Consider the following 230686-nt stretch of genomic DNA (forward strand, 5'->3'; position numbering starts at 1 on the left):
CGGGGACGATGCCTTCTTCCACCGCAGCGCGGGTGGCGTTCAGGGCGTCGTCGACGCGATCCTTCTTTTCCTTCACTTCCACTTCGGTCGAACCGCCGACGCGGATGACGGCGACGCCGCCGGCGAGCTTGGCCAGACGCTCCTGGAGCTTCTCACGGTCGTAGTCCGAGGAGGTTTCCTCGATCTGCGCCTTGATCTGGTTCACGCGCGCTTCGATGTCGGCCTTCTCGCCGACGCCGTCCACGATCGTGGTCTTTTCCTTTTCCAGGATGACCTTCTTGGCGCGGCCGAGCTGGGCCAGCGTCACGTTCTCAAGCTTGATGCCGAGATCTTCCGAGATCACCTGGCCGCCGGTGAGGATCGCGATATCCTCCAGCATGGCCTTGCGGCGATCGCCGAAGCCGGGAGCCTTCACGGCCGCGACCTTCAGGCCGCCGCGCAGCTTGTTCACCACCAGGGTGGCGAGCGCCTCGCCTTCCACGTCCTCGGCCACGATCACCAGCGGCTTGCCGGACTGAACGACGGCTTCGAGCACGGGCAGGATCGGCTGAAGGCCGGAAAGCTTCTTCTCGAAGATCAGGATGTAGGGATCTTCCAGGTCGGCGATCATCTTCTCCGCATTGGTGACGAAATAGGGAGAGAGATAGCCGCGGTCGAACTGCATGCCTTCGACCACTTCGAGCTCGGTCTCGGCGGTCTTGGCTTCCTCGACGGTGATGACGCCTTCATTGCCCACGCGCTGCATGGCGCCAGCGATCATCTCGCCGATGGACGAATCGCCATTGGCGGAAATCGTGCCGACCTGCGCGACTTCGGCGGAGGACGACACCTTCTTGGCGCGGCCCTTGATGTCGGAAATGGCGGCGGCGACGGCGAGATCGATGCCGCGCTTGAGATCCATCGGGTTCATGCCGGCGGCGACCGACTTGGCGCCTTCCTTCACGATCGCCTGGGCGAGCACGGTGGCGGTTGTGGTGCCGTCGCCAGCCAGATCATTGGTCTTGGAGGCGACTTCGCGCACCAGCTGGGCGCCGAGGTTCTCGAACTTGTCTTCCAGCTCGATTTCCTTGGCGACGGTCACGCCGTCCTTGGTGATGCGGGGGGCGCCGAAGCTCTTCTCGATCACGACGTTGCGGCCCTTGGGGCCGAGCGTCACCTTCACCGCATTGGCGAGGATATCAACGCCGCGCAGCATCTTCTCGCGGGCATCGCCGGAAAATTTTACGTCCTTGGCAGCCATGTGCCGTCTCCTGAATATCTATTGCGAGGGAAGCGAAAGGGAGAGCCTTCAGGCGATGACGCCGAGGATGTCGCTTTCCTTCATGATGAGCAGGTCCTGGCCGTCCACCTTCACTTCGGTGCCGGACCATTTGCCGAACAGGACGCGGTCGCCCGCCTTCACGTCGAGCGCGACCACCTTGCCGCTGTCGTCACGGGCGCCGGGGCCCACGGCCACGACTTCGCCCTCCTGGGGCTTTTCCTTGGCGGTGTCGGGGATGATGATTCCGCCGGCGGTCTTCTGCTCGGCTTCGATGCGCTTCACGACCACGCGGTCATGCAAAGGGCGGAAGGACATGGGCATGATCCTTTTGGTATTGGAGCGGGCCGGAGGCCCGCGGTCTTTGGCACTCACGCGACGGGAGTGCCAATCCCGGCCGGAGATAAGGAGCCGCCGCCCGCGCGTCAAGGCAGGCGGACTTACCAATGTGTAAGAGATCGCCGCATAAAGTGACATCCGCAGCGTGTCGGGGCGGCGACAACGTGAATTTGTGTGCAGGGCCAAGCATCGACGCCGCGCCGAACAGGCTTTATGGTTGCGCCTCGCCCTGTTTCCCCGACGGGCGCGGTGCCGCATGCGGGTTGCCGTATTCAAGTAAGCTCTCGCCTCGGAGTGTGTGAATGTCTCAGTCCGCAGTTCGGTCCGTCGCCGGGGATTCCTGCGACACCGGCCCTGTCCGCCGTTCCGCCATTTTCTTCTATCGCCTCGGCATGGTCGCGGCCGTCATCGGCGGCCTTGGCCTCGGCGCCTGCGCCACCACGCCGAGCGAGCCGCCCCCGCCGGCGGCGCCGCAATATACCAGCCCGATTCCCGCCGCCAGCCTGGTCGGCCGCTACGGCCTCGCCGCGTACCATCGCCCCGAGGACGCCGCCCGCACCGAGACCCAGGCGCGCGCGCAATGCAGCAATCCCTATGTCATCACCGCCGGCCCCAATGGGGGTGTGATGATGTATCTCGCCGACGACAACAAGCTCACCGAACTGGTGTCCAAGGCGGCCGGCGGCCCCACCTTCATCGGACCGCCCGAGGACCCCGCCGGCGGCCAGCGCGACCGCCAGGTGCTGCGCTGGGACGGCCAGGTGCTGGTGCTCAAATGGGTCGATCCGGAAGTCTCCAAGCGCTACGGCACCATGGTCTACGTGCGGTGCAGCTGAGCCGGCACGTCCAGCCGGCGGCGCTTGTCCGCCGCCGGTCGTGCGACGTTTGACGATCGTGCGGCGTTTGACCGTCGCGCGAGGTTTGAACTGCCGCGTTGCGCGCGCGACGGGCGTGTGCGCAACGGGAGCGCGCGCGACGCCTTGAGGACCGGATGGATCGTTCGCAAAAGCTGCTTCACGGCATCGACAAGAGCATGCGCGTGCTCGAGATCGGGCCGTTGTTTCGCCCGGTGTGCAGCCGGGAGGATGGATGGAACGTCTATTCCATCGATCACGCCAGCGAACAGGACTTGCGGGAAAAATACCGCGACCACGTGGATGTCGATGTCTCCCGCATCGAGCGCGTGGACTTCGTCTGGCGCGCCGGGCCGATGGTGGACGCCATCCCCAAGGTCTATCACGGCGCGTTCGATGCCTGCATCGCCAGCCATGTGCTCGAACATATTCCGGATCCGGTCGCGTTCCTGCGCTCGCTCTCGGTGCTGCTGAAGCCGGGCGCGGTGATCGCGCTCGCGGTGCCGGACAAGCGCTGGTGCTTCGATTTCTTCCGTCCGCTCAGCACCACGGCGGGCTGGCTGGAAGCCAATCGGCTGGGCCTCACCAAGCACAGCCGCGCCACCCGGTTCGAATATGAGACCTCCGTCGTCAGCAGCGACGGGCGCGTGGCCTGGAGTCCCGGCCCGCTGGGCACGCCGAGTTTCTCGGGATGCCCGATCTGGCAATCCTACGGCGTGTTCCGAGAGCAGAGCGACCCGGAGAATGAAGCCTATGTGGATTGCCATGCCTGGTGCTTCACCCCCAGCAGCTTCGTGCTGATCATCGAGGAACTGCACGCCCTGGGCGCGGTGGATTTCCGCATCAAGCACACCTTTCCCACCGTGGAGCACGAATTTTTCGTCATTCTCGAACAGAGCCGGGAGCGCGAGACCGACGTCGCGCGCATGCAGAAGAGGCGCATGCGGCTGATGCTGGCGACCGCGCGGGAAGTGCGCGAACAATTGGAGATGCTGCCGGTTCACCTTGATCTGGATTAGAGCTCTTCTGATCCCGGTGCCCTTGGGCCGCGAAATGCGCGGCGAAATCTTGCAATACGTCGGATGCCCGCTTCCCTCGATGGGCAACGCGCTTTAGATGGATCCGGACTCCGCACAGCCTCAGGCGCCGCGGCCCAATCCTGCGCGCCGGGCCCACAACGCTCCGGCCGCGCCAGCGCTGTTGAGTGAAACGATGGAATCCGCCGCCACCACCTATGATCCCCTGACACCCGTGCCCGCCCGTCGACGGGTGTTTTCCGGCTCGGATGCCTTCGCCCTCTGGTTCAGCCTCGGCATCGGCCTGCTGGTGCTCCAGGCGGGCGCGCTGCTGGTTCCCGCGCTCAGCCTCGGCACGGCGTTCCTCGCGATCATCGCCGGCACCGTGCTCGGCGTGGTCCTGCTCGCGGGAGTGGGCGTGATCGGCGCCGATTCGGGATTGTCGGCCATGGCGAGCCTGCGGCCCACGCTCGGCCTGCGCGGCGCGATCCTGCCGACGCTCATCAATATGGTGCAATTGGTGGGCTGGGGCGCGTTCGAGATCATCATCATGGGCGAGGCGGCGGAAGCCTTGTCCAAACAGGCGTTCGGCTTCTCGCTGCCGGGCGTGTGGACCTTGCTGTTCGGCGTGCTCGCGACCGCGATCGCGGTGATGGGGCCGGTATCGTTCGTGCGGCGGTTTTTGCGCGCCTGGGGGCTCTATTTGCTGCTCGGCGCGGCGGTGTGGCTCACCTGGCGGCTCATGGCCAATTATGATCTCGCCGCGCTGTTCGCCAAGCCTGGCACCGGCGAGATGAGCTTCGGCGGCGCCATCGACCTGGTGGTGGCCATGCCGCTGTCCTGGCTGCCGCTGATTTCCGATTATACCCGCTTCGGCAAATCCTCCAGCAGCATCTTCCGGGGCAGCGCGCTCGGCTATCTGGTGGCCAACATCTGGTTCTACGGGCTCGGCGCGGCCTATGCCCTGGCCTCGGGCGGGGAGGGCACCATCGTGGTGGCGCTCGCCACCGCCGGCGGCGGCTTCGCGCTGCTGCTGATCCTGCTGGACGAAACCGACAACGCCTTCGCGGATATCCATTCGGCGGCCGTCTCCACCGGCACCTTGGTGCCGGTCGCGGTGCCGCATCTCGCGCTCGGCTTCGGCGCCCTGTGCACGCTGATCGCCTTGCTGGTGCCGCTGGCCCAGTATGAAGGCTTCCTGCTGCTGATCGGCTCGGTGTTCGCGCCGCTGTTCGGCGTGGTGCTGGCGGACCATTTCATCGTGCGCAAGCGCCGCATCGCGGTCGACGAGATCACCCGCGTGCGTGGCGCCTATTGGTTTTCCGGCGGGTGGAACATCGCCGGCATCCTGTCCTGGGGCATCGGCATCGCCACCTTCCATGCGGTGACGGCTTATCTCCCCGACCTCGGCGCGACCTTGCCCGCGCTGGTGACGGCGGGCCTCTTGTTCGTGCTGGCGCGGCGCGTGATGCCGTGACCGCCGGCGGGCCGATGCGCCCGCCGCTTGGCGTGGTTGGCCGGGACAAGCCCGGCCATGACGGCGGCTCCCGCAACGGCGTCGATACCCTGATTGTCGCGCCGCCTCAGACCACGGTGCCGAAGAGGGCGCCGATGCCGGCGGTGGCGGCCATGGCGATGGCGCCCCAGAAGGTGACGCGCGCGGTGGCGCGCACCACTTCCGCCCCGCCGGCCTTGGCCGCGATGGCGCCGAGCACGGCGAGGAACACCAGCGAGGCGCCCGCCACCACCGGCACCTGAAGCGTCGCGGGCGTCACTACCGCCATCAGCAGCGGCAGGATGGCGCCCACCGCGAACGAGGCGGCGGAGGTGAGCGCGGCCTGGATCGGCCGGGCGGTGGTGAATTCGGAAATGCCCAGTTCGTCGCGCGCATGGGCTTCCAGCGGGTCGCGGGCCATCAATTGCGCGGCCACCTGATGGGCCAGCGCCGGCTCCAGCCCGCGATGGATATAGATCGAGGCGAGCTCGTGCCGCTCGGCGATGGGATCGGCCTTGAGCTCCGCGGTTTCGCGCGCGAGATCGGCCTTTTCCGTGTCCGACTGGGAGCTGACCGAGACATATTCGCCCGCCGCCATGGACATGGCGCCCGCGACCAGGCCCGCGACGCCGGCCACCAGGATGTCGGAATGGGTGGCGGAGGCGGAAGCGACGCCGACGATCAGGCTGGCGGTGGAGACGATGCCGTCATTGGCGCCGAGCACGGCGGCGCGCAGCCACCCGATCCGCTCGATGAGATGACCTTCGGTGTGCGGACCGGCCATGGAAAACCTCGAACATAAAGGAGCGCCGGCGCCGGGCGGGCGGCGGACGCTCCAGGCTGGGGCGCGTGTCTTTCCCGGCGGTCGGACGCCGGGGCGCACGGAAAGCGTTCCCGCGCCCGCAGGCGTGGGCAAGCCCTCCCAGACGTCCCAGACAGCCGTTCCCCCAGTGACCCACCGCACCTACCATCCCCGCATGACACGCGTGCGTCCGGGCCAACGTATTGTTTCCGGAGGCATTTTGCCGTTCATGGCGGGGGGTAGGGGTGGTCTCGCGCCGTTCAGGATGCGGTGGTCGTGTCGTCCACCTTGGCGCCCGGCACGTTCTTCTTGAGGGATTCGATGGCGGCAAGCGCGGAGGCTTTCGCCTTATAGCCCTCGGACCCGAACATCACCTCGCCGTTTGAGGCCTTGTAGCGGAAACGGAATTCGCCAGCCTTGTCCTTGTAGACTTCGAACGTCGCCATGGCATCCTCCTGTCGCCCGGGTTGCTCCCGGCACAGGAACGGTGCCTCATTTCATCACCGCAAGCAAAGCCGCACGCAGGCGGCGACCTCAGTCGTCCATCTTGAGCGCGGCGATGAAGGCTTCCTGGGGAATCTCGACGCGCCCGAACTGGCGCATCTTCTTCTTGCCTTCCTTCTGCTTGTCCAACAGCTTGCGCTTACGGGAGATGTCGCCGCCGTAGCATTTGGCGGTCACGTCCTTACGCAGGGCCTTGATGGTCTCGCGGGCGATCACCTTGGCGCCAATGGCAGCCTGGATCGGAATGTTGAACAGATGCTGGGGAATCAGATCCTTCAGCTTCTCGCACATGGCGCGGCCGCGATGGTCGGCACGGGTGCGGTGAACCAGCATGGAGAGCGCGTCCACCGGCTCGGCATTCACCAGGATCGACATCTTCACGAGGTCGCCCTCGCGATAATCCGTGATGGTGTAGTCGAACGAGGCATAGCCCTTCGAGATCGACTTCAGCCGGTCGTAGAAATCGAACACCACTTCGTTCAGCGGCAAGTCGTAGGTAACCATGGCGCGGGCGCCCACATAGGTCAGCTCGATCTGGTTGCCGCGCCGGTCCTGGCAGAGCTTGAGCACGCTGCCGAGATAATCGTCCGGGGTGAGGATGGTGGCGCGGATCCAGGGCTCGCGGATTTCCTTGATCTTCACCACGTCCGGCATGTCGGCCGGATTGTGCAGCTCGATGGTGGTGCCGTCGCTCATCTCCATCTCATAGATGACGGAGGGGGCGGTCGCGATCAGGTCGAGGTTGAACTCGCGCTCCAGCCGCTCCTGGATGATCTCCAGGTGCAGCAGGCCCAAGAACCCGCAGCGGAAGCCGAAGCCGAGCGCGGCCGAGGTCTCCATCTCGAAGGAGAAGCTGGCATCGTTCAGGCGCAGCTTGCCCATGGCGGCGCGCAGATCCTCGAAATCCGCCGCATCCACCGGGAACAGGCCGCAGAACACCACCGGCTGGGCCGGCTTGAAGCCCGGCAGCGGTTCGGCGCAGGGGCGCTTTTCATCCGTGATGGTATCGCCGACGCGGGTTTCCGCCACTTCCTTGATGGAGCCGGTGAGAAAGCCGATCTCGCCGGGGCCGAGGCTCTCCATGGCCACCATCTTGGGGGTGAACACGCCGACCCGGTCCATGTCATAGGCGGCGCCGGTGCGCATCATCTTGATGCGCTGGCCCTTCTTCACCACGCCGTCGACCACCCGCACCAGCACCACCACGCCGAGATAGGTGTCGTACCAAGAATCCACCAGCAGCGCCTTCAGCGGCGCCTCGCGGTCGCCCATCGGCGGCGGCAGGCGGGTGACGATGGCTTCCAGCACCTGGTCGATATTCAGCCCGGTCTTGGCCGAGATGCCGATGGCGCCGGAGGCGTCGATGCCGATCACATCCTCGATCTGCGCCTTGACCTTTTCCGGTTCGGCGGCGGGCAAATCGATCTTGTTGAGCACCGGGACGATGTCGTGATTGTTGTCGATCGCCTGATAGACATTGGCGAGCGTCTGCGCCTCGACTCCCTGGGAGGCGTCCACCACCAGGAGCGAGCCTTCCACGGCGGCGAGCGAGCGGTTCACCTCATAGGCGAAGTCGACGTGGCCCGGGGTGTCGATGAGGTTGAGGATATAGGTTTCCCCATCCTTGGCCTTGTAGGAGAGGCGCACGGTCTGCGCCTTGATGGTGATGCCGCGCTCGCGCTCGATATCCATATTGTCGAGCACCTGCTCGGTCATCTCGCGTTCGCTCAAGCCACCGGTGAGCTGGATCAGCCGGTCGGCGAGCGTGGACTTGCCATGGTCGATGTGCGCGACGATGGAAAAATTGCGGATATGGGTCTGCGGCGTTGCGGTCATCCGCGCCGCATAGCACCGGCATTCGGCAGCCACAAGGCGCGCGCGGCTTTTGTCCCTCCTCGCCGGGGATCGCGACCGGCCGGCGCGGTGGGTTCGGGGCGCCAGGGCGGCTTCCCCTGAGGCGCCTGCGCGTTCGGAGCAGGTTCGCTCGCGGTCTCCCCTCACCCCAACCCTCTCCCCGGCGGGGAGAGGGGGCCTTTTGGCTTTTGGGGGCAGGTGAGGCGCCCACCCGCCGCCGCGTCACTCCCTCTCCCCCACGGGGAGAGGGGGCCTTTTGGCTTTTGGGGGCAGGTGAGGCGCCCATTCGCCGCCGCGTCACCCCCTCTCCCCCACGGGGAGAGGGCTGGGGTGAGGGGGCGGCGCGCAAAACGCTCCCCCTCAGGCCCCGCGGCCCCGCTCGCTTTCAAAACCATCGAACAGCGCCAGCAAGGCATCCAGCCCATCGGTCAACGCCGCCGGGCCAGGTTGCAGGATGAGCGTCGATTTGATCTCGTGCAGCCGCCCCGCGCGCACGGCGGGGAGCGCGTCGAAGCCGGGCCGGGCGGCGAAGCGGGCGGGATTGAACTTCTTGCCGCACCAGGAGCCGATCACCATGTCGGGCGCCCGCGCGATCACCTCTTCCGCGCTGACGAAGCGCTCGCGCGCGGCGCGGCCCGCGGCGCGATCGGCGAAAATGTCGATGCCGCCGGCGATCTCCACCAATTGCGACACCCAGCCGATGCCGCAAATCATCGGCTCGTCCCATTCCTCGAAATAGATCCTGGGCTTGTGCCGCCGGGCGGCGGCGCGGCTCCGCGCCGCCTCCAGCCGCGCGTCGAGCGAAGCGATCAGCGCGGCCCCTTTTTCCACCGCGCCGACCAGGGCGGCGAGGGTCGCGACCATGGCGAAGATGCCGTCGATGGTGCGCTGGTTGAAGACATGCACCTCCAGCCCCGCGCGGGCGAGATCGGCGACGATGTCGGCCTGGAGATCGGAAAAGGCCAGCACCAGATCTGGTTGAAGCGCCAGGATCTTCGGCAGGTCCGCCGAGACGAAGGCGGAAACGCGGGGCTTTTCCTTGCGCACGCGGGGCGGGCGCACCGCATAGCCGGAGACGCCGGCGATGCGGTGATCCTCCCCCAGCAGATAGAGCGTCTCCACCGTCTCCTCCGTGAGGCAGACGATGCGGCGGGGAAAAGGATCGCGTCCCATCCCCGCCCGGTCACACGCCGGTGGGGCGGGAGCGCGGAGCGAGGGCTTCCTCGTCGTCCAGCTCCGGGCCGGGATCGTCCGGCAGCGGCGGCAGGGCGGCAAGGGGCGGCGCCTTGGGCGTCTCCACCTTCGTCACCTCACCTTTTGTCATCTCGCCCTTCGTCATTTCGCCCTTGGCGTGCGCGGCCGGCGGGATACCGTTTGATGGCACGTGGGCGCCGTTCGCCGAGGGGGCGGGCGCGCCGCCATTGCCCTCGGCGGGCGGCAGGTCGCCGGTCGGCGCGGCCACGGGTTTCGGGGGAATGGCGGCGATGGCGGCGCGCACGCGCTCGGCCTCATGCTCCAGGATCGGGGTCGCGGTCACGCCCGGCGGCACGGCCCACACATAGGCGTCGAGCTTGCCAGTGACCGGCGACAGCGGCGCCCATTGCTCGGAGACCACGCCGTCGGCGATCCAGGCGGGATCGCGCGGCGCGCGCACTGCGCGGGCGGCCCATTCGCGCGCCTTGCCGATATCGCCGTGCTCGCTGGCTTCCAGCTCCGCCATCAGCAGGCAGATGCGCTGGGTCGGCTCGGCCGCCAGCGGCTGGAGCACGGCCCGCGCCTCGCCGAATTCCAGCGCGTCGATGCAGGCATGGGCGAGCGCGATGGCGCTCTCCGGATGGGCCGGCGCCTTGGCGGCGAGCAGGCGGATGCGCTTCAGCCGATCGAGGGCGGCATCGCCCGGCCGCAGATGGGCGGCAACTTCCGCCAGTTCGGGGTGCGGCGTCGTGGCATAAGCGGCCTCGACGATCTTGAGCGCCTTCTTCAATTCGCCGGCCGAGCCGAGCAGGCGCCCGGCGACGGCGGCGGCGGGCACCAAGGTCGGGGCGAGGCGCACCGCTTCGAGCGCGCGTTCCTTCGCCACCGGCGGATCGGAGATTTCCACCGCCATGGCCTCGGCGGCGAGCAGGATCGCGCGGCGGCGGCGGTGCTGCACCTTGTCAATGCCCTTCGCCGCCATCTGCTTTTCCAGCACCGCGCGGGCGCCGGGATAATCGCCCTCGGCGCAGCGCGCCTCAATCACGGCATCCGCCGCCCAGGCGAGCGCCGGGGCCTGTTCGGCCGCCTGTTCCGCCAGCAGGCGCGCGGCGGAGAGATCGCCGGCGCGGCGCGCTTCCATATGCAGGCCGCGCAAGGCGAGCAGGCGCGTGTCGGGGGATTCCAGCATCAGGCGGAAGCTTGCCCGTGCGAGTTCCGGATCGCCTTCGAACTGGGCGGTCTGGGCCGCCAGCAGATGGGTCAGCGGCTCGTGCGGCAGCAGGCGGGCGGCGTCCTGGCTGGCTTTCTTCGCTTCCGCGCCATTGCCCGCGCCGATGGCAAGCAGGCCGCGCGACACGGCGGCCCAGCCCTTTTCCCGGCGCCGGCGGCGCGAGAAGCGGGCGAATAGGCGAGGCGAGGACAGCAGCAGCGAGAGCAGCCGCCACACGATCAGCAGAACGCCGCTGAACAGCGCGAGGGCGGCGAGCGCCACGGGCACGCTGGTCTCCAGCCGCCAGCCTTGCCAGACCATGAGGATCTCGCCCGGCCGGTCGGCGAGCCAGGAAGCACCGAACGCGACGGCGGCGAGCAGAACGAGGAGGATGACGAGACGGATCACGGCACTTTCCCGGAAATGGCGGCGAGGGCCTGGAGATAAAGCGCATCGACCGCATTGGCTGCGTTCCGGCGCTGCTGGATCTCGGCGATCAGGGACGTGAGCTTGGCCTTCGTTCCCTGCGGCAGTGCATCGAGCCGTGCGAGCGCGGCGTCGAAATCGCCGGCGCGCAAAGCGGCGAGCGCCTGGTCGAGCGTCGCCTGGACTTCAGGCGTGGGCGCGGTGTCGGCGGGGCGCACCTTGACCAGGCTTTCGGCGCTGGACAGAAGGCGATTCACCACGCTTCCGGCCGTGGAGGTTGCTTCGGCGGGGGCGGATCCCGATCCCGCCTCGGCCGCGGCCTGCTGCAACCGGCTCGCGAGCTTGGCGGGCGGAGAAAAGCCGACGTCCGCGACCGCCGCGAAAGGATCGAGCGTGCCCGCCGTGGCGCCGAGCACGGCGCGGGCGGCATCCAGCTCGGCCGCGAACGGGCGGCCGGAAACGATGGCATCGTTTAGCACCGCCAGCACCGCGATGGCGGCGGCGGCGCGGCTTGCGGCGGCGGATGTGGCTGCGGACTGGTCGAGGCGCGTGCCGAGGGCGGTCACCTGCTGGCTGGCGCCGGCGGCGGCGCTCGCCGCGTCCTTGACCGCGCCCTGAAGGTTCTGCTGCCCCTGGCGCAAGGTGGCGATATCACCCTGGGCCTGGGCGAACGCGGCGCGCGCCTGCTCCGGCGTCGGCTGCTGGGCTGCGGCGGCCTCGATCTTGTCGACCCGCTGGGTCAGCGCCGCGACCGCGCGCGGATCGGCGGCGCCGCGCGCCTCCAGTGTCGCGATGCGGGCAGCCAGGGGTTGAATATCGTCGCTCACGCTGAGCGTGCCGAGGCGCGAGGACAGGCCATAGACCACCAGGGCCGCGACCACGCCGCCACCGACCATGCCGAGCAGCAGCGCAAGCCAGGGCGAGGCGCCGCGCGATGCCGGGGCGGGCGGGGGGATGAGCATGGGCTGGGCGGTGTCGAAGGCGGCCGCGTCGGCGGCCTTCGATGCTTCCGCGTCTGGAGTATCCGCGTTCGGGGTATCCGTGCGCGCGTCTTCGCCGGGCTCGGGCGGTGCGGGGGGCAGGGGATCGTCCATGGCGCCGTCGGGCGCGGCACGGGGCGCGGCCTCGATGGCGGATTCGACTGGGGCTGATCCGCTCGCCGCGGGCCTGCTTGCCGGAGACGTCACGGGCGCGTCGACCTGTGGGGCGAGCGGGGTCTCGTGCGCGGCGGCAGCAGGGTCCGGGCTGTCCGCCGTCTTCGGCGCGGCGCCAGCTTCGGCTGCGCCGGTCGAGGGAGAGGGGGTGGCCGGGTCCGCCTTCGGACGGGCCGGATCCTCGCGGGTCGGATCGTCGTGCGCCATGGGCCTCCTCGTATTTTTGGTTCCCGGCGGGCCGGTGACAAAGGTTCGACCGCGATCGGCCGGCAGCTTGCCTCTGCCTTACAGCAAAGTCAGCAGCGCGTCCTCTTCGGCCGTCTCGGCGATCTCGACCGTGCAGCCGGCGGCGGCCAGCGGCGCGGCGATGGCCGACGACAAGCACAAGTGCCTTAAAGCCCGTAAGAGTTCCTTAACGCCGTCCGCAGCGACGCAATGAAGCAGGGTTTGCGCGCTGCGTGTCGAATAATGCAAAGCGGTGTCGATCCGGCCCTCGATCAGCGCGTCGCGCGTTGCATCCGCAAGCTTTTGCGCCGGCGCCATGGCATAGAGCACGCACAGGGCGACCGCGATCTGGCGCCGGCCGAGCATGGCGGCAAGGTCGCCCGCGCGATCGGCGCCGGCGGCATGGAGAATGCGGGCGCCGGGCGCGAGGCGGGCCGAAAGGAGGGCGGCGAGCGCCTCGATGTTCCCGTCCGCCTCGATCACATGGGCAAAGCCCGCCAAGCGCGCCTGCGCGCCGGTGCGCCCGCCCACGGTGAACACCGGCAGGCTTCGCAGCGCGCTCGCCTGCGGCCGCGCGGCGAGCGCGCGCACCCCGTGCGCACTGGTGAAGGCGAGGGCGGAGAACGGGCCGCGTGGCAGCGGCGCGCCGGTTTCCTTGAAGCGCAGCATGGGGTCGCTCACCACACTGTGTCCGAGCGCCTCCAGCCGCGCCCGCGTGCGTGCCGCGCCGGGTTCCGGGCGGGTCAGCAGGATGCGCTGGGATCGGGCGGCAAGGGGCATGGTGGCGAGGATTCTGGGGCTGAGGAGTCTGGGGCTGGGGAGTCTGGGGCTGAGAAATCTGGGGGTGAGGAATCGGGGGCGGGAAATCGGGCGAGAGCGGGTTTCAGGTGAACGATAGCGGGAGCAAGGGTAAAGGGTCCATGCGGGATATCGCTTCCCGTCGCGGTCATTCTCTGCGCGGGGCGGCGCGTGTGCCTTGCACGATGGCTCCGGCCATGGCCATCACGCGCAAATTTGGCCATCACGCGCAAAGGACCCGCGCGCAAAGGACCCGCGTCTAAATAACTGGCGCAAGCGGCAGGGGATGGCGCCGCGTCCTGACAAAAGCGCCACGCGCCCGCCGAAGCCGCGCGGCGAATCCCCCGGCGTGCCCCGGCATAAAGCTACAGCCCGAGCGCCCGCGCCGGCGCGCTGGTGCGCAAGCCCGCGCCCAGATCGGCGCCCAGCCGCGCGGCGTCGGCGATGGGGGCGCTGGCGTCGGCCTCGGCGGCGTCGCTTCCGTCCGGGGAGAGCACCAGGCCGCGCAGGCGCACTCGCGCTCCGTCCAGGGTCGCGAGCGCCGCGATGGGCGTGCGGCAGGAGCCGTCCAGCGCGGCGAGGAAGGCGCGCTCGGCGGCGAGCGCGATGCCGGTGGCGCGGCATGTGATAGCGGCGATGGCGGCGTTGGTGGCCTCGTCCGCGATCCGGCACTCGATGGCGACCGCGCCCTGGCCCACGGCGGGCAGGAAATCATCGGTGCCGAGAATCACGCTCGCCTCATGGGCGAGCCCGAGCCGGGTGAGGCCGGCGAGCGCCAGCAAGGTGCCGTCGAACGTGCCGGACCGCACCTTGGAGAGGCGCGTCTGCACATTGCCGCGCAGCAATTGCACCTGGAGGTCGGGCCGCTTGCGCCGCAATTGCGCCTCGCGCCGCAGCGAGGCGGTGCCGATGACGGCGCCGGGCTTGAGGTCGGAGAGGCTCGCCCCCTCGCGCAGAATCAACGCGTCGCGCACGTCGGCGCGGGGAAGATAGCCAGCTAAATGCAAGCCGTCGGGCAGAAAGGTCGCCACATCCTTGGCCGAATGGACGGCGAGATCGATGCGCCCGTCCAGCAGCGCTTCCTCGATCTCCTTGGTGAACAGCCCCTTGCCGCCGGCTTCGGAGAGCGCGCGATCCTGGATCGCATCTCCAGAGGTGCGGATGATCTCGATGGCGATGCTCTCCGCCGGGCGGGCCAGGGCCGCGGCCAAGGCGTCGCGCACGGCATGGGCCTGCCACAGCGCCAGCGCGCTGCCCCGGGTGCCGATGGCGAGGCGGGGCGCAGGAGCGGGGGAGGAAGGCACGTTGGAAGACAACTCGGAGGAGGACATGGGGGAGGGGTTCGTCTCTTGTGTCATTGGCGCGTACAATGATAGCCGGAATCGCAATGGCATAGAGCGGCGTGGCGGCGCAGGCCGCAGGGCCCCCGGCGCAGGGGCCGGTCTGGAGGATAAAGTGGCGGATCTGCTGGTGCTCGGCATCGAGACCACATGCGACGAAACCTCGGCGGCGGTGGTGGCGCGCTCGCCTTCCGGGGCCGGGCATGTGCTCGCGAACGTGATCCGCACCCAGGTGGAGGAGCATTCCCCCTATGGCGGCGTGGTGCCGGAGATCGCCGCACGCGCCCATGTGGAAGTGCTCGACGTCGTCATCGCCGAGGCCATGCGCACCGCCGGGCTGAATTATGCGAACCTCGCCGCCGTGGCCGCCGCCGCAGGTCCGGGACTGATCGGCGGGGTGATCGTCGGGCTCACAACCGCCAAGGCCATCGCTTTGTCCATCCGCCGTCCGCTGGTGGCGGTGAACCATCTGGAGGCGCATGCGCTCACCGCGCGCCTGACCGACGGTGTCGCCTTTCCCTATCTGCTGCTGCTGGTGTCCGGCGGGCACACCCAATTGCTGGCGGTGGAGGATATCGGCCGCTATCGCCGGCTCGGCACCACGCTGGACGATGCCGTGGGCGAGGCCTTCGACAAGGTGGCGAAGATGCTGAGCCTGCCCTATCCCGGCGGGCCGCAGGTGGAGCAGATGGCGCTGCTCGGCGATGCCCATCGCTTCGCCTTTCCCCGTCCCATGCTGGGGCGGCGCGAGCCGGACTTCTCCCTGTCGGGCCTGAAGACCGCCGTGCGGCTGGAGGCGGATCGGCTCGCGCCGCTGTCGGACCAGGACGTGTACGACCTGTGCGCCTCGTTCCAGGCGGCGGTGGTGGATCTAATCGCCGATCGGGTGCGCGCCGGCGCGCGGGCCTTCCGCGATCTCGTCGGCTGCGGGCCGACCGCCTTGGTGGTCGCGGGCGGGGTGGGCGCCAATGCCGCGATCCGCGAGGCCCTCCAGCGCACGGCGGTGGATCTCGGCACGCGCATGGCGGTGCCGCCGCCGGAATTGTGCACCGACAACGGCGCCATGATCGCCTGGGCGGGGGCGGAGCGGCTCTCGCGCGGGCTCACCGATCCCCTGAGCATCAGCCCGCGCGCCCGCTGGCCGCTCGATCCTGCGTCCACCGGCGCCAAGGCCTGAGAGAAAGGCCGGAGAGACATGGCGCAGGCCGCATTGGATTTTTCCCGCATCGGCGTGGTCGGCGCGGGGGCCTGGGGCACGGCGCTCGCCAATGTGGCGGCGCGCGCCGGGCGGAGCGTGACGCTCTACGCGCGCAATGAAGAACAGGCGGCGGACATGGAGGCGCGGCGCGAGAATGTGCGCGGCCTGCCAGGTATTCCCCTGGAGCCGGGCGTGCGCGTGACCGCGCGGCGCGTGGATCTTGCCGCCTGCGATGCGCTGCTTCTGGTGGTGCCGGCGCAGGCGTTGCGGGCGGTGCTGGCGGAGCTCGGCCCGTCCATCGCGCCGGGAACGCCGCTCGTCTCCTGCGCCAAGGGCATCGAGCGCGGCACCGGCGCCTTCATGAGCGAGGTGATCACCACCACCTTGCCGCATGGCCGCGCGGCGGTGCTCTCCGGCCCGAGCTTCGCCCATGACGTGGCCGCCGGCCTGCCCACCGCCGTGACGCTGGCCGCCGCCGATGTGGGGTTGGCGCAGACGCTGGCGGATGCGCTGGGCGGTCCCACCTTCCGCCTTTATCATTCCACCGATGTTCGGGGCGTGGAGATCGGCGGGGCGGCCAAGAATGTGCTCGCCATCGCCGCCGGCATCGTCGCCGGGCGGCGGCTCGGCGCGAGCGCGGGCGCGGCGCTCACCGCGCGGGGGTTCGCCGAATTGCTGCGCTTCGGCCGTGCGTTCGGCGCGCAGGCGGAGACGCTGACCGGGCTCGCGGGCCTCGGCGACCTCATTCTCACCGCCTCCGGCCCGCAATCGCGCAATTTCGCCCTCGGCCTGGCGCTGGGCGAGGGGCGGGCGGGCGAAGGCAAGCTGGCGGAAGGCGCCTATACCGCCAGCGTGCTGGTGGAGATGGCGCGCGCGCAAGGCGTGGACATGCCCATCTGCGCGGCGGTCGATGCGGTGCTGGCGGGCCGGCTCACCATCGCCGGGGCGATCGATGCGCTGATGGCGCGCCCGCAACGCTCGGAGACCGGTCGGGGATAGGCTGGAATCGGCTTCAGGGGACAATCCTCATGCGTGGGCTGGTCCCGCGCATCCACGCGGCCCCGCCGTTCAACGCCCGCGCGATCGGCGCGCCGTGGAGGGCCGGGACACGCCCGGCCATGACGAAGTGAAAGACGGGGAAACGGGCGTGCACCTGCTTTCAGGTGCGCCCGCTCCGCCGGAGGCCGCTGGGATCAGAAGCCCTTCACCACCGTGTGGCGATGTTCCATCTGCGGGGCGGCCGCGAAATAGGGGCTCACCAGCGCGCGCCATTCCTTGAAGGCGGGCGATTCGCGGAAATGGACCATATGGTCGTCCACGCTGTCCCATTCCGCCACCAGGGTATAATGGGTCGGCGTCTCGACCGAGCGGTCGAGCCGCATGGCGCGGCAGCCGCGGGCGTTCTGGAACAGCGGCACGGCCTTGGTCACGCCGGCTTCGAAATCGGCTTCCTGGCCGGGCGTCACGGCGATGAGAACGGATTCGTAAACCATATTTTCCTCCCAAAAGGGAGGCGACGGTATCAGGCGGCAAGACGCGCACAACTGTCCGGCGTGGAAAAAATGCCTTCGGCCACACGCGGCGCGGGCGCGGCCTTCGGCCGGCTTGCCAATCGCCCCGCCCGCTCGCTAGAGCAGACGCTTGCGCATTCAGGCGTCTGGAGTTTCGCGATGGCCCACTGGCTCTACAAATCCGAGCCGTTCAAATGGTCGTGGGAGATGCAGGTGAAGGCCGGCGCCAAGGGCACCCATTGGGATGGCGTGCGCAACCATTCGGCCAAGCTGAACCTGCTCGCCATGAAGCTGGGCGACCAGGGATTCTTCTATCATTCCAACGAGGGCAAGGAGATCGTCGGCATCGTCGAGGTGATCCGCGAGGCCTATCCCGACCCCTCCGACCCCAGCGGCAAGTTCGTGATGGTGGACCTGAAGGCGGTGAAGCCGCTGAAGACCCCGGTGTCGCTCGCCGCCCTCAAGGGCGACCCGCGCTTTGCCGAAATGGCGCTGATCAAATTCTCGCGCCTGTCCGTGCAGCCGGTGACGGACGCGGAATGGGACATGGTGCTGGCGCTCGCGCAGGGCTGAGGCGCGACACCGGCATCGAGCGGGACGGGTTTTGCTTGTGGCGGGGCGCGCCTGCGGCCAAGGTCTCGGGTGTGACCGATCCCCTTTCCCCACCTGTCCCCCATCCGACCGCCACCGATCCCGCCGCCCACGATCCCGTCCGCTTCGTGCGGGCCGAGACGCGCTTGCGCCCCGTGCCCCTGGTGCCCGAACTTTCCCTCCATGTGGCCGACGAGGCGGTGCCGCTCTGGCAGCGCACCGAGGAAGAGCTGGGCGCCATGGGCCTGCCGCCGCCGTTCTGGGCCTTCGCCTGGGCGGGCGGGCAGGCGCTGGCGCGCCATGTGCTGGACCATCCCGATCTGGTGGCGGGCCGGCGGGTGCTGGATTTCGCCTCCGGCTCCGGCCTGGTCGGCCTTGCCGCCACAAGGGCGGGCGCGGCGCACGTGTCCTGCGCCGACATTGATGCCTATGCGCTCGCCGCCATCGCGCTGAATGCGCAGGCCAATGGCGTCGTGGTGGAGGTGCGCGGCACCGATCTGGTCGGCACGGACGAAGGGTGGGACACGGTGCTCGCCGGCGACATCTGCTACGAGCGCGACCTTGCGGAACGCGTGTTCGCCTGGCTGGTGACGCTCTCCCGGCGCGGCGCGCTGGTGCTGATCGGCGATCCCGGCCGCTCCTATCTGCCCAAGGCGGAGCTGGAGCAACTGGCGGAATATTCCGTGCCGGTGACGCGCGACCTGGAGGATATGGAGATCAAGCGCACCTGCGTGTGGCGGCCGCGCTGAGGGGAACCCGGCGCATCTTCTTCCGTTGCCTTCGAAGGCCGAAAGGAGACGCACCATGGACAGCCACGACATTTGGGAAGAAATGGCCGACCGCCATTCCTGCATGCTGATCGACCGCGACGGGTCCCGCCTGCGCGCCCGGCCCATGGCGCCGGTGGCGCGGGAAGAGGACCATGCCATCTGGTTCGTCACCGATTCCCGCGCCTCGAAGGACGAGGAGATCCGCGCCGACCCGCAGGTCTGCGTCGCTTTCGCCGATCCGGGCGATCATTTTTACCTGTCGGTCTCCGGGCCGGCCGAAATCGTGCGCGACCCGGCCAAGCTGAAGCAGATCTGGTCCAATGCCATGGAAGCCTATTTCCCCGGCGGGCCAGAGGATCCCAACGCCGTGCTGCTGCGCGTGCGGCCGGAACAGGCGGAATATTGGCAGGGCGATTCCACCCTCATGACCGGGGTGAAGATGGCCGCCGCCATCATCAAGGAAAAACGCGCCGATCTTGGGGAAAATGCCAAGCTGAGGCTCTGAGCCTCAGCGCTTCGGCCAGGAGGCCCGTGCCCCGCCGATGGCGAACACCAGCCAGCCGGCGATCATCAGCATGCCGCCGGTGGGCGCGGTGCCCCACAGCAATTTGACCTCCATCAAGGTCCTGAGCGCCAGATCGCCGGAAAACAGCAATGTGCCGAGGCCGATGGCCGAGGCGCCAACGAGAATGGCCGTGCGTCCGCGCTCCAGGTTCACGCAGAGTGCCGCCGCGCCCGCGAGCGTGACGGCGCCGAGCAGCAGGAACTGGGCGGCGGTGGCGAGCGACGCGCCGCCCGCCAGATGCGCCGCCACCGCGGAGGCCCCGACGCCGGCGGCGCCATAAAGGCCGGCGACACAGAGCAGGGAGCGAAGCCACAGTGTCATCAATGCCATCCGACTATCATATGGCTGGGTTATAGCGAGCCGCTGCCCCCGCCGCACTGCGCACTGCGCCGCAGGGACATGTCCTTACGCCTGATGTCCGTGGTGATATCGTTATCTAGAACCAAAGTATTCTTGGTCCAAAGTCTGCCTCGCCCCCGCCTTGTGAAGGGCCAAGCCGCTCACCATAATCGCGTCAAGCAATTACAAATCCGGCGCAGCGCGGCTCTGATGTGGCGCGCAAGATGCCAACGCACGAAGGGGAGGTCAGCACCATGTCCGACACTATTTATCAGGTTCCGGCCGAATGGCAGGGCCGCGCCTTCGTGGATGCCGCCGAATATGCGGCCATGTACAAGGCCTCCGTTTCCGATCCCGACGCCTTCTGGGCCGAGCACGGCAAGCGCATCCATTGGTTCGAGCCCTTCACCACGGTGAAGAACACCTCGTTCGTGCCCGGCGAGGTCTCGATCAAATGGTTCGAGGACGGCATCACCAATGTCGCCTATAATTGCGTGGACCGGCATCTGGCCGAGCGCGGCGATCAGGTCGCCATCATCTGGGAGGGCGACGACCCGTCCGAATCCCGCAACATCACCTATCGCGAACTCTCCGAGCAGGTGAACCGCTTCGCCAACGTCCTGCGCAATCGCGACGTGACCAAGGGCGACCGCGTCACCATCTACATGCCCATGATCCCCGAGGCCGCCTATGCCATGCTGGCGTGCGCGCGGCTCGGCGCGATCCATTCGGTGGTGTTCGGCGGCTTCTCCCCCGACAGCCTCGCGGGCCGCATCTCGGACTGTGAATCGCGCTGCGTCATCACCGCCGACGAGGGCCTGCGCGGCGGCCGCAAGGTGCCGCTGAAGGCCAATGTGGACGCGGCCATCGCCCGCGTCGAAGGCGGCGTGGACCATGTGATCGTGGTCAAGCGCACCGGCGGCAAGGTGGACATGGAGCCGGGCCGCGACGTCTGGTATCACGAGGCCGCCGACATGGTGACCGACGAATGCCCGGTGGAGCATGTGAACGCGGAAGACCCGCTGTTCATCCTCTATACTTCGGGCTCCACCGGCAAGCCCAAGGGCGTGCTGCACACCACCGGCGGCTATCTCGTCTATGCCTCCATGACGCACCAATATGTCTTCGATTATCACGAGGGCGACGTCTATTGGTGCACCGCCGATGTGGGCTGGGTGACCGGCCATTCCTATATCGTCTACGGCCCGCTGGCGAACGGCGCGACCACCTTGATGTTCGAGGGCGTGCCCAATTATCCCAGCAACTCCCGCTTCTGGGAGGTGATCGACAAGCACAAGGTGAACATCTTCTACACCGCCCCCACCGCCATCCGCGCCTTGATGCAGAGCGGCGAGGAGCCGGTGAAGAAGACGTCGCGCGCCTCCTTGCGCCTGCTGGGCTCGGTGGGAGAGCCGATCAATCCGGAAGCCTGGGAATGGTATCACCGCGTGGTGGGCGAGGGCCGCTGCCCGATCGTCGACACCTGGTGGCAGACCGAGACCGGCGGCATCCTCATCACCCCGCTGCCCGGCGCCACCGCGCTGAAGCCGGGTTCGGCCACCAATCCGTTCTTCGGCGTCCAGCCCCAGGTGGTGGATGCGGAAGGCCATGTGCTGGAGGGCGCCTGCGAGGGCAATCTCGTGATCGCCGATAGCTGGCCGGGGCAGATGCGCACGGTCTATGGCGATCACGAGCGCTTCGAGCAGACCTATTTCTCCACCTATCCCGGCAAATATTTCACCGGCGACGGCTGCCGCCGCGATGCCGACGGCTATTATTGGATCACCGGCCGCGTGGACGACGTCATCAACGTCTCCGGCCACCGCATGGGCACGGCGGAAGTGGAAAGCGCCCTCGTCGCCCATCCCAAGGTGTCCGAGGCGGCGGTGGTGGGCTTCCCGCACGATATCAAGGGCCAGGGCATCTATGCCTATGTCACCTTGATGGACGGCGAAGTGCCGAGCGAGGAATTGCGCAAGGAATTGGTGAATTGGGTGCGCCGCGAAATCGGCCCGATCGCCTCGCCGGATCTGATCCAGTTCGCGCCCGGCCTGCCGAAGACCCGCTCGGGCAAGATCATGCGCCGCATCCTGCGCAAGATCGCCGAGGACCAGTTCGAGAGCCTGGGCGACACCTCGACCCTCGCCGATCCCGGTGTGGTGGACGATCTGGTGCACAACCGCCAGAACAAGCGCACGGCGGCCTGATCCTTCCTCACCTGCGATTTGCGAAATGCCCGGGCTTGGCCCGGGCATTTTCGTTTGTGCCGGCGATTTGACGGGACGGGGTGTTTGCCCCGGCGGAAGCGTGTGCTACAGAGACTTGCGTGAAATTACATATTTCACACAAAATATAAGTTTTATGGAGAACCCCATGCTGACGCGCCGCGCGTTCTCGACCCTGAGCCTCGCCGCCTTGCTGGCGCCCGGCGTCGCCTTCGCCCAGCAGGCGCAGCCCGGGCCGAACTCGATCCTCAATGTCTCCTACGACATCGGCCGGGAATTGTTCACGGCGGAGAATGCCGAGTTCGTGCCGTTCTGGAAGCAGAAGACCGGGCAAGAGCTGACCGTCAACCAGAGCCACGCCGGCTCCTCGCGCCAGGCGCGCGCCATCCTGGAAGGGCTGGAAGCGGACGTGGTGACGTTCAACCAGGTGCTCGACGTGGAAGTGCTCGCCAAGGCCGGCTATGTGGCCAAGGACTGGCAGAAGAAATTCCCCAACAACGCCTCGCCCTATTATTCCTTCCCCGCCTTCCTGGTGCGCGACGGCAATCCGAAGAACATCAAGGATTGGAATGACCTCGTCCGCGACGACGTGAAGGTGATCTTCCCCAATCCCAAGACCTCCGGCAATGCGCGCTACACCTATCTGGCCGCCTATGCCTATGCGCTGGAGCAGAACAAGGGCGACACCGCCAAGGCGGACGCCTTCGTGAAGAAGCTGCTCTCCAATGTGCCGGTGTTCGACACCGGCGGACGCGGCGCCACCACCACCTTCGTGGAGCGCGAGACCGGCGACGTGCTGGTGACCTTCGAGGCCGAGACCCGCGCCATCGAGGGGCTCTATAAGGACAAGAAGCTGAAGACCATCGTGCCGTCCGTAAGCCTGCTGGCGGAATTCCCGGTGGCCGTGGTGGACAAGGTGGTGGACAAGCGCGGCTCGCGCCCCGCGGCCACCGCCTATCTCGAATTCCTCTATTCGCCCGCCGGCCAGACGGTGGCGGCGAAGGCGTTCCACCGTGTCGTCGACAAGAGCGTGGAAGCCCAGTTCAAGGACCAGTTCCCGCCGGTGCGGCTGGTGACGGTGGAAGACGTGTTCGGCGGCTGGGACAAGGCGAACGCCGAGCAATTCGTCTCCGGCGGCAAGCTGGACCAGGTGTTCGGCGCCCGCTGAGCCCCTTTTTCTGCGGTACATGCGAAGGGCCGCCCTATCCGGGGCGGCCCTTTTGCGTTGCGCCTGTTTGCGGGGGGGCGGCGCGACACGCGCTGTCGGATTCGCGCCGCCGATGGCGCGCCTGTGTCGCAATTCACCGCACACGGGCCGGCACGCCGCGCCGAACCATGCCCGCAAGTCGTTGCGAATGAGAGAATTTCCAAACGGGCGCCGGCGGCACGCTCCTTGAAAGGCGAAGGGATGTTCCGCACAGGGGTCCCAGCACCGCCATGACCGACACCGAAGTCGCGCCGACCGAAGCCCTTTCCCTCAGCGACGTGCCGCAGGTCTATCGCCGCCACGTCTTCGCCTGTTTCCAGCAGCGCCCGCCGGGACACCCGCGCGGCAGCTGCGCCAATTCCGGCGCCAAGCCGCTATGGGATCGCCTGGGCCAGAAGATCGAGGCGACGGGCCAGCGCGACATCGCCATGACCGCGTCCGGCTGCCTGAGCTTCTGTGCCGCCGGGCCGCTGATGGTGGTCTATCCCGAAGGGGTCTGGTACGCGCCCAAGAGCGTCGAGGATGTGGACGAGATCGTCGAGACCCATCTGGTGGGCGGCGCGCTGGTGGAGCGGCTGATCATCGTGCCGCGGGTCTGAACCCAAAAAGCCGGGCACCAAAAAAGCCGGGCGTGGCCCGACTTTCACTCCGCGACGGCGTCTGCGGCAAGGGCGATCAGGCGCTCGCCTTGTCCAGTTCGGCGAGGATCGCGTCGCCCATTTCCTCGGTGCCGATGATGGTGGCGCCGGGGGTGCGAATGTCGCTGGTGCGCTTGCCCGAGGCCAGCACCCCGGCGATCGCCGCTTCGATCTGGTCGGCCACCGGGCCGAGGCCGAACGAATAGCGCAGCGCCATGGCGAGCGAGCCGACCATGGCGATGGGATTGGCGATGCCGCGCCCGGCGATGTCCGGGGCCGAGCCGTGCACCGGCTCATAGAGCGCCGCGCGCTTGCCGGTGATCGGGTCCGCCGCGCCGAGCGAGGCCGAGGGCAGCATGCCCAGCGAGCCGGTGAGCATGGCGGCGATGTCGGAGAGCACGTCGCCGAACAGGTTGTCGGTGACGATCACGTCGAACTGCTTGGGCCAGCGCACCAATTGCATGGCCAGCGAATCCGCCAGCTGGTGCTCCAGCTCCACGTCGGCATAATCCTTGGCGTGCAAGGCGGTGATGGTCTCCTTCCAGAGCACGCCGGAGCGCATCACATTGTGCTTCTCGCAGGAGGTCACCTTGTTGCGGCGGGTGCGCGCCAGCTCGAACGCCACGCGGCCGATGCGGTCGATCTCATAGGTGTCATACACCTGGGTATCGATGGCGCGGCGCTGGCCGTTGCCGAGGTCGAGAATGGTCTTGGGCTCGCCGAAATAGACGCCGCCGGTCAATTCCCGCACGATCAGGATGTCGAGCCCTTCCACCACTTCGCGCTTGAGCGAGGAGGCGTCCGCCAGCGCGGGATAGCACAGGGCCGGGCGCAAATTGGCGAACAGGGCGAGATCCTTGCGCAGGCGCAGCAGGCCGGCTTCCGGGCGCGCCTCATAGGGCACATCAGCCCATTTCGGGCCGCCGACCGCGCCGAGCAGGATGGCGTCCGCCGCCTTGGCCTTTTCCATGGCGCCGTCGGAAATGGCGACGCCGTGCGCGTCATAGGCGCTGCCGCCCACCAAATCCTCTTCCACCGCGAAGGACACGAGGCCCTGGGCGTCGAGCCAGGAAATCAGGCGCTTCACCTGCGCCATGACTTCCGGGCCGATGCCGTCGCCGGGGAGAAGAAGAAGCTTGTGCGTGGCCATGAGACGTTCCTGTTATAAAAGAACCCCGGCACCTTTGGCATGGATGGAGGCGGTTCTGGTTGGCGCGGAGTGCTAATGCCTTCCGCCGTCCAAAACAAGCTTGGCGTTATGTTCTGGCCTATTGTCGACCTGTCCGCGTGGCGGTCCAGGCGCCGCCCACGATCAGCAGGCAGGCCAGCGCGAGGGGCCAGCGCGCGGTCGCAAACCCCGTCGCCACCAGCAGCAGCGTGGAGAGAACCGGCGCGGCATAGGAGGCGACGCCGAGGAGGCCCACGTCGCCGCGCTTCATGCCGATGTCCCAGGCATAAAAGGCGATGCCCACCGGGCCGATGCCGAGCGCGATCACCGCCGCCCATTGGATCGCCCCGGCCGGCCAGACGGTCTCTTCCCAGGCGAGGTGGCAGAGGCCCGCCAGAACTGCCGTGGCGAGGCAGAAGCCGGAGACCGCCTGCGTCGGCACATCGGCGAAGCGCGTCGCCGTCACCGAATAGATCGCCCAGATGAAGGCGCAGGCGAGCGCGGCGAGATAGCCCGGCAGGAAACGCGCCTCGAAGCGCGCCTCGAAGCCGGAAAACCCGCCCTTTCCCGCCAGCAGCACGATGGTGCCGGCAAGGCCGAGCAGGGCGCCGAGCACATGGGTCCGCTTCAGTCCGGCGCCCGGCAGCATCGCCGCGAGCAGAACGATCAGCAGTGGCCAGAGATAGGCGATCAGCCCGGCCTCGGCGGGCGGGGCGAGCTTGAGGGCGGAGAAATACATGAAATGATAGCCGAACAGCCCGCCCACCCCGTGCAGCCACGCCGCCGGCCGCTGGCGCAGGACGCGCAGGCCCGGTCCGCGCAGGGCGGCGATGAGGCCCACCAGTCCGCCGATGGCGAAGGTGAGCGCGGTGAGCAGGAACGGCGGCACCGCGCCCGTGGCGGCGGTGGAGAGCGCCAGCGTCGACCACAGGGCAATCGCGACGAGGCCGATGCGGGTCGCGCGGCGGGAAGGCGAGGGAGCGGGAGCGGGCGAGGGAGAGGGCGCGGTCGAGGAAAGGGGCGATGCGCGGTGCGAAAGCGGCGGTTCGGATTCATCCGCCGGAAACTTCGCCCGAAATGGCGGCGTCATCCGCCGCGAAGCCGCGGTGAAGCGGCCTTGATCCGATGTTCGTCTGCGCTAAGCCATTGTTTCACGTGAAACATTTTCGGAAAACAGGGGGCTCAGGGGAGCTTTCGGGGTCTTCGGCGGGCGACCGGGATCGGCCCGCCGAAGCGTGATTTACGCGTGAAAAGGCAAAGGCGGCAAGCGCTTTGCACCCCTCAGCAGATGTATTGCGCGCCGTTGGCGGTCAGCGTCGAGCCGGTGATGAAGCCGGCATCGTCGGCGGCCAGGAACACCACGCAGCGGGCGATATCCTCCGGCTCGCCCAAGCGGCCGACCGGGATGGTGGCGACGATCTTCTCCAACGCATCGGCGGGCACCGCGCGCACCATTTCGGTGGCGATATAGCCCGGCGCGATGGCATTGACGGTGACGCCGACCTTCGCGCCTTCCTGCGCCAGCGCCTTCACGAAGCCGATCTCTCCGGCCTTGGCGGCGGAATAATTGGTCTGGCCGAACTGGCCCTTCTGCCCGTTGATGGACGAGATGCAGATGACGCGGCCGAACTTGCGCGCGCGCATGCCCTCAATGACCTGGCGGGTCATGTTGAAGAGGCTGTTGAGATTGGTATTTATGACGGCGTTCCACTGCTCGAACGTCATGCGGTGCAACTGCCCGTCGCGGGTGATGCCGGCATTGTTCACCAGCACGTCCACCGGGCCGAGTTCGGCTTCCACCTTGGCGACGCCGGCCTTGCAGGCCTCGAAATCGGAGACGTCCCATTTGAAAGCCGGAATGCCGGTCTTGGCCGTGAAAGCCTCGGCTGCCGCATCATTGCCGGCATAATTGGCGGCCACCTGATAGCCCGCCGCCTTTAGGGCGATGGAGATCGCTTCGCCGATCCCGCGGGTTCCCCCAGTCACCAGTGCGACACGCGCCATGTTCGTCTCCCTCTTCATTCGTCTTCTGCCGAGGCCGCGTTGGTGCAGCCTTTCTCAAACCTGGCCACGCCGCCGACTGAGCCGCGCCGACCGTTCGCATATCGCCCCGCTTCGTTCGAGCCGTTCCGCCGCGTCTTGCTGCCGCGCCCGAAACCGGGATCGAATCGGTGCCCGCTTTCCTTACGCCGCCAACCGTGACCGATGAAAGGAAGAGGAGCCATACCCTTAGCGGGGATTGCTTCCGCTGCGTTTGATTCATCCCAAGCAAATTCGCTTCAGACGGGAATAATGCCGATCTGCAACGCGCCCGGCCGGATCATGATAACGAAAACGCCCGGACACGGGTCCGGGCGTCATCGCAATCAAGGGGCGGCCGGTGGTCTTTCGCCGGTCGCGGAGCGACGGGCTCAGTCGCGGGCGATGCACATGGCGATGCCCATGCCGCCACCGATGCACAGGGTGGCGAGGCCCTTCTTGGCGTCGCGCTTTTCCATCTCGTGCAGCAGGGTCACGAGGATGCGGGTGCCCGAGGCGCCGATGGGGTGGCCGATGGCGATGGCGCCACCGTTCACATTGACCTTGCTGGTGTCCCAGCCGAGTTCCTTGTTCACCGCGATGGCCTGGGCGGCGAACGCCTCATTGGCCTCGATCAGGTCGAGGTCGTCGACGGTCCAGCCGGCCTTTTCAAGCGCGGCCTTGGAGGCGGGAATGGGACCCGTGCCCATCACCTTGGGATCGACGCCGGCCTGGGCCCAGGAAACGATGCGGGCGAGCGGCTTCTTGCCCTCGGCGGCGGCGCGGGCGGCGCTCATGAGCACCACGGCGGCGGCGCCGTCATTGATGCCCGAGGCGTTGCCGGCGGTGACCGTGCCGTCTTTCTCGAACGCCGGCTTCAGTTTCGCCATGGCGTCCAGGGTGGCGCCGTGGCGGGGATATTCGTCGGTGTCCACCACCACGTCGCCCTTGCGGGTGGAGATGGTGACCGGGACGATCTCCTCCTTGAAGCGGCCGGCCTTCTGGGCGGCTTCCGCCTTGTTTTGGGAGGCGACCGCGAAGGTGTCCTGGTCGACGCGGGTGATCTGGTACTGGCGCGCCACGTTCTCGGCGGTGTTGCCCATGTGGTAGCCGTTGAAGGCGTCCCACAGGCCGTCCTTGATCATGGTGTCGGTAAAGGCGAGATCGCCCATGCGGGTGCCGTTGCGCACGTGCGCGGCATGGTTCGACAGGCTCATGGATTCCTGGCCGCCGGCTACCACGATGTCGCTGTCGCCGGTCTGGATGGCCTGGAAGCCCAGCGCCACCGAGCGCAGGCCCGAACCGCAGACCTGGTTGATCTCCCAGGCCGGGCTTTCAATCGGCACGCCGGCGGCGATGGAAGCCTGGCGCGCGGGGTTCTGGCCCTGCGCCGCGGTCAGGACCTGGCCGAGGATCACTTCGCTGACCTGGGCGGAGGGGACGCCGGCGCGTTCCAGGGCGGCCTTGATGACGATGGCGCCCAATTGATGGGCAGGCAGGGTGCTGAGCGCACCGTTGAACGAGCCGACCGGGGTGCGGGCGGCTCCGACGATGACGACGTCGTCTGGCATGATGGTCTCCTGCGGGCGGGCGGCTTTTGCGCCGCACTCGGATGCCGCGCATCGTGGTTTCGCGCGCCCGCCCGTGTCAATGACCCATGTCGTCGTACGGCACTGCGCAAATACGAAACAGGCCTAAATGTTGCGCACTATTTGCGCAGCAAATTCGACGCCCGCGCTGCACAAAAGGGTGGCACAACCCTCGGAAACGACTTAACCTCATGGCAGTTGAGGAAACGGATGACCGGACAATGGCCAAGACGCAAGAGCCAGTCACCATCAAGAAATACGCCAATCGCCGTTTGTATAATACGGGCACCAGCACGTATGTGACGCTCGAAGACCTCGCCACCATGGTGAAGGAAGGCGAGGATTTCGTCGTATACGATGCGAAAAATGGGGACGACATCACCCATTCGGTGCTGACGCAGATCATCTTCGAGCAGGAAAACAAGGGGCAGAATCTTTTGCCCATCGCATTCCTGCGCCAGATCATCCGCTTCTACGGCGACAGCATGCAGATGATGGTGCCGCGCTACCTGGAGATGTCGATCGACAGCTTCACGAAGGAACAAGGCAAGTTTCGCGACCAGTACGCGAAGACGTTGACCAATTCGCCGCTCACCGGCTCGCCTTTGCCGGGCACGCCGTTTGGCGGGTTTGATGAGCATGTGCGGCGGAACATGGAAATGTTCGAGCGCGCCTTCAATATCTTCCTGCCCTTCCCGAAGGGGGAGGCCGGCGAGCCGCCGGCGCCCGCCGCTCCGGCCGCGCCCGAGACCGCCGCGGACGATCTGGAAGCCTTAAAGCGGCAGATGCTGGACATGCAGCAGAAACTGGAAAAGCTGGTTTCCAAGCCGGATACGTCCGGCAATTCCTGAACCCCAGAGCCGGCATGGCCGCAGGGCCGTGCCGCCCTTGACACTGACGGGATCGCGCCCCCGCACGAGCGATCCCGTCCCGCGAGGACCGGACGCATTCGCGTCCTTCGGGGCAGCCGAACCCTGTCCCGTCCACCTGCATCGCCGGATATGCGTCGCAATTGCAGGTGATGTCGGGAGTGGCGAGGCGCCGCCGGTTCACCTCTGCTGCTTCCGCCGTACCCTCACCAGAAGGTCGCGTCACCAGAAGGTCGAGACGACCATCGGTTTCGCCAGGCCCGTGAGCGCGCCTTGGATGAGGTCGCAGCCGGCGGCGGTGAGCATCGCAGCCGTATCCTCATCCTGAACCCATTCCGCCACGGTTGTGATGCCCAGCTGGCGCGCGAGCTGGATCAGGGCTTCGACGAATGCCCGGTCGTCCGCGGATTGCGCCATGTGCATGATGAAACTGCCGTCGATCTTCACCATGTCGACGCCGAGACTGCGCAGGTTTCGGAACGAGGTCGAACCGGCGCCGAAATCGTCGATGGCGACCTTCGCTCCGGTCGAGCGTGCCAGTTCCACGAAGGTGCGGGCGGCATTGAGATCGTGGACCGCGACCGATTCCGTCAGCTCCAGCACCAGCCGGGCGCCGATGGCGGGCGTCACCTCGGTTGCGAACAGGCGCATCCATTCCCGATCTGCAATGGAGGAGGGCGACACATTCACTGACAGGTGCAGGTCGGGTGCCTCGCGCATGGCAGCCGCCACCAGCCGCAGCACGCGCCGGTCGAGCACGCCCATCAGGCCCAGCGCCTCGGCGGTCGCGATGATGCTGCCGGTCTCGTGGGGATTGTCGTTGGGGCCGGGCGAGATGCGCGCCAGGGCCTCGTAGAACACCACCGCGCGCGACTGCGCATTGGCCACCGGTTGCAGGGCGATGGTCACGCGCTTCTCGTTCAGCGCCTTGACGATGTCCTCGGCGATTTTCAGATTGGTCCGTCGGCGTCCGTCGCGGACCGCGTCGCGCTCATAGATGTGGACCGAGCCGCGCTCGCGCTTCTTGGCGCGTTCGTGCGCCTCCTGTGCCCGCGCCACCATATGCGCGCCGGTTATGGCGCGTAGCGGCGCCACGGCCGCGCCGATGGTGACGCTGACGGGTATGGGTCCGGCGCTGGTATCGATGGGCGTATCACGCACATGCGCGATCAGGGCCTCGCAGAGGTCCAGGAGCGTCTGCGGATCGATGCCGCGCGCGAGCAGGGCGAACTTGTTGCCGGAGAAGCGCGCGAGCACATCCGATCCGCGCACCCGCGTGCGCAGCCGCGCAGCCACCTGGCCGATGGTCTGGTCCGCAATCTCGAAGCCGAAGCTGTCGTTCATGCGGCCGAGATAATCGATGCCGATCAGGATCAGCGCCCAATTTGTGTGGGTGGCCTCAACCGCCTTGATATGATCGGCAAGGATATCCATCAGGCGGCTGCGGGTCACCAGTCCGGTCAGCGGGTCGATATGGCCCCCGTGCAGGGCATGAGTGCTCTTGGGCACCTCGCCGATGACGTGGAGCGTGCCGAGCGCGTGGCTCGCCCGTCCGTCCGGCCCGCCGAACCAGCGGCCATTGTCCACCACCCAGATCAGCCGTCCGTCCGGACCGGAGCCAAGCTGGAGCTGATAGGAGGAATCATAAGGCGCTCCGTCTCCAACTTCGCGGAACGGCGCGTGCAGCAGGGACTTGCGGCCCGTGGCGGCACCTGCGGCGGCGCGGCAGTATTCGTCGAACACGCGGCCGGTGGAAAACAGTCGTACGGCTTCGTCACCAAGAATTTTGGTTGCGTTATCGCTCCAGAGTATCTCGTCGGTTGCAATATCCCAGCGATAGCCAACGCATTCGAGGGCACTCATGAAATCAATGATATCGGAAGGTGCGGGTCCCAGGCCGACGGAACCATTCTCCCCATTGCAGGACGTCCCGGCGTCGTCGATTTGTCCTGCCACGGTTGCCCACCTCTGCCTGGCCGAACCCTCAAGGGTTGCTCTGCTCAGGTCAACCCCGCGATCACCTAACCGTGTCCGGTGACTATCACACGACACTTTTCAGTTTGCGCGCGGCTCGACGCTGAAATCACGCTGCGCGACGCGCACCGAAACGGAAAATCCAGCCGCCACATCCAGCAGCATGATGCATAGCAGAAGCGCGAAGACCGAAGTTCCTGCCTGCGGCACCAGCAAAAATTCGACTACGCCGCCGATAAACACCAGTATCGAGAGCATATGGTCCACCAGGGAGCGGGAAGAGACTCGGGTGGACTTGAGGATCTCGAAAAACAGAATGAACAGGCTGAATGCGATAAATACGTCCGCGATGGTGATCCGCCAGACCGCGCCGGACATCATGGCGAAGGCGCCGAGGGTGGCCTGCCAATCCAGGCCGGGGGTCAGGAAGCAGAAGATGTTGTAGATGGCGAGTGGGACAATCAGCAGCGGAATTGGCGTCAGCATTGCTTGTTCCTCCCCCCGGCGTCACCGGGCGTGGAAAATGCGCTGGCCCGGCTGTGGTGGGATGGGTCGCATATTCCCACACAAATGTCACCGTCCTCGCCATGTGACGAATGCGACTTGTCTGTCCGATCAAAGACTTGGCTAAGAATGGCTTGAAATCGCCGTCCAGCGGGTGTGCCTCGGGGCGGATCGCGGCTGCCGGTTCTGGGGGCGACCTGCGCTTGAGGCCTTTGCCGCCAAATGCCGCATCCACGCGTCTGCGGGGCTGTCCAAGCGCGCGGCGAGCCGCGGGCGATCCCCCCCTCTAAGCGGGGCGCCGGCGCCGACGCGGCGCGCTGCGCGTGCCGCGCGCCCTCTTGGGGCAGGCCGCGCCATCCGTGCGGGGCCTTGTGTCGAGGCGGCGCCCGCGCGGTTCGCGCGCGCCAACCCGCTGCTTGCTCAGGCTTCGGCCTTGGGCTTCAGGATCTGACGGCCGCGATACATGCCGGTCTTCGGGTCGAGGTGGTGGGGGCGGCGCAGTTCGCCGGAATCCTTGTCCTCGACATAGGTCGGCTGCTTCAGCGCATCGGCCGAACGACGCATACCGCGACGGGACGGCGAGGTTTTTCTCTTAGGGACGGCCATGTCCAAACTCCGGGAAAACGACCAAACTCATTGCGCCTGCGGCGAAGGTCCGCGCAGGCTAGCGAAACCAAAATCTCGATTGGAGGCGCGCCTTATACAGGTTTGCACGACGGAGCGAAAGGCCCCCGCCGGCAAATTCTGGTGCGTGCGATTTCCTCGCATTTGGCACACCCGTGCCGCACGAATGCCCACTTGCCACGCGAAGGGACCTGGGCGAGGGTGCGCGCCGCTTCGGGCACCCGCAAGAATTTAAGGACCTCGGACATGATGCGTTCCGCTCCTACCGCCGCAATGGCGCTCGCGCTGACGGCCTTCGCCTTTGGCGGTGCAGCCTCGGCCCAGACGCCGGCCCCGGCGCCGGCTGCTGCTGCTGCCGCCGCTGCCGCTCCCGCGGTCGCCGCCGGGACGCCCGCCGGCGACGCGATCGTGGCGACGGTCAACGGCACGCCCATTCGCGCCAGCGAAGTGGCCATCGCCGAGGAAGACATCGGCCCCGGCCTGCCCCAGGTCCAGGGTGCAGCGCGGCGCGAATATGTGCTGTCTTTCCTGACCGACATGACCCTTCTCGCCAAGGCCGCCGAGGCGCAGAAGCTGGACCAGACCGCCGATTTCAAGCTGCGCATGGATTATTCGCGCACCAAGGCCCTGATGGAAGCGCTGATGGGCGCCGAGGCCAAGAAGGCCGTGACGGAAGAGGCCAAGAAGGCGACCTACGAAGAATTCGTCAAGGCCAGCAAGCCGGAAACCGAAGTGCGCGCCCGCCATATTCTGGTGGATAGCGAGGCCAAGGCCAAGGAAATCGCCGCCAAGGCCAAGGCCGGCGAGGACTTCGCCAGGCTCGCCAAGGAAAACTCCAAGGACAGCGCGGAAGACGGCGGCGACCTCGGTTATTTCACCAAGGAACAGATGGTGCCGGAATTCGCCGATGCCGCGTTCAAGCTGGAAAAGGGCCAGATCTCCGACCCGGTGAAGAGCCAGTTCGGCTGGCACGTCATCAAGCTGGAAGACAAGCGCACCAAGCCGGTTCCGACCTATGACCAGGTCTCCGACCAGATCGACCAGTATCTGATCCGCAAGGCCCAGGGCGATCTCGTGACCAAGCTGCGCGCCGAGGCGAAGATCGAGCGTACGACGCCGCCGGCCGCGCCCGCCGGTGCTGCGCCTGCCGGTGCCGCTCCTGCTGGTGCCGCTCCTGCCGGTGCGACGCCCGCCGCGCCCGCGACGCCTGCTCCCGCGACGCCCGCCCCCGCTGCCAAGTGAGGGGTGGCCGGGATCGCCCGGCGGTTTCCTGGAGTTGAATGGCGCGCCGTCCGGATCTTCCGGGCGGCGTTTTCTTTAATTTACGCCGGTTTGAAGAACCAGCCCGCTCAGGCCTGGATCCCCAGCGCCTTGCGCAAGGCGAGGCTGCGCGCCGTGCGTTCCGCTGCGGCGAGGGGCGTGCGCGTGCCTTGGCCGAACACCGGGCCGGGCCAAGCCGCATCCCCGGGGTTGCGGCCGACCACATGCACGTGGAGCTGCGGCACCACATTGCCCAGCGCCGCCACATTGAGCTTGGCGCAGCCGCTGATGGCCTTGAGCGCTGCGCTGGCGGCGGAAATCTCGTCCATCAGGGCGCGCCGATCCTCCGGCGGCAGGTCGATGATCTCGCTCGCGCCCGCACGGCGGGGCACGAGAACGATCCAGGGGAAGCGGGAATCATCGACCAGGCGGACGTGGCAGAGCGGGAGATCCCCGAGGGCGGGGCCATCGGAGGCGAGCCGGGGATCGATATGGAAGAGGGATCTGGACATGACCCCACTTGAGCTTGCGTCCTCGCGAAGGGCAAGCGATCAGGAGATGTGCACGAAAAGGTGAACGACCCGGTGCCGCGGGCCGGTCGCGCGGTCGGAAGGACCGGCAACGGCAGCCGCAAAGGCATCATCCGCAAGAAAGAGAGCCGGCGCGCTTGCCAAGCGGCGCGCGGCCGACGATATAGGGGCCGGGAGGTTGGCGGTGGACGAGCCACTCGCCAACCGGGTCAGGTCCGGAAGGAAGCAGCCCCAACGAGACCGTCTCGGGTTGCCGATCAGCCTCCCACCTTTTCATTGCATCGCCGGAAGTCCCGCGCCGCCTGATGCCCCATGGCATCGGCCCGCCGGTCCGGGTGGGGAGGCGCCTATGTGGGCCATTGCGGTCATCCTGCTCAGCGCCTTGTCCGGCCCCGAGGCCCATGTGGTCACCAAGGCCGGCCTGTTCACGAGCGAAGACAGCTGCAAGGCCGGGCTCGCCGCCGGGGTGCCGGCGCGGCTGGAAGGCGAGGCGGTTCAGCAATTCAAGGACGGCTATCGCCGTTTTGTCTGCGTGCGGGTGGGCGGGGCCGATCTGTTTCAGCGGGCGAAATGAGTTTTGACTCCGCCGGGGCCGCCAAAACGCCCGCCGGAGGCGCCGGAAACCCTGTGATTTTCGCAAAATGTTTCACGTGAAACAATGGCTTAGCGCGGACGAATAGTGGTTTCCTGGCGCTTCTCCGCACCTTTCCGCCCGACCACACCGCCAATTCGGGCGAAGTTTCACAGCCGAAGTTCGGCCGCATCCCAGGCTGGGGGCGAACCGGCTCGGCGCGCCAAAAATCGCTGCGCCGGCCGCCCGGAATGGTATGAAGAGGCATGAGCGCGGATCTTCCTGACGAAACCCCCGGCTTCGACCTCGGCGCCCCCTCTGCGCCGACCGCGGCGACGCCCTATCGCGTGCTGGCGCGCAAATACCGGCCGCAGAATTTCACGGACCTGATCGGCCAGGAGGCCATGGTCCGCACGCTCTCCAACGCCTTCGCCTCCGGCCGTATCGCCCAGGCCTATATCCTCACCGGCGTGCGCGGGGTGGGCAAGACCACCACCGCCCGCATCCTTGCCCGCGCGCTCAATTACGAGCCCATGGAGGGCGGCGGCGGGCCGAGCCTCGACCTTTCGGTGATGGGCCGGCATTGCCGCGACATCATCGAATCGCGCCATGTGGATGTGATGGAGATGGACGCCGCGTCCAACACCTCCATCAACGACATCCGCGAGATCATCGAGGGCTCGCGCTACCGCCCGGCCATGGCGCGGTACAAGGTCTACATCATCGACGAAGTGCACATGCTCTCCACGGCGGCCTTCAACGGCCTGCTGAAGACGCTGGAGGAGCCGCCGGAGCATGTGAAATTCGTGTTCGCCACCACCGAAATCCGCAAGGTTCCGGTGACGGTGCTGTCGCGCTGCCAGCGATTCGACCTGCGGCGGGTGGAAGCGGGCGTGCTCGCGGCTCATATCGCCGGCATCTGCGCGAAGGAAAATGTGACGGTGGAGGCGGAGGCGCTGTCCACCATTGCCCGCGCCGCCGAGGGCTCGGTGCGCGATGCGCTCTCCCTGCTCGACCAGGCGATCGCCCATGGCGGAGGTAGCGTGGGCGCGGAAGAGGTGCGCCGCCTGCTGGGCCTTGCCGACCGAGCGCGGGTGATCGACCTGTTCGAGGCGCTGATGAAGGGCGATGTGGCGCGCGCCCTCGCCGAATTCCGCGACCAATATGACGGTGGCGCCGACGCGGCCGTGATCCTCACCGATCTCGCCGAATTCACCCATCTCGTGACCCGCCTGAAGATCGTGCCCGAAAGCGCGGATGATGCCGCGCTGGTGGAAGCCGAGCGCATGCGCGGCGTGGAGATGGGGCAGGCCCTCTCCATGCGGGTGCTGTCGCGCACCTGGCAGATGCTTTCGAAGGGCATCACCGAGGTGCAGCAGGCGGCCAAGCCCGCCCAGGCGGCCGAAATGGTGCTGGTGCGCCTCGGCTATGCCGCCGATCTGCCCACCCCGGACGAGGCGCTGCGCCGGCTGAAGGACATGCCAAGCTCGGAAGGCGCCGCGCCCGGGCTCTCCGGCGGCGGCAATGGCGGCAATGGCGGTGGGGGAGGGGGTGGCTCGCGCCTTGCCCTTGCGCCGCGTGCCGAGCGCATGGCCGAGAATGTGGCGGCACCCGCGCCCGCCCGCGCCGCGTCCCAGCCGCAGGACGGGCCGGTTCTGGCATCGTTGCAGGATGTGGTGGCGCTGGCGAGCGCCCGGCGCGACCTGCTGCTGAAGCATGCGGTGGAGACCCAGGTGCGGCTCGTGCATCTCGAAGAGGGGCGCATCGAGTTCGCTTTGGTGCCGGACGGCAATCCGAATCTGGTCCAGGACCTCTCGCGCAAGCTCACCGAATGGACCGGCCGGCGCTGGCTGGTGTCGCTCACCTCCCGCGCGCCCGGCGCGCCGACCTTGGCGGAGACCGCCCACGCGGTGCGCCAGGAGCGCGAGGAGGGGATTAGGGCCGATCCACTGGTCTCGGCCGTTCTGTCGCGGTTTCCCGGCGCGCAGATCGTCGACGTGCGCACCCGCGAGGACATCGCCGAGATCGGCCTCGCGCCGGCGGACGAGGATGCTTATATGGGCGTGGGTTTCGACGACGAGACCGAGACCTGATCCCCGACCCCGGCACGGAGAGACCTGATGCGCGACCTCATGGGCATGATGAAGCAGGCGAAAGAGCTTCAGGAGCGCATGCAGCAGATGCAGCAGGAGATGGAGAGCACCGAGGTGGAGGGTGCCTCCGGCGGTGGCCTCGTCACCGTGCGCATGACGGTGAAGGGCGACACCAAGGCGGTGCGCATCGATCCGAGCCTGCTCAAGGCCGATGAAGGCGAGATCCTGGAGGATCTCATGGTCGCCGCCCTCGCCGACGCCCGCCACAAGGCGGAAAAGATCATGCAGGAAAAGATGAAGTCCATGACCGGCGGCCTCGCTTTGCCGCCGGGCCTGAACCTGTTCTGAGCGCCGCGCGCCGCCGGAAGCGATTACAGCGGGTGCTCCGGCGGTGCGCGCCAGAATGCGGCGGCACCCGGCGGAAGGGTGTCCAGCACGGCGGTGAAGGCGGCGGGGTCGGTTGCGCGGCGCAGCGCGGCGGCAACGTCGGCGATGCAGGTCTCGGGCGCGAAATTATGGTGCGGGCGCAGGCCCTGGGCCTCGCGCGTCAGGCTGGCGCGGTCGGTAAAGGGCAGGGGTGCCCGCGACAGATCCCAGTCGGACACGAAGATCGCCCGCAGCACCGGCGGCAGCACCTGGGCGAAGCGGATCGCTTCAGCGGGGGTGAGGCGCGCGCGGAACGTGCGCAGCACCCCTTCCACCATGGTGTAGGTCTGGTTGCGCGTCGCCAGGCCGGAGGTGTCGCGGGCATCGGCGAGGAAGCGCTCGAAATCCTCGGTGGCGTGCTGGATGGCCATCGGGATGGGCATGCGGCCCCGCCCGTCAGCGCCGCCGCACCGGGGGGCGGAACGGCGGCTCCAGCTTTTCCCGGCGCAGGGTGTCGAGCGCGCCCAGGGTCGCCTCCAGCCGGCCGGCGAACACGGCGCGCAATTGCACGGCGGCTTCCGGGAAGCCCTCGAGCACCCGCAGGAAGGTGGCGCGGGGAATGCGCAGCAGCGTCGAGGCCTCCAGCGCCCGCGCCGTGGCGGGGCGGGGCAAAGCGATGAGAAGGGCGCTCTCGCCCACCAGCGCGCCGGCCAGCACCTCGCACAGGACACGGGGGCGCGCGGCCTTCTCCTCCACCATCTCCAGCCGCCCGGAGGTCAGCACATAGCCGGCATCCGCGAGGTCGCCTTCCCGGAACAGGATGTCGCCGGTCGCTAGGCGCAGCTGGTCGGCGCTGATGGCGAGCGTGCGCAGGGCATCCGGCGTGAGCATGTCGAACGTGGGGACGTCCTGCAGCAGGGCGACGTCCTGTTCGAGGCTCACGGGCGGTCCCCTGCGTCGGTCATGCTCAGGGCACCAGCTTGTAGCCGCCGGCTTGCGTCGCCAGCAGGGTGGGGGCGGAGGGATCGGGCTCGATCTTCTGCCGCAGGCGGTAGATGTGGGTTTCCAGCGTGTGGGTGGTGACGCCGGAATTATAGCCCCACACTTCCTGCAACAGGGTCTCGCGCGCCACCGGCGATTTTCCGGCGCGATAGAGATAGCGCAGGATCGCGGTTTCCTTCTCCGTCAGGCGGATCTTGGAGCCGCGATCGGTCACCAGCATCTTCGCGCCGGGGCGGAAGCTGTAGGGGCCGATGGCGAACACCGCGTCCTCGCTCGCCTCGTGGCTGCGCATCTGGGCGCGCAGGCGGGCCAGCAGCACCGCGAAGCGGAACGGCTTGGCGATATAGTCGTTGGCGCCGGCTTCCAGCCCGAGAATGGTGTCGCTGTCCGTATCATGCCCGGTGAGCATGATGACCGGCGCCTTGAACCCATTCTTGCGCATTTGTCGCACGGCGTCGCGCCCGTCCATGTCGGGCAGGCCCACGTCCATGATGACGAGATCGATAGCGCCGTTCCGGGCCGCCTCAATGGCGCCCTGGGCGGTTTCCGCCGGCACGGGTTCGAACTCGTCCTGAAGCGCGAGCTGCTCGATCAGGGCTTCGCGCAGCTCCGGGTCGTCCTCGACCACCAGGATTTTCCACGCATTGGCCATCAAAACCTCCGTTACCCTTGCGGGAACGCGAATCGCGCAAGTACATCATGCTGCGGCGATCCTGCAAATTTGCCCGCGAAAGAATGTTGAAAACTGGTACCTAGGTGGGGTGTATTCGTGCAAGTTCCTGTGGGGATCGGGAAAATAACCGTCCGTCACCTGCCCGGCGCCCCGCATCGGGGCCTCCTGCAGATGGCCGGCCGGGCGATTCCCGTGGCCTTGGGACGCGGGGGAATCGGCTTCGACAAGCGCGAGGGCGACGGGCGAACCCCGGCGGGCCGCTGGCGCATCGAGCGTGCGCTCTATCGCCCGGACCGTGGGCCACGCCCCGTCACCCGCCTGCCTGCCAAGCCCATCGCCGCAACCGATGGCTGGTGTGACGATCCGCAGGACCGCCGTTACAATCGCCCAGTGCACCTCCCGATTCCCGTATCGCACGAACGCATGGCGCGCGCGGATGCGCTCTATGACCTTGTGCTGGTGCTCGACCACAATACACGTCCGCGTGTGAAGGGGCGGGGATCGGCGGTTTTTATCCATGCGGCGCGCCCCGGCTTCGCGCCCACCGAGGGCTGCATCGCCCTTACGCCGCGCGAGCTGCGCCGGCTCGCCGCGCGGCTGAAGCCCGGCGCGCGGCTGATCGTGCGGTAAATAAATACGCAGGAAAGACGCATCCATGCTCCAGGACGTTCCGCCCCCCGAGGGCGTCGCCGACCGTTCGGCGATCGAGGCGGCGTTGCGCGCGCCCGGCGCGCCGGTGCGCTTTGCCGGCTGGATTTTCGCCGGCGCGGACTTGCGCGGGCTGGATTTCGGCGGGTGCGAATTCGTCCGCTGCCGGGCCGGGCGCGCCGATTTCTCCGCCGCCGACCTCACCGAAGCGCGGTTTTCCGGCTGCGATCTCAATAATGCGCTCTGCCGGGGCACCATTTTGTCGGCGACCACGTTCGCCGATTGCAAGATGACTGGGGTGCAGATCCATGGCGCGCGCACGCTCGGCCTCGCGTTCGAGCGCTGCCTTCTGGTGAGCGCGGCGCTGCACGGCCTGTCGTTCCGGCGCGCCCGGCTCGACCAATTGGATTTCGCGGGCGCCGACCTCACCGAGGCGGATTTTCGCGAGGCGATCTTCCAGGGCTGCAATCTGCGCGACGCGAACGTGACCGACGCGCGCTTCGAGGGGGCGGACCTGCGCGGCGCCGATCTCGGCGCCCTGCGACTTGGCGACGCGACACGCTTCAAGGGCGCGATCATCTCCCGCCAGCAGGCGGCGGCGCTGCTGAGCGGGCTCGGGCTGAAGGTCGCCTGAGGCGGCAGCGCAGCCGTGCGCGGGCCGAAGCGTCCGGGGCGCGCGGGCGGGGTTGCGCGCGGGATTGCGAGGGGTTGCACGGGTTGCGGCCCATGGGTTGCACTGCTTTTGTTTGAAGACATTCCAGTGTTATGACAAACGACCGCGGGCGGCCTCGCGCCCGCGGTCGAAGCAAGGTTCGGTCCCATCCTTGGTCCCCTCATGCGTGACGTCCACGCCGGCTTCGGCGGAAGCGGCGCGCGCCACCTGGAATGATCTCAGGGCAAATGTCTGCATCCCCTCACACGCGCCCCGTCTCGGTCGGACTGTTCGCCACCTGCCTGGTCGATACCATCCGCCCCTCGGTGGGGTTTGCCGCCGCGCAGCTGATCGAGGAGGCCGGATGCGAGGTGAGCGTTCCGCGCCAGACCTGCTGTGGGCAGCCGGCGTTCAATTCCGGCGACCGCGTCACCACCCGCGCTTTGGCCGAGCAGATGATCGCCGCGTTCGAGACCTTCGATTATGTGGTGGTGCCCTCCGGCTCCTGCGCCGGCATGATCAAGACCCATTATCCCGAGCTGTTCGCCGGCGAGCCGGACTGGATGCCCCGCGTCGCGCGCTTCTGCGACAAGGTTTACGAGCTGGTCTCGTTCCTAGTCGACGTGCGCGGCATGACACGCGTTTCCGCCGCCTATGACGGCACGGTCACCTATCACGACAGCTGCGCGGGCCTGCGGGAGCTGGGCATACAGGCGCAGCCGCGCACGCTGCTCGCCTCGGTGGAGGGGCTGGAGCTGGCCGAAATGGCCGACAGCGACGTGTGCTGCGGCTTCGGCGGCACCTTTTGCGTGAAATATCCCGACGTTTCCAATGCGATCGTCGAGAAGAAAGCCGCCAACATCGTCGCCAGCCATGCCGATACTTTGCTGGCGGGGGATCTCGGCTGCCTCATGAACATGGCCGGCAAGCTCCAGCGCATGGGCCGCGACATCAAGGTGCGTCATGTGGCGGAAGTTCTGGCCGGGCAGGGCGGCGATCCCGCCATCGGCGAGCCGGTACACACGAACGCCGCGCTGAAGAACGCAGGCCCGCGAGGGGCGCAAGCATGAGCGTCCAGATCACTTCGCCCCAGTTCAAGGCCAACGCCCGCGCGGCGCTCGCCGACGCGCCGTTGCAGCAGGCGCTCTCCAAGGTCGGGCTGAGCTTCATCGGCCGGCGCTCCGCCGCCGCCGCCAAGCTGCCGGAATTCGAAGCGCTGCGCGACAGCGCGCGCGACATCAAGAACCACACGCTGGCCCATCTCGATTTGTATCTGGAGCGCTACGAGCAGCAGGTGATCGCCGCCGGCGGGCATGTGCATTTCGCCGTGGATGCCGCCGAGGCGCGGGACATCGTGACCCGCATCTGCCGCGAGGCGGGAGCGAGGACGGTCACCAAGGGCAAGACCATGATCGCCGAGGAGATCGGCCTGAACGATCATCTGGGGGCGGCGGGCATCCAGCCGGTGGAAACCGACCTCGGGGAATATCTGATCCAGATCCGCGGCGAGGCGCCCTCGCACATCATCGCCCCGGCGATCCACCTCAACAAGGAGCAGGTGGAGGAGGATTTCCGCCGGGTCCACGCTCACCTGCCGCCCGAGCGCAATCTCTCCGAGCCCACTTCGCTCCTCGCCGAGGCGCGCGGCGAACTGCGGGCGAAATTCCTGGCGGCGGATGTCGGCATCACCGGCGCCAATTTCCTGGTGGCGGAGACCGGCACCTCGATCATCGTCACCAATGAGGGCAATGGCGACCTCACCCAGACCCTGCCGAAGGTGCATGTCGTGCTGGCCTCGCTGGAAAAGCTGGTGCCGACGCTGGAGGATGTGAGCCAGCTGCTGCGGGTGCTCGCGCGCTCGGCCACCGGGCAGGACATGAGCGTCTACACCACCTTCTCCACCGGTCCGCGACGGCCCGGCGATGTGGACGGGCCGCAGGCCTATCACGTCGTGATCCTCGACAACGGCCGCTCGGGCATGCTGGCGGGCCAGTTTCGCGAGATGCTGCGCTGCATCCGCTGCGGCGCCTGCATGAATCATTGCCCGGTCTATCAGGCCGTCGGCGGTCATGCGTATGGCTGGGTGTATCCCGGCCCCATGGGCGCGGTGCTGACCCCCGCGCTCATCGGCATCGAGAAGGCCGCGAACCTGCCCAATGCCTCCACTTTCTGCGGCCGGTGCGAGGCCGTGTGCCCGGTGCGCATTCCCCTGCCGAAGCTGATGCGCCATTGGCGCGAGAAGGAATTCGAGCGCCACCTGACCCCGGCGCCGCAGCGTTATGGCCTCGCCTTCTGGGCCTTCTTCGCCCGGCGCGGCTGGCTCTATCGTCCGGCAACCCGGCTCGCCATGTGGGGGCTCTCGCGGCTCGGCAGGGCCAAGGGGCGCTTCGCCGCCCTGCCGCTCGCCGGCGGCTGGACCAAGCATCGCGATTTTCCCACCCCCCAGGGCGATACGTTCCAAGCCCAATGGCAGGCGCGCCGCCAGTCACAGTTACAGGCACAGGCGCAACGCGGAGGCGGCCGCTGATGACCTCCTCGCGCGACATCGTCTTCGCCTCGGTGCGGCGCGCCCTCGGCGCCACCGGCCAGGAAGCGCCCCGCCGGCAAGCGGTGGCCGACCGCATCGCCGGCCATCCGCGCGGCATCATCCCCGCCCGCGCCGACCTGCCCCCGGCGCAGAAGATCGACCTGTTCAAGGACATGGTGCGGGCTGCCGACGGAACGCTCGACCATCTCGCGCGCGCCGCCGACGTGCCGCTGGCGGTGGCCAGCTATCTGCGCGAACGCAACCTGCCGCCCACCATCCTGCGCGGCGCCGATCCGCGGCTCGCAAACCTGCCGTGGGACACCGCGCCCAATCTCGACGTGTGGATCGGCCCCTCCGACGGGCGCCAGCTCGCCGGGCTCTCCCACGCCTTCGCCGGGGTCGCCGAATCGGGCACGGTGGTGATGCTCTCCGGGCCGGACAATCCGAGCACGCTGAACCTGCTGCCGGACCATCATCTGGTGGTGATCGACGCGGGGGACGTCGCGGGCGATTACGAGACCGTTTGGACGCGCATCCGTGCCGCCTACGGGGCGGGACTGATGCCGCGCACGGTCAATTGGATCACCGGCCCGTCGCGCTCGGCGGATATCGAGCAGACCTTGCTGCTGGGCGCCCACGGGCCGCGCAGCCTGCACGTGCTTCTGGTGGGTGCCGCGCTTTGACATCGCACCCCGCGCGGGTGCAAATCTGGCGCCGCGGGATGATGGCGAACGCGTGACGCGGGAAGAGTGCGACCATGCAAGGGCTTGACGCTGCGGACGATTATCCCGAAGGCCCACGCTGGTGGCTGGCGCTTGCCGCCTGCGTGCTCGTGATCGTGGGCGCCAAGCTGACGCTGATCTGGGTGTACGGCAGTTCGGTGCCCTACTGGGACCAATGGGACGCGGAAGCCGCTTTGCTGTACCGGCCCTATCTTGATGGCCACGTGCCGCTATCCACGTTCATTGGTGCCCATAACGAGCATCGCATCCTGACCTCGCGGCTCCTGGCGCTCGGCGAGCTGGAGTTCGCGGGCCGTTGGGACCCGATCCTGCAGATGTGTGTGAACGCCTTGCTGCACACCATCGCCGTCGTGACGCTGATGGCGCTGCTGCGCCGGCTTGTGAGCGCGGGCGCCGCCATCGCGCTTACCGTCTTCGCGGCGATCCTGCTGGCGATTCCGTTCGGCTGGGAAAATGCGCTGGCGGGCTTTCAGTCCCAGTTCAACTTCGTGCTGCTGTTCTCCACCATCGCCCTGGCCCTGTTTGCCAGGACGGCCGCCTTCAGCCCCCTGTGGGGCGGCGGCATCGCGTTATCGCTCCTCGGCTATTTCTCGCTGAGCGCCGGCGGCTGCACGCCCGTGGTGGCGAGCGTCATCGTCGCTATGCAGCTTCTGGCCGGGCAGCGCGCGGGGCTGCGGGAATGGGCCGGCGCCGCGGTGCTGCTGGTGTTCGGCGGCGTGCTTCTCGCGCTGGTGCCCACAATTCCCGATCACGCCCCGCTCAAGGCGCAGTCCCTGGCCCAATATCTGTCGGCGCTGCAATTGATCGCGAGCTGGCCGATGCCGTCAGCGCCGTTCGCGCCCTTGCTTCTCAACGCCCCGCTGCTCTGGCTGTTCATCCGCGTGATGCAGGAGAAGCGACCGTTGCGGGATCCGGCATGGCTGTGCATTGCCATCGGCGGCTGGGTGGCGATGCAGGCGGTGACGCTGGCCTATGGCCGTGCCGTGGGCATTGAGGCATCGCGCTATCTGGACCTGATTTCCGTCGGTGTGCTGATGAACTTCGTTGCCCTCGCCGCCTTGTTGAAGGACCGTGCCGCCACCGTCGGTCTCCCGCGCCAGTCGGGGCTGGGGCTTGCCGGCGTCTGGCTCGTGGCGGTCGCTCTTGGGATCGGCCACATGGCCATGAAGGCCACGCCGGTCAATGTCGTCACCCGGGGCGAGCAAGGAAAGGTTCAGGCGGAAAACGTGCGCCAGTATCTCGCGACCGGCGACATGGCCCATCTCAAGGACAAGCCCTTCCTTCAGGTGCCGTATCCGAACGCCGAGCGGCTGGCGAGCATCCTCAACATGCCGGAAATCCGTGGCATCCTCCCACCGGAACTGGTGGACGATCCTGCCGCCCGGGCGGCCATGCAGGCGCGCCTCAGTTCGGGCGGCATGTTCGCGCCGCTGGCGTGGAAAATACGCACCTTTCTGCCCAAGGCCGGGCCTTATATCGGATTTGCCGGCATCGCCCTTTATTTCCTCGCGGGCCTCGCCGGGTGTCTCCTCGCGACTCGCTCGGAACGGGCGCAGGGGGCCGCGTCGGAAGCCGCTGCACCGGCACCCGCCGCCCCGAACCTTGCGTAAGGCGGGGCCGGCGCGCCTTCACACTGATGCAATCGCGCAACGCAACTGGGGAAACCACTCCGATCGTGACGAAATTGTGCAGCCCGGCGGCGTCTGCTCCGTTGCCCGCACGGGGAATGTTGGGCAGAACACAAAAGAAAATTGACGGTGACCCCATGACGTCTCGCCCGCGGTTTGTCCTGTCGCTTCTCGCCGCGTTCTGCGTGCTGATTTCCACCGCCTTCGTGCCGGCTCACGCCCAGAACCCCAATGTGCGCGTCTATCTGATGCGCGGCCTCGCCAATGTGTTTTCCTACGGCATGGATGATCTGGCCGGGAAGCTCCAGGCCAAGGGCATTTCCGCCACCGTCTATGAATATGGCCAGTGGCCGCAGCTCGCCGAGGATGCGGTGGCCTGGTCGAAGGCGCACCGCAAGGGGCCGGTGGTCATCATCGGCCATTCGCTGGGTGCCGATGCCGCCATCGAGATGGCGGAGCGCATGACCGCGCTCGGCGTGCCGCCGCGCCTCGTGGTCACCTTCGATCCGGTGGGCGTGACGGCGGTGGCCAACACCGGCGGGCGCTTCGTGAATTATTTCCAGAACAACAACGGCTTCGGCAAGAGCCTGGCGACCGGCGCCGGCTTCAAGGGCTCGCTGGCCAACCGCAACCTGGACAATGCCGCCACGCTCGACCATTTCAACATCGAGAAATCCCCGACCCTGCATGCCGAGGTGATCAAGATGATCCAGGCGCTGGCGGTGCGGCCGAAGCCCAAGCCCGTCGCGCCACCGATCCAGCCGGCGCCGAGCGTGGTGCCTTCCCCCTCGCTTGCCGCGCCGGCGACCTCGGAACGGGCGGAATCCGCGGTCGCCACCGCGCCCCACCTGATGCGTTGAAACCCGGCGCGCCCGCAGCCGCTGGTCTGAATGTGCGCCGCGCGATTTGCGCCGCGCGGTACTGGGGGCCTCGGCCGGGCCGCGCGCAGGCAATTTGAGGTCACCCGGAACGTGGGGCACCCCGATGGAGCTCGCCGGTCGCCTCCTGGCCTATCTGCTGTCCGTGGGCGTGCTGGGCGGGCTGGTGTTCGCCATGGTCGCGTTCGGCGCGCGCAGCAAGGCGCTCAAGGCCACGGGCTGGCGCGTCGTGCCGGGGATCGTGACCCGGCCGCCGGGGCGATTGCGGGCCGTCGGCAGTCTCGGCGCCGGGCTGCGCTACCAATATGACATGGACGGGCGCACGCTGATCGGCAATCGCGTGCGGCTGCTGGACTGGCCGGCGCTGCTGTTCGCCGATGCCGCAATGCTGCATGCGCGCCTGTCCAAGGCCGGGATCGTGGAAGTGCGCGTCAATCCCCGGCTTGCCGACGACAGCGTCCTCGACCTCGCGCCACCGCCTGCTGCCCTCGGCTGGGCGGGGCTGGCCTTTTCCTGCGCCTGCGGGCTGCTGATGGCGCTGCGGCGCGTTCTCTAGACGCCGAAATACCGCAGGCCCGCCCCCGCCAGCACAGCGGCGAGGACGGCGAAGAAATCGCTGTGGGTCAACTTGGTGACGATGAAGGCGACGATCAGGCCGGCGGCCATCGCCGTGTCGCCATGCACGGCCGCCGGCGCGACGATCGCCACCAGCACCGCGCCGGGCAGCGAATCGAGGATCTTGCGCACGCGTGGCGTCACCGGCACCAGCCGCATCAGGAAGAAGCCGGCGGTGCGGTTGAACATGGTGGCGCCCGCCATCACGCAGATGGCGAGCACGGTGCCGGGATCGAGCATGCTACTCATCGGAAAATCCGCCCGCGAGCGCGCCCGCCACCGCGCCGATGACGATGAACCACCAGCCCGGCACCAGATAGGATGCGGCCACCGACACGAGCGCCGCGACCCCCCAGCTGACCGCCTCGCGCCGGCCCTTCCAGTTCGGCACCAGCATGGCGATGAAGAAGGCCGGCACCACGAGGTCGATGGCGAACGCCTTGGGATCGGGAATGCCGCCGCCGATCACCTGGCCCGCCACCGTCGAGAGGAGCCACACCACCCAGGTGATCAGCCCCGAACCGACGAAATAGCCCGCGTCATTGCCGCCATGGGCGTGATAGCGCATGGCGGCGGCCCAATTATTGTCCGCCAGGAACAGCAGCGAGCCATAGGCCTGCCAGCCCGGAAGCTGCCCCAGCCACGGGCGCATGGAGGCGGCCATGAGGAAATGGCGCATGTTCACCGTGAAGGTGAGCATCGCCAGCGCCAGCAGGCTCGCCGGGGTCCAGCTGTGGGTCCAGCCCTCCAGCGCCACCATCTGGGCTAGGCCGGCGAACACGAGGCCGCTGGAAAGAGCGGTCTCGGCGGCGGAAAACCCCTTCTGCGCCGCCGCCGCGCCGAAGGCGGCGCCAAACACCGCGATGCCCGGCATCAGCGGCCACATGGCATCGACGCCCAGGCGTACGCCGGCCAAGGTGATGCGGACCGGGGAGGAACGGGGCTCAGTCATGAATCGCGGCGGCGTGGGGCATGAAACTCTTATGCCGAACGCCAGGGAACGCACCAACCCGATTTCGGCATGCGCCCTGCGGCAGCCATGCGCGGACTTTGGGGCGCGCGCCAGTGGCCCGCGCCGGGCGCGGCCGCCAAGTCTTAAGCCGGCACCGGCGCGTCGTGCTTCACCCGCACCGGGATGGTGAGGTAATGCACCCCATTGGCCGAGGCGGGCGGGAAGCGGCCGGCGCGCATATTGACCTGGATCGAGGGCAACAGCAGCACCGGGGCGGCGAGCGTCGCGTCGCGGGCGGTGCGCATGGCCACGAAGGCGTCCTCGCTCACGCCGGCGCCGACGTGCACATTGCGCGCGCGTTGATCCCCCACCGTGGTTTCCCAGGCATAGGTATCGCGGCCGGGCGCCTTGTAATCGTGGCACATGAAAAGCCGGGTCTGCGGCGGCAGGGCCAGCAGGCGATGGATCGAGCGATAGAGCTGGCGCGCATCGCCGCCGGGGAAATCGGCCCGCGCGGTGCCATAGTCGGGCATGAACAGGGTGTCGCCCACGAACACCGCATCGTCGATCTTGTAGGAGACATCGGCCGGCGTGTGGCCGGGCGTGTAAAGGATCTCGACATCGAGCGTGCCGATGGCGAAATGCGCGCCGTCCGCGAACAGATGATCGAAATCGCTGCCGTCGGCCTTAAGGTCGGTGGCGTTGAACACCGGGCGGAAGATGCGCTGCACCTGGACGATCTGCGCCCCGATGCCGATCCGCGCGCCGGTGCGCGCCTTGATGAAGGGCGAGCCGGAGAGATGATCCGCATGGACGTGGGTTTCCAGCGTCCAGGTGATTCGGTAGCCTTGTCGCGCGGCCGCCTCAAGCACCGCCTCCACCGAGCGCGTGTCCACGGTGCCTGACTTGTGGTCATAGTCGAGGACCGGATCGATCACCGCCGCCTCGCCCGTGGCGGGATCGGCGACGAGATAGGTCACGGTGTGGGTCGGCTCGTCGAAAAACGCATGGATGACGGGCCGGGTCGGGGTGGCGGGGGTCTGAGTTGCGGGAGTCGGCGTTGCGGGGGTCGGCATGGCATCCGTCCTTTCGCGGCTTCGGCCGCCGGTTATTTAACGGCCTTGATTGTGAAATTTCGGAGGCGAGACGCGCCGGGCCGGGCCGGGCGGAATCTTTGACGGGTCGCGCCCTCGCCAAATTGCCGGCATAAGGGTAATTCTGGAATTCGCGCCAACGCCCGGCGCCCGCAGGAGAAACGAGTGACGCACCGCGCGCCTTCCCCGCCCCCTGTGCCTTCCTCTTTTCCCGAGGCGACGCGCCGGGAGGCGCTGATCCGGGGATTGCGCCTCGGCGGCGGGCTCGCCTCCGCGGCGGCGCTGGCGGCGTGCGCGGGGGACCTCGGCGGCAAAGCGGTGGATCTCGGCCCCCAGCCGGGAGCCGCCAATGTGCCGCCTCCGGTCGCGAACGGCCCGGCGGTGGCGCTCATCCTGCCGCTGGGCGCGCAGGGCAATGCCGGCCTGGTCGGCCAATCCATGCGCAATGCAGCCGAACTCGCCATCGCCGAGGGCGGGGCGCCGATCTTCCAATTGATCGTGAAGGACGACGCCGGCAACAGCCAGGGCGCCCGCGCGGCGGCGGATGCGGCGGTCAATGAAGGCGCGCGCATCATCCTCGGCCCGCTGTTCGCCCATTCGGTGGGGGCGGTCTCCCAGGTGGCGCGGGCGCGCGGCGTACCGGTGATCGCCTTTTCCACCGATACCAATGTCGCCGCACCCGGCATCTATCTGCTGAGCTTCCTGCCGCAGAGCGATGTGGACCGGATCGTGCGCTATTCCGTGTCCCAGGGCCGGCGCTCGTTCCTCGCCATGATCCCTGAGAATGCCTATGGCTCGGTCACCGAAGGCGCGCTCCAGCAGGCGGCGGCCGATACCGGCGCGCGGGTCATGAGCATCGAGCGGTTCACTCCGGCCAAGCTTGCCGACGCGGCGCGGCGCATCGCCGCCGTGGCGCCCCAGGCGGATGCGGTGTTCATTCCCGATTCGGCCGACCAGGTCGCGAACGTGGTGCAGCAGCTCGCCGCCGCCGGAGTGGATTTGAAGAAGGTGCGCCCGCTCGGCACCGGCCTGTGGGACAATCCCGCCCTGATCGCCGATCCGCGCATGGACGGCGGACAGTTCGCGGCGCCCGACAGTGCCGGCTGGCGCAATTTTTCCCAGCGCTACCGCCAGCGGTTCGGAAGCGACCCGGTGCGCACCGCCACCTTGTCCTATGATGCGGTCTCGCTGGTCTCGGCGATCCTGCGCACCCAGGGGCCGGAGGGCCTCAACGCGGCCACGCTGACCAATCCTTCGGGCTTCAACGGGGTGGACGGGCCGTTCCGCTTCCGCGCCGACGGCACCAACGAGCGCAGCCTCGCGGTGATGGAGATTCGCGGCGGCAGCGCCCAGGTTGTCAGCCCGCCGCCCCGCACCTTCGGAAGCTGAGCCGCGCCATCGCGCGCCGGCGTCTCGCCACGCCACGGTTTTCTCGCCGCCATTTTGCGCTATAGCTGCGCGCGCGTCCGCTGGGCGCGGCCAACGGGCACTAGGAAGGACGAACGGGCCATGAAAGTGATTGCACCTTTGGCGGGCCTTATTCTCGCCGTTTCGGGTTTCGCGGCTCTGGCCCAGACGCCGGCTCCCGCCCCGGCGGCGCCCGCCACCAGCGCCCCGTCGGCGCCCGCCGCCCCCACCCCCTTGCCCGGCGACAAGGGACCCGGCACCACCACGGCCGGCACGCCGCGCCGCCCGGAAGTGCAGATTTCCCGCCCCATCGAGATGATGCTGACCCAGCAGGCGGTGAGCATGGCCTATGACGGCAAGACCCTGGTGCTCACCGGCGTCGCGCCGCTCACCACCTTCACGGTGGACCGGCCCGAGCGCATCGGCGGCACCATGACCATCGAGCAGTTCGCCAAGCTGTGGAACGTCACCGCCGACATCTTCAAGAATGATCCGCCCAATGCCGCGCTGACCATCCTTGGCGCCACGCCGACCCAGGTGGTGGTGGAACTCGGCCATGTGACCCAGTCCGGTTCGACGCTGACGTTCCAGGTCGGCCTGCTGGACGGCGATCTGCCCGCCACCGGCGGACCGGTCACGCTGGTGATGGCACCGACGGTGTATCGTCCGCTCAATCATGCCGGCCCGTTCCTGCGGTGCTGGTGGAGCCCATACTGGGTGCAGCGCGTGTGCCGCGCCGCTTGGTGAGCCCACGGACGATTCGACATCTCTGCGAAACGGCGCCTTCGGGCGCCGTTTTTTGTTAGGCGGCGAGGCGCGCGCGCAGGGCGCCCTCGTGCCATTGCTCCATTTCCAGATGCGCGCCGTCGTCGCTGATCACCCGCCAAGCACCGTCGGGATGGGGCAGGCCGTGCAGCGCCACTGGCAGGACGCGGCTTTTCAGGCGGATCACAGGGGCGGCATGGGCATAGCCCGCATGGGGCAGGCCCAGCAGATCGTGCGCGATCGCCTCGGCTTGCTTGGAGATCGGCTCGATGAAGCGGCAGGGCGCGCCGGCGATGCTGACGCAATCCCCGAGCGCCGAGATGCCATCCACGCTGGTGCGCAGGCTGAACGGATCCACGGCGATGCCGCGCTCGAAGGCGAGCCCGGCCGAGCGCGCGAGCCGGCTCGTCGTCGCAAGCCCGGTGGCCGCCACCAGAATGTCGGCGCCCAACACCTCGCGTTCGCCGTGTGCCGTCTTGGTGAAAACGATCGCGCTGCCGTGATTGCCCCGCTCGGCGCGCTCCACCGTAATGCCGCCGAGAAACCGCACGCCGAGGCCTTCCAGCCGCACGCGCAGCCGCTCGGCCGCGAGCGGCGGCAGCAGCGCGGCGAGCGGCGCGTCCTCCTTGTCCAACAGCGTCACCTTGTGCCCGGCACGGGAGAAATCCTCCGCGAGCTCGCAGCCGACGAGGCCGGCGCCGACGATCAGGATCGCGCGCGCCGCCCCGTCGAGATGGGCGGCGAGGCCGCACCAGGCGTCGAGATCGTTGACGCGCCAGCACAGGTCCGCCGGCAAGGCGGGTGGCCGCGCGGGCCGCGCGCCCTGGGCGAGCACGAGATGGTCATAGGGCAATGGCCCGGACGTGGTGCGCAGGCGCCTGCGGGCGGCATCGATGCCCATTGCGAAGGTCCCGGCGCATAGCCGCACGCCGAGGCGTGCCGCCATATGAGCCCCGCTCTCCTTGCGCAACTTCGCCTCGGTCAGCCCGCGCTGGAGCGCGATGGAGAGTTCCGGCTTGTGATAGACATCGCCGGAGCAGGACGTGACCATGGTGATGGGCACGTGCGAATCCAGCGCGCGCAGGGCTTCCGCCACCGCGCGCCCGGCGATGCCGGCGCCGACGATGACCACGCCGGGCGTGCGCGAGCGATGCACCACGCCCGCCGCCGGCACCGTGGCGGGCGCGGAATGCACATAGGGTTCGAAATCGGATTTGCGCACGCCGCAGATCGGGCATTCCCAATCCTCGGGAATATCCGCGAACCGCGTGCCGGGGGCGATGCCGCTGTCCGGGTCGCCCTCCTTCTCGTCATAGATCATGCCGCAGGCGCGGCAGATATATTGGCGCCAGACGATTTCCGAGGTGTCGGTCGCGCTCATGCGGGCATCTCCTCGCGGGAGAGGCGGGCCATTTCCCAGCGCAGATGCTTGATGGCGGGCGTGACGATGGCGATGAAATGCGCCTCGCGGATGCGCCGCTGGGGCGCCGAGGACATGAGATAGCCGCGCGCGCCCTGGTGCAGCAGGGCCGATTGGGTGGCCCGCAGGGCAAGTTCCGCGCCCTGGGCGCGCGTGTCCAGCACGTCCAGGAAATAGTCGGGGTCCTGCTCGAACGGGGTTTGCGCCAGCAGCAAAGCGTGGGCGGTCAGTTCGTCCAGCTCGGCCTGGATCTCGTCCGGCCGGTCGGTGAGGTGGCGGTTCACATGGCCGAGGGCCGGCTCCACCTCGCGCATGGAATCGACGGCGCCCTGGATCACGCCGACCGCCATGCCCGCCTGCAGCAGGATGAACGCGCCGCGGATGCGCTTGATGAAGGGCCGCGCGGGGTCGGCCACCAGGTCCTGCTCGGCGACGAAATAATCATCCAGCCGGATGCCGAAGGTGGAGGTGCCTTCCATGCCGGAGAAGTGCGGGCAGGGGCGCAATTCCACCGGCGGGTCGCAGCGCAGGATGAACATGATCTCGTGGGAGGGCGTGCCGTCGTCGCGATGAACTCGCGCGATGGCGCCGCAATATTGGCCGGGCGCGATATGGCTGACCCAGGGCAAGCTGCCGCTGACCAGATAACCGCCCACGGTCTTGCGCGCCCGCAGCAGCATGGGTTCGATTTCGGCGAGCGCCTTCATGGGGTTGGACAGCGCGGTGCCGCCGAAGGTGCGCCCCGCCGCATGGTCCTCCAGCATCCGCCCCATGAGCGCGGGATTGTCCGACTGTTCCATATAGAGCCCGCACACATCGTGCGCCCACATGAGGAAGCCGGTGGCCCCGCACACCCGGCTCGCCGCGCCCATGGCGGCGAGCGCGGTGCCGAACTGAGAGCCGTTGCGCGCCAGATGCGCCCCGAGGGCCCCCGCCGCGCCGAATTCGGCCAGGATCTCCAGCGGATAATGGCCATGGTCGATGCGGTTCACCGCCGCCCGCAGCGGGCCTGCGGCAATGGCGGTGGCGCGGGACAGGATCGTGTCCGCATTTCCCGCCTCGGGTCCGGCAGGGGGATGCAACTGGGCAAGCGTCATCGTGGCCTCCGGCGCAGGGGCGGTTTCGGTCAGAATGTGGGGGAGGGGGATGCGTGTTCGACGAAGGGAAAGGTCGGCGCGAGGCGGGCCAGGGCAGGAGCCTCGCGCCGACCCCCCCTTCAGTCAGCGAGGCCGATACTGAAGGGGATCGGATTGCGCATGGAGTTGGCGACGGGGGAGAAATAGTTGGCGCGCTTGACGATTTCGTCCAGCTCCGCACGGCTCGCGTCGCCCTCGATGGTCACCGTCACGCGGATCTCCTGGAACCCCATCTGCGCGGGTTCGCGATCCGCGCCGCCGGCACCCCAGGCGGCGGTGTTGCCGATGTCGCCCTCAACCCGCAGTTCCAGCTTGGAGAGCTTGACCTGTTTCCAGGTGGCGACGGCGGTGATGCCGACCGCGAGGCAGCCGCCGAGGGCGGACAGCACGATCTCGCCGGGGGCGGGGGCGGTGTTTTCGCCGAACAGGTGCAGCGGCTCGTCCACCACCACGGGCTTGTGGTCGCCCACATAGTTCAAGGTGCGATACTGCCCCTCGACCACGGTGTTCACCACATTGGTGCCGCGCCGCTCGGGGTTCTCGCGCCCCTTCTCGGCAAAGCCGAGCAGGCCTTCGCGATCAATCGGACGCAAATAGGTCGTCACGGTCTTCACGGCATTGGTCGTGTCGTTCACTGAGAGCTTCCTTTCGAAAAGGGTCCTGAGGCCCGTGCCGCGAACGGCATTCACAAAAGATAACAGCAAGCCCTGTGCCACTTTCCTGCGCACCGGAAAAATGGGTCAGAAAATCACGCCCCGCAATAGGTTTTATGCAGAAATGGTGCTCCATAACCATTTTTTAATGAGGATAAGGTGGCTTACATTGTCAACATTGTAGACAATGTAAGCCATTCATTTCGCGCCGTGCGTGTCCTCGTCGCCGTCCAACTCTGCCTTCTCCCAGCGATAGGCGAATTGCCGCGCGGTGAGGCCGAGGCTCTGGGCGGCGCGCGATTTGTTGCCGCCGCTCTGCGCCAGTGCCCGCCGCAGGTCCTCGGCCGAATGCGATCCCGCCCGCAGATAGGGCCGGAAGGCCGGCCCGCCGCGCCCCGTGGCGGCGCCGCGCAGCGCCGCATCCTCCTGTGCGCTTTGGCTTGAGACATGGGCCATCGCCGACAGGAACGGCGCGAGGTCGCTCCCGGTAAGGGAGGGCTTGTCGGCCAGCAGGACCAGGCGCTCGATGAAATTGGACAATTGGCGGATATTGCCCGGCCAGGGATGTTCCCGCAGCCGCGCCATGGCGTCGGCGGTCAGATTGACATTGCGCTGGTTCGCCTCGTTGAACCGGCTGACGAAATGCATCGCCAAGGCGGGAATGTCGTCGCGCCGCTCGGCGAGCGTCGGCAGGCGGATCGGGATCACATTGATGCGGTAATAGAGATCCTCGCGGAACCGGCCGGCGGCGACTTCGCGCTCGAGGTTGCGATTGGTGGCGGCGACGAGGCGCGCGTCCACCTTGATTTCCTTCTTGCCGCCGAGCCGCGTCACGGTGCCTTCCTGCAAGGTGCGCAGCAATTTGGTCTGCATGGCGAGCGGCAGTTCGCCAATCTCGTCCAGCAGGATGGTGCCGCTGCCCGCCTGCTCGAACCAGCCGGCGCGCGCCTCGCTCGCCCCCGTGAAGGCGCCGCGCTCGTAGCCGAACAGCTCGGATTCGAACAGGCTTTCGGGGATGGCGGCGCAATTGACCTTGATGAACGGCCGGTCGCGGCGCGGGCTCGCCAGATGCAGGGCGCGGGCGAACACTTCCTTGCCGGTGCCGGATTCCCCCAGCAGCAGCACATTGGCATTGGCCGAGGCGACCAGCTCCAGCTCCGCCAGCGCCTTCAGCAGGGCCGGGGCGGTGCCGATGATGCCATAGCGCGCGCTGTGGGTTTCGAGCGCGCGGGCGAGCATCTGGTTGTGCGCCTCCAGCGCGCGGGTCTTGCGGTCCAGGATCTCGTTCAGTTCCAGGACCTGGCCGGCAAGGGTCGCGCAAATGCGCAGGATGGTGATGTCGTCGGAAAACGGCCGGCTGCGGTTGCGGATGCGATGGCAGCCGAGCACGCCCACGGTGCGCCGGTCCACGCGGATGGGAATCACCAGGAACGCCACCGGCTCCTGGGGCAAGGTGGCGCGATCCACCGCGCGGAACAGGAAATCCGGCTCGTGGTCGATGTCCTGCACGATGATCAATTGCTCATGGGCGAGCGCCCGTCCGGTGATGCCCTCGCCGGCCTGGTAGAGGCCGCGCGCCTTTTCCGCCGCGGTGAGTCCGTAGGAATAGCGGATCTTGAACAGGCCGCTTTCGGCATCCCACAGCACGATGCGGCCGCGGTTGAGGCCGAGCATCTCGGACAGGAGGTGCAGCATCTCGTGGAGAATATTCTCCACCTGGAGCCCCTTGCCGATCAGCCCGATGATCTGCTGGATCAGCAGCATTTCCTGGGCGCGCCAATATGCGGGGGGCTCGTCCTCGTGCAGCGTTCCCTGCGCCGGGGCATGGGCCTGGGCGGGGCTGCTGGCCATGCCCGGAAGTGCGCGCGCCTTTGGTTTTCCGCCCGTGTTCCTGCCGTCTTTCATGGCCCTTCCCGTCGCGCGCAAGCGCTCATTCTATCAGGGTGGAGGCGGGGATTTCCATGGAAACAGGCGCCACCCCTCGCAATCGAGGGCTTGCAATGCCATTTTGTTCTCACGAGAGAATCAGAAGGCGCCGCGCGAGCGGTGCCGCGAGAGCGAGCGCGTGTCCATTCCAGTCGAGCATAAGGGCCTGCGTCCCGCAGGCGAAGGCGTCGAGGCGCCGGCGTTGCGACCCGGCGGCATTGCCGCGCGTGCGCGCGCTGGCGGCGGGGCCGCGGCGCCCCTGCCCAATTATCTGAACGGCCTCAATGCCGAGCAGCGCGCGGCGGTGGAAACCATAGACGGGCCGCTGCTGGTGCTCGCCGGCGCGGGCACCGGCAAGACCCGCGTGCTGACCACCCGCATCGCCCATATCCTCAATCTCGGCCGCGCCTTCCCCTCCCAGATCCTCGCTGTGACCTTCACCAACAAGGCCGCGCGCGAGATGAAGGAGCGCATTCATTCCATGGTGGGGGATGCGGTGGAAGGCATGCCGTGGCTCGGCACGTTCCATTCCATCGGCGTGCGCATTTTGCGCCGCCATGCCGAGCTGGTGGGCCTGAAGAACGGCTTCACGATCCTCGACACCGACGACCAGATCCGCCTGCTCAAGCAATTGTTGGCTGCGGAAAATATCGACGACAAGCGCTGGCCGGCGCGGCTTCTGGCCAACACCATCGACGGCTGGAAAAACCGCGGCCTCTCGCCTCAAAACGTGCCGCCGGGCGAGGGCTCGGCCTTCGCCAATGGCAAGGGGCAGATGCTCTATGCCGCCTATCAGGCGCGGCTAAAGGCGCTGAACGCGGTGGATTTCGGCGACCTGCTGCTGGAAGGCATCCGCCTGTTCCGCGAGCATCCCGACGTGCTGGCGGATTATCACCGCCGCTTCAAATATATCCTGGTGGACGAATATCAGGACACCAACGTCGCCCAATATCTGTGGCTGCGCCTGCTGGCCCAGGGCTCGAAGAACGTGTGCTGCGTCGGCGACGACGACCAGTCCATCTATGGCTGGCGTGGCGCGGAGGTGGACAACATCCTGCGCTTCGAGAGCGATTTTCCCGGCGCCACCGTGATCCGCCTGGAGCGCAATTACCGCTCCACGGGCCATATTCTGGCGGCGGCCTCTCATGTCATCGCCTTCAACCAGGGCCGGCTCGGCAAGACCTTGTTCTCCGAAGGCGAGATGGGGGAGAAGGTCTCCGTCACCGGCTCATGGGATAGCGGTGAGGAAGCCCGCGCCGTCGGCGACGAGATCGAGACGTTGCAGCGCGCCGGCCATCCGCTCTCGCAGATCGCCATATTGGTGCGCGCCTCGTTCCAGATGCGCGAGTTCGAGGACCGCTTCGTTACCCTCGGCACGCCCTATCGCGTGATCGGCGGCCCGCGCTTCTATGAGCGGGCGGAAATCCGCGATGCACTCGCTTATCTGCGCTGCGTGCTCTCCCCCGCCGACGATCTCGCCTTCGAGCGCATCGTCAATGTGCCCAAGCGCGGCATCGGCGATGCCACCTTGAAGCAGATCCACGATGTCGCCCGCGCCGCCGGCGTGCCGTTGCAGGAGGCGACGCGCGCGCTCACCGAGAGCGAGGAGCTCAAACCCAAGGTGCGCGCCACCTTGCGCGGCCTGCTGGAGGCATTCGAGCGCTGGCGCCGGCAATCCGGCGAGATGCCGCATACGGAACTCGCCGAAATCGTGCTGGACGAGAGCGGCTATACCGAGATGTGGCAGAAGGACCGCTCCGCCGAGGCGGCCGGGCGGTTGGAAAACCTCAAGGAGCTGGTGCGCTCCATGGAGGGGTTCGAGAATCTGCAAGGGTTTCTGGAGCACATCTCTTTGGTCATGGATGCCGACAAGGGCGCCGGCGAGGATGCGGTTCAGATCATGACCCTGCATTCCGCCAAGGGGCTGGAATTCGACACCGTCTATCTGCCCGGCTGGGAGGAGGGGCTGTTTCCCCACCAGCGCGCGCTCGACGAACAGGGCAAGGCGGGGCTGGAGGAGGAACGGCGGCTCGCTTATGTGGGCATCACCCGCGCCCGGCTCTCCGCGCGGATCTATTTCGCCTCCAACCGGCGCATCCACGGCATGTGGAATTCCACCGTACCGAGCCGCTTCCTGGACGAACTGCCCGACGCCCATGTGGAGGTGCAGGAATCCAAGGGGGGCTTCGGCTGGGGCGGCTCCAGCTATGGCGGCGGGTCCTACGGGGAAAGCCGGTTCGACCGCGCGGCCAAGGTGGAGCCCTTCTCCTCCACTTATTCCACCCCGGGCTGGCAGCGCGCCCAGAATGCCCGCGCGGCGGGAAACGCCGGCTCAGGGCCCGGTTCCAGCGGCGGCGCGTTCGGCGCGGGGCGCGGCGGGCGCGGGGCGGTGATCGAGGGCACCTTGCTGGCCTCGTCCACCGGGGCGCCCTCCAGCTTCAAGCGCGGCGAGCGGGTGTTCCACATCAAGTTTGGCTATGGCGAGATTTCCGGAATCGACGGCAACAAGCTCACCGTCCAGTTCGACAAGGCCGGCGAGAAGCGGGTGTTGGAGAGCTTCGTCGAGAAAGTGTGAGCCCGGCCGGCGGCACCTGCGCCCTACGATCCGGATGCGTGGGGCGATGATTGCGCGGAAAAAGCGCGCAAGCGACTTCACAGCATCCCAGGTGGCGGTATTGTGAGGTTCGATCGCGTCTAGAGCGCGATCCGGCCCGCCCTCGTCAGCCGAACCATGCCGATTATCAATATTGTCCTGCTGCTGGTGGAGATGGCCGTCTATGGCAGCCTGATGCTCGGCCTGTTCCGCGCGCGGTTCCTGATCGGCATCGGGCCGTTTTTCTGTGCCCTCGGCGCGATTCATGTGTTCGCCGTTTATCTGGCGATGTGCGTGTTCCTCGCCTTGCCGTTCGGCCTCTCCGCCTCTCCGGGATCGGTGGTGTTCTACACCGGCACGCTGAGCCTGCTGCTGATGACGCATATGATCGAGGGGCAGGATGTGGCGCGCCAGCCCGTGCTCGGGCTGTTGCTGGGCTCCGTTGCCGTGGTGATCGCGGTCGCCTTTCTCGCGCTTGAGCAGGGGCGCGCCGGGGCCGCGCGGGCGGCGGACCTGACCGTGCTCAACCAGATGGGCATGCTCATGCTGTGGAGCACGCTGCTGCTGTTCCTGGAAAGCCTGGTTATCTTCCGCCTGTACGATCGCCTGTTGGTGGTGCTGCGGCGACACAGCTTCGCCGCCTCCTGGCTGACCCTGGCGCTGGTTTGCACCTTCGACCAGGTGTTCTTCTTCGGCGCCGTCTATCTGGTGCAGGAGGTTCCGCTTTCCGCCGGTGTCGGGGGATGGATCGGCAAGCTCGTCGCCTCGGGCCTCTATTCGGCGCTGATCTGGCAATATCGCCGCCGCCTGGATGGGCCGGGGCTGGCGGCCGCGCGCCGACGGCCCGGCGCGCGGCAGGTGCGGTTCCGGCACGATCCGGCCACCGGGGCCTTCCATCGCGGCCGCCTGGAGACGCTGCTTGCCGACCTGCTGAGCCTCACCCGCGCCACCGGCCGCCCGGTGAGCCTGATGCTGGTTGCGGTGGACGGCTTTACCGCGCGGCGCGAGCGGCAGGACGCGGATGGCGTGGACCGGGATCTTCGCCGGGTCGCCGATACCCTTGCGGAGGGCTTGCGCAGCGGGGATTATGTGGTGCGGCACGATGGGGACGCCTTCGCCATTCTCGCCCCCGGCCTGCCGCACATGGCGGCGGCCCAGGTGGCGGGCACGCTGCGCCAGCGGGTGGCCGCCCTTCCTATGCCGCCGGGCATCGAGGTTTCGCTGGCGATCGGGCTCGCGACGGCGCCGCTGGACGGGGAAAGTGTTGCCAAGCTCTTGTCGGTGGCCGATGAGCGGGTCTATGCCGCACGGCAACTGGGTCGCGACCGCGTCATTGGCGCGTACGGGGCCTGAACGCAAAGCGCCTCCCCGGAAAGTTCGCGATGTTTGAAGGTCTCCTCCCCAGCGACGCCACCCATTTCATGCGGGTCTCCGCCCCCGAGATGCTGGCCCGCCGCATCGCCGATCTGCTGGCGGAAAGTTTCGATCCCGCCGAGGTGGCGGTCGCCAATTTCGAGCAGCCGGATCTCTCCTGGGCGGTCGAGGTCTATGCTGGCGAGGCCTTCGACCCCGATCGCCTGCGCGACCTGGTGGAGGTCGCGGCGGGTGCCGATCTCGCGGCGCAGGTGACGTTCGGGGAATTGCAGGAAAAGGATTGGGTCGCCGCGAGCCTGGAAGGGCTGGCGCCGGTGCGGGTGGGACCGTTCCATGTGCACGGTTCGCACGACCGCGCGCGGGTGCCGCCCAACGGTATCGGCATCGAGATCGAGGCGGCGCTCGCTTTCGGCACCGGCCACCACGGCACCACGCAAGGCTGCCTCGCGGCGATCGTCGATGCGGCGCGGATCGGCCGTCCGGGCAAGGTTCTGGATGTGGGCACGGGCACGGGCGTGCTGGCCATCGGCGCGGCGCGCCTGTTCCGCGTGCCGGTGGTGGCGAGCGATCTCGACGAAGTGGCGGTGCGCACCGCCCGCGAAAACGCCCGCGCGAACCTCGCCGGGCCCTATATCCACATGGTGTTGGCCGCCGGCGCGGGGGCGGCGGCGGTGCGCCGGCCGGGTCCCTACGACCTGATCCTAGCCAATATCCTGCTGCCGCCGCTGAAGCGCCTCGCGCGTCCGCTGCGTCCACTGCTGGCGCCTGGCGGAAAGGTGGTCTTGTCGGGCCTGCTGCCCTCGCACGCCAATGCGGCGCTGGCGGCCTATCGCGCGCAGGGCCTGCAATTGGTCCGCCGCCGCGATATCGACGGCTGGACCACGCTGACGCTTTCGGCGACGGGCGCGAAGCCGAAGCGCGTATGGGCGGCATAGGCGGAGAGAGCAGGCACCTTGTCTCTGGTACCGGGCGCCCTGCGGAAGGGGGCGCGCCGGGCCACTGGCGCCGGAACGGCATGCCGCGCGCGGACCGCCGAAAGGGGCCGGCGCGTGTCAAAACCCGGCGCGTGTCAGGACAACACGTAGAAAACAGATATTTGCAGCATTTCCCCACGTCCGAGGGACGGGGAAAATGCTGCAAGACTCCGCCATCCGGGGGGAAGATGGCGGATGTCCAGGTTCCGCGTTACGCCGCCGTGGCGGACCGCGCCCACAGGACCCGACTTCAGGCCTGATGGCACACGCCCGGCACGCAGATCAGCGCCCGCACCAAATCAGCTCAGGCTGAAGATCACTTGCGCGGGTCGAAACCGGTGCGCTGCATGTAGGTGATGAAATCGCGCTCGGCCTGGGCGGCCCGGGCGGCGACGATGGCATCGAAAATGCGCGCGAAAACGCCCTTGCGGACCTCGGCCGGCTTGACGGCAGCGACGTCCGTCGCCTTGGGGGTCGAGAAGGAATCGGTCGAGAAAGTAACGGCGCCCATGACAGGCCTCCAACGCTTGGCCGCAACCGCGCGGCCCTTGATGCGATGCAATATGGGCTTTGTTGCATCGCACTAGAAGCGTTGTGTCAGCATGGCTGACCTGCATGGCATGCAGCGTCGGAAATAAGCATCCTGCAAGGAAATCGTGCATTCGGCGTCGGCCGCCAAGGCAAGCCCCGAGCCGGCTACCCCCCACACAGGGGTGTCTTGCGGTGCACTCAGGAGCGCGCGTCGAGGCCGATGCTGCGGCCGATGCCGTCCGGCTGGGGCAGCGCGGCGTGAACCGAGCGCATGCCCGCCACCCGTTCCAGCACATCGTCCGCGAACGGTGCGGCGCGCTGGGAGGCGCGATCCACTTGCAAGGTCATCTGTTCGCAGGTGGCCGCGACCCAGCCCTCGGTGCCGTGGTGAAGCGACAGGAAAAGGTGCAGGCGCTTCGCGTCATAATCGATCAGCCGCATGGTCACCCGCACCTCGCCTTCGGCCGGCAAGGTGCGCAGATAGCGCATATGGGCTTCCGCGGTGAAGAAGGAGAAGCCGCGTGCGCGGACATATTGCGGCCCGAGGCCAAGAAGTGCGAGTGCTTCGGCGAAGGCGCGGTCGAACAGGACATTGTAATAGGCCATGGAGAGATGACCCTCGTCATCAATCCATTCCGGTTCGATCTTCATCGCGGAAGATACAAAGGGAGCAAAGAATACCGGTTCGAAGTCGATCCTGTCCCACATGGCGCTCTCCCTGGTCGAGAGGGGGCACGGAATTCAAAGAATTGCCTGCTTGCTGCGCAGTGTGCCGCGAGTTTTGACATTGGTCACTGTCGAAATGGCATAAGATTGGCGCGCATGCGGAGACATCGTGCAGCGCTGCCGCACGGCGCTACCGGCCTGCCCCCTTGCCGAATGCGCCCCGCCCGCTAATCTGCTGCGCCCCGCTCAGGCCATGCGGCTTGATATTAAAGGATTCTTAAATGTTTGCTGCCGATGCCACGGTCACGCGCGAATCGATGCCGGGCCTGCCGGCGGCACTCGAGGCATTGCAAGCCGCGCTTGGTAACAAAGTCGTTACCTCCCATGCTGTTCGCGAGCAGCACGCAAATATCACCACTTATTTGCCCAATGAGCCGGCGGATGCGGTGGTTTTCGCCCAGAGCACACAAGATGTGCAGATTGTTGTCGGCCTTTGCGCGGCCCATCGAATACCGATCATCCCTTGGGGAACGGGGACCTCGCTGGAAGGCCACGTCAACGCGCCGCAGGGTGGAATCTGTATCGATCTGTCGGGAATGAACCGAATTCTCGCCGTTCACGCCGAGGACCTCGACTGCGTGATCGAACCCGGCGTGACCCGCAAGCGGCTGAACGAGGATCTGCGCGACCAGGGGCTGTTCTTCCCCATTGACCCCGGCGCGGACGCCTCGCTGGGCGGCATGGCCTCGACCCGCGCCTCGGGCACCAATGCGGTGCGCTACGGCACCATGAAGGACAATGTCCTGGCGCTCAAAGCCGTGCTGCCGAACGGCGAGATCATCACCACCGCGCGCCGGGCGAAGAAATCCTCCGCTGGCTATGATCTCACCCGCCTGTTCGTGGGCGCGGAAGGCACGCTCGGCATCATCACCGAACTGACGCTGCGCCTCCAGGGCATCCCCGAGACCATCACGGCGGGGGTGTGCCCCTTCGCGAGCATTGAGGATGCCTGCAACGCCGTGATCGCCACCATTCAGTCGGGCATTCCGGTCGCCCGCATCGAATTGCTGGACGAGGAGCAGGTGAAGGCCTCCAACGCCTATGCCAAGCTGGATCTGCCGGAAACGCCGCACCTGTTCGTGGAATTCCACGGTACGCAGGCCGGCGCCCATGAGCAGGCGGACCGGTTCGGCGAGATCGCCGCGGAGTTCAATGGCGGCCCATTCGTGTTCGCCGCCAAGGCCGAGGACCGCACCCGCCTGTGGCAGGCGCGGCACGATGCCTATTGGTCAGTCATGCCCATGCGGCCGGGCGCGAAGGCGGTGGCCACCGACGTGTGCGTGCCGCTCTCGCGCCTCGCCGAATGCGTCATGGAGACCAAGCGCGACATCGTCGAGATGGGACTGATCGCGCCCATCGTCGGCCATGTGGGCGATGGAAACTTCCACACCACGCTGATGGTGGACGTGGAAGACCCGGCGGACCTCGCCAAGGCCAAGACCTTCATGTCGCGCCTGGTGGACCGGGCGCTCGCCATGGAGGGCACCTGCACCGGCGAGCACGGGGTGGGGCAGGGGAAGATGAAATATCTCTCCGCCGAGCATGGCGAAGCCACTCTCGACGCCATGCGCGCGATCAAGCGGGCGTTCGATCCGCAGAACATCATGAATCCGGGCAAGATCCTGAAAATCTGAGGGGCGCGGGCCGCCCCGTCCATTGGATCGCCACCATCCCAACGTTACCATTCCGCGCGAGAGCACGCGCCGTTCAGCTTGCACCGCAAGCTGAACGGATCACGCGTTATCTCTTGTGAAATGAGCGGGCGATTCACCGATCAGATTGTTTCAATCTGGTCGGATCGCGCGCGAGAGCACGCGCCGTTCAGCTTGCACCGCAAGCCGAACGGATCACGCGTTCTCTCTGATGAATGAGAGGGCGATTCACCGCCCAGAGGGAACCATCAAGTGGTTCCCTCTGGGCGGATCGCGCTCTAGGCTTCCCCAACGCGTCCGCTGCGGCGCGCCCCATGAAGCGAGGACCGGCTGGTGCAGGGCGTCCTGATCACGATTGCCTCGGCGGTGATCCTTGCCATCGTGGCGGCCTTCGCGGCGCCGTTCGTGGTGGATTGGACGGCGTGGCGCGGCGCGTTCGAAAGCCAGGCCAGCCGCACGCTCGGCGTGCCGGTGGTGATCCGCGGCCATATCTACGCTGATATCCTGCCGACCCCCCGCATCATCCTGCGTAATGTTTCCATCGGCGCGGACGCCGTCTCCACCGGCGCGGTGGCCGACGAAGTGCGGGCCGATCTCTCCCTCGGCGCGCTGGTGCGCGGCAGCGTGGAGGCGAAATCCCTCACCCTGGTGCGCCCGCGCATGCGCGTGGTGCTGGACAGCGCCGGCCGGGTGGCGCTGCCCACCGGTGCCGCCGCGCCGGGCGGCCTCTCCATTTCCAGCCTCGCGATCGAAGGCGGCACGCTGGATGTTCTCGATCGCGGCGCCGATCGCTCCCTGGCGTTCACCGGGCTCGACCTGAAGGGCGAGGCGCGCACGCTGACCGGTCCGTTCCGGCTTGAAGGCGAGGTCGCGCTTGCCGGCCGGCGCTATGGCACGCGGCTCAGCCTCGGTGCGTTCGGCGCCGATGGCAGCCGCATGCGCCTGATCGCCGAGGAGCGGGCGCGCCCGCTGACCCTCGATCTCGACGGTACGCTGCGCCTGGAGGGCGGTGCGCCGCGCTTCGAGGGGCGCGGCAGCTTGATCCGACGCCCGGACGGCGTGCCTGGCGGCCCTCCGCCCGCGAATGTCGGCGCACAGCCGGGCTCAACACCGCCGGGCTCGGGACAGGAGGCTTGGCACGAGTCCTGGCGCCTCTCCGGCGCGCTGCGCGCCGGCCCGGAAGCAGTGGTGGCGGAAACGCTGGACCTGTCGCTCGCCGATACCGCGCGCCCGGTGCAGCTCGCCGGCTCGGCGCGCCTTGCCCTCGGCCGCACGCCCAGCCTGGAGGTGGTGCTGAACGCCCGCGCCCTCGATGCCGACGTTTTGCGCGCGTCGGCCGGCGCGGGCCCGCAGAGCGCGGCGGAATCCCTTGCCGCATTGATGGCGGCGTTCGATGCCTTGCCCGCGCCCGAGATGCCCGCTCGCATCGGCGTCGCGGTGGAGCAGCTCACCTATGCCGGCACGGTGCTGCGCGATGCACGGCTCGACCTGTCCGGAGCCGATGGTGGCTGGCGCATCGATGCCGCCGAGGCCAAGCTTCCCGGCCAGTCGGCGCTGCGTCTTTCCGGTGCGCCGGGCCGCGCGGGCGGGGCCGGATTCACGGGCGATCTCGCCTTTTCCAGCGAGGATCCGGCCGCCTTCCTGCGCTGGGTCGCGCCGCGCGGCACGGCGGACGTCGCGGCGGCAGTCTCCGGCCCGGTGAAGCTCGTGGGGCGCATCACGGCGGGGGCGGGCCGCTATGGCGTGCAGGATCTCGATGCCAGCTTCGGTGCCGCCACGGTTTCGGGCTCTGGACAATTCACCGACGGCGACCGCCCGCGCCTCGATCTTTCGCTGGCGGTGGACGGGCTCGACCTCGATCCGCTGCTGGAGGCGCTGCACCAGGGGCTCGCGCTGGCCGGCGGGGCGGTGGATGGTGGCCTCGCGCTGGAAGGCCGGCATCTGAAGGCCGGCGGCCTTCCGCTCGGCGCCCTGTCGCTCGCCGCGGAGGGGGCCGGCGGCACCTGGACCCTGTCGCGCCTGACGCTCGACAATCTCGCCGGCCTCCATCTGGAGGGCAAGGGCAGCCTGACCCGGCTCGCGGCGCCGCTCCAGGGGCGGCTGGATTTCTCGGTGGCCGGCGCCAAGGCCGACGGCCTCGTGCCGCTGGCGCGGCTGGTTTCGGGCGAGCGGGCGGGCGAAATCATGACCCGCCTGCTGCCGGTGGCGGCCCCGGTTCATCTCACCGGCTCCGCCAGCTGGGGCGATGGCGGCGCGGGCGCGATGCGTCTGGACGGCACCCTCGGCCTGCTTTCCGGCCATGCCGCCTTCGCGCCCGGCGCGGCCGGCGGCGTGCCGCGCGTCGATCTCACGCTGTCCGCGAGCGATGGCGCCCGCGCGCTGGAAGCGGCCGGACTGACAGGCCTGCGTCCCGGCCTCGGCGCGGGACAATTGAACCTTACCCTCGTGCCATCCGGCACGGACGGCGCCGATCTCGACGGACGCCTCGCCTTGGCGGATACGGTGGCGAGCGCCAAGGGGCCGGTGAAGATCACGGGGGGCGGAGTGCTTCAGCCGCGCCTCGCCATGCGCCTCGATGGTGCGGACGTGGCGAAGCTGTTCCTCGCCGCCGCGCCCGCGGCCGAGGGCGGCCCGGTGCCGGCCGCGCTGGGTTTCACCGTGTCGCGCTCCGGCGGCGCCTGGCAATTGGAGGATCTGAAGGGCCTGCTCGGCGGCGCGCCGCTGTCCGGCGCCCTGGCGATCGAGGGCGGGGACGTGCCCCGCGTCACCGGCCGGCTCGATCTCGATGCGCTCTCGCTGCCGCGCCTGATCGGCCTGTGGGGCGCGCGCAGCATCGGCCCGGAGGTGGGCAACGGCCCCTGGTCCGCCGCGCGCTTCGCCCTGGCGCCGGCTTCTCCTGTGGCGCTGACGCTGGATTTCACCACCCGCCGGCTCGATCTCAACGGCACCTATGGCCTGCAGGAGGCGAAGGGGCGCGTGCAGGCGCGCGACGCGACGCTGGAACTGCGCGATCTGTCCGGCGGCATCGGCGGCGGCACGCTTACCGGCACGCTCACCTTGCGCCGCCGCCCGGAGATGGTGGCGGCCGAAGGTCATCTCGGCCTGGACGGGGTGGACCTCGCGGCCTTGGTGCAGCCGCTGGCACCGCGCGCGCCGCCGGCCGGGCGGCTGTCTCTGTCTGTCGACATGGGCGGCGTCGGCCGCTCGCCGCTCGCGCTCGTGCAGAGCCTGTCGGGACAGGGCACGCTGGGCCTCCAGGCCCTGGAGCTTCCCGCCACCGATCCCCGTGCCATCGCAAGCGTGCTGGCCGATACCGCCACCGGCACCCCGCCCGACGAGCGGCGGGTGGTGCAGATGTTCGACCGCGCCCTCGCGCGCGGCCCGCTGAAGCTCGCAACCCTGGACAGCACGGTGAGCCTCGTGAACGGCGTGGTCCGCCTCTCCACCGCCCGCGCCCAGGCCGATGGCGCGCGCGCCACTTTCTCCGGCACGCTGGACCTGCCGCGCCTGTATCTGGACGGCACGCTGGATCTTGAATCCGCCGAGGCGGGCGGGGCCGTGCCCGGCGGCACAATTTCCTGGCGCGGACCCGTCGCCGCCCCCGAACGGCGGGTGAGCGCGCCGGCGCTGGTCGCCGCCATCTCCATGCGCGCCATCGAACGGGAAACCCGCCGGCTGGAAGAGCGCCAGGGCCTCGTGCCCGCACCCTCGGCCGGCAGCGGCACGACGCTGCCCGCAGCATCGACACAGCCTGCATCGACGCCGGCCGCGCCCGCGCCGACGCCCATCTCCGTGCCCCCGTCGGCGCCGATCTCGACCGCACCCGCGCCCGTAGTTTCGCCGCAAGGGGCTTCCGCGCCGGTGCAACCGGCCCCCACCCAATCCGCGCCCGCGCCATCCCCCGCGCCATCCTCGCCCGCCGCCGCGCGCGAAACCGCCGAGCCCGCGACGGGCGAGGATGCGCGAAGCCATACGCCGGCGCGCACGAGCCCGCCCCGGCAGGCCAGCGAGCGGGGCCGCACGGCCGCTCCGCCGCTGGCGCCGCCCATCGAGATCGGGCCTTCGGGTCGCGCGCGCCCGGCGCGTCCCTCTCTGCCGCCCGAGGGCGGGAGCTTCGCCGCGCCGACGCCGGGCTTCGGCAATCTCACGCGCCCGCCGGCCCTGGTGCCCGGCGAGTGAGGCCGGGCTGGTGGCCGGGCAGGGGCAGGGTCAATCCCGCGTCAGCGTGATGTAGGAGAAGGGAAAATCGTCCTTCGGCCCCTGCATCGGGCCGTCGCGCTCCACCTCGCGCCACTCCGCCGGATCATAGGGCGGCAGCAGCACGTCGCCCGGCGGGGAAGCATGCACGCGGGTGAGATGGATGGTGCTCGCCAGCGGCAGGGTCTCGGCGAACACGCGCCGCCCGCCGATCACCATTATATCCTCGGCGCCAAGCTCCAGCGCCGCCGCTTCCGCCAGGGTCAGCGCTTCCCCGAGATCGCGCCCGACCCGCATGCCGCCTTCCGCGGTGAACGCCGGATCGCCGGTCAGGACGATGGAGATCCGCCCCGGCAGCGGCCGCCCGATGGAGAGAAAGGTGTTCCGCCCCATCAGCAGCGGCCGCCCCCAGGTGAGGGCGCGGAAGCGCTTGAGATCGGACGACAAATGCCAGGGCAGGGTCTGGTTTCTGCCGATCACTCCGTTCTCGGCCACGGCCACGATGTGCGCGAGGGGAAGCATCAGCCGGCGCCTTTCAGCAGGGAGATCACGGACCGCGCCGCCGCCTGTCCCGAGAGGTGGGCGCCGTGGCAGGTGGAGAAGGCATGCTCCGACACGGCCTCGCCGGCGAACAGGATGCGCTCCGCCAAAGGCGCGAACAAGCGCCCGCGCACATGCGCCTTGCCCGGCAGCGCGCAGGAATAGCCGCCGCCGATGTGCGGATCGCGCGCCCAGGAGGTGCTGCGCCAGGCGGTGACGCGCGCGCGGATGTCGGCGCCGAACACGTCGGAAAGTCCCGCTAGGGCGAAATCGGCCATGGCCTGCGGCCCGGCCTCCACCAGCGCCCGCCCGCTCGCGCCGCCCAGATGGGCGATGGCGAGAGGCCGCGCGCCGGGGATGATCTGGAAATTCACCGGCGGCCGGTCGGGCCGCGTCAGATCGATGGTGTTGATGCCGGCCCGCTCGGAAAAGCCGAACACATCCCGGTCGAAGCCGAACGCGACCTTTTCCGAGACCCCAAGCGGCAGCGCCGCCATGGCTTCGGCGAGTTCCGGCGGCAAGGCGGGCGCGAAACGCAGATGCCCCTTCGCCATCACATCGGTGGAAACCGCGACGATCACCGCCCGTGCCGTCACATCGCCCTTCGCGGTGGCGAGCCGCACGCCCGCCCCTGACCAATCCACAAGATGGACCGGACAGTTCAGCGTCACCTTCAAACCGGAGGCCTGCGCCGCCACCAGCGCGCCATAGCCTTCCACCACCGGCCAGTTTTCGCCGCCGTCGTGATATCGGGCGAAATCGAGGGTGGAGATATCCTGCGGGGTGGCGGCCGTCATCAGCGCGATCCAATGGCGCACCAGGCGGTTCCATGGGTCGGCATCGGGGATCACGTCGGATGCGGGGATATCGCGCCCCGCCAATCCCGCCGCAGTCATGGCCTCGAAGGCCGCCTCCACGGCGCGGACCGCCGCATCGCGCTCGTCGTCGTCCGCCCAGCGCGTGCCGAGATGCAGCTTGCGGATATAATGCTGGGTGGACCGGCGATAGGAAAAGCCGAGCCGGTCGGCCATCGCGACAAAGGGATTGTCGAGCGCCGAATGCATCCAGTGACAGCCGAGGTCCCACGGCTGCGCGAAGCTGGCGGTATCGGTAAAGGCGCGTCCGCCGATCCGGCCGGCGGCCTCGAGAATCGTGACCGAAAGGCCGCTGCCCTCCAGGGCCCGTCCCGCCGCAAGACCGGCCACGCCGGCGCCGATCACGGCGACATCAACCATGCTCATGGGCCGATCCGCGCGCGAAAGAGGACGCAAAGCAGGAGGGAAGGCGCGTGCGGCGCGGGGCGTATCGCCTCACTTCTTGCGGAAGACGTCGAGCCGGACCACTTCGGCGCCGCCGGAGGGGCGCTCATCCTTGGCGGTCTCCTTGGTGGCGTCCTTGCCGCTGTTCCCGCCGTCCTCGGCGCCGCCCTTGGCCGCATCCGGAGAGGTGTCCTGTGCGGAAACCTTGCTGGTGGCGCTGGCGATGTCGGGAGAGATGGACTTCATGGCCAGCACGCCGTCGTTGTGCTCCCCTTCGCCCTTGCCACCGATCTTGGCGGTGGCGAGCGCCGGCTCGGATCCCGCGCCGCGCAGGGGGCGCACCGAGGCGCCCGCGCCCGGCAGGCGGGTGGGGGCTTCCGCCGGAGCAGTTTCGCCGCTCGCCTCGATCTCCTCGCCGCCCGCCAGCTCGAACTGGAGGCCGAAGCTCACCGAGGGGTCGAAGAAGCCCTTGAGCGCGGAGAAGGGCACCAGCAGCCGCTCGGGAATGCCGCCGAACGAAAGGCCCACCTCGAAGGCGTGCTCGCTCACGTTCAGGTCCCAGAACTGGTGCTGGAGGACGATGGTCATCTCCTCGGGATATTTCTCGCGCATGCGCTGCGAGAGCCGCACGCCGGGGGCGCGGGGATCGAAGGAGACGTAGAAATGATGGTCGCCCGGCAGGCCGTCGCGGGCGACGTCGGAAAGCACGCGGCGCACGACGCCGCGCAGGGCTTCCTGCGCCAGAAGATCGTACCGGATATGATCGACCGAAGACATGGGGTGCGATGCTCGCGGCCGGTGCCCGATGCAAGACGAGACTTAAGCGCTACGGAAGGCATGTCGCCCGTCCGCCACGGTCATGAGACCCATCCCTTCCCCGCAGGTCCGGCCGGCCCTTGGAGGAAGTGGAGGCTTCTGTTGCCAGGTGCCTCCGAACCCCGCCTAGCCAGTGCTACCCGGTAGGACTTTTATTTCGGTACCTTTACCGCTCACGCGGCAACGGCAACCGGAGCATAGTTGTCATTCGCAACTATAGGTCGGCCCGATATCGGCGGAACCATGCCGAGCGAAAGAAAGCCCTTTACACCCTCGTCGATCCTATTTCGCCCCCGCCGCAACCCGCAAAGCCTTGCGAAATCACGGGTTCTGGTGGAGGCGCCGGGTACTGCCCCCGGGTCCGAAAGGCTTATTCCGACAACCATTTATCGCCATATCTGGCTTGCGCCAGCGCGATGAATATAGGCGCCGGCCCGGCATGATGAAAGGGGCAAGCGGGGGTTTTCCCGCGACGGCGGCGGATTGCCCCGCGTCTGGGAAGGATCGATAGTCAGCGGCAGGGTGCATCGTCGAGGCGACTGACGGCAGGTGCGGGCCATTGTCTTCATTTTCACCAGCGGTCATGGCCGGGCCTGTCCCGGCCACCCACGCCGGGCCGCCCACGCTGGAATTGAAAAGCCGGTGCCAGCGGTGCCACGTGGATGCACGGGACGAGCCCGTGCATGACGCAGCTCTGCTGCAATGGCTTCAGGCTCAAAATGTCGATCGGCCCTAGCCTTCCGACAGGGGGTGCAGGTCGCGCACCATCTGCTTCAGCCGCTCGTCCAGCACATGGGTGTAGATCTGGGTGGTGGAAATATCCGCATGGCCGAGCAAGGTCTGGACGATCCGCAGGTCCGCCCCGTGGGCCAGCAGATGGCTCGCGAAGGCATGCCGCATCACATGGGGCGAGAGCTTGGCCGGGTCGAGGCCGGCCGCCACCGCGAGGTCCTTCAGCTCGCGCGCGGTCTGCTGGCGGGTGACGTGGCCGGATTTCGCGCCGGTGGGAAACAGCCATTTGGAGGCATCCAGCCCGGCGGCGCGGCGCGCGTCCAGATAGGCCGCCATGATCGCCTTCGCCGGTCCGCTCAGGGGCACGAGCCGGTCCTTGCCGCCCTTGCCGGTGACGATGATGGCATCCGAGCGGCTGCGCGCGGCAGCGGCCGGCAGGGCGGTCAGCTCGGAAATGCGCAGGCCGGTGGCGTAGAGAAGCTCGATGCAGCAGGCGACCCGCAGCCGGCGCAGCGTCTCCCCGTCCCCCTCGGCTTCGGCGACGCGGGCATGGGCGGTGTCGATCAGCCGGCCCACCTCCTCCACGCTCAGCACCTTCGGCAAGGGGCGCGCCCGCTTCGGCCCTTCCAGCACGGCGGCGGGATCGCCGCTGCGGTGGCCCTCGGCATAGAGGAAGCGGTAGAGCTGGCGAATCGCGGAAAGCCGGCGCGCGACCGTGGTGGTCTTGAAGCCGCGCGCGGAAAGATCGGCGAGATAGGCCCGCAGCACCGGGGTGGCGGCGGCCGCGACGGTCTCGCCCCGCGCGGCGAGGAACGTGGAAAAATCCTCGAGGTCGCGGCGATAGGCGTCGAGCGTATTGGCGCTGGCGCCGCGCTCCACCGCCTGCATGTCGAGAAACAGGGCCAGCGGCCCGCTGCCGGAAAGGCCGGTGCGGGAGGTGCCGGCCTTGATCATCGCCCGCGTCTCATTTCTGGAAGCGGTCGTTGGGCACGGTGATGGTCACGTCCCGCGTCACCGGTTCCACTTTGGTGGCGAGCCAATAGGCGCCGCCATAAACCAGGGCTACAAGGACGGCGATCGCCGCCAGGAGGCGGATCAGACTGGGCACGGTGCGATTTACCTGCGTTCTGTCTTGCCTGCGTTCCACGCGAATCGCCGGTCGGCGCCGCGTCTTGCACAGGTGACATGCGCGCGCGCCTCTTTCAACCGCCATTGCCCCCCCGCCACGGCAATGCTAGTGCGCTTTTTTCGCGCTTCGCGCCCATTTTGGAGCCATGCGTGCGGACGGAGGGATCTTTGACCAGCGAGAGCGAGCGAGAGTCGGGGGCGATGCCGGAGCCGGCGCCGAATGGCGCGCTGCTGGCCTTGCTCGGCCGCCGTTCGATCGTGCTCGTGGGGATGCCGGGCGCGGGGAAATCCTCCGTCGGCCGCCGCCTCGCCAAGCGCCTCGCTTTGCCGTTCGTGGATGCGGACGAGGAAATCGTCCGCGCCGCCGGCATGAGCATTCCGGAAATCTTCGCGCGTCGCGGCGAGGCCGAGTTTCGCGAGGGCGAGCAACGCGTGGTGGCCCGCCTGCTGCAATCCGGACCCATGGTCATCGCCACCGGCGGCGGCGCGTTCATGCGCGCGGACACCCGCGCCGCCATCTCGGCGGCCGGCGTCTCGGTGTGGCTGGAGGCGGACCTTCACACGCTGCTGCGCCGGGTGAAGAAGCGCAACGACCGGCCGCTGCTCGCCCAGGGCGATGCGGAAGCCAAACTCGCCGCCTTGCTGGCCGCGCGCGGCCACATCTATGCCCTTGCCGACGTGCGGGTCGAATCGCGTGACGTCGTGCATGAAACCGTGGTGGAAGAAGTGATCGCCGCCGTGACGCGCCACTTCGCGCCGATCCAGGACCAGACCCCATGACCAGCCCTTCCGCCGCGTCTTCCCCCATTGCTTCCGAGGCTGGCGCGCGAATCGTGCGGGTCGATCTCGCCGGCCGGCCCTATGACATTGCGATCGGGCCAGGCCTGCTCGCCGGGATCGGCACCCGCATCGCCGCCTTGCGGCCGGGGGCGCGGGTGGCCATCGTCACCGACGAGAATGTGGCCGAACGACATCTCGGCACGGTCGAGGCGGCGCTCGGGGCGGCGGGCATCGCCCATTCCGCCGTGATCGTGGCGCCGGGCGAGAAGTCCAAGAGCTACAAGGGCCTGGAGCAGGTCACCGAGGGGCTGATCGCGGCCCGCATCGAGCGGCGCGACCTGGTGCTGGCGCTCGGCGGCGGCGTGGTGGGCGATCTCGCGGGATTCGCGGCCGCTGTGGTGCGACGCGGGGTGGATATCGTCCAGGCGCCGACCACGCTGCTGTCGCAGGTGGATTCCTCGGTCGGCGGCAAGACCGGCATCAATTCTCCCCAGGGCAAGAATCTGGTCGGTGCGTTCCATCAGCCGGTGCTGGTGGTGTCGGACACCACAGCGCTCGACACCCTGCCGCCCCGCGAGGTGCGCGCTGGCTATGCGGAAGTCGCCAAATACGGGCTGCTCGGCGATGCGCCCTTCTTCGACTGGCTGGAGGCGCACGGCGCCGAGGTTCTGGCCGGGGGCGACGCGCGGGTGGAGGCGGTGGCGGCAAGCTGCGCCGCCAAGGCCGCCATCGTCGCCCGCGACGAAAAGGAAACCGGCGACCGGGCCCTGCTCAATCTCGGCCACACCTTCGGCCACGCCTTGGAGGCGGGCGCCGGCTTCTCGAACCGCCTGCTGCATGGCGAAGCGGTCTCCATCGGCATGGCGCTGGCGTTTGCCTTCTCGGCCCGGCTCGGCCTGTGCACCGGGCAGGACGTGGTGCGCGCCACCCGCCATCTGGAATCCCTCGGCCTGCCGACACGCATCGCCGACGTGCCGGGCGACCTGCCGGACACCGACGGGCTGATGATGCTGATCGCCCAGGACAAGAAGGTGAGCCGCGGCGCGCTGACCTTCATCCTGGTGCGCGGCATCGGCGCAGCGTTCATCGCGAAGGATGTGGACGGCGGCGACGTGCGCGCGTTCCTGGAGCAGATGCGCAAGGCATAGATGGTGCAAGCGGGCGCGGCGCCGGCGCGCGCGCAACGCCGGAGTTGCCCGAAGCGTGCGGGAGCGCTATGGAGGCGGCCACTTTTCAAGAACCCGTGTCGTTCAACCGGGCGCGGGGAGGGTCAGGGAATGTGCCAGACGGCCGCCATCATCTGTGTTCCACACTGCGCCCCGCGGCGCGGCCTGGGCAAATGCGCGCGAAAATGACGCGCGCCTGAACGCGAGACCGGCGCACCGCGCCCGCGTATCGCCGATGACGGCCCCCGGCACTCGATGCCGGCTGAACCCTGATCCCACAGCCCCTGTTAGAGAGAATGCGAGCCATGGCTCGGCTTGTCATGAAGTTCGGCGGCACGTCCGTCGCCAATATCGAACGTATCCAGAATGTCGCGCGCCATGTGAAGCGCGAGGTGGAGGCCGGCTACAGTGTCGTTGTCGTGGTCTCCGCCATGTCCGGCAAGACCAATGAGCTGGTCGCCTGGTGCCGCGAGGCCTCCACGCTGCACGATGCGCGCGAATATGACGCCGTGGTGGCGTCCGGCGAGCAGGTGACGTCGGGTCTCCTGGCCATCGCGCTCCAGGCCAAGGGGCTGAGCGCGCGGTCCTGGCAGGGCTGGCAGGTGCCGATTTCCACCGACGAGGCCCACGGCGCCGCCCGCATCCTGGAGATCGACGGCACGGCGCTGGGCGCGGCGCTCGACGCGGGGGAGGTGGCGGTGGTGGCCGGCTTCCAGGGCATGCACCTGCCCTCGGGGCGCATCACGACCCTCGGGCGCGGCGGCTCGGACACCAGCGCGGTGGCGCTGGCCGCTGCCATCGGCGCGGAACGCTGCGACATCTATACCGACGTGGACGGCGTCTATACAACCGATCCGCGCGTGGTGCAGCGCGCCAAGCGCATGAAGTGCATCGCGTTCGAGGAAATGCTGGAAATGGCGTCGCTCGGCGCCAAGGTGTTGCAGGTGCGCTCGGTGGAGCTGGCCATGGTGCACAAGGTGCGGACCTTCGTGCGCTCCAGCTTCGAGGACCCCGACGCCCCGCACATGAGCACGGTCGAGGCGGCGGGCACGCTGATCTGCGACGAGGAGGAAATCGTGGCAAACCAGATGGAATCGCAGGTGGTGACGGGCATCGCCTTCGCCAAGGATGAGGCGCAGGTGTCCATTCGCCGCGTGGCCGACAAGCCCGGCATCGCCGCCGCCGTGTTCGGCCCGCTGGCCGAGGCCCACATCAATGTGGACATGATCGTGCAGAACGTGTCGGCGGACGGCTTCACAGACATCACCTTCACCGTGCCCTCGGCGGATTACGACCGGGCCCGCGCGGCGCTGGAAAAGGCCCGCGATTCCATTGCCTTCGAGGTGCTGGAAGGGGCGACCGACGTCACCAAGGTGTCGGTGATCGGCATCGGCATGCGCTCGCATGCGGGCGTCGCGGCGGATGCGTTCCGCGCGCTCGCGGGCAAGGGAATCAACATCCGCGCCATCACCACGTCGGAAATCAAGATTTCGATCCTGATCGACGCTGCCTATACCGAACTTGCGGTGCGGACTCTCCATTCGCTATACGGTCTGGATAGCTGATAATCGAGACTGCGGGGGCGGGTCATCGGCGATCATACGAGGTGAGAACGCCTCGCAACTCTTGAAGGATGCGGCCGATGCGTGGCGCGCTTGGCGGGCCTCGGGTGCTGTTAAGACGTCTCCGCGAAGTCATGGCGGAGCCGGTCAGCGCCCAGGACCGCCTGGATAAGATCGTTGTCCTGATCGCCGCCAACATGGTGGCGGAGGTGTGCTCGGTCTATGTGCTGCGCGTCGACCAGACGCTGGAGCTATATGCCACCGAAGGCTTGAACCGCGATGCGGTTCACTTGACCGTCATGCGGGTGGACGAGGGCCTCGTCGGCCATGTGGCGCGCGAGGCGGAATCCCTCGCGCTTTCCGACGCCCAGCATCATCCGGAATATTCCTACCGCCCGGAAACCGGCGAAGAAATCTACAACTCCTTCCTCGGCGTGCCGATCCTGCGGGCCGGCAACACGCTGGGCGTGCTGGTGGTGCAGAATCGCGCCCGCCGCACCTATGCGGAAGAGGAGATCGAGGCGCTCCAGACCACCGCCATGGTTCTGGCGGAGATGATCGCCTCGGGCGAACTGACCGCGCTCGCCAAGCCGGGCGCGGAACCGGCGGTGCGCCGGCCGCTGCATCTCACCGGCATCGCCTTGGCGGACGGGCTCGGCCTCGGCCATGTGGTGCTGCACGAGCCGCGCATCGTCGTCACCAATGTGATCGCCGACGACGTGCAGAAGGAAGTGGTGCGGCTCGACGGCGCCATCGGCAAGCTGCGCGCCTCCATCGATTTGCTGCTGGAGGATGACGGCCTCTCCAAGGCCGGCGAGCATCGCGAGATTCTCGAAGCCTATCGCATGTTCGCCCACGACCGGGGCTGGATGCACCGCATGCGCGAGGCGGTCATGTCCGGCCTCACCGCGGAAGGCGCGGTCGAGCGGGTGCAGTCGGATACCCGGGCCCGCATCATGCGCGCATCCGATCCCTATCTGCGCGAGCGCCTGCACGATCTCGACGATCTCGCCAACCGCCTGTTGCGCGAATTGACCGGGCGCGGCCGCGCCTCCGACCGGACCGACCTGCCGGAAAACGCGGTGTTGGTCGCCCGCAACATGAGCCCCGCCGCGCTGCTGGATTATGACCGTACGCGCATTCGCGGCCTGATCCTGGAAGAAGGCGGCACCACCAGCCACGTCACCATCGTCGCGCGGGCGCTTGGGATTGCGGCGGTCGGACAGGTAGAGAATGCCGCCGGCCTCGCCGATCCCGGCGATCCGGTGATCGTCGACGGGCAGGCGGGCGAAGTGCATCTGCGGCCGCCCGGCGATGTCGAGGCGGCCTATGCCGAGAAGGCGCGCTTCCGCGCCCGCCGGCAGGCGCAATATGCCGCGCTGCGCGATCTGCCCTCGGTGACCCGCGACGGGGTGCAGGTGGACCTGCATCTGAATGCCGGCCTGCTGGTGGACCTGCCGCATATCGCGGAAACCGGCGCCTCGGGCATCGGCCTGTTCCGCACCGAACTCCAGTTCATGATCGCCTCCACCTTCCCGCGCATCTCGGAACAGCTGAACCTGTACCGCGCGGTGCTCGATGCCGCCGCCGGACGGCCGGTCACCTTCCGCACGCTCGATATCGGCGGCGACAAGGTGCTGCCCTACATGCGCACGGTGGAGGAGGAGAATCCGGCGCTCGGCTGGCGGGCGATCCGCCTCGGCCTGGATCGGCCCGGCCTGCTGCGCAGCCAATTGCGGGCGCTGCTGCGCGCGGGCGCGGGGCGCGATTTGCGCATCATGTTCCCCATGATCGCGACCGCGGGCGAGTTCGACCAGGCGAAGGCGATCCTGGAGCGCGAGCTGACCCATCTGCGCAAGCACGGCCATGTGCTGCCCGAGCGGGTGTTCGTCGGCGCCATGGTCGAGGTGCCCTCGCTGCTGTTCGAGCTGGACGAGATTCTCTCGCGGGTGGATTTCCTCTCCGTCGGCTCCAACGATTTGGTGCAATTCCTGTTCGCCGCCGACCGCGCCAATGTGCGGGTCGCGGAACGGTTCGATCCGCTCTCGCCGGCGGCGCTGCGGGCGTTCCGCATGGTTGCGGAGGCTGGCGCGCGCCACGGCAAGCCGGTGACCCTGTGCGGGGAGCTTGCCTCGCGCCCGCTGGAATCCATCGCCCTCGCAGCCCTCGGCTATCGGGCGCTGTCGCTATCCCCGGCGGCCATCGGCCCGGTGAAGTCCACCTTGCTGCGGCTCGATGTGGAGGCCGCGCGCGCCGTGCTGCTGCCGCTGCTGGCGGATACGACCGGCACGGTGGACGTGCGCGGCGCCTTGCGGGCCTTCGCCGAACAGAGCGGATTGCTGCTTTGAGCGGGTTTCTCCTGTCGTGCGGTGTGTCTTGTGAGTGATCTGCCCCTCGCCAAGCTCGAACAATTGGTCGCCCGCCACCGCGAGGTGGAGGCTTTGCTTTCCGCCGGTGCGGAAGGTGACGAATATGTGCGGCTCGGCCGCGAGTTTTCCGATCTCACCCCGGTGGTCGAGCAGGTGCAGGCGCTGAAAGCCGCCGAGCGGGGCCTTGCCGAAGCGCGCGACCTCGCGGCGGAAGCGGGCGGCGACCCGGAAATGCGCGCGCTCGCGGAAAGCGAGCAGGAGCGGCTGACGGGCGAAATCGAGCGGCTGGAAAAGGCGGTGCGCCTCGCCTTGCTGCCCAAGGACGCCATGGACGAGCGCGGCATCATCCTGGAAGTGCGCGGCGGCACCGGCGGCGACGAGGCCGCGCTGTTCGCCGGTGATCTGTTCCGCATGTATGCCCGCTATGCCGCCGAAAAGGGCTGGACCGTGGAAATCCTCTCGGAAAGCGAGGGCACCATGGGCGGCTATAAGGAAGTGATCGCCGCCATCCACGGGCGCGGCGCCTTCGCCCGGCTGAAGTTCGAATCCGGCGTGCACCGCGTGCAGCGGGTGCCGGCGACCGAGACCTCCGGCCGCATCCACACCTCCGCCGCCACCGTCGCGGTGCTGCCCGAGGCGGAAGAAGTGGACGTGGAGCTGAACGAAAGCGATCTGCGCATCGACGTCTATCGCGCCCAGGGTGCCGGCGGCCAGCACGTGAACAAGACCGAAAGCGCGGTGCGCCTGACCCATCTGCCCACCGGCCTCGTGGTGGCGGTGCAGGACGAGCGCTCCCAGCATCGCAACAAGGCGCGCGCCATGGCGCTCCTGCGCTCGCGCCTGCTGGATGGCGAGCGCCAGCGCCAGGAGGCCGGCCGCGCGGCGGACCGGCGCGGACAAGTGGGCTCGGGCGATCGCTCAGAGCGCATCCGCACCTATAATTTCCCGCAAGGGCGCGTGACCGATCACCGCATCAACCTCACCCTCTACAAGCTGGAGGAAGTGATCGCGGGCACCGCTTTGGACGAGATCATCGATGCGCTCGTCACCGAGCATCAGGCCGAGCTGATGGCCTCGGCGGACAGCAATTGAGCAGGGCGGCCGCCGGCGCCCCGAGCCGCGCGGCGGTGCGTCGTGCGCTCGCGGCCCGGCTCCGCGCCGCCGGCATCGAGAGCGCCGATCTGGACGCACGCCTGCTGCTCGCCGATGCGCTTCAGGTGGCGCCGGCCGATCTGCGGCTGGACGGCGATGTGCCGGTGGACGCGCCCGCCCTCGCCGCTGTGGAGGCGCGGGTGGACCGGCGCCTCGCCGGCGAGCCGGTGGCCCGCATTCTGGGCGAGAAGGAATTCTGGAGCCTCCCGTTTCGCCTCTCGGACGAAACGCTGGTGCCGCGCCCCGATACCGAGACACTGGTGGAAGCGGCTTTGTCCGCATTGGGCGCGCGGCGGGACGCGCGGCTGCGGGTGCTGGACCTCGGCATCGGCAGCGGCGCTATTCTCGCGGCGTTGCTGAGCGAGCTGCCGCAGGCGTTCGGGGTGGGCGTGGACCGCTCCGTCGGGGCCGCGCGCACCGCCCGCGACAATCTGGCGCGACTGGGTCTGGCGGGGCGCAGCGTGGTGCGGATCGGCGACTGGGCGCAGGATCTGGAAGGTCCGTTCGACCTCGTGGTCTCCAATCCACCTTATATTCCGAGCGGCGATCTGCCCGCGCTGGAGCGCGAGGTGCGCCTGTTCGATCCCGCGCCGGCACTGGACGGCGGGGCCGACGGGCTCAATGCTTATCGCGCGATTCTTGCTGCACTGCCACGCTTGCTGGCGCCGCAGGGTATTGCCGTGCTCGAACTGGGCATCGGGCAAGAGGCCGATGTTGCTGCTTTGGCGCGGGCGCAAGGCCTGCTCGCGGAGGCTCCGGCGCGGCCGGATCTCGGCGGCATTCCGCGCGCTTTGGTGCTGCGGGCACCCTGATCGGGTGCGCCAATGGTGACCGGTAACCCGTGGATCATCGGTTATTTGAGGCGCCGCCGCGAAAAAACCGCTTGGAAGGGGTAAGCGAACTGGCTAGTGTCCTTGGCAGGAATCGTACCGGGGCTTCGGTCCGCATGGTTGAGGCCCGCGCCTGAAACTGGAATTTTGTTTCGGGGGTGTGGCAGGCGAAAGTTGATGACGCACCGATGTTGCGTCACGGCATTCCTTCACGGGACGATCGAATACCCACTGTCTCGCACGCATGCCGAGAACGGTTGCGCCGCTAACGGTAGCGTCGAGAAATGGCTTGGCTGGCCGCGCGTTTTGCGCGGAACGGGGCTCATGGTCGAACAGATCCGAACTGGCATCAGGTGTGGGTTTGGAAGGAGCGCGGGCGCAGCTCGCGTTCGTGGTTGACGACACCCCGACGGATTTGAACCCGGCCGCGGCGGGCGCCTTTCTGGCACCCGTCCGAGCGGACCGGACGCAGAACGGCGATGAGCGCCGAGCGAGTAGAGAACGATTCAGATGAGAAATGGTCAGCAGAAGCGTCCGCGCGGCCGTAACAACAATAATAACAATAACAACAATAATAATAACAATAACAATCGCCGCGGCTCCAACCCCTTGACGCGGGTCTATGAGTCCAACGGTCCCGACATGAAGGTGCGCGGCACCGCCCATCACATTACCGAGAAATATCTCCAGCTGGCCCGTGATGCCCAATCCTCGGGCGATCATGTGGCTGCGGAAAACTATTTCCAGCATGCTGAACATTACATCCGCCTGATCGCCTCCCTGCAGGGCCAGTTCGCGCCCCAGCCGCAGCCCGGCTTCGGCAATGAGGATCAGGAGGACGAGGACGGCGAGGAGAATGCGGCCGGCGAGGGCCAGCAGCAGCCCCAGGCCCAGCCTCAGCAGCAGCCCTATGCGCGCGAGGCGCAGTTCCAGCCGCGCCCGCCGCGCGACGACCGTTTCCCCCGCGAGGATCGCCAGCCGAGGGACGATCGCCAGCCGCGCGATGATCGCCAGCCGAGGGACAATCGCCAGGGCGGCTATCAGCGTCGCGGCGAAGAGGGTGGCGAAGGCTATCAGCAGCAGCCGCCGCGCGATTATCGCCCGCGTTCGGACGAGCAGGGCTATGCCCCCCGCCCGCCGCGTGCGCCGCGCGCCGAGGATGAGCAGGGTTATGCGGCCCGTCCGCCCCGCGCCCCGCGCGGCGAGGAGGAAGGGCAGGGCTATGCGCCGCGTCCGCCACGCGCGCCCCGCGCCGAGGACGAGCAGGGTTATGCGGCCCGTCCGCCCCGCGCCCCGCGCGGCGAGGAGGAGGGTCAGGCTTATGCGCCGCGTCCGCCGCGCGCGCCCCGCACCGAGGATGAGCAAGGCTATGCGGCCCGCCCGCCCCGCGCCCCGCGCGGCGAGGAGGAAGGGCAGGCCTATGCCCCGCGCCCGCCGCGCGCGCCCCGCGCCGAGGATGAGCAGGGTTATGCGGCCCGTCCGCCCCGCGCCCCGCGCGGCGAGGAGGAAGGGCAGGGCTATGCGCCGCGTCCGCCCCGCGCTCCGCGCGAGGAACGCCCCGAGGCGGCCGATCTCGGCCTGCCGTCCTTCATCACCGGCGGTCTGCCGCTGAAGGAGGCGCGGGAGCGTCCGGCCCGTGCGGAACGCGCGCCGCGTCCGACGGAGGAGGCAGCTCCCGCCCCGGCGGAGCGTCCCGTCGCCGAACTGCCGTTTGAGGAAGCGCCTGCGGCTGCGAAGCCGGCGCCTGCCGTCCCTGCGCCTGAGGCGCCCGCGCCGGCTGCCCTTGCAGCGGAGCCCGCTCCCGCCCCGGCGGCGAGCGTCGCCTCGGAGCCGTCCGACGTGGCCGCTGCGCCGGCCGCTTCCGAGGGCGCCGCTCCCGAGGCGCCCGCTGGTACGGACGAGGAAGCCGCGCCCTTCCGCCGTCGCCGCCGCTATCGCACCCGCGCCGAGCGTGCCGAGGAGGCCGCGAACCAGGCGCCCAGCGACGTGGAGCCGAGCCTCGGCGAGTGATCTTTGGCGAGTGACCTTGCCGCAGCACTGAAACGCGAAAGGCCCGGCAATGCCGGGCCTTTTTATTGGCGGATGGGGCGAAGCGGCGGCGACAGGGACATCCCACGCCGAGGACCGACCCGCGCGCGATGCGAGAGGGTGTCGCTCCCGCGCCGCGTCCGGAGGCCACGAGCCAAGCTCATGGCCCGTTGACCTCACTCGGCGGGGGTGCCGGCGAGCATCGCCCCCTTGCCGGGCAGCGCGACGGACAGGGACGGGATCGGGTGCCGCACCAGGATCCAATAGATGATCGCCGCCGCGAGGGCGACCACGGAGCCGGTGATCAGCGCCGGGGTGAAGGTGCCTGTGGACTGGACGATGAAGCCGGTGACCGTGGGCGCCAGCGCGCCGCCGATATAGCCGCCGAAATTCTGCACCGAGCCGATGGAGGCGGTGCAATTGGCCGGCGCGGCCACCGAGGCCATGGCCCAGGCGGACGAGGAGCAGGAATAGACCAGGAAGAGCGAGGCGGAGATGCAGGCGATCGCCAGGATGTCGCTCGGCGCCTCGGCGGCGATCAGGGTGAACAGGGCGGTGAGCACCAGCGCGCCCGCCATGGGATATTTGCGCGCCATCATGGGATCGACCCCGCGACGGGCCAGCACGTCGACGATGCGTCCCCCCGAAACCGCGCCGAGCACGCCGAAGGCGAACGGGATGGTGGCGACCCAGCCGGTCTTCGAGATGGTGAAGTGCCGCTCGATCTCCAGATAGCCGGGCAGCCAGGCGGTGTAGAGCCAGGTCACATAGATGCAGCCGAAATAGCCGGCGATCATGCCCCAGGTGGTCTTGAAGGCGAACAGGCGCTTCCAGTCCGCCCAGGTGACGCGGGCGGGCGCGTCCAGCGGGTCGCCCTCCTTCAGGAAGGCCTTTTCCTCCGCTGTCAGATTGGCCTGCTCGGGATTGCGGAAGACCAGGAAATACACGCACGCCAAGGCCAGGCCTGCGACGCCCATGGCGACGAACATCCAGCGCCAGCCGAACGAGAGCATCAAAAGCGTGAGTACCGGCACCGCGATCGCCGTGCCCAGCGAGGAGGCACTGTTCCATATTCCGGTGGCGGTCCCGCGCTGGCGGATGTTGAACCAGTCGCGCGAGATGCGGGCGCAGGTGGGGAAGTGCGGCGCCTCGCCCATGCCGAGGATGAAGCGTGCGCCAGCGAACTGCCAGAAATTCTGCACCAGGCCGCCGAGCATCTGCCCGAGCGACCAGCAGGTGAGCCCGACCGTGAGCGACAGGCGCGGCCCGAACCGGTCGATCAGCGCGCCGGCAGGCAATTGGGAGAAGGCGTAGGCCCACAGGAAGGCCGAAAGCAGCAGCCCCATTTCGCCGATGGAAAAGTGCAATTCCTCGCGGATCAGCGGGTTGGCCACCGCGAGCGTGGCGCGGTCCACGTAATTCACCACCCCCGCGGTCACCAGCAGGGCCAGCGTGAGGGTCTGGGTGCGCTTCAGGCGCGCGGTGCTCTTGGACTCGAGCATTCACTTCCTCCCAATTCGGTTTTTTTTGATGCTAGGCCCGATCGGGACGGTGTAAATGCCGCGCTGCGACATGCCGCTGGGTGAGGCGGAGGGTGGTTCGCGAGCCGGCTCGGCGCCAGGAAAGTATGACGTAGCGGCAGAGGTGGCGGGCGTCGCTGCGGTTTCTTTTGAAACGATTGAATTTTGCCGGAGGCGCGGCGGCGTTGTGCGGCGCAGCAGAGCGTGCGCGCGAATTACCGTCACCTTTTCGTGAATTTACCCATGGGGATGTAGATAGCGAGGGTTGCAGCCCCGCGCTTCGACAGCCGACCGCCGCCGGGCTCAGCGTTACAGTTTGCGCAGGCTGACTTCGGCGATCTCATGATCGCCCGCCTTGCGCAGAATCAGGTCGGCGCGCTGGCGGGTGGGCAGGATGTTTTCCTGCAGGTTCGGCAGGTTGATGCGCTGCCAGATGGAGAGGGCGGTGGCCTTGGCCTCCTCCTCCGTGAGCTTGGAATAGCGATGGAAATAGGACATGGGGTCCATGAACGCCGTGGAGCGCAGGCGCATGAAGCGTTCCACGTACCATTGCTGGAGAATGTCGTCGTCGGCGTCGATATAGACCGAGAAGTCGAAGAAGTCCGAGACGAACGGGATTTCCTTGCCGTCGCGCGGAAGGCGACCGGTCTGGAGCACGTTCAGCCCCTCGACGATGAGGATGTCGGGGCGGTCCACTTCCACCCGCTGGTCGGGCATCACGTCATAGAAGAAATGGCTGTAGAGCGGCGCCCGCACCGGCCGGCGACCGGCCTTGATGTCGGTGAGGAAGCGCAGCAGCAGCGGCAGGTCGTAGCTTTCCGGAAAACCCTTCTTCTCCATCAGCCCCTCGCGCTCCAGCACCGCATTGGGCAAAAGGAAGCCGTCGGTGGTCACGAGGTCCACCTTGGGGGTATTGGGCCAGCGGGCGAGCAGGGCCTGGAGCACGCGCGCGGTGGTGGATTTGCCCACCGCCACGGACCCGGCGACGCCGATGATATAGGGCATCTTGCCGTCGCCATTGTTGCCGTGGTCCAGGAAGTGGCTCATGGCGCGGAACAGCTTCTGCGTCGCGCCCACATAGAGCGAGAGCAAGCGCGAGAGCGGAAGATAGATCTCCTCCACTTCGCTGATGGACAGGCGGTCGTTCAGGCCCTGGAGGCGGATGATTTCCTCCTGCCGCAGCGGCATGGGGGTGTCCTGGCGCAGCACCGCCCATTCCTCGCGGGAGAAGGTGCGATAGGGCGAAAGGCCGGGATCGACCTGCTGGTCCATCTGGCGTCTCCTTGTCGTCGAAGCGTCAGCCGCGGGGTCGCGCGGCCTTTTCGTCGTGACCGGATCGTGCGGTGCGTCGGGCGAGTTCGGCGTGGACGTCATCGAGCGGAACGCCCCGTGCGTGGAGAAGGACGGCGAGATGGTAAAGCAGATCGGCGGTTTCCGCGACGAGCGCGGCCGGCGGCTCGGAAAGTGCGGCGATCACCGTTTCCACCGCTTCCTCGCCCAGCTTCTGGGCGCATTTGGCCACCCCCTTGTCGAGCAGGGACCGGGTGTAGGACGCTTCCGCCGTCGCGGCCGCGCGGGCGGCCACGATCTGTTCCAAATCGACAAGGGTTACGCGCGCGTCAGTCATTGTCCTGTCCAGTGGAACGCCGGCAGCCTCATGTATCGAGGCGCACGGGAAGGCCGGCCCGCGCCAGATGGGCCTTGGCCTCGCCCACGCTGAAGGTGCCGAAATGGAAGATGGAAGCGGCGAGCACAGCCGCGGCGCCGCCGTCGCGTACGCCTTCCACCAGGTGATCGAGCGCGCCGACGCCGCCCGAGGCGATCACCGGCACATGCACCGCGTCCGAGACCGCGCGGGTTAGGGCGACATCGAAGCCGATGCCGGTGCCGTCGCGATCCATGGAGGTGAGCAGGATTTCGCCCGCGCCGAGGTCGACGACCTCGCGGGCATATTGGATGGCGTCGAGCCCGGTGGGCTTGCGCCCGCCATGGGTGAAGATTTCCCAGCGGTTCGCTTCGCCGGGGGCGCTCACCTTCTTGGCGTCGATGGCCACCACGATGCATTGCTCGCCGAACTTTTCCGCCGCCTCGCCCACGAAGGCGCGGCGGTTCACGGCGGCGGTGTTGATGGAGACTTTGTCAGCCCCCGCGTGCAGCAGGGTGCGCACATCCTCCACCGTCCGCACGCCGCCGCCGACGGTGAGGGGCATGAAGCATTGCTCGGCGGTGCGGCGCACCACGTCCAGGATGGTGCCGCGATCCTCGTGGCTGGCGGTGATGTCGAGGAAGGTCAATTCGTCCGCGCCGGCGGCGTCATAGGCGCGCGCGGCTTCCACCGGGTCGCCGGCGTCGCGCAGATCGACGAACTGGACGCCCTTGACGACGCGGCCGTCCTTCACGTCCAGGCAGGGAATGACGCGGACTTTGAGCATGGTGGAACAACTCGAGCGTGCGGCGCAAACCTATGGCCGAATTCAAACTTGATGTCATCTTTTGCGGGTAAAATGGTGCATCGCGACGGCGATTTCCATCCTACCGCAGCGGCAGGTGTCGGGCTCAGTGCCCGGCCATGAGTTGCAGCGCCTCGCGTGCGTCGAGCCGCCCATCATAGAGCGCGCGGCCGGAAATCGCCCCGGCGAGCTTTTTCGCCCGGGGCTCCAGCAGCGCTTCCACATCGCTCAGCGAGCCGAGCCCGCCGGAGGCGATGACCGGAATATTCACCACGTCCGCGAGTGCGATCGTGGCATCGAGATTCAATCCCTTCATCAGCCCGTCGCGGGCGATGTCGGTGAAGATGATGGCGGCAACCCCGGCATCCTCGAACCGGCGGGCGATGTCTTCCACCGAGACGTCGGAGCTTTCCGCCCAGCCTTGCACCGCGACGCGGCCGTCGCGCGCATCGAGCCCAACGGCCACCCGGCCGGGATGGGCTTTCGCCGCTTCCTTCACCAGCTCCGGATCGCGCACGGCGGCGGTGCCGAGGATGACGCGGGTGACGCCCTTTTCCAGCCACGCCTCGATGGTGGCATGGTCGCGGATGCCGCCGCCGAGCTGTACCGGGATCGAGACCGTCTCCAGGATGCGGTCCACCGCCGCCGCGTTCACCGGATGGCCGGCGAAGGCGCCGTTGAGGTCCACCAGATGGAGATAGCGGAAGCCCAGGGTCTCGAACTCGGCCGCCTGGGACGCGGGGTCGCGGCTGAACACGGTCGCGCGGTCCATGTCGCCTTGTTCGAGGCGCACGGCGAGGCCGTCCTTCAGGTCGATGGCAGGAAACAGGATCACGGGCGCCACTTCAGGAAATTGGCGAGCAGGGCGAGACCGAGGGTCTGGCTCTTTTCGGGATGGAACTGGGTTCCCGCCACATTGTCCTTCGCCACGGCCGCCGTGATCGTGCCGCCGTAATCGGTGGTGGCGACGAGATCGGCGGGGTCGGCGAGGACGAACTGGTAGGAATGGACGAAATAAGCGTGCAGCCCCTTTTCCCCGGTGGGAATGCCCTCGAACAGGGGATGGGGTCGGGCGAGGGTCAGGGTGTTCCAGCCCATGTGCGGGATCTTCAGCGCCGGATCGGACGGGGCGATGCGGTCCACCTCGCCCTTGATCCAGCCGAGGCCGGCGGTGACGCCATGTTCCAGCCCGCGTTCGGCCAGCAATTGCAGGCCGACGCAGATGCCGAGGAACGGCCGCCCGCGTCCGTGCACCGCCTCTTCCAGCGCCGCCACCATGCCGTCCACCGCATCGAGCCCGCGCCGGCAATCGGCGAAGGCGCCGACGCCCGGCAAAACCACCCGGTCGGCATCGCGCACGATGTCCGGATCGCTGGTGACGATCACGTTCGCGCCGAGGCCGTTGGCGGCACGCTCCAGCGCCTTGGCGGCGGAGTGCAGATTGCCCGAGCCGTAATCGACGATGGCCACATTCATGATGCGCGCGGCTCCGGGAACGAACCGATGATGGGAGCGCCGAAGCCCGGCGCGGCAGTGGCGGGCTGGGGCCGGATCATTGGGCCCTGGAGCTGCGGTGGGCGCGGCGGGGTCCAATATTTGAAGAAGCGCCGCTCCGCCTCGTCGATGTCGCGGGCGACCGTGGTGCCGGCCTCCATATAGCCGATGCGGCGCAATTTCCAGATCCGCAGGTCGGCGAGCTGGAACGCCACCAGCACGTGCAGGCCGACGCCCAGAACGAAGCTCACATCCTCCGGCAGGCGCAGCAGCACTTCGGCAAGGCCAATCGCCAGCGAGGCGAGCACATAGGCCCCGAACGCGAGCCACAGCCGGTGGCCGAGCAGCACGAAGGGGGCGAACAGCAGCGCCGTCCAGGAGAATTTCTCCCGCACGAACACCACCCGGTCGGCCGCCGCGAGCGCGGTGTCGCCGGCCGTTTCCTTGGTCAGGACGGTCCAGATGGCCATGTTGCGTGCTCCGTCGCCTGCCTCAGGTGCCGAGGGCACCCTTGGTGGAGGGAATTTCACCGGCTGCCGCAGGGTCGATGGCCACCGCCGCGCGCAGCGCGCGGGCCAGACCCTTGAAGCAGCTTTCCGCTATATGGTGATTATTGTCGCCATACAGAGTCTCCACATGCAGCGTCACGCCGGCATTGGAGGCGAATGCCTGAAAGAACTCGCGCACCAGCTCGGTGTCGAATTCGCCGATCTTCGGCGCCGAAAAGCTGGTGCGGAACACCAGATAGGGCCGGCCGGAAATGTCGAGCGCGACGCGGGTCAGCGTCTCGTCCATGGGCAGGTGCAGGTCGGCATAGCGGGTGATGCCGCGCATGTCGCCGAGCGCGCGCTTCACCGCCTGGCCGAGCACGATTCCCACATCCTCGGTGGTGTGGTGGAAATCCACGTGCAGGTCGCCGTCGGCTTTGATGTCGAGGTCGAAGCGGGCGTGGCGCGCGAGCAGGTCCAGCATGTGGTCCAGGAACCCGATGCCGGTTGCAATGGATGCCTTGCCCGTTCCGTCCAGATCGACGGAAAGGCGCACCTTCGTTTCCTTCGTTTCGCGAACGATCTCGGCCTGACGCATGGAACTCCTCCAAGGCCGCGCCTTCTAGCAGGTAAGGTGCTGCAATGCCATATGGCGAAGGTGTGACAGCGCCAGCGCGGCGTTCGGCCGGGCAACGCTTCGCACCGACCCTCGGCCTACCGACACTCCGGACACCGGCGCGCAACGTGCCTCAGCTATTCCAGCCGGCGGTTGCCGAGATCGCCCGCGATCGGCTGCGCAGGGCCTGCGCCACCGATCCGTCCAGGCTGTCGTCGAGCGTGCCGACCGGCCCCATGAGGGTGATCGCGGCCGTCATGAATCCGGTCTGGTCGAAGATCGGCGCCGAGAGCGACGTGAAATTGGGGAGCAGGGCGTCCCGGCAGCGGCTCATGCCGTTGGCGCGGATGGTGGCGACCATCTCCTCGATTTCCGCCAGATTGGTGGGCGTATCGTCGGTCTTGAGCCGGCTTGAGCGCGGCGCCTCTTCCGCCAGTTCCTGCGAGAGCAGGGCCTCGGTCGCGGTGCGTGGGAGATGGGCCAGGAAATTGCGCCCGAGCGCGGAGCGCAGCAGGCTCAGCACACTGCCGACGCGCAGCTCCAGGATCTGGCGGGCCCCGCCGCTCTCGACGCGATAGACGATGGTGGGTCCCCGGTTGCCCCACACGCCGAGAAACACCGTCTGGCCGACCGTATTGGCGAGGTCGGTCATGACCGGGCGGGCGGCGGTGAACACGTCGAACTGCTCGATGGCGGCCATGCCGAGCTTCAGGGCATAGGGGCCGAGGGCGTAGCAGCCGGTATCCTCCTCTTGCCGCACGATGCCGACCGCCTGGAAGCTCACCAGATAATAATGGACATTGGCGGACGACATGCCGGTGCCCGCGGCGATCATCTTCAGCGGCACCGGGCGCAGCATCGTTCTGAGATAATCGAGGATCTTGAAACCGATCTCGATGGACTGGATGCCGCGCCGCGCGCCGCGTTCCGGTTTTGCGGTTTCCGCCGGGACCAGCTGGTCAGAGCTTTTGCTCCCGCCAAGCGGCGCGGCCTTGTGCCCACGGGGCGATGCCAATGAAATATCCTTTTGAAACAATATCTTAGACGAGTCTCTTGGGGTGCTGAAATATTGGGCCACGGCGGCAAAAAATTCAAGCTTGCAAAATTTGATAATATCATAATGATTTGATCATAGATAATTTGGACGCGCTGGCCCCGGTCAGCCGATCCAGAACGAGGGGATTTCAGATGGATGCGACAACGATCTCGGATCGCGTCGAGGGGGACCTCACGCGGTCGGAAGAAAAGCAGGTGGTGCTGGCCTCGACCCTGGGCACGATCTTCGAGTGGTATGATTTCTTCATCTACGGCTCGCTGGCCGTGTTCATGAGCCAGGTGCTGTTCCCGCCGGACAATCCCACAGCCGCCTTGTTGGCCTCGCTGGGTGCGCTGGCCGCCGGCTTCGTCATCCGCCCCATCGGCGCCGTTCTGTTCGGCCGGCTCGGCGACATGGTGGGCCGCAAATACACCTTCCTCATCACCATCATCATGATGGGCGGCAGCACTGCACTGATCGGCTTTCTGCCCAGCTACGCGACGATCGGGCACACCGCCTGGATCTCCCTGGTGGTCCTGCGGCTGCTCCAGGGTCTCGCCGTCGGCGGCGAGTATGGTGGCGCGGTGGTCTATGTGGCCGAGCATTCCCGGCCTGAGCGGCGCGGCCTGCTGACCGGATGGATCCAGATCACCTCGTCCATCGGCCTCGCCCTGTCGGTGGTGGTCATTCTGGGCACCCAGGCCTCCATGAGCGAGGCGGCCTTCAAGGATTGGGGCTGGCGCCTGCCGTTCATCATCTCCATCGCCATGCTGGCGTTCTCGGTCTATGTGCGCGCCAAGCTGCACGAATCCCCGGTGTTCGCCCGCATGAAGGCGGAGCAGCGCCTTTCCAAGAGCCCGATCAAGGACACGTTCGGCCGCTGGTCGAGCCTGCGCCTGGTGCTGATCGCGCTGTTCGGCGTGACCGCCGGCATGGGCTCCACCTATTTCACCGGCCAGTTCTACGTGATGATCTTCATGCAGCAGGTGGTGAAGATCGACCTGCACACCACCTATGTGCTGATGGCGATTGGCCTGCTGATCGGCGCGCCGAGCTTCGTGTTCTTCGGCTGGCTGTCGGACAAGATCGGCCGCAAATGGCTGATGATGACGGGCCTTGCCCTTTCGGCGCTGCTGTACCGGCCGATGTTCGCCTCGCTGCTGGAGGCCGGCAATCCGCAGCTTGTCGCGGTCACGCAGAGCGCGCCTGTCACCGTGCATGCCGACGCCGCCAGCGACGGCTGCCGCTTCGGCCTCGTCGCGGCGCTGGTCAATGCCCATCCTGACCACCTCAAGCCGTGCGTGCAGGCGAAGAAGCTGCTGATTTCCAGCGGCATCAACTTCCAGTACGGGCCGCCTCTCGAAGGCCAGAAGGTGGCGATCTCGGTGGCCGGGAAGACGGTTCAGGGCTTCGACCCCGCCGCCTATCGCAAGGCCCTGGCCGAGGCGGGTTATCCTGCCAAGGCGGATCCGGCGCGGGTCAACACGGTGCATATCGTGATGCTGCTGGTGGCGATGACCCTCATCGTGGCGATGATCTACGGCCCGGTGGCGTCTTTCCTGGTGGAATTCTTCCCGGCGAACATCCGCTATACGGCCCTGTCCTTCCCCTACCATATCGGCGCCGGCATCTTCGGCGGCTTCCTGCCGTTCTTCGCCACTTGGCTGTCGCTCTCGGTGGGGGATGTGTTCGCGGGGCTTTGGTATCCGGTGGTCATCACGGCCGTGGTCTGCGTGATCGGCTCGATCCTGCTCCCCAACAGGCCGACCCTGGCGCGCGACGCCTGAGGCACCCTTGGTGCGGGCCGCGCCATGCGGCCCGCACTTTTCCCGATCTGCCGCGCAGAAAGAGTGACCTGACCTATGCTGTTCGACATGACCGCGCTTGCGGCCGACGTGCGCTACAAGCTGCTGACCGCCACCGTCACCCCGCGCCCCATCGCATGGATCACCACCCGCTCGCGCGAGGGGATCGACAATGCGGCGCCCTTCAGCTTCTTCAATGTGATGGGCCACGAGCCCGCGACCGTGGCCATCGGCCTGTTGCGCAATCCGCGCAGCGGCCTCAAGGACACCGCGCACAATATTCTCGCCACCGGCGAATTCATCGCCCACCTAGTGCCCGAACGGATGGCGGCGGCGATGAACGCCACCTCCGCCGAGGTGCCGGCCGAGGTGGACGAACTGCGGGCCGTAGGCCTGCGCGTGGTGCCTGGGGACATGGTCGCCGCGTCGCGGATCGCCGATTGCCCGGTGGCCTTCGAATGCCGCACCGTCTCCTCGGTTGTGACCGGCCCCGATCAGGTGGCGGTGATCGCCCAGGTGCTGTGCGCCCATATTGCCGACGCGCATATTCTCGATGCCGGGCGCGGCCATGTGGATACGCCGAGTCTCGATCTGATCAGCCGCATGCACGGCGCCGGCTGGTATGCCCGCTCGACCGACCTGTTCGAGCTGGCGCGCCCGCAACCGGCGTCGCGGCAGGCCGAGCCGGTGGAATAGCTCCGCCGGCTCACCGATGGGCAGCCCTGCGGACGGTCGATTTCCGCTCCATTTCGAATCATGGCCTTGTGGTATGCGGCTCGTTATAAGCGGCCCGTCCCCTTTGTACCGTCGACACGCGCCCGGCCGCGGCGGAGAAGCCCATGGTCGCCGATCACGACCCGCAGCTGTATTTCCATGTGCGCATCGTCATGGGGATGATCCTCGGCCTCAGCGTCACCCGTTTGCTGGGGGGATTCGCCAAGTTCGTCCAGCATCCCGCGGTGAACGAGATCGCGCCGCTGCATCTCGGCTGGGCGGTGATGGTGCTGCTCAACGCCCTCATGTTCTGGTGGTGGGAATTCCGCCTCATCAACGTCCCGCGCTGGACGTTCGAGTTGTACCTTTTCCTGCTGACCTATTGCAGCGTGTTTTATTTCATGTGCGTGCTGCTGTTTCCCGACACTCTCGGGGATTACCCCAGCTATCGCGCCTATTTCGCCGCCAAGCGCAAATGGTTCTTCGGCTTTTTCGCGCTCTCGCAGGTGCTCGACCAGATCGACAGCTGGATTAAGGGGGCGGATTATTTCCTTACCTTGGGCTGGCCCTACAGCGTCACCACCGGCCTTCTGGTCCTGATGAGCATCGTCGCCATGTTTTACCGCAACGAGCGATTCCAGGCGGTGTTCCTCGCGCTCGGGCTGATCAACGAGGTGGGCTGGATCTTCTGGCTGCTGCACACGGTGAATTAGCCGCTGCCCGTTTCTGCTGCCCGTTTCTGCTGCCCGTTTCCTCCGCCGCTTGACGCTACGCGCGCCGCGGTTTCCATTCGCTTCAGTCCCGTTCTCCGGCCGACAGGCATGCCAATGACCCGCTTCGCCACCCGTGAGGGGCTCTCGCTCGCCTATGATGTTGCCGGCGAGGGGCCGCCGCTGCTGATCATCGGCGGGCTGTCCGCCGACCGGGTGTTCTGGGGCCTTTCGCGCCCGCTGCTCGGCGGCTTGCGCACGCTCGCGTTCGACAATCGCGACATCGGCGAAAGCTCGCGCGCGAGCGGCCCCTATGGCGCCGCCGACATGGCGCGCGACGCGCTGGCGGTGATGGATGCGGCAGGCCTCGAACGGGCCCATGTGCTCGGCCATTCGCTCGGCGGGGTGATCGCCCAGGAACTGGCGCTGCTCGCCCCCGAGCGGGTGGACCGGCTGGTGCTCGCCAACAGCTTAGCCCGCAACACCCCTTATACGCGCGAGGTCATGTGGCTGCTGAAGCGCCTGCGCCGCGAGATCGCCGATCCCGTCACCTACGTCAGCGCGCTCGCCACGTTTACCCTCGGCCGCGCCACCATCGATACGGTGCCGCTGGAGGCGATCGCGCGCCAGGCTTTGGCCGCCGGGCCGCTTCAGGAGGCGGAGGCCTTCGCCCGCCAGGCGGATGCGGCGGCGGGCGCGCACACCCTGGAGCGGATCGGCGCGATCCGGGCGCCGACCCTGGTGCTCTGCGGCGCCGACGATCGCATCTTCGCGCCGGCCCTGGCGCAGGAGCTGGCAGGGGCGATCCCCGGCAGCGCGCTGGAGGAAATGCCCGCGGTCGGGCATTGTCCCATGGTCGAAGCTCCCGGCGCGTTCGCAGCGGCGGTGCTGCGCTTCCTGCTCTGATTTTTTTTCCCTAATCATCGGACCAGAGGTTCCAACACCCCGCTCACGGCCCTCACCCCAGCCCTCTCCCCGGCGGGGAGAGGGGGCAGATGCGGGATTGCGGCAAGGCCCTCAACGTTTTCTTCTTCCCACCCCTCCATTCTCCACCTCTCCCCCAGGGGGAGAGGTGGACCGCGCAGCGGGCGGGTGAGGGGTTGTGCCAATCCGCAAGCCGCGAGACACCCGCCTTACGGCTTGCCTCTCATCCCGCCCGAGGGCTTGCGCCCGGCCAGGTTACAAGGACGCCGCATGCAGATCGCCCTGTTCCGCAGCCATGGTGCGCTGTTCCTCGCCGTGTTCCTGGATATCTTCTCGTTCGGCCTGATGTATCCGCTCATCGTCGGGCTGTTCGACGGGCCGGGCTTCGGCGGACAGGTGACCGCCGCCAATCGCGACCTGATGATGTCGCTCGCCTTTGCCCTGTTTCCCATCGGCGCCTTCTTCGGCTGCGCGCTGCTGGGCGATCTCTCTGACGCGCTGGGCCGCCGGCGCACGCTGGTGGTGTGCATGGCGGGGCTGGCGGCCGGCTATGGGCTGATGTGGCTGTCGCTGGAACTGGCGCATGTGTGGCTGTTCTTCGCCGGGCGCGTGGTGGCGGGGTTGATGTCCGGCACCGCGCCCATCGCCCAGGCCAGCATGGTGGATGCGGTGGCGCCCGCCGCGCGCGGCGATGCCATGGCGCAGGTGACCCTTGTGAATACGGTGGGCCTGATGGCGGGGCCGGCCATCGGCGGCGTGCTCGGCCATTATGATTTCCGCCTGCCGCTCGCCGTGGCGCTGGTGCTGTGCGCCTTCAATGCGGTGATGCTGGCGCGGTCGAGCTTCGGCGAGGAGACGCGGCGGCGCGCGTTTCATTTCGACTGGCGCCAGCCGTTCCTTTTGTTCGTGCGCCTGAAGGATCGTCCGCAGGTCGTGCCGGCGCTCGCCTCCTTCTTCCTGTTCCAGCTGGGTTTCCTGATCTATTACACCTTCATCCTGGTGGTGATGCAGCGCGACCACGGCTTCAGCACCGCGCAGATCGGCCTGTTTTCGGTGGCCATGGGCATCGGCTTCATGCTCGGCTCGGCCCTGTGCTATGCGCCGGTGGCGAAATGGCTGAAGGACGAGCGCCGCATCGCGATTTTCGGCGAGGCGACCTGCGGCGGCCTGCTGGTACTCACCGCGCTGCCGGTGGGCGCGGCCGGACAAGTGGGGCTCGCCGTGCTGATCTGCATCGCCAATGTGTTTTCCTATGTCTCCCTGCTGTCCGCCATGTCGGGCGCGGTGGACGAGACCGAGCGCGGCTGGGTGATGGGCCTTTCCAGCGCCAGCGTCGCGCTGTGTGTATTCATCGCCGGCCTGCTCACGAGCCTGCTCGCCACTCTGCCAGCGGCGGTGTTTCTCGGCGCGGGCGGGATTCTGGTGCTGCTCGCCATCGCTCCGGCGCTGCGCATCGGGCCGATCGTCGCGCCTATCGCCGTGCCGGCGCGGCGTTGAGTGTTGCGCTCGCGCTGGAACATCATAAGTAAGGCTGCGTCACCGGAGCCCCTCATGCATTCCCCAGATACCATTTACGGCACCACCATCGTCTCCGTCCGCAAGGGCAATAAGGTCGCCATCGCCGGAGACGGGCAGGTGACGCTCGGCCAGACGGTGCTGAAATCCAATGCCCGCAAGGTGCGCCGGCTCGGCAAGGGGGATGTGATCGGCGGCTTCGCCGGCGCCACCGCCGATGCCTTCACCTTGTTCGAGCGGTTGGAAGCCAAGCTCGAGCAATATCCCGGCCAGCTCCAGCGCGCCGCCGTGGAACTCGCCAAGGACTGGCGCACGGATCGCTATCTGCGCCGGCTGGAAGCCATGATGATCGTCGCGGACGCGCAGATCACCCTTGTCCTCACGGGCACCGGCGATGTTCTGGAGCCGGAAGCCGGGGTTGCGGGCATCGGCTCGGGCGGCTCGTTCGCGCTCGCCGCCGCGCGCGCGCTGCTGGACCGGGAGGAGGACCCCGAAGTGATCGTCCGCCGCGCCATCGAGATCGCCGCCGACATCTGCGTCTATACCAATCATAACATCGTCATTGAGACCGTCGGCGCCTGACGCCCGCCGCGCCGCACACCAAGAGACCTCCGAGATCATGAGCGATTTTTCCCCCCGCGAGATCGTGTCCGAGCTGGACCGCCACATCGTCGGCCAGACCAAGGCCAAGCGCGCGGTCGCCATCGCGCTGCGCAATCGCTGGCGGCGCCAGCAATTGGAAGGGCACATGCGCGAGGAGGTTCTGCCCAAGAACATCCTCATGATCGGCCCCACCGGCGTCGGCAAGACCGAGATTTCCCGCCGCCTCGCGCGCCTCGCCGGCGCGCCCTTCCTGAAGGTGGAGGCGACCAAGTTCACCGAAGTCGGCTATGTGGGCCGTGACGTGGAGCAGATCATCCGCGATCTGGTGGAAGTGGGCATCGGCCTGGTGCGCGACGTGAAGCGCAAGGACGTGCAGGCGCGCGCCCATCTCGCCGCCGAGGAACGGGTGCTCGACGCGCTGGTGGGGCAGGGCTCTTCCGCCGCCACCCGCGAGAGCTTCCGCAAGAAGCTGCGCGGCGGCGAGCTGGACGAGAAGGAAGTTGAGATCGAGGTCCAGGCCGGCGCCCCGGGCCTCTCCATGTTCGAGATTCCCGGCATGCCCGGCGCGCAGATGGGGTCGGTCTCGCTCGGCGACATGCTGGGCAAGGCGCTCGGCGGCGGACGCACCAAGGCCCGGCGCGTGCTGGTGAAGGATGCCCATCCCTTGCTCGTCACCGAGGAGGCCGACAAGCTGATCGACCAGGATGCGATCACGGTGGAAGCCATCTATGCGGTGGAGAACAACGGCATCGTGTTCCTGGACGAAATCGACAAGATCGCCGGCAAGGAGGGCCGCTCCGGCGCCGATGTCTCGCGCGAGGGCGTGCAGCGCGATCTGCTGCCGCTGATCGAAGGCACCACGGTTTCCACCAAGCACGGGCCGGTGAAGACCGACCACATCCTGTTCATCGCCTCCGGCGCGTTCCACGTCTCCAAGCCCTCCGACCTGCTGCCGGAGCTCCAGGGCCGCCTGCCGATCCGGGTGGAGCTGGAGGCGCTGACGCGCTCGGATTTCGTGCGCATCCTCACCGAGACCGAGGCGAGCCTCGTCAAGCAGTCGGTGGCGCTCATGGGCACCGAGGGCGTGACGCTGGAAATCACGCTCGACGCCGTGGAAGCGATCGCCGACGTGGCGGTGGAGGTGAATTCCACGGTCGAGAATATCGGCGCCCGCCGCCTCCAGACGGTGATCGAGCGGGTGCTGGACGATCTGTCCTTCACCGCGCCCGACCGCTCCGGCGAAAGCATCGTGATTGACGCCGCCTATGTGCGCGCGCGGGTGGAGGACCTGGCGAAGAACGCCGATCTGAGCCGGTATATTCTTTAAGCGCTCGGCTTTAGGGCTTGGGTTTCCCCCTCCCAACCCTCCCCCGCAAGCGGGAGAGGGCTTTGCAGCCTGGTCGCACCGACCGTCTGCGCTCATCACCGTTGCTCCCTCTCCCGCGTGCGGGGGAGGGTTGGGGAGGGGGAGTTCGAGGAGGGAAAGTCCGAGAGCCGGACGCCATCCAGGGCGCCCGCCCCTTCACCCGCGCGAGGCGTCGGCGAGTTGCGGCAGGCCGGCGGCTTCCAGCGCGCCCATGACGCGGTCGTAGGAGTCCGGGATCGGCAGCAGATGGTGCACCAGGCGCGAAACGCCGGCCGCGCCGCCGGGCGTCTCGCGCGCCAAGAGCGCCACGACGCCGCGCTCCTCCTCCAGCCGCCCCAGCGCATGCAGCGTCAGCGCCAGCGCGATGCGGCCCTGCGCCGAGGGATGCGCCTGCAAGGTGGACACCAGGCCGGTGGCGGCGATTTCATCCTCGCGCATGAAGGCGGCGATGGCGAGATAGACATCCTGCATCGGGGAGCGGGCGGCGCCGTGGCCGCGCGCGAAGGCCAGCACCGCCTCGCCCTGCTCGGGCTTGCCGAGGCCGATCATGATGGTGCCGACGGTGGCGGCCACGTCGTAATCGAGCGGATTGAGCGCCAGCGCCCGGTCGGCCGCGGCGAGGGCCGCGTCCCGCTCGCCCCGGAAGAATTCCACGCTCGCCAGCACCTTGGCCGAATAGGCGCTGTTCGGCGAAAGGTCGGTCGCAAGCTCGGCCTCGCGCTGCATCTCGTCGAGCATGGCGGGGTCGAGCGGCCGGTCGGAGGAGCGCTGCGCCTCGTCGAGCAGCAGCATGGCCCGCACCGCGTGCAGGGTGCCGAAGCCATTGTCGCGCGTCACCCATTGGTCGAGGCAGCCGCGCGCCTGGGCGGCGGTGGTGCTGTCCTCGCCGCGCAGGACGGCGAAGCTCTGGGCGATGCAGCCGAAGCCCGAGCCCGGTGCGTCGGCGCGCGCCTGGGCGCGGGCGCGGGTGGGCAGCACGCCGTAGGACTGCATCACCGCCGAGGCGATGTCGCGCACCACGCGGTATTCGGAGGCGGGAAGCTCCGCGCCGCGCCGCAGGTCCTCGAAGGCGGTGGACCAGATGATGGTGCCGCCGCACCGGTCGGTCAGGCGCACCAGCAGCGAGAAGGTGCCGCCCTGGTGCGCTTCGGCAAGGCCGGTGAGCGAGAACACCGAGCGTGGCGGATTGCCGCGGCATTGGCGGGTCGAGCCGTCTTCCCCGGCCGACATGACATCCACGAAATCGAACCGGGCCATGGCGTCGCGCAAGCGCACCTCGAAGGCGTGCACCTCGCTCGCGCCGAAGCCGGCAGGGCCGGCCGCGCCGGCGATCTCGAACGGGCGCACCTCCAGTTGCGGCATGCCCATGCGGTCGGCGATCTCGCTCGCCGAATTGACGCTCTCAAGGCCCAGCAGGCTGGCAATGGGGCCTGAGCGGTTGGAATCGGTCAGTTCCACCGTGCCCCACACCAGCGCGGCGGCGGCCACCAAAGCGATGGCGATCCAAGCGAAGCGCGCGCGGGTGCGGGCGGGCGGCGGGGAGGAGGGGGCGCCGGGCGCGGACGGTTTCACCGCCTCGCCATCCCCCGGCCCGGAGAGTCCAGCGGCCTCGCCCGCGCCACGCGGCACGAAGCGCGGCACGTAGACGCCCTTGGGGATGACGATTTCCAGCGTCTCTTCAGGGCCGGCCGAGGTATAATAACGCTCTAATGCGCGGCGCAGGCGGGTGGCCTCCACGCGCACGATGGGGTCGGTCTGGGGATCGAAGGTGGTGGGGCGGCCCAGCGCTTCGACGGCGATGGTATAACCCTTGATCGCGTCGGCCCGCCCACCGAGCGTCGCTTCCACCACGAAGCGCAGGAAATCCGCGAGGCGGGGCGAGGAGACGAATTCATCGGAAGCGAGCACGCGCGCCAGTGCGGCGCGGGCCTTGTCGGCCTGCACATCCTGCGCGCTCGGCAGGGCCGCGAGTTCGGCCGGGTCCTGTGCGTCCTCGCCCGGCAGAACGGTTTCGTCCGTCAAGGGGTCGGCATCCGACCTCGGATCGCGCGCCGAGCCGGTCACGGACGCGCGCCGGCACGGGCGGCCGCCTTAGGCGCCGCTCCGGTCCTCGTTTCAGCCATGCCGCAGCCCCGGCGCGCGTGCACCGCGTCCGCCTGCCTGACGTCCGCGTGCCGCGCCAAACCGCCGTGCCGCGCCACCGCCGCCGGGCTCGATTGAAAATGACCCATCGTCATGGCCCTCTTTTGTGCCAGTCGGGCGCATGGCGCAAGAGGCAGGGTTGCGACCTCGACGGTTCCCTCCCCGCGTGGCCGCTGATAGCTTCCCCGCACAGGCGGCAAATGTGAGGCCGCCGCGCGCCGGTCGGGCGATGAGGAGAGGGATGATGGCACTGGACGAGATCGCGGTTCGAGCAACGGGCGACGCGGCGCCGAATGACCTGGACGCATTCTGGATGCCCTTTACCGCGAACCGCTCTTTCAAGAAGCGCCCGCGTCTGATCGCCCGCGCCAAGGACATGCACTATTACACCCCGGAAGGCCGGGCGATCCTCGACGGCGTTGCAGGCCTTTGGTGCACCAACCCCGGCCATAACCGGGCGCCGGTGGTGGAGGCCATCCGCAATTCCGCGACCGAGCTCGATTTCGCCCCCACCTTCCAATACGGCCATCCCAACGCCTTCAAGGTGGCGAGCCGCATCGCCGCGCTCGCGCCGGGCGATCTCGACCATGTGTTTTTCTGCAATTCCGGCTCGGAAGCTGTGGATACGGCGCTCAAGATCGCGCTCGCTTACCAGAATGTGATCGGCCAGGCTTCCCGCACCCGCCTCATCGGCCGCGAGCGTGGCTATCACGGGGTCGGCTTCGGCGGCATCAGCGTCGGCGGCATCGTGCCCAACCGCAAGATGTTCGGCACCCTGCTCGCCGGCGTGGACCATCTGCCGACCACCTATGACCGCCAGCATCAGGCCTTCACCAAGGGCGAGCCGGACTATGGCGCGCATTTCGCCGACGAGCTGGAGCGCCTGGTGGGCCTGCACGACGCCTCTACCATCGCGGCGGTGATCGTCGAGCCCATGGCCGGCTCCACCGGCGTGATCCCGGCGCCGAAGGGCTATCTCAAGCGGTTGCGCGAGATCTGCGACAAATACGGCATCCTGCTGATCTTCGACGAGGTCATCACCGGCTTCGGCCGTCTCGGCTATGCCTTTGCCGCCGAGCGCTATGGCGTGATCCCCGATCTGATCACGTTTGCGAAAGGCGTTACCGCCGGCGCCGTGCCCATGGGCGGCGTGCTGGCGCGCAAGGGCATCCATGATGCCTTCATGCGCGGGCCCGAGCATGTGATCGAGCTGTTCCACGGCTATACCTATTCGGCCCATCCGCTCGCCTGCGCCGCCGCGCTGGCCACGCTGGACCTCTATGCCGAGGAAGATACCTTCGCGCGCGCCCGCAAGCTCGAGCCCATGTGGGCTGACGCGGTGATGAGCCTGAAGGACAAGCCGGGCGTGCTGGATATCCGCACGGTGGGCATCACCGCCGGCATCGACCTTGCGCCGCGCGAGGGGCAGCCGGGCCTGCGCGGTTATTCCACCCTCGACGGAGCGTTCCACGATCTGGGCATCATGGTGCGCGCCAGCGGCGATACCATCGCCCTGACCCCGCCGCTGATCATTTCCGAAGACCAGATCGGCGAGCTGATCGAGAAGGTCGGGAAAGCGATCGAACTCTACGCGTAAAATACGCCGGGCCGCGCGGTGTTCGCGCGGCCCGCCATCGTAAGATCCGTTCTCGCGAGATCCGTTATCGCAGGGTTATGGACGCAGAACAGAGCGGCGGCGCCCGGACGGACGCCGCCGCTCTGTTGTTAAGGGTCAGAGTCGCCCTGTGAGCGCCAGCACAACGACGATGATGAGGAGGACGCCCACGATTCCGCCGGGGCCATAACCCCAGCTGCGGCTATATCCCCAAGTCGGCAGGGCACCGACCAGAAGCAAAATCAAGATGACAAGCAGAATTGTGGACATGGCGTTGCGGTCTCCCGGCCTCTGACTGCCATGACAACGCCTGATTTCGTAAAATGTTCCCGTTTTCGTGGGAGCGACGACTATAAAACGGCCGCATCCTGGCCGATGGGGGATGTCGCCCGCAGCAGCCACGCGCAGGTCTCCGCCTCCAGCAGCGGACCCACCCGGACCGCCACTTCGGCGTGGTAGGAATTGATCCACTCGATCTCTGTTTTCGTGAGCAATTCCAGCGCCAGCAGGCGTTTCTCGAAGGGCGCGAGGGTGAGCGTCTCGAAGCCCAGGCTCGGCCGGTCCCCACCTTCGGGATGGCGCGGCTCCACCAGGATGAGATTCTCAAGCCGGATGCCGTAGGCGTTCGCTTTATAATAGCCCGGCTCGTTCGAGAGGATCATGCCGGCCTTCAGCGGCACATGGCCGAGCTTGGAGATCCGCGCCGGCCCCTCGTGCACCGAAAGCCCCGCGCCGACCCCGTGACCGGTGCCGTGATCGAAGTCGAGCCCCTGCGCCCACAGGAATTGTCGCGCCAGCGGATCGAGCTGCGCGCCGCTCACCCCCACCGGAAACACCGCGCGGGCGAGTGCGATATGACCCTTCAGGACTAAAGTGAAGTGTCGGCGCATCTCCGCCGTCGGCTCTCCGGCCACCAGGGTGCGGGTCACGTCCGTGGTGCCGTCGGGATATTGCGCGCCGGAATCGAGGAGAAACAAGTCTCCGTTATTTATCAGCCTATTGGTTTCCTTGGTGACGCGATAATGGACGATCGCGCCATTGGGTCCGGCGCCGGAAATGGTGGGGAAGGAGACATCGTTCAGCGGCCCGCTGCGCCGCCGGAAGGTCTCCAGCGCTTCCACCGCGCGGATCTCGCTCACCGTGCCGGTGGGGGCGACCTCATCGAACCAGTGGAGAAAGCGCGCCAGGGCCACGCCGTCGCGCAGATGCGCGGCACGCATGCCCGCGATCTCCGCCGCATTCTTCACCGCCTTCAGCAGGGTGATGGGATCGGCCCCCTTCGAGACGCTTCCGCCCGCCTGTTCGATGGCTTGCGCGAGTGCGACCGGGGCGGTGGCCTGGTCCACGCGGATCGTGCGCCCGGCGGCGAAGGCCGCGAGCTGGTCCGCCAGGGCGCCTTCGTCGGCGATATCGACCACGTCCTCCAATTGCGCGCGCACCACATTGGAGAGCTTTTCCGGCGCCACGAACAAGTGCGGCCGCCCCTGCGCCGGCACCAGCGACCAGGCGAGCACCAGCGGCGTATGGCTGACGTCGGCGCCGCGCAGGTTGAACAGCCAGGCCGTGGCGTGGGGATCGGAAATCAGGGCGCCGTCGACCTTGTCCGCCACCAGCGCCGCCTGCACGCGGGCCAGCTTCTCCCGCGGGCTGGCGCCGGCGCTGTCATCGTCCAGCAGGCGCGCGGCGGCGCGCGGCGGGGCGGGGCGGTCGGTCCACAGGCGGGCGATGGGATCGTCCGCGACCGCGACCAGGATGCCGCCGGCCTTCGCGACCGCCTGCGAGAGCTTGTCCTTCATGTCGAGGGTGGACCGCCAGGGATCGAATCCCAGCGAGGCTCCCTTGGGCAGGTGCGATTCGATCCAGCGTTCCGGGGTGATGTCGGCCAAAGGCACCACGGTGAAGGCGGTGCCGTCCACCTGCGCCGGTGCCTGGAGGGTATAGCGGCCGTCGACGAACAGGGCCGCCTCGTCCTTCAGCACCACGCACAGGCCGGCGGAGCCGGTGAAGCCGGTGAGCCAGGCGAGGCGCTCCTCGCCCGGCGTCACATATTCGTTCTGGTGCGCATCGGCGCGCGGAATCACATAGCCGTCGAGCCCGCGGGCCGCGAGTTCCGCGCGCAGGGCGGCGAGCCGCGCCGGTCCGAGCCGGCCGTCGGCGGTATCCTCGAACGTTTGATAGAGCGCCGAAAATTCAGCGGCATCGGGATCGGCGGCGGCGGGCTGGATCTGTGACATGCGGTATTTTAGGAGCGAAGCGGCGCGCCCGCAATTCGTCCCGGCGGGCGGGGCAGGCTTATTGGGTCTGCCCGGCGACGAAGCAGCGGTTGCGCCCGGCCTTCTTGGCGGCATAAAGCGCGACGTCGGCACGCGCGAGCAATTTGCGCAGCGGCTCCGGCGGGCGATATTGGGCGATGCCGAAACTGGCGGTTACCACCCGCGTATCCGGCACGGATTCGAAGTGGGTGCTTTCCAGCAGCGCGCGCACGCGCTCGGCGAACTGGCGCGCGCCTTCCACGTCCGCCCCGGTCAGCAGGATGGCGAATTCCTCGCCGCCGATGCGCCCGATCACATCTTCCCCCCGCATGGTGTTGAGCAGGAGCGCGCCGAATTCCTTCAGCACCGCGTCGCCCGCGCCATGGCCGTAAGTGTCGTTCAGCAATTTGAAATGATCGATGTCGCAGGAGATCAGGCTGACCTGCCGCCCCGCCGCGCGGGTCATGTGCGAACCGGCGATGCGCTCGAAGCCGCGCCGGTTCAGCAGCCGGGTCAGAAGATCGGTGTCGCGGTCGCGCTCCATGTCGCCGAGCATGTCGGCGACGGATGCCGCGAGCAGCGTCAGCGCCATGATCGCCCCGAAAATGGCAAGACTCACCTGGAGCAGGAGCCAGAACACCGAGCGGCCGAAGGTGCCGGGCACGCTCCCGAGCTCGGGATCTATGGTGGCGGTGGTGCGAATGAAGAAATGGAAAGCGAACGCCACCAGCACCCAATAAAGGAAGCGATCAATGAAGCGGCCCGAGGCCAACCCCACCAGACGCATGCAGATGTAGAGGAAAACAAACCCGTAGCCGAAGTTCAAAATATATATGCGGGCGATCAAGCTGCGCTCTATGTAGAAAAAATACCAGATCGGCACCATGATCACAGTGAATATAATAATCGTGACGAGCGGGCTCATTTGCTGCCCGGCGCGCTGGAGGACACCATTGCCGATCATCACCACGCTGGTGGTGTAAAGCAGCGCCGAGAGAATGGTGTTCTGGCCGAAATCCGCCGGCCACAGCGCGATCTGGACGATGGCCGCCAAGCTGTAGCTGAAGCATGCGGCCGAAAACAGCAGGATATAATTGCGGGAGCCACCGAACGCCCACAATCCCAGAAAACAAAAAGAAAACAGCGCCAATATTGCCGGCCCGATCAGCGCTAATGCAAAATAGGTATCGGGAGCGGGAGACATCTGTGGGTAAGGCTCTGACTGGTCGCTTTGCGTGCCTTATTCTTGTACCGGGTTAGCCCCGGCGGGGGAAGTGGCCCTCGTGTATCCGTTTGACGCTGCAACCCGAGCGCGGCGCCGGCCCGGTGGCGGGTCCACCGGGCCCTGGCGTGCCGCGTCCGCGGGCGATCAATAGGATACGAACGCTCCGGCGAAGAGGCCCTCGCCGCGGCTGTCTCCGGCCAGCTTGAAGCGGTATTGGGCGGTCAGATCCACATAGGACATGGGGGCGGTGTATTTGTCCTCGCGGAACCACCATCGCAGGTTGAGGCCGGGGCCGGCGCCGAGCGTGCCCGGCGTGTTGAGCACCGAATCATAGGCCCCGCCGACCGCCAGGAACGGGGTGACGATGAAATTGTCGTTCACCGGCTTCACTCGATAGGAATGGCCCCAGCGGAATTCGAAGCTGCTGACCGATTCGGGCAGCTCGACGTAATAATTGGTGTCGGCGTAGAACTGCCAGTAGTTCCAGTCGTTCACGTCCACCCGCAGGTCGCTGCCCTCGCCGGTGGAATAGGCGGCGCGCAGCAGCCAGTCGTTTCGGGCATAGGTGCCGATCGGGAACAGGCGGCTCGCTTCCAGCACCAGGTTCTGGTCCTTCAGCGGCTTCCATCGCACGCCCACGCTGCCCTGCATGGTATCGACGCCGGTCGGCCCGCCCTTTTCGTCATAGAGAGTGGTGAAGACGCGCCCGAACACCTCGAAGATCGAGCCGTCGCGATAGCCGATGCCGGGCGGGCGCCAATAGACCTCGGCCCCCGACTGGATCGTGTGGCCGCCCACGCCCGGCGGCGGCGCCAGCGGGGACGCGGGCATGACGCCCACCGCGCCATAGCTCACCGAGGCATAGGCGCCCCAGGTGCGCTCCAGCTCGCCCACTTCGCGGCGCAGGCCGAACACGGTCTGCGCCGGCAAAGGCAGGGCGCCGTCCGCATGGGCATCAATGGCCCGCTTGAACAGGGCCGCCGATTCGGCATTGTGATACTCGTGCTTGGCTGCATAGGCGGCATCCACCAGCACCATGCCGCGCCGCAACCCAGTGGTGGAATCCACCTGGTGGAAATATTTGTAGGCGGTCGCCGTGTCGCCGGACTGGTTGGCGAGATAGGCGATGTCGAGTGGCTGCATGGCGCGCAGCTCGCCGGTGGCGAGCGCCTGCTGGAACCGCGCCTTGGCCTCGTCCTTGCGGCCGAGCGCCACCAGTTCGCCGATGACGGCGCTGGCGATATTGGCCCGGTCGGTGGGGGTGCGTGCGAGGCGGTAGGCGAATTCGAAGGTTTCCAGCGCCTCCTCGTGGCGGCCGAGGGCCTGCAAGGCGAAGCCGCGCCGGGCGACCACGTCATAGCTGCGCTCGCGGCCCAGCGGTGCGAGGGCATCGAGCGCGGCTTGCGGGTCCTTCGCGCCCATATAGGCGTCCACCAAAGCGAGCCGCACGCCGCGCACGTCCGCCGGCGGCAGGCGCCCGCTGCGCAAAGCGGCGGCGAAGTCGGACGCCGCGGCGCCGTACCGGCTGAGCTTCTGGCGGATGTAGCCGCGCTGCACCACCAGCGTCACCTCGCCGGGGAAGGCGGCAATGGCCTGGGAAGAGGCGGTCTCCGCTTCCCCAGTCCGGCCGGCGGTGGAGAGCGCGTTAATGAGGAACTGGCGATAGGTGATGTTGCGCGGCGAGAGTTCCACCGCGCGGCGCGCCTCGCTGATGGCGAGGCTATAATTGCGGGCCTTGAGCGCGCGGATCGAGGCGTCGGCGGCTTCATAGCCGGGGTCGCTCGGCACGCCGGTGCCGGCATTGGTTCCGCCGGCGAACACCGAGCAGATGATGCCGTAATTGGTGGATTGGCACAGCGGCACCGGCGCCGCGAGCGCGGGTCGCTGACGGTTCGGGTGGGCGAGCATGGCCTCGGCGGTCTTGCGGAAGCTTTCCACGTCCGCATTCTTCGCGTCGTCGAGGGTCTTGAGGATCTTTATGGCGTCGTCCGGCTTGCCGGCGGCGAGCGCGGCATTGGCGGCGATCAGGCTGTAATTGAGGATTTCCTGGTCGGTGAGGACGTTGGAGGCCAGCACCTTGTCGAAATCCTGCACCGCGCCGGCCCGGTTGCCGGTGGCCTGGAGCAGATAGGCGCGCAGGATCCGGGGCAGGACGTCGTTTTCATCCTCCTCCACCGCGCTCGCGGCGGCGGCCGCGGCCTCCTTGGTCTGGCCGGCCGCCATCAGCGCCTGGATCAGCACGATGCGGAACACCATGGCGTGCGGCGCCTGCTGCACCGCCTTCTTGGCGGAGTCCACGGCGGCCTTGGGGTTCTTCTCCGCCATCTGCTTCAGCGCCAGCACGGCGGAGGGCTCGCCGAGGCGCGTCTGCGCCATGCTGCGCAGGCCGAGCAGGGCCGGATCATCCTCGCCCGCCGCGATCGCCTCGCCGATGGCGGCGTCGAGGGCGGCGAACTGGTTGGAGCGTTCCAGCGTATCGATCAGCAGGCGACGCCAGGCGGCGTTCGAGGGGCTGACCGCCAGCGCCTCGCGGATGCGCTTTTCCGCCAGCGTGTAATTGCCGTCGGCATAGGCCTTATAAGCTTCGTCGGCGGCCTTGAAGCCGGGATTGGCAACCCCGCCGGCGCCCGGCGGCGTGGTGGCGGGCACGAGGGTGCAGGCCGGTCCATAGGGCGTGTCGCGGCATTTCTGATAGGGCACCGGCAGCGTCTTGAAGGCGTCCTTCGGCACGATGCTCGGGGTCGCGTCCTGGGCGCTCGCGGCATCGCGGCGCGCCTTCACCGACGGGTCCTGGGTATCGCCGAGCGGATCGAGGATCTTCAGGGCGCGGCGCGGATTGCCGGCGGCGATGGCGGCGTCGGCGATCACCAGGCGCACGTCGCGCGCGTCGGGGCCGGTGAGCACCTCGTCGGTCAGCGCGCTGTCGAAATCCTGGTTGGCCTCGTTGATGCGGCCGAGGCGCTCGCGCAGATAGCCGCGCAGCACCTGGGGCAGGAAGGATTTGGGATCGACCGCGATGGCCGCCGTCGCGGCCTGCTCCGCCGCCTCGATCTGGTCGTCGGCGATCAGGGCATAGATCAGCAGCACCCGGTAGCTGAGATCATCGGGCACCAGCGCGATGGCTTTGCGGATCTCGACGAGGGCCGCCTTCGGGTTGCGCGCCTCCAGCGCCTTGTTGGCGGCGAGCGAGGGCGCCTGGGCAAGCACCTTGCTCTGGCTGCGCAGGCGGGCCGTGATCGCCGGGTCCTGGACCCCGGCGGCGATCGCATCCTTCGCCGCCGCGACCGATTCTGCGACATCGCCCTGGGCGTCGAGCGCGTCCATGAGCAGGAGCCAGAGCCGGGCGACATCGGGCCGAAGGCGCAGCGCCTCGCGCGCCTGGGCGGCGGCGGTGGCGTAGTCCTTGGCCTGATAGGCCGAATAGGCCTTGTCGGCGGCGGTCCATGCCGGCCCCACGAGGGCCGGTTCCTGGGCGAGCGCGGGCGTGTGGGCGACCAACGCTATGCCGCTCACCGTCATTGCCAGCATGGCGGCGGCGGTAACCCTGCGCATGCGCCCCATCGCCTGAAAGCGCATGGGGCGGCTGATCTCGGAGAGATGAATCGCGGTAGTCATGTGCCTACCGTCGATTATTAAGGTTAAATCACAGTTAAGGCTGTTTTCAAAGTCTGGATCTTTGTGATTCGCTTTCTGTTAACTTTTATCAAATCCGAGATACTTCGCGGAAGACAATGTTCAGGAAGTTTAAAGGTTTTATTTACGTTCTGTAAACCAGTGTTTACGAATGGTGAAGAAGGTGGGTGCCGCCCTTACTTAGCGTCGCTGTTACTTGGCGATCGCCGCCGTCATGCGATCCCGCCACATCTGCGGGGCGATGATGGAGGGGGCATCCCATTGTCCGGTCGCGTCCGGGCCGCTGTGGAATTGCCCCTCGTTGAACTGCCACACGATCACCTGCGGCGGCTGCTTGGCGAAGCCGGGGGAGCCGACATATTGCAGGAAGGTGAACCACGGCCCGATATTGCCCACGTTCCAGGTCAGCGACACCGGCCGGTCGAGCGCGTTCGAGAGCTTCTGCGGGAAGCCGAGATAGGGCTGCACGAAGCTGTTGCCCACCACATGCACCGGGGCGGGGGCCGCATCCAGGAGGCCCTTCTTGTCCTCGGGCGGAACGCGCACGGTGTACAGGTCCGGCCCCACGGCCTTCTGCTGGTCCGGCGAGAGGAAGCGTTGGGCAAGATCGCCGAGATTGCGCTGGGTGACCCATTCGCCGAGCTTGTCACCCGTGCCCGGCGCGCCGGAGAGCTTGACGCTGGCCTTGATCACCTGCGCGACCGCGCCGGCCGCGGCTTCCGCCGACCAAGCGGTCCAGTGGTAATCCGCCCGGAAGAAGATGGTCTGCTTGCCGGTCTCCACCGATTTCAGCGTCGGCCGCAGGTCGATGGCCTCAAGCCCGCTCTGCTTCAGCTGGGCGAGGATGAAATCATAGCGCGCCTTCACGTCGGTGGAGACTACGGTCCCGTCGGGCAGCTTGTCGGGATAGAAGGTGGCCTTCAGCGGCACCACCAGTGGCACCAGCAGGATGTTGCGCGCCGCGAGGCGGTCCTTGGTGTCCTTGATCAGCGCGACTACCTTCTGGACACCGGCGGTGTCGGAGGTGGTGAGGCTTTCCCAACCGGGAAACAGCCAGCCGCCCTTGCCCATGATGATGATCGGCCCGTCGGCGGCCCTGGCCGGAAGGCCGGGCACGGCCGCGCCCGCGAGCAAGGCGGCGGCGGTGAGAAGGGCGCGGCGGCGCGTCACAAGCATCATGGAAGGTCCCTTTCGAGATAGCGCCGTTCGGCATCGGTGAGCGGCTGGGTCAAGGCGCGAACCGGCCATTCCCATACGACAAGCTTGGTCCGCTGGAGCAGGTCGGCGTGGGCGTCCAGAAGGTCCAGGATGGCGCCGGAAAAGCCGCCGCCCGCGAGGCTGCGCTGGACCACTTCGCGCGCGAGCGCCGCCTGAAGCGATTCGAGGAACCCCGAGTTCAGCGAATAGGAGGAGCCCGCCAGGATTATGGCGGGAACCGGCGTATCGTCGAGCAGGCCGCCGGCGCGTTTCCAGGAGGCGGAGATGTCGCGAGTCTGGTCGGGCGCCGGGCCGAAAATGTCGGCGGTGCGCACGAGGTTTGCCAGCCGCATGAGATCGCCGGGGCGCGGGTGGAGCGGCCCTTCGGCGAGGGTGACCGGGGTTGTACCGGCGCCGAGAATGACATTGACCATCATCGCCACCTGCTCAGCGGCGAAGCCTGCGCCCATGGTGTTCCAATGGGTGTCGGTGCGCAGGAAGCCGGGCTGAGGCCAGTCCGGCGCGAGGTTCACCTGTCGCAGCCCGCTGCCGTTGGAATAGCCGCGCCAGGCGGCGCGCCGGTTGCGGGCCTGCTCCGCGACCGGCAGGCCGCAGGTTTCCCTACGCGCCAGATCCACTTTGTCCGGCACCGGAAGCACCACCAGCGCGACGCCGCGCTTGGCGAAATCGGCGGCGATCTTGCGCGCCAGCCGCACGCGGGCGGCGAGGAAGGTGTCGCCGTTGCGGACTTCAAGGATTTCCTCGGCGAGGAACAGCCAGCCGGGACAGCCGGCGCGCACCTGGGGGCCGGCATCGCCGATCGCGGCATAGAGTGCGCCCGCCGCCGCGCCGTCCAGCGCCTCGCTGTGCGGAACGCCCGCGGCGAATGTGCGGTCGAAGGTGGCGGTGAAGGTGCCGTTCAGCAGGGTGGACGCGGAGAGCGGGGCATAGGCGGCGCGCGCCGGTTCGCTCCACAGATGGGGCAGGCTCGCCGCCATGCCGGCGAAGCACACCAGCAGGAAGGCCGCGGCGTAGACGAGATGGAGTTTCGCGCGCATGGCCGTCTCCCCCTCAGAACTGGAAATACAGGAAGGGCACGACCGTGCGCCCCTGCAACACCCACACCGCCAGCAGCCATAGCGGCAGCGCCGACCATAGGCGCACCACGGCGCCAAAGCGCGCGGCGGGTTCGCTGAACCGGCCGATCAGGGGCACATAGACCATCACGATCCCGAGCAGCAGGGTCGCGAGGATGGTGGGATGCAAGGTTGCCAGGAAGTCCTGCGAGGGCGCGATCCCGTTCGCCCCCATCAGGCCGTCGAGGGCGACCGAGAATTCGTCCCAGGTCTGGGCGCGGAACAGCAGCCAGCCGAACATCACGAACAGCAGCGTCGTCACATGGCCGATCACCGCCGGCGCCTTGGGCAGGCCGGCCGCCGACGCCAGCCGCAGCACCATGAGGCCGAGGCCGTGCCATAGGCCCCACACCAGGAAGGTCCAGCTCGCCCCATGCCACAGCCCGCCGAGGCCCATGGTGATCATCAGGTTCACGCACAAGCGCCACAGCCCGCCGCGATTGCCGCCGAGCGGGATGTAGAGATAGTCCCGCAGCCAGGTGGACAGGGAGATGTGCCAGCGGCGCCAGAATTCCGCGAGCGTGACCGAGAGATAGGGATTGTCGAAATTCTCGTGGAATTTCAGCCCCACCATCAGGCCGAGCCCGATCGCCATGGAGCTGTAGCCGGCGAAATCGAAATACAGCTGCAAGGTATAGCCGAGCACCGCCAGCGCCACGTCCGCCGCGCTCGGATGGGCGAGGGCATAGCCCGCGTCCACCATTGGCGCGAGGGTGTCGGCGATCAGCACCTTCTGGGCGAAGCCGAGCATGAAGCGCTCCACCCCGATGGCGAATTCCGCCCGATCAAAGGCGCGCGCGTGCAGGCGGTCCGCCACCCATTGATAGCGCACCACCGGACCCGCCACGAGGTGGCCGAACATGGATTGATAGGTGGCGTAATTGATGAAGCTGGGTTCGGCCGGCACGGTACCGCGATACACATCCACCGAATAGGAGATGGCGCCGAACACGAAGAAGGACAGGCCGATCGGCAGCACGATGGCCTGCCAGCCGGTGAGCGGCGCGCCGAGCGCGATCGCGGTGCCGGCGAACAGATTGGCGTATTTGAACCAGATCAGCGCCGCGAGCGGTCCGGCGATGGCGACGAACAGCGGCCAGCCGCGCTCATGGTCCGCCCGCCGCGCGATCCACAGGCCGGTCACCCACGACCAGACCGCGATGCCGACGATGAGGGGCAGGAAATCCACCCGCCACCAGGCATAGAACAGCCAGGAGAAGCCGAGCAGCGTGAGATTGCGCCAGCGCGCCGGCGTCAGGCCGTAGGCGACCAGGAACACCGGCAGGAAGAGGAAGATGAAGCTGTCGCTGGCGAAGACCATTGCGGACCCGAAGCCCTTTCGCGATCAGTTGGCGGGGCCGCGATAGGGTTCGGTCTCATCATTCTGGCCGGCCAGCACGGGCGCCTGCGCGGTGCCCACGAGAAACAGGCTGTAATGGTCCCCGGCCTTGAGCTGCGGCAGCTTCAGCGGCGCGGAGACCGCATCCCCGCAGCGCCCGACGAGGCTGGCTTCCACCGGATTGATCGCCCGCTGGCGGCTCTCCATCGCGGGCACCGCGTCGAACACGGTCGGCCCGTCGGCCACGGCGAGGGTGGCGGTGCAGCCGGGCGCGAGCGCGTAGAAGCGCAGCATGGCTTTGAGATCATCGCGCCCCTCAGTGGAATCGGCCAGCGCCTCCAGGCGGAAGCCGGTGCCTTCGGGCAGCAGCACCAAAGTGGAGAAGCCGTCGGCGGCGGGGCTCGCGGCCCCCGAGACCGGCTTGCCGTCCACGCTGACGGAGACCGGCTTGCCGCCGGGCACGACGCGATAGACGCTGGCGCGCGGGCCGTCCGGCCCGATGGTCGCTTTTGCGCCTTCAGCCAGCCCCACCACCACCGGCGCGTCGGTGGGATTGAGGACGCGCACGAAGGCCGAGCCCGCCGGCGGCTTGGCCGCATAGAGGCGCGTGAGCGGCGTCGCCTGGGCGCAGGCCTCGCCGGCCGCCAGGCTCAGCAGGGCGGCGAGAACGGCGATGGTCGGAACACGGGTCATCGAACGACATCCCACCTGTTGGGGCCGATCATACCGCGGCCAATTGCTCGAATCGCCGCCGCTGCTCCGCTTGCGCGGTCTCGACGGCCTCGCGGGTGACGACGCCGCGCGCGACCAGATGGTCGCCGATGCGGCCGTCGCGCTCCGGACGATAGTCTTCCATGGCCGCGTCGAACGCGGCGCGCTGCAACAGACCCTGCTCGATCAGCAGGTCGCCCAGCAGGGGCACGCTGCCCTTTTCGCTCGTGTCGAAGGTGTCGCCCTGTTCCGTCAGCAGCCGCAGGGCGGCCGCGATCTCGCTTTCGCGGGCGATCATCTGCTCGGGCACGCCGCCGAGGACCGGCGTGAGCAGGGTGAGGACCTCCGGCTTCAGCGGACCGCCCACGGCGATGCGCGGCGCGCCGTCCTCGGCGCCGAGGAAAATGAAGCGATGGCGCACGCACAGGGCCAGATCGACCTGCCGGCCGTAGCGCTGCACGGTGGCGGCATCGATATGGGCGCGCGGCAGGTCCGATTGCGCGGAAATGGCTTCCGCCAGGGTCTCATCGTCCAGCCAGCCCTGGAAGATCAGGAGGCGGCCGAGCGGGATGTCGCGTTCGGCCTGGAGCGTCAGGGCGTGTTCGAGGCGGGCTTCGTCCAGCACCTGCCAGGACATCAGAAGATCACCCAGCCGGCGCCGGCGCAGCAGCAATTCGTCAGCGGTGGGGAAGGCGTGCATGGTCTTGTCCCATGTCACGGGCTGCCCGAACAGCGAGGTCTGAATGAAGATGCGCCAGGCGCGCAGGGTCGCCATGAAGTTCACGGCATTGCACACCACGAGGCGCGGCACCGAGAGGACCGCCTGTTGCCAGCCGTACAGGCGCCAGACGAAATACGCCCGCTGGCTGATGCGCAGCAGCAGCGCGAACGTGTTGAACCACAGGATGTACAGGATCCAGCTGTTCTCGGTGAACAGCGGTGGGTAGCGCAGGGTCCAGGCGCCCAGTTCGGCGGCGACGTAGAAGCCGACGAAATTCAGCACCAGGAAATAGGCCAGCGTGCTGACGATGGAGGTGATGATCGACTTGCGGTCGCGCACCAGCAGATATTTCGTCGCGAGCGAGCCGGGCCAGCCCTGCTGGCGCCAGCTCTGCAAGGCGATGCCGAGCGTCCAGCGGGCGCGCTGGCGATAGGCGGCGCGGAACGTGTCGGGGAAATATTCCCGCACGCACAGCGGCATGTCGAGGGTGGTGGTGTGCACCCCGGTGCCCAGCCAGGAATAGCGCTTCACCTGGTACTTCACTGGGAAGCGCACGAAGATGGACCGCATGCCGAGGCGCGACAGGCGCATGCCGATGTCGTAATCCTCGGTCACGCTTTCGGTGTTGAACGGCCGGTTGTTGTTGGTGTCGCAGAGCGCCAGCAGGGCGCGGCGCGAGAAGCCGGTTCCCACGCCTGCCGAGGGCACCATGCCGGAAATGCTCTCGCGCACCGGCAGGTCCTTGGCGTGCCATTCGGCGAACTCGTCCATATAGGTGCCGGCGACCAGCTCGAACCATTCGCGTTCCAGCGAGATCACCGGCAGCTGGATCAGGTCCTTGCGCGGGATCAGATAGTTGAACAGGCGCATTTCCAGCGGGTGGGTCACGTCCTCGCTGTCGTGCAGGATCACGCCGGTGAATTCCATGCCCTTTTCCTGCTCGTAGAGGAAAATGGCCTGCACCACCCAATTGAGGCAGTCGGCTTTGGAGGTGGGGCCGGGATGGGGCACTTCCACGCGCTGCAATTGCTTGATGCGCCGGCGCATGCGCTCGACTTCCACGATGGTTGCGGCATCGTTGGGATAGGTGCCGACGAAGATCGTGTAGTCGCGATAGTCGAGCGTATCGACCAGGGTTTCCAGCATGCCGGCGATCACGTCCGCTTCCAGCCAGGCCGGGATCATGATCGCGAATGGCTGCTCGGGGCGTTCGAGCAATTGTTCGACGGTCAGCGGGCGATAGACGCGCTTGATGGTGAGCGCGCGATAGGTTTCGCGCACCCAGAAATAGATGTCGATGAACAGGTCATCCAGACTCGAGATCAGGATGATGATCGCGACCACGGCCGCGACCCATTCGAGGGCGGCGTAATAATCCGCCGCGCCGTAGGTGAGGAGATATGACATCACGCAACGCCGCCTTGGTCAGGCATCACGGTTCCTCTCGCGTACGCCGGCGCGCCCGTTGGGCAAGGACCACGAACAGCAGGAACAGCAGGATCGCGACGCCCACGGCGGCCGGGCCCCAGGCGGGGCCGCGCTTGAGCAAGCTGGAGAACGCATCATTCTCCCCGGCTGCGTCCCGCGTCAGCGTCGCCGAATTGGTGTCGAGCGTCACCGCCGGTCCCGCGGAGGACAAAAGGCTGATGTCGCCGGCGCTCAGCAGGAACGGCTTCTTCCAGTCCGGGGCATTGGCGCCGATGGTGCGATAGACGAGGCCGATCTGGTGGCCCGAGGTCACCGCCTCGATCACGCCGAGATTGGTGAGCGAGCCCACGTCCAGCATGGTCTGTTCGTTGCTGCCGGTGATGGCGAGGCGGCTGCCGTCCACTTTCACCTTGCTCGTCACGTTGCCGACGCGCGTGTCGATGGCGAGGAACGCGCCGTCCGGGGTGATCTCGGCGCCGTCGCCGGCCACCGTGAGGATCGCGCGCTCGGGTGTCACGCCGGAGGCCACGGCGAGCGAGATCACCCGGCGCAGGGTCGTGGGGTCGCGCAGATAGGCTTGCGGGACGATGACGTTCGCGCGGGTGGCGAGGCGCGGCATGGCGCCGAAGAAATCCACCGTGGCGGGGGCGTCCACCAGCACCGCGCGGCTCGAGGGCAGCACCGCCACCGGGAACGCCTGGGGCGTTTCGCGGCACCGGTCGCTCATGGGCTGGCGCTGGAACGAGATCTTCAGCACGTTGCGGGCCGCCAGCGCATAGCGCGGCACCTGCACCGGGATGCGCTCGGTGATGCCGTTGGCGGAAAGCCGCCGAGCGCCGAGCAGGTAATCGTTCAGCATGATCGAGGCGATGGGCGCGGAATCGCCGGCGCTCGGGGCGGCGGAAACATCCACCAGGAATTCGGAGGGCACGCGCCCGCCGCCCAGCAGGGTGCCGAGATCGAAGGTGGCGCTCCAGTCGCCGCGCGCCAGCACGTCGAAGGTGCCGGTGCGGCCGCCGAGGCGCGAGAGATCGATCGAGGTGACGCCGGAGAAATCGGGCGTGGTGGCCACGCGCACATTGGCGGCGGGCACCACCAGCATCTGGCGCCACAGCTCCGACAGCACGCCGGAGGCCTGTGCCGCCGCCTGGGCGGAAATCGCGATGACCGGCTTGCCGGCGATGGTCACGAGGCGGACGTTTTCGTCGCCCTGGGCGGCATTCGCCAGGAGCTGGGCGCGCAGGGGGGCGAACGCGCTAGCATTGTCGGGCGAGCCGGCGCGCAGATCGTCTTCCAGGGCGCGCACGGCCTGGTCCATCTGGTCGCGGATGCTCGGGTCCTCGATGATGAAATCGGCCGAGAAGCCGCCCTGGCGGGCGAGGGCGATATAGGCGCCCAGTTCCGCCCGGCTGGCGATGCGATGGCGGCCGCCGCCGGAGAAGGCGGCGAAGGCGGGCACGGCGGCGAGGCCTGGCGACAGCACAATGCCCGATGTGTCCACCTCCTGGCCGACGCCGGGCATCACGGCGATGCGCGGCTGTTTGCCGGCCTGCTGGAGCACGGTGCCGATGCGCCACGCCGCATCATAGGTCGCCTTGGAGAGCTCGCCCGGCGGGATCAGGATCACCGGGCGGGGCGGCAGCGCGCTCCAGGCGGTGGCGAGGTCGCGAATGTCTGAGGCGTTGTAGGTATAAGTGAAGCGCGTCGCCGGATTGAATTCCAGGATATTGCCGATGGAACGCTCGTCGCCGCACAATTCCTGCGAGATCACCGAGGACCAGGCGAGGTTCAGATTGACGAAGCCGGTCGGGCGGATGTCGCCGGAAATCGGCAGGATTTCCGAGACGATGCCCTTCTCCCCCTCCACCGGGCGGGAGAATTGCGGGGTGCCGTCCACCGAGATCACATAAGTCGTGTGGCCGCCGTCGCCGCGCAGATAACGGCCGTCGAGCTTGATCTGGGCATCGCGGATGCGCACGCCGGCGGGAACGGGGAGGAAGATTTCGCGCCGCGCATCCATGCCCCAGAGCGAGATCGGCCGGTCGATGCCGAGGTCTTCCAGGTTTAAGGTGACGGTGATCGCGCGGTCGCTGGCGAGGCGGGCGAGGGCCGTCGCCGCCGTTTCCGGGACCGGGGCGGCCTGCGGTGCGGTGTCTTGAGCCGGCTGGGCCTGCGGCGGCTGTGCGGTCTGGGCCTGTCCGGTCTGGGTCTGCCCGGTTTGATTTGGCCCCGTCTGGTTTTGAGCCAATTGGGCCAGAGTCAATTGGGTCATGGTCATCTGGGCTTGGACGCCGCGGGCCGAAGCCGGCTGGGTCTGCGCGTGCGCGTGCGTCGCGGCATAGGCCGGCGCCATCGCGGCAAGGGCAAGCAGGACCCGCAAATGACCATTGTGCTTAATCATCGTCGTGTCTCGAAAAGGAATTGTATGGGGCTTCTTCTCGTATCGGTCCGGCTGCACGGGGAGATTGACCTTGGAAATCCCAGACCGAAAACCCCGGACGCTGCGTTCTGCTTTTCGGGCCATTGTCCGGACCATGGCCAGGAAAGTGTTGGATATCCTGTGGATAGCTAGAGCGCAAGAAGAATCAAACTTACTATAATACCATTTTCTCGGGCTTTGCGCTTGCGGCACGGCGAAACGTTCCGACTGCGACGTGCCGGCGCGCGTAAAAACGCCCGGCCGATCGGTTTTCCGAGATCCCATCCCTGAAATGGTGGAACTCATTTCCACGCCCCCCGGCACCTGCGCAGTGACGATGCCCCTGGCATTCGACCCACAGCTGCGTTTTCGTCCGATATCCTGCCCACGTGGCGGTCGATGTCGACCGGCCAAGTGGACCTCCCGTTCTTTCTATTGCATCCCTTGGTTAAATTTTCTCCGCGCCTGCACGTATTCCGTCCGGCGCGGGTTGGCCGCGGGGGGCTATGGACAGGGGCGGGCGGCCTTTGCTAAAGGTTGAGCTCCGCCCCCCGCTTCGCGACCGGGGGCGGCGCTGTTTTCCTAAGGACATTTCCTCAAGGCCTTTTCCGGGGACTTGGTTTTCTCCTTGCGGCGTTGCGGGCGTAGTTCAGTGGTAGAACGACAGCTTCCCAAGCTGTATGTCGTGGGTTCGATTCCCATCGCCCGCTCCAATTCCCGGTCGCGACGCCGCATCCGGCGGTGAGCTGGCAAGTGGCGCGAGACCGCCGAACATGGCCAAGCCCATCCTGATGCCCAAGCTCATCATGCGGATCGACTTTCCCCCCGAGGATCGCCTCGGGCGCGGCAAGATCGAATTGCTGGAAAATATCCGCAGCGAAGGCTCGATCACCAATGCCGGGCGGGCCATGGGCCTGTCCTACCGCCGGGCCTGGATGCTGGTGGCGGCGATGAACCGCATGTTCTCCACGCCCGTGGTGGAATCCAAGCGCGGCGGCGGCGGGGGCGGCGGCGCCGTGCTCACCGCGTTCGGCGAAGAGCTGATCGCCCGTTTCCGCGGCATGGAGGCCAAGGCGCGCCGGGCGCTCGCCGAGGATCTCTCCTGGCTCGAAGCGCGCTATGTGCCGCCGGCCGAGCCGGGTGAGGATGGCCCTAGCCCCGACTCTCCGCCAGCGCCACGGATTTGACCACGGCGCACACCGCCATGCCCGGCCGAAGCCCGAGCATCTCGCACGAAAAAGTGGTCAGGCGCGCCAGCACCGATTGCCCGCCGCACACCAGGCGGATGTCGACCATGCCATCGGCCGGCTGGCCGATTTCGGCGATCTGCCCGTCGAGCACGTTGAGCGCGCTGAGCCCCTGGGGCGGGGTGAGCGAGATCATCACGTCGCGGGCCGGAAGGCGCACCCGCACGCTGGTGCCCGGCGGCTGGTCGCAGAACGGCACCCGCATCAGCCCGCTGCCGGTGTCGAGCACGCTCATGTGGTGCGCGGGATCGTGGGAGGCGACCTTGGCCTCGATTACCGCGCCGCTCTCCGCGCGCCCGGTGGCTGCCACGAGATCCGGCTGGGTCAGCACCTGGTCGGCCGAGCCGAGGGCGACCGTGCGCCCGTCCGCCAGCACCACGATGGTGGAGGCGAGGCGCGAGACCTCGGCCAGGGAATGGCTGACATAGACGATGGGAATGCGGGTCTCGTCCCGCAGCCGCTCCAGATAGGGCAGGATCTCGGCCTTGCGCGCCTCGTCGAGGGCCGCGAGCGGCTCGTCCATCAGAAGCAGGCGCGGTTCGGAGAGCAGCGCCCGGCCGATGGCGACGCGCTGCTTCTCCCCGCCGGAGAGCGCATCGGGCCGCCGGTCCAGCAGATGGCCGATGCCGAGCAGGTCCACCACCTGCCCAAGGTTGCCCGCCCGCAGAGAAGCAGGCGCGAACCAGCGGCCGAACAGCAGGTTGCGCCGCACCGAAAGATGCGGGAATAGCCGTGCTTCCTGGAACACATAGCCGAAGCGCCGCTTGTGTTTCGGCACATGAATGCCGCGCGCGGTATCCACCAGCACCACGTCGTCGAACACCACCCGGCCGTGATCAGGCCGGATCAGCCCTCCGATGATATTGACGAGGGTGGATTTGCCCGACCCCGACGGCCCGAACAAGGCGGTGACGCCGGCATGGGAGGCAAAGCGCGCGTCGAGGGTGAAGTCGCCCAGCTTCAGCCTGGCTTCGACCAGCAAAGTCATCGCAGGTCCGCCTTTCGGCCGGCGAAATGGGCGAGGATTTCCGAGGCGATCAGCGCCGCCATGGAGATCGCCACCGAAATCAGCGTCAGGCGCAGGGCGCCGGCATCGCCTCCAGGCACCTGGGTGAAGCTGTAGATGGCGGCCGAGAGGGTCTGCGTCTCGCCGGGAATGTTCGAGACGAAGGTGATGGTGGCGCCGAACTCGCCCATGGCTTTGGCGAACGAGAGGATCATGCCGGCGATCACGCCCGGCAGGATCAGCGGCAGCGTCACGGTGAGAAAGACCCACGTCGGGCTCGCGCCGAGCGTGCCGGCGGCGTCCTCCAGCTTGCGGTCCACCGCCTCGATGGAGAGGCGGATGGTGCGCACCATGAGGGGAAAGCCCATCACCGCGCAGGCCAGCGCCGCTCCGGTCCAGCGGAACGAGAAGACGATGCCGAAATGCGCGTCGAGAAAGGCGCCGATCGGCCCGCGCCGGCCGAACAGCAGCAGCAGGATGAAGCCCGTGACCACCGGCGGCAGCACCAGGGGCAGATGGACGATGCCGTTCAGCACCGATTTGCCCCAGAAGCGGCCGCGCGCCAGCGCGAGCGCCATCAAGATGCCGAACGGCAGGCTGGCCAGCATCGCCACGGTGGCGATGCGCAAGGTGAGAACGACCGCCGTCCATTCGTCGGCGCTGAGATGCAGGAAATCCACGCGGGCCTTCCGGGCGTCGGAGGAGGGGCGGCACGCGCGCGGCGCGCCACTCGCCTCACTTTAGGATGGTGAAGCCCTGCTTCTCAAATGCCGGCTGTTCCTTCGCCGAGCGCATGAAGGCGAGGAAGGCGGCGGCGTCCGGATTTTTCGAGGCCGCGACCAGCGCCACCGGATAGATGATCTTCGGGTGGCTGTCTTCCGGGAACGTGCCGACGATGGCGACGCTCGGGTCGGCGGCGGCGTCGGTCTGGTAGACGATGCCGTAGGGCGCTTCGCCGCGCGAGACCAGCAGCATGGCGGCCCGCACGCTTTCCGCGCCCGCGACCTTCTTCTCCACCGAGGGCCACACGTCGAGATAGGTGAGCGCGGCCTTGCCGTATTTGCCGGCCGGAACGCTGTCCACGGAGCCCATGGCGAGGCGCCCGCCCTTCAGCAGGCCGGCGAGGTCGAAGCCCTTCTTGATGTCGACCGGCTTGGCCGTGTCCTTGGGGGCGATCAGCACCAGGCGGTTGCCGAGGAAATTGAACCGGCTTCCCTCCTGGAGCAGCTTGCGGCCGGCGGCATAATCCATCCAGTCGAGATCGGCGGAGATGAAGATATCGGCCGGCGCCCCGGCTTCGATCTGCTTGGCGAGGCCGGAGGAGGCGGCATAGGAGATGCGCGTGGTCTTGCCGGTTTCCTTCTGCCAGTCGGCGGCCACCGCATCGAGCGCGTTCTTCAGGCTGGCGGCGGCGAAGATGGTGACCGGCTCGGACTGGGCATGGGCCGTTCCGGCGAGGGGAAAGGTGCCGAGCCAAGCGCCGCTCAGGGCGAGGCATGCGATCTTCAGCCAAGTGCGTCGAGCCAGGTTCATTTTCCCTCTCCGGATACGGTGCGTGGTGCAGCGCGATATATGTTGAAATATAACGCCGCGACGATTTTCGCTAGCGATATATTTTCTAAAATATGTCGCTGTGTGCATGGCGAACGGGAGCCCACCGGGTTCCGCGCCATCATCGGAGGGTGATCATGAAGATCAGTGCGCGGAATGTGTTGAAGGGCAAGATCCTGGAAATCACCAAGGGCGCGACCACGTCCCACGTGCGCCTGGACCTCGGCGGCGGCGCGACCGTGACCGCCTCCATCACCAATGAGGCGGTGGACGATCTGAAGCTCGAAGTGGGCCAGGACGCCGCCGCCATCATCAAGGCGTCGGACGTGATGATCGCCGTTCATTGAGGTCAGACGGGAGCCGCCGCGCGTGGCTCCCGTCCCCGCCGGCCTCCCGTTGGGGGCGGCTCTTGCTGCGCAGCCAATGTCCGGCAGGGACGTGATGCGCGAGCCGTCTCCGGTGTGCGCCGTCCGGACGGCGGGAGGCGAATTTGGTTCGCCGAATTTCGCCGGAAACGTTCGCCCGAAATGACGGTGTGATCGGCCGGAAAAGCGCGGTCAAGCGGCACTAAACCGCTGTTCGTCTGCGCTAAGTCATTGTTTCACGTGAAACATTTTTCGCAAAAGAGGCGGTCGGCGGGGCTTTCGCCGGCAGACTCCAGGCCATGCGTGCCCTGTTCGCATGGCCGCATATCCCGCCCTGGACCTAGCGAGAGCCTAGGTCCGATCGACATTCAGGGTCCAGCGTGATTGCAGTAGAACATCGTCATGCACGGGCTTGTCCCGTGCATCCACGCGGCACCGCCGGCGCCAGCCTTTCAAGGCCAGCGCTGGCGACCCGGCGTGTCATGGCCGGGACCAGCCCCGCCGTGAGACGCAAGAAACGACGACCGGTCAAAGAACGACAATGGCGCACACTTGGCGTCAGGCGCATCCAAGCCCCTGAATGTCGATCCGCCCTAGCGCCTAAAGGCTCGCCGCCGCCCGCGCCGCCTGGTCATAATGGCCGGAGAGGGTGCGCAGCAGGGCCGCGATCTCCGACAGTTTTTCCGGGGAGATGCCTGTGGCGGCAACGGTTTGCGTCAGCAGCGCCTCGCGCACCTCGCGATAGCGCTGGCAGGCGAGGCGGCCCTTCTCGGTCGCCGCGAGGGTCTTTTCCTTGCCGCGCCGGCCGCCGGAGACAAGCCCCAGGGCCTGGAGCTTCTTCGCCGCATAAGTGACGAGGTGGGTATCCTCCACATCCAGCACCAGGCACAGGTCGGCGATGGTCTTCGCCCGGTCCCGATGGGCCACATGGTGCAGCACCAGCACATCCAGGGACGACAGGTCCGGCAACCCGGCCGCCGCCATGCAGCGGACCATCCAGCGCTGGTAGCCGTGGGTGATCATGTTGAGGCCGAATTCCAGCTCCGACAAGGCCGGAAGGGCGCCGTCGGCGAGATGGGCCGAGGAGACGATCGAGCCGAGCGGGCCGGAGGAGATCGGGCGATCGGCTTCGCCGGCCGATGCGGGGGAGGCAGTGCGTCGGGTCATTCAGCTTGGCGTCCGGCTGGTCTTGCGGGCGGAAACGCCCCGGCCCGAAAAGCTCTGGCCGGAAGCGGGGAGCGGCGGCAAGGCGCCGCCGCTCCGGTGGCGGGGCCGGCCCTGCTGGGGCCGGCCGATCGCGTCATGTTAGGCCAAGGCCCTCATTTCTTGAAGGCGGCGAGGGCGGCTTCCCCGTCCGGGCCCGCCTTCTTGATCCAGTCGGCGGTGAGCTGCGCGCCGATCTTCTCGAACCCGGCCCGCAGTTCGGGCGAGGGGGATTCCACCTTCATGCCCTTGGCCTTAAGCTGCTCCACATACCATTTGCTCTTCTCGATCGAGCTCTTCCAGCCGCGTTCCTCGGCGGCGGCGGCGGCCTTCAGCACGGCCTGCTGGGTCGGCTTGTCGAGGGCGTCGAAGGCGGCCTTGTTCACGAACACCATGTTCTTCGGCAACCAGGCCTGGACGTCGTAGAAATAGGGGATGCTCTCCCAGATCTTCACGTCATAGCCGGTGGCGGCGGAGGTGATGAGGGCCGTGACCACGCCGGTGGCGAGCGCCTGCGCCAGCTCGGCCTGTTGCACGGTGACCGACTGGGCGCCGAGCAGGTCGCCGATGCGCGAGGTGCCGACATTATAGGCGCGCCATTTGGCGCCCTTCAGATCCTCGACCTTGGTCACCGGGGTCTTGGAGAAGATGCCCTGCGGCGGCCAGGGCACCGCGTAGAGCACCATAAGGCCCTGCGCCTCCATCTTCTTTTCCACGAACGGGCGCGAGGCCGTCCAGAGCTTCTTCGCGCTTTCGTAGGAGGTTGCGAGGAACGGCACCACGTCGATGCCGAAGATCGGATCCTCGTTCTCGTGGATCGACATGATGACCTCGCCCGCCTGGGCCTGGCCGGTCGCCACCGCGCGCTTGATCTCCGGCGCCTTGAACAGCGAGGCGTTGGGGTGGAGCGTGATGACCAGCTTGCCGCCGCTGGCTGCTTCCACGTCCTTCGCGAACTGGGCGATGTTCTCCGTGTGGAAATTATCCGCCGGATAGGCAGAAGGCAGATTCCATTTGGTTTGTGCAGCCAGCGGGCTCGCCCCAAGGGCCATCAGGCCCAAGGCAGCGAACGCCGGCGCGAAAAGGTGACGTCGTGCCATGTTGTTGTTCCTCTCTGTTTGGCTTTCGGCTCGGCTCACCCCGGAAACACCCAGTGCGGAAGTACAAGGACGATTTCCGGGAAAACGGTAATGATCAAAAGAGCGATGTTAAGCAGGATGAAGAACGGCATCGCAGCCTTCGCCACGGACAGTGTATCCTTTCCGCTCATGCTCTGAAGCACGAACAGATTGAATCCCACGGGCGGTGTGATCTGGGCCATCTCGACGAGGATGATGAGGAAGACGCCGAACCAAACAAGATCGAAGCCTGCCTGCTGAACCATGGGCAGGACGATTACGGCGGTCAGCACGATCATCGAGATGCCGTCGACCAGACACCCAAGGAAAATGTACATGATCGCCAGAGCAAGGGCGAGCATGTAGGGGCTGAGATGCATGGCATCCACCCACGCCGCCAGGGCCGCGGGGATACCGGTATAGGCCATCGCCGCAGTGGTGAAGGCGGCCCCTGCAATGATCAGCATGATCATGCAGCTCAGACGGGTCGCACTCATCAGGCTTTCATACAGGGTCCGCCATGTGAGGGTGCGGCTCCACAGGGCGAGGGCGAGGGCACCGGTGACACCCCATGCGGCGCATTCCGTTGCCGTGGCGAATCCGAGCAGCAGCGATAGGAACACGCCGGCGATCAGCAAAAGGCAGGGAATAAGCTTGGCCGATTGCCTGATCTTCTCGCGGAAGGGCAGGACGGGATCGCGCGGCGGGGTGAGCTTCGGGTTCAGCAACGACCAGACAATGACGTAGCCGCTGTACAGGGCCATCACCAGCGCGCCGGGAATAAAGCCCGCAAGAAACACCTGCAGCACAGATACGTTCGCGGTGACCGCATAAACCACCATCGGGATCGACGGCGGAATCAGCAGGCCGAGAGTGCCCGAGCCGGCCAGCGATCCGATGGCCAGCTGCTCGCTGTATCCGCGGCTGCGCAATTCCGGCAAGGCCATCTTGCCGATGGTTGCGCAGGTGGCCGCGGACGAGCCCGACACTGCGGCGAAGATCCCGCAGCCTACGATGTTCACATGAAGCAGCCGGCCGGGGAGCCATTGGAGCCAGGGAGAGAGCCCTCGGAACATTTCTTCCGATAGCCGTGTGCGGAATAGGATTTCTCCCATCCAGATGAACAGCGGCAGGGCCGCGAGGGTCCAGGATGCGCTGGCGCTCCACACCGTGGTGGCGAGCACCTGCCCGATTGGGACGTTTGTCGTCAGCACCATCGCGGCCAGCCCGATGAGGCCGAGGCCGATGGCGATCCAGACTCCGCTGCCGAGCACGAATACGAGCAGCAGAAGTAGAATAAGCGCGAGTTGGACAAGGTCGAGTGCCGGAAACATGCTCAGACCCCCCCGCCGGATGCGATCCGCTCGACCAATTCGTCGGGCGTGGCGGCCGGTTCCTTTTCATAGCGGGGCGCATTGCCGCGCAGGACGTGGATCAGTTCGTCCAGCATGGCGATAAGCAAGACCCAGAGGCCGAGCGTGTATCCGCTTTGCGGAATCCACAGGGGAACCGCGATGACGCCCTGCGAAATGTCGAAGAAGCGATAGGAATCGTAAGTCAGCCGCGTGGCGCTCAGGGCAAAATAGCCGATGAAGGAAACGCCGACCAACAGGGAGAAAAGCTCGAGATAGCGGCGCTTCGGCCCCCTGAGGCGTTCGAGGATCAGGCCGACCCGGATCATTTCGCCGTGCTTGAACGTATGGGCCAGACCAAGGAAGGCCATGGCAGCCATCGACCAGGAGGCAAAGTCATCGCCGGCGGGAACGTTGAGGCCGACTTCCCGCCCCAGCGAAAGCGCCATCATCAAGAGGAAGATGGCGACCAGGAAGCAACCGGCCAGAATGCCGGATAATAAATAGAGCCCATCAAGGAATTTACGGATCATCGCGCCACCTTTTTCGCGGAGCGAAGCGATCCTGCGCGGGGCTTCGAACGGCGGGCGCGCCGCGCCGGACGGAGCGCGCGTGTCGCCTGCCGCCATTGATGGCGGAATTCGTTATCTGTCATCTGAACCCCTCAAAGGTCTGTACGGCCCCCTTCGGGCAAGGCCCTGGGTGCTCTCGGAAGATATGCTGGCCTGACGTCGTCATTTCGTCAACAAAATGTTGACGTTTTTTCTCCATCATGACTTCATTCATCCCGCAGCCCGACGCGACGCCGCATCTAAGCATGGGCGGGATGCCGCAGAGTGGGGCAGAAGGATCGAGAATAGGAAATTCTAATTTTGAGCCTATTCATGCCGAAATCGATATCAATTTACGATTGGGTGTGAAGGGCCAGATTGAACAGCACGGACTGGTTCGTCCGTGCAGAAAACGGGCCAGCCGGAAACGGCGCGATGCCCGCGACGATCAGAGGATGCAGGGGACAGACATGGCGATGACGGCGGACGCGGCGGTTTCCTCGGGCAAGCGCGGGGCTTGGGAGTTCTGGATCGACCGCGGCGGCACCTTCACGGATATTATCGGCCGTCGTCCGGATGGTTCGCTGGTGGCGCACAAGGTGCTTTCGGAAAACCCCGGCGCCTATCGCGACGCCGCCGTACACGGGATCCGCGAACTGCTCGGCCTCGCGGCGGAGGATCCGATCCCCACCGGCCTCGTTTCTGCTGTCAAAATGGGCACCACGGTCGCGACAAACGCGCTTCTGGAGCGCAAGGGCGACCGCACGCTGCTGGTGACCACCCGTGGCTTCAAGGATGCGCTGAAGATCGGTTATCAGGCCCGGCCGAAGATCTTCGCCAAGAAGATCATGCTGCCGCACATGCTGTTCGAGCGCGTGCTTGAGGTGGGCGAGCGCGTGCGCGCCGATGGCACCATCGAGGCGGCGCCCGATCTGGACGCGGTGCGCGCAAGCCTTGTGGAGGCGCGCGAGGCCGGCATCGTGGCGGTGGCGATCGCCTTCATGCACGCCTACCGCTTCCCCGAGCACGAGCGGCAGGTCGCGGCGCTGGCGCGGGAGATCGGCTTTCCGCAAGTGTCCGTGTCACACGAAGTGTCCCCGCTCATCAAGCTGGTGGGGCGGGGTGACACCACCGTGGTGGATGCCTATCTCTCGCCGATCCTGCGCCGCTACGTGGGGCAGGTGGCGCAGGAGTTGGACGCCGGTGAACCCGGCGGCGCCGATCCCATCCGCCTCATGTTCATGATGTCCTCCGGCGGGCTCACCGCCGCCGACCTGTTCCAGGGCAAGGATGCTCTGCTGTCCGGCCCGGCGGGTGGCGTGGTCGGCGCGGCGGAAACCGGCGGCATCGCCGGGCTTGAGCGCATCATCGGCTTCGACATGGGCGGCACCTCCACCGACGTGTGCCATTTCGACGGCGAGCTCGAGCGCGCCTTCGACACCGAGGTGGCCGGCGTGCGCATCCGCGCACCCATGATGCGCATCCATACGGTGGCGGCGGGCGGTGGCTCGATCCTGCATTATGACGGCGCGCGCTTCCGCGTCGGCCCGGACAGCGCCGGCGCCAATCCCGGCCCCGCCTGCTACCGGCGCGGCGGACCGCTCGCGGTGACCGATGCCAATGTGATGCTCGGCAAGCTCATCCCCGATTTCTTCCCGAGGATTTTCGGTCCGAACCAGGACCAGGCGCTCGATGCGGATGCGGTGCGCGAAAAGTTCGCGACGCTGGCGGCCGAGATCGGCGACGGACGCACCGCCGAGGCCGCCGCCGACGGCTTCATCACCATTGCGGTCGAGAACATGGCCAATGCCATCAAGAAGATCTCGGTGGAGCGCGGCTATGATGTCACCCGCTATGCGCTGACCTGCTTCGGTGGGGCGGGCGGGCAGCATGCCTGCCTCGTGGCCGACGCGCTCGGCATGAAGAGCGTCCACATCCCCCCCTTCTCGGGACTGCTATCGGCCTATGGCATGGGCCTTGCGGCCATTCGCGCGCATCGCACCAAGGCCGTTGGTGTGCGTCTGGCGCCCGAGGCGCTGGCCGCGCTCGGGCAAACCCGCGACGCGCTCGCGGGCGAGACGGTGGCGGAACTCGTCGGGCAGGGGATCGCCCCGGCGGAGGTGGAGACGCAGGCCAAGCTGCATCTGCGCTATGAAGGCACCGACACGCCGCTGTCCGTGACGCTCGCCGACGTGCCCGCCATGCTTCGCGAGTTCGAAGGCAAGCATAAGGCCCAGTTCGGCTTCATCTCGCCGGAAAAGCCGCTGGTGGTGGAGGCCATCGAGGTGCAGTCCTCGGGCGGCGGCGCCGGCATCGCCGAGGCCGACCACCCCTTGAGCGAAGGCACGCCGGAGGCGGACCGAACCGCACGCTTTTATTCGCGCGGCGAGTGGCACGAGGCCCCTGCGGTGCTGCGCGCCGCCTTCCGGCCGGGCATGACGCTGGAAGGCCCGGCGATCATCATCGAGCCCAACCAGACGGTGATCGTGGAAGCCGGCTGGCGGGCGCAGGTGACCGTCAAGGATCATCTGCTGCTCACCCGCGCGGTCGCCCTGAAGCGGGCCGAGGCGGTGGGCACGCATGCCGATCCGGTGATGCTCGAAGTGTTCAACAACCTCTTCATGTCCATCGCGGAGCAGATGGGTGTGACGCTCCAGAACACCGCCTATTCGGTGAACATCAAGGAGCGGCTGGACTTCTCCTGCGCGGTGTTCTCGGGCACCGGCGAACTGGTGGCCAACGCCCCGCACATGCCGGTGCATCTCGGCTCGATGGATCGTTCTGTAGAAACGGTGATCCGGGAGAATGAGGGCGCCATTCGGCCCGGCGACGTGTTCGCGCTCAACGCACCTTATAATGGCGGCACCCACTTGCCGGACATCACCGTGTGCTCGCCGGTGTTCGACGATGCGGGGAAAGAGCTGCTGTTCTGGGTCGCCTCGCGCGGCCATCATGCGGACGTGGGCGGCGTCGCCCCCGGCTCCATGAGCCCGCGCGCCACGATCATCGAGGAAGAAGGCGTCTATATCGATAATTTCAAGCTGGTGGACCAGGGCCGCTTCCGCGAAGCGGAGTTGCTTGGCCTGCTTTCCGGCGCGAAATATCCGGCCCGCAATCCGGTGCAGAACGTGGCCGACCTCAAGGCGCAGATCGCCGCCAATGAGAAGGGCATCCAGGAACTGCGCAAGATGATCGCGACCTTCGGGCTTGACGTCGTCACCGCATACATGGGCCATGTACAAGACAATGCGGAAGAGAGCGTGCGCCGCGTGCTCGACCGTCTCAATGACTGCGAATACAGCTATGAGATGGACCAGGGCACGGTGATCAAGGTGAAGATCACGGTGGACAAGACGGCGCGGCGCGCCACCGTGGATTTCACCGGCTCCTCGCCGCAGCAGCAGACCAATTTCAACGCGCCGGCTCCGGTTACGCGCGCGGCCGTGCTCTATGTGTTCCGTGTCATGGTGGAGGACGAAATCCCCATGAATGCCGGCTGCCTGCGGCCCATCGACATCGTGGTGCCGCAGGGCTCCATGCTCTCGCCGGTCTATCCCGCCGCCGTCGTGGCGGGGAATGTGGAGACCTCGCAGGCGGTCACCAATTGCCTTTTCGGCGCGCTGAAGGCCATGGGTGCGTCCCAGGGCACCATGAACAATCTCACCTTTGGCAATGAGAAGATCCAGTATTACGAGACCATCTGTTCGGGCTCCCCGGCGGGCCCCGGCTTCGACGGCACGGACGCGGTGCATGTGCACATGACCAATTCGCGCCTGACCGATCCGGAAATCCTGGAAACCCGCTTCCCGGTTCTGCTGGAGGATTTTCACGTGCGGCCGGGCTCGGGCGGACGGGGACAGTGGAACGCGGGCGCGGGCACCTATCGCCGCATCCGCTTCCTGGAGAAGATGGATTGCGCGCTGCTCTCCTCGCACCGGCGCGTGCGGCCGTTCGGGCTGGACGGGGGCGAGTATGGCGCCGTCGGCGAAGGGTTCGTGCGCCGCAATGATGGATCCTACGACGTGCTGGAGGGTTGCGCCCAGACCGTGCTGGAGGCCGGCGAGGCGGTGATCGTCATCACCCCGACCGGCGGCGGCTTCGGGAATCCGGCGCTGCGCAAGGGGTGATCTCCAACGGGTGGTCTGAATGACGGGAGGCCGTCGCCCGCGTTTCCTCCGTGCGGGCGAGGGTGTTTTCTCGCCTTTTGATCCCAATCAATAGCGATACCTCCGCGGGGGCTAGACTGCGTTGCCAGACTTTGGCGTGCGTTGCGATCCGCGGAGAAATCCCATGGCTTGGAAATGGACGGCCCGTTCCCTGTTCGCCGCTGCCGCTGTCGGCGGGCTGACCCTCATGCCTTTGGCCGCCTTCACGCAGGTGAATGCGCCATCCCAGAAGCATGAGCCCTACGTTCCCCGTCTCGGTGACATCATGGAGACCATGCAACTGCGGCACTTCAAGCTGTGGTTTTCGGGGCGTCTGGGAAACTGGGACCTCGCAGAGTATGAGCTCGGCCAGATGCGGGCGAGTTTCCAGGATGCGCTGACCCTCTACCCTGGCATTCCGGTCGCCGACATGAGTTCGATGACCGAGCCCGCCCGGCTGATCGGCGAGGCGATCCAGGAAAAGAACGGGCCGAAGTTCGCCACCGCGTTCAAAGACATGACCGACGCCTGCAATGCCTGCCATCACTCGATCGGGCGCGGGTTCATCGTCGTGCAGGTGCCGACCTCCTCGCCCTTCAGCAACCAGTCCTTCGCGCCCCCGGCCAAATAGCCGCCGCGCTTCAAACCGAGAGTAAGGCGTCGCGGCGGGCGGGGTCGGCCTCCAGGGCCGCGAAACTGCCCTCGAACACCATGCGGCCGCGCGCCATCACACAGGTGCGGTCGCAGATGAGCCTTGCGAAATGAAGATTCTGCTCGCACAGCAGGATCGAAAGCCCTTCGGTTTTCAAAGCCATGACTGCAAGCGCGATCTGCTCGACGATGCGCGGGGCCAATCCTTCGGACGGTTCATCCAACAAGAGCAACAGCGGATTGCCCATGAGGGTGCGGGCCAGGGTCAGCATCTGCTGCTCGCCGCCGCTCATCTGCCCGCCGCGCCGCTGGCGCATTTCCGCAAGATTGGGGAATAGCGCGAACAGGCGCTCGATGGTCCAGGGCGCATGGCCGGGCCGGGCCGGGCGACGGCCGACCTCCAGGTTTTCCATCACGGTCAGGTCGGTGAAGATGCGCCGGTCCTCGGGCGCATAGCCGATGCCAGCCTGCACCAGTTCGTGGGTCTCAAGGCGCGAGACATCGGCGCCGAGCAGGCGGATCTCGCCGGTGCGGCGCGGGCCCTGGGCCATGATGGCGCGCAATGTGGTGGATTTGCCCGCCCCGTTGCGGCCGAGCAGGGCCAGCGCCTCGCCGCTCCCCACACGCAATCCCACCTCGTGCAGGATCTGCGCGCGGCCGTAAAAGGCGTCCAGGCGGGCGACGTCAAGCATTCGCATCCCCCGCGAAGGTCAGGCCGGTGCCGAGATAGATGGCGCGCACCTGCGCATCGGCACGGATGGCAGCGGGCGGCCCTTGCGCGATCAGCGCGCCGCGATCCAGCACCAGCACGCGGTCGGCATGTTCGAACACCACGTCCACGTCGTGCTCGGTGAACAGGATGCCCATGTTCCGCTCGCGGGCGAGCCGCGCCACAAGCCGCATGAGGGCGATGCGCTCGCCGCTCGCCATGCCGGCGGTGGGCTCGTCCATCAGCAGCAGTCGCGGCGCATTGGCGAGGGCGAGTGCAAGTTCCAGCCGCTTGACGTCGCCATAGGCCAGTTCTCCGCTCGCGCGCCCGGCCTGGTCTGCGAGGCCCACGAGGTCCAGCAGGGCGTCGGATTCCGCATGATGGCGGCGCGCGGCACGGCCGAAGGGGCGGGCGAGCGCGCGATGGTGCGACAGCAGCGCCACCGCCACATTCTCCCGCACGCTCATGGAGGCGAAGGTGGCCGCGATTTGGAACGTGCGTCCCACCCCGAGGCGGAACAGCCGGCGCGGCGGCGCGCCGGTGATGTCCTGCCCGGAAAGGCGCACCGTGCCGGCATCGGGCTTCACCTGCCCGCCCAGCAGGCCGAAGCAGGTGCTCTTCCCCGCGCCATTGGGCCCGATCAGGGCGAGGATCTCGCCGGCCGTGAGGGAAAAGGTGACCCCGCGCACCGCCGCGACGCCGCCATAGCTCTTGGCAAGGCCATCGGCTTCCAGCAGCGGCGGGCTCATGCGGCGGCTCCGCCCAGGCGGTCCCGCAGGCGCGTGAACGCGCCGCCGATGCCGTGGGGAAAGGCGACCACCAGCATCACGATCACCGCGCCCAGCACCAGCTTGGAGTGCTCGGTCTCGCTCATCAGCCAGATCGACAGCAGCTTGTAAGCGATGGCGCCGACAACTCCGCCGGAGATCGTCTCCACTCCGCCCAGCAGCACCATGGCGAGCGCGTCCACCGACAGGGGAATTCCCAGCGTATCGGGAAAGACGTTGCCTTTCAGGAAGGCGAACAGGGCTCCGGCGACAGCCGCGAACAGGCCGGCCAGGGCGAACGCCGCCCATTGGATGCGATGGCGATCGATGCCCAGCGCCTCGGCCCGCGCGGCATTGTCGCGCGCCGCGCGAAGGGCAAAGCCGAAGGGTGAGAAGATGAGCGTGCGCAGGGCCGCGACGCCCATGATTGCGAGGGCGAGGGCCAGCCAATAGAGGCCGGCGGGGGTGGCCGCGAACCCCTGCGGCCAGATGCCCAGCAGGCCGTTGTCGCCGCCGGTCACCTCCACCCATTGGAACGCGATCGCCCAGGCGATCTGCGCGAAGGCCAAGGTGAGCATGGCGGAATAGACGCCCGACAGGCGCACGCAGAACCAGCCGAACAGCACCGCTCCGGCGAGGCCCAGCAGCGGGCCGAGCAGGATCGCCCCTGCCATGGAGAGGCCCGCGCCCTTCAGGGCAAACGCCGCGCCATAGGCGCCGAGGCCGAAATAGGCGGCATGCCCGAACGAAGGCAGGCCGCCGGCGCCCATCAGGAAATGCAGGCTCGCGGCGAACAGCACGAAGATCGCGATTTCGGCGGCGACGCTGAGCACATAGGCGCCGGCACCGAGCGGCAGCAGGGCGGCGAGGAGCACGAGCCCGGCCACCGCCGCGCGCTCGCGTGTGGTGAACGCCCGCCATGGGGTGATGAAGGTTCCGATGGCCGGCCGCGCGGCGCCGTCCGCCCGGCCAAGCAGGCCATAGGGCCGCAGCACCAGCACCAGCGCCATCACCGCGAACACCAGCACCAGCGACACCTGCGGCAGAATGAGGATGCCGAAGGCGTTCAATTCGCACACCAGGACGGCGGCCAGAAAGGCGCCGGTGACGCTGCCCAGCCCGCCGATGACCACCACCACGAACACCTCGACGATGATCTTCAGGTCCATGGAATGGTTCACCGCCTCGCGCGGCAATTGCAGCGCCCCGCCCAGAGCCGCGAGGAACACACCGAGGGCGAACACCGAGGTGAACAGCCATTTCTGGTTCACGCCGAGCGCCGCCACCATGTCGCGATCCTGCGTCGCCGCGCGGACCAGAATGCCCCAGCGGGTGGTGTGGAATGCGAGCCATATCGCGCCAAGCACCAATGGCCCGAGGACAACCAGGAACAGGTCGTAGGCTGGGATCGCTTGGCCGAGGATATCCACCGCGCCTTTGAGGCCCGGCGCGCGGGGGCCGAGCAGGTCCTCTGGGCCGAACATCAGCACCACCAGATCCTCCACCATCAGCGTCACGCCGAAGGTGGCGAGCAATTGGAACAGCTCCGGCGCACGGTAGATGCGGCGCAGAAGCAGGATTTCCATCGTCACGCCGAGTAAGGCCACAACGGCGGCTGCGCACACAAGGGCCGCCCAGAAGCCGAGCGCCCCGGAAAACCGCTCCGTCAGGCTGTAGGCCACGTAGGCGCCGAGCATATAGAAGGCGCCGTGGGCGAAGTTCACGATGCGCGTCACGCCGAAAATGATCGAAAGCCCGCTCGCCACCAGGAACAGCGAACAGGCGCTGGCGAGGCCGGTCAGGAACTGGGCGACGATGAAATCCAAAAGTCTCGTCTCCAAGCCTTGGTTTGACAGGGGCGTCACTCTCCCCTCACCCCAACCCTCTCCCCCTCGGGGAGAGGGGGCAGCATCGGCGAGGCGGGGAAACTTCTCTTTCTCAGGCGAGCGCGGAAATCTGTCCTGCTGGTCAAGTTTCGCAGCGTCCGCCGCGCTGAAAGTTCCGCCCTCCTGTCTCTCCGTCTCGGTTTGACAGGTCCGCTCGCTCACCTCTCCCGGAGGGGGAGAGGTCGACCGCGCAGCGGACGGGTGAGGGGAAACGCCGCCGCACGGGAGAGCTTCACCCGTTAGCCCCAACCCTCTCCCTCGGGGAGAAAGGACGGCTCGGGCGAGGGGGGACCTATTGCGCCGGCCGCAGCTTTGCCGCCTCGTCCTCGCTCGGCAGATAGGCCGCGCCGTCGCGATAGACGAAGTCCACCATTCGCCCCTGGCCGTCCTGGACAGCGGTCTTGCCCACGAAGGCGCCGAGGGTGGACTGGTGATCCCCCTTGCGGAACACGATGGGGCCGAACGGGCTGACGAGGGATATTCCCTCGGCGGCGGCGATCAGCTTGTCGGTGTCCGTGGAACCGGCCTTGGCGATGATGGCGGCCGCGGCCTTGATGGTGGAATAGCCGACCACCGAGCCGAGCCGGGGATAATCGTTGAACTTCGCCCGGTACGCCTTCAGGAACGCGTCGTGCTCGGGGCTCTTGATCGCGTACCAGGGATAGCCTGTGACGATCCAGCCCTCGGGTGCCTCGTCCTTCAGCGGATCGAGATATTCCGGCTCGCCGGTGAGGAAGCTGACCACAACGCGATCCTTGAACAGGCCCCGCACATTACCCTCGCGCACCAGCTTGGCGAGATCGGGGCCGAAGGTGACGTTCAGGATCGCGTCGGGCTTGGCGGCGGCGATGGCCTGCACCACCGGGCCGGCGTCGATCTTGCCTTGGGGCGGCCATTGCTCGGCCACCCATTCCACGTCCGGCCGCTTGGCGGAGAGCAGCTTCTTGAACACCGCGACGGCGGACTGGCCATATTCGTAATTGGGCGCGATGGTCGCCCAGCGCTTGGCGGGCAGCTTGGCCGCCTCTTCCGCCAGCATCGCCGCCTGCATGTAATTGGAGGGGCGCAGGCGGAAGGTATAAGCGTTGCCCTTGTCCCAGGTGATAGCGTCGGTCAGCGGCTCTGCGGCGAGGAAAAACACCTTCTTCTGTTTCGCGTAATCTGCGACCGCGAGGCCGATGTGGGAAAAGAAGGTGCCCGCCAGCATCGCCACCTGGTCGGAGGAAACCAGCTCGTTTGCCGCGGTCACCGCATCGGCGGGCTTGCCGGCGTCGTCCTTGGAGATCACCACCAGCTTCCTACCGAGCAGGCCGCCCGCCGCGTTCACCTCTTCGACCGCCAATTGCCAGCCCTTGCGATAGGGCTCGGTGAAGGCGGGCAAGGTGGAATAGGAATTGATTTCGCCGATCTTGATCTCGCCCTGCTGGGCGCGGGCCGCCGAGGCGAACAGGGCGGCGCCGACGGCGACGGCCGCAACGGAAGCGGACAGCGTGCGCATCCTCAACCTCTCCTTCGCAGAGCCGGCGCGCCGCGGGGGAATGCCCGGTTCGGAATGGCGGCGCCGACCCCTTGCGGATACGCGAGGCGGGGTCGGAAGTCGAGCGCGTCAGGTCGCCCGCTGGAGGCGATGGGGCGCGCGCAGGCTATTGGGCGCGCTTCGCCTGCGCCGCGGCGAGGGCGGCGCGGCAGCCTTCACTGACCTGGTCCGCCTGTTTCTGAAGGCATTGTACGATGCGGCCGCCGCCCGGCTGGATTCCAGCGCACAGCTTCTCCACGTCCGCGCGGCAGGCCTGCTGGGCCGACTTGGCGGCCGCGGATGCGGCGTCTTGCGCCAGCACCGGGGGCGCCGTGAAAACGCACTGGATCAGAAAGGAGAGCGCGAGCCGCGACAAAGCGCGGCGGGGAAATGCGATGGAAGGCACGCGAAGGCTCCAGTCGGCGCGGCGCCACCGGGCCGCCGCTTCACCGCCGGCACCATGGCGATCGGCGGTTGCCCGCCGATGTCCGTAGGTTTCCGGGCCGTTCGCATGTGTGAGGTTTTGTAATGCCCAACGCCTTGCGGGCCCTCGAGCCGGCACCGTGTGCCGGCTCTGGCGCGGCCGCCCCGCCCTGGTCAGCGGCGCAGGCGGTTCAGCACGTCGGCATTTGGATAACCGTCGGGCACCATGCCGCTCTTGATCTGGAAATCCTGGACGGCGACGCGTGTCTTGCTGCCGAGGATGCCGTCGGGATTGCCGATAGCATAGCCGCGCTGGAGCAGGAGAGACTGCATCTCCACCCGCTCGGCGCGGGTGAGGGTGCGTTCGCCAGCCGGCCAGGAGGCGACGAACGGCCCGCCGCCGCGCAGCCGGTCCGACAGATGGCCGATGGCGAGGGCATAGGCGTCGGCGGGATTGTATCTCAGGATCGAGTTGAAATTCGACAGCATCAGGAACGCCGGACCCTTGGCGCCGGTGGGCAGCAGGATGAAGGCGGTATCGGACGGGCGCGGGAAATGGTGGCCGCCGGGGCGGCTGATGCCCAGCGAGGACCATTGCGCGAGGGTGTAGCGCTTGGAGCGGTCCACGTAGCGATAATCGAAATTCGCCGGCAGCACGACCTCATAGCCCCAGGTCTTGCCGAACTGCCAGCCGTCGAGCTTGAGATTATTGGCGGTGGAGGCGATCACGTCCGGGATGGAATCCACCACGTTGCGATGGCCGTCGCCGTCGAAATCCACCGCGAAGCGCTGGAAGCTGGTGGGCATGAACTGGGTCGGGCCGAACGCACCCGCCCAGGAGCCTTTCAGATGGTCGGCCGGGACATCGCCCTTGTCGAGGATCTGCAGGGTGGCGATGAATTCGTCGCGGAAATAATCCTGCCGGCGGCCGATGCAGGCCAGCGTCGCGGTGGAGCGCAGGACCGAGCGCGAGCCCATGCCGTTCGGATTGCCGTAGTCGCTTTCGATGCCCCAGATGGCGGCCACCGTATAGCGGTCCACCTTATAGGCCTTCTCCACCGCGTCGAAGATCGGCCTGTACTTCGCCAGGATCTCCTTGCCCTTGGCGATGCGCCTCTCGCTCACCAGCATGTTCACATAATCGCCCAGCGCGCGGGAGAATTCCGGCTGGCTGTCGAGATAGTCCATGATCTTCATGTCGGGCTCGAGGCCCGTGGTGAAGCGCTGGAAGCCGCGCTGCGACACGCCCTTGGCTTGGGCGAGCGGCCACATGCCGGCAATGCAATTGGGAAAATTGGCCTGCGCCTGGGCAATCGCCTCGGGCGTCATGAGGGGGTGGCTGGCGGGGCGGGTGGCCTCCGGCGTCGGATTGGCGGGTAGTCCGAAGATCGAGCCCGTCACCTGTGCCTGAGCCCCGGCGGGTGCGAGCCCCGCAAGGGAAAGGCCGAAAGCGATGGCGAGCGCTCCGCCTGTTGTCTTCAGCGCCATGACTGTCCTCTTCGCTGCGGCGGCGCGCAGATGTCGCCCCACGGATTCCATGACCGCTAGTGGGCGGTGCATAGGGTTGCTCTGTGGTTAACGTAGGGCAAGTTTATCCCCGCCGCAGGGTGGAGAAGGGCTAAATATTTCTCCGCTGGGCGAGGCTGCGCTCCCAGTCGAGCGCATGGGCGACGATGGTGGGCAGGTCGTCGAGCTTCGGGGCCCAGCCCAGTTGCGCCTGGATGCGGTCTGATGCGGCGACGATCGCGGCGGGATCGCCGGCACGGCGCGGCGAATAGGTCACGGGGAAATCCACCCCGGAAACCGCCTTCACCGTCTCCACCACCTCCAGGACCGAATAGCCCCGGCCATAGCCGCAATTGAAGATGCCACTCTCGCCTCCGGACCGGAGATGGGCGAGCGCATCGAGATGGGCGGCGGCGAGGTCGCTCACGTGGATATAGTCGCGCAGGCAGGTGCCGTCGGGGGTCTCGTAATCCGTGCCGAACACATGCAGGCCCGGCCGCTTGCCGAGCGCTGCTTCGCAGGCGACCTTGATGAGATGGGTCGCGCCGGCGGTCGATTGGCCCGAGCGGCCCTGCGGATCGGCGCCTGCCACGTTGAAATATCGCAGCGCGACATAATGCAGCGGGAAGGCGGCGCCGGCGTCACGCATCATCCATTCGCTCATCAGTTTCGACCGGCCATAGGGCGAAATCGGATTGAGCGCGGCATCCTCATCGACGGGCTCGGTGCCCACCATTCCGTAGACGGCAGCGGTGGAGGAGAAGATGAAGTGCGGCACGCCCGCCGCCACCACCGCTTCCAGCAGGGCGCGGGTCTTCACGGTATTGGCGAGATAATAACCGAGCGGGTCGGCCACGGACTCCGGCACGACGATGCGTGCGGCGAAGTGAATGACGGCATCAATGCCGTGCTGCCGCACGGTTTGCGTGACCAGGGCGCTGTCGCTGACATCGCCTTGGACGAAAACCGCAGCATCGGGCACCGCCCAGCGAAATCCGGTGGAAAGATCGTCCAGCACCACGACCGCCTCGCCCGCGTCGAGAAGCGCCAGCACCATGTGGCTGCCGATATAGCCCGCGCCACCCGTGACCAGAATCGCCATGTCCCCATCCTTCTGTCCGCGATTGCCCCAAGGCCGCCGTTGAAGTTCATCCGGTTATTGTGCGGTGCATTGATTGCTTAGGTCCACATCGCGCGAACCATTTCCATGGGGATGCGTTACCCTCTGTGGCCCGAGTCAGGTCAGAGGCAATCGTGCGATGCGGCAAGACCAAGGCGGCAAAACCAAGGCGGTAAGATCGGGCGACAAGATCGGGCGGCCATGGCGAGAACGACGATTGAGTGCTTTGCCGGGCCCGGGACCTGCGTGCTAAAAGCTCTTATCCCCGAAACTGAATGGTGCCCATTCCATGCCGAAGCCTCTGCGGAAAGCCATCCTGCCGGTTGCCGGCCTTGGTACGCGCTTCCTGCCCGCCACGAAGGCGGTGCCGAAGGAAATGCTGACCGTCGTCGACCGGCCGGTCGTGCAGCATGTCGTGGACGAGGCGCGCGCCGCTGGCATCGAGCACATCGTGTTTGTCACGGGGCGCAACAAGGCGGTCATCGAGGATCATTTCGACCGCCAGTTCGAACTCGAAAAGACGCTTATGGATCGTGGCAAGACCGCGGAGCTGGAACAGCTCGACCGCGATACGCCGAAGGCCGGCACGACCTCCTTCACCCGGCAGCAATTGCCGCTCGGCCTCGGGCATGCGGTGTGGTGCGCGCGCGACCTGATCGGCGACGAGCCGTTCGCGCTGCTGCTGCCCGACATGCTGCACCTGCCCAAGAACGGCAAGGGCTGCCTTGCCAAGATGGTCGAGGCCTATGAGCGCACGGGCGGAAACGTTATTTCCGTTTACGAGGTGCCGGATGATCAGACCCATCAATACGGTATCGTCGGCACGTCCTCTGCCCCGAGTTTCGTGCCCGAGATTACGCAGATGGTGGAGAAGCCGGCGCGGGGAACGGCGCCGACCAACCTCGCCATTTCCGGCCGATATATTTTGCAGCCGACGATTTTCGATCTGCTCGCAAAGCAGGAGCAGGGGGCCGGCGGAGAAATCCAGCTCACCGATTCGATGTTGAAGCTGATGGAGCGGGAGCGATTCTTCGCCGTGACTTTCGATGGCGCGGTGTATGATTGTGGCTCCAAAATCGGGTTCTTGATGGCCAATGTCGCTTATGCGCTCATGCGTCCTGATATCGAGCCGGAATTTCGCTCGGAACTGACGTCCTTCCTCAAGCTATGACCTTACGGAGGCAAGGCGCGATACTATCGGGATACCGATCTGCCCATCGCGCCTTGCCTTGACCGGAACTCTTTTCCCGTCTAATCGCGGTGCCTGAAGACTTATCTGGCCCAGGCGCGGAGCCCGCGAATGCTGCAGTCCCAAAACCATGGCGGCGAATTGCGCAAGCCCCGCATGAACGACGAACTGCGGTTCCTTCAGTCCTGGTTCCAGAATCCCTTGAAAACCGGCGCGGTTTCGCCCTCCGGCAAGGCCCTTGCCCGGATGATGGCTGGCTATCTGGACCCCGCGGTTCCCGGCCCGGTGATCGAGCTTGGACCCGGCACGGGGCCGGTGACGCGGGCGCTGTTGGCGCGGGGATTCGCGCCCGAACGTCTGTTTCTCATCGAGTATAATCCGGAATTCTGCGCTCTTCTGCGCCGTCGTTATCCGGGCGTCACGGTGATTCAGGGTGACGCCTACGAAATGCGCAAGACGCTGAACGGGGTCCTGCCCGGTCCGGCCGTCGGCACCATCTCCTCGCTGCCACTGTTCACCCGCTCGCCCGAGGATCGCGACCGCATGGTGAATGAGGCGTTCGACCTGTGCGTGGGCGATGCGCCGTTCATCCAGTTCACCTATGCCGTGGTTTCGCCCGTGCCGCTCAAGAATGGGCGCATCAATGGCGAGCGTTCGCCGCGCGTGTGGCTGAACCTGCCGCCTGCCCGCGTGTGGGCCTATCGGCGGCCGTGACGCCTTTTCTTTATGCCAGCCATCCCCAGGTGAAGGTGGATGCGGACCTCCCGGTTCCGCTGTGGGGGTTGTCTAACATCGGCATCGCGCGCACCCGCGCCTTTGCCCACGATCCGGCGCTGCTGGCCTTCGGACGCATCGTCTCCAGCGACGAGGTGAAGGCCAAGGAGACCGCCGCCCTTCTGGCGGAGGCGCTTCGCCTGCCGGTCGAGGTGCGCCCGGCCATGCACGAGAATGACCGCTCGGCCACCGGCTATCTGGTGGAAGCGGAATTCCAGGCGGTCGCCAATCAGTTTTTCGCTCACCCGCACGAGAGCGTGCGCGGCTGGGAGCGCGCGGTGGACGCCCAGGCGCGGATCGTGCGCGAAGTTGCGGCCGCGCTCGCCGATGCGCCGCAGACACCGCCGATCTTCGTCGGCCATGGCGGGGTCGGCACTTTGCTTCTGTGCCATCTCGCGGGCTATCCGATCTCCCGGGCGCATGACCAGCCGCCTGTGGGCGGAGGCTGCTGGTTTCAATCCGCGCCGGATCGCACGCCCGACCGCTGGCGCGCCATGGAGGAGGCTCTCACCCCATGACATCCGGATCGACTTCCGAGACCGAAGCGGTGCGCGAAAAGCTCATCGTCGCCCTGGACTTCCCCAATGTCGCGGCGGCGGAAGCGCTGGTGTGGCAATTGGGCGATACGGTCGATTTCTACAAGATCGGCCTTGAACTCACGATCGCCGGCGGCCTCGATCTGGCGAGCGACCTGATCGCCGCCGGCAAGAAGGTGTTCCTGGACCTCAAGCTCCACGACATCGACCACACCGTGGAGCGCGCCACGGCCGCTGCCGCCGCGCGCGGGGTCACGCTGCTCACCGTGCATGCCTATCCCCAGACGCTCGCCGCCGCCGCCCGAGGCGCCAAGGGCAGCGCCCTGAAAGTGCTGGGCGTGACGGTGCTGACTTCCTATGACGATGCCGATCTCGCGGCGGCCGGCTATGGCGGCGGTGTCAGCCAGACCGTGCGCCTGCGCGCCCTTCAGGCCCGCGAAGCCGGCATTGCCGGGGTTATCTGCGCCCCCACCGACGCGGCGACCGTGCGCAGCATCCTCGGGCCGGACGGCCTTGTGGTGACGCCCGGCGTGCGCCCGAGCGGCGCGGACGTGGGCGACCAGAAGCGCATCGCGACCCCCGCCGCTGCCATTGCGGCCGGCGCGAACAAGATCGTGGTCGGTCGCCCGATCATCGCCGCGCCGGACCCGGTCGCGGCGGCGCAGGCGATTTTGAAGGACATCGCCGGGGCCTGATCCCTCGACGAGATGGGCGTTGCTGTGGGATGGTCGCCGGCGCGCAAACGCCCGAGCGGGGCGGGATGGAAGGGGCGGAAATGGCCAAGGGCTATTGGATCGCACGTGTCGACGTGGTCAATCCGGTTGGATATGCGGAATATGCCAAGGCGAATGCCGAGCCCTTCGCGGCCCACAAGGCGCATTTCCTGGTGCGGGGCGGCGAGATCCATTCAAAGGAAGGCATTTCGCGCGGCCGCAATGTGGTGATCGAATTCGAGAGCTTCGAGGCGGCCCGCGCCTGCTATTTCTCGCCTGAATATCAAACGGCGCTCGCGCTGCGCCAGCCCTATTCCATCGCCGACGTGATGATCGTGGAAGGTGTCGAGCCCCCGGTCGAGGCGCCGCCCTCGGGAGAGACGCCCGCCGGCTATTGGATCATGGGGATCGATATCATCAATCAGGACGCCTATCGCGCCTATGCGGCTGCGGGTGGCACGGCGGCATTCAAGCCGCGCTTCCTGGCGCGCGGCGGGCGGCAGGAATTGCTGGAGGGCATCGGCCGCCAGCGCACCGTGCTGCTGGCTTTCGACGATGTTCCGACGGCGCTCGCCTGCTACGAATCGGACGATTATCAAAAGTCGGTGCGGCTGCGCGAAGGTGCTGCGGACGTGGACCTCATCGTCGCGCCCGGCTATAGCGGCCCGCAGCCCGCATAAGACAATAAGCCCGGATCGCCGGGGGGAGCCAAGCCAAGTGTCGGATCTGCGTGTCGTCATCACCGGGGCCAGCGGCCGCATGGGGCGTTCGCTCCTGCGCGCGGTGCTCGAAACCGAGGGATTCGCTTTGGTCGGCGCGCTGGAGCACGCCGACAGCCCCCATCTCGGCGAGGATGCGGGCCTTCTGGCCGGCATCGGCGTCTCCGGGGTGACCGTGCGCAACGATGTGTCGCGGGTGCTGAACGGCGCCGACGTGGTGATCGATTTCACCACGCCTTCGGCGTCGGTACGGCTGGCCGAAACGCTGGCGGAAGCCGGCATCGCCCATGTCATCGGCACCACCGGCTTTTCCTCGGCCGATCTCTCCACCATCGCCGCTGCCGCGCGGCGCACGGTCATCGTCCGCTCGGGCAATATGAGCCTCGGCGTGACCCTGTTGGCGGCGCTGACCAAGCGCGTGGCGGCGACGCTGGGGCAGGAATTCGATATTGAGATCGTCGAGATGCACCACGCCCGCAAGGTGGATGCCCCCTCCGGCACCGCGCTGCTGCTGGGCGAGGCGGCGGCGGCCGGCCGCAACGTGGACCTTGAGGATTACTGCGTGCGCGGCCGCGACGGCGTCACCGGTCCGCGCCGGTCCGGCGCCATCGGGTTCGCCAGCCTGCGCGGCGGATCGGTGATCGGCGAGCACCAGGTGATCTTCGCCGGGCCGGCGGAGCGCATCGAACTGGTACACAAGGCCGAGGATCGCTCCATCTTCTCCCACGGCGCGCTCACCGCCGCCCGCTGGACCAGGGGCCGCGAGCCCGGCCTCTACAGCATGGCAGATGTGCTTGGGCTGGCGGACTTCTGACCCCTCCGCAGCACCATGACTTTTGAGTTCGCCGGCGCGGACGTGCTATCAGTCGCGCCGACAAATCAATCTGCCCTCCGGCGGCCCACTCCCAAGGCCCGGCCGCGGCTCTTCGCTCAAGGAATGCGTCCATGGAAAGGCTTCTCGTCCTCGTCCGTCACGGACAGAGCGAGTGGAACCTCAAGAACCTCTTCACCGGCTGGCGCGATCCGGGCTTGACCGAGAAGGGTGTCGCGGAGGCGCAGCGCGCTGGCAGCCTGCTCGCCGCGGAAGGGTTGAGCTTCGACTTGGCTTACACGTCCGCCCTTGGCCGCGCGCAGCGCACCTGTTCGTTGATGCTGGAGGAGATGGGTCTTAGCGGCATCGAGACCATCGCCGACCAGGCGCTGAACGAGCGCGATTATGGCGACCTCTCGGGTCTCAACAAGGATGACGCGCGCCAGCGCTGGGGCGAGGAGCAGGTGTATATCTGGCGCCGCTCCTACGATATTCAGCCGCCCGGCGGGGAGAGCCTGCGCGATACCGTGGCGCGGACGCTGCCTTATTATGTGCAGGAGATCCTGCCGAGCGTGCTGCGTGGCCGGCGTACCCTGGTGGCGGCCCACGGAAATTCGCTGCGGGCGCTAGTGATGGTGCTGGAGCGGCACACGCCCGAAAGCATCGTGAAGCGCGAACTCGCCACCGGCGCGCCCATCATCTATCGCCTCGCGCCCGACGCCACCGTTGAAGAATATCGCGACCTGATCGTCTGATGGCCCCCGGCCCGTCTTGCGGGCCGGGTGAGGTGGCGGGGCATGCGGGTTCAGCGCATCGCCGGCTCAGCGCATGGCGGGGGCCGGCGGCTCGGGAAGCGCGCCCGCGCCGGGCTTCGTGGGGCGCGGCGCCTGGGCAAGGCCGGCGGCAAGTCGCGCCGCCACCGCCTGCGCGAAGCATTTATAGCTCCAGTCCGTCAGGTGCAGGCCGTCGAGGATGATCATCTGCGAGAGGGGCACGCCGTCGCGCTCCTTCCAGGCCTTCATCATGGCGTAGCGGGCGATCACCGGGACATTCTCCTGCTGCCCGACCTCGGCGATCAGCTTCAGCATCGGCCCCGTGTCGGCGTCGATATTCACCCAGGGCGAATATTGCAGGTCGATCAGCACCGGATCAGCGCCATAAGTGCGGATGGCGGCGATGCCGGTGCGCAGCTGCGCGCCGAAATTGCCCAGGCCGAAGCTGCGCAGCACATAATTTGTGCCCACCTGCCAAAGCACCACATCCGGCTTCAGCGCTCCGACGTCGCGGTCGAAGCGGGAGAGATTCTCCGGCACGTCCTCGCCATTGCCGCCCTTGTTGACGACTTTGATCTGCGTGCCGGGGAAGCGCGCCTGCAATTCCGCCTCCAGCACCGTGGGATAGGTGCGCGAGGGATCGGAGGCGCCGACCCCGGTGGTGGAGGAGGAGCCGATCGCCACGATGGTGATCGCCTTGGTGCGCGCGAATGTTGCGGCCGCGCGCGGCACGCTGAGGGCGGCCTGGGGCGGCTGGACGGGGCAGGCGGTCGTCTGCGCGATGGTGGGCGTGGCAAGCAGGCCCAGCAGCGCGACGCCGCAGGCGCGTCGCGCAGTGCCGGAAAACAACGCGGCCATGCCGCTCTCCTTCGTGGCGTCCTATGGCGCCTTCTGGCGCAGCGCGAACCCGAACAGGACGGTGGTGACGCCGTTCACGATCAGATCGATGCCCAGGAACAGGCCGAGCAGGAATACCGAATTCACCGGCCATCCGGCAATGATGATCACGCCCAGAAGGAAGGTGATTACGCCCGAGAGGGCGAGAAATCCCCAGCCGGCCGCCGGGCGCGCGCCGATCGCAGCGAAGATGCGGAACCCGCCGCCGACCACCAGCGACACGCCGATCATCAAGGTGATTACACCCGCCGCGAGCAGCGGCTGATACATGATGAGCCCGCCGGCGATCACGTAGAGCACGCCGCCCAGCAGCCAGAATAGGAAGCGCCCCCAACTCTGCACGCGGAAGGCGTGGAGAATCTCGACGATGCCGGCGACCAGCACCAGCGCGCCGACATAGAGCGCGGTGACGAGCGTGGAGGTGAGCAGATGCGCGAGCGCGATGAAGCCCAGCACCACGAAGGCGATCCCAAGGGCCACGAACCAGCCCCAGCTGGTCCGGATCTCGGTGATGTGAAGCTTGGCGGTGGGGGAGGAAAGGCTGGTGGGCATGATTGGTGCTCCGGCAGCGGAATGCCGTCCGCAGGCGATCATATCCGCCCCCTGCGTGCAATGCTAAGACGCAATGGGGTGTCCCCGGGGGGAGCATAATTTACCGGCGCGATTCGCCGCAGGCTGGAAACCCGTTGATGACGCAGACCAAACGTTCACGCCGCGCCGCCCAGGAGCAAGCGGAAGCCGAGCGCCGCGCGGCAGAGATCGCCGGGCTCTGGGTGGGCCATCGCGTGGTGCGGCTGCATGTGCGCCTGTTCATTTCGATCCTGATCGGCATCCTCACCTTCGTCATCCTGATCCGCACCGGCCTGGCGGAGGGCGTGATGGGCGCGCTGATCTCCTGGGACATCGCCGTTTTTGTGTGGCTCTGCCTCGTGGGCGTGCTGGTGGTGCGCACCGACGCCAAGATGCTGAGCATCCATGCGGGCATCGACGACGAGGGCGGGCCGGTCATTCTGATCGCCTCGCTGCTGTGCGCCGGCATCAGCCTGGTGGCGGTCATCATGGCGAGCGGCCATCACGGGGCCGACGGCAGTTCCTCGCCGGAGCGGGTCGGACTGGCGGTGGGCACCTTGCTGCTTTCTTGGCTGTTCCTTCATACGATCTATGCGCTGCATTATTCGCGGGAATATTATTCCTCCCACCCCGATGCCTCGCCCATGCTCGTGTTTCCCGGCGATGCGCAGCCCGATTATTGGGATCTGCTCTATTTTTCGTTCAATATCGGCACCGCCTCGCAGACCGCGGACATCACCATTCCCTCGCCCCGCCTGCGCCGGGTGGTTCTGGGGCATCAGATCGCCTCCTACATCTTCAATGCGGCGGTGATTGCGCTGGGGGTGAACGTCGCCGCGAGCCTCGTGTAGGACGGCGTATGGTGCGATGCAGCATACAAAGTTGCATTGAAACAGCGAATGCACCCCTTGATATATAAAATGCAGCCACCGATACTCCATTTCGGGCCGGCGCATTCTTTCATAACAATGTAACAAAAGCGTCCGCCGGCCCTGTGTCATGCGCCACGAGCGCGAAGGGGGTGGAGGCGCGGGTGTCGCAGGTCGTCTCGGCGTTTGTGTGCGGGGTTCAAAAAAGCGGGACCACGAGCCTGTTCGAATATCTGGGCGCGCACCCCGACCTAGCCGCGCCGGACCGCAAGGAGCTTCATTTCTTCGACAACGAGGCGATCGACTGGCGGCAACCGGACTATGGCCTCCTGGAGGCCGCATTTCGGACGGACGGTGCGCGCCTGCGGTTCGAGGCCACGCCGGTTTATATGTTCTGGCCGCCGGCAATGGCGCGTATCCGGGCTTATAATTCGAAGGCGCGACTGATCTTTCTGTTTCGCGACCCGTGCGAGCGCGCCTGGTCCCATTGGTGCATGAACTATGCCCTCGGCCAGGAGGACATGATGTTTGCCGAGGCCATCCGGGAGGGCCGCGCCCGCCTGCCGCCGGACGCGCCGCTGACGCGGGCATGGCGGCGGTTCAGCTATGTGGAGCGCGGCTTCTATGGCTCCCAGGTGCGACGGGCGCTGGCGCATTTTCCCGCCGACCAATTGCTGTTCCTGCGCTCGCAGGACTTGGCGCGCGATCCGGAAACGACGCTGGCGCGCATCGCCGCCTTCCTCGGCCTGAGCAGCTTTCCGCCCATGGCTGCCAAGCGCGAATTCGAGCGCCCGCAGAGGATATGGCCGTGCCATCCCTCGGAGGCGGACAATGCGCTGATATCCAGCCTATTGGAGAGAGAGATGGGAGCGTTCGAGAGCCTGACCGACCTCGACGTGTCGGACTGGCCGGTGATGACTTTTGCCGCTTTCAGGGAACATGCGGCCGGCGCATCGGGCGGCGCCCATCTTGCGCCGGGGTGGGGGCAGGGGCTCACTCAGGCGAGCGGCACGCAATAGCGCACGAACGCGTCGGCCGGCGTGAACGAATCATAAAGGCGGCGCGCGACGGAATTGCTGGCCTTGGTGTGCCAATAAAGCTCCGTCCAGCCCTCGGCCCGGCCGCGCGTCACGAGATCCCCAATCAAGGCCCGGCCGATGCCGCCGCCGCGCACCGTGGGATCAACGAACAAATCTTCCAGATAACAGCGCGGCCCATGGCCCCAGGTGCCGGGATGCAGCACGCTGATGGCGAAGCCCACCACTTTGCCTGCGCACTCGGCGAGGCGGCAGGAGATGGGCGAGGCGGGATCGAGAATTCGCGCCCAAGTGTGCGCGGTCACATCGTCCGGCACATCGGTTTCATAGAAGGACGTATAGCCCGCCCAGAGATCGCGCCAGCGTGCTTCGTCGTGGGGCGTGGCATCCCGCAGGGTGATCGCAATCGGGGCGGAAGCCCTGCGTCTTTCGTCGTCCGTGCCGGCCATGTCCATCCCCGTTCAATGAAAGAGCGCCGGCCTGCCGTGCGGACGGGCCCCAGTCCTCATGAGGCGGGGCGTCATGGCGGCGACTTAAAAGAAAAGCGCGCCGGAGGGGCGCGCTTCTCGTTCAATTTCAATTCCAAAGGCCTCAAGGCCCGGCGCATCAGTGGCTCTGGGAGCTGGATCCCGCATTGGCCTGCGCGCCGCCGGTCTTGGGCATGATCACGACCTTGGTGCCCACCTTGACTCGATCGAACAGGTCTTCCACGTCCGCATTCAGCATGCGGAAGCAGCCGGAGGAGACGAACTTGCCGATGGTCTGCGGCTCGTTGGTGCCGTGGATGCGATACACGGTGCCGCCGAGATAAAGCGTGCGCGCGCCGAGCGGATTGCCGGGGCCGCCGGCCATGAAGCGCGGCAGGTAGGGCTGGCGGGTGATCATTTCCGCCGGCGGGCGCCAGTCGGCCCATTCCGCCTTGCGGGTGATCTTCTCGGTGCCGGCCCAGGTGAAGCCGTCGCGGCCCACGCCGATACCGTAGCGGATCGCCTTGCCGCCACCCTGCACCAGATAGAGATAGGTGTTCGAGGTATCGATAACGATGGTGCCGGCGGGCTGGGTGCTCGGGAAATCCACCGTCTGGCGGCGGAAGCGCTCCGGCACCGGCTCGCTCGGATCGACATCCTCGATGCGCGGGCCGGAGGGCGCTTCCTGCGTGCCGGGAACAACGGCGGCATTGGCCCCGTAGACGCCGGACGGCGGCGCGCTGGCCGATGCCTGGGCTGCGCCGCCATAAGACGCCGTCTGCGGCTGCACATAACCCTGCTGGGGTTGGACATAGCCTTGCTGCGGCTGCACATAGCCCTGCTGGAGCGCCTGAGCGCGCAAGGCATCCTGCTGCGCGGAGGTCGGGGGCTCGTCGGAAGCCTGCGGCTGCACATAGCCCTGCGGCTGCTGGGCATAGCCGGGCTGGGGCTGCACATAGCCCTGCGGCACGGCGGAGCCATGGGCGCCCTGGGCGGCGTAGCCGCCTTGCGGGGCGTAGCTGCCCTGGGGTGCAATCGAGATCGGCTGGTTGCTGGGCGCTGCGGCCTGAACGGGCGCGCCCTGCGAATACCCCTGCTGAGGCGCCGGTTGGGCATAGCCGGGCGCCGCATAGGACGGCGCCTGCACGCTGCCCGGCGGCGGAGCGATGGGCGCGCTCTGCACGGCCTCGTTGCGCGCCGCGGGGCGGGCATAGGGATCATTATACCCGGGGACGGTTCCCGCAGGCTCGGGAGCGATGGCGCCGGTCGCGTCCTCGTCCACCGCGGCGGCCGCGGGGACATAATACCGGCTCTGGACCGACTGAGCCTGTGCCGAAGCAGCCAGGGAGGCAGCCAGGACGGAGATCCCAAGGGCGGAGAGGAGTGTGTTGCGCAGCGTCATGGGATTCGTTGTTAATCCTGAAACGTGACGAAATTGGAAACGGTCGGAATTTTTTCATCCCATGGTCTTGCGAGGCTTGCATGCCAGGGCGTCAAGTGCCCGTGCGATGAATTAAGCCCGCGAAACCATGATCCCCCGCCGCTTCCATAACCACTTGAGGGCACCGAGTGTTCCCTTGAACTCGTAACGCTCGCTCGACGGCGGCGCAACGCAAAGACGCACGGATAACCTAATCGTGGTGCAATCCTGGAATGCGTTGCAGCAGGGTGACGGTCGCGCCGCTTGAAAATGAGCGCGGATCAATATAAAGATATCTTTATGTCTTTAGTTGGCCATGATCTCACGGCGAAGCCGCTATCCTACGCCGTCCTCCTCGAGGGGCTGAAGGCGGCAGGTGAAGACACGCGCCTGCGCCTGCTCGCCGTGCTCGGCGAAGCGGAGCTGACGGTGTCCGACCTGACGGAGATTCTCGGCCAATCCCAGCCGCGCATTTCGCGCCACCTCAAGCTGCTGGCGGATGCCGGCCTGGTGGAGCGGCATCGCGAAGCCAGCTGGATGTTTTATCGCCGGGCCGCGGAAGGGCCGGGCGCGGGCCTTGCCGCCATCCTGCTCCAGCTGCTGGACCCGCTGGACGACGTGGCGCGGCGCGACCTCGAGCGCCTCGCCGAGGTACGGGCCGCCCGCGCCCAGGCGGCGCAGATCTATTTCGCCGCCCATGCCGACCAATGGGATGCCATCCGCAGCCTTCATGTGCCCGAGACGGCGGTTGAGGCCGCGGTTCGCGAGGCCTTGTCCGGACGGCCCATTGACGCGCTGCTGGATCTCGGCACCGGCACCGGCCGCATGCTGGAGCTGTTCGCGCCCGAAATCGGCCGTGGCGTGGGTGTCGATCTTTCTCCTGACATGCTGGGCATCGCCCGCGCCCATCTGGAGCAGGCGGGCATCCGCAATTGCTCGGTCCGCCAGGGCGACATCTACAATCTCGCCATGCCGCGCGAGAGCTTCGATGCCATCATCATCCATCAGGTGCTGCACTTCCTGGACGACGCCGGCCGCGCGGTGCGCGAGGCGGCGCGCCTGCTGCGGCCCGGCGGACGCCTGCTGGTGATCGATTTCGCGCCGCACGATCTGGAATTCCTGCGCGAGGCCCATGCCCACCGCCGGCTCGGCTTCTCCGCCGAGGCGGTGGAGGCCTGGCTCGGCCAGGCCGGTCTCGTGCCGACGATGCATCGCCTGCTCGCCCCCGAGCGGAGCGGCGGCGATGCGCTGACCGTATCCCTATGGCTCGCCCGCGATCCGCGTGTGGCCGAAGCCCAAGAACAGAGAGAGGTTGCGTGATGGCCGGGCCGATCCGTGCGAGCCGGGAAATTGGCAAGGCGCCGGTGGGCGTCTCGTTTGAATTCTTCCCGCCCAAAAGCGAGGAGATGGAGCGCAACCTTTGGACCAGCGTCGCCCGCCTCGCGCCGCTCGCGCCGCGCTTCGTTTCCGTGACCTACGGCGCAGGCGGCTCCACGCGCGAGCGCACCCACGCCACCGTCGAGCGGCTGGTGCGCGAGACCGATCTTGCCCCAGCCGCCCATCTCACCTGCGTCGCCGCAACCCGCGCCGAGATCGACGATGTGGTCCGCGCCTATGCCAAGGCGGGCGTGAAGCACATTGTCGCCCTGCGCGGCGATCCCACCAGCGGGGTCGGCACGACGTATGAGCCGCACCCGGACGGCTATGCCCATGCCTGCGATCTCGTCGCGGGCATCCGCAGGCTCGGGGATTTCGAGGTTTCCGTCTCCGCCTATCCGGAAAAGCACCCGGAGAGCCCGAGCATCGATGCCGACATCGATTATCTCAAGGAGAAGGTGGACAATGGGGCGACCCGCGCCATCACCCAATTCTTCTTCGATAACGATGTCTATTTCCGCTATCTGGACAAGGTGCGCGCGCGCGGCATCGACATTCCGATCCTGCCGGGCATCCTGCCCGTGACCAATTTCAAGCAGGCCGCGAACTTCGCCGCCCGCACCGGCGCGAGCGTGCCGGACTGGCTCGCCAAGCGCTTCGAGGGGCTCGACAATGATCCCGAGACGCGCAAGCTGATCGCCGCCGCCGTCGCCGCTGAGCAGGCCACCGACCTGGTGGATCGCGGCGCGGGCGATATCCATTTCTACACCTTGAACCGCGCCGACCTGGTCTATGCCATCTGCCACCTGCTCGGTCTTCGCGACACGGGCGTGGCCAGCTCGGCGCCACAGGCCATCGCGGTGTGATGTTTTGCGTTTAATGCGGGGCGGCGGTGCCGTCCCGAGCGGTCCGGGCCGCTTTCCCGAGCAGACGATTCAAGGCTTCCCAGACGGGATCAGTGGTGCACCATGACCGACACCCGAGAAAAGACCACCGCCACCCTCCATGCCGCCGCGCGCGAGCGCATCCTGGTGCTGGACGGGGCCATGGGCACCATGATCCAGGGCCTGAGGCTGGACGAGGCCGGCTATCGCGGCGCGCGCTTCGCCGACTGGCCGCGGGATGTGAAGGGCAATAACGACCTGCTGAACCTGACCCGGCAGGATGACGTGCGCGCCATTCACCTGAAGTATTTCATGGCCGGCGCCGACATCGTCGAGACCAACACGTTTTCCTCCACCACCATCGCCCAGGCCGATTACGGCATGGAGGAATTCGCCTACGAGCTGAATGTGGAAGGCGCGCGCCTCGCCAAGGAAGCGGCGGCGCAGGCGCAGGCGCAGGACGGGCGCCCCCGCTTCGTCGCCGGCGCCATCGGCCCCACCAATCGCACCGCCTCCATCTCGCCGGACGTGAACGACCCCGGCTTCCGTGCCACCTCGTTCGACGAACTGGCCGTGGCCTATGGCGAGCAGGCGCGCGGCCTGCTGGCCGGCGGCTCCGACCTGCTGCTGATCGAGACCATCTTCGACACGCTGAACGCCAAGGCCGCGATCTTCGCCATCGAGGGGCTGTTCGACGAACTGGGTTATCGCGTGCCGGTGATGATCTCCGGCACCATCACGGACCTTTCCGGGCGCACCCTTTCCGGGCAGACGCCGGCGGCCTTCTGGTATTCGCTGCGCCACGCCCAGCCGTTTTCCATCGGCCTCAATTGCGCGCTCGGCGCCAAGGAGATGCGCGGCCATATCGCCGAGATCGGCAAGGTGGCCGACACCTTGGTGTGCGCCTATCCCAACGCCGGCCTGCCCAACGAATTCGGCATGTATGACGAGAGCCCCGAGGCCATGGCGGTCCTGGTGGGCGAATTCGCCGCCTCCGGCCTCGTCAATATCGTCGGCGGCTGCTGCGGCACCACGCCGGACCATATCGCCGCGGTGGCGAAGGCGGTCTCCGTCCATAAGCCGCGCGCCGTGCCCGATCTACCGCCCATGCTGCGCCTGTCGGGCCTCGAACCGTTCGAGCTAACGCCGCAGATCCCGTTCGTGAACGTGGGCGAGCGCACCAATGTCACCGGCTCGGCCCGGTTCCGCAAGCTGATCACCAACGGCGATTTCCCCGCCGCGCTCGATGTCGCCCGCGACCAGGTGGAAAACGGCGCCCAGGTCATCGACATCAACATGGACGAAGGCCTGCTGGACAGCCAGAAGGCCATGGTCACCTTCCTCAACCTCGTCGCCGCCGAGCCGGATATCTCCCGCGTGCCGGTGATGGTGGACAGCTCCAAGTGGTCGATCATCGAGGCCGGGCTGAAGTGCATCCAGGGCAAGGGGATCGTGAACTCCATCTCCATGAAGGAGGGGGAGGACAGCTTCCGTGCGCAGGCGCGCCTCGTGCGCCGCTATGGCGCCGCCGTGGTGGTGATGGCGTTCGACGAGCAGGGGCAGGCCGATACGTTCGAGCGCAAGACCCAGATCTGCGCCCGCGCCTACAAGATCCTCACCGAGGAACTCGGCTTCCCGGCCGAGGACATCATCTTCGATCCCAACATCTTCGCGGTCGCCACCGGTATCGAGGAGCACGCGCCCTATGGCGTGTATTTCATCGAGGCCACGCGCTGGATTCGCGAACACTTGCCGCATGCCCATATCTCGGGCGGCGTGTCCAACCTGTCGTTCTCGTTCCGCGGCAACGAACCGGTGCGCGAGGCGATGCATGCCGTGTTCCTCTACCACGCCATCACGGCGGGCATGGACATGGGCATCGTCAATGCCGGCCAGCTCGCGCTGTACGACGAAATCCCGGCCGAGCTGCGCGAAGCGTGCGAGGACGTGGTTCTTAACCGCGATCCGGAGTCCACCGAGCGCCTGCTGACCCTGGCCGAAGGCTTCAAGGGCGGCGCCGGCAAGGAGAAGAAGGAAGCCGATCTCGCCTGGCGCACCTGGCCGGTGGACAAGCGCCTCGCCCATGCGCTGATCAACGGCATCACCGAATTCGTCGATGCCGATACCGAGGAGGCGCGCCAACAGGTGGCCCGTCCGCTGCACGTCATCGAAGGCCCGCTGATGGCCGGCATGAACGTGGTCGGCGACCTGTTCGGCGCCGGCAAGATGTTCCTGCCCCAGGTGGTGAAGTCCGCCCGCGTGATGAAGCAGGCGGTGGCCTATCTCATGCCCTTCATGGAGCAGGAGAAGCTGGACAACGGCACCACCGAATCCTCCTCCGCCGGCAAGATCCTGATGGCGACGGTGAAGGGCGATGTGCACGACATCGGCAAGAACATCGTCGGCGTCGTGTTGCAGTGCAATAATTTCGAGGTCATCGACCTCGGCGTGATGGTGCCCACCGCCAAGATCCTGGAGACGGCCAAGCGCGAGAATGTGGATGTGATCGGCCTGTCCGGCCTCATCACCCCGTCGCTGGACGAAATGGTGTCGGTTGCCTCCGAGATGGAGCGTGAGGGCTTCGTGGTGCCGCTGCTGATCGGCGGCGCCACCACCTCGCGCGTCCATACGGCGGTGAAGATCGCCCCGCAATATGAGCGCGGGCAGGCGGTCTATGTCACCGACGCGAGCCGCGCGGTCGGCGTGGTGGCGAACCTGCTGAACCCGGAAACCCGCTCCTCCTACATGGCCGACGTGAAGGCGGAATATGTGAAGCTGGCGGACGCCCATGCCCGCGCCGATGCCGCCAAGCAGCGCGTGCCGCTGGCGAAGGCGCGGGACAACGGACTGAAGCTGGATTTCTCGACCTATCTGCCGCCAAAGCCCAGCTTCATCGGCACCCGCGTGTTCGAGGACCACGACCTTGCCGATCTGGTGCCGTTCATTGATTGGACGCCGTTCTTCCAATCCTGGGAATTGTCCGGCCGCTATCCGGCGATCCTGGAGGATCCCGTCATCGGCGAGCCGGCGCGCAGCCTGTTCAAGGATGCGCAGGCCATGCTGGCCCAGATGGTGGAGGAGAAGTGGGTGACGGCGAAGGCGGTGGTGGGCTTCTGGCCCGCCAACAGCATCGGCGACGACATCGTCCTGTTCCGCGACGACACCCGCAAGACCCCGCTGGCCACCCTGCACACCCTGCGCCAGCAACTGGCCCGGCGCGAGGGACGCTTCAACCTGGCGCTGTCGGATTTCATCGCGCCGCTGGAAACCGGCGTGCCGGATTATGTGGGTGGCTTCGCCGTCACCACCGGTTTTGGGGAGGCCGCCCGCTCGGACGCCTTCAAGCACGCCAATGACGATTATTCCGCGATCCTGGTGAAGGCGCTGGCGGACCGGCTGGCGGAGGCCTTCGCCGAGCGCATGCACCATCTGGTGCGCACCCAGTTCTGGGCTTATGCGCCGGAGGAGGGGCTCTCCACCGACGACATCATCCTGGAGAAATATCGCGGCATCCGTCCGGCGCCGGGCTATCCGGCCCAGCCCGACCATACGGAGAAGGGGACGCTGTTCTCGATCCTGGATGCCACCAACAAGATCGGCCTGGAACTGACCGAGAGCTATGCCATGTGGCCCGGCGCGGCGGTCTCGGGCCTCTATTTCTCCCATCCCGAGAGCGCCTATTTCGGCGTCGGAAGGATCGAGCGCGACCAGGTGGAGGATTATGCCACCCGCAAGGGCTGGAGCGTGGAGGAGGGCGAGCGCTGGCTCGCGCCGATCCTCAATTACGATCCCACCCGGCGCGAGGCGGCGGAATAAGGGCACGGGCCGGAGCGAAGGCGACGACCCAGGCGCGCCTTCAGCCTGCACAATCGCGCAATAAAAAAGCCGAGGCATGCAGCCTCGGCTTTTTTCGATCCGGAGGTGCGACCGCTGACGGAATGTCCGTCAGCGCACGCGCCGTCCGTTCAGATCCCGCTCATGGGATAGTTCGGGCTCTCGCGGGTGATGGTCACGTCGTGGACGTGGCTTTCGCGCAGGCCGGCGGAGGAGATGCGCACGAAGCGCGCCTTCTCGCGGAATTCGGTCAGGTCCGCGCCGCCCACATAGCCCATGGCGGCGCGCAGGCCGCCGGAGAGCTGGTGCAGCACGGCGGAAACCGGACCCTTATAGGCGACCTGCCCCTCGATGCCTTCCGGCACCAGCTTCAGCGTGTCGCGCACTTCCGCCTGGAAATAGCGATCCGCCGAGCCGCGTGACATGGCGCCCACCGAGCCCATGCCGCGATAGGATTTGTACGAGCGGCCCTGGAACAGGAACACTTCGCCCGGGCTCTCGTCGGTGCCGGCGAGCAGCGAGCCGATCATGGCGCAGGAAGCGCCTGCGGCGAGCGCCTTGGCGAGGTCGCCGGAATATTTGATGCCGCCGTCGGCGATCACCGGGGTGTTGGTGGCCTGGGCCGCCTCCACCGCATCCATCACGGCGGTGAGCTGGGGCACGCCGACGCCGGCGACGATACGGGTGGTGCAGATGGAGCCGGGGCCGATGCCCACCTTGATGGCGTCCGCGCCGGCATCGATCAGCGCCTTGGCGCCGTCGGCGGTGGCGATGTTGCCGGCCAGGATCTGGGTGGTGTTGGAGAGGCGCTTGATGCGCTCCACCTGGTCCAGCACCTTGCGGGAATGGCCGTGGGCGGTATCCACCACCACCAGGTCCACGCCGGCGTCGATCAGGCGCTCGGTGCGCTCGTAGCCATCCTCGCCGACCGTGGTGGCGGCGGCGACGCGCAGGCGGCCCTGCTCGTCCTTGGCGGCATTGGGATTTGCGACCGCCTTCTCGATGTCCTTCACCGTGATCAGGCCGACGCAGCGATAATCATTGTCCACCACCAGCAGCTTCTCGATGCGGTGGTGATGCAGCAGGCGCTTGGCTTCGCTCTGGTTGACGCCCTCATCCACGGTGATGAGCTTGTCCTTGGTCATCAGCTCGGCGACCCGCTGGGTGGGGTCGGTGGCGAAGCGCACGTCGCGGTTGGTGAGGATGCCGACCAGCTTGCCGCCGCGCCCGTTGGAGCCGCGCTCCACCACCGGAATGCCGGAGATGGAATAGCGCTTCATCAGCGCCAGGGCATCGGCGAGCGTATCGTCGGGATGGATGGTGACGGGGTTCACCACCATGCCCGATTCGAACTTCTTCACCTGCCGCACATGCTCGGCCTGGATTTCCGGCGTGAGGTTGCGGTGAATGACGCCGATGCCGCCGGCCTGGGCCATGGCGATGGCGAGGCGCGATTCGGTCACCGTATCCATCGCGGCGGACAGGATCGGGATATTGAGCGTGATGGTGGAGGTGAGGCGGCTGATCAGCTTCGCATCGCCGGGCATGACTTCCGACGGGCCGGGCAGCAGCAGCACGTCGTCGAAGGTCAGCGCTTCGCGAAAGGGCGAACCGGAAATGGGGTGGATCGAGCCGGGCACGCTGGGCGACGACATGGCCAACTCCTTGATATGAGCGCGGCCGGAGATCCGGCCGGGAAGAAGGAAACGCCGCGGAAAAGCTCGTCCCGGCTGCGTTATCGAGTTGGCGGTGGCGCATACCATGGCCGGGCGACGATTCAAAGACCCGCCGGCACGCTTCCTCCATGCGTCCGGCGCAGGGGCGCCCTGCGAGGGACGGCCGATCTCGCTCCGCACCGCCCCAAAGCTTGGGCCGGACTCGAAGCATTTAAGATATATATAGCGATATCAATATCTTATATGGGTGTGCCCCGATCAATTCCTGATCGACATTTCGTGGACATGCTCTAATGTCGCCACGCCCTGCGCAAAGGCACGTCCGTGTGAGCGGACGCGCGGTGCGAGACGGGTGGGGGTGTCGGGCAAGGAATGCGCGCATGTACATGATGCTGTTCGGGCTCGTCCTGTTGTTGGGCGTCCATGTGCTGATCAGCCTCCGGGGGGTGCGGGCGCAACTGATCGCCCGTCTCGGCGAGGGGCAGTACAAGGGCTTCTTCTCGCTCGTGGCGGTCAGCGGCCTGTTGCTGACGGCCTATGGATTCGCCTTGTGGCGGGCGGCGGGCTCGGCCCCGGTGTGGGATCCGCCGCTGTTCATGCGCCACATCACCATGCTGCTGATGCTGTTCGCCGCCATTGCCGGTGTTGCGGCCTATGTGCCGAGCCATATCAAGGCGAAGCTCAAGCATCCGCTGCTAGTCGCGGTGAAGATCTGGGCGCTGGCCCATCTGCTGTCCAATGGCGATATCGCCTCCATCGTCCTGTTCGGCTCGGTGCTCGCCTGGGCGGTTTATGACCGCATTTCGCTGAAGCGCCGCGGCGATCCGCTGCCGGTGGCGCCGCAGGGCTATCGGGGAGACATGCTGGCGGTGGCTGGAGGGCTGGTCGCCTATCTCCTGCTGGCCTTCGTCTTCCACCCCTATGTCGTCGGCGTGCCCGTCATGGGCTGAATTTTCGGGCGGGCAGCGCGCCGGTTCCCGCCCACCCAGGCTTCAAGCAAAAACATATCGAGGAACGCGTCATGTCCATCCAAGCCGACGCCAAGCGCGTCACCGCGCCGGAAATCTTCGCGCGCAAGGGCGGGGACCCCATCGTCAGCCTGACCTCCTACCATGCCCATACCGCTCAGCTGCTCGATCGCCATGTGGATGTGATCCTGGTCGGCGACAGCCTGGGCATGGTGATGCACGGGCTGGAAACCACCGTGCCGGTCACGGTGGAGATGATGATCGTGCACGGGCGCGCGGTGGTGCGCGGCACGAAGCGGGCGCTGATCGTGGTGGACCTGCCGTTCGGCAGCTATGAGGCAAGTCCCGTGGAGGCCTTCCACACCGCCGCCCGCGTGCTCAAGGAAACCGGCGCCGGCGCGGTGAAGCTGGAAGGCGGCGTGCGCATGGCCGAGACCGTCCGCTTCCTGGTGGACCGCGGCGTGCCGGTGATGGGCCATGTGGGCCTGACGCCGCAGGCCATCAATACGCTCGGCTCGTTCAAGGCGCGCGGCCGCGACGATGCGGAAGCCGCTTCCATCGTCGAGGACGCCCGTGCTGTCGCCGAGGCCGGCGCCTTCGCCATCGTGCTGGAGGCCATGGCCGAGCCGGTGGCCCGCCGCATCACGCAGGAAATTTCCACCCCCACCATCGGCATCGGAGGCAGCCCGGCGTGCGATGGCCAGATCCTGGTGCTCGAGGACATGCTCGGCCTCGGCCAGCGGGTGCCGAAGTTCGTGAAGAAATATGCCGAGCTGGGTCCCGCCATCGAACAGGCGGTGGCCAATTATGCCGACGAGGTGCGTGCACGCACCTTCCCCGGCCCCGAGCACACCTATGCGCCCAAGGTGCAGAAGGCGTGAGCCGGCCAGCGGACGGTATCGCAGCCTTCCTCACCGAAAACGCGGCGCGGGGGCTGTTCGGCGTGCGCGAATTCCGCGTGCGCGGGCGGCGCGGGCTGGGCATCCTCGGACTGTTTCTGATCGCGGCGACGGCGCTCGCCCGTCCCGCCGCGGCGGCGGAGGATTGCCTTCTCGTCACCGAGCTGAAGACCGCCCAGGTGGTGGCCAAGCAGGGGCTGTGCGCAAGCCGGCATTCGCCCGCTTCCACCTTCAAGATCGCCTTGGCGCTCATGGGCTATGACAGCTTAATCCTGAAAAGCGCGACGGCGCCGGTGTTCACCACCGAGCCGGGGCTCGCGGAAGGGGAGGGGGCGCAAAAGGAGACCTGGGCCGGCCCGCAGACGCCGCAGAGCTGGATGAAGAATTCCGTCGTCTGGTACTCGCAGGTCCTGACCCGCACGCTCGGCGCGGAAAAATTCGCCGGCTATGTGAAGGCCTTCGTCTATGGCAACGAGAATCTCTCCGGCGATCCGGGGAAGGACAACGGGCTGATCCGCGCCTGGCTGTCCTCCTCGCTCCAGATCTCGCCGCGCGAGCAGGTCGATTTCCTGCGCAAGATGCTGAAGGGCGAACTTCCCGTCAGCGCCGATGCCGTGGACAAGACCGTCGCCTTGCTGAAAGTGCCGGAGGAGCCGGCGGGCTATTTGCTCTACGGCAAGACCGGCTCCGGCTTCCTCCAGCTCAATGACGGCACGCTGGATCGCACGCGGCCCTTCGGCTGGTTCGTGGGCTGGGCGGAGAAGGGCGGGCGCACATTCGTGTTCGTGCGCTTCATGTCGCTCGATTTCGCGGTGGACGAGCCGCTGGGCCTGCGGGCGCGGCGGCAGGCGCTGATGGCGCTGGAGCCTGTGCTTCGGGCGCAGGATCGCTGAGCCGGCCGTGAACGCGCCGCTCGAAACCCATCCGCACGGGCAAGGTGAAGGGCCGGCGCTGCGCCTGTCGGTGGTCATCGCCGCTCTGGTGGCGGCGCTGGTGGGCTTCGGGGGAACCGTGCCGTTGGTTCTGTCGGCGGCGGCGGTGCTGGGCGCTACGCCCGGGCAGACCGCATCCTGGGTCGCGGCCGTGTGTCTCGGCGCGGCGGGAAGCACGCTCTATCTCAGCCTGCGCCATCGCATGCCCATCGTCACCGCATGGTCGACGCCAGGCGCCGCGCTGATCGCCGGCTTTGGTGCCGGCGTCGGCATGCAGGCGGCGGTGGGCGCGTTTCTGCTGTCGGCGGTGCTGGTGATGCTGTGCGCCGCCATCCGCCCGCTCGGGCGTCTCGTGGCGCGCATCCCGGTGAGTGTCGCGGCGGCGATGCTGGCCGGCGTGCTGGCGCGATTCGTCATGGCGGTGGCGGACCATGCGGCGGCAAGCCCGGCCCTGGTGCTGCCGCTGCTGGCGCTGTTTTTCCTGGTGCGGCTGTTCTCGCCGAGCTGGGCGGTGCTGGCGGTGCTGGTTGCCGGGGGTGTGGGCGTGTTCGCCTTCGGCCTCAACACGCCGCTCACCGGCGGCTGGGAAATGCCGCAGTTGACCCTGGTTTCGCCGGTGTTCGACCCGGCGGTGATGCTCGGGCTCGGCCTGCCGCTGTTCCTGGTGAGCATGGCGGCGCAGAATCTGCCGGGCTTCGCCGTGCTGCGGGCCTCGGGCTATCATCCGCCCACGGGGTCGATCCTCGCCGCGACCGGGCTGGCCTCGCTGATCCTGGCGCCGGTGGGCTCCCATTCGGTGACCCTGTCCGCCATCACGGCGGCGATCTGCACCGGCAAGGACGCCCACCCTGACCCCGCCAAGCGATTCCTCACCGGGCCGTTCTATGCGCTGTTCTATTTCATCCTGGCCGGATTCGGCGCCACGATGGTCGCGGTGTTCGCGGCCCTGCCGCCGGCGCTGATCGCGACCATCGCCGGGCTTGCGCTGCTGTCTCCCCTCACGGGCGCGCTCACGGCCGCGCTCGCCGAGGAAAAAGGCCGGATCGCGGCGGTCGCGACCTTCACCACCACCGTGTCCGGAGTCTCCGCTTTCGGCCTCGGGGCGCCGGTCTGGGGGCTGCTCGCGGGTCTGCTGCTGCTGTTCCTGGATCATGTGCGGGCAAAACTTTAGCCGCTTCGGGTCGCGACAGCCCGGAAGGGTTTGCCACGATGCAGCCGCATGGCTAGTTTACGCGCCCTTGGCCTGGGCTTTGTCCGGCCCCTTTCGGCGCGTGCCTGTTGCGGACCATTCATGACCGACATTTTCCACGAGATCGAAGAAGACCTGCGGCGCGACCGGCTGCGCCGGGTATGGGATCGCTTCGGCATCTATTTCATCATCCTGGTGGTCGCGATCATCGCCGCCGCCGGCGCCTATAGCGCCTATCGCTATTACAGCCTGCAGAAGGCGCAGGCCGCCGGCGCCCGTTTTGAGGCGGCCAGCACCCTTGCCGAAGATGGCAAGGCCGCCGAAGCGCAGGCCGCCTTCGAGGCGCTCGCCAAGGACGGACCTTCGGGCTATCGCACCCTGGCGCGGTTCCGCGCGGCGGGCGAAATCGGTGCCAAGGACAAGCCGGCCGGGGTCGCCGCCTTCATGGCGCTCGCAAATGACGGCACCTTGCCGCCCGTGCTCCGCGACCTTGCCAGCGTGCGCGCATCTCTCCTGCAGGTGGATACCGCGCCACTGGCCGAGATCAAGGCGCAGCTCCAGCCGCTCGCCGACGGTACGGGCGGGCTGCGCCATTCGGCGCGCGAGCTGCTTGCTTTGGCGCAGTTCAAGGCCGGGAACCTCGCCGACGCCAACAAGACCGCCCAGCAGGCTATCGACGATCCGGAAGTTCCGCTCGGCGTGCGCAACCGCATGGAGCTGATCCGCACCCTGACCGCCGCTGCCGCCCAGCCGGCGCCGGCTTCGGAAGCCGCAGCAGCGGCCGCCGAGGCGAAGGCCGCCAAGGAGACGCCTGCTGCCGTGCCGGCTCCCGCCGCCGCCGCGCCGGCTGCGTCCGCACCCGCATCCGCCGCCGCATCCGCACCGGTACCCGCCGAACCGGCGCCCGCCGCCCCGTCTGCCGCCGTTCCCGGCCCGGCGGAAGGCGGCGGTGCCACGAAATGAGGAGCTTCCCCATGAACCGGCCGCTGCGTCTCCTTCTTGCGGGCTCTCTGCTGCTCGGCCTCAGTGGCTGCGCGGGCTTCGATTTCGACAAGATCAACCCGTTCCAGGAGCGCAAGACCCCGCTTTCGGGAACGCGCGAGCCGGTGTTTCCCAATGGCGTGCCGGGCGTGACCGCCTCCGCGCCGCTGGACCAGCCCTCCAACGCCAATGTGTCGCTTGACGCGATCTCGGCCGCCAAGCCAAATGCCTCCGCGGCCGCGCCGGGCACCAACTGACTCTAGGGCGCGCGTGCGCCGAGCTTAAAAAACCATGTCCTTTACCCTCGCCATCGTCGGCCGGCCCAATGTGGGCAAGTCGACCCTGTTCAATCGTCTCGTGGGCAAGAAGCTCGCGCTGGTGGACGACCGCCCCGGTGTGACCCGCGATCGCCGCGAGGGCGATGCGCGCCTCGGCGACCTCTCGTTCCGCATCGTCGATACGGCGGGGCTGGAGGAAGCTGACCCTGCGAGCCTCGAAGGACGCATGCGGGCGCAGACCGAGGCCGCCATCGGGGACGCCGACGCGCTGCTGTTCATGGTGGATGCCCGTTCCGGCCTCACCCCTACGGACCGCGCGTTCGCCGCCTTGGTGCGCAAATCCGGCAAGCCGACCATTCTCGTCGCCAACAAGAGCGAGGGGAAAGCCGGTGAGGCGGGCTCGATGGAAGCCTATGCGCTCGGCCTCGGCACGCCGATCCCGCTCTCCGCCGAGCATGGCGAGGGCCTGTCCGATCTTTATGACGCCATCTGCGACGCGCTTCCCGCCCACACCATGAAGCCGGAAGACGACGAGGACGAGCGCGAGGAAACCGACGAGGAGCGCGCGAAGCGCCCCATCAAGGTGGCAGTGCTCGGGCGGCCCAACGCCGGCAAGTCCACCCTCATCAACCGCCTTTTGGGCGAAGACCGGCTGCTGACCGGGCCAGAAGCGGGCATCACCCGCGATTCCATCTCGGTGGAAGTGGAATGGCGCGGCCGCCGGCTCGACGTGTTCGACACCGCCGGCCTGCGCAAGCGCGCGCGCATCGACGACAAGCTGGAGAAGCTCTCCGCCGCCGATGCCCTGCGCGCCATGAAGTTCGCCGAGGTGGTGGTGGTGCTCATCGATGCCACCCGCCCGTTCGAGGAACAGGACCTGCGCATCGCCGATCTGGTGGAGCGCGAGGGCCGCGCGATCGTGATCGGCTTCAACAAATCCGATCTCGTGCCCGATACCGGCCTCATGAGCCGGCTGCGGGAGGAGGCGGACCATCTGCTGCCGCAGATCAAGGGCGTGCCGATCATCCCGATTTCCGGGCTCACCGGCCGCGGGCTGGACCGGCTGGTGGAGGCGATCGCGGAAACCTACCGGGTGTGGAACATCCGCATTCCCACCAATCCGCTCAACCGCTTCCTGCAACAGGCCACCGACACCCATCCGCCGCCGGCGGTCTCCGGCAAGCGGCTGAAGATCCGCTATATGACGCAGGCGAAGGCCCGCCCCCCGAGCTTCGTCATCTTCTGCTCGCGCACCGACGCGGTGCCGGACAGCTATCTGCGCTATCTCTCGAACAGCCTGCGCGCGGCGTTCGACCTGCCGGGTGTGCCGATTCGCATGACCTTGCGCGAAAAGGCCAATCCCTACGCCTCCTGAGGCAGCGGCAGCAGGATCGTGTCCTGCGGCGCGAGGGGCTTTCCCACGGCGTCCCGCACTTCCAGCGGGGCGATGGGCTTGCCGCAGGCGGCATCCACCAGCGGCGGAAAGCTCTCGCCGCTGGAGAAGCCGTATTTCTCGCCCCATTGGCGCAGGGCGATGACCACGGGAAACAGGTCGCGGCCCTTCGGCGTCAGCACATAATCGTTGAACGCACTGCCGTCCGAGGCGGGAACGCTGGCGAGAATGCCATCCGCGACGAGCGTCTTCAGCCGGGCCGAGAGGATGTTCTTGGCGACCCCTAGGCTCTTCTGAAATTCCCCGAACCGACGCTTGCCCAGGAAGGCATCGCGCACGATCAGCAGCGACCACCAATCGCCCACGACGTCCAGCGTCCGGGCAATGGGGCAGGTGGCTTCGTCCATACGCGTGCGTTTCACGGCTTTCCTCTCCGCGCCCCGGCGGACGCTTTTCCATGATGATCATCATCAAACTGGTTGCATTATAAAACCAAAGACGCTAAACGTCCATTCGGTTTCAAAATGCAACCAACTAATGGAGCTGAAAATGCGTCTCTCAGGCAAGCGGGCCCTCATCACCGGCGGCAATAGCGGCATCGGGCTGGCCACCGCCCGCCTCTTCATCGCGGAGGGGGCGAAAGTCGCGATCACGGGGCGGAACCAGGAGACCCTGGACGCCGCCGCGGCCGAGCTCGGCCCGAACCTCCTGGCGCTCCAGGCCGATGTGGACGATTTCAACGCCACCGCCGCCGCCGTGAAACAGGCGGCGGAAGCCTTCGGCGGGCTGGACATCGTGTTCGCCAATGCCGGAATCGGCGGCTCCACGCCGCTCGGCCGGGCGAGCGTCGAGACCTTCGAAAAGATCATCAGCACCAATCTGACCGGCGTGTTCTTCACGGTGCAGGCGGCCGAGCCGTTCCTCGCCAAGGGCGGGTCGGTGGTGCTGAATGGGTCGGTGCTGGCCGTGCTCGGCGCGCCCGGCTGGTCGGCTTATGCCGCCAGCAAGGCCGGCGTGCGGGCGATGTCGCGTGTTCTGGCGTCGGAACTCGCCCCGCGCGGCATCCGGGTGAACGTGGTCGTGCCCGGCGCGGCGCGCACGGCCATCTGGTCCCCTCTTGCACCCACGCAGGAGGCGCGCGCCGCGCTGGACGCCGGGCTTGCCCGTGCGATCCCGCTCGGCCGGCTCGGCGAGGCGGAGGAAGTGGCGAAGACCGTGCTGTTCCTTGCTTCGGACGATGCCTCCAACATCACCGCCGCCGAGATCGTGGTGGACGGCGGCACCACGGGCGCCCCCTCCGGCGCGCCGATTTATCGCGGCTGAACCCGTGCCGGTGCGGGAACGCGCTTAACGAAGGGTGAACCTGCCTCCCTTACCTTCCTGCCCAAATCGACCAACGGGAATGGGTGCGATGGGTGCGGGGATGATCATCAGTCGAAGGGCGGCTTTGCGCGCCCTCTGCGGCGTGGGCGTGGGCATTGTGTCCACGCCCCTGTTCACGGTCAGGGCGGCCGATGATGCCGACGAGGTCGCGATCCGCGATCTGAAGCCGGGGACCTATATCTGGTATCCCGAACGCGCGCCTGACGGGCTTGTGGCGATCGTGGTATCGCTGCCGGAGCAGCGCTGCTTTGTCTATCGCAACGGCGTGCGCATCGGCATCTCCACGGTTTCGACCGGGCGCGAGGGCCATGACACGCCGACCGGGGTCTTCACCATCCTCAACAAGGACGTGGACCACCATTCCTCGGTCTATAACGATGCCGCCATGCCCTATTCGGAGCGGCTCACCTGGTCGGGCGTGGCGCTCCATGCGGGCGGGCTGCCGGGCTACCCGTCCTCGCACGGCTGCGTGCACCTGCCGCTGTCCTTCGCCAAGCTGCTGTTTTCCATCACCCAGGTGGGGACCCCGGTGATCATCGCCGACAGCCATAGCGGGCCGGCGGATGTGCTCGATCCCGGCCTGATCCTGCCGGCCGATGTGGACAAGATGTTCGATGCGGACGCCAAGCCGACCCTGGTGGCGGCGGCCGGCGATCCGGTGTCGCTGGTCGCCAGTGGCGCCGACCGCAAGCTGATCGTGCTGCGCGGCGGCGCGAGCGTGCTGGAAGGGGCGATCACCATCCAGGACCCCACGAAGCCGCTCGGCAACGTGGTCTATCTGCTGGCCGCCGACGGTGTCGGGCGCACCCCGCGCTGGATGGCGGTGAGCTATGAAGGCAATGGCGCGCAGCCCGGCCTTGCCCAGGCGACGCTCTCGCGTATCGTGGTGGACCCCGCGATCAACCGCGATCTGAGTGCCATGTTGAGCCCCGGCGCCACCTTGCTGGTCACCGATCTGCCGGCCCATCCGGGAACGCGCACCGACAAGGATTTTGTCATCCTCACCCGCAAGGGCACGGTATGAGGGCGCGCCGCCCCCCGATCAGCGCGCTGCGACTGGCGGGTCTTTCGGCCGCCCTCTTTGTCGTCGCGGCGCTGGTCGTGCCGAAGCCGGTGCGAGCCCAGAGCCTACCGCCGGGCGGTGCGGCCGCAATACCGGCGCGCGAGCTGTTCGGTGCGGCCAGCGGTCCCGCGCCGCTCGCGGCCAGGGCGGTGGGCTTCTATTCCAAGGGTTGCCTTGCCGGCGGTGCGGCCCTGCCGGTCACGGGGGCGACGTGGCAGGTGATGCGGCTGTCGCGCAACCGCAATTGGGGGCATCCCGATCTCATTGATTTTCTTGAGCGTTTCGCGGCCGTCGTGCCGCAGGTCTCGAACTGGCGCGGCATCCTCGTGGGCGACATGGCGCAGCCGCGCGGCGGCCCCATGCGCACGGGCCACGCCTCCCACCAGGTCGGTCTCGACGCGGACATCTGGCTGACGCCGAGCCCGGGACACGAGCTGACGCGCGCGGAGCGCGAAAGCCTCTCGGCCACCCTGGTGGTGCGCCCCGATCGGCTGGATGTGGATCCCAAGGTGTGGACGCCGGACCATATCGCGGTCATCCGTGCCGCCGCGCTCGATCCGCGCGTCGAACGCATTTTCGTGAATGCCGCGATCAAGAAGGCGCTCTGCCGCGATGCACGCGGCGACCGGGCCTGGATGACCAAGGTGCGTCCCTATTGGGGGCACGATTATCACATGCACGTGCGCTTGAGCTGCCCGGCCGACAGTCCCGATTGCCGCCCCCAGGAAGCGCCGCCCCAAGGGGACGGGTGCGGCGCGGACCTTGCATGGTGGTTCACCGACGAGGTCTTGCATCCCAAGCCCCCGAAGGTTCCGCCGAAGCCGACCCCGCCTTTGCTTCTGGCGGATTTACCCTCCGTCTGTGCCGCCGTGCTTGGCGCGCATTAACTTGACCATGGCCGATTGAGGTCACCCCAACGCCGCCCGCCTGCCGCATTTGCACCGCAGCGTGGAAGCCGCTATCCAGGAGCGGTTCCAAGGTGAAGCGTGACGGGGCGGCGATCACGCGTCTGACGAGGATGTATGGGCCGTCTCGATCGTTACATTTTCCAGACCGCGGCGGTCGCCTTCTTGGGCGTGACCATCGTTCTGACGGCCATGATCTGGTCCACCCAGGCGCTGCGCCAGTTGGACCTCGTGACCAGCCAAGGCCAGACCATCCTGGCCTTCTTCGCGATCACCTCCCTGTCTGTGCCGACCCTGATCCTGGTGATCGCGCCGGCCGCTTTGTTCATCGCCACCGCTTACACCTTGCTGAAGCTGAACGGCGATTCCGAAATCGTGGTGATGGCTGCGGCCGGCATGAGCCATTGGCGCGTGCTGCGCTCCATGATTCTCCTCGCCACCCTGGTTTCGCTTTTCTGCGCCGCGCTTTCGATCGACCTGGTGCCGGCGAGCCTGCGCATGTTTCGCGATCAAGTGTCGCGGGTTCGCGCGGACGTTGTGTCGTTCGTGGCGCAGCCGGGCCGGTTTGTGAACCTGGCACAGGGTCTCGTGTTCCATGTGCGTGAACGCTCCGCCAATGGCGTGATGCACGGCGTTTTCATCAATGACGCCCGCGAAAAGGAAATCTCCACATATCTCGCGGATCGTGGGCAGATCGTCGAAACTCCCAACGGTATTTTCCTGGTGCTCGAAGACGGCTCCATTCACCGGCGGACCTCCGGCTCGACCAGCAACGGATCGGTTGTGGCATTCCAGCGCTACGCGTTTGGATTGTCTGAACTCGCGCCGGGCTCGCAGGCGGTGGATATTCGTCCGAACGAGCGGTCGTTTGCATATGTGCTGAATCCGCCCGCGAACGACGTCTACCGCATCCTGGGGCAGGGGGGGCGGTTCCGCGAGGAGATCCACAAGCGCCTGTCGTCCGGGCTTTATCCCTTTGCTTTTTTCGCAGTGGCGGCCGCCGCGCTGGCCCGTCCGCGCACCACCCGCCAGGGGCGCGCGCTGGCACTCGCGGCGATCATTCCCATCATGGTGGCGCTCCAGATCGCGAACTTCGTCGTGACCGGCCAATTGCGCACCTCACAGGCGGCCGTGCCCATCGCCTATCTGCTGCCGATCACCTCGATCCTGCTGTGCGCGCTCGCCCTCGACGGACGGGTGAGGATCGCTGTGCCCGGCTTCATAACCCGCATCATCGACGCGATCGCGCTGCGCGTTTCCCGGCTCTCGGCGACCTGAGCCATGATCGGAAAAACCCTCGGCTTCTATTTCGCGCGGCGCTTCTTTGCCTCCGTGGCGATGATCTTTTTTTCCTGCGTCGCGCTGATCATGCTGGTGGATTTCCTCGAGATGACCCGCCGCACGGCGGATCGCGACGAGGTGACCTCGCTGGTCGTGGGTCTGCTGACGATCTACCGGACGCCGGCCTTTACCGAGCAATTGTTGCCGTTCGCGGTGCTGTTCGGCGCCATCGCCACCTTCGTGACGCTATCGCGCAAGCTTGAGCTGGTAGTTGCAAGAGCGATCGGGCTTTCGGCGTGGCAGTTCATTTTTCCGGCAGTCTTCGTTGCCTTTCTGATCGGCGTTGTCTCCACCACCCTGTTCAATCCCATCTCCGCGGAATTCAAGGAGCGGGCGAATCGGATGGAGGGGGAAATTTTCAATACCACCGCCGGCCTGATGGCGCAGGGCAAGGCGGGGTTCTGGGTGCGCCAGCAGAGCGTCGACGGGCAGGCCATCATCCAGGCCGGCTCTTCCCAGCAGGGTGGGCGCGAACTGGTGGGCGTGACCATGTTCGAGTTCGATCGCAAGGACCGTCTGGTGCAGCGCATCGAAGCCCGTTCCGCGGTATTGGAGGACGGTTTCTGGCGTTTGCAGGACGTCCGGGTGCTGGTTCCGGGGTTCGAGCAGGAGACCTATTCCGTTTACCTTGTTGCGACGAATCTGGACCCCTCGCAGGTCCAGGAGAGCCTGATCTCGCCGGATACCGTGTCTTTTTGGCAACTTCCGGCGGCGATCGAGAGTGCGGAGCAGCAGGGCTTCGGCGCAAGCCGCTACCGGCTTCAGCTTCAAAGCCTTTTGGCACGGCCATTTTTGCTCGTGGCCATGGTACTTATCGCCGCGGTGGTCGGCCTGCGCGTGTTTCGCTTCGGGGGGGTCGGTCAGACGATTCTCGGTGGCGTCGTGGCGGGCTTTCTGCTTTATCTGGGAACCAAGCTCGCCGAGGATTTAGGCGAGGCGGGCGTGGTGCATCCCGTTGCTGCTGCATGGTTTCCAGCGGTGGCGGGGATATTCCTGGGGATTCTCGTATTGTTGCACCGGGAGGACGGATGACGGTCGGGTTTCCCCCCGCCGAAGGCCATGGAGCTGCAACCGGCCGGCGCGCCTCGCGCCGCAGCGGGAGCGGCTGGGCTTTTGCCGTCGGCCTTCTGTGCGCTGCGATCGGCTTTGCTGTGCTGCAACCCGGCACGGCAGCGGCGCAGACGGCGAGCTTCGCCAACACCAAGCTGCCCAAGGCGGACCCCAACAAGAAGATGCTCGTGACCGCCGACGAGCTGGTCTACGACTACGAGAACGACAAGATCTCGGCGGTCGGCAACGTCCAGATTTATTACGACGGCTCCACCCTGGAGGCGAAGCGCGTGACCTTCGACCGCAAGGCGAACACGCTGCGCGCCGAGGGCGACGTGCTGCTGAAGCAGCCCGACGGCAAGGTTCTGACCGCCAACACCATGCAGCTGACCGAGGATTTCCGCGACGGGTTCCTGGATTCGCTGCGCGTGGACACCCCGGACAAGACCCATTTCGCGGCAACCCGCGCCGATCGCACGGACGGCAACATCACGGTGTTCCAGAATGGCGTCTATACCGCCTGCGAACCCTGCAAGGACCATCCGGAAAAGCCGGTTCTCTGGCAGATCAAGGCGGCCCGCATCGTTCACAATCAGAACGAGCAGATGATCTATTACAAGGACGCCACGCTCGAGTTCTTCGGGCTGCCGTTCGCCTATTTCCCTTACTTTTCCTCGCCCGACCCCACGGTGAAACGCAAGACCGGCTTCCTGATGCCGGAGTTCTACAATAACAGCATGCTTGGCATCGGTGCCGGCGTGCCGTTCTTCTGGAACATCGCGCCCGACCGCGATCTGACCTTCGATCCGCTCTACTTCTCCAAACAGGGCCTGCTGGCCAAGGGAGAGTGGCGCCAGCGGCTGATCGACGGCTCGTACAACATCCGCGCCGCCGGCATCCAGCAGCAGGATATCGAGCAGTTTGCCGGCCTGCCGGGCTACCGCGAAAATCGCGGCATGGTGCAGAGTTCGGGCAATTTCGTCATCAACAGCCAGTGGCAATGGGGTTGGGACGGTACCTTGACGTCCGACCGCACCTTCCTGCGTGACTATGGCCTGATCGGCGCCGCCGAAACGGAGAAAATCTCGCAGGCCTATTTGACCGGCCAGGGCGATCGCAGCTTCTTCGACGTGCGGGGAATGTATTTCCTCGGCCTGTCCGTGACCGACAACCAGGATCTCATCCCGGTGGTCGGAACGTTCAATTACAATTACGTCTTCGGCAATCCGATCTTCGGCGGCGAAGCGGGCGTGAAGGTGAATTTCAATTCCGTGTCGCGCAACGAGGCCGACTTTGTCGGTACCTCTGCGGCCACCTCCTGGGTCGGCGGCGCAACCGGAATTCCGCCCGGCTCTTGCCTGCTGAGCAATCCCAATCCGACCCAGTGCCTGCTGCGCGGCGCGCCGGGCGATTATCAGCGCCTCAGCGGCGAATTCTACTGGAAGAAGACGCTGACCGACGCCGCCGGCCAGATGTGGACGCCGTTTGCCAGCGCCCGCGTGGACGTGGCGCACGCCAATATCAGCGCATTGCCCTCCAGCTACACCGATGGGCCCACGCTGGCGGGGCAGAACGTGCTGCAGTCCGGCAATGACGACCTGATCCGCGCCATGCCGGTGATCGGCCTTGATTACCGCTATCCGTTCATCTCGGTGGAGAATTGGGGCACCCAGACCATCGAGCCGCGCGCCCAGCTGATCATCCGTCCCAACGAGACCAGCATCGGCAAATTCCCCAACGAGGATGCGCAGAGCCTCGTGTTCGACGATGCCAATCTGTTCTCGGTCAGCAAATATTCCGGCTGGGACCGGGTCGAGGGCGGCAGCCGCCTCAACGTGGGCGTCACCTATACCGCTGCGCTCAACGGCGCGGGGGTCGTCTCAGCGGTGGTGGGCCAGTCCTATAGCCTGTTCGGCAAGAACTCCTTCGCCTATGGCGACATGGCGAACACCGGCCTGGAATCGGGTCTGGAGACGAGCACGTCGGACTATGTCGCCCGCTTCAGCTATTCGCCGACCAACAATCTGGAGTTCATCTCCCGCTTCCGCTTCGATGAGGCAAATTACACGTTGCAGCGGCTGGAACTTGAGGGGCGGACCAGCATCGACCGCCTGTCGGTGTCCGCAACCTATGGTCGCTATGAACCCCAGCCCCTGCTCGGCTATTACCAGGAACGAGAGGGCGTCTTGACGACCGCCAGCTACAAGCTGACGGACGTGTGGTCGGTCAGCGGCGGCATCCGCTACAACATCGCCCAGGCGAGCATCGACATGACCACGGCGGCCATCACCTATGCGGACGACTGCTTCACCCTGGCGCTGACCTATCTCTCCGATTATTCGATCAACGGACCGAATAATGGGCCGAACAACACAGTGATGCTCACCATCGGGCTGCGCACCCTGGGTGAAACCAAGGTCCGGTCGGCGATCGGCAGCAGCTCGACTCAGTGAGGTTCGCGCGCGGCCTTGCGGTGCGCGCGGCCCCATTGCCGCCACAGGAGGCGGCAACAAGCATTTACAAGCCGAAGGGCGCGGGTTAAGCGCGCAGGGAGGCCTTCGTCTCCCGCCCCCTCGCCGAGCCAATCCGGGTTGATCGATGCAGTCCTGCCGCCGCTTCCTGTTCCTTCTCAGCCTTGCCGTTGCAGCCCTCTCCAGCGGGGGGGCCAGCGCGCAACAGATACTCGCAATGGTGAATGGCGCGCCCATCACCAGCTTCGACGTCGGCCAGCGGCAGCGCATGCACACGCTGCTGGAGCGCAAGAACGTGAGCGCGAAGGAAGCACTCGAAGAAGTGATCGATGATCGCCTCAAGATTTCCCAGGGGGCGAAGCTGGGCATCGACCTGGATAAAAAAGAGATCGATGATCTGTTCGCCAACGTCGCCTCACGCTCCGGGCGCTCGCCCCAGCAATTGGCGGACGGGCTGAAGCAGGGCGGCATCGAGCCGAGCGCCTTCAAGCAAAAGCTGCGCGCCGACAATATCTGGCAGCAATATGTGCGCGCCCGCTCGCCCAGCGTGACGGTGCGCGATCAGGATGTTCTCGCCGCCATCAATCAGAGTGGCCATGCCTCGATGGTCGCCACCGAATATACATTGACGCCGATCGTGCTGGTGGTGGCCCGTGGCAGCAATGCCTATGCGGCGCGGCTTGCCGAGGCGAATTCGCTCCGCGCGCGCTTCAACGGGTGCGACAGCGGCCTTGCGATGGTCAAGGCCATGAAGGAGACTGTGGTCCGCTCGCCGGTCCTGCGCCTGTCGTCCGAGATGCCGGCGCAGTTGCGCCAATTGCTCGACAAGACCGAAGTGGGCCGGCTGGCCCCCGCCGAGGTCACGCAGTCCGGGGTCGAAGTGTTCGCCGTCTGCGCCAAGCGCGAGGTGCGCGGCGAGGCGGCCAATAAGCGCGATGTGAAGGACCAGCTGGCAACGGCGCAATTCCAGGCGGAATCCAAGCGGCTCCTGACCGAGCTGCGCAAGAGCGCCCTGATCGTCTATCGCTGATGCCTACGGCGCTCGCGCTCACCATTGGTGAGCCCGCCGGTATCGGGCCGGACCTGACCCTCGCCGCCTGGACCCTGCGGGCCCAAAACGGCTGCCCGCCCTTCTTCGCGGTCGGCGATCCCGCCTTGCTCGAGGACCGCGCCCGCCGGCTCGGTTTGCGCGTGCCGATTTGCGCCGTCGAGCCCCAGGACGCCATCGGTGCCTTTGATGCCGCGCTTCCCGTGGTGGCCGCCGGCCCGCGCGCCACGGCCAATCCCGGCATGCCCGATGCCACCAGCGCCGCGGCGGTGGTGCAGAGCCTGGACCGGGCGGTGGACCTCGTGATGTCCGGAGCCGCCCGCGCGCTGGTGACGGCGCCGCTGGCGAAATCGGTGGTCTATGCCGCCGGCTTCCCCTTTCCCGGCCACACCGAATACCTCGCGGCCCGTTGCGCGGCGCCCGACGGTACGATCCCGCATCCGGTCATGATGATCTGGTCGCCCCTGCTCGCGGTGGTGCCGGCCACTATCCATATTCCCCTTGCCCAGGTGCCGGCGCATGTGACGCACGACCTTCTGGTTCAGACCGGGCGGATCGTCGATCGCGACATGCGCACGCGCTTCGGTGTTGCCGCGCCGCGCCTCGCCTTTGCCGGGCTCAATCCCCATGCCGGGGAGGACGGTACGCTCGGCCGCGAGGACGAGGATGTGGTCCGCCCCGCCATTGCCGCCTTGCGGTCGGAAGGGATAGATGCAAGCGGGCCGCGCCCTGCCGACACGCTGTTTCATGAAGAGGCGCGCACCGGATATGATGTCGTGATCGGCATGTATCACGATCAGGTGCTGATTCCGGCCAAGACGCTCGCGTTCCATGATGGGGTGAATGTCACGCTCGGCCTGCCGTTCGTGCGCACCTCGCCGGACCACGGCACCGCCTTCGATCTCGCGGGCACGGGCCGGGCCAATCCCACGAGCCTGCAGGCGGCCTTGCGCCTGGCTTGGCGCCTGACCGAACCGGGCCGCGCGGCATGAGCGCCATCGACGCACTGCCACCCCTACGCGACGTCATCCGCCGTCACGGGCTTTCGGCGCAAAAATCGCTGGGACAGAATTTTCTTCTGGATCTCAACCTCACCTCGCGCATCGCGCGGGGGTCAGGCGCCTTGGACGGGGCGAACGTGCTGGAGGTCGGGCCCGGTCCCGGCGGCCTCACGCGGGCGCTGCTGGCGCTTGGCGCCAATGTGGTGGCGGTGGAGCGCGATCATCGCTGCATCGAGGCGCTCGCGGAAGTCGCCGAAGCCTATCCCGGTCGGCTCCAGGTGATCGAGGGCGACGCGCTGAAGGTGGAAGCTGCCCCATTGTTCGGCGGCGAGCCGGCGCGGGTGGTGGCAAATCTGCCCTATAATATCGCGACCGTCCTGCTGGTGGGCTGGCTGTCCTCCGACCCGTGGCCGCCCTGGTTCTCCTCGCTCACCTTGATGTTCCAGCGCGAGGTCGCCGAACGCATCGTCGCCGAGCCGGGCTCAAAAGCCTATGGGCGTCTTGCGGTGTTGGCGGGCTGGCGGACCGAGGCCCGCATCCTGTTCGATGTCGCTCCCTCCGCCTTTGTGCCGCCGCCCAAGGTGATCTCCTCCGTGGTGCATCTGGTGCCGCGCGCCGAGCCCTTGCCGTGCCGCCTCGCCGTGCTGGAGAAGGTAACGGAGGCCGCCTTCGGCCAGCGCCGCAAGATGCTGCGCCAGAGTCTGAAGTCCTTGGGTGTCGATGCCCTGGCCCTGCTTGCCGCCGCCGAGGTGGGAGAAACCCAGAGGGCCGAGGAAATCGACGTCGCCGGGTTCGTGCGCCTCGCCAATTGCTGGGAAAAGATGCGCCAGCCGGCGTGAGGCGCGCTCAGGGGCAGGCGCGTTCGGGGCCGCCGATCTCAGAGGCCGCCGATCAAGGTGCTCACGAAATGCGAAAGGCCGGTCAGACGCTGGCGCCGCAGCCGCTCGGCCTGAAGGATCGCCTTGAGCTTGGCCAGGCAGGCCTCCACATCCTCATTGATGAGGATATAGTCATATTCGCTGTAGTGGCTGATCTCGGCTGCGGCCTTTGCCATGCGCTCGTGAACCACTTCGTCACTGTCCTGCCCGCGGCCGCGCAAGCGCTCCTCCAGCGCGGCGACGGAGGGTGGCAGGATGAAGACCTTCACGAGGTCGCGCTTGGCGGCCTCGCTCTCCTCGAGCTGCTGGGTGCCCTGCCAGTCGATGTCGAACAGCACGTCGCGCCCATGGGCAAGGGCGTCCTCAACGGGTTTCCTGGGCGTGCCGTAGAGATTGCCGAATACGGTGGCATGTTCCAGCAGCGCGCCGGTGTCGCGCATGTGCCGGAAGCCGTCCTCGTCGGTGAAATAATAGTCGATGCCCTCCACCTCGCCGGGACGCGGCTTTCGGGTGGTGAGGGAGACCGACATGGTGATGCGGCTGTCCTGCGCCAGCAACAGCCGCGAGAGCGTTGTCTTTCCGGCGCCGGATGGCGAGGAAAGCACCAGCATCAGGCCCCGTCGGGCAAGTCCCGTGCGGCCGTGCGGCAGGGCGGAAGGGGCGCTCGCAGCGTCCATGGTCGGGTCGGCCTCACTCGATGTTCGCGATCTGCTCGCGGAACTGATCCACAAGCAGCTTCAGGTCAAGCCCGATCTGGGTGAGGGCAACCGCATTGGACTTGGAGCAGAGCGTATTGCTCTCCCGGTTGAACTCCTGGGACAGGAAATCCAGCCGACGCCCCACCGGCCCGCCCTGGACGAGCAAGTCCCGCGCCGCGGTGAGATGGGCGGCGAGGCGGTCCAGCTCCTCGCGGATGTCGGCCTTGGTGGCGAGCAGGGCGGCTTCCTGGTGCAGGCGCTCGGCGTCGAGCGGCGTGCCGGTCTCCAGCAGCGCGCGCACCTGATCACGAAGGCGCGCCTTGATCGCCTCGGTGCCGCGTTCGGGCCGGGCTTCGGCCTGGGCAACCAGGGCCGCAATGGCGTCGAGCCGTTCCAGCAATACGGTTTTGAGCGCTGCCCCCTCGACATGACGCATGGCGATCAGCGCATCAAGCGCCGCCTCGAAGCCGGCGAGGGCGGCGGCGGAGACCGCCTCAAGGTCCTGCGTCGTGAGCTCGGCTTCGACCACTTCGACAATGCCCTTTACCGCCAGCAGGGAATCGAGTGTCGGCGGCGCGATGGCATAGCGCTCGGCAGCCGCGCGAGCAGCGACGATCAGCGCTTCGAGCGCCGGTTGGTTGACGGCCACGGCGACGCTCTCCCCCTCGCGGGCGAGGGTCAGGGTGCCGGATACTGATCCGCGCGCCAGGGCGCGGGAGGCGGCGGCGCGGGCGGCCGCATCAAGGGCTTCGAATCCGGCGGGAACGCGCAGGCGCAGGTCGAGCCCCTTGGCATTCACCGAGCGCATTTCCCAGGCCCAGCGCCAGCCCGCCGTGACGCCCTGTGTGCGGGCAAAGCCGGTCATGCTGGCCAGGGCCGAGCGCGCGGAAGGGGCGGAACCCGCAGGTGACATCAAAACCCTCGCAAGGCCGGCATCTGCCGGCCCGTTCAGTTGGAAGGAGCGCGCGGCGCGGCGGGCGCCGAATCGCCGGTGCCGACACCTGTGTTGGAGGTGGGAACGCCGCTTTGCGCCTTGGTGCGGGCTTCCGCCTCGATCTCGCGCCAGCGGGCGACGTTGCGATTGTGCTGCTCCAATGTCTCGGAGAAGACATGGCCGCCGGTGCCGTCGGCGACGAAATAAAGATCCTTGGTCTTGGCCGGATTGGCCACCGCAGCCAGCGAATCGCGCCCCGGATTGCCGATCGGGCCGGGGGGCAGGCCGTCGATGGCATAGGTGTTGTAGGGAGTCGGATTGGTGATGTCGGCGCGCGAGATCGGCCGGCCCAGCACGCCCTTGCCGCCGGCGATGCCGTAGATGATGGTGGGATCGGACTGCAGCCGCATCTTGCGGGCGAGGCGGTTGATGAAAACCGCCGCAACCTTCGGCCGCTCGTCGGGCTTGCCGGTTTCCTTCTCCACGATCGAGGCGAGCACCACCATTTCCTGCGGTGTCTTCAGCGGCAGATCGGGGGCGCGCTTGGCCCAGAGGTCACGCACCAGCTTCTGCTGGTCGCTCGCCATGCGCTTGAGCACCTCGTCGCGGCTGGTCCCGCGCACGATATTGTAGGTCTCCGGCAGCAAAGTGCCTTCCAGCGGCATGCGCGGCGTCCCGGTGAGCAGGTCGCTGTCCATCAGGCGGGCGACGATCTGCTGGGTGGTCAGGCCCTCGGGAATGGTGATCTGATGCTGGATCACGCGCCCATCGGCGAGCGCGTCGAGCACCTTTTCCAGGGACACGCGGGGCTTGAAGATATATTCGCCGGCCTGAAGCGGCTGGCCGCGATGGGCCAGTTGCTGCGCCACCATGAACAGCAGCCAATTGTCGATCACGCCCTGGCGCTCCAGCAGATCGGCGATGTCGCGCGAGCCCTGGCCACGGGGAATGAAGACGTTCTTCTCCGCCGGGAGCGGACCGGGCGCAGCATATTTCAATTGCCCGTACCAGGCCACCAGTCCGCCGCCGACGGTCAGAAACAGAAGAATTGTGAAAATCGCGCTGCCGATCACCACCGCCGGGTGGCGGGCTCCATGGGATGGGCGCTTCTTCTCGGCCGCCTTAGCTGCGGCGCGCGGGTCACGGGCGAGGCGTTCGGCGCGCTTGCGCGCTTTCGCTTGGCCACGGCTCTCGCGCGGCGGCTTCGCGGGCTTTGTTTTCGGTGATTCCGTGGTCTCGGTTGCGGATTGCGTGGGATCGCTCGCCACGGGAGTTGCCGTTGCGGAAATCGGGGTATCTTCGATCATGCGTCCGTCTGGCGCCTTCACATCTGGGGCGGCAGGCCCTGAGCTCGCCGCAGAATCGAAGTCGATCCTCGGCTCCGGTGCCGGTGCTGCACCGCTCGGCGAGGCAGGGCTGACCACCGGCGCGGCGCGGTTCTCTCCGGCCGCAACTTTCGGCGTGCCCAGCACAGGCTCCTGGCGGGTGCCGTGGCTGGGGTGGCCTTCGTGCGCCGGAGGCTCGGACGTCGCCATTCAGGGGTCTCCCATCGCGTTCGCTGCGCCCAAGGAACTCCGCGCACCGCACGGCCCGGGCCGGAAAGCCAGCCCGCGCAAGTTCATGCGAAGAGGTGCATGATACCTATCACGCGGCGAAGGCCAATGGCGCGCAGGCTAACGTCAAATATGGCGATAAGGCGTATCGCCGCCGGCAACCGGCGGCATTCGCGGCCCGCAAGGTGAACGGGCCGCAAAATTCGCGTGCTCAAGCCTCGGCGCGGCGGAACACCACCGAGGCGTTTGTACCGCCGAATCCAAAGGAATTGGACAGGACCGTGTTGATTTCCCGCGGCCGTGCCGTGTGCGGCACAAGGTCAATGGGGGTATCGACCGAGGGATTGTCGAGGTTCAGCGTCGCCGGGGCGATCTGGTCGCGGATGGCGAGCACGGAGAAGATGGCTTCCACCGCGCCCGCCGCGCCGAGTAGGTGCCCGATGGACGATTTGGTGGAGGACATGGAGGTCTTCGCCGCCGCATTGCCCAGCAGCCGCTGCACCGCGCCGAGTTCGATTTCGTCCGCCATGGTCGAGGTGCCATGGGCGTTGATGTAATCGAGTTCTGAGGCGGGGATGCCCGCGCGCTTCAGGGCGGCGGTCATGCAGCGGAAGGCGCCGTCGCCGTCGGGCGAGGGGGCGGTGATGTGATAGGCGTCGCCGGACAGGCCATAGCCGATGAGTTCGGCATAGATCTTCGCGCCGCGCGCCTTGGCGTGCTCGTACTCCTCCAGCACGACGATGCCGGCGCCTTCGCCCATGACGAAGCCGTCGCGGTCGCGGTCATAGGGGCGCGAGCCCTTTTCCGGCGCGTCGTTGAAGCTGGTGCAGAGCGCCTTGCAGGCGGCGAAGCCGGCCAGCGAGAGGCGGTTCACCGTCGATTCGGTGCCACCGGCCACCATCACGTCGGCATCGCCGAGCGCGATCAGCCGTCCGGCGTCGCCGATGGCGTGGGCGCCGGTGGAGCAGGCGGTGACGACGGCATGGTTCGGCCCCTTCAGCCCGTGGGCGATGGAGACGTAGCCGCCGGCGAGGTTGATCAGGCGCCCGGGAATGAAGAAGGGCGAGATGCGGCGCGGGCCGCGCTCCTTCAGAATGTGGGCGGCTTCGGAAATGCCCTCGATGCCGCCGATGCCGGAGCCGATCAACACGCCGCTTGCGATCTGGTCCTCATAAGCGGTCGGATGCCAGTCGGCATCATCCAGCGCCTGCTTGGCCGCGGCCATGGCGAAGATGATGAATTCGTCGACCTTGCGCTGCTCCTTTGGCTCCATCCAATCGTCAGGATTGTAGGTGCCGTCGGTGCCGTCCCCACGGGGGATCATGCACGCGATCTTGCAGGCGAGGTCCGATACGTCGAAGCGTTCGACGAACTTTGCGCCGCTCTGGCCCGCAATCAGTCGCCGCCAGCTTGGCTCGACGCCGCAGCCGAGCGGCGTCACCATGCCGAGGCCGGTGACGACAACACGTCTCATGAGGGGAACTCCGGAACTAGAAATGCGACGGCCGCCATCCGGGACTGACCCATGACGGATGCGACCGTCGCCGTCGCTGACACGGTTCAGGCCGCGTTCTTCTCCAGGAACTTGATCGCGTCGCCGACCGTCAGGATGGTCTCAGCCGCGTCGTCCGGGATCTCGGTGTTGAAAGCTTCCTCGAAGGCCATGACGAGCTCGACGGTGTCGAGGCTGTCGGCGCCGAGGTCGTCGATGAAGCTGGCGTTTTCCGTGACCTTCTCGGGCTCCACGCCCAGATGCTCCGCGACGATCTTCTTCACCCGCTCGGCGATGTCACTCATCGATGCACCCTCATTATCTGAAAATTATCTCTATGCCAGACGGCGGCTGTGAGAGGGCATAATGCCTTTCTTCCGCCGTGCCCAGCCCCCATGCTCAATCCCGGCGGGTCTCGCATACAAAAGACGCACCGGAACTCAGCGTTTACCCCGGTCCGGAGCTGTATTTCCAAGGCCGGGACAGGACGGTGCGGGTCGGTATCATACTTCCTGCGCCTATGCCAGCAAAGCCCGCTGCGCCAGTCCGATCCCGCACGGGTCTTCAGATCATCGCCATGCCGCCATTCACGTGCAGCGTCTGGCCAGTCACATAGCCGGCTTCGTCCGAAGCTAGGTAAACGCACGCGCTGGCGATGTCTTCCGGCGAACCGAGACGGGCCGCCGGCACCGCCTTGAGAATGCCCTCGCGCTGCTTTTCGTTCAGCACGTCGGTCATGGCGGTGGCGATGAAGCCGGGGGCGACGCAATTCACCGTCACGCCACGACTCGCCACTTCCTGCGCCAGCGACTTGGACATGCCGATCATGCCCGCCTTCGCTGCGGCATAATTGCCCTGGCCGGCGTTTCCGGTCACGCCCACCACCGAGGTGATGGAAATGATCCGGCCCGAACGGCGCCGCATCATGGAGCGCACCGCCGCACGCGACAGGCGGAAGGTGGAAGTGAGGTTCACCGCGATCACCTGGTCCCAGTCGTCGTCCTTCAAGCGCATGAAGATATTGTCGCGGGTGATGCCGGCATTGTTCACGAGGATGTCGAGCTGGCCGAGCGCCGCCTCGGCGTCGGGAATCAGCTTCTCAACCTCTTCCGTGATGCCGAGATTGCACGGCAGCACATGCACCCGCTCTCCCAGTTCGGCGGCGAAGGTGTCCAGCACCTCGCGGCGGGTGCCGGAAATCGCGACGGTCGCGCCCTGGGCGTGGAGCGCCTTGGCGATGGCGCCGCCAATGCCGCCCGTGGCGCCGGTGACGAGGGCGGTCTTGCCGGTGAGATCGAACATGGAGGCTCCTGACAGGAAAGAAGGGGAGAAAGGCGCGGCTCAGGCGGCCGGTGTCTGGCGGGCGGCGATGAAGGCCGCCACATCTTCCGGCGTGCCGACGGCGGACACGGAGATTTCCTTGGCAATGCGACGCGACAGGCCGGACAGGACTTTGCCGGCTCCCACCTCGACCGTCGCCGTGACGCCCGCGCCGGCCATGAACAGCACGCTTTCGCGCCAGCGTACCGTGCCCGTGACCTGCTGTACCAGCAAGGCGATGATTTCCGCCGGGTCGCTGACGGGGGCGGCCCGCACGTTGGACACGACAGGCACCATCGGCGCCTTCACCGCGCTCGCGGCAAGCGCGGCCTGCATGGCGTCGGCCGCCGGCTGCATGAGACGGCAATGGAAGGGGGCGGACACCGGCAGCAGGATCGCACGGGAGGCGCCCTTCGCCTTGGCGATCTCCATGGCCCGCTCGACCGCTGCCGTGGAGCCGGATAGCACCACCTGGCCGTTGGCATTGTCGTTGGCGGCTTCGCAGACATCGGCGCAGGCGGCTTCCTCGGCGACCGCGCGGGCCTGCGCGAAATCGAGCCCGAGAATCGCCGCCATGGCGCCCTGGCCCACCGGCACGGCGTCCTGCATGGCGCGCCCGCGAATGCGCAGCAGGCGCGCCGCCTCGGCGATGGAGAGCGCGCCCGCTGCGGCAAGCGCGGAATATTCGCCCAGTGAATGGCCGGCGACGAAGGAAGCATCGCGCGCAAGATCAAGGCCGGCTTCCGCCTCCAGCACCCGCATGGCGGCAAGCGACACCGCCATCAGGGCGGGCTGGGCATTGGCGGTGAGGGTGAGCTCCTCGATCGGGCCGTCCCACATGGTGCGGGAGAGGGCTTCGCCGAGCGCATCGTCCACCTGGTCGAACACGGCCTTCGCGACCGCGAAATTCTCCGCGAGCGCCTTGCCCATGCCGACGGCTTGGCTGCCCTGGCCGGGAAAAATAAAGGCTGTGGTCAAGGGGTATCCCTCCGCTTAATTTTGGGGAGGGCAGAGACACCGGGATGCAAAGGGAGTCAAGCTGGGCGGCGGGAGCGGCCTCCGCGCCTCTCCCATGTCGCGCCGCGATCGTGCTTGTGGCGTCCGTCTCCATGGTTGGATTCCTGTCCGATCCTTGCCTTCAGCGGAAAATCTGCTATACGCACCGCTTCCGTTGCCCCGGCCGGGGGCTGAACGGACGGCCATCTGTTGCTTCAGCGCGAGTTGAAACGCCGGAAGGCAGGGCTTTTCGGTCCGTCGTCCCGTGTCCCCGCCTTCCGAGCAAACGAGCCTTTCCAAAGGTTCGAAAGGGCTTGGCGCCGGGCGATGGAGCAACAGGAAAGGCATTAGGACACATGGCGCTCTATGAGCATGTGTTCCTCGCGCGCCAAGACGTTACGGCGCAACAGGTCGAGGAACTCGCCGCCCGATTCAAGGGCGTGATCGAAGCGAACGGCGGTCAGGTCACCAAGACCGAAGCCTGGGGCGTGAAGACGCTCACCTATCGCATCAACAAGAACCGCAAGGCGCACTTCACCCTCATGAACATCGACGCCACGGCGGCGGCGGTTCAGGAGATGGAGCGCCAGATGCGCATCGACGAGGACGTCCTGCGCTTCCTCACGCTGCGCGTCGAAGAGCACGAGGAAGGCCCCTCGGCCATGCTTCAGAAGCGCGACCGCGACGATCGTGATCGTGGCGAGCGTGGCTTCGGCGGCGACCGCGGCTTCGGTGGTGGCGGCGGCTTCGGCGGCCGTGACCGGGAGGACCGTCCGCGCCGTCCGCGCGACCGTGAAGAAACCGCTGGTGAGGAGGCGATCTGATGGCATTCGCTCAAGCTGGTGGCGCCGGCGGCGGTCAGCGCCGTCCGTTCTTCCGTCGTCGCAAGACCTGCCCGTTCTCTGGCCCCAACGCGCCGAAGATCGACTACAAGGACGTGCGTCTCCTGCAGCGCTACATTTCCGAGCGCGGCAAGATCGTGCCGAGCCGCATCACCGCGGTGTCGGCCAAGAAGCAGCGCGAGCTGTCGGCCGCCATCAAGCGTTCGCGCTTCCTTGGCCTGCTGCCGTTCGTGATCCGCTGATCGTTCCGGGCGCCCGCTCGAAAGGGCGGGCGCCTTTTATTTCAAGATGAGTCCCGGGGCTGCGGCCTCCGGGTTTGGCTGGGGCAGGCGATGACCTGCCTCTAACCGCTTCTGCGGGACAGCGCGCTGATGGCACAGTTTCTGATGATCGGCCTCGCCGCCGGAGCGGCGTCGGCGCTTCTCGTCGCGGGCATCGCGACCGGGGGCATCTGGGCCGTGCCGTTCTTCTATCTGGCGCCCTTGCCCATCATGATCGCGGGGCTTGCCTTCTCGCATGTGTCCGCGCTCGCAGGCGTGGCCGTCGCGAGCATTGTCCTCGGACTTTATTTCAACTCCTCTTTCCTGATCGCCTATCTCGTCGGCATCGGCGGTCCGGCCTGGGCGCTGTCCTATGGCGCGCTAATGGCGCGTAGCGATGCGGGCAATCCCACCAAGCTGATCTGGTTCTCCATCGGTGGGCTGGTGCTGACCTGTGCCGCGCTCTCCAGCTTCAGCGTCATCACCGCCGTGCTGTCCGTAGCGGGCGATTTCGAGACCTACCGCACGGCGGTGGCGGCAGCATTCGAAACCTTCGTCCAAGTGCAGGGGCAGACCGGCCCGGCGAGCGCGGAAACCGCGCGCATGGGCGAACTGGTCGCCAGCATCCTGCCGCCCATGGCGGGCGCGCTCGCCATGGTCACCCAGCTCTGCTGCCTGTATCTCGCCGGGCGGGCGGCGCTGGTGTCGGGCCGGCTCGCGCGCCCCTGGCCCGATCTGGCGGCGACCCGTCTGCCGGCCTCCACCTCGCTGGTGCTTGCGCTGATCATCGCCGCCTCCGTGGTGCCGGGCATGGTGGGCCTGTCAGCCTCCGTGGTCGCGGCGACGCTGGTGACGGCCTATGCGGTGGCCGGCTTTGCGGTGCTGCATTTCCTCACCCGCGGCCGCGGCTCGCGGATTCTCATCCTTACCGCGGTTTGGCTCGGCACCCTCGCATTGGGCTGGCCGGTGCTGGTGGTGGCTCTGCTTGGCGTGGTGGACGCCATGTTTGATCTGCGGGCGCGATCGGCTCCCGGCGGGCGACCGCCGGCCGCCAACGACCGCTGACAGAAATTCCCCGACCCCCGAAACATCGAAACAGGAGACATAAAATGGAAGTCATTCTTTTGGAGCGCGTCGCCAAGCTTGGCCAGATGGGCGAAGTGGTGAAGGTGCGTGACGGTTACGGCCGCAACTTCCTGCTGCCCAACAACAAGGCCCTGCGCGCCACCAAGGCGAACAAGGCCAAGTTCGACCAGATGAAGGTTCAGCTGGAAACCCGTAACCTGGAGCTGCGCAAGGAAGCCGAGGGCGTGGCCGAGAAGCTGAACGGCCAGAGCGTGGTGATCCTGCGCCAGGCGGGCGAGGGCGGCCAGCTCTACGGTTCGGTCTCCACCCGCGACCTCGCCGAGGCCCTGGTGAAGGCCGGATTCACCGTCGATCGCCAGCAGATCGAGCTGAATCACCCCATCAAGACCATCGGCATGCACACGATTCCCGTGCGCCTGCACCCCGAGGTCGAGGTTTCCGTGACCGCCAATGTCGCCCGCAGCCTCGAGGAAGCCGAGCGCGTGGCGCGCGGCGAGGACCTGCGCACCCGCCGCGACGAAGATGAAGAGGCCGAAGCCGAAGCCGCTGCCGAACGCGATGCGACGCTGGCCGAGGCCGAAGCCGAAGAAGCCGCCGCGGACCTCGACGAAGAGGTCTGAGCTGATCCGCCGATCGTCAATCGTAATCACTAAGGAACCGCCCGGCTTTTGCCGGGCGTTTTCGTTTGTACGTCGATATTGGGTATTGCCGTGCGTCAAATGTGGTGGTCAAATTTATACGGCACCTGTCGGCCGTGAGAGCCTGCAAGGATAGCTTGACTTCGGAACAGGCCGAACCCTGCTTACGTTAAGTCAAGTTAGTGCGTCCGGCACTGTTGACACACCTCGGTGTGCCCGTGCGGCCGGAGATAGATGCCAAAAGGAGGGGCAACCCAGGCAGTCATCTTAAAGATGGAGGCGGCCCAGTGGATCGGTTGCTTGAATCTGTTCTGCGTCGTGTCGTGAAGCACGGCGGCCTGAAAGTCACGACGGCCTCCGGCCGGATCTTTACGGCGGGGCCGGACGAAGCCGGCCTTCATGTGCGCTTCGCCAGCAAGCGGGCACAGCTTCTGCTGCTGCTCGATCCGGAAATGCAGCTCGGCGAAATCTACACCAGCGGGGATCTGGTGATCGAGCGGGGGTCGATCGCCGATCTGCTGGAGCTGGTGATGTCGCAGGACGTCCTTCAGCCCACGTTGACCTCGCGCCTGCTTTATTTCGCACGGCGCGTGCTGCGGCGGCTGGACCAGTTCAACCCGCGCGGCCGCGCGCGGCGTAACGTGGCCCATCATTATGATCTGGACGGGCGGCTTTATTCCTTGTTCCTCGATGCGGACAAGCAATATTCCTGCGCCTATTTCGAGCATCCCGGCGAGCGGCTCGACGATGCCCAGCTCGCCAAGAAGCGGCATATCGCGGCCAAGCTGGTGCTCGACAAGCCGGATCTGAGCGTGCTGGACATCGGCAGCGGATGGGGTGGGCTCGGCCTATATCTGGCGGAAATCGCGAAGGCTCGGGTAAACGGCGTCACGCTTTCGACGGAGCAATTGGGCGTTGCCCAGTCCCGCGCCCGGGAAAAGGGACTGGAAGGGCAGGTCTCGTTCGCGCTCCAGGATTATCGCGACGTGCCCGGCCCGTTCGACCGGATCGTCTCGGTGGGCATGTTCGAGCATGTCGGCGTCGATCATTACGGGGAATTCTTCCGCAAGGCGCGCGAATTGCTGGCCCCGGACGGGGTGATGCTGCTGCATGCCATCGGTCGGTTCGACCCGCCTGGCTTCACCAATCCCTGGATCGCCAAATACATCTTCCCCGGCGGCTACATGCCTTCGCTCTCGGAGGTGACCCCGCATATCGAGCGGGCAGGGCTGGTGGTGACCGACATCGAGATTCTGCGCCTGCACTATGCCGAGACGCTGAAGGCGTGGCGCGCGCGCTTCCTCGCCCGGCGGGAGGAGGTAGTGCGCCTCACCGACGAGCGGTTCCTGCGGATGTGGGAATTCTACCTCGCCGGTTCGGAAATGGCGTTTCGCCACCAGGGCCTGATGGTGTTCCAGATCCAGCTCGCCCGCAAACAGGAGGCGGTGCCGCTGACGCGCGATTATATCACGGAGGCGGAACGCAAATTGCGGACGATGGAGAAGCGCAGCGCCCCGCCGCTTCGCCTCGCCGGCGAATAGGCGGAGGAGAGGTGAGTCGGATGGGCGACCTACCTTGCTGCGGAATCGGAAGACGCTGCCGCAAGGCGGGGCGGGATCGGTTATCCCCGCAATTGCCGTACTTCCCCACAGGGGAGTGTCGGCCTGTTGATGGCTGGAACTTCTTCGCCGGCCACACAATCACGGGCCTGCGGGGTCCGCCTGCCTTCTGCTAAACAAGGGCTCGTCTACCCCAACCGGACCCGCCTCATGCTCGATCTGTCCGACCAGAAGGGGGATCTCGACCCCTCCTATCGTCAGGCGCCCCACAATGTGGAGGCGGAGCAATCCCTACTGGGCGCCATCCTGGTCAATAACGACGCCTTCTACCGGGTGTCGGACTTCCTCAAGCCCGAGCATTTCTTCGAGCCCATCCACGGCCGCATCTTCGAGCTGGCGGGGGCCCTTGTGCGCGCCGGCAAGGTGGCGACGCCGGTCACGCTCAAGACCTTCCTGCCCGCCGACCTGGACGTCGCGGGCCTCTCCGGCCCGCATTATCTTGCCCGCCTCGCGGCGGAAGCGACTACGGTCATCAATGCCGAGGATTACGGGCGCGCCATCTATGACCTCTCGGTGCGGCGCGAACTGATCCGCATCGGCGAGGAGATCGTCAACGACGCCTATGACGCGCCGGTGGAGGCGACGCCGCAGGACCAGATCGAGGAGGCGGAAAAGCGCCTCTACGCCATCGCTGAGAGCGGGCGCTATGACGGTGGCTTCCAGCGCTTCGGCGAGGCGCTGCGCGAAGCCGTCGACATGGCAAGCCGCGCTTTCCAGCGCGAGGGCCATCTCTCCGGCATCGCCTCGGGGCTGGACGATCTCGATCAGCAGATGGGCGGGCTCCAGCCGTCCGACCTTGTGATTCTCGCCGGGCGCCCTGCCATGGGCAAGACCGCGCTCGCCACCAATATCGCCTTTAACATCGCCGCCGCCTATCGCGGCGAGCAGCGGGCGGACGGCTCCATCGAGACCCAGAGCGGCGGCATCGTCGGCTTCTTCTCGCTGGAAATGTCGGCCGAGCAATTGGCAACGCGTATTCTCGCCGAGCAGGCGGAGATTGCCTCCTACAAGATCCGCCGCGGCGATATTTCCGAGAGCGAGTTTTCCAAGCTCGCCGCCGCTGCCCAGACCATGCAGGTGGTGCCACTCTATATCGACGATACCGGCGGCATTTCGATCGCCCAGCTGGTGGCCCGCGCGCGCCGCCTGAAGCGCCAGCGGGGGCTGGATTTCATGGTGGTGGATTATCTGCAATTGCTGTCCGGCTCGTCGAAAAGCTCGTCGCAGAACCGCGTGCAGGAAGTTACCGAGATCACCACCGGCCTCAAGGCGCTGGCGAAGGAATTGCAAGTGCCGATCATGGCGCTCTCGCAGCTCTCGCGTCAGGTGGAATCGCGCGACGACAAGCGCCCGCAACTCGCCGATTTGCGCGAATCCGGCTCCATCGAGCAGGACGCCGACGTGGTGATGTTCGTCTATCGCGAGGAATATTACCTCAAGAGCCGCGAGCCCAAGCCCGGCACCGAGGAATGGTTCAAGTGGGAAGCGGACATGAAGGCGGCCGAGGGGGTGGCGGAAGTCATCATCGGCAAGCAGCGCCACGGACCCACCGGCACCGTGAAAGTGCATTTCGAACCGCAGTTCACCCGCTTCTCGAACCTCGCGCGCGAAGATCGGCTGCCCGACCGCCACTGATCGCGGAAAGCTCGGCGTGGCGCGCGGATCTGCTCCGCGTCCGGCGCTACCGGCGCGTCATAGGTAAGGTATAGACAGGATAGCGAATCCCGCCGCTTCCAGGGAAAGCGTTTCGATGCAGCCCGCGTCCGCCCCGTCATCCGCTCTGTCCCGCGCCGTCCTGACCATTGATCTCGGCGCCCTGGCCGATAATTGGCGCACCCTGGCCGGGCGGGTCGCGCCGGCGGAATGTGCGGCCGTGGTGAAGGCGGACGCCTATGGCCTCGGCCTCGAGCAGGCGGCCCCGGCTCTGTGGAAGGCGGGCGCGCGCACCTTTTTCGTGGCGTTGGTGCAGGAAGGCGAGGCGCTGCGGGCGCTGCTTCCCGAGGCCACCATCTATGTGCTCGGCGGCTTGCTGCCCGATACCGCCCATGCTTATGCCGCCGCCGATCTGCGCCCGGTGCTGGGAAGCCGGCAGGAAATCGCCGAATGGTCCATCCACAGCCGGGCCATGGGGGTGAGCCAGCCGGCGGCCCTGCATGTGGACACGGGCATGAATCGCCTCGGCCTCAGCGTGGATGAGGCGCTCACGATCGCCGGGGAGGGCGGCCCCTCGTTCCGCCCGTCCCTGATCATGACCCATCTCGCCTGCGCGGACACGGCGCACCACCCGCTGACCCAGGCGCAACATCACCTGTTCGCGAAAGTGGCGGCGGCGTTTCCCGGCATTCCCGCATCGCTGGCCAATTCCGCCGGTACGCTGGGCGGGCCGGAAATGTATTTCGACATGGTGCGGCCCGGCATCGCGCTCTATGGCGGCGTGCCGATCTCCGGCACGGCGCCGCTGCGCAGCGTGGTGCGGCTGGAGGTGCCCATCATCCAGGTACGCGAGGCGCGCGGCGGCACGACTGTGGGCTATGGCGCGGCCCAGCGCCTGCAACGCGACAGCCGGATCGCCATTCTTTCGCTGGGCTATGCCGACGGCTTTCTGCGCGCGTTTGGCGGCAGCGATGCCCGGCGGGGGGCGGATGCCATCGTCGGCGACCTGCGCTGTCCGCTGGTCGGGCGCATTTCCATGGACTTGACGGCAGTGGACGTCACCGACGTGCCCCACGAGAAAGCCCGGCGCGGCGATCCCGCCGTGTTGCTCGGCGAGGGAATCGGCATCGACGAACTTGCGGCCCATGGCGGCACCATCGGCTATGAGGTGCTCACCAGCCTTGGGCCGCGCTATCACCGGGTCTATGTGGGCGGCTAGACTGTATGGGTGAGTCGCGCCCTGCGCGCGTCCGGAGCCTGCCCCACCTATGGCCAAGAACAGCCCCACCTTCGTCTGCCAGTCCTGCGGCGCGGTCTATAACCGCTGGCAGGGCAAGTGTGAGGCCTGCGGCGGCTGGAATACGATTTCCGAGGAGGCGAACGTCGCAGCCTCGGTCCCCGCCGCCCAGCGCTCGGGACGCAAGGGGCGGGCGGTGGCGCTGGAGAGTCTTCAGGGCCAGGGCAAGGCCGCGCCGCGCCTGATTTCCGGCATCGGCGAGCTGGACCGGGTGGCGGGGGGCGGCTTCGTGCCCGGCTCCATCGTGCTCCTGGGCGGCGATCCCGGAATCGGCAAATCCACCTTGCTGATCCAGGCCTCCGCCGCCTTGGGGCGGGCGGGGCATCGCATCGTCTATGTCTCGGGCGAAGAGGCGGTGGACCAGGTGCGTATGCGCGCCGGCCGGCTCGATCTGGCGGACGCGCCCGTGGGCCTTGCTGCCGAAACCAATGCTGAAAACATCATCGCCACCTTGAGCGCCGGGCCGCCGGTGCAGTTCGTGGTGATCGATTCGATCCAGACCATGTGGAGCGATTCGGTGGAATCGGCGCCGGGCACCGTCACACAGGTGCGCACCTCGGCCCAATTGATGGTGCGCTACGCCAAGCAGACCGGCGCGGCGGTGATCCTGGTGGGCCATGTCACCAAGGACGGGCAGATCGCCGGCCCGCGCGTGGTGGAGCACATGGTGGATGCGGTGTTCTCTTTCGAGGGCGACGGCGGACACCAGTTCCGCATCCTGCGGGCGCAAAAGAATCGATTCGGCCCCACCGATGAGATCGGCGTGTTCGAGATGACCGGCAAGGGATTGTCGGAAGTCGCGAACCCCTCCGAGCTGTTCCTCTCCCATCGCGATGCCGGGGCGCCGGGCACGGCGGTGTTCGCCGGCATGGAGGGCACGCGCCCGGTGCTGGTGGAGATCCAGGCGCTGGTGGCGCCCTCCACCCTCGGCACCCCACGCCGCGCGGTGGTGGGCTGGGACAGCAACCGCCTCGCCATGGTTCTGGCGGTGCTGGACGCGCGCTGCGGCGTGCGGCTCGGTGGCCATGACGTCTATTTGAACGTGGCCGGAGGCCTGCGCATCGGCGAGCCAGCTGCAGATCTGGCGGTGGCGGGCGCCCTCGTATCCTCGCTCACCGGTGCGCCCTTGCCGGCGGACGCGGTCTATTTCGGCGAGGTGAGCCTGACCGGGGCCGTGCGGCCGGTGTCGCAGGCGGCGGCACGGCTGAAGGAGGCTGCAAAGCTGGGTTTTGCCCGAGCCGTCATGCCGAGCGGTGCCGCGGAAGGAATGGACGGCGCCATATCCATTGAGGGCGTTGCTTCCCTAGCGTCGCTTGTGGCGGGGATCGCGGCCCGCGCGCCGCGCAGGGCAGCGTTACCGAAAGAGGGGTGATGACGCGGCGGGCACTTGAAGCTATACGTCCGAGCCACGCTGCGGATTTATGACACGCAGTGTTCCGCCGCACGCCTTCGGGCGCCGCACGAAGGACCCGCCGCGCCCATGCCCGTGACGCTGCTTGATCTCATCGTTATTTCGGTGATGCTGCTTTCCGGCCTTCTGGCCATGGTTCGCGGTTTTCTACGCGAAGTCTTCAGCATCGTGTCATGGCTGGCTGCGGCTGGCGTGACCCTGTTTTTCTATCCCCAATTGCTCCCGATCACCAAGCAATACGTGTCGCAGGACGCGGTGGCGCTGGCCGTGACCGTCGGCATTCTGTTTTTGGGAACGCTGCTGATCGTTTCCATTATCAGCGCGCGCATTTCCGATGCGGTGCTGGACAGCCGGATCGGCGCGCTGGACCGCACATTGGGCTTCGCCTTCGGTCTTGCGCGCGGTCTGCTTGTAATGGTTGTGGCATTTCTGTTCTTCAACTGGCTGGTCCCGGACAAGAGCCAGCCGCCGTGGGTTCTGAACGCAAAATCTCGTCCGGTGCTGCAAAACACCGGGGATTGGCTTATGTCCCTGTTGCCGGACGATCCGGAGAATACCATTCTTAAGAGACTGAAGCGGTCTCCGGCGACAGATGAGGGCGATGCGCCCGCCACGCCGCCCGGTCCGCGTACGGAACGTGGGGGCACCACGATGACAGTTGCGACGGCCGCCGGAGCGGCGGCTGGCGAAACCGGATACCGCCGCGGCGAGCGGCAAGGGTTCGAGCAACTGCTTGAGAGCGCGCGCGGCACCGGCCAGTGAGCCGCGTCGAGCGGAGGTAAAGATGGACATGGAGAGCGAGGAGTCCCACGCTCCCGACGCCCAATGGGCGCGGGATGGCTTTGCGCATGGTGGGGTCGCACGGGAGACGGGCCAGATGAACCTGGACGAAGATCTGAACGGCGACCGCCTGCGCGAGGAGTGCGGGGTTTTCGGCGTTTTCAACCATCCGGACGCCGCCGCCATCACGGCCATCGGCCTCCACGCGCTCCAGCATCGCGGGCAGGAAGCCGCCGGCATCGTCACCTATGACGGCCGCCGCTTCCATTCCGAGCGCCGCCTCGGCCTCGTCGGCGACACCTTTTCCGATGCCCGCGTGATCGAGCGCCTGCCCGGCCATATCGCGGTTGGCCACGTGCGCTATTCCACCACCGGCGAAACCCTGCTGCGCAACGTGCAGCCGCTGTTCGCCGAACTGGATGCCGGCGGCTTTGCGGTCGGCCACAACGGCAATCTCACCAACGGCCTGACACTGCGCAAGCAACTGGTGCGGGACGGGGCGATCACCCAGTCCACCACCGACACGGAAGTGATTCTCCACCTCGTCGCCCGCTCCAAGAAAGCGCGCTTCGTCGATCGCTTCATCGACGCGCTGCACTTCCTGGAGGGCGCCTATTCCCTGGTCGCCGTCACCAATAAGAAGCTGATCGGCGCGCGCGATCCCCTCGGCATCCGCCCGCTGGTGCTGGGCATGCTGGACAATTCGCCCATCCTCGCCTCCGAGACCTGCGCCCTCGACATCATCGGCGCGCGCTATGTGCGCGATATCGAGAATGGCGAAGTGGTGGTGATCGACGAGGACGGCATCACCTCCTTCAAGCCGTTCCCCTCCATGCCGGCACGGCCCTGCATTTTCGAATACATTTATTTCGCCAGGCCGGATTCCGTGGTGGGCGGGCGCTCGGTCTATCAGGTGCGCAAGACCATGGGCCAGGTGCTGGCCCAGGAAAGCCATTTGCCGGCCGATGTGATCGTCCCGGTGCCCGATTCCGGCGTGCCGGCGGCCATCGGCTATTCCCAGATATCGGGCGTGCCGTATGAGCTCGGCATCATCCGCAACCATTATGTCGGCCGCACCTTCATCCAGCCCACCCAGACCGTGCGTGACCAGGGCGTGCGCATGAAGCACTCGGCCAACCGCTCGGTGGTAGCCGGCAAGCGAATCGTGCTGGTGGATGACAGCCTGGTGCGCGGCACCACGTCCGTGAAGATCGTGCAGATGATGCGCGACGCGGGTGCCAGCGAGGTGCATTTCCGCATTGCCTCGCCCCCCATCACCCATCCCGATTATTACGGCATCGACACGCCGGACCGCGACAAGCTGCTGGCGGCCACCCACGACCTGGAAGGCATGCGGCGCTATATCGGCGCGGATTCGCTGGCCTTCCTTACGGTAGATGGGGTCTATCGCGCCATGGGCTATGAAGGCCGCGACCCGGTGCGTCCGCAATTCACCGACCACTGCTTCACCGGCGACTACCCGACCCTGCTCACGGACAAGTCCGGCGCGGTCGGGGCACAGCAATTGTCGCTGCTCGCCGAAGCTAGCTGAACCATCTCGCCGCCGTGCCCGAACGGGGCGGCGGCCGTGCCGGCTATGCAGTTCCCGCCGCCGCCGAGACGCCGGGTCGCCTGGCGCGCCGGCGGATGATTTCCCCGATATCGCGCCTCCCGCCCTTGCGCTTTTGCCCACTTGGCGGGATTGTCGCGCCCCTTCTTCCGATCTGACAGAGACCCTGCCATGACCGACCGGCCGCTTGCCGACAGGATCGCCCTCGTCACCGGCGCCACGCGCGGCATCGGCGCGGCCACCGCGCTCGCGCTCGCAAAGGCCGGAGCCCATGTCATCGTCGTCGGCCGCACCGACGGCGCGCTGGAAGAAGTGGATGACGCCATCAAGGCGGAAGGCGGCTCCGCCACCCTGGTGCCCATGGACGTTACCGATTACGAAGCCATCGACCGGCTGGGCGGCGCCATCTACCAGCGCTGGGGTCATCTCGACGTCTTCGTCGGCAATGCCGGCATTCTCGGCCCGGTGACGCCGCTCGGCCATGTGGACCCGAAGGATTGGGACCAGGCGTTGAGCGTCAACCTCACCGCCAATTACCGCTTCGTGCGCTCGCTCGATCCGCTGCTGAAGCTCTCCACCGCCGGCCGCGCGGTGCTGGTGTCCTCCGGTGCCGCCCATAAGGCGCGGGCCTATTGGGGACCCTATGCGGTCACCAAGGCGGCGCTCGACGTGCTCGGCCGCACCTGGGCGGCGGAAAGCGTCAGCGGCAACCTCAAGGTCAATCTGTTCAACCCCGGTCCGATTCGCACCCGCATGCGCGCCAAGGCCTTCCCCGGCGAGGATCCGCAGACCTTGCCGGCGCCCGAGGAGGCGGCCGAGGCGTTGCTGTCCCTGTGCCTGCCGAGCTGCGAGGAGACTGGAAAATATTACGATTTTCCCACGCGGAAGCTGCTGGCCTTCCAGCATCCGGCCTGATCCCGCCCGCGCTCGCGAACGGCGCTTCGCCAACTGCTCTTTGCAGCGTTCTGTATTGATGACGATCTCCCCATCGCGCAAAGGCTGCGGGACACGCCGAAGTGGCGTTACGTCGACCGGGAAGGGGACACCCGCTTGCGCTTGGCGTGAGGGGTGGCTTGCGCTTCGGGCATTTGTCGCCGGTGCGCGATGGGGCTAGAGAGGTGTGAATAGCTCATCGTCCGTTGCGCCCACCCAGGCTGTACCTCCCGGAGTATCCATGGCCGAGCCCCTCACCATCCGTTTCGCCAAGCACGGCGCCGCCCCGAAAGGTGTGCTCATCGTCCTCACCGATGACACGCTCACATTTGGACGGGAAGCGCAGAAGCTGCTCAAGCCCGGCCTCGATGGGGTGAAGCGGGCGATCAGCGCGGATCAGTTCAAGGGCCGTCTCTCATCCGCCCTGGACCTGATCGCGCCGACAAATCTCGATGCTTCCCGCCTCGTGATCCTGGGCGTCGGCAAGGGTGCGGATCTCAAGGCGGCCGATTATCTCAAGCTCGGCGGCGTGGCGTTCAGCAAGATTCCCGGCGGCGCGCGCGAAGCGACGATCCTCGTCGACCTGCCCGGATTGAAGGTGAGCCCCGACTTCGTGGCCGAGATGGCGCTCGGCGCCCGGCTGCGCAGCTATGTGTTCGATCGCTACAAGACCAAGCGCAAGGAGGGCGAGGTCGAGCCGGTCGCGCTGACATTGACCTTCTTGGTGGCCGACGAGGCCGGAACACGCCGTGCGTGGTCCGCCGGCGAGGCACTGGCCGACGGTGTCCTGCTGGCACGCAATCTCGTCAACGAGCCATCCAACGTGCTCGATCCCCCGGAATTCGCACGTCGGGCGCAGGAGCTGACCTCGGTCGGCGTGGACGTCGAGGTGCTGGGCGACGCGGAACTCGCGGAACTCGGCATGGGGGCGCTGCTGGGCGTCGGCCAGGGCTCCATCAAGGAAAGCCGTGTCGTGGTCATGCGCTGGAACGGCGCGGACGCGAAGACCCAGCCGGTGGCCTTCATCGGCAAGGGCGTGACTTTCGACACCGGCGGCATTTCCATCAAGCCCGCCGCCGGGATGGAAGACATGAAGGGCGACATGGGCGGCGCCGCCTGCGTCACCGGGCTCATGTATGCGCTGGCGGCCCGCAAGGCCAAGGTGAATGCGGTCGGCGTCATCGGCTGCGTGGAGAACATGCCTGACGGCGCTGCGCAGCGCCCCGGCGACATCGTCACCTCCATGTCCGGCCAGACCATCGAGATCATCAATACCGACGCCGAGGGCCGGCTCGTTCTGGCCGATGTGCTCTGGTACACGAAGGAGCGCTTCCAGCCGCGCTTCATGGTGGACCTCGCCACCCTCACCGGCGCCATCCTGGTGGCGCTTGGCCATGAATATGCCGGCCTGTTCTCCAATGACGACGAACTGGCCCAGCGCTTGTCAGCCGCCGGTATGGAGACCGGCGAGCGCGTGTGGCGCATGCCGCTCGGCCCGGAATATGACAAGCAGATCGACAGCCGCTTCGCCGACATGAAGAACACCGGCGGCCGCAATGGCGGATCGATCACCGCCGCGCAATTCCTCAAGCGCTATGTGGACAAGACCCCTTGGGCGCATCTGGACGTCGCCGGCACGGCCATGTCCTCGCCGGCCAGCGACATCAACAAGAGCTGGGCGTCGGGCTGGGGTGTGCGGCTGCTGAACCAGCTCGTCGCCGACCATTACGAAGGCTAAGCAGCAACCGGTGTGAGGCGGCGCGCCGGCTCACACCACCTTGCGTTCCACGAGGGGCGCGTTGTGGGCGATGCGCCCATAGCCGAGCGGCGACAGGTCCAGCGTCACATAACGCGCGTGCACGATCAGTTCGCTCAATCCCCGGCCCACGGCTGGGGATTGTTGCAGGCCGTGGCCGCTGAAGCCATTGGCCAGCAGCAGGTTCGCGCAGCCCGGCGCTCTGCCGAGAATGGCGTTCTGGTCGAACAGGTTCATGTCGTAATGCCCGGCCCAGGCGCGTCCCGGCCGCAGGCGCTCGAAGGCGGGAATGCGCAGCGCGAGCGTCGGCCAGATCACATCCTCGAACAGCGTATGATCCACGTCGAAATCCGTGCTGTCGGGATCCTGCTCGGGCGGCGGGGCGGTTCCGCAGAGGAAGCCGGCTCCTTCCGGCCGCACATAGACGCCGCTCGGGTCGATCAGCAGTGGGCAATCCGGCACGGCATCGGGGCAGGTGAAGGTGAAGATCATGCGCTTCTTGTTCGCCACCGGAAGTTCGATCCCGGCGGTGCGGGCGAGGTCGGCACCGCCTGCGCCCGCAGCATTCACCGCCCACCCGCAGGCGATGCGCGTTCCGTCCGCCAGCACCACCGCTTCGATCCGGTCCCCGACGCGCTCCAGGCTGGCGGCCTTCGCCGCGCGATATTCGACCCCGAGGCTGCGCGCCTTGCGGCGGAAAGCCTGCATCAGGCCATAGCCATCGAACCAGCCTTCGCCTGAAAGCCCAAGGCTGCCGAGCGCGATGCCTTCGGTATTCAGCCAGGGAAAGCGTGCCGCCAGAGCGTCCGGCGACAGAAGCGCGATGTCCGCCCCAAGTCCGGTCTGCACCGCATGGGCACCAACCAGCTCATCCGCGCCCGCATCGCTGGCAAGGAAGAGATAGCCGCCTTCGCGCAGCGCGATGTCGGGCGTGTCCCCGTCGACGGCAAGCCACGCCCCGATCTCGCGCAGGAAGGCGATGCCGTAGAGCGAGATCGCGACATTGATGGGGGAGGAATATTGCTGGCGGATCGAGGCGGCCGAGCGCGCCGAGGCGCAGGTCTGATAGCTCGGGTCCTGCTCCAGTACGAGCACGCGTCCAGCGAAATCCGGATTTGCCGCAAGGTGAAAGGCCGTCGAACTGCCGCTCACCGCGCCGCCCACGATCACCACGTCGAAAGACTCGTCCGCCATCTGAAAACAGGCCCATGCCGATGCTCTATCCCTGGAATGGCCCCGCCGCATCGGGCGCGCAAGGGCGGGACAGGGCATGTGCGTTTTCATCCCTATCGGCCGCGCGCGGCGCCGCGCCGTTTCGAGGCTTTGCGCGCCCGCGGAAACATCCCGGTTGCGGTTTCATCGCATTTTCTTCACGTGAAGCGGTACCCACTTCGCTCGAAAAAGCTTCAGGGAGACGATTCGCATGCCCAAGGTCTTCAGCGCCGCGCAGATCCATGCAGCGCTCGATTATCCCTCCCTCGTCGAAGCCTTGCGCGCCGCCTTCGCCGCCCAGAAAGTGGAGGCGCCGGTGCGCCAGGCGTTCGATGTGGGAACTCCGGATGCGACCGCCCATCTGCTGACCATGCCGGCCTGGGAACGCGGCGTCGCCATGGGCGTGAAGCTGGTGACGGTTGTGCCCGGCAACGGCGCGCGGGGCCTTGGCGCGGTCAACTCCATCTATACCCTGTTCGATGGGGAAACCGGCGCGCCGCGCGCGATCCTGGACGGTGATGCGCTCACCAACCGGCGCACGGCGGCAGCTTCCGCGCTGGCTTCCTCCTATCTGTCGCGTCGGGAGAGCCGCACGCTTCTGCTGGTGGGCACCGGCCATCTCGCGGGCTATCTCGCCGCCGCCCATGCGGCGGTGCGGCCCATCGCGCGCATCCTGGTGTGGGGGCGCGCGCCGGAGAAGGCGCGCTGCGTCGCCGACCGCCTGAAAGGGCAGGGGCTGGACGCGCATACGGTGTCCGACCTGAAGGGCGCGCTGGCGCAGGCGGATATCGTCTCCTGCGCCACCACCTCCACGCAGGCGATCGTGTGCGGTGCGGAGGTTCGGCCCGGCACCCATGTGGACCTGGTGGGTGCCTTCACCCCCGCCATGCGCGAAAGCGATGATGCCCTCATCGCCAGAAGCGCGATCTATGTGGATACGCGCGCCGGCGCGCTGGCCGAGGCGGGCGATCTGCGCTTTCCCATAAGCTCGGGCGCCTGGTCCGCGGATCTCCTGAAGGGCGACCTGTTCGATCTGTGTGCCGGCCGCGTGCCCGGCCGCACGCAGGACGATATCATCACGGTGTTCAAGTCGGTTGGCGCGGCGCTGGAGGATCTCGCCGCCGCGCGGCTGGTGGTGAAGGCGGTGGGCTGATCGCCTCAGCCGAGAGCTAAGAGCGTGGCATTACCGCCGGCGGCCGCCGTATTGATGCTGATGGTGCGTTCGCGCAGGAGCCATTCCACGGGATAGGCGGCGCCGGCGGCGAGCGCGCCGGGGGAGAGGCCGTGCACCGCGACGATGGGGCCGTCGCGCTGCGCCATCTCCCGTTCAAGCGCGAGAAGGCGGTCGCTTTCTCCCTCGAACAGCGCGGCGTCGAATAGGGCCGTGGCGCGGTTTTCCGTCAAGGTGACGCGCGCCTTGACCTCGGCTGGCAGATTCGCGAGGGAAGCCTTGAGCGCGGGGGCATCGACCAGCACGCGATTGCCAGCGGCAAGGGCGGTCGCCATCTGTACCGAAAGGCCCAGCGGCGTGGCGGGTACCAGGAGCACCGTGCCGCGCGGGTGCCAGGAATAGAGATTGCGCTCGCCGACCGGCCCCGCCATTTCACGTTCCGCTCCAGCGAGGCCCCGGTCTGCAAGGCCTGCGCAGCGCGCGGCATGGGCGCTGTGCCCTTGCGCCGCGAGATGGGCGATCCAGGCGCGCGCGGCCGCGTCCACAGGTGCCGGGGCGAGCGGTTCCAGCGGCGGACATTGCGCCAGGAGGCGGCGCAGATAGAGCGGGCCGCCGGCCTTCGGCCCGGTTCCCGAGAGGCCGTGCCCGCCGAACGGCTGCACCCCCACCACAGCGCCGATGAGATTGCGGTTGATATAAAGGTTGCCGGCGGAAATCCGCGCCTCCACCTGGGCGATGGTCTCGTCGATGCGGGTGTGCAGGCCGAACGTGAGGCCGTAGCCGGTAGCGTTGATGGCGTCGATCAAGGTGTCGCGTTCGTCCCGCCGATAGCGCAGCACATGCAGAACCGGGCCGAACACCTCGCGCGTGAGATCGCCCACCTGGTCGATCTCGATCATAGTCGGCGGCAGGAAGGTGCCATTTCGGCAGGCTTCCGGCAGCGGGCCTTGCGTGACCTTGAAGCCGCGCGCCCGCATGGCCTCGACATATGCGGAGATGCCGGCGCGCGCCTCGGCGGTGATGAGCGGACCCATGTCCGTGGACAGCAAGGCGGGATCGCCCACGCACCATTCGGCGAGCGCGCCTTGCAGCATGGCGCGCACGCGATCGGCGGTTTCCTCCTGAAGGCACAGAAGGCGCAGCGCAGAACAGCGCTGGCCTGCGGAATCGAAGGCGGAGACGAGCGCATCGGCAACCACCTGTTCGGGCAAGGCGGAGGAATCCACCACCAGCGCATTCTGGCCGCCGGTCTCCGCCACCAGCGGCACCGGCCGGCCATCCGGACCGAGGCGGGCGGCAAGCTGTGTCCGGATCAGGCGCGCCACTTCGGTGGATCCGGTGAACAGGACGCCGCACGTGCGCGGGTCCGCCACCAGAGCCGCGCCGACGCTGTCGTCGCCGGGCAATAGCTGCAGGGCGGCGGGCGGAACGCCGGCTTCGCGCAGGATTTTCACCGCCGCGGCGGCGATCAGCGGGGTTTCCTCCGCCGGCTTGGCGAGCACCGGATTTCCCGCCGCGAGCGCGGCGGCGATCTGGCCGGTGAATATGGCGAGCGGGAAATTCCAGGGGCTGATGCACACCACCGGCCCGAGCGGGCGGTGGCTGTCGGCTTCGAAGGCGTCCGCCGCGCCGGCGTAATAACGCAGGAAATCCACCGCCTCGCGCACCTCGCCAACCGCATTGGGCAGCGACTTTCCCGCCTCCCGCACGATCAGGCCGAGCAGGGATGGCATGCGCGCCTCGAGAAGATCGGCTGCCGCGCGCAGGCAGCGGGCACGCTCCGCCGCCGGGGTCGCGGACCAGACCGGACCCAGCGTCGCGGCTTGATGCAGGGCGAGGGCGGCGAGAGCGGGGTCGGCGTCCACCACATGCCCCACCGTATCGCGCAGGTCGGCGGGATTGCGCACCGCACGTGGCGCCCGCTCGCTGCGGTCGCTGTCTTCGTTCGCCAACATGGGAGCCGCGCAAGGCGATGCCTGCTGGCTTGCGAGCAAGGCGGCGGCGAGGGAGGCGAGGCGCTGCTCATTGGAAAAATCCAAACCTGCCGCATTCGGCCGGTCCCCGAACAGATCGCGCGGCGCAGCGATGCGCGGGTTCGGCGCGCCGAGCGGCGCGATCGCGCTTGCTTCAGCCACGGGATCGGCGGCGAGCGCTTCCACCGGAAAGCTGTCGTCGGCGATGCGGTGGACGAAGGAGGAGTTGGCGCCATTCTCCAGCAGCCGCCGCACCAGATAGGCGAGCAGGGTCTCGTGCGGACCGACGGGCGCATAGATGCGGCAGGGGCGGTTCAGCTTTTCGGGTCCCACCACCTCCTCATAGAGCGGCTCGCCCATGCCATGCAGGCACTGGAATTCGTATTGGCCGGCATAAAAATTCTCCCCCGCCAGCGCCATGACCGCCGAAAGCGTCTGCGCATTGTGGGTGGCGAATTGCGGAAACACCGCATCACCCGCCGCGAGCAGGCGGCGGGCGCAGGCGAGATAGGACACATCCGTGTGCACCTTTCGGGTGAACACCGGAAAGCCCTCCAGCCCGTCCACCTGGGCGCGCTTGATCTCGGCATCCCAATAGGCGCCCTTGACCAGGCGCACCATGATGCGGCGGGCGGTACGGCGGCCGAGATCGATGATGAAGTCCAGCATCGCCATGGCGCGCTTCTGATAGGCCTGGACCACGAAGCCGATGCCGTTCCAGCCGGCGAGGTCCGGATCGAGGCACAGCGCCTCCAGTACGTCGAGGGAGAGGTCGAGCCGGTCGGCCTCCTCGGCGTCGATGTTGAGGCCAATGTCGTAGCTGCGGGCGAGGCGCGCGAGTTCGTGCACGCGCGGCAGCATCTCCCGCATGACGCGCTCGCGCTGGGCGCGCGCATAGCGCGGATGCAGGGCCGAGAGCTTGATGGAGATGCCCGGCCCGTCATGGATGCCGCGCCGGGCGGCCGCCTTGCCGATGGCATGGATCGCCTGGACATAGGCTGCCATGTAGCGCGCGGCATCCTCGGCGGTCATGGCCGCCTCGCCCAGCATGTCGTAGGAATGGCGGAAGCCCTTCGCCTCCATGGCGCGGCTGTTGGCGAGCGCCTGGGCGATGGTCTCCCCGGTCACGAACTGCTCGCCCATCATGCGCATGGTCATGTCGACGGCGGCGCGGATCAAGGGTTCGCCGCCGCGCGCCACCAGCCGGGTGAGCGCGGAGGCAAGGCCCGCCTCGCTGCTGGTGCCAGTGAGCCGGCCCGTGACGAGCAGCCCCCAGGTGGCGGCGTTCACGAATACCGAGCGGCTGTGGCCGAGATGGGCGAGCCAGTCGCCCTGGCCGATCTTGTCGCGGATCAGCGCATCGCGGGTCGGCCGGTCGGGAATACGCAGCAATGCTTCCGCAAGGCAGAGCAAGGCGACGCCCTCCTGGCTCGACAGATCATATTCGTGGATCAGCGCCTCGACGGCGCCCTTGCCGGCCTTGGCGCGCAAGGCGCGGATGAGGTGTTTCGCCCGTTCGGCCACCGCCTTGGTCTGCGCGGAGGGCAAGGTGGCGTCGGAAATCAGCCGGGGCAGGCACTCTTCCTCCGGTGCTCGATAGGCGGCGGTGATGCGGGCCCGCAGCACGCTTTCGGGCCGCACCGCCTGCGCGAAAGCTAGGAAAGGTTCGCTTTCCCGCGCGCCGGCGAGCGCCTCGGGCAGGGGCGTCGCTCCGGCTGAGAGGCTGGCTTCGGTTTCGTCCAATGTGTCGAGCATGGCGACGAGCGCCTGTTTCACCAGAAAATGCGGGGTACGGCCCTGGCGCGCCGCCGCCGCCTTAAGGCGCGCCCGCAGCGCATCATCCACCTTGACGCCAATGGTTGTTCCCATCTGCGAGCCTCCGGTTGCACCCCAGTCAGCCACAAAAGGTGCAACCCGAAAAGGCCGGCGATGCGTGCGGCACCGTTTCCGGCGAAGCAATGGGCGACGGCTTGCAGACCCGCGCGGAACCTTCGCCGATGCCCGGCATTGGACAGGGAACGCCGATCGTCCTTATTTCCTATTGCCTGAGCGGTGCCTTCCACCCCGATTCCATGCTATCGGCAGCCGACCAATCAGAGCCGTTGCGGAGAAGCTCTTCATGTTTCCGACGCCGAAGCCCGCATTGACGCCCAATACATACGCCTATGAATCCGAGCCAATGGTGAAGCCCACGGGCTTCCGGGAATATGATGCCCGCTGGTTGTTCCAGAAGGAAATCAACCTGATGGGCATCCAGGCGCTGGGCATGGGCCTCGGCACCCTGATGCACCAGATGGGCGTCAAGCCCGAGATCGTCACGGGGCATGATTTCCGCGGCTATTCCTCGTCGATCAAATACGCGATGGTCTCCGGCCTCATGGCCGCTGGCGTGAAGGTGCACGACATCGGCCTCGCCATGTCGCCCATGGCCTATTTTGCCCAGTTCGCGCTCGATGTGCCGGCGGTGGCGATGGTGACCGCTTCCCACAACGACAATGGCTGGACCGGCGTGAAGATGGGCGTGAACCGTCCGCTCACCTTCGGGCCCGACGAGATGACGCGCCTGAAGGAAATCGTGCTTTCGGCTGCCTTCGACCTGCGCGGCGGCGGCGCTTACCACTTCGTCGAAAACTTCCCAGAGGTCTATATCAAGGACCTGACTGACCGTCCCAAGCTGAAGCACCCCATCAAGGCGGTGGTGGCCTGCGGCAACGGCACGGCCGGCGCATTCGCCCCGCGCATACTGGAAGCGCTGGGGGTGGAGGTGGTGCCGCTCGACACGGAGCTGGACCATTCCTTCCCCAAGTACAATCCGAACCCGGAAGACATGGAGATGCTCCATGCCATGCGCGATGCGGTGCTGGCCTCCGGCGCCGACGTGGCGCTTGGCTTTGACGGCGATGGCGACCGCTGCGGCGTGGTGGACAATGAGGGCGAGGAGATCTTCGCCGACAAGATGGGCGTGATGCTGGCGCGCGATCTCGCCAAGATCTATCCCGGCTCCACTTTCGTGGTGGACGTGAAGTCCACCGGCCTGTTCGCCACCGACCCCGAGCTGATCAAGCTCGGCGTGAAGGCGGATTATTGGAAGACCGGCCATTCCTACATGAAGCGCCGCGTCAACGAGACCGGCGCGCTGGTGGGCTTCGAGAAGTCCGGCCATTATTTCTTCAACAAGCCCATCGGCCGGGGCTATGACGACGGCCTTGTCTCCGCCATCGCCGTGCTGGACATGCTGGACCGCAACCCCGGCAAGAAGCTCTCCGAGCTGCGCCTGGCCCTGCCCAAGACCTGGTCCTCGCCCACCATGTCGCCCCACTGCGCGGACGAAGCCAAATACGGCATCGTCACCGAAGTGGTGAAGCATTTCGAAGATCTCCAGGCCAAGGGCGGAAGCGTCACTGGCCAGCCGATCCGCGATCTTGTCACCGTCAACGGTGTGCGCGTCACGACTGAAGACGGCACCTGGGGCTTGGTGCGCGCCTCCTCCAACAAGCCGGAACTGGTCGTGGTGGTGGAAAGCCCGGTTTCCGAAGCGCGCATGCGCGACATGTTCAAGGAAATCGACGGCGTACTGCGCACCCATCCGGAAGTCGGCGCCTACAACCAGACGATCTGACGCTTTGATCGGGAGATGTTGCGTCTTCCGGTTGTGATCTCATTTCTTTAAACTAAATTGCGGCCCATGCGCGACGTGCGTGTGGGCCGCACGTGCATTCGCGCGTTCCCTGGGGGGTGGTGATGCCACGGCTGCTGTCGATTCTGCGTCTGTCGATCCTCTCCCTGTCGGGCATGCCGCTCGCCTTCGCCCTGCCGGCAATTGCCGAGGAGCGGGCGCCCGCCGCGACGGTCGAGATGTTGTCCCTTCCGCCGCTGCCGCTCGGGCGTGTGGAGATACCTAGCGGAAAGACGCTGACTCTCAATGTGGGCTTTGGCTCCGGCCTGTTCCGCGCGCCATCGGATCCGGAGGGTGTGATCTGGGCGATTACCGATCGAGGGCCGAACGTGGATTGCAAGAAGCCGAAGGACATCACCGGCCTCGGCACCGGGGAAATTTGCGGCGGCGACAAGGACGGGAAGATTTTCCCGCTGCCGGCCTTCACGCCCACCATCTACAAGCTGAAGATTGACCCTGCCGGAGCGGTGAGCGTGCTGGAGACGCTGCCGCTGAAAGGTCAGTCCGGCAAGCCCACCACCGGCTTGCCCAATGATCTCAAATCCACTGAGGCGGCCTTCAGCGTCGCTGGCAAGCCCATCGGCAAGGATCCGTCCGGCCTCGACACCGAGGCCCTGGTCCGCCTGCCGGACGGCAGCTTCTGGATCAGCGAGGAATATGCTCCCTCGCTGGTGGAGGTGGCCCCGGACGGCACGATCCGCCGCCGGCTGGTGCCCGAAGGACTGGCGGATCGGCTGACAGGCGCGGACTATGAGATCGCCCCGGTCCTTCCCGCAATCCTTGCGCGGCGCGCGCTCAATCATGGCATTGAAAGCCTCGCCGTGTCCCCCGATGGCGCCTTTCTCTACGCATTGATGCAAGGCGCGCTCGCCAATCCCGGCAAGAAGGCCGCCGACAGCTCGCCGCTGGCCCGCCTGATCAAGCTTGATCGCAAGACCGGTGCGGTGGTCGGCTCCTATGCCTATCGCGCCAGCGCGCCCGGCGATTTCAAGGCTGACGCGGGCGAGAAGACGCTGAAGCAATCGGACGTGAAGATGAGCGAGATGGTGGCGGTCGGCCAAGACCGCCTGCTGGTGCTGGAGCGCATCGACAAGACCACCAAGCTGTTCCTGGTGGATCTTGCGGGCGCGGCCATGCTGCCGCGCAGCATCGACGCCGCAACCACCCCGCCCACCCTGGAGCAATTGGCGCCGGACGATTTCGCGCGCAATGGTGTCACGCCGCTCGCCAAGACGTTGATCCTGGACAGCGACCGGCTGAAGGATCTGCCCGCCAAGATAGAGGGGGTCGCGGTGCTGAGCGATCGCGAGCTGGTTCTGGTGAGCGACAGCGATTTCGGCATCAAGAACGATACCACCCAGATGCGGCGCGTGCGGTTCGATAAGCCGGTTCTGAAATGAGGCCGAAGGCCTGAGGCGCGACCGCCTAGAGCCGGATCTGCCTCTATTCAATAAATTAGAGGGCGATTCACCCCCATAAGGAACCACAAAGTGGTTCCTTATGGGGGATCGCGCTCTAGCCGGAGCCGTGGCGATCGCTTACCTGAGTCCGGTTATTCCGCCGCCGCCGGCTCCGCCCTGCGGCCCTTCGCGCCCTCGAGCCGCACCGCCCAGAAGGCGGTGGCCATGGCGCCAAGGGGAACCAGCGCCGCCACCCACGGAATTGCGCCGAGCCCCGGCCCGTGGTCGATCACCAACCCGCCAAGCCATGCGCCGATGGCATTGCCGAGGTTGAAGGCGGCTATGTTGAAGCTGGAAGCGAGGCTCTGCCCCGCGCCCTGCGCCTTTTCCAGCACCCACATTTGCAACGGCGCGACGGTCGCGAACGCCACCGCCCCCAGCAGGCCGACGAAGGCGACGGCGGCGATCTGGCTGTGCAGAGCGAAGGTCAGCAGCAGGAGCACAACCGAGAGCGCCAGCAAAGTGGCGAACACGGTGGGCACCAGGCGCCAGTCGGCGAGCCGGCCTCCGAGCAGATTGCCCACCACCAGACCGGCGCCGAACACCAGCAGGATGGGCGAGACCGCCCCTTCCGAAAAGCCGGTGATTCGCGTCAGCATGGGCGCGATATAGGTGAAGGCGGCGAACACGCCGACCCAGCTCAGCACGGTGGTGGCCAGCCCCAGCAGCAGCGGCGCGCGGGTGAGGACCGCGATGTCATTCTTCAGGCTGGACTGCGCGCCGTCCACCTTGGTGTTGGGGACCAGCAGCGCGATCACCGCGAATGCCAGGACGCCCACCACCGTCACCGCCCAGAAGGTGGAACGCCAGCCGTAATGCTGGCCGAGCCAGGTGCCGAACGGTACGCCGAGAATATTCGCGACCGTCAGGCCGGTGAACATGATGGCGATGGCCGACGCCTTCTTGTTGGGTGCCACCAGGCCGGTGGCCACCACCGAGCCGACACCGAAGAAAGTGGCGTGGGCGAAGGCGGTCAGCACGCGCGCCGCCATCAGGGTGGCGTAATCCGGCGCCAGCGCACAGGCGGCATTGCCGAGGGTGAACACCCCCATCAGGCCGAGCAGCACAGCCTTGCGCGGCCAGCGCGCTGTGAGCACGGTTAGCACCGGTGCCCCGACCACGACGCCAAGCGCATAGCCGGAGATCAGTAGGCCGGCGGATGAGAGCGTCACGCCAAGGTCGGCGCTGACATCCAGCAGCAGGCCCATGATGACGAATTCGGTGACGCCGATGCCGAAGGCGCCGGCGGTCAGGGCATAAAGGGCAAGGGGCATGGCACGTCCAGCAGCAGTGTGTTGCGTTGCAGCAAAAATGGACGTTTTGTCCCGCGTGAGCTAGATTGCCGTAAAGCAAAGCATCTGTGAATTGAACTCATCATGGCCCGTTTGGACGTCAACCGCTCCGGCGAGATGGAAGTATTCGTACGGGTGGTGGAGCAGGGCGGCTTTTCCGCCGCCGGGCGGGTGTGCCAGATGACCCCTTCCGCTGTGAGCAAACTCATGGCGCGGCTGGAAGCGCGGCTCGGCGCCCGGCTTATCAACCGGTCAACCCGGCAATTGCAGCTGACCGCCGAGGGCGTGGATTTCTATGAGCGCGCGGTGCGCATTCTCGCCGACCTGGAGGAGGCGGAGCGCAGCGCCTCCACCAGCGAGATCGCCAGCGGCCGCCTGCGGGTGAACGCCAACGTGCCGTTCGGCACCCATTATCTCATCCCCGCCTTGCCGGAATTCCTGGCGCGCCATCCCGCCGTCTCGCTCGATATCGTGCTGACCGACAAGGTGGTGGACCTGCTGGAGGAGCGGATGGACGTGGCGGTGCGGGCGGGCCCGCTGAAAAGCTCGCTGCTGATGGCGCGCAAGCTCGGTGAATCCCGCATGGTGATCGTCGGATCGCCCGAATATCTGGCCCGTAACGGCACGCCCCAGGTTCCGGCGGACCTGGAACGGCACAATCGCAGCGGCTTCTGCTATCTGCGCCAGATCGAGGGTTGGCCGCTCAGGACCGGGGCGGGCGAGATACGGCTCGCGCCCGTGGGCAACGCCCTGGTCAGCGATGGCGAGACCCTGCGCCATCTGACCCTGGCGGGAGTCGGGCTCGCCCGCCTCTCCATGTTCCATGTGGCGCACGATATCGCCGCCGGGCGGCTGGTCCCAGTGCTGGAGGATTTCAATCCCGGCGACACCGATCCGACCCACGCGGTCTATGTGGGACAGGGCGGCCATTTGCCGGCGCGGGTGCGGGCCTATCTGGATTTCCTGGTGGAGGTGGTTGCGCCGCGATTTGCCAGGACAGCGATGGCGGACCCGCGGGAACTGGTGCACGGCAGGCCGTGATCTGCCGAGCTTTTTCCTTTGACGCCGTGGCCGGGCAAGAGGCCCGGCCACTCGCGCACCATCGCCAGCCGCTGCGGGGGGAGCGCGGCTGGGGCGTTGCGCGAATCTCCAGGATATCCCGGAGACGGCGATGCAAAACGAAGGGATCGCGGACCGAGCGGACGATACGGCCGCGTCAGGCGCTGCGCTTCATCACGTCCGAACGGGCGATGAGGTCGGCGAGGGAGGGCTTCTCCTCCAGCGTGCCAGTGGGGCTGATGAGGCCACGGGCGCCGTTGAGCACGCCGGGCCTCAGCTCCAGCGCTAGCAGGCGCCTGGGATCGTAGCGGCCGGGCATCCACAAATCGCCGGTCATGCGCGCGGAGAAGCCGAAGCGCTGGTAATAAGGCGCATCGCCCACCAGCAGCACCGCGCCATGGCCGCGCGCGTCGGCCTCGGCCAGGGCCACGCGCATCATGTCGCCGCCGAGCCCGCGCGCGCGAAACCAGGGATGGACCGCCAGCGGACCGAGCAGAAGGGCCGGCTTGCCGGGGCCGGCACTGATGTGCCACAGGCGCACGGTCGCGGCGAGGCGCCCGTCCGGCCCGTGGGCAGCCAGCGACAAGCCTTCGGCCGGCAGACGGCCTTCCCGCAGCCGCTCCGAGGATTTCTCGAACCGGGCCGGGCCCATGCACAGGTCCAGAAGCGCCTCGCGTGCGGCAACCTCTTCCCATTTTTCAGCAACGATCTCAGTCATCAGCATCTCCCGTGCCACAACCGGAAAGCCGAAAGACGCCGACCCGCGCGCAATCGCGTCCCCCTCGGCGGGGCGCGGCGCGGCACAGGCCGCCCTCTCAGGAGAGGGCAGCGGGTCGGTACGGAAGCGTGAGGATCAGATCACGTAGGACTTCAGCGGGGGGAAACCGTTGAAGGACACCGCCGAATAGGTGGTGGTATAGGCGCCGCAAGCCTCGATGAGGATCTTGTCGCCGATGGCGAGGGACACCGGCAGGTGAACCGGGGTCTTCTCATACATCACGTCGGCCGAATCGCATGTCGGTCCGGCAAGCACGCATGCGGTGGTGTCGTCACCGTCGCGCGGGGTGCGCAGCGGGTAGCGGATCGCCTCGTCCATGGTCTCGGCGAGGCCGCCGAACTTGCCGATGTCGAGATAGACCCAGCGCAGCGTGTCGCTTTCGGCCTTCTTGGAGATCAGCACCACCTCGGTCTCGATCAGGCCGGCATTGCCGACCATGCCGCGACCTGGTTCCATGATGGTCTGCGGGATTTCGTTGCCGAAATGCTTGCGCAGCGAGGAGAAGATAGCTTCCCCATAGGCGGCCGCGGCCGGCACGTCCTGGAGATACTTCGTGGGGAAGCCGCCACCGAGATTGACCATGGCCAGCGAGATGCCGCGCACGGCGCATTCGCGGAAAATGCCGGCGGCGGAGGCGAGCGCCTGGTCCCAGGCGTTCACATTCTTCTGCTGAGAGCCCACGTGGAAGGAGACGCCGTGGGCGGTGAGGCCGAGACGGTGGGCGTGCTCCAGCACGTCGGCGGCCATTTCCGGTTCGCAGCCGAACTTGCGGGACAGGGGCCATTCGGCGCCGGCGCCGTCGCACAGGATGCGGCAGAACACCTTGGCGCCGGGGGCGACGCGGGCAACCTTCTCGACCTCTTCGTAGGAATCCACCGCGAATAGCCGCACGCCCAGCTTATGGGCGCGCTCGATGTCGCGTTCCTTCTTGATGGTGTTGCCGAACGAGATGCGCTCGGCGCCCGCGCCGGCGGCCATCACCATGTCGATCTCGCCGGTGGAGGCGCAATCGAAGCAGGAGCCGAGGTCGGCCAGCGTCTTGAGAATCGCGGCGTCGGGATTGGCCTTCACGGCATAGAAGACGCGGGTGTCCGGCAGCGCACGGCTGAACGCCGCGTAATTCGCGCGCACGACATCGAGATCGACAACGACGCAGGGTCCGTCTTCGCGTCGGGTCTTGAGAAATTCGCGGATGCGATCGGTCATGGTGTCCTCCGTGACCTGAAGCCTCGTGAAGCGCGGTTGCCCGCGCGACGACAGGACGGGACGGCCTTTTCTGCGGCGCCATCGCCGCTGTCGGGGCCTGCCCGGGGCACGCACACGCGGGACAAGGGCGGTTTGGACGCGCCATTCTCCCAACGGGCCGTACCCGCTTCGCCGGTCACAAACCGGCCGCATCATCGAACCGAACGGCATTTCCTTCCCGGCCACGGCGCGAGCCACGACAAGGGTGCGTTTGGAAATGCGCGCGCTTGGAGGGGGAAGTCCCACTCCGTACGGCCGGCAAGATGTAGTGCCTCTTTAGTAACGCCGACCTTTGGAGGGCCGACCGAGACCAAAAAAGCCCTTACGTCGTTGCTTCAAGTCACGTCCCCTGCTGAGAGCAGGGTGGGCCGGTTCCCTCCGGCTACCGATCGTCCTGGCAGCTTTCCGGCCTCTTGTCCGGACTTCCGCCGATCGGCACGCAACCACAGGCACGTGCGAAATTGGGCAGGGGTGGATTTATGAGAATTCGCCCGCCTTCGCAAGCGGCAATTTGATGAATTTTGGTCCAATTTGAGCCGCATTTCTTAGGCGACTGAACGTTTGCGCGCCAAGGGTTTGCATCATCCGGGTCCGCGACGGCCTGCGTTCACGGGATCGCGAGCGAAAGCGCCAGAATGAATGCATAAAATGCGTTGGATCGCCGCGCGTCAGGCACACCCCTTGATCGAGGTCAAGGGAGGGAGCAATGTGGCCATCTAAGATTAGACAAATTCGCGTTCGCGGGTGAGCTTCGCCCTGTGTTGCACCCCTTGACTGGGTTTTCCATGGACTACGATCAATTCTTTAGCGTCGCTGTCGACGCACTGCGTCGCGAGCGTCGCTATCGGACCTTCGCCGAGATCGAGCGCAAGGCGGATCGATTCCCACGTGCCACCTGGCATTCGGCCGGCGGCCCGCGCGAAATCGTCGTGTGGTGCTCCAACGATTATCTCGGCATGGGCTGCCACCCGGTGGTCATCGAGGCGATGCGCGACTCGGTGTCGAAGCGCGGCGCCGGTGCTGGCGGCACGCGCAACATCTCGGGCAACAGCCACGAGATCGTGCAGCTCGAGCGCGAACTCGCCGACCTGCACGGCAAGGACGCGGGCCTCGTGTTCACCTCTGGCTATATCTCGAACGAGACCGGCATCTCGACCATCGTCAAGCTGATCCCCGATTGCGTGGTGATCTCGGACGAGCTGAACCACAATTCCATGATCGAGGGCGTGCGGCGCGGCGGGCGGCAGAAGGCCATCTTCCGCCACAACGACCTTGCCCATCTCGAAGAGCTGCTCCAGGCGGCGGGCGACCGGCCGAAGCTGATCGTGTTCGAGAGCGTCTATTCCATGGACGGCGACATCGCCCCCATTGCCGCCATCTGCGATCTGGCGGAACGCTATGGCGCCATGACCTATCTCGACGAAGTGCATGCGGTCGGCATGTATGGCCCGCGCGGCGGCGGTGTCGCCGAGCGCGACGGTGTCATGCACCGGGTGGACGTGATCGAGGGCACGCTGGGCAAGGCGTTCGGCGTCATCGGCGGTTATCTCACCGGCAAGCGCGTGGTGATGGACGCGGTGCGTTCTTATGCGCCCGGCTTCATCTTCACCACCGCCCTGCCGCCGGCGGTCGCCGCCGCCGCGTCGGCATCCGTGCGGCATCTGAAGAATTCCCAGGCCGAGCGTGACGGTCAGCGCGCCCAGGTAGCGAAGGTCAAGGCCGCGCTCGCGGCCGCCGGCCTGCCGCAGATGGAAACGCCCACCCATATCATCCCGCTGATGGTTGGCGACGCGAAGGCCTGCAAGGCGGCGAGCGACGTGCTCCTGGCCGAGCACGGCATCTATATCCAGCCTATCAATTATCCCACGGTTCCCCGCGGCACGGAACGGCTGCGCATCACCGCGACGCCCCACCACGACGACAAGCTGATCGCCCAGTTGGCGGAAGCCCTGAACGACGTGTGGTCCCGCCTCGATCTGCCGCGGGTCAACACCGCCGTCACGGAGCGCCCCTTGCGGGCCATGGCGGGCGCCGCGCCGATCCCGCTGCCCATCGCCGGCGGCTGATCGGCCGAAAAATCTAAGTCAGTCTCACCGGCCGGGCATGTCCCGGCCGTTTTGATTTTGGGGCGCCGCAAACGGTTCGGCGCGCGGCATACCGCAAAGGAACACCTTTGCCCGCAAGGCTGGTTCTTTGGGGATCAGCCTTGCGGTCCTCCCGCCTCAGGCCGGGATGGCGCGGCGCGGTGGTTCTTCCTCGTCGAACGAGCCTTCGAACACCGTGATCAGCGCGCGGCGGATCGCCGACTGGCGGGCGGCCCCAGTGATTTTCGCGCCCATCAGGTCGGTGACATAGAACACGTCCACCGCCCGCTCGCCGAACGTCGCCACATGGGCCGAGGCGATGTTGAGGTTCAGCCGTGACAAGGTGTTCGTCAGCTCGAACAGCAGGCCGGGCCGGTCGAGGCCGGACACCTCCACCACCGTGTGCCGGTTCGACCAGGCATTGTTCACCGTCACCTCCGGCTCCACCGAGAAGGTGCGGCGCGCCTTGGGCAGCTTGCGGGCCATGACTTCCGGCAGGCGGACTTCGCCGGTCAGGGCTTTCTCGATGGAGACGCGAATACGCTGGGCGCGGCGTTCTTCATCCTCGTTGCGGTCGAAGGCGCGGCGGATGGCGATGGTGTCCAGCGCCAGCCCGTCGGTGGTGGTGGAAATCTGCGCATCGACGATGTTGGCGCCGGCCGCAGCGCAGGCCCCGGCGATCACCGACAGAAGCTTGGGATGGTCGGGGGCGAGCACGGTCAGTTCGGTGATGCCGCGTGCCGGCTCGACATCGGCATGGGTGGTGAGCGTCTGCCCGGCGGCTTCCATTTCGGTGATGAAGCGCGCGTGCCGCACCTTGGTGTCGATGTCCGTGCGCAGCCAATAGGAGGGATAGTGCCGCGCCGAATAGATGCTCACCGCCTCCTCGCTCCAATCGCTCAGGGCATGGCGAAGCTGGGCCTGCGCCATCTTCACCCGCTTGCCGCGATCCACCTCCGAGAAGCCGCCGGTCAGCATGGGCTCGGTTTCGTAATAGAGGGTGCGCAGAAGCTGCGCCTTCCAGCCGTTCCAGGTGCCCGGCCCCACGGCGCGGATATCCGCCGTCGTGAGGATGGTGAGCAGCTTCATGCGGTCGAGATTCTGCACCACGGCGGCGAAATTCTCGATGGTTCGGCGGTCCGAGAGATCGCGCGACTGGGCGACGGTGGACATGACCAGATGCTGCTCCACCAGCCAGGCCACGGTCTCCGTTTCGGCGGCGCTGAGGCCGAGACGCGGGCACACGCGGCGCGCCACGCGGGCGCCGGCGATGGAATGGTCCTCGGGCCGACCCTTGGCGATGTCGTGCAGCAGCAGCGCCACATAGAGCAGGTGGCGCTGGGGCTTCAGCGTCGCCATCAGTTCGTTGGCGAGCGCATTCTCGGGATTGGTGTTGCGCTCGATCTCCGAGAGGATGCCAATGCAGCGCAGCAAATGCTCGTCCACCGTATAATGGTGGTACATATTGAACTGCATCATCGCCACGACCTTGCCGAATTCCGGCAGGAAGCGGCCCAGTACACCCACCTCGTTCATCCGCCGCAATACCGTTTCCGGCGTGTTTTTGGAGCAGATGATCTCCAAGAACAGGCGATTCGCCTCCGGATTTTCACGCAGCTTCTGATCGATCAGGGACAGTGAGCTTGCGGCGAGGCGCATGGCATCGGGATGGAGCGCGAGGTTGCGCTTGTCCGCGATGTGGAACATGCGCAGGAAGTTCACACCGTCGCGCACGAACACCAGATCGTCGGCGACATTGAGGCGCTCGGTGTCGATGACGAAGTCGGCACTTTCCTTCAGCTTGGTGCGCTTGGCGCCGCTGCGCAGGCGGTCCACCATGCCCTTGAGGCCCGGCACCGGCTTCTCGTGCCGCGCCTCAAGCCCGGCGGAGAGGATGGCGGTGAGATCGCCCACATCCTTCGCTACCAGGAAATAATGCTTCATGAAGCGTTCAACGTCGCGCTGGCCGGGATGCTCGGTATAGCCAAGGCGCTGCGCCATTTCGCGCTGGAGGTCGAAGGAGAGGCGCTCCTCCGGCCGTCCGGTGAGGAAATGCAGGTGGCAGCGCACCGACCAGAGGAAATCCTCGCAGCGGGTGAACAGCCGAGCTTCCTCACGGGTGAACACGCCCTTGGAGACCAGTTCGCCGGTGGAGCGCACGCGATAGACGTATTTGGCGATCCAGAACAGCGTGTGCAGATCACGCAGCCCGCCCTTGCCGTCCTTCACATTGGGCTCGACCAGATAGCGCGACTGGCCCGCCTTGCGCAGGCGCTCCTCGCGCTCGGCCATCTTGGCGGTGACGAATTCGGTGGCCGTGCCTTCCACCACTTCCTTGTCGAAGCGGGTCTCCAGATCCTCGAACAGGGCCTTGTCGCCCACGAGGAAGCGCGCCTCCAGGATCGAGGTGCGGATGGTGATGTCGGCGCGCGCCTGGCGCAGGCATTCTTCCACCGAGCGGGTGGCGTGGCCCACCTTCAGGCCGAGGTCCCACAGCATGTAGAGCATGGCCTCGGCGACGCTCTCGCCCCACGCGGTCTGCTTGTAGGGCAGCACGAACAGGATGTCGGTATCCGAACCCGGCGCCAGCATCCCGCGCCCATAGCCGCCGACAGCCACCACCGCCATGCGCTCGGCACGTGAGGGATTGTCGATGGGATAAAGCACCGTGGTCGCCACTTCGTGAACGGCGGCGATGATGGCGTCCTGGAGCGAGGAAAGGCGCACCGAGCAGCAGCGCCCGCAGCCGTCCTCCATCAAAAGGCGCTCGGCCTCCACATTCCCTGCCGAGAGCGCCTGTTTCAGCCGGGCCACCACTGCGCGGCGAAGGTCCACCTCGCGTCCCGCATGGGCCTTGGCGATGTCGAGGACCTCGTCCTTCATGAGGCGGCCCAGGAACGGTTCGCCGATGGTGCGATGACCCTTGGGAATGCGGAGTGTGCTCATGCCAGATACCGGATGGCCTGAATTCTTGCGGCCCAAAAGCGAGCCGAGCTTTCCGCTTTATCCCAATCGCGCGGCGCCGTCACGGCGCGCTGCGGGGATAAGAGCGGTGGTTTTTCGCCCCCGCCATTAACCGCCCCTTAAATGGCCGCAATCGAAGGTCGTTTAGGTCTGCTCAGAGAGCGGCGGACGGAACATTCATGGCGTGGAGAGGCAAAAGCGAAGGGGAACGGCGGGAGCCTCTGTTGGAGCGCCCGGAGAGCCTGTTCGACATTCGTCTCGACGCGACCGACCGGCCCGGCGGCATTCCTTATGAGGAAAAACCGCGCGGCGCGCCGGGAAACGCGAAGAGCCGTCGGCGAGCCGAACCTGGCTTTGCCCCTGGCGAGGAGCTTGAGGAGGACAGCGCCGTCACCCGTCGCCCGTCCCGAACCGCAGCCGTGCGCAGCGAAAGCCGCCATGAACGTGCCGCTGAGCCCGCGCGCCGGGCCGAGGCCCGTGGCAAGCCGCGCAAGCGCCGGCGCGGCTTTTTCTCACTGTTCGGCCTCATCAAATGGGGCCTGATTCTCGGCCTGTGGGCGCTGCTTGCGGTGGCCGGCGTGGTCGCCTACGAGGCGTCCAAGCTGCCCTCCATGCAGACCCTCATGGTGCCGAAGCGTCCGCCCACCGTGATGATCCAGGCGGCGGACGGCAGGCCGCTGGCCACGCGCGGTGACATGGGTGGCGCGGCCGTGCCCTTGAAGGAATTGCCCGCCTATCTCCCCAAGGCCTTCATCGCCATCGAGGATCGGCGCTTCTACGACCATTGGGGCATCGACGTGATGGGCCTTGCCCGCGCGATGTTCACCAATCTCACCTCCGGACGGGTGCGCCAGGGCGGTTCGACCCTGACCCAGCAGCTCGCCAAGAACCTGTTCCTGACCCAGGAACGCACGTTCGCGCGCAAAATCCAGGAAGTGGTGCTGGCGCTGTGGCTGGAGAAGAAATTCTCCAAGGCCGAGATCCTCGACCTCTACATGAACCGGGTTTATTTCGGCTCCGGCGCCTATGGGGTGGAGGCGGCGGCGCAGCGCTATTTCGGCAAGTCGGCGCGCAATGTGACGCTGTCGGAGGCCGCCATGCTCGCCGGCATCGTCAACGCCCCCTCGCGCCTTGCGCCGACTCGCAATCTGAAGGCCGCGCAGGATCGTGCCGCGCTGGTGCTCGTTTCCATGCGAGAGCATGGGCTGATCAGCCCCGACATGGCCAAGATCGCGCTCGCGCGCCCCGCCACGGTGGCCAAGCCCACGGGTCCCGAATCCATCGGCTATGTGGCCGACTGGGTGATGGAGCAGATGGATTCCTATGTGGGCGAATTGTCCGGCGACGTGACAGTGCGGACCACCATCGACGCCAACCTGCAATCCGTCGCTCAAGCCGCCGTTACCGACACTTTGGCGAAGTCCGGCGCGAAATATGGCGTGGGTCAGGGGGCGCTGGTCTCGCTCGATACCGACGGCGCCGTGAAGGCGCTGGTGGGCGGGCGCTCCTATGAGGACAGCCAGTATAATCGCGCCGTCACCGCACGCCGCCAACCCGGCTCCTCCTTCAAGCCGTTCGTCTATCTCACGGCGCTGGAGCGGGGGCTGACTCCCGATACGGTGCGCGAGGATGCGCCGATCCAGCTCAAGGGCTGGCGGCCGGAGAATGCCAGCCACGAATATCGCGGGCCGGTGACGCTCCAGACCGCGCTGGCCCTTTCGCTCAATACGGTGTCGGTGCGGCTCGCGCTGGAAGTGGGCCCCAAAGCCATCGTCGCCACGGCCAAGCGGCTCGGTATCGCGTCCCCGCTCGATCCCAACCCCTCGATTGCGCTCGGCACGTCGGAAGTCTCGGTGCTGGAACTCGCCGCGGCCTATACGCCGTTCGCCAATGGCGGCATCGGCGTCATCCCGTATGTGATCGACAGCGTGAAGGGCGCCGACGGCAAGGTGCTCTATGCCCGCACCACCTCCGGGCCGGGCCGGGTGGTGGCGCCGGAATACGTCGCCATGATGAACCATATGATGGAGGAGACGCTGATCTCCGGCACCGGCCGGCGCGCGGAGCTTCCCGGCTGGGACGCGGCCGGCAAGACCGGCACCTCGCAGGATTATCGCGACGCCTGGTTCGTCGGCTATACCGCCCGCTTCGTCACCGCCGTGTGGCTGGGCAACGACGATTCCTCGCCCACGAAGAAGGCCTCGGGCGCGAACCTGCCGGCGGAAATCTGGAGCCGCTACATGAAGGTGGCCCACCAGGGCGTGCCGATCACGGAACTGCCCGGCGGCGCCCGCTCGCCCGGCTTCGGCCTGCCCCTGCCTCCGGGCGCTGTGCCGGACGAGGCGCCGCCCGCCGTCGTCGGCCAGATCCCCCAACAGGTGCCGCCGCAGCAGGACGAGCCCATGACGCTGGACCGCTGGTTCGTGGATACGTTCCTGGGCGGGCGACGCTGAGGCGGGGCGCTTGCTACCGAAGGGCGGTCTTGTCCGGCGGCGTCTTGTCGGGCCCGAACATCAGCCCGGCCTCGCGGAAGCCGCCGTCCACGTTTAGCGTATGGCCGTGCACGTAACGGCTTTCATCGGATGAGAGGAACACCGCCGCGTCCGCGATCTCCTCCGGCGTCCCATACCGGTTCATGGGGATCAAATAGGTGTAGGCGGCGCGGGTCGCCGCATCGTGGGCGTATTTCGCCATCTCAGTCTCAATGGCGCCCGGGGCAATATTGTTCACGTTGATGCGGTGCTGGGCGAGTTCTACCGCCATCACCTTGGTGAGCAGTTCCAGCCCCGCCTTTGCGGCGCCATAGGCCGCCCGGCCATTGCCGCCGCGCTGGCCGGAAAGCGAGGCGATGTTGACGATCTTGCCCCCGCCGCTCTTCACCATCTCCTTCGCCACCGATTGGGCGACGAAGAAGGCGCCGGTGAGGTTGATGCCGACGATGCGGCGCCATTCCTCCAGCGAGGTTTCAAGGAACGGAGTGTTGCCGCCGATCCCGGCATTGTTGATGAGGATGTCGATCCGGCCATGAGCCTGAACCAGATCCCGCACCAGGGCGGTCACCGACGGAGGATCGGCGACATCGACCGTCATCGCGGCGGACCGCCCGCCGCTCGCCTCGATGGCCTCAGCGGCGGACTTCGCGCCGTCCAAATTCTGGTCGGCGATGATCACCGTCGCGCCCTCGCGTGCAAGGGCCTTGGCCACGGCAAAGCCGATGCCGCGGGCTCCGCCTGTCACGAGCGCAATCTTCCCATCCAAACGCATAGTGCAGATCTCCGCGCGAAAGGGGGATGCTCCCGCATCCCCATTCGCTTAATTCGAAAGGATCAGGAGAGCTTTCCGACGCTCTTTTCAAGGATGCCCCACAATTCGTCCCCGTACTTCGCGCGCCATTCCTTGTAGAAGCCGGCATCGCTCAGCGCAGCGCGGAACGGAACCGTGTCCGGCTCGTTGAAAATGAGACCCTTTTCGGTGAGCGTGCCCTTGAGCGAGACGGCAAGTTTCGCCATGTCCTCGCGCTCCGCCATGGCTGCCATGTTGAGGTTCTTGGCGACAATGTCCCGGGCATCCTGGGGCAAGGCTTCCCAGTTGCGCTTGTTGGCGACGCAGAAGAAGGCGTCCCACATATGATTGGTGATCGCGCAGTATTTCTGCACTTCGAATATATTCGCCGTATAGATATTGGCGAGCGAATTCTCCTGGCCGTCGACAACCTTCGTCTGGAGCGCGGAATAGATCTCGCTGAAATTGATAGACGTGGGTGCCGCGCCGAAGGCCTGGAACATGGAGGTCCACAGCGCACCGACCGGAACGCGGATCTTGAAGTTCTTCAGGTCCGCAGGCGTGGCGATCGGCTTGGTGCTGGAGGTGATCTGGCGGAAGCCGTTGTCCCACATCTTGTCCATGGGCACGAGGTTGGCCTTGGAGATGCGCAGGCGCAGGGCTTCGCCCAGCTCTCCGTCCATGGTCTTCCAGACCGCCGCATAGTCCGGGAACAGGAAGCCGAGGCCATAGATGGAGGCCGACGGCACGATGGTCGAGAGCACGTTGATGCCGGAGTTCAGGAACAGGTCGATGCCGCCGGCGCGTACCTGCGACAGCATATCCGTATCGCCGCCAAGCTGGTTGTTGGGATAGACCTGCAAGTCCACCTTGCCGTTGGTTTCGGCAAGGATGCGCACAGCAGCTTCCCTGGCGCGGGTCGTAATTGGGTGGGATTCCGCGACATTGAAGGCGAACTTCAGCGTGAAGTCTGCGGCGGCCTTAGCCCGGCGCACGGGCAGCCCGAATGCGGCCGCCGCGGTGCCAGCGGCGAGTCCTGTCGTGAACGTGCGGCGTGAAAGACGTATGGTCATCTGTTTACTCCCTGAATGTATTGTTTGTTGTTGCTTGTGCTCTGCTTATCTTGCGGCTTCAGAGGAAGCCGATGGAGATCCATGGGACGAGCGCGACGATGACGAGGCCGATCAGCATCGCGACGATGTAGCCCACGATCGGTCTCATGCCGTCGTTGGGATGGATGCGGCTGATGGCGCAGGCCGCGTAATATCCGACCCCGAACGGCGGGGCGAAAAGGCCGATGCCCATGGCAAGCACCACCACCATCGCATATTGCACCTGGTGGATTCCGAGAGCCTGCGCGATCGGGAACAGCAGCGGCCCGAACAGCACGATGGCGGGAATGCCTTCCAGCACGCTGCCGAGGATGATGAAGGCGACGATGGACACGGCCATGAAGGTGCCCGCGCCCCCCGGCAACCCGGTCATGGACTTTGCCAGCGAGTGCGAGAAGCCTGACTGGGTCAAGCTCCACGCCATGGCGGTTGCGGTGCCGATGATCAGCAGGATCGCGCCGGACAGGCTGGCGGTCTCCACCAGCATCGGCTTCAGCCGCCGCCAGTTGAACTGGCGGTAGAGCAACAAGCCGGCGACGATGGAATAGGCGATACCGATGGTGGAGACCTCCGTGGCGGTTGCCACGCCCTCGATGACCGCGGTGCGGATCACGAAGGGCAGCGCCAGCGCCGGCAGGGCGACGACGAAGGCGCGGCCGATTTCCCGGGCCGTGGCCTTCTTGACGTGGCTCAGGTCCTCCCCGCGATAGCGCCACCAGACCAGCCCGCACAGAGTGATCGCCAGAATGACGCCGGGCAGCAGGCCGCCGGTGAACAAGGCGGCGATCGAGACCCCGGTCACCGAGCCGATGGTGATGAGGACGATGCTCGGCGGGATGGTCTCTGTCTGCGCGCCGGTTGCGGCGAGCAAGGCGACGAGATCGCCTTCCTTTGCGCCTCGCTTCTTCATCTCGGGGAACAGCACCGGCGCAACCGCCGCCATGTCGGCGGCCTTGGAACCGGAGATGCCGGAGACCAGATACATGGCGCCGACCAGCACATAATGCAGGCCGCCCTTCACGTGGCCGAGCATGCTGGCGAGGAACTGCACCATGGCCTTGGCCATGCCGGTCATCTCGATCAGCTGGCCGAGGAAGACGAACAGCGGCACCGCCAGAAGGATCAGATGGCTGACCCCCTCGTCGATGCGGCCGACGATGACCAGTGGCGGGGTCCGCGTCGTCAGCATGAGATAGCCGAATGTCGCCAGCCCGAACGCGAAGGCGATGGGGACGCCGCCGAAGACGCAGGCCGCGACGACACCGACGAAAAAGATGAGCAGGTTCAGATTGCCGAATGGCTTCAGCACCGGCCCCAACAGCCAGAACAGGCCGATCACGAGAGCGGTCGCGACCAGCGCGCCGAGCACGAGGCGCAGGCTGGCGAATTGCAGAAGCCGCAGAATCGCAAAAACCGCCATCAGGCCGAGCCCCACCGGCATCGCCGAGGCACGCCAGGAATTCTGCAGGTCCAGTGCCGGGGTGCGGACGATCACTTCTTCATGCGCATAATCGAGCGCGGCAGGCAGGATGAGCAACAGGAAGGCGAGGGCGGTGGACACCGCGATCACCTCGATGAAGGCACGCCCCCCGGGCTTCAAGGCTCCCACGAAGGCGGTCATGCGCATATGCTCGCCGCGCTGGAAGGCGACCGCTGACCCGAGCATGGCCAGCCAGAGGAAGAGCATGGAGGCCAGTTCGTCGGACCAGACCAGCGGCTGATGGAAAACGTAGCGGGCCAGCACACCGGAGAACAGGATCAGGATCTCCGCGCTCACCAGAATGGCGACCGGAACCTCCAGGATCCGGGCGATGACGATCTCCGTCTGGCGGGCAATGGCAGCCACGGAGGAGGGTGGCGCGGTAGGCGCCGCTGCCACGACCTGATCGGTGTGCATGGCCGTCATACCACGTGTACGCAGCACGAGGCCGCGAGATGCGATGCGCCGGGCAAGAAGATGTTCGTCGCGCGGAACGAAGCGAAATGTTGGCGTTGACCTCCCGAGATCATAGGCGTCTCCTCCTTTTTTGATGTTTATGCGTTGCCGAGCTTTCCCCTTTCGAAGAAATGCTCTCCTCCCATTTGGCCGCCCTTCAGGGCGATCTCTAATCCGTTCATGGCGTTCGATCGCGACAGCGCCCGGCAAAGCGGCGCTCCGGGCGCCAGTCGCGCGGCGATTTCCAATGCGTCCGGTCGGAGCACCTTGGTCACCTGACTGGACGTATCGCCGCCCGAGAGCAGCAGCCGCTTGATGGGGGCGCGCGCGAGGATGCTGCGCACGACCTGGCCGAGGCGCTCGCCGAGAATTCTTCCGCCCGTGTGTTTCGCCGCATGATGCGAGAAGCCGCGCGCCGTCAGTGCATCGATCATGGCGCCGATGCGCGGATCGTCCGCGCCCCGTGCGGTGTGCAGAATGACGCTTCGCCCTTGGTTCAGCAGCGCGATCGCGCGCTCGGAGATGTCGGTGTGCGCGGCTGGCCATTGCGCATCGTCCACCAGGGCGCGGGCATCAACGGGCATGTCGATGAAGCCCGCCTGGATGGCCGCGTGGATCTGGAGCGCGGTGAGCTTCGAGGCGCTGCCCGAGACCGCGAGCACCCGATCGACGGGCGCGAAATGTTCATATTTCTGATCGCTTTGCGGCGCCCCTTCGCGCGCGCGCCACCATTGGGTCAGGGCGTATTCGACGCCCGACGAACCCACCACGAACAGCGGCCTTGAGTCGAGCGCCTGGCGTTCGAGGTGACGGCCGATTTCGGTGAGATGCTGCGGCGTACCCGCGTCGAACAGAATGGCGTCCGGCTGTGCGTCCAGCACCGCCTTTACGTCTACATCGGTAGCCCCGCGCGAAGCTTCGTACGACGGAAAGAGGATCTTCTCGATCCGCAGGGGCGCTTGCTGGGAGATGTGGAGGGCGAGGTCCGCTTCCGCCATGGGGGTGACGGGATGCACGCTCATGATGGGATGGCGATCAATGCGAAAGACGTCGCCATCCGTACCGAAGCGGGCGAAAAGATTGCCAAACAGGCAGTAGCGGCCAAGCGCGGGGGTCCCCGCCACGATCGGAACCGGCGCGCCGGAAAAGGCGCCGCGCGAAAGTTCGATCACCTTGCCGATACTGCCGATCGTGGGCGAACTGTCGAACGTGGAGCACACCTTATAGTGAACCAGCGGCGCGCCGAGCTTGGCGAGTGACCGGAAAACTTCCGGGAGATGAAGGTCCATTTCTCCGGGCGACATGGCCCGGCTGTCACCGGCGATGCCGACGACGTCGAGGTCCGGGAAGCGCTCCAGCGTTTCTGGGCTCGGCGGCGCCAGGAACAGGGCACAGCGATAACCGGCGAAGGCGAGAACCTCCAGGGCATCGGTGGAGCCCGTGAAGTCATCGCCGTAGAAGGCCATCCTGTAGCGTGCGAGCGTCGTCATCCGGAGGCTCCGAATTGGGCGAGCGCACCGCTCAGGGCGGGATGGGACTTGGCGTATTCGGCGAGGCTGACCCCGGACGTTGCCGCCTCCCATGCTTCGCGGAGGCTGGCGACACCGGCCGCGATGCCCTGTGGATGGCCGATGATGCCGCCCCCAGCCAGGTGCATGAGATCGGTGCTGCCGAGCCGGGCATATGTGTCCGCCGCCTGTCCGGCCCATTGGCCGGAGGAGAAGACGGGCATGATGGGCGCCAGCCCACCGAACGGCGCGAGGCAGGATTGGGCCGAGGCGATCACGGTGTCGTCCGGCTCCCAGAATTTGTTGCGCAGCCCGTTCACATGCAAATGGTCGAGACCGGTCAGGCGCCAGAGCTTCTGGAAGGCGGCGAATTCGAAGCCGAGCCAGGGATGACGCGTGAGGATGCCCCAGCCGTTGCGGTGGCCATGGATGGGAAGCTGTGTGTGCCGGCGCAAATGCTCGACGGCGGCAAAGCCGGTCCAGTTCGCGCTGACCATGACGCAGGTGCCACCGGCGGCGAACACGGCATCGTGCCGGCGCAGCATATCGTCGATGGAGCCGGAAATATTGATGGCATACATGGGCTTGCGACCCATTCGATCGGCGTGGCGCTCGATCACCGGCATCACCGCCTTGAGCCGATCCTCGAACCGGGCATAGGGCGGGTCGGCGAGGAGTTCGTCGTCCTTCAGGAAGTCGATGTCGGCCGCGCAGAGCACGTCCACCAGATCTGCGGTCTCGGCTGCGGTAAGTCCGATGCTCGGCTTGATGATGGTGCCGATCAACGGCCGGCCGTAGACGCCCGCCTTCTCGCGCGTGCCGGCGACGCTGAACCGCGGGCCGGGGAATTGCTGCGCATAGGACTCCGGCAGGTCGATATCGAGCAGGCGGATGCCGGTGATTTCCCCGAGCTCGAACAGGTTTCCGGCGATGGTCGCAAGCAAAGTGGGGATGTTGGCGCCCACATTGGCCACCGGAAAGGCAATATCGATCTCGCCACGGTAATATCCACTTTCGGGGCGCCCATCCCGTCGCCGGCGCTCCGCGTGGGCGCTCCGCAGGGTGGGGGTCGGCGAGGGCGGCAGGGGCGTGATGGAGGCGACGCGGGCGCGGGAGCGTTCCTTAAGCTCCGCCGTCTCTCCGGCGAGCGACATAAAGGTGCCGCTCGACTGCTCGCCGGCAATCACCTCCGCCGCCCGTTCCAAGGGCTCGGAACTCTCGATCAGATAGCGGGCCGAAAATTCGGCGCGTGGGGTTTTACTGCCCACGGCCGTTTCCAGCGCATGCGGGAGGGCCAAAGACCATGCCAAACTCCTGGGGTTTCCTCGATGATCTTCTTTTCTGCTTTCCCTTCATCGTTATGTCCGGGCATCGGGCCTGGCAAACGAGTTTTACGAAGCGTAATGTGAGTAAAACTCACAGCGAGGGTATGGTGCGGCGCACCGTGTTCCGGCGCGCGGGTGGGTGTGTAAGCCGCGGCGGGTTCATGGCGGCACAGATATCCGCTGTCTTCTTCAGCTCGGTGGAAAGCCAGTTGGCCATCGCCTTGGTATCGGGCCGCGCGCCGAGGTGCGGGGCGATCCACAGCACCAGCTTGCGAGGACCCGGGACGAAGCCGAAGGGGGCGACGAGACGGCCGGAGCGAATCTCGTCCAGCACCATCATGGCCGGCACCACGGCCACGCCGAGGCCGCACAAGGCGGCCTGGATCAGCAGATAGAAATGCTCATAGGATTCCTGCGAATTGGGCTTGATGGCGGGAGAAAGCCCGACAAGGGCGGACCAGTCTTCCCAGCCGTGCGGGCGTGTCTTGGTGGAAAGTAGCCGCGCCGCGCGCAGATCTTCGACGCTGCGAAGCTTGCGCGCATCCCCATAGCTGGGCGCCCAGACCGGGCCGACCCATTCCGTCATCAGCTCATGGATGAGCACGTCGCGGGGTGGCGGAATGACGCTGTTGCGGATCGCAATGCTGACCTTGTCGCGCACGAAGTCGACCTGGTCGTAATTCATGTTGAACTGGACTTCGATGTGCGGGTGCGCGGCATGAAAGCCGGCAATGCGCGGGATCAGCCAGTGCATCATGATGGTGGCCGAGCATGAGACAGTGAGCGGCCCCGGATTGAGCTGCTCGACGCTGGCATCAATCAGGTTGAAAGCCGTCGTCAGCCCCTCCGCGAGCCGCGCGCCCTCTGGCGTCGTCTCCATGGATTGGTGCTCCCGTCGCAGCAGTGGGAGGCCGAACATCTCCTCCAGCGCCCGCACATGCCGGCTGATCGCACCGTGGGTCACGCACAGTTCCGCGGCGGCGGCGGTCATGCTGCGCAGCCGTGCGGTGGCCTCGAAGGCGCGCAATGCATTCAAGGATGCTTTGGGGATGCTCATGGCTGCTCCTCACACATATCGGAGCGCAGACCATATGGGTTGTGAGCTTTTCTCACAACGAAGCCCGAAAAGGTCATTTGCGATGGACGCAAGGGCACATTAGCGTCCGTGGGGCGGGCTGCGGGGAGGCGGCCCGCATCTGCGGACGTTCGAGAGATCCCCAAATGCAAAAAATGATCATCGAGGCGCGCGTCAACGAATATGCCATGCGGGACCGCAATCCCCACGTGCCATGGACCGCCGACGAAATTGCCGAAACCGCAGCGCGCTGCCGGGAAGCGGGAGCATCGATCCTCCACTTCCACGCGCGTGCGCCGGACGGGGCTCCGCGTCATACCGTCGAGGAGAATGCCAACGTCATCCGCAAGGTCCGCGAGACGTGCGACATCCTCATCCTGCCCACGCTGGGGTTCATCGCCAGCGATGACGACCCGCACGGGCGCATGGACTGCATGATGGAACTGGCGAAGGACCCCGCCACCAAGCCGGACATCGTTCCGGTCGATACTGGCACGGCCAATCTCGAATCCTACGACGCCGAAACCAAGACCTTCTCCCATACGGACCGGGTCTATAAAAACCGGACCGACGTCGTGATCTCTTACGTCGAGCGCCTGAAGGCCGCGCACATCAAGCCGAAGCTCGTCTGCTGGTCGGTGGGTTTCATGCGCCGGGCGGAGGCGCTGATCGACATGGGGCTCGCCGCCGAGCCGGCCTATTTCCTGTTGAACATGACCGATGCGCCCTTCATCACCGGGCATCCGGGCACCGTGGACGGCCTTGAGGCGCATCTGCGCTTCCTGCCGTCGCGCGCCCGCCATTACTGGACCGCGAACATCGTCGGCGGCGACTTGCTGAACCTTTGCGATACGGTGGCGCGCCGCGGCGGCAACATCGCGCCGGGCATCGGTGACTTCCCCTATGTGGAGCTGGGCTGTCCGCGTAACGAAGAGGTCGTTCATCGCGCCGCTCAGATCGCGCGCGCCGCGGGCCGGGAGATCGCCTCGCCGCAGGATGTCCGGGAGATGCTGGAGCTCTGATCCGTGGGGCATGGTCAACACAGCCGCCGGGCTTTCCATTCCTCCGTGTCCGCCAGCGACAGCAGCGTGTCGACGGCGGTCTGTGCCACCGCCATGGTGGCACGGGAGGAAGGACGGTTGAGGGGCGTGGCGAGATAGACGGTGCGCGTGACCCCCGGATCGATCACGCGGAAGGAGTGCAGCTTCACACCTCCTGCGGCGTTGGCATTAGCGCTGGCATCGCGGGCCGCCAGCGAGCCGATGGTGACGCCATGGCCCCGTCGCACCATCTCGAAGATCTGCGGCGAGGCATCGAGCTCGATCACCACGTTGAGCGGGATGGCGTGCCGGCGGGCCGTTGCCTCAAGGAGGCTCCGCAGGCCGTGTTCGAGACCGGGCATGACGAGGCGAAGATGCTGGATATCCCGCAGGCGGATTTCCCCCGCGGAGGTCAAGTGCGGGGCAACAGCGCGCGGATCGTAGGTGCTGACGTAGAGGTCTTCCTCGGCGATCGGCTGGAGCGACGCGCTCTTGTCTGTCGCCGCACCGCCGCCGAACACCAGCGCGGCATCCAGCGTTCCTTCGCGCAGCCAGCTTGCAATGTAGCCCGACATGCTTTCGACTACGCGCAGGCGAACCTGTGGCAGCTTTTTCTGACAGGTCTCGATCAGCCGCACCGTGAGCAGGCCCACCAGCGAACCGGGAACGCCGAAGCGGACGTTGCCCACAGGCTCCTTGCCGCTGCTCAACATGCTGGCCTTGGCATCCTCCGACAGCTTCAAGATCGCATAGGCATGTGCGAGCAATTCGCGGCCCTGTTCCGTCAGCGCCAGTCCGCGCGCCTGGCGGTCGAACAATTGCGTGCCGAATTCGCCTTCGAGATCCTTCAGCCGCGCGCTCAGCGAGGGCGGGCTGCTATGGAGAATCTTCGCTGACGCGACCAGCGAGCCGGTCTCGGCTATTGCAACGAATATGCGCAGGTCGCGAAGGTCCATGGTGTCCTCGGGCTCGACGGGCCGTCTACGATCGTGGCTTCCGCAAGTTTTCCAAAGCCGCGTGACGCGCAAGAATGGCCCGGGCACGGTCGGCGACCGGCAGGTCCAGCATGGCGCCCCGGAAGGTCACCGCGCCAATCCCCTTGGCCAGAGCGTCTTCGAAAGCAGCGCGCGCGCCGCGTGCCCAGTCTATTTCCTTCGCCGAGGGTGCGAACACCTCGTTCATGATCGGGACTTGGCTCGGATGGATGCAAAAGCCGCCGGTGAAGCCCATCTCACGGGCCTGGGTGATGGTCCGCCGGAAGGCGGCGGCGTCGGCATAATCGGCGACGCTGCCGACGAAGCCGATGGGCTGGATGCCGGCGCTCCGTGCGGCGACCACGGCCTGGGCGTTATGGACATAAAGGGTGTCGTATGTGGGCGAGGCGCCGAGCGAGACCGCCAGATCCTCCGCTCCCACCGTCAGGCCGGCGATGCGGGGATGGCTCGCCGCGATGGCCGGCATGTTGAGCAGGCCTTCGGCGGTCTCGATCATGACGATGAGGCGGGTGTGGCCGCGCGCCAGCCCGCGCTCAGCCTCCAGTTCGTCGAGAATTTCCGCGATGGTGCGCACATGGGACGCGTCGGGCACCTTCGGCAAGGTGAGGCAGGATACGTGGGGACCGACCGCGGCCTCCATATCCGCCATCGCCTCTCGCCACGGGCGGTTGATGCGGACGATCACGTCGAGCTGCTGCTGCGCCAGCCGCGCCGCGGCGGCCGGAAGGGCCCGGCGAGCGTCCGGTTTTTGGTTCGGCGGCGTCGCGTCTTCCAGGTCGAGCTGGATCGCATCGGCGCCCCGCTCGGCGGCCCGGGCAAGAAAGCGCTCATTGAGAACGGGGATGAACAACAGGGAGCGCCAGGCGGGGGCGGGCGTACTCATTGGGAAATCTCCACGGCGGATCCGCGCGCCGGTACGCCGAGCTCGCGCCGGATTTCTTCATTGTGCTCGCCCACACTCGGTGCGGGGCGGCGGAAGACGCCGGGCGTGGCCGAGAAGCGGGGGATGATGTTGGGCATCGGTATCGAGCCGAGGTCGCGGTCCGCGACCTCGACGATGGCTTCGCGCCCCAAAACGTAGGGATGGTTCACGAGGTCTGCCACAGAACAGACGGGGCCGACGGTGACGCCCGCGGCATCGAACAGGTCGAGGTTCGTCGCTTGGTCGCACGCGGCGACGAACGCACCAATGATGGCGTCCAGTTCGTCCCGGTTGGCGACACGCGCGTCATTATCGATGAAGCGCGGATCGCTCTTCAACTCGGGCGCGCCGATGGTGTCGAAGATGCGCTCGGCCATGGATTGCATGGAGCCGGACATCGCCACATAGGCCCCGTCGGCGCAGCGATAGACGTTGCGCGGTGCGGTGTGGGAGGATTGGTTGCCGGCCCGCTCCGTAGGCCGGCCGGTGATGCGCAATTGCGCGGCTTCCGCGCCGATCATGGCGTGAATGGGCTCGAACAGGGACAGGTCGATCACCTGTCCCGGCGCGCCGTTGAGCTCGGTGGCCCGCAACGCGGCGAGGATCGCGGAGGCGCCGTAGAGGCCGGAGATCATGTCGGCCAAGGCGAGCGGCGGCAAGGTCGGCGGCTTGTCCGGATGGCCGTTCATGAAGGCCCAGCCGGACATGGCCTCCACCAGGGTGCCGAAGCCGGGGCGCAGGCGCCAGGGTCCCGTCTGCCCCCAGCCGGAGACACGCAGGACGATCAGGCGGGGATTGCGCTTGTGCAGGAACTCGGGACCGAGGCCCCAGCGCTCCAGCGTGCCGGGCACGAAATTCTCCACCAGCACCTGGGCGGTGTCGATCAGGCGCAGCAGTAGGTCGCGCCCGTCCTCGGAATGGATGTCGAGCGCGACGCTGCGCTTGTTGCGCGAATAGACCTTCCAGAAGACCTCGATGCCATCGACCTTCCAGCCGCGCAGGTCGTCGCCTTTGCCGGGACGCTCGATCTTGATGACGTCGGCGCCATAATCCGCCAGCACATGCGTCGTCATGTTGCCCGCCACGAGGCGCGACATGTCGAGCACGCGCACTCCGTCGAGGGGGCCGGACCGGTCGGGCGTGAACTGCACCGCGTCTGTCATGGCCCGGTCCTCATTCCATCACGATGAGCGGCTTGATTTCCTCAAGCCGATGCATGCGTTCCAGCGCCGTGTTCACATCCGCCAGAGCGAAGCGGCCAGTGATCATCGTGCCGAACGGGATGGTATCGATATGGGCTGACGCGAATTGCAGCGCCTTCCAATAGGACTTCACGTCTCCTGAGAAGGAGCCGATGACGCGGATGTTCTTCTTGACGATGGTCGAGGGGCTGAAGGTCGTGGTGCCGCCGCCCAATTGGCCCACCGTGAGATAGCGCCCGCCCTTGCGTACCAGGTCCAGCCCCTCGCCGAACGCATCGGGATGGCCGGTGAATTCCATGACGATATCGGGACCGCGCCCGGCGGTGAGCGCCCGCAATTGGGTGGCACGGTCCGCATGGGTCGTGCCTTCGATGGTGAACACGTGGGTGGCACCGAAATCCTGCGCCAGGGCGAGGCGCGGGGCCGGCGCGCCGATGACGCTCACGGTGCGCGCACCGGCGACGCGCGCCACCGCTGCCGCCAATATGCCGAGTGGCCCGGCGCCCTGGATCGCCACGTGTTCGGACGGGTCGATGGGGCCGAGATTGTCGAAGGCGCTCATGACCGAGCGGAATGCGCAGGAGCACAGGCTCGCAACCGCGTCGTCCAGATTATCCGGCACGCGCACGCGCCCAGACTGGGGCAGCACGTAGCCGTACTCGGAGAAGCCGCCCAGTAGGTAAGGCGGTTTCTCGATATTCTCATACATGTACGCGCGGCGGTTCTCGCACAGGGTCGGCTGGCGGGCGACGGTGCAGAAGAAGCACTGGCCGCAGGCGGTATGGGTCCAAAGGATGCGGTCGCCGATGGCGAGCTTTTGGCCGACGCTGTCGCGTTCCGCTCCGGCGCCGATGGCCACGACACGCCCGACCATCTCATGGCCGAGGATGATCGGCAGGTCCACGGTGAGCGAGAGGTTGCCGCGCGAAAGATGCACGTCCGTGCCGCAGATGGAGCAGGCGGTCGTACGCACGATCAGGGCGCCCGGCTCCGGTGCCCGGGGGATGGGGACGCATTCGATCTTCACCGGTTCTCCGAAGCGACGGACCACCGCCGCGCGGGAGAATTCAGGCAGCTCGGCGAGGTTCGGGGCAGTTCCGATCATGGGCAGGAACTCACAGGATTGGAGAGGGCAGGGGCTGGCGGGGTGCTCGCCCCGCGTCACGGCGCGCTTTGCGCCAAGCCTTACCGGCTGTGGTCGATCACCACGGTCTTGGCCACGGTGTATTCGTGCAGGGCCTCGAACCCCTTCTCGCGTCCGTGTCCGCTCTTGCCGAAGCCGCCGAACGGCAGCTCGATGCCCCCGCCGGCGCCATAGCCATTGATGTAGATCTGGCCTGCGCGGATGCCCTTGGCCATGCGCATCTGGCGGCCGCCATCGCGGGTCCATACGCCGGCGATGAGGCCATAGTCGGTGCCGTTTGCAAGCCGCAGGGCATCGTCCTCGTCATCGAACGGCAGGGCCGCAAGCACGGGGCCGAACACCTCTTCGCGCGCCAATTCGTGCGTGCGCGGCACCAGGCCGAAGAGGGTCGGGGGAACGAAATAGCCATCCTTGGAGGCTTGCGGATGGATCTTGCCCTGGGCGGCAATCTCCACATTGTCGATGGCGGCGCGTTCGAGGAAGCCGGTCACCCGGTCCCGCTGCACCGCATTGATGACCGGCCCGCAATCCAGATCCTGGCTGGGATGCCCCACCTCGACCGCTGCCATGCGGCGGGCCAGCCGGCCCATGAAGGGCTCGTAGATGGAGCGCTCGATCAGCACCCGCGAGCCGGCGGAACAGGTCTGCCCGGTGTTCTGCACGATGGCGCCGATGATGATCTCC

198 protein-coding genes, 1 tRNA gene and 2 other RNA genes (2 of these 201 running past the window's edge) are annotated in these 230686 nt (G+C 67.1%); 99 read left to right on the plus strand and 102 right to left on the minus strand.

Annotated elements, in window-relative coordinates:
- Together groL and groES are read right to left on the minus strand one after the other, a co-directional pair.
- Positions 1 to 1240, minus strand: the 5' portion of a protein-coding gene (groL, locus tag V5G24_RS02210; RefSeq protein ID WP_394079118.1) for a chaperonin GroEL. The gene continues 416 nt to the left of window position 1, outside the view; only the first 1240 of its 1656 coding nucleotides appear in the window; the start codon lies at positions 1238 to 1240; the stop codon falls past the left edge of the window.
- A 48-nt stretch (positions 1241 to 1288) separates the two neighbouring features.
- Positions 1289 to 1576, minus strand: coding sequence for a co-chaperone GroES (gene groES / locus V5G24_RS02215; RefSeq protein WP_394079120.1), 288 nt, complete (start codon positions 1574 to 1576; stop codon positions 1289 to 1291).
- Between the two features lie 323 nt (positions 1577 to 1899).
- On the opposite strand from groES, the gene V5G24_RS02220 reads away from it, so the two are divergent.
- The 3 genes from V5G24_RS02220 to cytX all read left to right on the plus strand — a co-directional run bounded on the left by V5G24_RS02220 (position 1900) and on the right by cytX (position 4944).
- On the plus strand, positions 1900 to 2433 hold the full coding sequence (locus V5G24_RS02220) for a hypothetical protein (protein WP_394079122.1): 534 nt from the start codon (positions 1900 to 1902) through the stop codon (positions 2431 to 2433).
- A gap of 155 nt (positions 2434 to 2588) precedes the next feature.
- Positions 2589 to 3470 carry a methyltransferase domain-containing protein gene (locus V5G24_RS02225; RefSeq protein WP_509292280.1) on the plus strand — a complete coding sequence of 294 codons (882 nt, stop codon included), beginning with the start codon at positions 2589 to 2591 and terminating at the stop codon, positions 3468 to 3470.
- 193 nt (positions 3471 to 3663) lie between these two features.
- Entirely contained in the window at positions 3664 to 4944 is a 1281-nt protein-coding gene (gene cytX / locus V5G24_RS02230) for a putative hydroxymethylpyrimidine transporter CytX (RefSeq protein ID WP_394079126.1), read from the plus strand.
- A 106-nt stretch (positions 4945 to 5050) separates the two neighbouring features.
- Here the strand turns inward: cytX and V5G24_RS02235 are convergent, their stop codons facing one another.
- The 8 genes from V5G24_RS02235 to hemC all read right to left on the minus strand — a co-directional run bounded on the left by V5G24_RS02235 (position 5051) and on the right by hemC (position 14460).
- Positions 5051 to 5746 (minus strand): VIT1/CCC1 transporter family protein, encoded by a 696-nt coding sequence (locus V5G24_RS02235; protein WP_394079128.1) that lies wholly within the window; start codon positions 5744 to 5746, stop codon positions 5051 to 5053.
- Positions 5747 to 6024: 278 nt separating this feature from the next.
- Positions 6025 to 6210, minus strand: a complete 186-nt coding sequence (locus V5G24_RS02240) for a YegP family protein (protein WP_394079130.1) — start codon at positions 6208 to 6210, stop codon at positions 6025 to 6027.
- Positions 6211 to 6298: 88 nt separating this feature from the next.
- A complete protein-coding gene (gene lepA / locus V5G24_RS02245) occupies positions 6299 to 8104 on the minus strand; it encodes a translation elongation factor 4 (protein ID WP_394079132.1) in 1806 nt (601 codons plus the stop codon).
- Positions 8105 to 8482: 378 nt separating this feature from the next.
- Positions 8483 to 9295, minus strand: a complete 813-nt coding sequence (locus V5G24_RS02250; RefSeq protein ID WP_394079134.1) for a cobalamin-binding protein — start codon at positions 9293 to 9295, stop codon at positions 8483 to 8485.
- A 10-nt stretch (positions 9296 to 9305) separates the two neighbouring features.
- Positions 9306 to 10934, minus strand: coding sequence for a heme biosynthesis protein HemY (locus tag V5G24_RS02255; RefSeq protein ID WP_394079136.1), 1629 nt, complete (start codon positions 10932 to 10934; stop codon positions 9306 to 9308).
- Positions 10931 to 12313, minus strand: coding sequence for a COG4223 family protein (locus V5G24_RS02260; protein WP_394079138.1), 1383 nt, complete (start codon positions 12311 to 12313; stop codon positions 10931 to 10933). The genes V5G24_RS02255 and V5G24_RS02260 overlap by 4 nt, the downstream gene beginning before the upstream one ends.
- A 78-nt stretch (positions 12314 to 12391) precedes the next feature.
- A complete protein-coding gene (locus tag V5G24_RS02265) occupies positions 12392 to 13111 on the minus strand; it encodes a uroporphyrinogen-III synthase (protein WP_394079140.1) in 720 nt (239 codons plus the stop codon).
- Between the two features lie 383 nt (positions 13112 to 13494).
- The gene (hemC, locus tag V5G24_RS02270; protein ID WP_394079142.1) at positions 13495 to 14460 is read right to left on the minus strand and encodes a hydroxymethylbilane synthase; all 966 of its coding nucleotides are present in this window, start codon (positions 14458 to 14460) and stop codon (positions 13495 to 13497) included.
- 124 nt (positions 14461 to 14584) lie between these two features.
- Between hemC and tsaD the strand changes: the two genes are divergently transcribed.
- On the plus strand, positions 14585 to 15646 hold the full coding sequence (tsaD, locus tag V5G24_RS02275; RefSeq protein ID WP_394079144.1) for a tRNA (adenosine(37)-N6)-threonylcarbamoyltransferase complex transferase subunit TsaD: 1062 nt from the start codon (positions 14585 to 14587) through the stop codon (positions 15644 to 15646).
- An 18-nt stretch (positions 15647 to 15664) separates the two neighbouring features.
- A complete protein-coding gene (locus tag V5G24_RS02280; protein WP_394079146.1) occupies positions 15665 to 16666 on the plus strand; it encodes an NAD(P)H-dependent glycerol-3-phosphate dehydrogenase in 1002 nt (333 codons plus the stop codon).
- A 194-nt stretch (positions 16667 to 16860) separates the two neighbouring features.
- On the opposite strand, the gene V5G24_RS02285 is transcribed toward V5G24_RS02280, so the two are convergent.
- Positions 16861 to 17160 carry an antibiotic biosynthesis monooxygenase family protein gene (locus V5G24_RS02285; RefSeq protein WP_394079148.1) on the minus strand — a complete coding sequence of 100 codons (300 nt, stop codon included), beginning with the start codon at positions 17158 to 17160 and terminating at the stop codon, positions 16861 to 16863.
- Positions 17161 to 17337: 177 nt separating this feature from the next.
- On the opposite strand from V5G24_RS02285, the gene V5G24_RS02290 reads away from it, so the two are divergent.
- From V5G24_RS02290 to V5G24_RS02300, 3 genes are all read left to right on the plus strand, one after another.
- Positions 17338 to 17751 (plus strand): EVE domain-containing protein, encoded by a 414-nt coding sequence (locus tag V5G24_RS02290; RefSeq protein WP_394079150.1) that lies wholly within the window; start codon positions 17338 to 17340, stop codon positions 17749 to 17751.
- A 71-nt stretch (positions 17752 to 17822) separates the two neighbouring features.
- Positions 17823 to 18518, plus strand: a complete 696-nt coding sequence (locus V5G24_RS02295) for a class I SAM-dependent methyltransferase (protein WP_394079152.1) — start codon at positions 17823 to 17825, stop codon at positions 18516 to 18518.
- Between the two features lie 55 nt (positions 18519 to 18573).
- A complete protein-coding gene (locus V5G24_RS02300; protein ID WP_394079154.1) occupies positions 18574 to 19044 on the plus strand; it encodes a pyridoxamine 5'-phosphate oxidase family protein in 471 nt (156 codons plus the stop codon).
- 3 nt (positions 19045 to 19047) lie between these two features.
- On the opposite strand, the gene V5G24_RS02305 is transcribed toward V5G24_RS02300, so the two are convergent.
- Positions 19048 to 19425, minus strand: coding sequence for a DUF423 domain-containing protein (locus V5G24_RS02305; protein ID WP_394079156.1), 378 nt, complete (start codon positions 19423 to 19425; stop codon positions 19048 to 19050).
- Positions 19426 to 19697: 272 nt separating this feature from the next.
- Between V5G24_RS02305 and acs the strand changes: the two genes are divergently transcribed.
- The 3 genes from acs (at position 19698) to V5G24_RS02320 (ending at position 23474) form a co-directional block, all read left to right on the plus strand.
- Positions 19698 to 21650: an acetate--CoA ligase gene (gene acs, locus V5G24_RS02310; RefSeq protein WP_394079158.1), complete on the plus strand. Its 1953-nt coding sequence runs from the start codon at positions 19698 to 19700 to the stop codon at positions 21648 to 21650.
- Between the two features lie 166 nt (positions 21651 to 21816).
- Complete coding sequence (locus V5G24_RS02315; protein ID WP_394079160.1) at positions 21817 to 22836, plus strand: sulfate ABC transporter substrate-binding protein; 1020 nt, start codon at positions 21817 to 21819, stop codon at positions 22834 to 22836.
- 269 nt (positions 22837 to 23105) lie between these two features.
- Positions 23106 to 23474 carry a (2Fe-2S) ferredoxin domain-containing protein gene (locus tag V5G24_RS02320; RefSeq protein WP_394079162.1) on the plus strand — a complete coding sequence of 123 codons (369 nt, stop codon included), beginning with the start codon at positions 23106 to 23108 and terminating at the stop codon, positions 23472 to 23474.
- A gap of 76 nt (positions 23475 to 23550) precedes the next feature.
- Here the strand turns inward: V5G24_RS02320 and leuB are convergent, their stop codons facing one another.
- From leuB to V5G24_RS02340, 4 genes are all read right to left on the minus strand, one after another.
- Complete coding sequence (gene leuB, locus V5G24_RS02325; protein WP_394079164.1) at positions 23551 to 24663, minus strand: 3-isopropylmalate dehydrogenase; 1113 nt, start codon at positions 24661 to 24663, stop codon at positions 23551 to 23553.
- A gap of 118 nt (positions 24664 to 24781) precedes the next feature.
- A complete protein-coding gene (yddG, locus tag V5G24_RS02330) occupies positions 24782 to 25771 on the minus strand; it encodes an aromatic amino acid exporter YddG (RefSeq protein ID WP_394079166.1) in 990 nt (329 codons plus the stop codon).
- 191 nt (positions 25772 to 25962) lie between these two features.
- On the minus strand, positions 25963 to 26685 hold the full coding sequence (phbB, locus tag V5G24_RS02335) for an acetoacetyl-CoA reductase (RefSeq protein ID WP_394079168.1): 723 nt from the start codon (positions 26683 to 26685) through the stop codon (positions 25963 to 25965).
- Positions 26686 to 27092: 407 nt separating this feature from the next.
- Positions 27093 to 28271: an acetyl-CoA C-acetyltransferase gene (locus V5G24_RS02340; protein ID WP_394079170.1), complete on the minus strand. Its 1179-nt coding sequence runs from the start codon at positions 28269 to 28271 to the stop codon at positions 27093 to 27095.
- A 239-nt stretch (positions 28272 to 28510) separates the two neighbouring features.
- Here V5G24_RS02340 and phaR point away from each other — a divergent pair, with 239 nt between their 5' ends.
- Positions 28511 to 29140: a polyhydroxyalkanoate synthesis repressor PhaR gene (phaR, locus tag V5G24_RS02345; protein WP_394079172.1), complete on the plus strand. Its 630-nt coding sequence runs from the start codon at positions 28511 to 28513 to the stop codon at positions 29138 to 29140.
- 240 nt (positions 29141 to 29380) lie between these two features.
- Here phaR and V5G24_RS02350 read toward each other — a convergent pair whose 3' ends face one another.
- The 3 genes from V5G24_RS02350 to rpmF form a co-directional block, all read right to left on the minus strand.
- Complete coding sequence (locus V5G24_RS02350) at positions 29381 to 31021, minus strand: EAL domain-containing protein (protein WP_394079174.1); 1641 nt, start codon at positions 31019 to 31021, stop codon at positions 29381 to 29383.
- Positions 31022 to 31213: 192 nt separating this feature from the next.
- Entirely contained in the window at positions 31214 to 31618 is a 405-nt protein-coding gene (locus tag V5G24_RS02355) for a hypothetical protein (protein ID WP_394079176.1), read from the minus strand.
- A 438-nt stretch (positions 31619 to 32056) separates the two neighbouring features.
- Complete coding sequence (gene rpmF / locus V5G24_RS02360; RefSeq protein ID WP_348844083.1) at positions 32057 to 32242, minus strand: 50S ribosomal protein L32; 186 nt, start codon at positions 32240 to 32242, stop codon at positions 32057 to 32059.
- Positions 32243 to 32506: 264 nt separating this feature from the next.
- Here rpmF and V5G24_RS02365 point away from each other — a divergent pair, with 264 nt between their 5' ends.
- A complete protein-coding gene (locus tag V5G24_RS02365) occupies positions 32507 to 33502 on the plus strand; it encodes a peptidylprolyl isomerase (RefSeq protein ID WP_394079178.1) in 996 nt (331 codons plus the stop codon).
- Positions 33503 to 33609: 107 nt separating this feature from the next.
- Here V5G24_RS02365 and V5G24_RS02370 read toward each other — a convergent pair whose 3' ends face one another.
- Positions 33610 to 34032: an HIT family protein gene (locus V5G24_RS02370; protein ID WP_394079180.1), complete on the minus strand. Its 423-nt coding sequence runs from the start codon at positions 34030 to 34032 to the stop codon at positions 33610 to 33612.
- 190 nt (positions 34033 to 34222) lie between these two features.
- Between V5G24_RS02370 and ffs the strand changes: the two genes are divergently transcribed.
- The 4 genes from ffs to V5G24_RS02390 all read left to right on the plus strand — a co-directional run bounded on the left by ffs (position 34223) and on the right by V5G24_RS02390 (position 37062).
- Positions 34223 to 34320, plus strand: an RNA gene (ffs, locus tag V5G24_RS02375) — signal recognition particle sRNA small type.
- Between the two features lie 79 nt (positions 34321 to 34399).
- Positions 34400 to 34624 (plus strand): hypothetical protein, encoded by a 225-nt coding sequence (locus tag V5G24_RS02380; protein ID WP_394079182.1) that lies wholly within the window; start codon positions 34400 to 34402, stop codon positions 34622 to 34624.
- 263 nt (positions 34625 to 34887) lie between these two features.
- Entirely contained in the window at positions 34888 to 36714 is a 1827-nt protein-coding gene (locus V5G24_RS02385; protein WP_394079184.1) for a DNA polymerase III subunit gamma/tau, read from the plus strand.
- Positions 36715 to 36741: 27 nt separating this feature from the next.
- Positions 36742 to 37062, plus strand: a complete 321-nt coding sequence (locus V5G24_RS02390) for a YbaB/EbfC family nucleoid-associated protein (protein WP_394079186.1) — start codon at positions 36742 to 36744, stop codon at positions 37060 to 37062.
- Positions 37063 to 37085: 23 nt separating this feature from the next.
- Here the strand turns inward: V5G24_RS02390 and V5G24_RS02395 are convergent, their stop codons facing one another.
- The 3 genes from V5G24_RS02395 to V5G24_RS02405 are packed head-to-tail and all read right to left on the minus strand — an operon-like array spanning position 37086 to position 38734.
- Complete coding sequence (locus V5G24_RS02395) at positions 37086 to 37523, minus strand: DUF2267 domain-containing protein (RefSeq protein ID WP_394079188.1); 438 nt, start codon at positions 37521 to 37523, stop codon at positions 37086 to 37088.
- A 13-nt stretch (positions 37524 to 37536) separates the two neighbouring features.
- On the minus strand, positions 37537 to 38022 hold the full coding sequence (locus V5G24_RS02400) for a cyclic nucleotide-binding domain-containing protein (protein WP_394079190.1): 486 nt from the start codon (positions 38020 to 38022) through the stop codon (positions 37537 to 37539).
- A 25-nt stretch (positions 38023 to 38047) separates the two neighbouring features.
- Positions 38048 to 38734: a response regulator transcription factor gene (locus V5G24_RS02405; RefSeq protein ID WP_394079192.1), complete on the minus strand. Its 687-nt coding sequence runs from the start codon at positions 38732 to 38734 to the stop codon at positions 38048 to 38050.
- Positions 38735 to 38947: 213 nt separating this feature from the next.
- Between V5G24_RS02405 and V5G24_RS02410 the strand changes: the two genes are divergently transcribed.
- The 8 genes from V5G24_RS02410 (at position 38948) to V5G24_RS02445 (ending at position 46387) form a co-directional block, all read left to right on the plus strand.
- Positions 38948 to 39385: a L,D-transpeptidase family protein gene (locus V5G24_RS02410; protein WP_394079194.1), complete on the plus strand. Its 438-nt coding sequence runs from the start codon at positions 38948 to 38950 to the stop codon at positions 39383 to 39385.
- Between the two features lie 25 nt (positions 39386 to 39410).
- Positions 39411 to 40037 carry a pentapeptide repeat-containing protein gene (locus V5G24_RS02415; RefSeq protein ID WP_394079196.1) on the plus strand — a complete coding sequence of 209 codons (627 nt, stop codon included), beginning with the start codon at positions 39411 to 39413 and terminating at the stop codon, positions 40035 to 40037.
- A 266-nt stretch (positions 40038 to 40303) separates the two neighbouring features.
- Positions 40304 to 41125, plus strand: a complete 822-nt coding sequence (locus tag V5G24_RS02420; RefSeq protein ID WP_394079198.1) for a (Fe-S)-binding protein — start codon at positions 40304 to 40306, stop codon at positions 41123 to 41125.
- Complete coding sequence (locus tag V5G24_RS02425; RefSeq protein WP_394079200.1) at positions 41122 to 42582, plus strand: LutB/LldF family L-lactate oxidation iron-sulfur protein; 1461 nt, start codon at positions 41122 to 41124, stop codon at positions 42580 to 42582. Before V5G24_RS02420 ends, V5G24_RS02425 begins: the two co-directional genes overlap by 4 nt.
- Positions 42582 to 43265, plus strand: a complete 684-nt coding sequence (locus tag V5G24_RS02430) for a LutC/YkgG family protein (protein ID WP_394079202.1) — start codon at positions 42582 to 42584, stop codon at positions 43263 to 43265. The genes V5G24_RS02425 and V5G24_RS02430 overlap by 1 nt, the downstream gene beginning before the upstream one ends.
- 74 nt (positions 43266 to 43339) lie before the next feature.
- Complete coding sequence (locus V5G24_RS02435) at positions 43340 to 44935, plus strand: hypothetical protein (RefSeq protein WP_394079204.1); 1596 nt, start codon at positions 43340 to 43342, stop codon at positions 44933 to 44935.
- Between the two features lie 155 nt (positions 44936 to 45090).
- The gene (locus tag V5G24_RS02440) at positions 45091 to 45813 is read left to right on the plus strand and encodes a thioesterase domain-containing protein (RefSeq protein ID WP_394079206.1); all 723 of its coding nucleotides are present in this window, start codon (positions 45091 to 45093) and stop codon (positions 45811 to 45813) included.
- A 124-nt stretch (positions 45814 to 45937) separates the two neighbouring features.
- The gene (locus V5G24_RS02445; protein WP_394079208.1) at positions 45938 to 46387 is read left to right on the plus strand and encodes a hypothetical protein; all 450 of its coding nucleotides are present in this window, start codon (positions 45938 to 45940) and stop codon (positions 46385 to 46387) included.
- Here V5G24_RS02445 and V5G24_RS02450 read toward each other — a convergent pair.
- The 3 genes from V5G24_RS02450 to V5G24_RS02460 all read right to left on the minus strand — a co-directional run bounded on the left by V5G24_RS02450 (position 46384) and on the right by V5G24_RS02460 (position 48474).
- Positions 46384 to 46695, minus strand: a complete 312-nt coding sequence (locus V5G24_RS02450; protein ID WP_394079210.1) for a branched-chain amino acid transport AzlD family protein — start codon at positions 46693 to 46695, stop codon at positions 46384 to 46386. The two genes, V5G24_RS02445 and V5G24_RS02450, sit on opposite strands and share 4 nt — an antisense overlap.
- On the minus strand, positions 46688 to 47398 hold the full coding sequence (locus V5G24_RS02455; RefSeq protein ID WP_394079212.1) for an AzlC family ABC transporter permease: 711 nt from the start codon (positions 47396 to 47398) through the stop codon (positions 46688 to 46690). The genes V5G24_RS02450 and V5G24_RS02455 overlap by 8 nt, the downstream gene beginning before the upstream one ends.
- A 143-nt stretch (positions 47399 to 47541) precedes the next feature.
- The gene (locus tag V5G24_RS02460) at positions 47542 to 48474 is read right to left on the minus strand and encodes an MBL fold metallo-hydrolase (RefSeq protein ID WP_394079214.1); all 933 of its coding nucleotides are present in this window, start codon (positions 48472 to 48474) and stop codon (positions 47542 to 47544) included.
- Positions 48475 to 48657: 183 nt separating this feature from the next.
- Between V5G24_RS02460 and V5G24_RS02465 the strand changes: the two genes are divergently transcribed.
- On the plus strand, positions 48658 to 49881 hold the full coding sequence (locus tag V5G24_RS02465) for a penicillin-binding protein activator (protein WP_394079216.1): 1224 nt from the start codon (positions 48658 to 48660) through the stop codon (positions 49879 to 49881).
- A 120-nt stretch (positions 49882 to 50001) separates the two neighbouring features.
- A complete protein-coding gene (locus V5G24_RS02470) occupies positions 50002 to 50646 on the plus strand; it encodes a hypothetical protein (RefSeq protein WP_394079218.1) in 645 nt (214 codons plus the stop codon).
- Between the two features lie 55 nt (positions 50647 to 50701).
- On the opposite strand, the gene V5G24_RS02475 is transcribed toward V5G24_RS02470, so the two are convergent.
- From V5G24_RS02475 to V5G24_RS02490, 4 genes are all read right to left on the minus strand, one after another.
- Positions 50702 to 52045: an FAD-dependent oxidoreductase gene (locus V5G24_RS02475; RefSeq protein WP_394079220.1), complete on the minus strand. Its 1344-nt coding sequence runs from the start codon at positions 52043 to 52045 to the stop codon at positions 50702 to 50704.
- The gene (locus tag V5G24_RS02480; RefSeq protein ID WP_394079222.1) at positions 52042 to 53181 is read right to left on the minus strand and encodes an acyl-CoA dehydrogenase family protein; all 1140 of its coding nucleotides are present in this window, start codon (positions 53179 to 53181) and stop codon (positions 52042 to 52044) included. Before V5G24_RS02480 ends, V5G24_RS02475 begins: the two co-directional genes overlap by 4 nt.
- 119 nt (positions 53182 to 53300) lie before the next feature.
- On the minus strand, positions 53301 to 53855 hold the full coding sequence (locus tag V5G24_RS02485; RefSeq protein ID WP_394079224.1) for an OsmC family protein: 555 nt from the start codon (positions 53853 to 53855) through the stop codon (positions 53301 to 53303).
- A 216-nt stretch (positions 53856 to 54071) separates the two neighbouring features.
- Complete coding sequence (locus V5G24_RS02490; RefSeq protein ID WP_394080329.1) at positions 54072 to 55637, minus strand: sigma-54-dependent Fis family transcriptional regulator; 1566 nt, start codon at positions 55635 to 55637, stop codon at positions 54072 to 54074.
- 328 nt (positions 55638 to 55965) lie between these two features.
- On the opposite strand from V5G24_RS02490, the gene V5G24_RS02495 reads away from it, so the two are divergent.
- The 3 genes from V5G24_RS02495 to V5G24_RS02505 all read left to right on the plus strand — a co-directional run bounded on the left by V5G24_RS02495 (position 55966) and on the right by V5G24_RS02505 (position 60701).
- Positions 55966 to 58374 carry an ATP-dependent helicase gene (locus tag V5G24_RS02495; RefSeq protein WP_394080331.1) on the plus strand — a complete coding sequence of 803 codons (2409 nt, stop codon included), beginning with the start codon at positions 55966 to 55968 and terminating at the stop codon, positions 58372 to 58374.
- 156 nt (positions 58375 to 58530) lie between these two features.
- Entirely contained in the window at positions 58531 to 59745 is a 1215-nt protein-coding gene (locus V5G24_RS02500; RefSeq protein ID WP_394079226.1) for a GGDEF domain-containing protein, read from the plus strand.
- 29 nt (positions 59746 to 59774) lie between these two features.
- The gene (locus V5G24_RS02505) at positions 59775 to 60701 is read left to right on the plus strand and encodes a 50S ribosomal protein L11 methyltransferase (RefSeq protein ID WP_394079228.1); all 927 of its coding nucleotides are present in this window, start codon (positions 59775 to 59777) and stop codon (positions 60699 to 60701) included.
- A 355-nt stretch (positions 60702 to 61056) separates the two neighbouring features.
- On the opposite strand, the gene V5G24_RS02510 is transcribed toward V5G24_RS02505, so the two are convergent.
- Positions 61057 to 61251, minus strand: coding sequence for a hypothetical protein (locus tag V5G24_RS02510; protein ID WP_394079230.1), 195 nt, complete (start codon positions 61249 to 61251; stop codon positions 61057 to 61059).
- Positions 61252 to 61469: 218 nt separating this feature from the next.
- Entirely contained in the window at positions 61470 to 61979 is a 510-nt protein-coding gene (locus tag V5G24_RS02515) for a thioesterase family protein (RefSeq protein WP_394079232.1), read from the minus strand.
- 239 nt (positions 61980 to 62218) lie between these two features.
- On the opposite strand from V5G24_RS02515, the gene V5G24_RS02520 reads away from it, so the two are divergent.
- Together V5G24_RS02520 and V5G24_RS02525 are read left to right on the plus strand one after the other, a co-directional pair.
- Positions 62219 to 63631 carry an FAD-linked oxidase C-terminal domain-containing protein gene (locus V5G24_RS02520; protein ID WP_394079234.1) on the plus strand — a complete coding sequence of 471 codons (1413 nt, stop codon included), beginning with the start codon at positions 62219 to 62221 and terminating at the stop codon, positions 63629 to 63631.
- Between the two features lie 351 nt (positions 63632 to 63982).
- A complete protein-coding gene (locus tag V5G24_RS02525) occupies positions 63983 to 67828 on the plus strand; it encodes an AsmA family protein (RefSeq protein WP_394079236.1) in 3846 nt (1281 codons plus the stop codon).
- A gap of 30 nt (positions 67829 to 67858) precedes the next feature.
- Here V5G24_RS02525 and V5G24_RS02530 read toward each other — a convergent pair whose 3' ends face one another.
- From V5G24_RS02530 to V5G24_RS02555, 6 genes are all read right to left on the minus strand, one after another.
- Positions 67859 to 68368, minus strand: a complete 510-nt coding sequence (locus V5G24_RS02530) for a dihydrofolate reductase (RefSeq protein WP_394079238.1) — start codon at positions 68366 to 68368, stop codon at positions 67859 to 67861.
- Complete coding sequence (locus tag V5G24_RS02535; RefSeq protein ID WP_394079240.1) at positions 68368 to 69627, minus strand: flavin monoamine oxidase family protein; 1260 nt, start codon at positions 69625 to 69627, stop codon at positions 68368 to 68370. The genes V5G24_RS02530 and V5G24_RS02535 overlap by 1 nt, the downstream gene beginning before the upstream one ends.
- A gap of 69 nt (positions 69628 to 69696) precedes the next feature.
- A complete protein-coding gene (locus V5G24_RS02540) occupies positions 69697 to 70422 on the minus strand; it encodes an SspB family protein (protein WP_394079242.1) in 726 nt (241 codons plus the stop codon).
- A gap of 127 nt (positions 70423 to 70549) precedes the next feature.
- Positions 70550 to 70913: a transfer-messenger RNA gene (gene ssrA, locus V5G24_RS02545) on the minus strand.
- A gap of 280 nt (positions 70914 to 71193) precedes the next feature.
- Positions 71194 to 72147, minus strand: coding sequence for a site-specific tyrosine recombinase XerD (locus V5G24_RS02550; RefSeq protein WP_394079244.1), 954 nt, complete (start codon positions 72145 to 72147; stop codon positions 71194 to 71196).
- A 10-nt stretch (positions 72148 to 72157) separates the two neighbouring features.
- Positions 72158 to 72301: a histidine kinase gene (locus tag V5G24_RS02555; protein WP_394067366.1), complete on the minus strand. Its 144-nt coding sequence runs from the start codon at positions 72299 to 72301 to the stop codon at positions 72158 to 72160.
- Between the two features lie 188 nt (positions 72302 to 72489).
- On the opposite strand from V5G24_RS02555, the gene V5G24_RS02560 reads away from it, so the two are divergent.
- The 7 genes from V5G24_RS02560 to V5G24_RS02590 all read left to right on the plus strand — a co-directional run bounded on the left by V5G24_RS02560 (position 72490) and on the right by V5G24_RS02590 (position 82190).
- Positions 72490 to 73101 carry a shikimate kinase gene (locus V5G24_RS02560; protein WP_394079246.1) on the plus strand — a complete coding sequence of 204 codons (612 nt, stop codon included), beginning with the start codon at positions 72490 to 72492 and terminating at the stop codon, positions 73099 to 73101.
- Positions 73098 to 74249 (plus strand): 3-dehydroquinate synthase, encoded by a 1152-nt coding sequence (gene aroB, locus V5G24_RS02565; protein WP_394079248.1) that lies wholly within the window; start codon positions 73098 to 73100, stop codon positions 74247 to 74249. The genes V5G24_RS02560 and aroB overlap by 4 nt, the downstream gene beginning before the upstream one ends.
- Positions 74250 to 74572: 323 nt before the next feature.
- Entirely contained in the window at positions 74573 to 75832 is a 1260-nt protein-coding gene (locus V5G24_RS02570; RefSeq protein ID WP_394079250.1) for an aspartate kinase, read from the plus strand.
- A gap of 77 nt (positions 75833 to 75909) precedes the next feature.
- Positions 75910 to 78177, plus strand: a complete 2268-nt coding sequence (gene ptsP / locus V5G24_RS02575; RefSeq protein WP_394079252.1) for a phosphoenolpyruvate--protein phosphotransferase — start codon at positions 75910 to 75912, stop codon at positions 78175 to 78177.
- Between the two features lie 30 nt (positions 78178 to 78207).
- Complete coding sequence (gene prfA / locus V5G24_RS02580) at positions 78208 to 79290, plus strand: peptide chain release factor 1 (RefSeq protein ID WP_394079254.1); 1083 nt, start codon at positions 78208 to 78210, stop codon at positions 79288 to 79290.
- The gene (prmC, locus tag V5G24_RS02585) at positions 79287 to 80162 is read left to right on the plus strand and encodes a peptide chain release factor N(5)-glutamine methyltransferase (protein WP_394079256.1); all 876 of its coding nucleotides are present in this window, start codon (positions 79287 to 79289) and stop codon (positions 80160 to 80162) included. The genes prfA and prmC overlap by 4 nt, the downstream gene beginning before the upstream one ends.
- Before the next feature lie 528 nt (positions 80163 to 80690).
- Positions 80691 to 82190 (plus strand): DUF4167 domain-containing protein, encoded by a 1500-nt coding sequence (locus V5G24_RS02590; protein WP_394079258.1) that lies wholly within the window; start codon positions 80691 to 80693, stop codon positions 82188 to 82190.
- A gap of 194 nt (positions 82191 to 82384) precedes the next feature.
- Here the strand turns inward: V5G24_RS02590 and V5G24_RS02595 are convergent, their stop codons facing one another.
- From V5G24_RS02595 to V5G24_RS02635, 9 genes are all read right to left on the minus strand, one after another.
- Entirely contained in the window at positions 82385 to 83710 is a 1326-nt protein-coding gene (locus tag V5G24_RS02595) for an MFS transporter (protein WP_394079260.1), read from the minus strand.
- Between the two features lie 327 nt (positions 83711 to 84037).
- Complete coding sequence (gene coaA, locus V5G24_RS02600; protein WP_394079262.1) at positions 84038 to 85000, minus strand: type I pantothenate kinase; 963 nt, start codon at positions 84998 to 85000, stop codon at positions 84038 to 84040.
- Positions 85001 to 85025: 25 nt separating this feature from the next.
- Entirely contained in the window at positions 85026 to 85355 is a 330-nt protein-coding gene (locus tag V5G24_RS02605) for a phosphoribosyl-ATP diphosphatase (RefSeq protein WP_394079264.1), read from the minus strand.
- A gap of 28 nt (positions 85356 to 85383) precedes the next feature.
- Positions 85384 to 86160 (minus strand): imidazole glycerol phosphate synthase subunit HisF, encoded by a 777-nt coding sequence (gene hisF, locus V5G24_RS02610; protein ID WP_394079266.1) that lies wholly within the window; start codon positions 86158 to 86160, stop codon positions 85384 to 85386.
- A 124-nt stretch (positions 86161 to 86284) separates the two neighbouring features.
- The gene (gene hisA / locus V5G24_RS02615; protein WP_394079268.1) at positions 86285 to 87013 is read right to left on the minus strand and encodes a 1-(5-phosphoribosyl)-5-[(5-phosphoribosylamino)methylideneamino]imidazole-4-carboxamide isomerase; all 729 of its coding nucleotides are present in this window, start codon (positions 87011 to 87013) and stop codon (positions 86285 to 86287) included.
- Entirely contained in the window at positions 87010 to 87654 is a 645-nt protein-coding gene (gene hisH / locus V5G24_RS02620) for an imidazole glycerol phosphate synthase subunit HisH (protein WP_394079270.1), read from the minus strand. Before hisH ends, hisA begins: the two co-directional genes overlap by 4 nt.
- Positions 87651 to 88142, minus strand: a complete 492-nt coding sequence (locus V5G24_RS02625; protein ID WP_394079272.1) for a DUF2628 domain-containing protein — start codon at positions 88140 to 88142, stop codon at positions 87651 to 87653. The genes hisH and V5G24_RS02625 overlap by 4 nt, the downstream gene beginning before the upstream one ends.
- A 22-nt stretch (positions 88143 to 88164) precedes the next feature.
- A complete protein-coding gene (hisB, locus tag V5G24_RS02630; protein ID WP_394079274.1) occupies positions 88165 to 88758 on the minus strand; it encodes an imidazoleglycerol-phosphate dehydratase HisB in 594 nt (197 codons plus the stop codon).
- A 151-nt stretch (positions 88759 to 88909) separates the two neighbouring features.
- Positions 88910 to 89791, minus strand: a complete 882-nt coding sequence (locus tag V5G24_RS02635) for an IclR family transcriptional regulator (RefSeq protein ID WP_394079276.1) — start codon at positions 89789 to 89791, stop codon at positions 88910 to 88912.
- 173 nt (positions 89792 to 89964) lie between these two features.
- Between V5G24_RS02635 and V5G24_RS02640 the strand changes: the two genes are divergently transcribed.
- From V5G24_RS02640 to hslU, 7 genes are all read left to right on the plus strand, one after another.
- On the plus strand, positions 89965 to 91599 hold the full coding sequence (locus V5G24_RS02640) for an MFS transporter (RefSeq protein WP_394079278.1): 1635 nt from the start codon (positions 89965 to 89967) through the stop codon (positions 91597 to 91599).
- A 75-nt stretch (positions 91600 to 91674) separates the two neighbouring features.
- Positions 91675 to 92313 carry a flavin reductase family protein gene (locus V5G24_RS02645; RefSeq protein ID WP_394079280.1) on the plus strand — a complete coding sequence of 213 codons (639 nt, stop codon included), beginning with the start codon at positions 91675 to 91677 and terminating at the stop codon, positions 92311 to 92313.
- 143 nt (positions 92314 to 92456) lie between these two features.
- The gene (locus V5G24_RS02650) at positions 92457 to 93044 is read left to right on the plus strand and encodes a hypothetical protein (RefSeq protein WP_394079282.1); all 588 of its coding nucleotides are present in this window, start codon (positions 92457 to 92459) and stop codon (positions 93042 to 93044) included.
- Positions 93045 to 93158: 114 nt separating this feature from the next.
- Complete coding sequence (locus V5G24_RS02655) at positions 93159 to 93947, plus strand: alpha/beta fold hydrolase (RefSeq protein ID WP_394079284.1); 789 nt, start codon at positions 93159 to 93161, stop codon at positions 93945 to 93947.
- A gap of 288 nt (positions 93948 to 94235) precedes the next feature.
- Positions 94236 to 95462, plus strand: a complete 1227-nt coding sequence (locus tag V5G24_RS02660; RefSeq protein ID WP_394079286.1) for an MFS transporter — start codon at positions 94236 to 94238, stop codon at positions 95460 to 95462.
- Between the two features lie 54 nt (positions 95463 to 95516).
- Complete coding sequence (gene hslV, locus V5G24_RS02665; RefSeq protein WP_394079288.1) at positions 95517 to 96062, plus strand: ATP-dependent protease subunit HslV; 546 nt, start codon at positions 95517 to 95519, stop codon at positions 96060 to 96062.
- 37 nt (positions 96063 to 96099) lie between these two features.
- Positions 96100 to 97410, plus strand: a complete 1311-nt coding sequence (gene hslU, locus V5G24_RS02670; RefSeq protein ID WP_394079290.1) for an ATP-dependent protease ATPase subunit HslU — start codon at positions 96100 to 96102, stop codon at positions 97408 to 97410.
- 195 nt (positions 97411 to 97605) lie between these two features.
- Here the strand turns inward: hslU and V5G24_RS02675 are convergent, their stop codons facing one another.
- Positions 97606 to 99471 carry a hypothetical protein gene (locus V5G24_RS02675; RefSeq protein WP_394079292.1) on the minus strand — a complete coding sequence of 622 codons (1866 nt, stop codon included), beginning with the start codon at positions 99469 to 99471 and terminating at the stop codon, positions 97606 to 97608.
- 364 nt (positions 99472 to 99835) lie between these two features.
- Between V5G24_RS02675 and aptA the strand changes: the two genes are divergently transcribed.
- Positions 99836 to 101188, plus strand: a complete 1353-nt coding sequence (gene aptA, locus V5G24_RS02680) for an omega-aminotransferase AptA (RefSeq protein ID WP_394080333.1) — start codon at positions 99836 to 99838, stop codon at positions 101186 to 101188.
- Between the two features lie 135 nt (positions 101189 to 101323).
- On the opposite strand, the gene V5G24_RS02685 is transcribed toward aptA, so the two are convergent.
- From V5G24_RS02685 to V5G24_RS02730, 10 genes are all read right to left on the minus strand, one after another.
- Complete coding sequence (locus V5G24_RS02685; RefSeq protein WP_394079294.1) at positions 101324 to 101476, minus strand: DUF3309 family protein; 153 nt, start codon at positions 101474 to 101476, stop codon at positions 101324 to 101326.
- 80 nt (positions 101477 to 101556) lie between these two features.
- Entirely contained in the window at positions 101557 to 103440 is a 1884-nt protein-coding gene (locus V5G24_RS02690) for an aminopeptidase P family protein (RefSeq protein WP_394079296.1), read from the minus strand.
- Positions 103441 to 103498: 58 nt separating this feature from the next.
- On the minus strand, positions 103499 to 104578 hold the full coding sequence (locus V5G24_RS02695) for a GGDEF domain-containing protein (RefSeq protein ID WP_394079298.1): 1080 nt from the start codon (positions 104576 to 104578) through the stop codon (positions 103499 to 103501).
- Positions 104579 to 104827: 249 nt separating this feature from the next.
- Complete coding sequence (locus V5G24_RS02700; protein WP_394079300.1) at positions 104828 to 108298, minus strand: NfrA family protein; 3471 nt, start codon at positions 108296 to 108298, stop codon at positions 104828 to 104830.
- Between the two features lie 210 nt (positions 108299 to 108508).
- Entirely contained in the window at positions 108509 to 109495 is a 987-nt protein-coding gene (locus tag V5G24_RS02705) for an alginate O-acetyltransferase AlgX-related protein (RefSeq protein ID WP_394079302.1), read from the minus strand.
- Positions 109492 to 110571 carry an alginate O-acetyltransferase AlgX-related protein gene (locus tag V5G24_RS02710; protein ID WP_394079304.1) on the minus strand — a complete coding sequence of 360 codons (1080 nt, stop codon included), beginning with the start codon at positions 110569 to 110571 and terminating at the stop codon, positions 109492 to 109494. Before V5G24_RS02710 ends, V5G24_RS02705 begins: the two co-directional genes overlap by 4 nt.
- A gap of 13 nt (positions 110572 to 110584) precedes the next feature.
- Positions 110585 to 111970 (minus strand): MBOAT family O-acyltransferase, encoded by a 1386-nt coding sequence (locus V5G24_RS02715; RefSeq protein WP_394079306.1) that lies wholly within the window; start codon positions 111968 to 111970, stop codon positions 110585 to 110587.
- A gap of 24 nt (positions 111971 to 111994) precedes the next feature.
- On the minus strand, positions 111995 to 112681 hold the full coding sequence (locus V5G24_RS02720; protein ID WP_394079308.1) for an alginate O-acetyltransferase AlgF: 687 nt from the start codon (positions 112679 to 112681) through the stop codon (positions 111995 to 111997).
- A gap of 28 nt (positions 112682 to 112709) precedes the next feature.
- Positions 112710 to 114827, minus strand: coding sequence for a glycosyl transferase family protein (locus V5G24_RS02725; RefSeq protein ID WP_394080335.1), 2118 nt, complete (start codon positions 114825 to 114827; stop codon positions 112710 to 112712).
- A gap of 25 nt (positions 114828 to 114852) precedes the next feature.
- Positions 114853 to 117249, minus strand: a complete 2397-nt coding sequence (locus V5G24_RS02730; RefSeq protein WP_394079310.1) for a hypothetical protein — start codon at positions 117247 to 117249, stop codon at positions 114853 to 114855.
- A gap of 656 nt (positions 117250 to 117905) precedes the next feature.
- On the opposite strand from V5G24_RS02730, the gene V5G24_RS02735 reads away from it, so the two are divergent.
- A tRNA-Gly gene (locus V5G24_RS02735) sits at positions 117906 to 117980 on the plus strand.
- Positions 117981 to 118040: 60 nt separating this feature from the next.
- A complete protein-coding gene (locus V5G24_RS02740; RefSeq protein ID WP_394079312.1) occupies positions 118041 to 118454 on the plus strand; it encodes a winged helix-turn-helix domain-containing protein in 414 nt (137 codons plus the stop codon).
- On the opposite strand, the gene modC is transcribed toward V5G24_RS02740, so the two are convergent.
- Genes modC through modA form a run of 3 tightly spaced genes read right to left on the minus strand, consistent with a single transcriptional unit; the run spans position 118420 to position 121053 of the window.
- The gene (gene modC / locus V5G24_RS02745) at positions 118420 to 119502 is read right to left on the minus strand and encodes a molybdenum ABC transporter ATP-binding protein (protein WP_394079314.1); all 1083 of its coding nucleotides are present in this window, start codon (positions 119500 to 119502) and stop codon (positions 118420 to 118422) included. The genes V5G24_RS02740 and modC overlap by 35 nt on opposite strands.
- Positions 119499 to 120200, minus strand: a complete 702-nt coding sequence (modB, locus tag V5G24_RS02750) for a molybdate ABC transporter permease subunit (protein WP_394079316.1) — start codon at positions 120198 to 120200, stop codon at positions 119499 to 119501. Before modB ends, modC begins: the two co-directional genes overlap by 4 nt.
- Positions 120201 to 120255: 55 nt before the next feature.
- Positions 120256 to 121053: a molybdate ABC transporter substrate-binding protein gene (gene modA, locus V5G24_RS02755; RefSeq protein WP_394079318.1), complete on the minus strand. Its 798-nt coding sequence runs from the start codon at positions 121051 to 121053 to the stop codon at positions 120256 to 120258.
- A gap of 155 nt (positions 121054 to 121208) precedes the next feature.
- Here modA and V5G24_RS02760 point away from each other — a divergent pair, with 155 nt between their 5' ends.
- Positions 121209 to 121418 (plus strand): TOBE domain-containing protein, encoded by a 210-nt coding sequence (locus V5G24_RS02760; RefSeq protein WP_394079320.1) that lies wholly within the window; start codon positions 121209 to 121211, stop codon positions 121416 to 121418.
- A gap of 618 nt (positions 121419 to 122036) precedes the next feature.
- Here the strand turns inward: V5G24_RS02760 and V5G24_RS02765 are convergent.
- The 4 genes from V5G24_RS02765 to V5G24_RS02780 all read right to left on the minus strand — a co-directional run bounded on the left by V5G24_RS02765 (position 122037) and on the right by V5G24_RS02780 (position 125738).
- Entirely contained in the window at positions 122037 to 122603 is a 567-nt protein-coding gene (locus V5G24_RS02765) for a winged helix DNA-binding protein (RefSeq protein ID WP_394079322.1), read from the minus strand.
- A gap of 152 nt (positions 122604 to 122755) precedes the next feature.
- On the minus strand, positions 122756 to 123739 hold the full coding sequence (locus tag V5G24_RS02770; RefSeq protein ID WP_394079324.1) for a TRAP transporter substrate-binding protein: 984 nt from the start codon (positions 123737 to 123739) through the stop codon (positions 122756 to 122758).
- Positions 123740 to 123774: 35 nt separating this feature from the next.
- On the minus strand, positions 123775 to 125091 hold the full coding sequence (locus tag V5G24_RS02775; protein ID WP_394079326.1) for a TRAP transporter large permease: 1317 nt from the start codon (positions 125089 to 125091) through the stop codon (positions 123775 to 123777).
- Between the two features lie 2 nt (positions 125092 to 125093).
- Positions 125094 to 125738: a TRAP transporter small permease gene (locus tag V5G24_RS02780; protein WP_394079328.1), complete on the minus strand. Its 645-nt coding sequence runs from the start codon at positions 125736 to 125738 to the stop codon at positions 125094 to 125096.
- Between the two features lie 392 nt (positions 125739 to 126130).
- On the opposite strand from V5G24_RS02780, the gene V5G24_RS02785 reads away from it, so the two are divergent.
- Positions 126131 to 129787 carry a hydantoinase B/oxoprolinase family protein gene (locus tag V5G24_RS02785; protein WP_394079330.1) on the plus strand — a complete coding sequence of 1219 codons (3657 nt, stop codon included), beginning with the start codon at positions 126131 to 126133 and terminating at the stop codon, positions 129785 to 129787.
- A 163-nt stretch (positions 129788 to 129950) separates the two neighbouring features.
- Positions 129951 to 130436: a hypothetical protein gene (locus V5G24_RS02790; RefSeq protein ID WP_394079332.1), complete on the plus strand. Its 486-nt coding sequence runs from the start codon at positions 129951 to 129953 to the stop codon at positions 130434 to 130436.
- A gap of 10 nt (positions 130437 to 130446) precedes the next feature.
- Here the strand turns inward: V5G24_RS02790 and V5G24_RS02795 are convergent, their stop codons facing one another.
- The 7 genes from V5G24_RS02795 to galE all read right to left on the minus strand — a co-directional run bounded on the left by V5G24_RS02795 (position 130447) and on the right by galE (position 138365).
- Entirely contained in the window at positions 130447 to 131148 is a 702-nt protein-coding gene (locus V5G24_RS02795) for an ABC transporter ATP-binding protein (protein WP_394079334.1), read from the minus strand.
- Positions 131141 to 131914 carry an ABC transporter ATP-binding protein gene (locus V5G24_RS02800; RefSeq protein WP_394079336.1) on the minus strand — a complete coding sequence of 258 codons (774 nt, stop codon included), beginning with the start codon at positions 131912 to 131914 and terminating at the stop codon, positions 131141 to 131143. The genes V5G24_RS02795 and V5G24_RS02800 overlap by 8 nt, the downstream gene beginning before the upstream one ends.
- Positions 131911 to 133758, minus strand: a complete 1848-nt coding sequence (locus V5G24_RS02805) for an ABC transporter permease (RefSeq protein WP_394079338.1) — start codon at positions 133756 to 133758, stop codon at positions 131911 to 131913. The genes V5G24_RS02800 and V5G24_RS02805 overlap by 4 nt, the downstream gene beginning before the upstream one ends.
- Positions 133759 to 134110: 352 nt before the next feature.
- Positions 134111 to 135316: an ABC transporter substrate-binding protein gene (locus V5G24_RS02810; protein WP_394079340.1), complete on the minus strand. Its 1206-nt coding sequence runs from the start codon at positions 135314 to 135316 to the stop codon at positions 134111 to 134113.
- Between the two features lie 145 nt (positions 135317 to 135461).
- Positions 135462 to 135740 carry a cysteine rich repeat-containing protein gene (locus tag V5G24_RS02815; protein ID WP_394079342.1) on the minus strand — a complete coding sequence of 93 codons (279 nt, stop codon included), beginning with the start codon at positions 135738 to 135740 and terminating at the stop codon, positions 135462 to 135464.
- Positions 135741 to 135931: 191 nt separating this feature from the next.
- Entirely contained in the window at positions 135932 to 137245 is a 1314-nt protein-coding gene (locus tag V5G24_RS02820; protein WP_394079344.1) for a lytic murein transglycosylase, read from the minus strand.
- A 130-nt stretch (positions 137246 to 137375) separates the two neighbouring features.
- Entirely contained in the window at positions 137376 to 138365 is a 990-nt protein-coding gene (galE, locus tag V5G24_RS02825; protein WP_394079346.1) for a UDP-glucose 4-epimerase GalE, read from the minus strand.
- Positions 138366 to 138672: 307 nt separating this feature from the next.
- Here galE and galU point away from each other — a divergent pair, with 307 nt between their 5' ends.
- The 7 genes from galU to V5G24_RS02860 all read left to right on the plus strand — a co-directional run bounded on the left by galU (position 138673) and on the right by V5G24_RS02860 (position 143880).
- Positions 138673 to 139554, plus strand: a complete 882-nt coding sequence (gene galU, locus V5G24_RS02830) for a UTP--glucose-1-phosphate uridylyltransferase GalU (RefSeq protein WP_394079348.1) — start codon at positions 138673 to 138675, stop codon at positions 139552 to 139554.
- Positions 139555 to 139683: 129 nt separating this feature from the next.
- Positions 139684 to 140286: a class I SAM-dependent methyltransferase gene (locus V5G24_RS02835; RefSeq protein WP_394079350.1), complete on the plus strand. Its 603-nt coding sequence runs from the start codon at positions 139684 to 139686 to the stop codon at positions 140284 to 140286.
- A complete protein-coding gene (locus V5G24_RS02840; RefSeq protein ID WP_394079352.1) occupies positions 140283 to 140864 on the plus strand; it encodes a histidine phosphatase family protein in 582 nt (193 codons plus the stop codon). The genes V5G24_RS02835 and V5G24_RS02840 overlap by 4 nt, the downstream gene beginning before the upstream one ends.
- Positions 140861 to 141577, plus strand: a complete 717-nt coding sequence (gene pyrF, locus V5G24_RS02845) for an orotidine-5'-phosphate decarboxylase (protein ID WP_394079354.1) — start codon at positions 140861 to 140863, stop codon at positions 141575 to 141577. Before V5G24_RS02840 ends, pyrF begins: the two co-directional genes overlap by 4 nt.
- Positions 141578 to 141642: 65 nt before the next feature.
- Positions 141643 to 142275, plus strand: coding sequence for a DUF1330 domain-containing protein (locus tag V5G24_RS02850; RefSeq protein WP_394079356.1), 633 nt, complete (start codon positions 141643 to 141645; stop codon positions 142273 to 142275).
- Between the two features lie 37 nt (positions 142276 to 142312).
- Positions 142313 to 143128, plus strand: a complete 816-nt coding sequence (dapB, locus tag V5G24_RS02855; RefSeq protein WP_394079358.1) for a 4-hydroxy-tetrahydrodipicolinate reductase — start codon at positions 142313 to 142315, stop codon at positions 143126 to 143128.
- Between the two features lie 131 nt (positions 143129 to 143259).
- Positions 143260 to 143880 carry a 2,3-bisphosphoglycerate-dependent phosphoglycerate mutase gene (locus V5G24_RS02860; protein WP_394079360.1) on the plus strand — a complete coding sequence of 207 codons (621 nt, stop codon included), beginning with the start codon at positions 143260 to 143262 and terminating at the stop codon, positions 143878 to 143880.
- Positions 143881 to 143946: 66 nt separating this feature from the next.
- On the opposite strand, the gene V5G24_RS02865 is transcribed toward V5G24_RS02860, so the two are convergent.
- Both V5G24_RS02865 and V5G24_RS02870 read right to left on the minus strand, forming a co-directional pair.
- Positions 143947 to 144756: an SGNH/GDSL hydrolase family protein gene (locus V5G24_RS02865; RefSeq protein ID WP_394079362.1), complete on the minus strand. Its 810-nt coding sequence runs from the start codon at positions 144754 to 144756 to the stop codon at positions 143947 to 143949.
- 21 nt (positions 144757 to 144777) lie between these two features.
- The gene (locus V5G24_RS02870) at positions 144778 to 145347 is read right to left on the minus strand and encodes an HdeD family acid-resistance protein (protein WP_394079364.1); all 570 of its coding nucleotides are present in this window, start codon (positions 145345 to 145347) and stop codon (positions 144778 to 144780) included.
- 137 nt (positions 145348 to 145484) lie between these two features.
- On the opposite strand from V5G24_RS02870, the gene V5G24_RS02875 reads away from it, so the two are divergent.
- Positions 145485 to 146216: a DUF1345 domain-containing protein gene (locus V5G24_RS02875; protein ID WP_394079366.1), complete on the plus strand. Its 732-nt coding sequence runs from the start codon at positions 145485 to 145487 to the stop codon at positions 146214 to 146216.
- 182 nt (positions 146217 to 146398) lie between these two features.
- Complete coding sequence (locus V5G24_RS02880; RefSeq protein ID WP_394079368.1) at positions 146399 to 147253, plus strand: sulfotransferase family protein; 855 nt, start codon at positions 146399 to 146401, stop codon at positions 147251 to 147253.
- On the opposite strand, the gene V5G24_RS02885 is transcribed toward V5G24_RS02880, so the two are convergent.
- Together V5G24_RS02885 and V5G24_RS02890 are read right to left on the minus strand one after the other, a co-directional pair.
- Positions 147232 to 147720: a GNAT family N-acetyltransferase gene (locus V5G24_RS02885; protein WP_394079370.1), complete on the minus strand. Its 489-nt coding sequence runs from the start codon at positions 147718 to 147720 to the stop codon at positions 147232 to 147234. The two genes, V5G24_RS02880 and V5G24_RS02885, sit on opposite strands and share 22 nt — an antisense overlap.
- A gap of 157 nt (positions 147721 to 147877) precedes the next feature.
- On the minus strand, positions 147878 to 149140 hold the full coding sequence (locus tag V5G24_RS02890) for a L,D-transpeptidase (protein ID WP_394079372.1): 1263 nt from the start codon (positions 149138 to 149140) through the stop codon (positions 147878 to 147880).
- A gap of 318 nt (positions 149141 to 149458) precedes the next feature.
- On the opposite strand from V5G24_RS02890, the gene V5G24_RS02895 reads away from it, so the two are divergent.
- The 3 genes from V5G24_RS02895 (at position 149459) to metH (ending at position 155235) form a co-directional block, all read left to right on the plus strand.
- Positions 149459 to 150478: an ArsR/SmtB family transcription factor gene (locus V5G24_RS02895; RefSeq protein WP_394079374.1), complete on the plus strand. Its 1020-nt coding sequence runs from the start codon at positions 149459 to 149461 to the stop codon at positions 150476 to 150478.
- Positions 150478 to 151401: a methylenetetrahydrofolate reductase [NAD(P)H] gene (gene metF, locus V5G24_RS02900; protein ID WP_394079375.1), complete on the plus strand. Its 924-nt coding sequence runs from the start codon at positions 150478 to 150480 to the stop codon at positions 151399 to 151401. The genes V5G24_RS02895 and metF overlap by 1 nt, the downstream gene beginning before the upstream one ends.
- Positions 151402 to 151503: 102 nt before the next feature.
- A complete protein-coding gene (gene metH, locus V5G24_RS02905) occupies positions 151504 to 155235 on the plus strand; it encodes a methionine synthase (protein WP_394079377.1) in 3732 nt (1243 codons plus the stop codon).
- Between the two features lie 149 nt (positions 155236 to 155384).
- Here the strand turns inward: metH and guaB are convergent, their stop codons facing one another.
- Positions 155385 to 156908 (minus strand): IMP dehydrogenase, encoded by a 1524-nt coding sequence (gene guaB / locus V5G24_RS02910; RefSeq protein WP_394079379.1) that lies wholly within the window; start codon positions 156906 to 156908, stop codon positions 155385 to 155387.
- A gap of 401 nt (positions 156909 to 157309) precedes the next feature.
- Between guaB and V5G24_RS02915 the strand changes: the two genes are divergently transcribed.
- The 7 genes from V5G24_RS02915 (at position 157310) to der (ending at position 163551) form a co-directional block, all read left to right on the plus strand.
- A complete protein-coding gene (locus V5G24_RS02915) occupies positions 157310 to 157879 on the plus strand; it encodes an NnrU family protein (protein ID WP_394079381.1) in 570 nt (189 codons plus the stop codon).
- Between the two features lie 71 nt (positions 157880 to 157950).
- Positions 157951 to 158778, plus strand: a complete 828-nt coding sequence (panB, locus tag V5G24_RS02920) for a 3-methyl-2-oxobutanoate hydroxymethyltransferase (RefSeq protein WP_394079383.1) — start codon at positions 157951 to 157953, stop codon at positions 158776 to 158778.
- Entirely contained in the window at positions 158775 to 159689 is a 915-nt protein-coding gene (locus V5G24_RS02925) for a penicillin-binding transpeptidase domain-containing protein (protein WP_394079385.1), read from the plus strand. The genes panB and V5G24_RS02925 overlap by 4 nt, the downstream gene beginning before the upstream one ends.
- Before the next feature lie 58 nt (positions 159690 to 159747).
- Complete coding sequence (locus V5G24_RS02930; protein WP_394080337.1) at positions 159748 to 160899, plus strand: benzoate/H(+) symporter BenE family transporter; 1152 nt, start codon at positions 159748 to 159750, stop codon at positions 160897 to 160899.
- A 120-nt stretch (positions 160900 to 161019) separates the two neighbouring features.
- Entirely contained in the window at positions 161020 to 161880 is an 861-nt protein-coding gene (locus tag V5G24_RS02935; protein ID WP_394079387.1) for a tetratricopeptide repeat protein, read from the plus strand.
- 11 nt (positions 161881 to 161891) lie between these two features.
- The gene (locus tag V5G24_RS02940; RefSeq protein ID WP_394079389.1) at positions 161892 to 162155 is read left to right on the plus strand and encodes a hypothetical protein; all 264 of its coding nucleotides are present in this window, start codon (positions 161892 to 161894) and stop codon (positions 162153 to 162155) included.
- Between the two features lie 34 nt (positions 162156 to 162189).
- Complete coding sequence (gene der / locus V5G24_RS02945) at positions 162190 to 163551, plus strand: ribosome biogenesis GTPase Der (protein ID WP_394079391.1); 1362 nt, start codon at positions 162190 to 162192, stop codon at positions 163549 to 163551.
- Here the strand turns inward: der and V5G24_RS02950 are convergent.
- Positions 163539 to 163991 carry a winged helix-turn-helix transcriptional regulator gene (locus V5G24_RS02950; RefSeq protein WP_445322298.1) on the minus strand — a complete coding sequence of 151 codons (453 nt, stop codon included), beginning with the start codon at positions 163989 to 163991 and terminating at the stop codon, positions 163539 to 163541. The genes der and V5G24_RS02950 overlap by 13 nt on opposite strands.
- A gap of 127 nt (positions 163992 to 164118) precedes the next feature.
- Between V5G24_RS02950 and V5G24_RS02955 the strand changes: the two genes are divergently transcribed.
- The 9 genes from V5G24_RS02955 (at position 164119) to rsmA (ending at position 174670) form a co-directional block, all read left to right on the plus strand.
- Entirely contained in the window at positions 164119 to 164892 is a 774-nt protein-coding gene (locus tag V5G24_RS02955) for an SDR family oxidoreductase (RefSeq protein WP_394079393.1), read from the plus strand.
- Between the two features lie 124 nt (positions 164893 to 165016).
- Positions 165017 to 165976 (plus strand): L,D-transpeptidase, encoded by a 960-nt coding sequence (locus V5G24_RS02960; RefSeq protein ID WP_394079395.1) that lies wholly within the window; start codon positions 165017 to 165019, stop codon positions 165974 to 165976.
- The gene (mepA, locus tag V5G24_RS02965) at positions 165973 to 166902 is read left to right on the plus strand and encodes a penicillin-insensitive murein endopeptidase (RefSeq protein ID WP_394079397.1); all 930 of its coding nucleotides are present in this window, start codon (positions 165973 to 165975) and stop codon (positions 166900 to 166902) included. Before V5G24_RS02960 ends, mepA begins: the two co-directional genes overlap by 4 nt.
- 135 nt (positions 166903 to 167037) lie before the next feature.
- Positions 167038 to 168198 (plus strand): LPS export ABC transporter permease LptF, encoded by a 1161-nt coding sequence (gene lptF, locus V5G24_RS02970; RefSeq protein WP_394079399.1) that lies wholly within the window; start codon positions 167038 to 167040, stop codon positions 168196 to 168198.
- 3 nt (positions 168199 to 168201) lie between these two features.
- Entirely contained in the window at positions 168202 to 169293 is a 1092-nt protein-coding gene (lptG, locus tag V5G24_RS02975; RefSeq protein WP_394079401.1) for an LPS export ABC transporter permease LptG, read from the plus strand.
- Positions 169290 to 171764 carry an LPS-assembly protein LptD gene (locus V5G24_RS02980; protein WP_394079403.1) on the plus strand — a complete coding sequence of 825 codons (2475 nt, stop codon included), beginning with the start codon at positions 169290 to 169292 and terminating at the stop codon, positions 171762 to 171764. The genes lptG and V5G24_RS02980 overlap by 4 nt, the downstream gene beginning before the upstream one ends.
- Positions 171765 to 171909: 145 nt before the next feature.
- On the plus strand, positions 171910 to 172812 hold the full coding sequence (locus tag V5G24_RS02985; protein WP_394079405.1) for a peptidylprolyl isomerase: 903 nt from the start codon (positions 171910 to 171912) through the stop codon (positions 172810 to 172812).
- Positions 172812 to 173822: a 4-hydroxythreonine-4-phosphate dehydrogenase PdxA gene (gene pdxA / locus V5G24_RS02990; protein WP_394079406.1), complete on the plus strand. Its 1011-nt coding sequence runs from the start codon at positions 172812 to 172814 to the stop codon at positions 173820 to 173822. The genes V5G24_RS02985 and pdxA overlap by 1 nt, the downstream gene beginning before the upstream one ends.
- Positions 173819 to 174670, plus strand: a complete 852-nt coding sequence (gene rsmA, locus V5G24_RS02995; protein WP_394079408.1) for a 16S rRNA (adenine(1518)-N(6)/adenine(1519)-N(6))-dimethyltransferase RsmA — start codon at positions 173819 to 173821, stop codon at positions 174668 to 174670. Before pdxA ends, rsmA begins: the two co-directional genes overlap by 4 nt.
- 38 nt (positions 174671 to 174708) lie before the next feature.
- Here rsmA and gmk read toward each other — a convergent pair whose 3' ends face one another.
- From gmk to fabD, 7 genes are all read right to left on the minus strand, one after another.
- Positions 174709 to 175386: a guanylate kinase gene (gene gmk, locus V5G24_RS03000; RefSeq protein WP_394079410.1), complete on the minus strand. Its 678-nt coding sequence runs from the start codon at positions 175384 to 175386 to the stop codon at positions 174709 to 174711.
- Between the two features lie 13 nt (positions 175387 to 175399).
- Positions 175400 to 176320 carry a YicC/YloC family endoribonuclease gene (locus tag V5G24_RS03005; protein WP_394079412.1) on the minus strand — a complete coding sequence of 307 codons (921 nt, stop codon included), beginning with the start codon at positions 176318 to 176320 and terminating at the stop codon, positions 175400 to 175402.
- A gap of 35 nt (positions 176321 to 176355) precedes the next feature.
- Complete coding sequence (gene mltG, locus V5G24_RS03010; protein WP_394079414.1) at positions 176356 to 177648, minus strand: endolytic transglycosylase MltG; 1293 nt, start codon at positions 177646 to 177648, stop codon at positions 176356 to 176358.
- Positions 177649 to 178105: 457 nt separating this feature from the next.
- Positions 178106 to 179368: a beta-ketoacyl-ACP synthase II gene (gene fabF, locus V5G24_RS03015; protein WP_394079416.1), complete on the minus strand. Its 1263-nt coding sequence runs from the start codon at positions 179366 to 179368 to the stop codon at positions 178106 to 178108.
- Between the two features lie 86 nt (positions 179369 to 179454).
- Complete coding sequence (locus tag V5G24_RS03020) at positions 179455 to 179691, minus strand: acyl carrier protein (RefSeq protein ID WP_029003376.1); 237 nt, start codon at positions 179689 to 179691, stop codon at positions 179455 to 179457.
- A gap of 259 nt (positions 179692 to 179950) precedes the next feature.
- Positions 179951 to 180688, minus strand: coding sequence for a 3-oxoacyl-[acyl-carrier-protein] reductase (gene fabG, locus V5G24_RS03025; RefSeq protein ID WP_394079418.1), 738 nt, complete (start codon positions 180686 to 180688; stop codon positions 179951 to 179953).
- 39 nt (positions 180689 to 180727) lie between these two features.
- Complete coding sequence (fabD, locus tag V5G24_RS03030; protein ID WP_394079420.1) at positions 180728 to 181684, minus strand: ACP S-malonyltransferase; 957 nt, start codon at positions 181682 to 181684, stop codon at positions 180728 to 180730.
- Between the two features lie 374 nt (positions 181685 to 182058).
- Here fabD and rpsF point away from each other — a divergent pair, with 374 nt between their 5' ends.
- The 12 genes from rpsF to V5G24_RS03090 all read left to right on the plus strand — a co-directional run bounded on the left by rpsF (position 182059) and on the right by V5G24_RS03090 (position 195529).
- Positions 182059 to 182526, plus strand: coding sequence for a 30S ribosomal protein S6 (gene rpsF / locus V5G24_RS03035; RefSeq protein ID WP_394080341.1), 468 nt, complete (start codon positions 182059 to 182061; stop codon positions 182524 to 182526).
- Entirely contained in the window at positions 182526 to 182786 is a 261-nt protein-coding gene (rpsR, locus tag V5G24_RS03040) for a 30S ribosomal protein S18 (protein WP_348844281.1), read from the plus strand. Before rpsF ends, rpsR begins: the two co-directional genes overlap by 1 nt.
- A 129-nt stretch (positions 182787 to 182915) precedes the next feature.
- Complete coding sequence (locus tag V5G24_RS03045) at positions 182916 to 183869, plus strand: DUF2232 domain-containing protein (protein ID WP_394079422.1); 954 nt, start codon at positions 182916 to 182918, stop codon at positions 183867 to 183869.
- Between the two features lie 44 nt (positions 183870 to 183913).
- Entirely contained in the window at positions 183914 to 184510 is a 597-nt protein-coding gene (rplI, locus tag V5G24_RS03050) for a 50S ribosomal protein L9 (protein WP_394079424.1), read from the plus strand.
- Between the two features lie 305 nt (positions 184511 to 184815).
- Positions 184816 to 186069, plus strand: coding sequence for a cyclopropane fatty acid synthase (locus V5G24_RS03055; protein WP_394079426.1), 1254 nt, complete (start codon positions 184816 to 184818; stop codon positions 186067 to 186069).
- 228 nt (positions 186070 to 186297) lie between these two features.
- Positions 186298 to 187782, plus strand: coding sequence for a replicative DNA helicase (locus V5G24_RS03060; protein ID WP_394079428.1), 1485 nt, complete (start codon positions 186298 to 186300; stop codon positions 187780 to 187782).
- A gap of 115 nt (positions 187783 to 187897) precedes the next feature.
- Positions 187898 to 189019: an alanine racemase gene (gene alr / locus V5G24_RS03065; RefSeq protein ID WP_394079430.1), complete on the plus strand. Its 1122-nt coding sequence runs from the start codon at positions 187898 to 187900 to the stop codon at positions 189017 to 189019.
- Positions 189020 to 189068: 49 nt separating this feature from the next.
- The gene (radA, locus tag V5G24_RS03070; protein WP_394014169.1) at positions 189069 to 190469 is read left to right on the plus strand and encodes a DNA repair protein RadA; all 1401 of its coding nucleotides are present in this window, start codon (positions 189069 to 189071) and stop codon (positions 190467 to 190469) included.
- Positions 190470 to 190577: 108 nt separating this feature from the next.
- Entirely contained in the window at positions 190578 to 191270 is a 693-nt protein-coding gene (locus V5G24_RS03075) for a CvpA family protein (RefSeq protein WP_394079432.1), read from the plus strand.
- Positions 191271 to 191385: 115 nt separating this feature from the next.
- The gene (gene purF / locus V5G24_RS03080; protein ID WP_394079434.1) at positions 191386 to 192840 is read left to right on the plus strand and encodes an amidophosphoribosyltransferase; all 1455 of its coding nucleotides are present in this window, start codon (positions 191386 to 191388) and stop codon (positions 192838 to 192840) included.
- Between the two features lie 189 nt (positions 192841 to 193029).
- Entirely contained in the window at positions 193030 to 193773 is a 744-nt protein-coding gene (locus V5G24_RS03085; protein WP_394079436.1) for an SDR family NAD(P)-dependent oxidoreductase, read from the plus strand.
- A 259-nt stretch (positions 193774 to 194032) separates the two neighbouring features.
- Positions 194033 to 195529: a leucyl aminopeptidase gene (locus tag V5G24_RS03090; RefSeq protein ID WP_394079438.1), complete on the plus strand. Its 1497-nt coding sequence runs from the start codon at positions 194033 to 194035 to the stop codon at positions 195527 to 195529.
- Between the two features lie 30 nt (positions 195530 to 195559).
- On the opposite strand, the gene V5G24_RS03095 is transcribed toward V5G24_RS03090, so the two are convergent.
- On the minus strand, positions 195560 to 196741 hold the full coding sequence (locus V5G24_RS03095; protein WP_394079440.1) for an NAD(P)/FAD-dependent oxidoreductase: 1182 nt from the start codon (positions 196739 to 196741) through the stop codon (positions 195560 to 195562).
- A gap of 229 nt (positions 196742 to 196970) precedes the next feature.
- Here V5G24_RS03095 and lhpI point away from each other — a divergent pair, with 229 nt between their 5' ends.
- Positions 196971 to 197912, plus strand: coding sequence for a bifunctional Delta(1)-pyrroline-2-carboxylate/Delta(1)-piperideine-2-carboxylate reductase (gene lhpI / locus V5G24_RS03100; RefSeq protein WP_394079442.1), 942 nt, complete (start codon positions 196971 to 196973; stop codon positions 197910 to 197912).
- 5 nt (positions 197913 to 197917) lie between these two features.
- On the opposite strand, the gene putA is transcribed toward lhpI, so the two are convergent.
- Positions 197918 to 201772, minus strand: a complete 3855-nt coding sequence (putA, locus tag V5G24_RS03105; protein ID WP_394079444.1) for a trifunctional transcriptional regulator/proline dehydrogenase/L-glutamate gamma-semialdehyde dehydrogenase — start codon at positions 201770 to 201772, stop codon at positions 197918 to 197920.
- A 250-nt stretch (positions 201773 to 202022) separates the two neighbouring features.
- Here putA and V5G24_RS03110 point away from each other — a divergent pair, with 250 nt between their 5' ends.
- Positions 202023 to 203522, plus strand: a complete 1500-nt coding sequence (locus tag V5G24_RS03110; protein ID WP_394079446.1) for a phosphomannomutase/phosphoglucomutase — start codon at positions 202023 to 202025, stop codon at positions 203520 to 203522.
- Between the two features lie 122 nt (positions 203523 to 203644).
- Positions 203645 to 204979 (plus strand): esterase-like activity of phytase family protein, encoded by a 1335-nt coding sequence (locus V5G24_RS03115; protein ID WP_394079448.1) that lies wholly within the window; start codon positions 203645 to 203647, stop codon positions 204977 to 204979.
- 152 nt (positions 204980 to 205131) lie between these two features.
- Here V5G24_RS03115 and V5G24_RS03120 read toward each other — a convergent pair whose 3' ends face one another.
- Positions 205132 to 206313, minus strand: coding sequence for an MFS transporter (locus V5G24_RS03120; protein WP_394079450.1), 1182 nt, complete (start codon positions 206311 to 206313; stop codon positions 205132 to 205134).
- Between the two features lie 102 nt (positions 206314 to 206415).
- Here V5G24_RS03120 and V5G24_RS03125 point away from each other — a divergent pair, with 102 nt between their 5' ends.
- Positions 206416 to 207372: a LysR family transcriptional regulator gene (locus tag V5G24_RS03125; RefSeq protein WP_394079452.1), complete on the plus strand. Its 957-nt coding sequence runs from the start codon at positions 206416 to 206418 to the stop codon at positions 207370 to 207372.
- Between the two features lie 175 nt (positions 207373 to 207547).
- Here V5G24_RS03125 and V5G24_RS03130 read toward each other — a convergent pair whose 3' ends face one another.
- Together V5G24_RS03130 and V5G24_RS03135 are read right to left on the minus strand one after the other, a co-directional pair.
- Complete coding sequence (locus tag V5G24_RS03130; protein WP_394079454.1) at positions 207548 to 208108, minus strand: GNAT family N-acetyltransferase; 561 nt, start codon at positions 208106 to 208108, stop codon at positions 207548 to 207550.
- Between the two features lie 135 nt (positions 208109 to 208243).
- Positions 208244 to 209374 carry a type III PLP-dependent enzyme gene (locus tag V5G24_RS03135; RefSeq protein ID WP_394079456.1) on the minus strand — a complete coding sequence of 377 codons (1131 nt, stop codon included), beginning with the start codon at positions 209372 to 209374 and terminating at the stop codon, positions 208244 to 208246.
- 824 nt (positions 209375 to 210198) lie between these two features.
- Between V5G24_RS03135 and hemA the strand changes: the two genes are divergently transcribed.
- Positions 210199 to 211479: a 5-aminolevulinate synthase gene (hemA, locus tag V5G24_RS03140; RefSeq protein WP_394079458.1), complete on the plus strand. Its 1281-nt coding sequence runs from the start codon at positions 210199 to 210201 to the stop codon at positions 211477 to 211479.
- Between the two features lie 156 nt (positions 211480 to 211635).
- On the opposite strand, the gene V5G24_RS03145 is transcribed toward hemA, so the two are convergent.
- Positions 211636 to 214443, minus strand: coding sequence for a [protein-PII] uridylyltransferase (locus V5G24_RS03145; protein ID WP_394079460.1), 2808 nt, complete (start codon positions 214441 to 214443; stop codon positions 211636 to 211638).
- A 197-nt stretch (positions 214444 to 214640) separates the two neighbouring features.
- Between V5G24_RS03145 and V5G24_RS03150 the strand changes: the two genes are divergently transcribed.
- Positions 214641 to 216914 carry a transglycosylase domain-containing protein gene (locus tag V5G24_RS03150; protein WP_394079462.1) on the plus strand — a complete coding sequence of 758 codons (2274 nt, stop codon included), beginning with the start codon at positions 214641 to 214643 and terminating at the stop codon, positions 216912 to 216914.
- A gap of 13 nt (positions 216915 to 216927) precedes the next feature.
- Here V5G24_RS03150 and V5G24_RS03155 read toward each other — a convergent pair whose 3' ends face one another.
- From V5G24_RS03155 to V5G24_RS03180, 6 genes are all read right to left on the minus strand, one after another.
- Positions 216928 to 217698 (minus strand): SDR family oxidoreductase, encoded by a 771-nt coding sequence (locus V5G24_RS03155; RefSeq protein WP_509292281.1) that lies wholly within the window; start codon positions 217696 to 217698, stop codon positions 216928 to 216930.
- Between the two features lie 89 nt (positions 217699 to 217787).
- Positions 217788 to 218816, minus strand: coding sequence for a TRAP transporter substrate-binding protein (locus V5G24_RS03160; protein WP_394079466.1), 1029 nt, complete (start codon positions 218814 to 218816; stop codon positions 217788 to 217790).
- 58 nt (positions 218817 to 218874) lie between these two features.
- Positions 218875 to 220761: a TRAP transporter large permease gene (locus V5G24_RS03165; RefSeq protein WP_394079468.1), complete on the minus strand. Its 1887-nt coding sequence runs from the start codon at positions 220759 to 220761 to the stop codon at positions 218875 to 218877.
- Positions 220762 to 220889: 128 nt separating this feature from the next.
- Positions 220890 to 222374 (minus strand): four-carbon acid sugar kinase family protein, encoded by a 1485-nt coding sequence (locus V5G24_RS03170; RefSeq protein WP_394079470.1) that lies wholly within the window; start codon positions 222372 to 222374, stop codon positions 220890 to 220892.
- Positions 222278 to 223567, minus strand: a complete 1290-nt coding sequence (locus V5G24_RS03175) for a ribulose-bisphosphate carboxylase large subunit family protein (RefSeq protein WP_394079472.1) — start codon at positions 223565 to 223567, stop codon at positions 222278 to 222280. Before V5G24_RS03175 ends, V5G24_RS03170 begins: the two co-directional genes overlap by 97 nt.
- A 148-nt stretch (positions 223568 to 223715) precedes the next feature.
- A complete protein-coding gene (locus V5G24_RS03180) occupies positions 223716 to 224681 on the minus strand; it encodes a LysR substrate-binding domain-containing protein (protein ID WP_394079474.1) in 966 nt (321 codons plus the stop codon).
- A gap of 164 nt (positions 224682 to 224845) precedes the next feature.
- On the opposite strand from V5G24_RS03180, the gene V5G24_RS03185 reads away from it, so the two are divergent.
- Complete coding sequence (locus V5G24_RS03185) at positions 224846 to 225721, plus strand: beta-keto acid cleavage family enzyme (protein WP_394079476.1); 876 nt, start codon at positions 224846 to 224848, stop codon at positions 225719 to 225721.
- 14 nt (positions 225722 to 225735) lie between these two features.
- Here V5G24_RS03185 and V5G24_RS03190 read toward each other — a convergent pair whose 3' ends face one another.
- The 5 genes from V5G24_RS03190 to V5G24_RS03210 all read right to left on the minus strand — a co-directional run.
- On the minus strand, positions 225736 to 226695 hold the full coding sequence (locus tag V5G24_RS03190) for a LysR family transcriptional regulator (protein ID WP_394079478.1): 960 nt from the start codon (positions 226693 to 226695) through the stop codon (positions 225736 to 225738).
- Positions 226696 to 226720: 25 nt separating this feature from the next.
- Positions 226721 to 227617, minus strand: a complete 897-nt coding sequence (locus tag V5G24_RS03195; RefSeq protein WP_394079480.1) for an HpcH/HpaI aldolase/citrate lyase family protein — start codon at positions 227615 to 227617, stop codon at positions 226721 to 226723.
- Positions 227614 to 228819: a CaiB/BaiF CoA transferase family protein gene (locus V5G24_RS03200; RefSeq protein WP_394079482.1), complete on the minus strand. Its 1206-nt coding sequence runs from the start codon at positions 228817 to 228819 to the stop codon at positions 227614 to 227616. Before V5G24_RS03200 ends, V5G24_RS03195 begins: the two co-directional genes overlap by 4 nt.
- A 10-nt stretch (positions 228820 to 228829) precedes the next feature.
- On the minus strand, positions 228830 to 229963 hold the full coding sequence (locus V5G24_RS03205; RefSeq protein ID WP_394079484.1) for a zinc-binding dehydrogenase: 1134 nt from the start codon (positions 229961 to 229963) through the stop codon (positions 228830 to 228832).
- Between the two features lie 80 nt (positions 229964 to 230043).
- On the minus strand, positions 230044 to 230686 hold the 3' end of the coding sequence (locus V5G24_RS03210; RefSeq protein WP_394079486.1) for an aldehyde dehydrogenase family protein. 800 nt of this gene lie beyond the right edge of the window; only the last 643 of its 1443 coding nucleotides appear in the window; its start codon lies off the right edge, out of view; it ends in the stop codon at positions 230044 to 230046.

The sequence above is a fragment of the Roseixanthobacter finlandensis genome (assembly GCF_043195105.2).
Taxonomy (GTDB): Bacteria; Pseudomonadota; Alphaproteobacteria; order Rhizobiales; family Xanthobacteraceae; genus NCEH01.

Excerpts from the sequence above, each read along its gene's own strand:
- V5G24_RS03165 (WP_394079468.1), bottom strand. The coding sequence starts at position 220,761 with ATGACGGCCATGCACACCGATCAGGTCGTGGCAGCGGCGCCTACCGCG.
- hslV (WP_394079288.1), top strand. The coding sequence starts at position 95,517 with ATGCATTCCCCAGATACCATTTACGGCACCACCATCGTCTCCGTCCGC.
- V5G24_RS03145 (WP_394079460.1), bottom strand. The coding sequence starts at position 214,443 with ATGAGCACACTCCGCATTCCCAAGGGTCATCGCACCATCGGCGAACCG.
- V5G24_RS03085 (WP_394079436.1), top strand. The coding sequence starts at position 193,030 with ATGACCGACCGGCCGCTTGCCGACAGGATCGCCCTCGTCACCGGCGCC.
- V5G24_RS02705 (WP_394079302.1), bottom strand. The coding sequence starts at position 109,495 with ATGATGCTTGTGACGCGCCGCCGCGCCCTTCTCACCGCCGCCGCCTTG.
- lptG (WP_394079401.1), top strand. The coding sequence starts at position 168,202 with ATGATCGGAAAAACCCTCGGCTTCTATTTCGCGCGGCGCTTCTTTGCC.
- V5G24_RS02435 (WP_394079204.1), top strand. The coding sequence starts at position 43,340 with ATGCAAGGGCTTGACGCTGCGGACGATTATCCCGAAGGCCCACGCTGG.
- V5G24_RS03125 (WP_394079452.1), top strand. The coding sequence starts at position 206,416 with ATGGCCCGTTTGGACGTCAACCGCTCCGGCGAGATGGAAGTATTCGTA.
- V5G24_RS02265 (WP_394079140.1), bottom strand. The coding sequence starts at position 13,111 with ATGCCCCTTGCCGCCCGATCCCAGCGCATCCTGCTGACCCGCCCGGAA.
- V5G24_RS03130 (WP_394079454.1), bottom strand. The coding sequence starts at position 208,108 with ATGACTGAGATCGTTGCTGAAAAATGGGAAGAGGTTGCCGCACGCGAG.
- V5G24_RS03170 (WP_394079470.1), bottom strand. The coding sequence starts at position 222,374 with ATGGGAGGCGGCAACGTCCGGGGTCAGCCTCGCCGAATACGCCAAGTC.
- gmk (WP_394079410.1), bottom strand. The coding sequence starts at position 175,386 with ATGGACGCTGCGAGCGCCCCTTCCGCCCTGCCGCACGGCCGCACGGGA.
- putA (WP_394079444.1), bottom strand. The coding sequence starts at position 201,772 with ATGGGAACAACCATTGGCGTCAAGGTGGATGATGCGCTGCGGGCGCGC.
- V5G24_RS02440 (WP_394079206.1), top strand. The coding sequence starts at position 45,091 with ATGACGTCTCGCCCGCGGTTTGTCCTGTCGCTTCTCGCCGCGTTCTGC.
- V5G24_RS03090 (WP_394079438.1), top strand. The coding sequence starts at position 194,033 with ATGGCCGAGCCCCTCACCATCCGTTTCGCCAAGCACGGCGCCGCCCCG.
- V5G24_RS02390 (WP_394079186.1), top strand. The coding sequence starts at position 36,742 with ATGCGCGACCTCATGGGCATGATGAAGCAGGCGAAAGAGCTTCAGGAG.
- metH (WP_394079377.1), top strand. The coding sequence starts at position 151,504 with ATGACCGACACCCGAGAAAAGACCACCGCCACCCTCCATGCCGCCGCG.
- V5G24_RS02915 (WP_394079381.1), top strand. The coding sequence starts at position 157,310 with ATGTACATGATGCTGTTCGGGCTCGTCCTGTTGTTGGGCGTCCATGTG.
- V5G24_RS02315 (WP_394079160.1), top strand. The coding sequence starts at position 21,817 with ATGCTGACGCGCCGCGCGTTCTCGACCCTGAGCCTCGCCGCCTTGCTG.
- V5G24_RS02225 (WP_509292280.1), top strand. The coding sequence starts at position 2,589 with ATGGATCGTTCGCAAAAGCTGCTTCACGGCATCGACAAGAGCATGCGC.
- modC (WP_394079314.1), bottom strand. The coding sequence starts at position 119,502 with ATGACTTTGCTGGTCGAAGCCAGGCTGAAGCTGGGCGACTTCACCCTC.
- panB (WP_394079383.1), top strand. The coding sequence starts at position 157,951 with ATGTCCATCCAAGCCGACGCCAAGCGCGTCACCGCGCCGGAAATCTTC.
- V5G24_RS02290 (WP_394079150.1), top strand. The coding sequence starts at position 17,338 with ATGGCCCACTGGCTCTACAAATCCGAGCCGTTCAAATGGTCGTGGGAG.
- V5G24_RS02570 (WP_394079250.1), top strand. The coding sequence starts at position 74,573 with ATGGCTCGGCTTGTCATGAAGTTCGGCGGCACGTCCGTCGCCAATATC.
- V5G24_RS03190 (WP_394079478.1), bottom strand. The coding sequence starts at position 226,695 with ATGGACCTTCGCGACCTGCGCATATTCGTTGCAATAGCCGAGACCGGC.
- V5G24_RS02785 (WP_394079330.1), top strand. The coding sequence starts at position 126,131 with ATGGCGATGACGGCGGACGCGGCGGTTTCCTCGGGCAAGCGCGGGGCT.
- V5G24_RS02885 (WP_394079370.1), bottom strand. The coding sequence starts at position 147,720 with ATGGCCGGCACGGACGACGAAAGACGCAGGGCTTCCGCCCCGATTGCG.
- V5G24_RS02505 (WP_394079228.1), top strand. The coding sequence starts at position 59,775 with ATGTTTGAAGGTCTCCTCCCCAGCGACGCCACCCATTTCATGCGGGTC.
- V5G24_RS02250 (WP_394079134.1), bottom strand. The coding sequence starts at position 9,295 with ATGGGACGCGATCCTTTTCCCCGCCGCATCGTCTGCCTCACGGAGGAG.
- V5G24_RS03205 (WP_394079484.1), bottom strand. The coding sequence starts at position 229,963 with ATGATCGGAACTGCCCCGAACCTCGCCGAGCTGCCTGAATTCTCCCGC.
- V5G24_RS02770 (WP_394079324.1), bottom strand. The coding sequence starts at position 123,739 with ATGGCACGACGTCACCTTTTCGCGCCGGCGTTCGCTGCCTTGGGCCTG.
- V5G24_RS02500 (WP_394079226.1), top strand. The coding sequence starts at position 58,531 with ATGCCGATTATCAATATTGTCCTGCTGCTGGTGGAGATGGCCGTCTAT.
- V5G24_RS02890 (WP_394079372.1), bottom strand. The coding sequence starts at position 149,140 with ATGACGCTGCGCAACACACTCCTCTCCGCCCTTGGGATCTCCGTCCTG.
- V5G24_RS02650 (WP_394079282.1), top strand. The coding sequence starts at position 92,457 with ATGGTCGCCGATCACGACCCGCAGCTGTATTTCCATGTGCGCATCGTC.
- leuB (WP_394079164.1), bottom strand. The coding sequence starts at position 24,663 with ATGGCCACGCACAAGCTTCTTCTTCTCCCCGGCGACGGCATCGGCCCG.
- V5G24_RS02300 (WP_394079154.1), top strand. The coding sequence starts at position 18,574 with ATGGACAGCCACGACATTTGGGAAGAAATGGCCGACCGCCATTCCTGC.
- V5G24_RS02835 (WP_394079350.1), top strand. The coding sequence starts at position 139,684 with ATGCTGCAGTCCCAAAACCATGGCGGCGAATTGCGCAAGCCCCGCATG.
- V5G24_RS02730 (WP_394079310.1), bottom strand. The coding sequence starts at position 117,249 with ATGATTAAGCACAATGGTCATTTGCGGGTCCTGCTTGCCCTTGCCGCG.
- V5G24_RS02280 (WP_394079146.1), top strand. The coding sequence starts at position 15,665 with ATGGCGCAGGCCGCATTGGATTTTTCCCGCATCGGCGTGGTCGGCGCG.
- lhpI (WP_394079442.1), top strand. The coding sequence starts at position 196,971 with ATGCCCAAGGTCTTCAGCGCCGCGCAGATCCATGCAGCGCTCGATTAT.
- V5G24_RS02355 (WP_394079176.1), bottom strand. The coding sequence starts at position 31,618 with ATGCTGACGCCAATTCCGCTGCTGATTGTCCCACTCGCCATCTACAAC.
- V5G24_RS03020 (WP_029003376.1), bottom strand. The coding sequence starts at position 179,691 with ATGAGTGACATCGCCGAGCGGGTGAAGAAGATCGTCGCGGAGCATCTG.
- rpsR (WP_348844281.1), top strand. The coding sequence starts at position 182,526 with ATGGCATTCGCTCAAGCTGGTGGCGCCGGCGGCGGTCAGCGCCGTCCG.
- V5G24_RS02340 (WP_394079170.1), bottom strand. The coding sequence starts at position 28,271 with ATGCCAGACGACGTCGTCATCGTCGGAGCCGCCCGCACCCCGGTCGGC.
- V5G24_RS02800 (WP_394079336.1), bottom strand. The coding sequence starts at position 131,914 with ATGAGCCCGCCGCTGCTGGAAGCCGATGGCCTTGCCAAGAGCTATGGC.
- V5G24_RS02425 (WP_394079200.1), top strand. The coding sequence starts at position 41,122 with ATGAGCGTCCAGATCACTTCGCCCCAGTTCAAGGCCAACGCCCGCGCG.
- guaB (WP_394079379.1), bottom strand. The coding sequence starts at position 156,908 with ATGTCGTCGCCCAGCGTGCCCGGCTCGATCCACCCCATTTCCGGTTCG.
- V5G24_RS03120 (WP_394079450.1), bottom strand. The coding sequence starts at position 206,313 with ATGCCCCTTGCCCTTTATGCCCTGACCGCCGGCGCCTTCGGCATCGGC.
- lptF (WP_394079399.1), top strand. The coding sequence starts at position 167,038 with ATGGGCCGTCTCGATCGTTACATTTTCCAGACCGCGGCGGTCGCCTTC.
- V5G24_RS02870 (WP_394079364.1), bottom strand. The coding sequence starts at position 145,347 with ATGCCCACCAGCCTTTCCTCCCCCACCGCCAAGCTTCACATCACCGAG.
- V5G24_RS02520 (WP_394079234.1), top strand. The coding sequence starts at position 62,219 with ATGTTTGCTGCCGATGCCACGGTCACGCGCGAATCGATGCCGGGCCTG.
- V5G24_RS03135 (WP_394079456.1), bottom strand. The coding sequence starts at position 209,374 with ATGACCGATCGCATCCGCGAATTTCTCAAGACCCGACGCGAAGACGGA.
- hisB (WP_394079274.1), bottom strand. The coding sequence starts at position 88,758 with ATGCGTCAGGCCGAGATCGTTCGCGAAACGAAGGAAACGAAGGTGCGC.
- galU (WP_394079348.1), top strand. The coding sequence starts at position 138,673 with ATGCCGAAGCCTCTGCGGAAAGCCATCCTGCCGGTTGCCGGCCTTGGT.
- V5G24_RS02605 (WP_394079264.1), bottom strand. The coding sequence starts at position 85,355 with ATGACTGACGCGCGCGTAACCCTTGTCGATTTGGAACAGATCGTGGCC.
- V5G24_RS02645 (WP_394079280.1), top strand. The coding sequence starts at position 91,675 with ATGCTGTTCGACATGACCGCGCTTGCGGCCGACGTGCGCTACAAGCTG.
- aroB (WP_394079248.1), top strand. The coding sequence starts at position 73,098 with ATGACCAGCCCTTCCGCCGCGTCTTCCCCCATTGCTTCCGAGGCTGGC.
- V5G24_RS02455 (WP_394079212.1), bottom strand. The coding sequence starts at position 47,398 with ATGACTGAGCCCCGTTCCTCCCCGGTCCGCATCACCTTGGCCGGCGTA.
- V5G24_RS02530 (WP_394079238.1), bottom strand. The coding sequence starts at position 68,368 with ATGCTTCCCCTCGCGCACATCGTGGCCGTGGCCGAGAACGGAGTGATC.
- V5G24_RS02935 (WP_394079387.1), top strand. The coding sequence starts at position 161,020 with ATGACCGACATTTTCCACGAGATCGAAGAAGACCTGCGGCGCGACCGG.
- rpsF (WP_394080341.1), top strand. The coding sequence starts at position 182,059 with ATGGCGCTCTATGAGCATGTGTTCCTCGCGCGCCAAGACGTTACGGCG.
- hemA (WP_394079458.1), top strand. The coding sequence starts at position 210,199 with ATGGACTACGATCAATTCTTTAGCGTCGCTGTCGACGCACTGCGTCGC.
- V5G24_RS02720 (WP_394079308.1), bottom strand. The coding sequence starts at position 112,681 with ATGACCCGTGTTCCGACCATCGCCGTTCTCGCCGCCCTGCTGAGCCTG.
- mepA (WP_394079397.1), top strand. The coding sequence starts at position 165,973 with ATGAGGGCGCGCCGCCCCCCGATCAGCGCGCTGCGACTGGCGGGTCTT.
- lepA (WP_394079132.1), bottom strand. The coding sequence starts at position 8,104 with ATGACCGCAACGCCGCAGACCCATATCCGCAATTTTTCCATCGTCGCG.
- hisH (WP_394079270.1), bottom strand. The coding sequence starts at position 87,654 with ATGAATGTGGCCATCGTCGATTACGGCTCGGGCAATCTGCACTCCGCC.
- V5G24_RS02370 (WP_394079180.1), bottom strand. The coding sequence starts at position 34,032 with ATGTCCAGATCCCTCTTCCATATCGATCCCCGGCTCGCCTCCGATGGC.
- V5G24_RS02430 (WP_394079202.1), top strand. The coding sequence starts at position 42,582 with ATGACCTCCTCGCGCGACATCGTCTTCGCCTCGGTGCGGCGCGCCCTC.
- hisF (WP_394079266.1), bottom strand. The coding sequence starts at position 86,160 with ATGCTCAAAGTCCGCGTCATTCCCTGCCTGGACGTGAAGGACGGCCGC.
- V5G24_RS02365 (WP_394079178.1), top strand. The coding sequence starts at position 32,507 with ATGATGCGTTCCGCTCCTACCGCCGCAATGGCGCTCGCGCTGACGGCC.
- yddG (WP_394079166.1), bottom strand. The coding sequence starts at position 25,771 with ATGACGCCGCCATTTCGGGCGAAGTTTCCGGCGGATGAATCCGAACCG.
- galE (WP_394079346.1), bottom strand. The coding sequence starts at position 138,365 with ATGGCGATTCTGGTCACGGGTGGCGCGGGCTATATCGGCAGCCACATG.
- V5G24_RS02595 (WP_394079260.1), bottom strand. The coding sequence starts at position 83,710 with ATGCTCGAGTCCAAGAGCACCGCGCGCCTGAAGCGCACCCAGACCCTC.
- V5G24_RS02955 (WP_394079393.1), top strand. The coding sequence starts at position 164,119 with ATGCGTCTCTCAGGCAAGCGGGCCCTCATCACCGGCGGCAATAGCGGC.
- metF (WP_394079375.1), top strand. The coding sequence starts at position 150,478 with ATGGCCGGGCCGATCCGTGCGAGCCGGGAAATTGGCAAGGCGCCGGTG.
- V5G24_RS02240 (WP_394079130.1), bottom strand. The coding sequence starts at position 6,210 with ATGGCGACGTTCGAAGTCTACAAGGACAAGGCTGGCGAATTCCGTTTC.
- V5G24_RS02405 (WP_394079192.1), bottom strand. The coding sequence starts at position 38,734 with ATGGCCAATGCGTGGAAAATCCTGGTGGTCGAGGACGACCCGGAGCTG.
- purF (WP_394079434.1), top strand. The coding sequence starts at position 191,386 with ATGAACCTGGACGAAGATCTGAACGGCGACCGCCTGCGCGAGGAGTGC.
- rplI (WP_394079424.1), top strand. The coding sequence starts at position 183,914 with ATGGAAGTCATTCTTTTGGAGCGCGTCGCCAAGCTTGGCCAGATGGGC.
- V5G24_RS02860 (WP_394079360.1), top strand. The coding sequence starts at position 143,260 with ATGGAAAGGCTTCTCGTCCTCGTCCGTCACGGACAGAGCGAGTGGAAC.
- phaR (WP_394079172.1), top strand. The coding sequence starts at position 28,511 with ATGGCCAAGACGCAAGAGCCAGTCACCATCAAGAAATACGCCAATCGC.
- V5G24_RS02725 (WP_394080335.1), bottom strand. The coding sequence starts at position 114,827 with ATGTCATATCTCCTCACCTACGGCGCGGCGGATTATTACGCCGCCCTC.
- V5G24_RS02625 (WP_394079272.1), bottom strand. The coding sequence starts at position 88,142 with ATGGCCATCTGGACCGTCCTGACCAAGGAAACGGCCGGCGACACCGCG.
- V5G24_RS03115 (WP_394079448.1), top strand. The coding sequence starts at position 203,645 with ATGCCACGGCTGCTGTCGATTCTGCGTCTGTCGATCCTCTCCCTGTCG.
- V5G24_RS02790 (WP_394079332.1), top strand. The coding sequence starts at position 129,951 with ATGGCTTGGAAATGGACGGCCCGTTCCCTGTTCGCCGCTGCCGCTGTC.
- V5G24_RS02415 (WP_394079196.1), top strand. The coding sequence starts at position 39,411 with ATGCTCCAGGACGTTCCGCCCCCCGAGGGCGTCGCCGACCGTTCGGCG.
- V5G24_RS02550 (WP_394079244.1), bottom strand. The coding sequence starts at position 72,147 with ATGATCAAGGCCGGCACCTCCCGCACCGGCCTTTCCGGCAGCGGGCCG.
- modA (WP_394079318.1), bottom strand. The coding sequence starts at position 121,053 with ATGAACCTGGCTCGACGCACTTGGCTGAAGATCGCATGCCTCGCCCTG.
- V5G24_RS02775 (WP_394079326.1), bottom strand. The coding sequence starts at position 125,091 with ATGTTTCCGGCACTCGACCTTGTCCAACTCGCGCTTATTCTACTTCTG.
- radA (WP_394014169.1), top strand. The coding sequence starts at position 189,069 with ATGGCCAAGAACAGCCCCACCTTCGTCTGCCAGTCCTGCGGCGCGGTC.
- V5G24_RS02985 (WP_394079405.1), top strand. The coding sequence starts at position 171,910 with ATGCAGTCCTGCCGCCGCTTCCTGTTCCTTCTCAGCCTTGCCGTTGCA.
- V5G24_RS02810 (WP_394079340.1), bottom strand. The coding sequence starts at position 135,316 with ATGCGCACGCTGTCCGCTTCCGTTGCGGCCGTCGCCGTCGGCGCCGCC.
- V5G24_RS02445 (WP_394079208.1), top strand. The coding sequence starts at position 45,938 with ATGGAGCTCGCCGGTCGCCTCCTGGCCTATCTGCTGTCCGTGGGCGTG.
- V5G24_RS02940 (WP_394079389.1), top strand. The coding sequence starts at position 161,892 with ATGAACCGGCCGCTGCGTCTCCTTCTTGCGGGCTCTCTGCTGCTCGGC.
- V5G24_RS02220 (WP_394079122.1), top strand. The coding sequence starts at position 1,900 with ATGTCTCAGTCCGCAGTTCGGTCCGTCGCCGGGGATTCCTGCGACACC.
- V5G24_RS03045 (WP_394079422.1), top strand. The coding sequence starts at position 182,916 with ATGGCACAGTTTCTGATGATCGGCCTCGCCGCCGGAGCGGCGTCGGCG.
- V5G24_RS02320 (WP_394079162.1), top strand. The coding sequence starts at position 23,106 with ATGACCGACACCGAAGTCGCGCCGACCGAAGCCCTTTCCCTCAGCGAC.
- rpmF (WP_348844083.1), bottom strand. The coding sequence starts at position 32,242 with ATGGCCGTCCCTAAGAGAAAAACCTCGCCGTCCCGTCGCGGTATGCGT.
- V5G24_RS03200 (WP_394079482.1), bottom strand. The coding sequence starts at position 228,819 with ATGACAGACGCGGTGCAGTTCACGCCCGACCGGTCCGGCCCCCTCGAC.
- V5G24_RS02820 (WP_394079344.1), bottom strand. The coding sequence starts at position 137,245 with ATGGCGCTGAAGACAACAGGCGGAGCGCTCGCCATCGCTTTCGGCCTT.
- V5G24_RS03150 (WP_394079462.1), top strand. The coding sequence starts at position 214,641 with ATGGCGTGGAGAGGCAAAAGCGAAGGGGAACGGCGGGAGCCTCTGTTG.
- V5G24_RS02700 (WP_394079300.1), bottom strand. The coding sequence starts at position 108,298 with ATGACTACCGCGATTCATCTCTCCGAGATCAGCCGCCCCATGCGCTTT.
- V5G24_RS02640 (WP_394079278.1), top strand. The coding sequence starts at position 89,965 with ATGGATGCGACAACGATCTCGGATCGCGTCGAGGGGGACCTCACGCGG.
- V5G24_RS02895 (WP_394079374.1), top strand. The coding sequence starts at position 149,459 with ATGTCTTTAGTTGGCCATGATCTCACGGCGAAGCCGCTATCCTACGCC.
- V5G24_RS02780 (WP_394079328.1), bottom strand. The coding sequence starts at position 125,738 with ATGGCGGCAGGCGACACGCGCGCTCCGTCCGGCGCGGCGCGCCCGCCG.
- V5G24_RS02450 (WP_394079210.1), bottom strand. The coding sequence starts at position 46,695 with ATGAGTAGCATGCTCGATCCCGGCACCGTGCTCGCCATCTGCGTGATG.
- V5G24_RS02685 (WP_394079294.1), bottom strand. The coding sequence starts at position 101,476 with ATGTCCACAATTCTGCTTGTCATCTTGATTTTGCTTCTGGTCGGTGCC.
- V5G24_RS03195 (WP_394079480.1), bottom strand. The coding sequence starts at position 227,617 with ATGAGTACGCCCGCCCCCGCCTGGCGCTCCCTGTTGTTCATCCCCGTT.
- V5G24_RS02420 (WP_394079198.1), top strand. The coding sequence starts at position 40,304 with ATGTCTGCATCCCCTCACACGCGCCCCGTCTCGGTCGGACTGTTCGCC.
- mltG (WP_394079414.1), bottom strand. The coding sequence starts at position 177,648 with ATGATCGAAGATACCCCGATTTCCGCAACGGCAACTCCCGTGGCGAGC.
- pdxA (WP_394079406.1), top strand. The coding sequence starts at position 172,812 with ATGCCTACGGCGCTCGCGCTCACCATTGGTGAGCCCGCCGGTATCGGG.
- aptA (WP_394080333.1), top strand. The coding sequence starts at position 99,836 with ATGGCACTGGACGAGATCGCGGTTCGAGCAACGGGCGACGCGGCGCCG.
- V5G24_RS02535 (WP_394079240.1), bottom strand. The coding sequence starts at position 69,627 with ATGAGCATGGTTGATGTCGCCGTGATCGGCGCCGGCGTGGCCGGTCTT.
- V5G24_RS02350 (WP_394079174.1), bottom strand. The coding sequence starts at position 31,021 with ATGAGTGCCCTCGAATGCGTTGGCTATCGCTGGGATATTGCAACCGAC.
- V5G24_RS02715 (WP_394079306.1), bottom strand. The coding sequence starts at position 111,970 with ATGGTCTTCGCCAGCGACAGCTTCATCTTCCTCTTCCTGCCGGTGTTC.
- V5G24_RS02460 (WP_394079214.1), bottom strand. The coding sequence starts at position 48,474 with ATGCCGACCCCCGCAACGCCGACTCCCGCAACTCAGACCCCCGCCACC.
- V5G24_RS03185 (WP_394079476.1), top strand. The coding sequence starts at position 224,846 with ATGCAAAAAATGATCATCGAGGCGCGCGTCAACGAATATGCCATGCGG.
- V5G24_RS02475 (WP_394079220.1), bottom strand. The coding sequence starts at position 52,045 with ATGAGCGCGACCGACACCTCGGAAATCGTCTGGCGCCAATATATCTGC.
- V5G24_RS03075 (WP_394079432.1), top strand. The coding sequence starts at position 190,578 with ATGCCCGTGACGCTGCTTGATCTCATCGTTATTTCGGTGATGCTGCTT.
- V5G24_RS02260 (WP_394079138.1), bottom strand. The coding sequence starts at position 12,313 with ATGGCGCACGACGATCCGACCCGCGAGGATCCGGCCCGTCCGAAGGCG.
- V5G24_RS02515 (WP_394079232.1), bottom strand. The coding sequence starts at position 61,979 with ATGTGGGACAGGATCGACTTCGAACCGGTATTCTTTGCTCCCTTTGTA.
- V5G24_RS02540 (WP_394079242.1), bottom strand. The coding sequence starts at position 70,422 with ATGTCTTCGGTCGATCATATCCGGTACGATCTTCTGGCGCAGGAAGCC.
- V5G24_RS02655 (WP_394079284.1), top strand. The coding sequence starts at position 93,159 with ATGACCCGCTTCGCCACCCGTGAGGGGCTCTCGCTCGCCTATGATGTT.
- ptsP (WP_394079252.1), top strand. The coding sequence starts at position 75,910 with ATGCGTGGCGCGCTTGGCGGGCCTCGGGTGCTGTTAAGACGTCTCCGC.
- acs (WP_394079158.1), top strand. The coding sequence starts at position 19,698 with ATGTCCGACACTATTTATCAGGTTCCGGCCGAATGGCAGGGCCGCGCC.
- V5G24_RS02490 (WP_394080329.1), bottom strand. The coding sequence starts at position 55,637 with ATGCTGCTGATCCAGCAGATCATCGGGCTGATCGGCAAGGGGCTCCAG.
- V5G24_RS02590 (WP_394079258.1), top strand. The coding sequence starts at position 80,691 with ATGAGAAATGGTCAGCAGAAGCGTCCGCGCGGCCGTAACAACAATAAT.
- hemC (WP_394079142.1), bottom strand. The coding sequence starts at position 14,460 with ATGTCCTCCTCCGAGTTGTCTTCCAACGTGCCTTCCTCCCCCGCTCCT.
- fabF (WP_394079416.1), bottom strand. The coding sequence starts at position 179,368 with ATGAGACGTGTTGTCGTCACCGGCCTCGGCATGGTGACGCCGCTCGGC.
- alr (WP_394079430.1), top strand. The coding sequence starts at position 187,898 with ATGCAGCCCGCGTCCGCCCCGTCATCCGCTCTGTCCCGCGCCGTCCTG.
- der (WP_394079391.1), top strand. The coding sequence starts at position 162,190 with ATGTCCTTTACCCTCGCCATCGTCGGCCGGCCCAATGTGGGCAAGTCG.
- pyrF (WP_394079354.1), top strand. The coding sequence starts at position 140,861 with ATGACATCCGGATCGACTTCCGAGACCGAAGCGGTGCGCGAAAAGCTC.
- V5G24_RS02875 (WP_394079366.1), top strand. The coding sequence starts at position 145,485 with ATGACGCAGACCAAACGTTCACGCCGCGCCGCCCAGGAGCAAGCGGAA.
- V5G24_RS03095 (WP_394079440.1), bottom strand. The coding sequence starts at position 196,741 with ATGGCGGACGAGTCTTTCGACGTGGTGATCGTGGGCGGCGCGGTGAGC.
- groES (WP_394079120.1), bottom strand. The coding sequence starts at position 1,576 with ATGTCCTTCCGCCCTTTGCATGACCGCGTGGTCGTGAAGCGCATCGAA.
- V5G24_RS02690 (WP_394079296.1), bottom strand. The coding sequence starts at position 103,440 with ATGTCACAGATCCAGCCCGCCGCCGCCGATCCCGATGCCGCTGAATTT.
- V5G24_RS02710 (WP_394079304.1), bottom strand. The coding sequence starts at position 110,571 with ATGCGCGCGAAACTCCATCTCGTCTACGCCGCGGCCTTCCTGCTGGTG.
- V5G24_RS02395 (WP_394079188.1), bottom strand. The coding sequence starts at position 37,523 with ATGCCCATCCCGATGGCCATCCAGCACGCCACCGAGGATTTCGAGCGC.
- V5G24_RS02795 (WP_394079334.1), bottom strand. The coding sequence starts at position 131,148 with ATGCTTGACGTCGCCCGCCTGGACGCCTTTTACGGCCGCGCGCAGATC.
- V5G24_RS02235 (WP_394079128.1), bottom strand. The coding sequence starts at position 5,746 with ATGGCCGGTCCGCACACCGAAGGTCATCTCATCGAGCGGATCGGGTGG.
- V5G24_RS02865 (WP_394079362.1), bottom strand. The coding sequence starts at position 144,756 with ATGGCCGCGTTGTTTTCCGGCACTGCGCGACGCGCCTGCGGCGTCGCG.
- V5G24_RS03160 (WP_394079466.1), bottom strand. The coding sequence starts at position 218,816 with ATGACCATACGTCTTTCACGCCGCACGTTCACGACAGGACTCGCCGCT.
- V5G24_RS03180 (WP_394079474.1), bottom strand. The coding sequence starts at position 224,681 with ATGAGCATCCCCAAAGCATCCTTGAATGCATTGCGCGCCTTCGAGGCC.
- V5G24_RS03110 (WP_394079446.1), top strand. The coding sequence starts at position 202,023 with ATGTTTCCGACGCCGAAGCCCGCATTGACGCCCAATACATACGCCTAT.
- fabG (WP_394079418.1), bottom strand. The coding sequence starts at position 180,688 with ATGTTCGATCTCACCGGCAAGACCGCCCTCGTCACCGGCGCCACGGGC.
- V5G24_RS02510 (WP_394079230.1), bottom strand. The coding sequence starts at position 61,251 with ATGGGCGCCGTTACTTTCTCGACCGATTCCTTCTCGACCCCCAAGGCG.
- rsmA (WP_394079408.1), top strand. The coding sequence starts at position 173,819 with ATGAGCGCCATCGACGCACTGCCACCCCTACGCGACGTCATCCGCCGT.
- V5G24_RS03060 (WP_394079428.1), top strand. The coding sequence starts at position 186,298 with ATGCTCGATCTGTCCGACCAGAAGGGGGATCTCGACCCCTCCTATCGT.
- hslU (WP_394079290.1), top strand. The coding sequence starts at position 96,100 with ATGAGCGATTTTTCCCCCCGCGAGATCGTGTCCGAGCTGGACCGCCAC.
- V5G24_RS02980 (WP_394079403.1), top strand. The coding sequence starts at position 169,290 with ATGACGGTCGGGTTTCCCCCCGCCGAAGGCCATGGAGCTGCAACCGGC.
- V5G24_RS02480 (WP_394079222.1), bottom strand. The coding sequence starts at position 53,181 with ATGACGCTTGCCCAGTTGCATCCCCCTGCCGGACCCGAGGCGGGAAAT.
- V5G24_RS03005 (WP_394079412.1), bottom strand. The coding sequence starts at position 176,320 with ATGTCACCTGCGGGTTCCGCCCCTTCCGCGCGCTCGGCCCTGGCCAGC.
- V5G24_RS02380 (WP_394079182.1), top strand. The coding sequence starts at position 34,400 with ATGTGGGCCATTGCGGTCATCCTGCTCAGCGCCTTGTCCGGCCCCGAG.
- V5G24_RS02285 (WP_394079148.1), bottom strand. The coding sequence starts at position 17,160 with ATGGTTTACGAATCCGTTCTCATCGCCGTGACGCCCGGCCAGGAAGCC.
- coaA (WP_394079262.1), bottom strand. The coding sequence starts at position 85,000 with ATGGACCAGCAGGTCGATCCCGGCCTTTCGCCCTATCGCACCTTCTCC.
- V5G24_RS02305 (WP_394079156.1), bottom strand. The coding sequence starts at position 19,425 with ATGACACTGTGGCTTCGCTCCCTGCTCTGTGTCGCCGGCCTTTATGGC.
- V5G24_RS02385 (WP_394079184.1), top strand. The coding sequence starts at position 34,888 with ATGAGCGCGGATCTTCCTGACGAAACCCCCGGCTTCGACCTCGGCGCC.
- V5G24_RS02765 (WP_394079322.1), bottom strand. The coding sequence starts at position 122,603 with ATGACCCGACGCACTGCCTCCCCCGCATCGGCCGGCGAAGCCGATCGC.
- V5G24_RS02740 (WP_394079312.1), top strand. The coding sequence starts at position 118,041 with ATGGCCAAGCCCATCCTGATGCCCAAGCTCATCATGCGGATCGACTTT.
- V5G24_RS02660 (WP_394079286.1), top strand. The coding sequence starts at position 94,236 with ATGCAGATCGCCCTGTTCCGCAGCCATGGTGCGCTGTTCCTCGCCGTG.
- phbB (WP_394079168.1), bottom strand. The coding sequence starts at position 26,685 with ATGGCGCGTGTCGCACTGGTGACTGGGGGAACCCGCGGGATCGGCGAA.
- V5G24_RS02470 (WP_394079218.1), top strand. The coding sequence starts at position 50,002 with ATGAAAGTGATTGCACCTTTGGCGGGCCTTATTCTCGCCGTTTCGGGT.
- cytX (WP_394079126.1), top strand. The coding sequence starts at position 3,664 with ATGGAATCCGCCGCCACCACCTATGATCCCCTGACACCCGTGCCCGCC.
- V5G24_RS02760 (WP_394079320.1), top strand. The coding sequence starts at position 121,209 with ATGAAGATCAGTGCGCGGAATGTGTTGAAGGGCAAGATCCTGGAAATC.
- V5G24_RS02850 (WP_394079356.1), top strand. The coding sequence starts at position 141,643 with ATGGAAGGGGCGGAAATGGCCAAGGGCTATTGGATCGCACGTGTCGAC.